Below are 230,686 nucleotides of genomic sequence, written 5' to 3' on the forward strand. Positions count from 1 at the left end.
GTGCTGCTCAGATGGATGGAGCGATCTTAGTATGTGCTGCAACTGATGGACCAATGCCTCAAACTAGAGAGCACATCCTACTTTGCCGTCAGGTAAACGTACCAAGAATCGTTGTTTTCATGAACAAAGTTGATATGGTGGATGATGCTGAGCTTTTAGAGCTTGTTGAACTTGAACTTAGAGATTTATTATCTACTTACGAATATGACGGAGATAACTCTCCAGTAATCCAGGGATCTGCTCTTGGTGCTCTTAATGGAGACGAGAAGTGGGTTAAGACTGTTGAAGAATTGATGGATGCAGTTGATACTTGGATCGAGCAGCCTGTTAGAGATCAGGATAAGCCATTCTTGATGCCAATCGAAGACGTATTCTCTATTACAGGTAGAGGTACTGTAGCAACTGGTAGAATCGAGGCTGGTGTTATCAACACTGGTGATCCAGTTGATATCGTAGGTATGGGTGATGAAAAATTAACTTCTACTATTACAGGGGTTGAGATGTTCAGAAAAATCCTAGACAGAGGTGAAGCTGGTGATAACGTAGGTCTATTGTTGAGAGGTATTGAAAAAACTGACATCAAGAGAGGTATGGTTATCGCTAAGAAAGATTCAGTTAAGCCACACAAAAAATTCAAAGCTGAGGTTTATATCCTTTCTAAAGAAGAAGGTGGACGTCACACTCCATTCCACAACAAGTACCGTCCTCAGTTCTACGTAAGAACTACTGACGTTACAGGTGAAATCTTCTTACCAGAAGGTGTAGAAATGGTAATGCCTGGTGATAACTTAACAATCACTGTTGAATTACTTCAGCCAATCGCTCTTAACGAGGGTCTTAGATTCGCGATCAGAGAAGGTGGTAGAACAGTAGGTGCAGGTCAGGTAACTGAAATCATCGACTAATTCACATCTAAAACAATATAAAAAAGCTTCCGTAAGGAACACTCTTTACGGAGCTTTTTTTAACTACGGGCATCGTCCAATGGTAGGATACCGGTCTCCAAAACCGTTGATCAGGGTTCGAATCCTTGTGCCCGTGCAAATATAAATTATGAGTTCATTTATCGATTTTTTAAAAGGTTCTTATAACGAATTCAGACATAAAGTTGAATGGCCAAAATGGGCTGACCTTCAGTCTTCTACAATTGTAGTGACTATTGCGACAGTTATTCTGGCTTTATTTACCTTTGGAGTTGATGAATTGTTTTCAAAAGCAATCAGCAACATAATAGGAATGCTAATCAACTTGTTCAATTAATAATTAAGTATTTTCCATAATGAGCGAATTGAAATGGTATGTGCTGAAAGCAATCAGCGGACAGGAAAATAAAGTGAAAAACTATATTGAGACAGAAATCAAACGTTTAGGGTTTGAGCAGTACGTTACTCAAGTGGTTATTCCTATGGAAAAGGTGATCCAGATTAGAAACGGTAAAAAAGTTCCTAAAGAAAGACCTTACTATCCTGGCTACCTGATGATTGAAGCTGACCTGATGGGAGAGATTCCTCACGTTATTAAAAATATCCCTGGAGTTATCTCTTTCTTAAGTTTAACGAAAGGTGGTGATCCTGTTCCAATGAGAAAATCAGAGGTAAACAGAATGCTTGGAAGAATGGATGAACTTTCAGAATTTGCAAGTGATGTTGAGATCCCTTATATCGTAGGTGAAAACGTTAAAGTAATCGATGGACCTTTCAACGGATTCAATGGTACAGTTGAGAAGATTCTTGAAGACAAAAAGAAAATTGAAGTTTCTGTATTGATCTTCGGTAGAAAAACTCCAATGGAATTGAGCTACATGCAAGTAGAAAAAGTATAATACATTTACTTATAAAAATATAAAAAAAGACTGCTTTTAAAGCGGTCTTTTTTTATTAATATCCTTTTCAGATAGATGATGGTAATGGCTTCCCAGTTACTTTTCAACAAATAGCTGTCTAATTCCATTGCCTCATAATTAAATATTGAAATTCAATCTTTATATTTTTCCCTGTAGTTAGAGTTTTTTTAAGTTTATTAAAGTTCCTTTACTGAAATGCAAATTTCATTAGTCTGCGGGCTACTTCTATCAAGAACTTTATGGTTGTTAAATTATCACTCTATCGTGAACAGGAATGCTTTTTATAAATTGGATTCTTCTTAATGATTTAATTCACCGTCAGATGGCATGCTTCTTGCAACCAAGCTGTTAACTTATCCACAAAATTTTATTTTATTTATTTCATACACTGGTTGCAGATGTATCAGTATTGTATGTTTAAATAAAAATAAAATTCGGATCAGCCACTCAAAACACAAGTTTTATAAACACATAACTCAATGACAAAAATTATTTCGATGATCACTCTGGTGGGCACATCTGTGCTCGTGAGTGCGCAGGTTGGTATCAATACTGCGACTCCAGAAAAAGAACTTACCGTAAATGGTACAATGAAGACATCAGGAATTGTTTTTAAACAACCCCTGGAAAAACTGAAAGCGGATGAGAATTACACTTTCATTATTAAATCTCCGGCACCGGAAAACAAAATTACAGCGTATAATGATTCTTTTGTACCTAATTCACCGGCACCTATTAACCTTATTCAGTTCAAGATTACCTGTGATCCTACAGACAAAGATTGGGTAAACCAATTTGATACAAAGATCAATTCCAGCAAATTTTTGGTGGTAATTTCTTCTTTTGGATTTACACAGCCCACAAGAACGTATTCTGCAGACTGGCTTACTCCAATGCCTCAGATCTTTGCGTACTCGTCAGGAGGAACGTGGAAGCTTAAAGCCGATTACCAGGGATTTTCTCCCGATAATTCTTTCCCTACAGGAGTGTGGACACTTAACTTACTGGTGTTTGACAGATCATATGCCAAAGATTTTAATTCAACACAAAACCTTAATGGTTCAACTACTGGTGCAGCAACAGCTCCATTAATTCAATAAAAACATACATTATGAAAAAAATTATTGCAATACTTTTCACGGGTTTTGCCGCTTTAAGCTTACATGCACAAGTAGGAATAAATACTACAACACCTAAAGGAACATTGGATGTTGAAGGGGAAACATTAGTGGAATCTTATTTAATAGATACTGAAAATACAAAGGCAAGCGGAAACTATCTTCTTCTTACCCGATCAAAAGATACTTCACCGGTAGGTAAGGTGAAGCTGTTGGATATATCGCTCCGTAATGTAGCGCCTGTAAATATGTATAATGTTGTATTGAAAAATGTGAGACAGGATGAAGTTGTAAATCTCAATACAGGATTAGATGCGAGTAAATATGTTGTGGCAATTACAGGTGCTGTTTTTACAGGAGCGGTTTCGGCAGCGAATACAACTACCAATCCAAAATCTTATGGTTCCTATTCAACTGAAATTACGCAGGTAACCAGTGGAGGTAAAAAATATCATGCTATTAATTTAGCTTTTAAAGGAGCAGGAACGGTTTCTTCCATCAATGGAACGTGGACACTTACCTTAAATGTTTTTGAAAAATCATTAGTTAAAGACTGGGGAACTTTTAATGGTTCTGTTTCAGCATCTGCTTCACCGGGATATTCAGGAGTATCAACCAATACGCCTTTAGGGCTTCAATAAAAAAACTATGAAAAGAAAAATTTATATCACAATAATCATGTGCCTTGGGATGGTTTTGAATGCCCAGAAAGGAAAAGTAGGGGTGAATACCGCTAATCCTACAGAAACACTTGATGTTAATGGAAAAACCTATACGAATTCTCTGTATTTAAGAAATCCGGGAGAACCTACGTTGACGGGTGGTAGCTTTTTGGCAACTTCTCAGAATGCTTTGCAATTGTATGATCCCGCTTTGGAAAGCAGCGGACTGTTCAATTATCTTAAGCTTACTCTTACCGGAGTATCCGGAACAGGAATAGCAGATTATGATACCAAAATTGATGCAAACAATTTTTTGGTTATCCTTCACAACTATTCATTCAAACTGAATGACGGAACTACTAATGTTATGCTTGATTATGGAGATAACGGAGCGAATGACAATAAGCAGGGATCACCAGATGTTGTTGCCTTCAAAAGTAATGGAACATGGCACATAAGAGCAAGATTTACTGACAGCAGAATTATTGCCACAAACTCTACTACACCATCAAGAGCATATAACAACTTTACTGTTGACCTTTATCTGATGGCCTACAGAAGATTAATTGAAAAACAAAATATAAACGATATCAATGATGATCTTGGTGGAAATGACGGTTCTGCAAAAACAATTAACAGACCTTCCGGTTTTTAATCAGTCTTTCCTTTTAAAATATTTTGAAACGGTTATTTAATACAAATAACCGTTTTTGTTTTTAGGCAGGAATTTTTAATGATACAATAATGGGGATTGATTTATTTTTCTAAAACTTTTTAAAAATCAGCAATTTCCGTTTGCTATTTCAAAAATATTTTATACTTTTGCAGTCCAAAAAGTAGGTTTATTGTTATGTGAGTGCATAACCTACTGAATAATAAATGCTTCCAAACTCATTAATTATTCAAATTTAAAAAACAAACAATGGCTAAGAAAGTCTTTAAAATGGTAAAGCTTCAGGTGAAAGGTGGCGCAGCTAACCCTTCTCCACCAGTAGGTCCAGCATTGGGTTCTGCAGGTGTGAACATCATGGAGTTTTGTAAGCAATTTAACGGAAGAACCCAAGATAAGCCAGGGCAAGTTTTACCTGTAGTAATTACAGTATACGAAGACAAATCTTTTGAATTCGTTATTAAAACTCCACCTGCAGCAATCCAGTTAATGGATGCAGCTAAAATCAAGGGAGGTTCTGGTGAACCAAACAGAAACAAAGTAGGTTCTGTAACTTGGGAACAAGTAAAGAAAATCGCCGAAGATAAAATGGCGGATCTTAACTGTTTTACAATGGACTCTGCTCTTTCTATGGTTGCAGGTACTGCTAGATCTATGGGATTAAGAGTAACAGGAACTAAACCAACTAACGCTTAAAACCTAAAGAAATGGCAAAATTAACTAAAAAGCAAAAGGAAGCTTTAAGCAAAGTAGAAAAAGGAAGAATCTATAACCTTGAAGAAGGTTCAGCTCTTGTAAAAGAAGTGAACACTACAAAGTTTGATGCTTCTGTAGATATCGCTGTAAGATTAGGAGTAGACCCTAGAAAAGCAAACCAAATGGTAAGAGGTGTTGTATCTCTTCCTCACGGTACTGGTAAAGATGTTAAAGTATTAGCTCTTGTAACTCCAGATAAAGAAGCAGAAGCTAAAGCTGCTGGTGCTGATTATGTAGGTCTTGACGAATATTTACAAAAAATCAAAGAAGGTTGGACAGATGTTGACGTTATCGTTACAATGCCAGCTGTAATGGGTAAATTAGGTCCATTAGGTAGAGTATTAGGTCCAAGAGGTTTAATGCCAAACCCTAAATCAGGAACTGTAACAATGGAAATTGGTAAAGCAGTAACTGAAGTAAAAGCAGGTAAAATTGATTTCAAAGTAGACAAGTATGGTATTATCCATGCTGGTATTGGTAAAGTATCTTTCGATGCTGCTAAGATCAAAGAAAATGCTCAGGAATTAATCCAGACATTGATCAAAATGAAACCAACTGCTGCTAAAGGAACTTATGTGAAGAGCATCTATTTGTCTTCTACAATGAGCCCAGGTATTGCAATTGATACTAAATCTGTTAACTAATAATAATCCTTAAGACAATGACAAAAGACCAAAAAGTTGTAGCAATACAAGAGATCAAAGATTTGCTTCAGGATGCAAAAGTAGTATACGTAGCAGATTTAGAAGGTTTGAACGCTGGTAAATCTTCAGATTTCAGAAGACAGGCTTTCAAACAAAATATCAAAGTAAAAGTTGTAAAAAATACACTTTTACAAAAAGCAATGGAGCAAATTGAAGGAGTAGATTACTCTGAAATGTTCCCATCTTTCAAAGGAAACTCAGCGTTAATGATTGCTGAAACAGCAAACGCTCCTGCGAAATTGATCCAAGGATTCAGAAAGAAAGAAGAAAAGCCAGCTTTAAAGTCTGCTTTTGTTCAGGAAACTTTCTATGTTGGTGACAATAACCTAGATATGTTGGCTAACATCAAGTCTAGAGAAGAAATGATCGGTGAAATCATCGGATTACTTCAGTCTCCAATCCAGAGAGTTGTTTCTGCTCTTCAAAACAAATCTGAAACTGTAGAGGCTCAAGCTGAAGAAGCTGCTCCTGCGGTAGAAGAAACTCCTGCTGCTGAAGCTCCAGAAGCTCCTGCTGCAGAAAGCACTGACGAAACGCCAGCTGCTGAATAATTACACTCAAAAAATTAAATAAATAATCAACAAAAACATTACAACAATGTCAGATTTAAAAAATTTAGCTGAAACGCTAGTAAACCTAACTGTAAAAGACGTAAACGAATTAGCTGCTATCCTTAAGGATGAGTACGGAATTGAGCCTGCTGCTGCTGCAGTAGTAATGGCTGGTCCTGCTGGTGAAGCTGCTGAAGAAAAGACTGAATTCGACGTAATTCTTAAGTCTGCAGGTGCTTCTAAATTAGCTATCGTTAAATTAGTAAAAGATTTAACTGGTGCTGGTCTTAAAGAAGCTAAAGATATCGTAGACGGAGCTCCTGCTGCAATTAAGCAAGGTGTTTCTAAAGACGAAGCTGAAGCTCTTAAGAAGCAATTAGAAGAAGCTGGTGCTGAAGTAGAATTGAAATAATTTCAGTTTTATTATAAATATAGAAGCCCGGGCATTTGCCCGGGCTTTTTTTGTATGTAAGTCTTTGTAAGTATGCTTTTTAATTTGTAATCGTATTTTAATATTATTATTTCTAATTTGGATATATCTTTTTACGATTAAATATTTCGTAAATATTAACATAATATTTTAATTGTATTTTGTTATTTGTTTGTTTTGCGTGAATTTTTATTAATAAAGTATTGTTTTGATTGAAAAAATATTATATTTGTACCGAAAAAACACAATAATTGGATAGAAATTACTTTCTTTTCTGTAGCCATAGGATTCTGAAGCTTTTAGCGATTATAGGAAAACCAAGCACTAAGCTAGTATCTGTAATAAAGACAAAGTTTGAATTGTCATATTGTACGGCTGTTAATAATCATCTGCCGAATTGTTTGGCTGATGTTTCTGTTCACTTGCATGCTGAAACAGATTGTCATTTGAGAGTGGTCTATAGCGGGTCTGCTGATCAAAAAGAAAATTGTTTATTTTATAAAAAAACTTTCCGAGATAATCCTCCTTTTTTAAAAACAATAATCCCTGAAATATATTTCCCAGAGATAATACGTGTTCTGCCATATGGAAGGGGACGGAATTGCTCATAATTCGGTAACATTTTGCAATCGTAGGTAATTGTATAAACTGTTATTTTATTTATGAATCACACAGTATGTAAGAGATTTTTTCAAGAAAAATACATTAACATGAAACAAAATTAGAGTGAAAAACAAATTATTAGCGATCATTCTATTAATAATCAATAAGTTACCGGAAGTCGCTCAGGTAGGTATTTATATTTGTTTGGTAGCGAAACCAGTAAAAATAAATCTTATAAGGTTATTGTGAAATAATCATAGGATTAGCTTGTGTTGTGGAGGGGTTGCTCATATTTGGGCAGCCTCTCTTGTTTTAAGAGTCTCAAAATGAGATGATTTATTTGTTATTGTGGATAACTTTTTGTATCTTTGCCCTTCTTTTGGCGCGAAAAATTGTTTGTAAATTTATAAAATACTGAAAATCAACTCTTTCATTGTGTAAAACATGGAAGGGATTTCGTGTATATAAATACTGCGGTAATACTGCCTCAAAAGTAATAAAAATATTTTGCATTACGCTGTGAAAAGATATACCAGTGTTGCAGTTAGAAAGAACCAAGTACAACGTTTAAAAGAGCTTAAGGTCCTTTGTGAGCGCCAAAAACACTTTTACCTTTTACTTTTATCTTGTTTTTGTTCTTTTCTGATATTTTTTAATGAATCAAAATATTTTTTAACCCTTTCTTAAAAGTTTTATGAGTAAAACAAAATCAACAACTCAAGGAAATCCGAGAATTAATTTCTCATCAGCGAAAGGAAAAATCATCACTCCGGACTTTTTGGATATCCAAATTGAGTCTTTCAGAGAATTTTTCCAGCTTGATACACTTCCTGAAGCCAGAAAGACAGAAGCTCTTTACAAGACTTTCCAAGAGAATTTCCCAATTACGGATTCAAGAAACCAATTCGTATTAGAATTCTTAGACTACCTGGTAGATTCTCCACGTTATTCAATCGATGAGTGTGTGGAAAGAGGACTTACTTATTCAGTTCCTCTAAAAGCTAGACTTAAACTGTACTGTACTGACCCGGAACACGAAGATTTCCAAACAGTGGTTCAGGATGTATACTTAGGTCCGGTTCCTTATATGACGCCAAGTGGTTCTTTTATCATCAATGGTGCTGAAAGAGTTATTGTTACGCAGCTTCACCGTTCACCTGGTGTATTCTTCGGACAAACTTACCACGCAAACGGAACCAAACTTTACTATTCAAGAATTATTCCTTTCAAAGGATCTTGGATGGAATTTACAACAGATATCAACAGCGTAATGTACGCGTATATCGACCGTAAGAAAAAATTACCATTAACAACTCTATTAAGAGCGATCGGTTATGAATCTGATAAGGATATCCTTCAGATCTTTGACCTTGCTGAAGAAGTGAAAGTTTCTAAAGCTGCCCTTAAAAAAGTAGAAGGGAGAACATTGGCTGCAAGAGTATTGAACACTTGGTTCGAAGATTTCGTAGACGAAGATACAGGTGAAGTAGTTTCTATCGAAAGAAACGAAATCATCCTGGATAGAGAAACTATTCTTGAAAAAGAACATTTAGATCTTATTCTTGATGCTGGTGTGAAATCAATCCTGATTCACAAAGAAAACAGCAATGAATTCTCTATCATCCAGAATACATTACAAAAAGACCCTACTAACTCTGAAAAAGAAGCAGTAGAGTATATTTATCGTCAGTTAAGAAATGCAGATCCACCAGATGAGGAAACTGCAAGAGGAATCATTGAAAAATTATTCTTCTCTGAGCAAAGATATTCATTAGGTGAAGTAGGACGTTACAGATTGAACAAAAAGTTAGGTCTTAATATTCCAACTACCACTGAGGTTCTTACCAAAGAAGATATCATTGCGATCGTAAGACACTTAATCGAGCTTGTCAACTCTAAAGCGGAGGTTGATGATATTGACCACTTATCAAACAGAAGAATTAAAACTGTTGGTGAGCAATTAGCAGGACAGTTCGGAGTAGGTCTTTCAAGAATTGCAAGAACAATCAAGGAAAGAATGAACGTTAGAGATAACGAAATCTTTACTCCGCTTGACCTTGTAAATGCTAAGACATTAACATCGGTAATCAACTCATTCTTTGGTACCAACCAGCTTTCTCAGTTCATGGACCAAACCAACCCTCTATCAGAGATCACTCACAAGAGAAGATTATCTGCACTAGGGCCTGGTGGTTTATCAAGAGAAAGAGCAGGTTTCGAGGTTCGAGACGTTCACCATACTCACTACGGAAGAATTTGTCCGATTGAAACTCCGGAAGGACCAAACATCGGTTTGATTTCATCTCTGGGGATCTATGCTAAAATCAACAGACTAGGTTTCATCGAAACTCCATATAGAAAAGTTGAAGATGGTAAGATTGAACTTAACGCAGATCCTATCTACTTAAATGCAGAAGATGAAGAAGATAAAGTAATTGCTCAGGCAAACGTTGAATTAAGTGATAACGGTGAGTTCTTAACAGATAGAATTATTGCAAGATTGGATGGTGACTACCCGGTAGTGGAGCCTGCACAGGTTAATCTTATCGACGTTGCACCTAACCAGATTTCCGGTATTTCCGCTTCATTGATTCCTTTCCTGGAGCATGATGATGCGAACCGTGCATTGATGGGATCCAACATGATGCGTCAGGCCGTTCCTCTATTGAAGCCACAGGCTCCAATCGTTGGTACAGGGCTTGAGCAACAAGTTGCAAGAGATTCAAGAATCTTAATTAACGCTGAAGGTACAGGTACAGTACAGTACGTAGATGCTGACAGAATCGTTATTAAATACGAAAGAAGCGAAGACGAAGATTTAGTACAATTCGAGTCTGCTACTAAAACATACAACCTTACTAAGTTTAGAAAAACTAACCAGAGTACAACGATTACCCTAAGACCAAACGTAAGAGTAGGTGATGTAGTGGAAAAAGGACAGGTACTTTGCGACGGTTATGCTACTGAAAAAGGAGAATTAGCTCTTGGTAGAAACTTAGTGGTAGCGTTCATGCCTTGGAAAGGATACAACTTCGAGGATGCAATCGTAATCAACGAAAAAGTTGTACGTGAAGACTGGTTTACTTCAATCCACGTAGATGAATATTCTCTTGAAGTTCGTGATACTAAATTAGGTATGGAAGAGCTTACAGCAGATATTCCAAACGTATCTGAAGAAGCTACTAAAGATCTTGACGAGAACGGTATGATCAGAATCGGTGCTGAAGTGAAGCCTGGAGATATCATGATTGGTAAAATTACTCCAAAAGGTGAATCTGACCCGACTCCAGAAGAAAAACTTCTTAGAGCAATCTTCGGTGATAAAGCTGGTGATGTGAAGGATGCTTCATTGAAAGCTGACTCTTCATTAAGAGGAGTGGTTATCAACAAGAAACTGTTCTCAAGAAACATCAAAGACAAAAAGAAAAGAACTGAAGAAAAACTTAAACTTGAAGAGATTGAAAACACTTACAAGGCTAAGTTTGACGAGTTGAGAAATACGTTAATTGAAAAATTAAATACACTGGTAAGCGGTAAAACTTCTCAAGGGGTACAAAATGACCTTGATGAAGAAATCATCGGTAAAGGTGTGAAATTTACTCACAAGCTATTAACTTCAGTTGAAGATTATGTAAACGTTAGCGGTTCAGACTGGACAGTAGATGCTGATAAGAATGAATTGATCAAACAATTGATTCACAATTACAAAATCAAATATAACGACATTCAGGGAGTTAAAAACCGTGAGAAATTTGCAATTTCAATCGGAGATGAGCTTCCGGCAGGGATCATGAAGCTGGCTAAAGTTTACATCGCTAAGAAACGTAAACTGAATGTAGGAGATAAAATGGCAGGACGTCACGGTAACAAAGGTATCGTTTCAAGAATCGTTCGTGAAGAAGATATGCCATTCCTTGAAGACGGAACACCAGTAGATATTGTATTGAATCCACTTGGGGTACCTTCCCGTATGAACATCGGTCAGATCTATGAAACAGTTCTTGGATGGGCTGGTCAGAAACTGGGTATGAAGTTCGCTACGCCAATCTTTGACGGAGCAACTCTTGATCAGATTACTGAATACACTGAGAAAGCAGGTCTTCCTAAATTCGGTCACACTTACCTTTATGATGGTGGTACCGGAGAAAGATTTACTCAGGCTGCAACAGTAGGTATCATTTACATGTTGAAACTAGGACACATGGTAGATGATAAGATGCACGCACGTTCTATTGGTCCTTACTCATTGATTACTCAGCAGCCGTTAGGAGGTAAAGCTCAGTTCGGAGGTCAGAGATTCGGAGAGATGGAGGTTTGGGCACTTGAAGCATTCGGTGCATCTAATATCCTGAGAGAGATCCTTACTGTGAAGTCGGATGACGTGATTGGTAGAGCAAAAACTTATGAAGCAATTGCAAAAGGTGAATCTATGCCTGAACCAGGTATTCCGGAATCATTCAACGTATTACTTCACGAGTTACAAGGTCTTGGATTAGACGTAAGATTGGAGGAGTAAGATATCAGATGTCAGACACAGGATGTCAGACTATGGCACTCTAAGAATTTTATAATCCTTGAATTTGGAATGATGATTTCTTCTGAAATCTGAAATCTGAAATCTAAAATCTAAAAAAAATTATGTCAAATAAAAATAAATCAAGTAGATTTAATAAAATAACCATCGGTTTAGCTTCACCGGAGTCTATTTTACAAGACTCAAGAGGGGAGGTTTTAAAGCCGGAAACTATTAACTACAGAACTCACAAGCCTGAAAGAGACGGGCTATTCTGTGAGAAAATCTTTGGTCCTGTAAAGGATTACGAATGTGCTTGTGGTAAATACAAGAGAATTCGTTACAAAGGGATCGTTTGTGACCGTTGTGGAGTAGAAGTTACTGAGAAAAAAGTAAGAAGAGAGAGAATCGGGCACATCAACCTTGTAGTTCCAATTGCGCACATCTGGTATTTCCGTTCATTACCAAACAAAATCGGATACCTTTTAGGAATTCCTTCTAAGAAATTAGACATGATCATCTACTACGAAAGATATGTAGTGATTCAGCAGGGTATTGCTAAAAAATTAGACGGTTCTGATTTTGAAAATATGGAATTTCTTACAGAAGAAGAGTACCTTGATATCATGGAAACTCTTCCTGTAGAAAACCAGTATCTTGATGATTCTGATCCAAACAAATTCATTGCCAGAATGGGTGCTGAAGCTGTAGAAGATCTGTTAAAAAGAATCGATCTTGATGCGTTGTCTTTCGATTTGAGACACAAAGCTCACAACGAAGGTTCAAAACAAAGAAGAACTGAAGCTCTGAAAAGATTGAATGTTGTAGAAGCATTAAGAGGTGCTAATACAAGAATGATCAACAGACCAGAGTGGATGATCATGCGTGTACTTCCTGTTATCCCACCAGAACTAAGACCATTGGTTCCATTGGATGGAGGACGTTTCGCTACTTCTGACTTAAATGACCTTTATAGAAGAGTTATTATCAGAAATAACCGTTTGAAGAGATTATTGGAGATCAAAGCTCCTGAAGTAATCTTGAGAAACGAGAAGCGTATGCTTCAGGAATCAGTAGATTCATTATTCGATAACACAAGAAAATCTTCTGCAGTAAAATCTGAATCAAACAGACCATTGAAATCACTTTCTGATTCATTGAAAGGGAAGCAAGGTCGTTTCCGTCAGAACCTACTAGGGAAAAGGGTTGACTACTCTGCGCGTTCGGTAATTGTTGTAGGTCCAAACTTACAGCTTCACGAATGTGGTATTCCTAAAGATATGGCAGCTGAACTTTACAAACCGTTCATCATTAGAAAACTAATTGAAAGAGGTATTGTAAAAACAGTAAAATCTGCGAAGAGAATTATCGACAGAAAAGAACCGGTAGTTTATGATATCCTTGAAAACGTGATGAAAGGTCACCCTGTTCTGTTGAACAGAGCACCTACGCTTCACAGACTGGGTATTCAGGCTTTCCAACCTAAGATGATCGAAGGTAAGGCAATCCAGCTACACCCGTTGGTAACTACGGCCTTCAACGCCGATTTCGATGGTGACCAGATGGCAGTACACTTGCCGTTAGGACCAGAAGCAATCCTTGAAGCTCAGTTATTGATGTTAGGTTCTCAGAACATCTTGAACCCTGCAAACGGTTCTCCTATTACAGTACCATCTCAGGACATGGTTCTTGGTCTTTATTTCATGACTAAAGAATTAAGCTCTACTGAGACCATGAAAGTAAAAGGAGAAGGTCTTGCATTCTACTCTCCTGAAGAAGCAGAAATTGCTTATGCTGAAGGAAGAGTATCTTTAAATGCTAAAGTAAGATGTAGACTTCCTATCAAAGAAGATGGAGAAATCGTTACAAGACTGATCGAAACTTCTGTAGGTAGAATCCTATTCAACCAGATTGTACCTAAGCAGGTAGGATATATCAATGAACTTCTGACTAAGAAATCATTGAGAAACGTTATCGGTAAGATCCTTGCTGATACAGATTTCCCTACCACTGTGAAGTTCCTTGATGCAATGAAAGACCTAGGGTATTCAAACGCATTCAAAGGAGGTCTTTCTTTCTCATTAGGGGATATCGTAGTTCCTGTTGAGAAAAAACAGATGATTGCACAATCAATCGAAACTGTAGACGAAATTAGAGCTAACTATAACATGGGTCTAATTACCGATACAGAACGTTATAACCAGGTAATCGACGTTTGGACAAATACCAACGCAGGATTAACTGAAATGATCATGAGCAGAATGAAAACTGACCAAGGTGGTTTCAACTCTGTATATATGATGCTTGACTCTGGAGCGAGGGGTTCTAAAGAACAGATCCGTCAGTTATCAGGGATGAGAGGTTTGATGGCAAAACCGCAGAAAGCCGGTTCTACCGGAGCGGAGATCATCGAAAACCCGATCCTTGCCAACTTTAAGGAAGGTCTTTCGATTCTAGAGTACTTTATCTCTACCCACGGTGCCCGTAAGGGTCTTGCGGATACCGCTCTTAAGACAGCCGATGCCGGTTACTTAACGAGAAGATTGGTAGACGTTGCACAGGATGTTATCGTTACAGAGGACGACTGTGGAACATTGAGAGGTACAGAAGTTACTGCACTTAAGAAAAATGACGAGATCGTTGAAAGAATCTCTGAAAGAATCTTAGGTAGAGTATCCCTTCATAATATTTACGATCCTGAAACTGACGAGCTTATTGCAAGTGCAGATCAGGTGATCATTGAATCTTTGGCGAAGAGAATCGAAGAAGCAGGATTAGAAGCTGTGGAGGTTCGTTCACCATTAACTTGTGAAGCTAAGAAAGGTATCTGTGCGAAATGTTACGGTAGAAACTTGGCAACAGGTAAAGTGATCCACATGGGTGAAGCGGTAGGTGTAATTGCAGCACAGTCAATTGGGGAACCAGGTACTCAGCTTACGTTGAGAACCTTCCACCAAGGGGGTACTGCAGGTAACGTATCAGAAAACCCATCTATCGTTGCAAGAAGAGATGGTATCGTAGAAATGGATGAAGTAAGAACAATTACTTCTGAAGATGAAAACGGTAATACAGCTGAGGTTGTAGTGTCTCGTTCAACAGAATTCAGATTAGTTGCTGATAATGAGTCCAGAACTCCATTAATGGTGGCTAACGTACCTTACGGATCTATCTTATCTGTGAAACCAGGTGATAAAGTGAAGAAAGGAGATACAATCTGTAGATGGGATCCGTATAACGCAGTTATCATTGCTGAAACTTCAGGTAAGGTAGAATACGAGGATATCATCCAGGGTATTTCATTCCAACTTGAAATTGACGAACAAACAGGATTCGAAGAGAAAGTAATCTCTGAATCTAGAAATAAGAAAGCCGTACCTACCTTAAAAGTAGTAGACTCTAAGGGAGTTGAGCAAAAAGCTTACAACTTACCGGTAGGAGCCCACTTAATGGTTAACGATGGTGAAAAAATTAAGGCTGGTAAAGTTTTAATCAAGATCCCAAGAAAATCTGCAAAAGCAGGGGATATCACCGGAGGTCTTCCGAGAGTTACCGAATTATTCGAAGCAAGAAACCCTTCAAACCCAGCAGTCGTTACTGAAATCGACGGGGTAGTTTCTTACGGAAAAATTAAAAGAGGTAACCGTGAACTTATTGTTGAGGCTAAAACTGGAGAAAGAAAAATTTACTTAGTAAAACTTTCTAACCAGATTCTTGTTCAGGAGAATGACTTCGTAAGAGCTGGTTCTCCACTTTCTGACGGTTCTATCACACCGGAAGATATCTTAAGAATCAAAGGTCCAACAGCTGTTCAGGAATACTTAGTAAACGAAATTCAGGAAGTTTACCGTCTACAGGGGGTAAAAATCGACGACAAGCACTTCGAAATTATCGTAAGACAGATGATGACGAAAGTATCTATCGTAGATGGAGGTGATACTCAATTCCTTGAAGGAGCTCTTGAGCACAAGTTTGATTTCTTAGAAGAAAACAACAGAGTATTCGGTCTTAAAGTAGTAGTAGATGCTGGGGATTCTAAAGAATTCAAACCAGGTCAGATGATTACTGCAAGAGAATTAAGAGACGAAAACTCTAAGTTGAAGCGTGAAGATTTAGCATTGGTAGAAGTAAGAGAAGCTCTTCCTGCTACTGCAACTCCTGTACTGCAAGGTATTACAAGAGCTGCCCTTCAGACTAAGTCATTCATGTCTGCAGCATCATTCCAGGAAACAACTAAAGTTCTTAACGAAGCAGCAGTTGCTGGTAAGATAGACGATCTTAACGGTCTTAAAGAAAATGTAATTGTAGGTCACAGAATCCCTGCAGGTACAGGTCTGAAAGAGTATCAGAACGTTATTGTTGGTTCTAAGAAAGAATTCGAAGACCTTAACTAAAATTAATGATTTGAAATTTGGGATTTGAAATTATTTTTATATTTTCACAATCTCAAATTTCGAATTTTAAAAACATAATTTATAACAATGGACAACAATCAAAATCCACAAGACGGAAACATCAACATCGAATTAAACGAAATGGTAGCTGCTGGTATCTATGCTAACCTAGCTTTAGTAAACCACTCTCCATCTGAATTTGTAGTAGACTTTATTCAGTTGATGCCAGGTGTTCAGCAAGCTAAAGTAAGATCAAGAGTAATTCTTGCTCCACTTCACGCTAAAAGAGTATTAAACGCTCTTCAACAGAACATCGCTAACTACGAGCAGCAGTTCGGAGAAATCAAAGAAGTTGAGCCTTTCGTATTAGGAGGAAACAACGTTCAAGCGTAAGATTTCTTTTATAATCATATAATTGCCCCGGATTTATCCGGGGCTTTTTGTTTTTTAATTAAAAAAAACAATCTTTTAATTAAAAAATAAAAAAGCGCACAAATAGGTATTTGATATTATTTTGTTGTTTTTGTTTTTGAATCAATAATATTTGTTGATTTGTTTTGAATTTATGATATTTATTTAAGTATATTCGTAAAAAAAACAAATGAAACTGAAAATCTACCCTGTTGCGGCGGTATTGCTTTGCACTTATATGAATGCACAGCATAATACGCTCAAAAACAATCAAAAACATTTACAGAAATTATATGCCCAATATGACAGAAACCTTAAACAGCTGCATAAAGCTGCTAAGGCAACTGGAATACCCCCTAATGAGTATTATGAAGAAGATTACAAGAGAACAATGGATCCTGTCACAGGGAGAACCAATTTTGAAGGCCTTGTAAAGGTAAATGAGGATATTATCGCAGGGAAATATAAAGCTGCACAACCGATGTCTTTTATTTCCAGTCATAATAGCTCTGCTAGCCGTAAAATTGTGAATGAGCCGTGGATTGAAAGAGGTCCTTATGACGTAGGGGGAAGAACACGGGCCATTATGTATGACCCTAATGATCCTACCGGCAAAAGAGTATTTGCCGGCGGAATTTCCGGTGGGCTTTGGGTTAACCAGGGTCCTTCCGTAATTACCAATGAATGGCAGCCTCTCAGTACATTCTGGGCCAATACTTCGGTTTCATGTATTACTTATGACCCAAATAATCCACAGGTATTTTATGTTGGTACAGGGGAAACTGAAACAGGTGATGCTAAAGGATCCGGAATATGGAAATCAACGGATGGAGGTGCAACCTGGATACAGATATTTACAATACCAGTAACCTATTCGAATGGAATAGGAAATGGAAATTTTTATATTAATGATGTTAAAGTAAGAAATAACAACGGAGTCTCAGAAGTATATGCAGGGGTAAGTGGGACATATGTAGCCACTCCTTCTTTTAATGCCGGATGGCAGGGATTAAATCAGGCTGGTTTATACAAATCTACTGATGGAGGGGCTACATTTACCAAAAATACCAATTTACTGGCTTTAGATACAACAACAAATACAACCAGTACAACAGGATATTCTATTCAGCAAATAGAAATTGGCACAGATAATTCTGTTTGGGTTTCTACCAGAACTGCAAGATTTTCTAATATAGATTCGGGAGGCAGGATTTTTAAATCTGCAGACGGAAATACTTTTAATCAGGTATATAATGTAGGAAATGCAGGAGCAAGAGTCAATTTTTGTCTTTCTAAAACAGACCCTAATAAAATCTATGCTTTTATGCAGGGAAGCTCCACAACTACAGAACCAATACGAATTGCACGTTCTGCGGACGGAGGGGTAACATGGCAGGCTACCAATAATGCAGCTCCCGTTTTGACATTGCCTGCGGCTACAGATACCAGTATTCCTGCTAATGATTTCACCAGAGGGCAATCTTTTTATGATCTTGTGATCGCAGCAGATCCTCAAGATGACAATACAGTGTATATTGGAGGTGTTGATCTGTATAAATCTACTAATGGAGGAGGTACATGGAGCCAGATTTCAAAATGGTCCGATAATAACAATATGGCCAGTCTGCAGGTTTCTACAGTTCATGCTGACCAACATGCAATAGTATTCAACCCCTTTAATAATTATGCCAGTAAGGAGATGATGTTTGGAAATGACGGAGGAGTTTACTTTGTCCCTGATAAAACGAATATAGGAACAGCGGGAGCATTTTCGGCAAGAAATACCAGGTATAATGTAACACAGTTCTACACAGCAATGCTTAATCCTACAAAAACTCCGGTAGATGAAGAATTATTGGCCGGGGCTCAGGATAATGGTTCATGGTGGCTTTATGGTGTGCCACAATCCAATAACTTTCTTTCCAAGTTTGCTGGTACAGGGGGAGATGGTATGTATACAGAGTATGATGATCTTGATACTTATGAAATTTCGAGCTATACTAATAACAATCATTATTTATTGGCTAGCAATGTGTATAATCTTATAGCTGGTACCAATGCAAACTTAGGGCATTTTACAAATGAAATTGCATTAGATAGGATCAATGATGTCTTTTATTCTTATCGTTCCGGGCTTACACTTTTCAGAACAAGCGGACTTTCTGCAACAGCTACATCATTCACTAATAACGTGGTTACTGTAGGAACAGCACAGTCTGGAGAGCAGATTTCATGGATGAAAGTATCTCCTTATACAACTGCTTCCACCACTCTTTTTGTAGGAACCAACCTGGGAAGAATCTTTAAAGTAGCAAATGCCAACACCACAGCATACGCAGCCACCCTGCTGACATCACCCATAGCAGGTACTGTTTCTGATATAGAATTTGGCGCGAATGAGAATGAAATAATCATTACTTTTTCTAACTATAACCTCACCAGTGTTTTCTATTCTACAGATGGAGGAACAACCTGGCAGAATAAAGAAGGAAACCTTCCTGATATGCCAGTAAGAACAGTTTTAAGAAATCCAGACAATCCAAATGAAGTCATAATAGGAACAGAAATGGGAGTTTGGGGAACTACCAATTTCCTGGCAACAACTCCTGAATGGTCTTCTGTAACAGGGAATATCGGAAATATAAGAATTACTAATCTGGATTACAGACCCACTACCAAAACAGTATTAGTTTCCACTTATGGCAGAGGAGCATGGACCACTCAAAATACATTGCCTGCTTTGTCAACAGCTGAAACCAAATCTAAAAGAGATCTGAACATTATATATCCGAACCCTTCAAAAGGAATTTCCCATTTGAGATTTGATACTGCCAAATACAGCAGTGTGGATATAAGCATCGTGGATGGCTCGGGCAGATTGGTGTACAGTAAGAAAAATGTGAAGTCTGATGAAGAATTCGGACAAAATCTTGTCCCTGGAAATTATATTTTGAAAGCGGAGTCTAAAGGTGAAATCGTATATAGTGGTAACTTCCTGGTGCTGGGACGTACCGGAGGTGATAATGATTAAAAATGAATAATCAATTGTATGTAATAGTATTTTGGATGCTGGCTTCCTGTGGGATGCCGGTATCCTCTTTATATCAGGATAAGACACTATCTGTGATCTCTGCTGAAAAATCAGAGTGGATGGGAGGAAGAGCAGGAGTACGAGGAGTGGTATATACTGTTAAACTGAAAAATAAAAATAATAGTGTCATCACCGTAAAAAAATTTAGAGTGGAAGGAAATACCATTCCATTTGTTCAAAATATCATAGGCAACACAATAGTAATAAGAGGAAATCTTCCTTACAAAAATGATGAAAATACAAAGACAGCAGATCAAATGACGGCTGGAGCACCTCTGGAAAACTCTGTTCCGCAAAAATTAAATCCAAAAGACAATTGGATAGAATATACTGCCCAGGGATCGAAGGTCTTGTATAAAATAAATATTTCAAAATTTACGGAAACTGAATCTTCCGGAGAATTCATCCCTTAAATATTTTCATTTGTACAAAAAACTGTTTTTTATTCTTCTATGTTTTACGGTCATCATATTGTGTAATAATATGATTTATTCCGGCATGGTTTGTCTGAAGAAAGAGTTTTATAGAAAAACGCAACGCAATATTGCGAGAAATAAATTCAAGGATTCAGAAACCGTATGCTTTTCAGAAGCAGATATTGCAGGTGTCCGGTGGAAAGAAAAGAATGAGTTTATTCTTAACGGATATTCTTATGATATCATCCAAACACGGATTATTAATGGTGAAAAAAAGATTTTCTGTTACAGAGATAAAAAAGATATCATCATCAATTCTCTTGTTGACTTTTCAGAAAAGCTGGCTGTACGAAATATCGATATACACAAGCATTTTGATTTCCCTTTGCATTGTAAAATTGGATATAAAATTTCTCTTTTTTTAGCAGTTATTTCTCGTAAAGAATATTCTGTTTCTGACAATTTAGATTTCAGAACATACCCGGGCTACCATTTTCCATCAGTAAATATATCCTATATATCCATTAATCCTCCGCCTCCTGAAATGTATGATACATCAAACAGGTATGAATATTATAGTAATGGTAACACAAATTTTGAACAATGAATAAATATATATGCATGGCAGCTTTGTTAGGTTGTACTATTGCGCATGCACAGCAGAATCAGGAAGGATCAATAGATGAAATTAATATCCTTGGCAGAAAAAAAATTAAACAGGAACGTGCAGAATTTAAGAGACACGGCCAATCTGTAGAAACCCTTTCTGAAGAAGACCTTAACAGAAATAATCCTGCAGCAATCGATCAGACCTTATCTACAATGCCAGGGCTTCAGGTAGATAAACGGACGAATTTTGGAGGTCAGAGACTGGTATTGAGAGGGTACGGGAATGATCAGAAATTTAATAACTGGGGAGTAAAAGCTTACTGGAATAATATGCCTTTAACCAACGCTGAAGGGATTACGGTTCTGGATGATGTCGACTTTGCATATGTAACTAATGTTGAGGTGATCAAAGGGCCTGCCGCAACAATGTATGGCGGAGGAGTAGGTGGAGCAGTTCGTTTCTATACCCGTCCGGATTTTACAAAAGGAGCATCTGTTTCAGAAAATGCGATGTTCGGCGCGTTTAAAACCTTTCAGTCAAGAACACAGGTGAATGTTGCGGATGATAATTATTCAGTAAGTGCTGCATATGGGCATCTTGAAACAGATGGATACAGACCTAATGGAGGAGGACTGAAAAATTTTTTCAATGTAAATGGTACGGTGAAAGTAAGCAAAAAGGATCAGTTAAGTTTCTTTGCAAGTCAGGCTTACTCTTACGAACACACTTCAGGACAAATTTCATACGATGATTACTATGCAGGAATCGATAATGGAAATGCGGCTTATATCAGAAAAAATGCAGGAACAAAAATAAAATCAACAAGAATGGGATTGAGTAATACTGTAAGTCTTACTTCTAATTTAAGAAACTATACAACCCTGTTTTATTACAATGCCAATACGGAAAGTGTTTCAGCAGGGGCATATGGAATTACAAGTTCCCCGAGTGTAGGGCTGCGTTCAACTTTTACATTAAAGAACGAGTTTAAAGATTTTGAAAACCGTTTAGATTTCGGAGCAGAGATACAGAATTCTGTTTCCACTACTTCGAGTTACAGGTTTACAGGTTCAGAAACGGAACCTTTGCAGACAACAGGCATGAATGGTGCCTCATATTTTAAATATAATAATGACCAGTCCACCTATTTTGTAATCGATTATCTTACCTATAAGCCGTGGGGACTTACATTTCTGGCAGGAATAAGTGGTAACAGAACCAATTATGATAGGAAGGATCTGTATGCCTTACCAGATTTAGTCCCCGGACACAAAGATCAGTCATTTAATAAAAAGTATGACCTGGCCTGTACTCCTCACTTTGCATTACAGAAAGAATGGAAACATCAGATCTTTAATCTAAGCTATAGCGAAGGATATAATTCCCCTACCGCAGCTTCTTCATTTATTACAGCTACAAATGCCACGAATGATGATTTAAAACCTGAGCGTGCCAAAATGTTTGATTTCAGTGTACACGGACTTTTACTGAATACAAAATTGGATTACCGGATTTCAACATTCAGAATAGACTATTCCGATAAACTTACACAGCTGCTTTTGCCAGGTAATACAAGTGGACAAACGTACTGGGCTAATACCGGAAGTCAGAAAAATACAGGACTTGAGTTTAGCGTAGGATATCAGTACAGAGCAGAGAACTCATTTATTGAGAGAATTGTTCCTTTTTTCAACCTTTCTTATTATGATGCGAAGTACAAAGACTTTACAACAATTGTAGGAGGGAAAAAGAATACTTATGATCACAAAACAGTAGTAGGAGTTCCACGGAACAAATATACCGTAGGATTGGATATCTTTACCAAGCCGGGATTTTATCTTGTGAATACCTATAATTATCTTGGAAATGTATATTCAGACTTTAACAATACAAATCTGGTAAAAGGTTTCGGATTGCTTAATTCAAAATTAGGATTTAAAAAGTCTTTCAATAAACTGGATCTGGACCTGTATGTGATGGGTAATAATCTTACAAGCCAGACGAATTATACATTTTTATTCTTAGGAAATAATATCAATGATTCAGACAAAGGAAGTAATTACACGGTTCCTACAGATCTTAATCCAGGACCAGGAAAAGCGTATTTCTTTTACGGATTCAATGCAAAATACAGATTTTAGATTTGTAAATATCTTTTTTAAAGTAAAATAAAAATGCCACAGTTCATTACTGTGGCTTTTTTATATCAAATCATAGGAATCAATGAAATTTATATTTGAATTTTGTAATTGTTAATTTTCTTTAATAAAATAAAAATATGTAGTAAGCGTATATCATTTTTATATCTTTGTTTAAGAAAAAGTAGAAAATATAAGATATGATTGATAATTCGTTTGCTGTAAGTAAGTTTGGCTTTTTGGGTGCTGATTTTTTATCAGAGCTCGAAAAGCATGCTGTGGCTGTTGATATAAAATCAAAAACTGAAATCATAAGAGAAGGGCAGAAAAATAAATTTGTTCCTTTCCTGATAAAAGGCTCTATCAAGGTATTTACCCTGAATGATGGAAGAGAATTGATCTACTATTATATCAAACCGAAAGATAGCTGTCTCATGACCTTTTCATCTATTCTGACAGATTATATCAGCAGGGTGTATGCTATTGCGGAAGAAGATTCGGAAGCGATTCTTATTCCGGTTTCTATCATGCATGAATGGCTTATCAGGTTTCCGGAAATCAACAAGCTGTTTTACCATGAATATGACCGTAGATTCTCCGAAGTAATGAATATGGTGAACGATGCAGTATTTCATAGGTTGGATAAGAGAGTTCTGAACTATATCAAACAACAGATTTCATCCTCAGGAAAGAATCCTATTAAGATCACCCATCGTGAAATTGCCAATAGTTTAGGAACTTCAAGAGAAGTGGTAAGCAGAGTTTTGAAAAAAATTGAAAGCGAGGGAGAAATCATGCAGACTAAAGAAGGAATAAAAGTTCCTGTAAATGAAAATGTTAGAACTGTCTAATTTCAATTGTTTGAAAAGTTTATTTCTATCATTGATAAAAACAATTTGGCTGGTGACTTTTATCACCTGTTTTTGAATTGAGAACTCAATAAGTTTGTTATATCATAATTTAATTCAAATTGTATATGACGAAAACTCTCTTATTTTTGTCAGTATTTTCTTCAGGTCTTGTCTTTGCACAGGAAGATCTGCTGAAAGATATTGACACGGTGAAAACCAACACAGAAACTTCACAACCCGCTTTTAAAGCCCTTCAGATTGTAACAGGACAATCTACAAAACTCGCTGCAAAAAAAGAATGGTACATCATTGTTGCCCATAGATTTGGAGATATAAGCGCAGGATTTAAAGACTTTTTCGGTCTGGACCATGCTTCCACCAAGTTAGGCGTTATCTATGGTATTTCAGATGCTGTATCTGTAAGCCTTTCCAGGGAAACGAATATGAAAACCTTTGAAGGAGCAGTGAAATACAGACTGGTAAAACAAAGTGAAAATTTCCCGGTGGATATTGTGGGATACAATGTAATGGGAGCCAATACTGAACTGGATAAAGATACCTATCCACACCTTACATTCAGTGACAGGCTTTCTTATCTTACACAGGCCTTGATTTCAAGAAGGTTCAGTGATAAGCTTTCAGTACAGCTTACGCCTTCCTTTGTTCATAAAAACCTTTACGAACCTACCATTGAAAATAAAAACCAGTTTCTGGCAGGATTGGGAGGACGCTACAAGATCTCAAAAAGAGTTTCTCTGAATGCAGAATACTTTGTGAATTTTGATGATCACAGTTTTTATAAAAACCCTTTATCATTGGGCGTAGATATAGAAACAGGAGGACACGTGTTCCAGCTTTTACTAACGAACTCCCAGATAAATTCAGATATCGGATATCTTACCAATGCTACAGGAGCATGGGGAAAGGGACATATTTTCTTTGGGTTTAATCTTTATAGAGTTTTTTAATATGAAAAAGCTAACATCCTTATTGATAGTGTCGTCAGCAATCATACTGACGGCTTGTGACAGCAGAACGTATGAAGAGATTTCTGATAACACACCCATCACTGCACCCGTAAAATATACCACAGAGGTAAAACCAATTGTGGACAACAGCTGCATAGGCTGTCATTCTGCAGGAAGTTTTAAACCGCTGGTTACCTATGATCAGGTAAAAAATAATATAGATGGAATTCTGGACCGCATCCAAAGACCTAATGGTGACCCCGGGAAAATGCCCCAGGGAGGATCTTTGTCTGCAGCTCAGATCAATATTTTCATCAAATGGAAAGCTGACGGATTAAATGAAAATTAAAAAAATTGATATGAAAAAACTAGCATTATTAAGCGTACTACTTCTTTCTGCAGGTTACGCTTCAGCACAGAAATATAGCTCTAAAACAGGAAAAGTGACTTTTGAAGCTTCAGTTCCTCTGTTTGATGATATTTTCGCTCAGGATGACAATAATGTTGTCATTCTCAATGCAGATAACGGTGAAATGGCATCAGTCTCAAATGTTAAAAACTTTCATTTTAAAACCAAACTGATGGAAGAGCATTTCAATGAAAGCTACGCTGAATCTGCAAAATATCCGAAAACCACTTTCAAAGGGAAAATTGTCAATTTTGATAAATCAAAGCTTACTGCAAGTCCTCAGAAATATACGGTTCAGGGAACACTGAACTTTCATGGAGTAGACAAAGCCGTTACCTCTGCTGCTACTTTATATGCCAAAGATGGTAAAATCTATATGCAGGGAGGTTTTGTAGCAAGACCTGTGGATTACAAAGTGACTATTCCCAAAATGGTTACCAAGAAAGTGGCTGAAAATGTCAATATTGAATACAACTATGTAATGGTAAAACAATGAGACATTTCATCTTATTATTAGGACTGTTCCTGGGCTCAGTATTATCTGCTCAGGAAAAAGCAAAATCAATATTTGATATTGCCAGAAGCGGCACAGTTCCCGAAGTACAGGAACTGATGAAACAAAATCCGGATGTGATTAATCAGATCAACGAAAACGGATTTTCACCCCTTATTTTAGCTTGTTACAGAGGGAATACAGCTGTTGCTGATTTTCTGATCGACAATGTAAAAGATGTTAACTACAAAAGTCGTGAGGGGACAGCACTGGCAGGTCTTGCGATAAAATACAACAAAGATCTGGTAGAACATCTGCTAAAGAAAAAAGCAGACCCCGATATTGCAGATTCTACAGGCTATACACCCTTATTCTGGGCTGTAAAAGCTGGAAATAAGGACCTGGTGGAACAGCTGCTTAAATACAAAGCAGATAAAACGAAGAAAGATTCAATGGGAATGACCCCTTTCGAATATGCATTACAAACCAACAACAAGGAAATTATTAATCTTTTAAAAAATTGATATGAAAAAAACTTTACTAGCACTTAGTTTAGCTCTTGCTAATTTGGCATGGGCACAGTTTTCGTCAGGAACGGTGAACTTACCGGCAACTTCCATGACGGTGAAGTTAGATACGACTCCTTCAGGAGTAACGATTACGGTAACCGGTGACAGCAACTCTATGATGGGAATAGGTTTTGGAACGGTAGGAATGGCTCCGGGATCAGATGGTTTTATTTATAATTCATCGGCTAACAGAGATTACACCTTTATAGGAATGACAACGCCTAATGCAGATGCAGCTCAGGACTGGACAGAAACATCCAATACCGTATCTGGATCTACAAGAACTGTAGTGGCAACAAGGTCACTTACAGGTGGAACAGGAGATTTTGCCATTGCCAATGCTGCGGGAACCATCAATATTTTCTATTCCCGTAAAAGCGGAGGAACTTCTTTAGGATATCATGATGCAGGAAGAGGATATGCAACATTAACGATGACGGCAGCTACTTTATCTACCAATGAAATTGCAGCCAATAGCAAGAAGGTAAATCTATACCCTAATCCGGCCAAATCAACAGTTAATTTCAAAAACGCTGATAAAATAAAATCCGTTGATATCTTCGAAGCATCAGGCCGAAAAGTACTGTCAGTAAAACCGGACGGAGAAAGCATCAATGTTGAAAACCTGAGATCGGGAAGCTATTATCTTGAAATCCAGCTTAAAGATGGAAGTACATCTTATGAAAAACTAATTAAAGAATAATTTTTCAGAAAAACACACCTAAATATTTTTTAAAACAGATACCTCTGATCTTTCAGGGGTATCATTTTTTCTTAAAGTCCCAATTTCAGGGAGTTTGCTTTAAAATTCATATATTTGTGTAGATCCTGATTCTTAACAAAAGGAGTTTTCCTGACCTTACAATTTTTACAACCCATGGAATTTAAAACTTTAGCTGATATCACAATAGATGAACTTTTATCCGTGTTCAATCATTCATTTTCTGATTATGTTGTTCCTTTTCACTTAACGAAAGAGGTGCTTGTTTCAAAAATTGCTGCAGAAAAATTAGATCTGAGTTTGTCTGCTGGAGCGTTTGAAGAGGGAAAACTGGTAGGATTTATTCTTCAGTCTGAAAAAATTGAAAATGGAGAAAAGATAATCTACAACGGAGGAACAGGAGTCATTCCGGAAAGCAGAGGTAGAGGATTGGTGAGAAAAATGTATGATTTTATTATTCCTGTTTTAAAAGAAAGAAATGCCAATACATTACTGCTTGAAGTGATTGAAGGAAACCAGCCTGCCATCAGGGCATATGAAAACTTAGGCTTTAGTATTGTCCGAAGGCTGCTTTGTTTTAACGGCAGCATTAAGCAGGGAAAAGAAAATGCTGAGGTTGCTATTAAGGATTTAAAAGGCTTTCAATGGGAAAAATTACGTTCTTTCTGGGATATCGAACCTTCCTGGCAGGGATCTGTTTTTGTATTGGAACCTATGCCTGAGAATTATGTGACCTTGGGTGCTTATATTGAAGAGAAGCTTGTGGGGTATATTGTCTATGGTCCTACATCGAAAAAAATATACCAGTTTGCTGTAGACAAAAGTTACAGAAATCAGGGAGTAGGGACGATGCTTTTTAATGCCATTTCGAAAAAAAATGGAGGGCAGACTATAGCATTGAACAATGTAGATGATTCTTCGGAAAGCACCAGTAAATTTCTTAGTGAAAAAACAGGGCTGAATAACTGGCTGTCACAGTTTGAAATGAAGAGACCTGTTTAATGAGTTTTAATTTTGATCCAAAAAAAATAATAGGTTTTAATATACTTTTAATCTCCTAAACTTTTCAGGGAGAAGTATAGAATGTAACTTTGCTGAAAATTTTAAATAATGAAGCGAGGAATCCTTTTTTTACTGCTGCTAATTTCCTTCACAGCTTTTGCTCAACAGGTAAATATTGATACAGCCCAGGTTGTTATACCCGGAAGGCAAAACAGTACGGAAGCGCAATCAAAACCATATGTGATTATGATATCTACAGACGGTTTCCGTTATGACTATGCTCAGAAATACAATGCTGAAAATCTTTTGAAACTGGCAGGCGACGGCGTAAAAGCGGAAGCAATGATTCCAAGTTATCCCAGTATTACTTTCCCCAACCACTGGAGTCTTATCACCGGACTTTATCCTTCCCATCATGGTTTGATCGATAATTTTTTCTACGATTACAAGAGAAAAGAAGGCTATGCAATGAGCAACAGGAAAAATGCTGAGGATGGAAGCTGGTATGGAGGAACTCCTCTTTGGGGACTTGCAGAAAAGCAAGGAATGGTATCAGCCTCTTTAATGTGGGTAGGGTCTGCCAGTGATGCCGGAGGAATGAGACCTACTTATTATTATCCTTATCACGAAAAATTTACCCCTTCAGAAAAAGTAGAAAAAGTAGTCAACTGGCTGAAATTACCGGAAGATAAAAGACCTCACTTTATTTCATTATACTTCCCGGAAGTAGACGGAAGCGGACATCATTATGGCCCGGATACCAAAGAAACGGAAAATGCTGTTCATCTGATAGATCAGGCGATTGGTAGCCTTGTTCAGAAAGTAAATGAATTAGGATTAAAAAATGTTAACTTTATTTTTGTTTCCGATCACGGAATGATTAAAGTAGACGGTGGTACACCATTGGAAATCCCAGCTGTGCTTTTTGATAAAAACAGATTTGATTTTTACAATTCTCAAACCCTGTTAAGAGTTTACGTTAAAAATCCGGATGAGGTAAAAGCAGTTTATAAAGAATTGAAAGCCAATAAAACTGACGATTACGAAGTATATCTTGATAAAAAGCTTCCTAAATACCTTCACTTTGCCACAAGAGATGACCAGTACAACAGAATAGGGCAGATTCTTCTGATCCCGAAGGCTCCGAAAATATTCCTTGAAAAAGGAAAGAAAACATCAGTTGGAAAACATGGCTACAACCCCAAAGTTGTTCCGGAAATGAAAGCGACTTTCTTTGCCTGGGGACCGGAATTTAAAAATAATCTGACCATCAGAGAATTTGCCAACATCAATGTTTATCCTTTAGTTGCTGAAGTTTTAGGATTAAAAATTGATCAGCCTATCGATGGAAAGCTGAAAGTTTTAAAGAAAACCCTGAAAGAGAACAAATAATCTTAAAGTTAAAATATAATTTAAAAAACGAGTTTCGGCGCACCAAAGGTGCGCCAAAACTCGTTTTTTAACTGACTTAGCATTTTAATTCCAGTCTTGAACTTTTGTTTCTTCTGTTTCAAGACAAAAGAAATTAGAATCTGGAAGAAAATTCCTTTGCAAAATCTTCTAGCTTAACCTTTCCTGTAACAGGAGAACCATGATCAAGAAAATCCTTCTGTACAACACCAGTTCTTATTCCTCTACCCATTTCAACATATAGACGAGCCATATCTTCAGGAAGTCCGGCCTGAAGCATGCCGTTTAAAGAATCTTCATCAGAGAATTCTACCCATGGAAGTTCCGGCTTGTTAACAGAAGTTCCTAAGACTTTAGCAAAATCAGAAGCTGTTCTTACATCGCTTACAATGTATCTGATGGTGTTGGCATTTCCGTCTTTTACAAGCTCTTCGGCGGCTGCTTTGGCAATATCATTGGGATGTACTACAGGGATTTCAATGCTTGCAGGATAATTACCGCCAATGATTCCTGCATTTTGAATTAAAGGAATGTCATTGAAAAAATTATTGTAAAAATATCCGGCTCTTAAAAAAGTGAAAGAAGTATTTTCTACGTCGTTATATATTTTTTCAATATTGTGAAGACCTGCAATAGGGCCGTTTTCTACTGGGGATTCTGCTCCTACGCTGCTTAGCATTACTGCTCTTTTTACATTAGCATTTTTTAAAGCTTCAGCATAACTTTTACCTGCATTAGTTGTGTTTTCCACAATCTTATCCGGGCTGATAGCCGGAGGAGTCATTACAAAAACAGCATCTGCGCCTTCAAATGTTTGAGTCAAAAAGTTAGCATCTGTGATAGAACCTATAGCTGGAGTTGCTCCAAGAGATTCAATGTCCTGTTTTCTTGCATCGCTGCTGCTGACTACAGTAATAGTATGTCCTTCGGCAATTAATTGTTGTGCTAATGGTTTAGCCACATTTCCTAGTGATCCTGTGATTACGATTTTCATATGTAAATATTTTTTTATTTCTGAGAACAAAGTTATATTTGTACTTACTTTTATACAAGTACTTACCCTAAAGTATGTGATTATGACAGCGATCAAAGAAAGTTCAACCATTCAGGAAAACAGAAAGACAGTGCAGGATTGCCCTGTGATGTACGTTATGGAAAGAATCGGAGGATTCTGGAAACCTATCATTCTCTTTAATCTTTCTACCGGAGAAAAAAGATACAGCGAATTGAAAAAAGCAATTCCTGCCGTAACGGAAAAAATGCTCATTCAACATCTGAAACAGCTGGAAACAGACGGATTGATTATCAGGACAGCAAAACCTGTAGTGCCGCCTCATGTGACGTATAAGTTGAGCGAAGCAGGCAATGAACTTGCTCCGGTTATTGATGCCATGGCAGCCTGGGCTTTTCAGGATATGGAAAGAAATGATAATAAGTATGCTGAAGGAAACCAATATATTGTGAATCAGGATCAGAATGCTTTCAGCCAAAACCTGAAAAAATAAAGCAGGCGCTTCAATCTGAAGCGCCTGTTTCTGTTACTATTTTATAGAAGAATTACAAAGACTGCATATCAATAACAAAACGGTATTTTACATCGCTTTTAAGCATTCTTTCATAGGCGTGGTTGATATCCTGCATTTTAATCAGCTCAATATCAGAGACAATATTGTGTTTTCCACAGAAATCTAACAGCTCCTGGGTTTCTGCAATACCTCCGATCAAAGATCCGGCAACAGAACGACGCTGGAAGATCATAGGTCTTGTACTTACTTCCGTTTCCTGAAATTCACCTACGAATCCTACAAGAACCAGGGTTCCATTCAGAGAAAGCGTCTGCATATAAGGATTGATGTCATGCTCATAAGGTACCGTATCAATGATAAGATCAAATTTACCTTTTACAGCATCCATTTGAGAATCATCCGTAGAAATTACTACATGATCTGCTCCAAGCTGTTTGGCATCATCCGTTTTTCCGGGAGTTCTTGAGAATAAAGTAACTTCAGCTCCCAATCCTTTTGCTAATTTAATAGCCATGTGTCCTAAACCGCCTAACCCTACAACGGCTACTTTAGAACCCGGACCAGCATTCCAGTGTCTTAACGGAGACCATGTGGTAATCCCAGCGCATAGAAGGGGTGCTACTGCTGCCAGATCCAGATTTTCAGGAACACTTAAAACAAAATGTTCATCAACCACTACTTTTTGGGAATATCCTCCAAAAGTATGGCCGCCAAGATGTTTATCTTTTCCATTGTAAGTTCCTGTAAATCCATTCTGGCAATATTGTTCCAAGTCATGTTGGCAGCTATCGCAATGTCCGCAAGAATCTACCATGCATCCTACTGCCGCAAGATCTCCAACTTTAAATTTAGAAACTTCACTTCCAACTTTGGTAATTCTTCCCACAATTTCATGACCCGGAACTACAGGATACAAAGATCCGCCCCAGTCGTTTCTTGCTGTGTGAAGGTCAGAGTGACATACTCCGCAGTATAGGATTTCAATCTCTACATCTTTTGCGGTTACCTCTCTTCTTTCAATATTCAGTTCTTTCAGATCTGCTGTGGTGGACTCTGCACCATAAGCTTTTACTGTGATTGTACTCATTTTTATATTTAATTTATTTAGGGTTATACATTATGATAGTCAATATCAACACGTGCTGTTTTGCTGAGGAATAATCAGGAGACGCCTTCCCCTTTCTGAAAAAATGTTGGTATTAAAAGTTTCCATAACGGTACAAAAGTCGAAACTTTGCGGTAAATCATACTTATACAGATTACCGAATTACTTACCAATTTTACAGACGCTAGTTCAGTTACAAATGAAAGTGGTAATTTTGAATAGTAATAAAAATGTATTTCATGGAAAATCAGGAGGTTGAAATCTATAATACGGTCTCGGAATATAATAAAATGGCAAATCATGAAACCCTGCACCCGCTGGTAAGTGTCATTGATTTTTCCAAATCCGATCCTATTTGCCAGTATAAAAGAAAATTTGGGTTTTACACTGTTTTCCTGAAGGATGTGATGTGTGGTGATATGCAATATGGGAAACACAGTTACGATTATCAGGAAGGAACTTTGGTTTTTATTGCTCCCGGACAGACTTATGGAATTTATAATAGAGACCGGTTTGTTCAGCCTGCAGGTTTTGCTTTAATTTTTCATCCGGATTTAATAAAAGGAACCAACCTGGCGAAGAATATGAAGGACTATTCATTTTTCTCCTATGACGTACATGAAGCGCTCCATCTCTCGGAAAAAGAAAGGGAAGTGATCCTGGATTGCTTTAAAAATATTAAACTGGAACTGGAACAGGCTATTGATAAACACAGCAAATCTTTAATTGTAAATAATATCGAACTGTTTTTGAATTACTGTATGCGTTTCTATGACCGCCAGTTTATTACAAGAGATCACATTAACCAAGGTGTTATCGGGAAATTTGAAAACTTGGTAGATGACTATTTAAAATCTGAAAATCCAAAGAATATAGGATTTCCGATGGTCAATTACTTTGCAGAGAAACTGAACCTGTCTGCCAATTACTTCGGAGACTTAATTAAAAAAGAACTGGGAATTTCTGCTCAGGAATTTATCCACAATAAGCTTATCGATATTGCTAAAGAACAGATTCTGGATCAGGGAAAAACAATAAGCGAAATCTCTTATGATTTAGGCTTTAAATATCCACAGCATTTTACAAGGCTGTTCAAAACCAAAGTAGGAATTTCTCCGAGTGAATATAAAATTCTAAACTAACTTTTTAACACTAATGGCACTAATTTTTTTCACTGATAACACTATGATGATTTGTGAATATTTGTGTTGCTATTTGTGAAATTTGTGTTTAGATTTTTTTCAACACGAATAACACTAATTTTTTTCACTAATAACACTATGATGATTTGTGAATATTTGTGTTCGTATTTGTGAAATTTGTGTTTAGATTTTTCAACACGAATAACACTAATTTTTTTCACTGATAACACTATGATGATTTGTGAATATTTGTGTTCGTATTTGTGAAATTTGTGTTTAGATTTTTCAACACGAATAACACTAATTTTTTTCACGAATAACACAATAATGATTTGTGAATATTTGTGTTCGTATTTGTGAAATTTGTGTTTAGATTTTTTAAAAACACTAGTAACACTAATCTTTTCACTACAGACACGATAATAATTAGTAAATATTTGTGTTCTTATTTGTGTTTAAATACTTAAATTTAGAGGGAAAAGTTTCACCATTTACACATGACACCCAATCAGCAGGAAACCACAATTTTCGAAACCCGGTTCGGAAGAATTGTAGGATTAAAAGAAAATGGAATCATCAGAGCCAGAAGCATCCGCTATGCCCGTTCTGAAAGATTTAAAAAACCTGTTGCTGCAGAAGCTTCCTTATCCTCAATGATTGTTTCTCCGGAAAAAATTCCGGTGTGTCCACAGGCTTTAAGTCCCCTTGTAGAAAGAATGATCGGGGCAACTCCTGTAGAAAGTTTTGAACCGGATGAATCTACCCAATACCTTTCCATAACCCGTCCGGAAAGGATATCTGAAAATGAAAAACTCCCGGTTGTAGTCTGGATTCACGGCGGCTCTCATGAAATAGGCTGTGGAGATCTTGCCACTGCTGATCCTGCGCAATGGGTAAAAGAACAGCATATTATTGTTGTTACCGTTTCCTATCGTCTGGGATTGTTCGGTTTTTTAGGTGGAGATGAAAAAAGACCTGCCAATCTTGGGTTACTGGATATCATTGAAGCGTTAAAGTGGATAAAAAACAATATTGCAGATCTTGGAGGCAATGAAAATAATATTACCCTTCTCGGGCAGTCATCGGGAGGTGATGCTATTGCCCATTTAATGATATCGGAGGGGGTAGAAGGTTTGTTTCAGCGTTTGATTATCCAGAGTGCTCCTTTGGGGCTGCGTCATAAAAGACAGAAAATGTCTGCAGAATTTCTTAAAAAAACAGAAGGATTAAAAGATGAAACCGATGTTTTAAAAATGATGGAGGACTACAAAGCACTTGTACCTTCTGTCATAAAATACGGACTGAAAGCAGCAATGCCTTTTGGTACACAATATGGGTTCTTTCCTTTGTGTAAAGAAGAAGATTCGATGGGAATGTGGAAAAAAAATGCGCTTACATTCGATGTTCTGATTGGTTTAAATAATGATGAAACAGCATTCTATCTTAAAACTTCCGAAGCTTTAAATAAATATTTCGGAAAAGGATTTGGCTTAAGACTCATGGATAAAACGGTTGAAAAAACCACGGCACTGATCTATGGAAATCCGGCAAGGCAGTTTGCTGAACATCTGGCTGAAGCCGGTGGAAATGTCTACCTCTTCAGAATTCATTCAAAATTGAAAGACAACCATATCGGTGCACCCCATTGTATTGATCTTCCGTTGATTTTTGGAAATGAGACAGCCTGGAAATCATCCGAACTGTTAAAAAATATTCCTTGGGATCGTATTCATGAGAATGGTAAAAAGCTGAGAGCGCTCTGGGCTGAATTTGCCCGCACAGGAAAAATATCAGAGACCTCTGAAAGACCAGAAATCCTGGAAATCAAAAAGATGTAACTGCATAGCAAGCTTAGAAAATTTCTAATTTTAACAGATGTCTCAGGTGAAGACACAAACATTCCCCTCCTCTGGAGGAGTGTCGAAAATTCAAAGAATTTTTGACGGGGTGGTTTTACCCCTGCCTTTAATATTTATTCTCAGATTTTACTATTATATATACTAAATCAGGTAGTTGGTGTTGGATTTTCATCCATAATTCTGTTTTTTAATGTATATTTAATAACTAAACCATAAAAAAAATAATTATGAAAACAAACAAAGATTTTAAAGTAAAAAAACTTAAACGTGATGAACTGAAGACCCTAAAAGCGGGAGATCTAAATTGGGGTAAGGTATGCTGTACTTCCAACGAAGACGGACAATGCTGCGAATGGGCTACAGATATTTGGAATTGCCGATATATTTATTGCTAATTTTACAATGAAAGAAAGCCTTGTCAAGGTTTTAAACCTTGACAAGGCTCTTATTCAGGAATCCAGACACTTACATTTCCCGCCGGGACAGGGAAATTTCCCCAGCCATTTTCATCAATAATTACTTTGTCTTTAAACCTTTTCAAGATATCTTTAAATTTTTTTCCTGCATACAATATTCCTACTTCCATAGGCTTGTTGTAAGAATCTTTATTGCTCAGAACTACAGCACATCCGGTATGATCATCATCTCCTGTACGCACCCATCCAAGACAGTTGGCATCCTCAAAATAATCATGCTGATCACCGTATGCATAATCTTTTCTTGCTTTTAACAGCTCTTCAATGCCATCTACTTTAGGCATAAATATTTCCTGGTCATTGCCTTCTCTGTCTTTATCCACATAATGAGCTCCATAGAGATCAGGATAAAATATACATGGGTAGCCATCTTTCCTCAATAAAATAAGTGCATAGGCAATAGGCTTGAACCATGGCTCTACAGGAGCTTCAAGATCTTGTAATGGCTGTGTGTCATGATTGGCTACCAAACTTACGGAATGCATAGGATCTGCCTGAGTAAGCGTTTCATCGAAAATTCGTCTGAGATCATAAGAGCCTCCCTCTCTGGAAGCTGTATGAAAATTATTCTGTAACGAACTGTCAAAAAGACTCATGCAGCCTTCTGTTACTTCAATATATTTTTGGAGAAGATGAAGATATCCGGGAGCCCAGTATTCTCCAACGGCGAAAATGTCTTTTCCGGAATTAGAGCGGAGCAGTGTGAGCCATTCTTTATAAAAATCAAAAGAAATATGTTTTAAAGCATCCAGTCTTACTCCATCAAAATCTGTCTGATCAAAATACCATTTTGCCCAGGTATTGAGCTCTTCCCGTACAAAAGGATTCCGGTGCTCAATGTCATTATACATCAGGTAATCATAATTTCCTTTTTCATCATCAATCATTTCTTCCCAGTCATTACCGTATTCTGACTGAATTTTAAAGATATGAGAATCCATTCCTTCTGCATAATCTACGCCACTGAAGCAGGTGAAGTTCCATTCAAAATCAGAATACTTTTTTCCTCTTCCGGGAAAAGTAAATTTGGTATAAGACTCTATTTCAATAACATCGGAAATTACTTTTTCTCTGTTTTCCTCATCCACTTTTACCACTTTGAATTTTTCAAGCTCATCACCGCCGGCTTTATGTCCAAGAACAATATCTACAATAACTTGTATATTTTGTTTCTTTAAGGCTTTAATGGCTTTTGTATAATCGTTTTTAGTGCCGTATTTGGTAGGGATTGTTCCTTTTTGATCAAATTCTCCCAGATCATAGAGATCATAAGCGTCATATCCTATCGAGTAACCGCCGTTTGTCCCTTTGTAGGCTGGTGGAAGCCATACGGAAGTAATTCCAAGTTTTGCAAGATATTTTGCCTGTTTTTCGGCTTCTTTCCACAATGTTGAGTCTCCTTCAGAATACCAGTGGAAAAACTGGATCATAGTTGGGTTCATAGATTTGCTGATTTGATTGATACAAGGTAGCAAAAAAATATGACCTATTCATTTTCGAATTCCTCAAACGGGATTTTTAGTTGAACGGAAACCTGCTTTTTTTCTTCTGTATTCAGGTGGGAAAGAGACAATCCGAGAAGGCGGACAGCTTTATCAAAAGGACGAAGTTCCCACAGTTTCTTTCCGGTATTATAATACTGTTCTGGTGATGAAAAGTAATCTTCCTTTGTTATACTTCTTGTAAAAAGTGAAAAATCTTTATATTTTATTTTTAACGTTAAAGTTCTTCCGAGAATATTATTTTTCTGTAATCTCTGATGGATTTCCTCTGCGAGGCTTTCCAGTTTTTCATTAATCTGCTGTTCGTCCAGAAGATCTTCAAAAAAAGTTCTTTCCACAGCGACACTTTTCTGAATGCGATGAGGTTTTACTTCTGAAGTATGAATCCCGCGTACCACATTATAATAATGCTTTCCCGACTTTCCAAAAAGTTTTACCAGATCTTCCAGTGATCTCTTCTTTAAATCTTTTCCTTTATAAATTCCTAAGCTGAACATTTTATTAGCTGTAACTTTTCCAACGCCATAAAATTTTTCTACAGGTAGCTCTTCCAGAAAATGCTCCATTTTATCAGGATGAATGGTTTTCTGACCATTGGGTTTATTAATATCGGAAGCTACTTTAGCCAGAAATTTGTTGACGGAAATTCCTGCAGAAGCTGTCAATCCTGTCTGTTCAAAAATTTTCTGACGGATTTCTTTAGCGATAAGATTGGCAGATTCCATTCCTTTTTTATTTTCGGTGACATCCAGATAAGCTTCATCCAGGGACAAAGGCTCTACCAGATCGGTATACTCATAAAAAATTTCCCGGATCTTTTTCGAAATTTCCTTATATCGGGCAAATCGGGGAGGAACAAAAATAAGCTGAGGACATTTTTCTTTGGCTGTTTTACTGGGCATTGCAGAACGGACACCATATTTTCTGGCTTCATAGCTTGCAGCTGCCACTACGCCACGGTGCTGTCCTCCTACGGCTATAGGTTTGCCTTTCAATGTAGGGTTATCATGCTGCTCCACAGAAGCATAAAATGCGTCCATGTCCACATGAATAATTTTACGAAGGGGCAAAGAAAAATCCATATACAAAGATATGGATTCCTTTATTCACGGTAAATTTTTTGTAGAAGGGAAGTCTGAAGCCAATAAGGAAATTTATGTCTTAATTATTGAAAACTAATTAAAAAAGTCACAGATTATTCTTAGGACATAAACAACTTCCATCTCCCATCTTCCTGCTTCCAACCCCTTACGGTTTCAGCCTCATTGTGAGAAGGTGAGGCTCAAAGCCTGCTTTTTCATAAGCTTTTATGGCAGATTCATTCTGAGCATATACATCTAGTCTTACCTCACTGATTCCCCTTGCTTTTGACCAGGAAATCAGTTCATCGGTAATTACCTTATTAATTCCTTTTCCTCTGTGTTCTGGTTTTACGTACATAAAACCCAGATAGGCATATTCTTTAAACTGATAATAATCTTTCTCTGCTTTTTTGATCAGTGCATATCCTGATGCAATGATTTCATTATTCTCTTCGGCAACAATTACGGTTGCTTCCGGAGATTGTATCAGATGTTTTAAATCATAATAATGAATCTCTCCTTCAATAAGTGTAGTGTTGAAAGGTCTTTCGGCAGTTACAACTCCCTGTTCGAATTCTAAAAGGATTTCTAAATCCTGTTCTGTGGCTTCTCTTGTGATCATGGTGTTATCTATCTAAAATTTTAAAACTCATTGAATGTTGATGTTCCAATGAGTTTTTTATGTTTCGGATTAAAATAAATGAAGTTATTTTAAAAGTTTATCTATGGTTTGCTGAAGTTCAGGATCTTCAGGTGATATGGCATAATATTTTGCAATAGAAGATTTCTGATCAATCACCATATATCTCGGGATCCAGTTAAGGTCTACATAATTATTGAAATCATTTTTCCATCCTGTGGAAAACCAATAATTTTCTTTGTCTTTCATCTCAAATCTTTCCAGACTTTTTTGAAACCCTTCTTTTGAACGGTCCAATGATAGAAATACAAAATCAATATTCTTATTATTTTCCTCTAATTCCTTCGCTTTTGGTAGCGCATTTAAGCAATCTCTACACCATCCTGCCCAAAAATCAATCACTAAAACTTTTCCTTTATGCTGATCAAGAATCTGCTGGATGGTAACGGCTTTTCCTTCTTCATCTTCCAGTTTCTGTTGCAAAGCCTCTTTTGAAAATCCCGTTTTAAGAACGGCAGGAACTTTTTGTGAATAACTTATCCCAAAAATACCCATCATCAATATTAATATCAACTTTTTCATCTCATACAATTTCATGGATACAAATCTAAACAATGAATTGCAATCTGGGATTGATTTCTGTGGAATTAGGAAAAATTTATAAAATTGATGAATTCTATGGAGGAGAGTGAAAATGTGGAAAACCACCCCGTCAAAAATTCTTTGAATTTTTGCCACCCCTCCGTGGGAGGGGAATGTTGCGTCTTCTGTTGTAATATCAGGAGTATGTCTACTGATAGTTTTTAATCAGACCTTTCACAACGGCAATTACATTGGGCATTGCTTTATTGGCTGCATTTAAGACTTCTTCGTGAGAAACGGCAAAAGCTACATCCGGTCCGCCAAGGTCTGTAATTACGGAAATACAGAAAACATCCATTCCCATATGTCTTGCAACAATTACCTCAGGAACGGTACTCATTCCTACCATATCCCCGCCGATGGCTTTTATCATGCCATATTCAGCCGGGGTTTCAAAAGTAGGCCCCTGGAGGGCAACATAAACTCCCTGATGAATTTTTATCTGGTGATCTGCAGCAGCCTTTTCCGCTGTAGCAATCATTTTTTTGTTGTAAGGCTCGCTCATATCCACAAAACGTGGTCCGAGCTCATCTATATTTTTTCCCCGAAGCGGATGCTCAGGCATCATATTGATGTGATCTTTCAGAATAACGATATCTGCAACACTGTAAGCAGGATTTACGCCGCCACATGCATTGGAAAGAATAAGGTTTTGAATACCTAGCAAGTGAAAAACTCTCACCGGAAAAGTTACAGTTTCCATCGAATGTCCTTCGTAGTAATGGAAACGTCCGCTCATCATCAGTACTTTTTTTCCTTCCAGAATTCCGTAAATCAGTTTTCCGGTATGTCCGGCCACTGTCGTTTGTGGAAAATGGGGAATGTCTTTGTACTCTAAAATATGGATCGGTTCTACTTCATGCTGTAATTTTCCCAGTCCGGATCCTAAAACAACTGCAAAATCAGGCGTTTCCTGAATAATATTTCTAATAAAATCTGCAGTCTCTTTAATTTTTTCTAACATAATCTAAGATGATTTGATTGAATTCTTCTTTCTTATCAATCAATACATTGATAGGCCAGTAGTAAACAATTTCTCTAAGATAGTCAAAAGTTTTCAGACGTACGTAGTCTTTCTCTGTGGTTAATATCAGTTTATATTCTCCTAATTTTTTATACTCGGCAAGGATTTTTTTAATATCATCATCCGTGAAATTATGATGATCCCTGAACTTTAAATGTTTCACCCTTTTTGAAAATTTTGCAAGATGTTCCAGAAGTGGCTTAGGATTCGCAATTCCGGTAATCAGTAAAATATCATAATAATTCAGGTTATTATCCGGAAGCATTTTATCTTTTCCGTATACATTTTCGTCATAACCGATGGATGAAAAGAAAACTTTCTGTCCATAAGAAGGTCTTATTCTTGAGATATAATACCTTTTTGTCTCCTCGGTCAGTTCATCAGGACATTTGCTGACCATGATGATATTGGCTCTTTTGTAACCTGCTCTGGATTCTCTCAGATCTCCGGCAGGAAGAAGGTAATCCTTGAAAAAAGGATCATTAAAATCGGTCATCAGAATATTGAATCCCGCTTTGATAGCTCTGTGCTGCATCGCATCGTCCAGTACAAGGACTTCGAGATCCATATCATCAATCACCTTTTTGGCTCCGGGAACACGTTCTTCGGAAACGGCAATAACAAAACGGTTCTTAAAGCGCTCAAAAAGCTGCATCGCTTCGTCACCCACCATTTTGTAGTTGCTTTCGTAATTGGTTACTTCATAGCCTTTCGTTAATCTTCCGTAGCCACGTGAGAGCACTCCGGTTCTGTAATGTTTGGACAGGAACTGAGCAAGATACATCACCATGGGTGACTTTCCGCTTCCGCCCACAGAAAGATTCCCGACATTGATTATCGGCGTTTTGAATTTTGTCGACTTAAAAATTCCCAGATCATACATTGTGTTCCGGATACCCGTTACCAAATGATAACCAAGGGAAAAAGGATAAAGGTACCATCTTTTCATACGATTGCAAAAATAGGGATTTTCATAAGCATTTGGTATATTATTCTTGAAGACTTTTCAACAAATATTTCGTTAAATTAAAGTATTTTTGTGGAGTTATTACAATACATTGAGATACTTTATAGAATTTTCTTACAACGGAAAGAATTATTTCGGCTACCAGATACAGCCGGACGCTATTTCTGTACAGGAAGAACTGGAAAAAGCACTTTCCACAATTTTAAGAGAAGAGATTAAAACTACAGGAGCAGGAAGAACAGATACCGGTGTTCATGCCAAAAAAATATTTGCTCATTTTGATACCGAACAGGAAATAAATGATCAGCTGACGCGAAGACTGAACAGTTTTCTTCCACCCGATATTTCCATTAAAAGGATTTTTCCGGTAAAAGATGATTTTCACGCCCGCTTTGATGCAACCTACAGAACCTACGAATATTATATCTCGCTGGAAAAAAATCCGTTCACCCAGGAATCTGCATGGCAGCACTGGAAAAGAGGTCTGGATATGGAGTCGATGAATGAAGCCTGTAAGATTCTTTTCGAATACGAAGATTTTACCAGTTTTGCCAAATTAAAAACAGATAATAAAACTAATATCTGCCAAATTTACAAAGCAGAATGGGAGCAGAACGGCTCAGAACTGAAATTTACTGTTTCTGCTAACCGTTTTCTAAGAAACATGGTGCGCGCCATTGTGGGAACTATGGTTGAAATTGGAACCGGAAAACTGAAACCTGAGGATCTCCGTAGAGTAATTGAAGATAAAAACCGTAATGCAGCGGGAACTTCAGCACCAGGACATGGGCTGTACCTTGTAGATGTGGGATACGACTTTACATAAAAAACTAAAAATAAATAATAATCATGTTATCAATTTTTATTCTTATCGGTGCTTACCGATATTATGCACAACTAGCGGAAAGGTTTGGAAAAACAAAGTGGCAGTATGGTATTCTGGCTATCGGAATTTATCTGGGAACCCAGATCGTGTTAGGTATGGGTTACGGTGTATATTTGGGTGCAACAGATCCTGAATCTCTGGATAATGTAAATTATACAGGCTTTTCCGGTGTGAATATAGTAGGTTGGCTAATCTCTATTGTAGCAGTTTGGGGAGTTTATAAATTGCTGGAAAATAAGTTTATAAAAGAAAGACCTGCAAAAACCATCGAAATTGAAGAAATAGGGAAGACCCTTGATCAGTAAAACACATACTGTTTTTCTTTTTAATATCAGAAATTAAGATTATTTTTAAATACCATTAGGTTTACTAAAAAATAACTATGACTGAAATTGAAAAGCTAGCCTTTGCATTGCATCATTTTGCCGGACTTTCTGAAGAAGATTTCAGCCTGTCTGAAAATTTTTGGATACCCAGAGAATATAAAAAAGGAGATTTTTACAATCTTCAGGGAAATGTATGCTCTTATCTGGGATTTATAGTTGATGGTGTTTTCCGTTCTTATGTCATCAATGGAGATACAGGTGAAGAAAAGAATGTTTTTCTTTATTCTGCCAATGGATTTGTGGTTCCTTTTAAAAGTTTTCTTAATCAGATTCCTTGTGATTATTTTACTCAGGCTCTTACAGATGCTTCTATTATTTTTATCCGGCACACGGATCTGCTTTCTCTTTATCTGCAGTCGCATCAATGGGAGAAATTTGGAAGGCTTCTTGCACAGGCGGCTTTTAATGTTACCATGACAAGGGTAGAAGGATTTTTATTAAAGTCTCCTGAAGAGCGTTATCTGGATCTGATGAAAGAGCATCCGGATATTTTCAGTAATGTTCCTCTTTATCATATTTCTTCCTATCTGGGCATTCAGGGACCTTCACTGAGCAGGATAAGGAAAAGAATTTCAGGTAAATAGTACGATTTTAACCTGAGTTAAAGTTTTTATCATTTTATCTGCGGAAATTTGTTTCATCAATTTAACAAAATAAAAAGGTAAAAATTATGAAAACAAAAACAATCGTATTAATTCATGGGTTATTTGTGAATAATACAAGCTGGAAAGAATGGAAGACATATTTCGAAGCTCAGGGGTATACTGTGCATACACCATCTAATCCTGGGCATGAAGGAAATCCTGTAGATTTAAAGAATACTATTCCCGGAGAATTAAGACATGTAGGTTTTGACGAGACAATCAGCAATCTTGTAAAACTGATAGACAGCCTTCCTGAAAAACCAATAGTTATAGGACATTCTTTTGGAGGTCTTATGGTACAGAAGCTGATTGATATGGGAAAAGCCGCCGCCGGAGTAAGTATAGACGGTGCGCCACCGAAAAATATAATGGCTCCTTTTTCTACCATTAAAATCGTTTGGCCGGTGGTGAATTTTTTCAAAGGAAACAGTCCCTATCTGGGAACAAAAGAATGGTATCACAAAGCGTTTTTCAATAATTATTCGAAAGAAGAAAGTGACAGATTATACGCAGCGGTAGCAGTGCCTAAAAGTAGAAAATTAGCAAAAGATCCTTTATTTAAAGCTTCTGCGAAACTAGATCTGAAGAAACCACACCAGCCACTTCTGTTCATTGCAGGTTCTAATGATCACATTTTTCCGGCAGCATTTTCAAAGAAAATAGCAGGGGCTTATAAAGATTCCAACAGCATTGTAGATTTTAAAGAGTTTGCAGGAAGAAGTCATTTCATCTGTGGTGAAAAAAATTGGGAAGAAGTTGCAGAATATGTTTTGGGGTGGATACAAAAGAATGCTTAATATATTCATATTGTAAATAGTAGGTATCTGATATTTTCTATGACGATTTGCAAAAGTTGTAAAGGCAGTCCGGTTATAATGTCTTATTTTTGCATAGAATATTTTAATTCTTTCTTTCGATTCGTACAATGAAAAAACAAGATACCTGGGGAATTATAAAAAGGCTGTTCTTTATCGGAATGAAGTTCCGTTCATGGTTTATCCTTACGCTTATAATTTCTATTTTCCTTTCTATTGTTTCTACTTACAGGCCATATCTTACTATGCAGGTGGTGGATAATGATATTACAAAGCTTCATGATAAGGCTTTGATGATGAAACATATCTATATCCTTGTAGGATTGGTGTTTGCTGAAACAGTTTTAAACTTTTTCCTGGTTTATTTCTCAAATTTTATCTCGCAGAATGTAATCAGGGATATCAGAGAGCGTTTATATGCTAAACTGATTTATTTCAAGACCTCATTTTTTGATAAAACACCTATCGGACAGCTGGTAACGCGTGCGGTAGGAGATGTGGAAACCATTGCAACGGTATATACAGACGGTTTCCTGATGGTATTCGGAGATATTCTGAGAATTCTGTTTGTACTGATTATGATGTTCAGTACCAATGTCCATCTGAGTTATATTACATTGGCTATTTTACCTTTAATGGTGGTGATTACAAGATTCTTCCAGAAAAGACTGAAAAAAGCTTTCGGGGATGAAAGAAACTGGACATCCAATCAAAACTCTTTTGTTCAGGAGAGACTGGCGGGAATGTCAATTATTCAGGTATTCAACAGACAGGAATCCGAATTCAAAAAATTTGATGACATCAATATTACGCTGAAGGGTGCATTGCTGAGAACTGTATTCATTTTTTCACTGTTCTTTCCTGTAGTGGAACTTATTTCTTCGTTATTCATTGGATTTATCCTTTTCTACGGAGGTTATATTACCATCAGCGCGGGAGTTGTGATTGCGTTTATCCAGTATATTTCAATGCTGATCCGTCCATTGAGACAGATTGCTGACCGTTTTAATAATATCCAGCGAGGAATTGTAGGAGCAGAAAGAGTATTGGGATTAATGGATGAAGAAAACTCAATGCCGAATAACGGAACCGTGAAGAAAGATCACTTTGCCGGAAAAATTGAATTCCGGAAAGTCCACTTTGCTTACGATGAAAAACAGGAAGTACTGAAAGGAATAGATTTCAAAGTAAATCCGGGAGAAACGGTAGCTATCGTTGGAGCAACAGGTGCGGGAAAATCTACCATCATCAGTTTAATTACAAGATTATATGATATCAATTCCGGAAATATCCTCATTGATGATGTGGATTTAAAGGATTATGAGCTTTATAATCTTAGAAGTCATATCGGAGTGGTATTGCAGGACGTATTCCTTTTCCATGGAAGTATTTTTGAAAATCTTTCCTTTGGAGATGACAGCATAACTTTAGATAAAATAAAAGCAGGTGCCAGAGAAATTGAGGTAGACCAGTTTATCCAGCAGCTTCCTGGCGGATATGATTATGTAGTGAGCGAAAGAGGGTCGTCAATCTCTTTAGGCCAAAGACAATTGCTGTCTTTCCTGAGAGCTTATTTATCAGATCCGAAAATTTTAATCCTGGATGAAGCCACCTCTTCTATCGATCACGAAAGTGAAAAACTTATTCAGAGAGCAACAGAGAAAATTACCAAAAACAGAACTTCCATTATTATTGCTCACAGACTTTCCACTATTGAGAAAGCCGATAAAATCATTGTGATGGAGCATGGTAAAATTGTAGAAGAAGGGAAGCACCTTGAGCTTTTGGATAAAAACGGATATTATGCTACGCTTTACAAAGCCCAGTTGCGACATGAAGTGGAAATGGAAGAAGAAAAAGAATCATAATCCATAGGGAATAATAATAAACAAAAAAGAGAGTCATCACGATTCTCTTTTTTATTTAAATATATAATTCATTTAATGCTTTTTAAAACTACAGAAAACAAAATTCTGAACAGTTTCAAAAGGGGTGATATGATCTTCAGTAATGCATTTTATTTTTTCAAAGCTTTCTTTAAATTTTTCTGATAATGATTCCTCGTCATACTGCTGAATATCCAATCCGCTGCATTTCGTAGGTCCGTTTTTGGAAAAAGTTCCAAGGATTATAAAGTTATTCACATTCTTTTCTGCAATATCAATATATTTTGAAACCTGTTCCGGAGTTGTAAGGAAATGAAAAGCAGCCCTGTCATGCCAGATATCATACGTCTCTGCAGGCTCGAAAGCTGTAATATCTGTGACAATCCATTTTACCTTTGATGCAGAATCACCCAGTCTTTTCTGAGCCTTTTCCAGCGCTTTGGCCGAAATATCAAGGACTGTAATATTTTCGTAACCTTCCTCAAGAAGAAAATCAACAAGGTTGCTGTCGCCGCCGCCAATATCAATAATCTTAGCCTCTTTTCCCAAGCCTGAAGATTTGATAAAGTCAAGGGAGGTCTGTGGCTTTTTCTGAGTCCAGCTTACCTGTTCAGGATTCTTTGTTTCATATACATTTTCCCAATGATTTTTGTTGTCTGAAGATATCATGATTCTTTTAATTGATTATTGATCTCTTCAAATTTATTAATTAATTCATCAAGTTTTCCCTGCTGTTTCTTTATTGTTTTAGGTCTTAAATAAAACCAATTAAAAGCAATCCATGCTAATGTCAGCGTATAGGTCAGAATCGCTGCACTTAATGTCATTTTTGAAGTGTATTCATACATGTAAAAGCCTATTCCCAGAAAAAGCATAATAAAATATAAGTTGAGAATAGTGGTCTGCATAAATTTCTGCTTACTTTTTACTACATATAAACTCTGCAGATATTCATTATTCGATTGGGTCTGATCAATTTTGTAAAAAACCATAAACATTTTATTATAAGCAAAAAGGAACATAACCATGGCCAGAATGACAAGCACAATCCCGATTTTTGTAGTCATCATTTGAGGCTGGAAACGATACCAGATATAAATAATTAATAATGAGGTGATGATCAATGAAATATTGGCCAGAATCAGCTTACGGAGATTTTGGTTTCTGAAGTTTTTCAGCTTGCTCAGAAGTTCTTCTATATTCGGTTTGTTGGAAGTCTGCTGCTTCCATATATTTTTAAAATCGATATTAGTAGCCATTTTCTTTAAACTTTTGTGTTAATTTTTCCTTGATTCTGTGAATTTTTACTCTGATATTAGATTCTGAAAGTCCAACGATATGGGCTATCTCGGCCTGTTTTATCTCTTCCAGTTCCAATGAAATAATAATTCTGTCTGTTTCCGCCAGCTCCGAAATAAACTGATACAACATTTGTATCTGAGGTTCCATAGATTCCTGCTTTTTTTCTTCCAGATTGATGGGGAGATCTGTTTTAGCAAATTTCTTTTCCTTCTCAATCTGTCGGAGACAGTTATTGGAAGCTATCCTGAAAATCCATGTTCCTACGCTGGATTCATTCCTGAATTTGGGAAGCTGCTGCCAGACAATGATAAAAGTTTCTTGAGCAAGATCCCGGGCAAGTTCAGAATCATTCACATATCCCATGCACAGTCGGAATATCTTTTGCCAATAGAGTTCGTATATCTCTTCAAAAATCATTATTTCGCAGATAAAAAGTGAGTAAGCTGGTTAAAATACCAATCCTTATCATCGTACATAATAAAGTGTAATCCCTTTGAAGCATACTGCATATTGGCATTCTTTAAATTTTTGTACTGCTCTTCAATCGTTGATTTGAGGTTAACAAAAAAAGATTCCAGAAGAATAAGGGAAGGACATTGGATATTTTTTATTTTTTCTCTGAGATCGGTATTGTAAAAATCACAGTACATCTTACCGAATGTTTTTCGGTCTGATTTCATGCTCCAGCTGATCACGGTTTCCTGCATCGAAGTATCGGCTAAGAGACGTGGCATAGCTTGTGCCTGCATTTTTCGGAACTGTTCGTCGTTCATTGCTGTCAACTGAGTAATGGTAGCCGAACAGTCATTGTTTTCTTTAGAAGTAAAATTAGGATCAGATAGGGCTGCCAGGCATGGCAGTGTGTCTACAATGATAATTTTGCCTATAAGTTCAGGATAATCAGCTGCAATAGCCAGGGCAAGACCTCCTCCCATACTGTGCCCGATGAGGATAGGCTTGTCAATTTTATTATTCCTGATGTATGCTGCTATTTCTTTCTCCCAGTCTTTAAAACTGGCATCAGTCTGTGGTTTTGTTCCTGCGAATCCAGCCATTGTTAAAGTATAACAGGTGAATTCTTTTTCAAACTTTGAGGTTGTTTCATTCCAAACATCACCCGAAGAGGCAAATCCCGGAATGAAAATTAACGACTGATTCCCTTTTCCTGTTTTCTTTACTTCAAACGGATAAGTTGTTTGTTGGCCGAATATATTGCATATTGCTAAAAAAAATAACATGATGATCAGAAGGAATGTGAATTTTTTCATGATTTCTAAAGTTTTAAAGTTTATTTGTCTTTTAGAGACGAACCTTTAAAAAATGTTACACAAAATTTAATTTTTTTTGAAAAAAAATTCTCCTCCTTCTTAACCCTCCTGTTTAGGGCAAAATCATATGAATTTAATCTTATAAAAGTTGATAGCAGTTCTTTTTGAATAATAAAATGGTATGAAATAATGAATAAGTTTCAGAAAATTATTAATCCAATATCCTTCCGTAGAATCTGCTGATATCAAAATAAAATCCGGGTACTTTGTACTTGTCTTTTTCAAATTCCTGGTAATCACATTTTCCTTTCAGACTTTGTGATTTTGTTTCCATTTGAAATCTGTTTAAAAGGACGTATTCATCTGTCACAGAAATAACATGAAAACCCGTCTCACAAGTCAGGCCATCTCCCGAGGTCAGAATAGCATTTAATAATCCATGGAAATTTCCCGCAATTTTTTCAGCAGTAACGTCATCATTATTTAAATGATACAGGTAAGCGAGATAATTCATGGCACGCAAATCCAGGGGATTTTCATCCAAAGCATCCAAAAACAGCTGGATTCCCTTTGAAAGATCTTTTTGTGAAATATCTTCTCCACGATAATATTTGGCAACTTCTTCAGACTTCTTTCCGATTTTATAAGGCTGATACTCTTTTTGGAAGGTATATCCGAAGTAAAGATGACGATATTGATTGCTGGTGAGAAGCGTATCGTTCTGTTTTAACTTCTTTAAAAGTTTCGGATAATAGAATTCTGAATTTTTATCTTCAATATTTTTTTGAATAGCAGTATAATCCGGTGCTTTGAATTCCATTTTCTGACCATGCAGGAAAGTAAGCAGGGCTAAGAAAAATAAAGAAAAAAATGCTTTAATATTCATGGTTTGTATAAGGTTGTTACCATTTTTTGTGAGATTAAAAATACGAATTATGCATCAATCAAATAATATAGACATACTATTTGTAAAAAAAATAATAAAATATTGTCAAAGTGTTACTTTGTGTCAATAAATTTACTAACTTTATTCGGAATTTGAGAGGTTACCCCTCATATTTGAAGGGGTGAATGGAATTTTTAACTAAAAAACTATAAATATTAATGAGCAGTAGTATCCAAGATGAATTTAAAGTCTTCAAAGACGAATTGAGAAAGTTGAATATCGAAGTACAGAAAGTTGTAAAAGTAGGAAACGGTAGCATGGATTTCCACGAGGTTTTCTACAAATCACCGAGGTATCAGGAGGTAAAAAGTATATACGTCCAGCGTCATAATCTGGATAGTATGATTGAAAAATTTAAACAGGCCTATCATTAAGAAATAAAACGAGCGCTGCAGTTTTTCTGTGGCGCTCGCTTTTTATACTATTTCTGATATTAATCTTTATCCAGTGTAGAAGTCTTTTTTGTGTCTTTCATTCCGATATAAACAATCAGAGAAAAAAGAATGCATCCTGTAATGTACCAATAAAAGTATTCTTCGGAACCAATCTTTTTGAACCATAGTGCAATATATTCCGCTGTTCCTCCAAATACTGCAACCGTAATAGCGTAAGGTAAGCCAACGCCAAGTGCCCTGATTTCGGAAGGGAAAAGTTCTGCTTTTACCACTGCATTGATGGATGTGTAGCCACTTACAATAATTAAAGCTGCCATAATCAGGAAAAAAGCTCCCCAGATTGAAGTAGTTGTACTCAGTGCCGTAAGAAGCGGAACAGTACATAATGTTCCCAAAATACCAAAGCCTAAAAGAAGCGGTCTTCTTCCTATTTTGTCAGATAAACTTCCAAATACAGGCTGAAGACATGCAAATATAAAGAGTGAAATAAATGAGACTAATGTAGATTCCTCCTTTGTAAGGTGTACGGTATTCACCAGGAATTTCTGCATATAAGTTGTATAAGTATAAAAGGCCAATGTTCCTCCCAATGTCAGCCCTACCACTGTAAGCAAAGCTTTAGGATGTTTCAGAAGTTCTTTTACTGTTCCCTTTTTCTTTTCGCTGACTTCTTTTTTATTCTCAAATGCTTCGGTTTCATGAAGATTAGCCCGAAGATATAATGCAATGATAGAAAGCAATGCCCCAATTACAAAAGGAATTCTCCATCCCCATTCCTCCAGCTGAGCCTCAGTAAGTAAAAGTTTCTGTAAAACAAGCTGAATTCCCAATGCGATAAGCTGCCCGCCTATTAAGGTGACATATTGAAAACTTGAATAAAATCCTCTTCTGTCCTGCGTGGCCATTTCGCTGAGGTAAGTTGCCGAAACTCCATATTCACCGCCAACACTTAATCCCTGAAGTAATCTTGCCAGTAAAAGCAATAAAGGAGCCAGGATACCTATTGATTGATAAGTGGGAGTAAGAGCAATTAATAACGATCCAAAAGACATCAGCAGAACAGAAAGCGTCATCGCTTTTTTCCTTCCGATTTTATCTGCTATACTCCCAAACAGCCATCCGCCGATAGGACGCATCAGAAAGCCTACTGCGAAAATACCTGCAGTATTCATCAGTTGGGCATTCAGATCGGAATCAGGAAAGAATGAATGGGAGAAATAAATGGCAAAGGCTGCATACGCATACCAATCATACCATTCAACGAGATTTCCGATAGATCCGCCAATAATGGCTTTGATTCTTTGGCCTGTGGTGATTGAGTTTGAGTCCATAGATGTATTTCCAGAAAGTTTTTTTAATAATGGGATCCAAGATACAAATTTCAGAAAAAAATAAACCGTTCCTAAAAAAGAACGGTTGAATACTCTGTCGGAATAATTTTTTAAAATCTATATCCAATGGAAAGCCCGCTTCTGAAACCTGCCCACGGTCCGTCCACTTTTATTCTGGCACCATTGGCATTGGTTTCTACGGTATACTTAACAAACGGAATATCCAGATTTTCAATTTCCTTTTTAAGCTGAGCCTGCATATCAGGTGTCAGTACATAATCTGACGTCATGGTAAAATCACCTTTTCCACTTCCATAATGGGCTCCGGCGATCCAGAAATCCAGGACAAGATTCTGGCTTCTGGTCAGAAAGAACTGTACCCCTACCATGAGTCCACCGCTGTTTCCTTTGGTGTCTCCATGTCCTTTAAGGGGAATTGGATAAGTCACTCCATTCGGGCCATTATAATCATAATAAAAATCAAAAGTATTGGACGTAACACTTGAGTATCGGTAATAAGGCGCAAAATAAAACCCCTTTCCATAGCCTTTTCCGATATAAAATCTTGGCTCTATGGTGAAATTAGTGGCTTTTACCCTCAGATTCTGGAATCTTTTTTCATCTTCATCTTTCAGAAAAGCATTGATAAAAGGTACTTTTCCTTCAGTCATAGTTCCAAAACCGACATTCACGGAAAACCATTGGTTGATGGCTCTTTCATAGGAAAGATTAATATTTCTGAATGCGTAAGCCGTGACATTGGTCTTGATGATATTCATCTTCTCTGCCGGGCTGTTCTGCATTTCCTGAGCTCCCAAGGCCGAAAACAGGAAGCACGGAATTAGTATGGATGCTTTTTTCATGACTCAATATTTTGTGATGTAAAAAAATACCAGCAAAAAACGGGCTGAATTTAACATAATAATCAGAATATGAAGAAAAATAGGTCGATTTTCTAATTGTTTACGGTTATAAATGTAATAGTCATCGGTAATTGATTGTCCTAATAGTATAATTCATCTTCAGACATGAAAAAAACTATATATACCATCTTATTTCTTTGCAGTGCTTTTATGTTTTCTCAGGAGAAGAAAAATGATACCGTTGATGCAGTGGTCCCTAAAGAAATTCAGGAAGTTATTTTGAAATCACAGCGTAAAAAACAATTTGCAGATAAAGCTGTTTATACTTTCGATAAAGAAGCGCTGGATAGAGCACGCTATGCGAAAGATTTGCTCAGCACACTTCCGGAGTTACAACTGAATCCGGTAGAAAATACCATTACCAGTACAAAAGGAGGAACTACACTATTTCTTATCAACGGGATTGAAGCTACAGATATGCAGATCCGAAGTGTTGCACCCACTGAGGTTGTAAAAGTGGAGTATTATGATATTCCGCCGGCAAGATGGGCTACGAGAGCAGATACTGTAGTTAATATTCTTACAAAATCTACAGAAACAGGGTATGTGTTTGGGGCAGATGTCTCTACCGCTTTGAATACCGGATTTGTGAACGGTTCTGCTTATGCCAATTATACAAAAGGAAAAAATAATTTCGGACTAGAATATTCCCTGAATGTGAGGGATTATGATGACCGGAGAGTAAACAGCATCTATGATTACCAGCTGAACGGAAAGCATTATCGTTCTGATGAAAACAGAAAAGATCATTTCGGGTATACTTTTCAGAATGTTGCTTTGCGTTATACCAGGCTTGCTCCTGACGATTATGCTTTTCAGGCTAAACTGAATATGGATATTTTCAGCAGATTTTCAAAAGGAGTGGGGCAGAGTGCCTTTACTGAAGATAATCTGAAAGAGGAGCACAGTATGTTTAAAAATAATGGATCAGATTACGTGATTCCTAAGCTGGATCTTTATTATTCTAAAAAAATGGGCGAAAAGGATGAGTTGAGTATCAATATAGTAGGTTCTCATTACACTACCAATACCACAGAAACAGCCAAAGAATGGATCGTAGGTTCAGGATTATCTGTATATGATAATGATATGGTATTGAAAGCAAAACAAACTAGTTTGGTAGGAGAGTTGGCGCACGTACATGATTTCACTGCAGGAAAGCTTTCATCCGGATACCGTATATCGAGGTCTTCTATTTCCAATGATCTGAATAATCTTTCAGGATCTTCCCAATACAGTGTCAATTATCTGGAACAGTATTTCTACACCGAATTTTCAGGAAAAGTAAATAAGTTCAGCTATCGTATCGGAGCCGGTCTTACCAATATTCATAACAAAAGTGCAGAGAATACTTTTGATGAATGGACTTTTACCCCGAAGGTTATTTTAGCTTATCAGATAAAAGGAAATCAGAATCTTCGTTTTACATCAAGTTATAATCCGGTAAGTCCCTGGAGTAATGCTTTGAGCAGTAATGTGGTACAGCTGGCTCCTAATATAGTTCAGAGAGGAAATCCTTTCTTAAAATCCCAACAGGTCTTTTCCAATAATCTGAACTATTCCTTTAATAATAAGTATTTTGATTTTAATGCAGGTTTGTTTTACCGATATACCAACAGGGTGATCAATCAGTATTATGTTCAGGATGAGATGTTGAATGGGTATGCCTTAACTTACGAAAACGGAAAAAATGCGCAGAGGTATGGAGTTCAATTGACAGGATCTTATAAACCTTTTGGAAATAGTCTCCTTGTTATAAAAGCTGTGATTACACCAACTTCAGAAACGGTAAGAACAAGTAAAGGGGCTTTGATTAAAAATAATTATTTAGGAAATTATTTTTCGCTTTCTTCAGAGTATAAATCTTTCTCCGTTCAGTATCAGTTCAATATTCCGGTGTATAGCCTTAGTGGAGCATTCCTGAATACCAATGAAAATCAGAATAATATTTTTCTGAGCTATAAACGTAAAAACTGGACATTTTCCACAGGAATGTATTGGATAGGAATGCCTTCAGAGTATAAAACAAAAAGTTTACCGGAAAGCCTGGTAGATTATAAAGTTCATACACAAATAATGAACAATAAATCAATGTTTGTAGTAGGGCTGAGTTATGATTTCTCCAAAGGAAAAAAGACAGAAATTCAGCGAAAGCTTAATAACGAAACGGCTCCAGCAGCTACTTTCTAGATGCTCATTTGAATGTTAATAAAAATCCCCGCTCATTTGTAGGAGCGGGGATTTTGTTTTATTATTTCTTGATGAATTTCGTATTCTTTGTATCAGCAGCATTTTTCCCACTGACCTGAATGAAATAAGATGCTGGCGGAAGATCTGAGATCTGTATATTTCCGGATTTTACATCTGAAGTTTTAACCAGTTTACCATCCAGACTGTAAATATCTGCCTTGGAATAATTATCTGTATTTCCTTTGAAACCGATAAAATCCTGTGCTGGATTTGGATAAACCACTAGGTTTTCTTTTTTCACTGCATTGTTTACAGCCAGGAATGTTTCACTTAATGCAAATGTAGTTTTTACATTCTGATTGATGCTCAACAATGGAATGCTGATATTTCCGCTTGTAGAATTAAGCAGTGCATATCTGTGAGAAGCATCGTAATAAGAATATGCTATATTGGTAATTGTTCCGATAGGGTTAGAATAAGTAACATCCAGAGCTGAATAGAGATTGAAATTCTGTGTGAATTTTACTCTCAGAACATTATTGTATGTTTGATTTCCTATAATTAAAGTTCCATATGCATCAGAAATAGCAGTCATTGTACCACTGAATAATCCGCTGGCAGAAGATGAGGAAAAAGTACCTTTCGCGGTGTCGTTCTGTGTTGGCCCGTACGTTGTAGGATAATTAATATGAGTACCATTATCCACACTAAAATTTAAAGTTGCCTGTGTATTTACAATTCCTGTAATTTCCAGTTTAGTAGTTGACGCTTTGTAATAAACGGTTGTTCCTCCATCTACCATTTTAAGAGTAGAACCCGGGAACGTTGCTATTTCAGTAGAAGTAGGAGTGGAATAGGTTGTTTGTGACGCGGCTCCCATTGTAAGTCCTCCATTTGAAAATGTTGCGTTTGGTCCTGTTGCAGAGTTGTTTACGGTACCGGCTGTGTTATTATAATTGATAACGTTTCCGGAAATAGGATCATTGGATGCTTTTGTAAGCGTGATCTGCGCAGACATCATGGCAGACGCTCCTAGTAAAAGGAGTAAAGATTTTTTCATAGTCAGAATTTTTTGTTAAAAATAATTAAAAAATAGTATTCAAATGTTAATTTTTTTCTCTTTTTAATTATATTTTTAATAAAAACGCCTGTTGATCGGATCAACAGGCGGTCTGTGCGTTAAAAATGTTAAGTTTAATTGCTTATTACCATGGTACGATACGCATAAATATCTTCAATGGTTACGACACTCATTTCTTTTTTGATGGCAAAGTCCACAATTTCAGGAAGCCTTGCCATGGAACCGTCTTCATTCGTCAGTTCACAAAGTACGGCATCTTCACCAAGATTAGCCATTTTTACAAGATCTACACTGCCTTCGGTATGTCCGCGTCTTTCGAATACTCCATCTTTTCTTGCAATCAGAGGGAATACATGTCCGGGACTTGCAATATGTTCTGCCTGCGCATTTGCTGCTACAGCAGTTCTGATCGTGGTTACACGGTCTTTTGCAGAAACTCCTGATTCCACTCCTTCTCTTGCTTCAATGGAAATAGTGAATGCGGTTTGATTTTTTGAATTGTTGTTTTCCACCATCGGACGAAGGTTGAGGTGGCGGCTTTTTTCTTCAGAAATACATAAGCATACGATACCGCTGCATTCTCGGATCAGAAGCGCCATGTCCTGTTCTGTAATAGTGGAAGCGGGAAAGATGATGTCGCCTTCATTTTCGCGGTTTTCATCATCTACCAGTAGGATACCTTTTCCCTGCTGTAATGTTTGAAGTGCTTTTTCTACACGTTCTCTGGAGGTAGCTCCGAATTGTTCTAATAATTTTTCCATGTTATTTTACTTTTAAAAGTTAAAATACTCTTCGGTACATGGAAATGAAATACAACGCAACAAGAGTCCATAAGGAATCTTATTGGTCATCTCATTTTCTTCTCCCATCCAGACTTTAACTGTCGGTTCCGGAATTTCACCAGATCAGTCCCTTCATAAGAAAGGAGTCGCGGACTGTAACCGCCGGTAGGGAATTTCACCCTGCCCCGAAGAAAACTTATACTAAGTTTTGCTGTATGTTTTAATTTAAATTTTTATTTCATTGAATAGTATTTAACGCACAGACCGCAAATTTCGGGAAGTTTTTTGAATTGGAGAAGCGTTTTTAATCATATTTAGCAATCACTCTTTTGAATTTATATTTTCAGGTTGTTCTTAATATTTTCTCCATCTTCTTTCCTTTCGCCAGTTCATCAATCAGTTTGTCCAGATACCGGATATTTCTCATGAGCTCATCATCAATTTCTTCTACACGATATCCACAGATGACTCCTTTGATCAATGAAACATTTGGGTTAAGCTGAGGTGCCTGTTCAAAGAAAGTTTTAAAGTCGGTTTTGTTATTGAGTATTTTCTGCAGATCATTTTCATCATATCCCGTCAGCCAGAATATGATTTGATGTACCTCTTCTTTAGTACGTCCCTTTTTCTCAGCTTTTTGAATGTAATGTGGATAGACACTTGCGAAAGCGGTTGTAAAAATTCTGGTGTTCTGCATGAATATATATTAGATTAATTTTTTGATAACGCCACCCAAAATGGTATTGAATTCATCAGGTTTTTCCAGCATAGGATAATGTCCGACTCCTTCAATGGTAACATAATCATAGCTGTTCAAGTATTTACGATTGTTTTCCAGATGAGTAGGAGAAGCGTCAGAATTGATAGCTATAACAGGTACCTGAATCTGCTTCGCAACCATTTTGAAGTCTGTTTTATACAAAGGCCACAGTGCATTGATTGCCAATTCTGGTTCGTGTTGAAGAAATTCATGTTGTACTCTTTCTCTTACAGCAGGCGGTGTTCCTTCTGCAAACAAAAATTGTGGCAGAAAGTTTTCCACAGTGTGTTTGAAATCCTTTTTGTATTGAGAAAGCACTTCTCCAGCCTGTCCTTCTGTAAAAGATTCATCCAGGTTTTTTAACGTGTCTATCAGGATGATCGCTTTTACCTTGGGGATTTTTAAAGACGCTTCCAGGGCATAAGCTCCGGACATCGAATGTCCTACCAGGATTATTTCCTGAGAACTAACAGCATCAGCAACTGCTTTAATATCATCAGCATATTTTTCACTCATCCATTTCTGTCTTGAAGAATCCGATTTTCCATGTCCGGCAAGATCCATTTGTACAATGTGGTACATGTTGTTGAAATATTCCTGCTGGGCTGCCCACCATTCAGTATTCCCAAGCCACCCATGGACGAAGATCAGAGTAGGATTTCTATTTCCGGATTCTTTATAATGAATTTTCTGGCCGTCTGATGATATTGCGTACTTTTCCATATTAAATTAAAAGTATTGGTCTATTTTATTTTAAAGTCTAATTTACGAAAAGACTGTTGGAAATCTAATGATCAGAATGTAAAAATATGTCTGTATTGAATGATAACTGTAGAATTTATCTTTTAATCTCAGGTTGATGATAATGATCTCATAAAGTGTTCCCAGGAGATCTTTAAAATATGAACGCGAAAAGCTAAAAGATGTGGAAAACTTATCCACAGAACTTATCCATACTATTTTCTATTGTGGAAAAACTATAAAAAAATATATACATTGTAAAGTAATGATTTTCATGTGTTTATGTGGGTGTTTTTTGATGGTGTAAAAACTTATCCATATTTTATCCACAACAAAAATTGAATAACAGAAAGTTATCCACAAATAATTGAAAATGCGGATAACTGCCTGTGTTTACTTTAATTGTTTTAAAATCAGATATATAAGTTTTTTTTTTCTTACTATTCTAAAAGCCTCTATGGTATTTATCCACAAAGTTTATGATTCTAATGGATTAATGATAGTAAATGATTTTCTGTTGACCTGGTAAAATATTCCATTTTCGGTAGACTGAAGGTTTTTAAACTCCGAATCTATTGAGTAAAATTCATCTGTTTGAAGATTCCAAATGAAAAAATTTGTTTTGTCTTCATAGGTTGAATGAAATATGATATTATCTGCCTTTGCAGATACAGACCTGGCACCTATGCATAGAGGTGGAACTTTATAGCTGGCAAGATTAAAGTTATTGAGATCCAACTCCTGTAAAAGAAAATTTCCATAACCATTAAAAACTATTTTTCCATTTCCCAAGTTGGCAGCACAATAACAATCGATAAGCGGGTTTTGTACATTGCCCGAATTAAAACCAAAAACCTGTTCTCCTTTATGATTGAATACAGCCAGGGCATCACAGTCAGGTTTATCACCTCGCAAAACACCTTCATCAAAATACGATACTATTATCTTTTTGCCATTTATTTTAATGTCATTTATTGAAGTTCCAATATTAAATCGGGCATAGGATTTTCCTGTATAGTCAATGATTAAAGCATTTTCTATTGAAGTTGAGTGATGAAGTACAATTAAAATTTTTTCTTCATTAATGATTTTAGCCATTACAATATCCACTCCTAATTCTAATGGTATTGTTCTGTCAGAGAGTACAATTCTGTTTCTGGAGGTTATCACAATAAAATTCCCGAGCTCATCAGTTGAAAGGTGTTTGATATTCTCCTGAAATAAATCAAGTTCTATGGTTTTAGTGGTCATAATAATGGGGGCAAACTATAAATTACTATCTTTTAAATGGTAGAAAAGATATGTCTTTTATTGCTGATCTTTGTAAATATTCCAGAAATTAAAATCGGTCATCGGAGCATCAGTGATCCCTATATTTCTTCCCATTGTTACAATCTGCCCTCTGTGATATGTCCCGTGAAGAATAGCATGCTGGATGTATTCATATTTGGAAAAATCACATTGAAACCATTGGGATTCAATCTTCACATTTTTTGCAAGATCCTCTTCAGATAAGCTTTCCACATAATCCACCAGTTTTTGAGAATTGTTTCTTATGGCAATGAAAACATCTTCTTTGTCGGTGGTTTCTGTAGTTTTAGTAAAATCAAAATCATTTTTTTCAGAAATATGGCTCCACCAGTATTCCTGTGTTTGCCAGATATGATGTAATGTTTTTAAAATAGTAGGAAAACTGGAAATAGTTTCCTGATTCAGCTGTTCGTCAGACTTTGTGGATAACCAGTCGATGTATTTATTGACTACCCAATTGTTGTACTGTACACTTTTGTTGACTAATGTTTTTAAGCTCATAATATTAATGTTTAGTTGTGTGTGTAAGGGAGAATGTTATAAACCGAAATGCCTGTCTTGGCCTGGGTTTTCAGGATTGATGAGGGCTTTATTGCTATAGGTTGCCGCTTCGAAATCATTGATATTGACAGAAAGAAAAGAGATGTCAGGAAGCAATTCTGAAAGCCGGATACTGATCTGTTTCGAAAGATTAGCTTTTTGTTCAGTGTTGCGGCCCTGCATAATATAACCGAACACATGCAGAAAGTTATTTTTGCCGGCTCCTAATCTGTAATATGGATATGGATGGAGCCGTACTTTGATGTCATTGGGAGCAAACAGCCCTGTTGCATCAGCCACTTCATAAACGGCATCCATTAATTCATCGGGTGTTCTCTGCTGAAGAATATCCTGCGAACAATCTATAATAAAATGGGGCATAGATTATATTTTGTGTTGATTTTGTGTGAGATAAAAATAATAAAAATAGCAATGGATATTCAAAATAAAAAACCATTCTGAAACAAAATGGTTTTAATATGTGTGATTTTTGCTTTATTAATGCGGTTTTATAGATTTAATTTTTTAATGGTGTATTGTGGTTTTACCGCATTGGTCATGTCAAGGACAATATCATAAATTCCATCTTCATAGATGGGGAAATCATAGGCATCGAAGGCTATACTTTTGTTATCATTATTCAGACCCAGGCTATATCCCCAGTCATTATTAAATCTGAATTTTAAATTACCTTTATTCAGTTTATAATTTTTCAGAAAATAGATATTCGGGTTTTTAGGATCTGTTTGTAGCGGAATATCTTTTCCATCCCAGCCATTGGGGGTGGCATTTCCAATAATTCCCCATGTAAGAGCATTGGTGTTTCTTTTGGCTGTTTTTACCGTTCCATCCCAGAAATGTATGACCAGGGTATTTATTTTTCCATCCTGATCAGGCTGAAATGTACAGGTGAATTTCTCATCCAGCTGAAAAGAAGTTTTGCTTTTTGGTAACAGAGCGTTTCTGGGATAGCTGCCCTCTTTGAAAACCAGTTGCCCATCAGCACTCTTAATATAAAAGTTTGAATTTTCAGTGGAATAAACTCCTTCCAGCTTTTTTAAATCCTCTGCACTCACTTTTGCAATGGTCGGGATGCTATATGGTTTATTGTACAGTATTTTTTCTACCAGAGGAAAAATAAAATCCGTGTGTGAAAGTTCTGAATTTGAAATTATAATCACACAAATATCATCCTCCAGAACTCTGTAATATCTGCTTCTGTAGCCAGGTCCGCCGCCATCATGACCCACTCTTTTTTTATCAAATACATTCGAAATCTGAAAACCTAAACCATAGTGATCCTTAAGGTAAGGAGTAAAAGCTCTGTCTGTAGTTTCTTTTTTCAGAATAATATTGTTCTTTAATGCTTCATTAAATTTAAAAAGATCTTCCACCGTAGAATACATGGCTCCGGCTCCAAAAGGATGATCGGTTTTGAAACGTAATGCTTCGTTAGAGCTTTTATCTGATAAAAATTCATATCCCAATGCTTTATTTTTATCTGTCACATTATTAAAGTTGAATCCACTGTGATTCATTTTCAGGGGTTTCAGGATGTTATTTTCTATGACTTGATCATAATTCAGACCTGTAACTTTCTTGATAATATAACCGAGAATATAATACCCGGAATTGGAATAATCCCAATCTTTTCCAGGGGAAAAATTCAAAGGTTTTGCAGTAATGTATTTTAAAAATGTTGCTTCATCTATTGTATATTCAGAGTTCGTATCATTGGGAATTCCTGAAGTGTGGGAAAGAAGATGGGCAATGGTAATGCTGTCACCTTTCGGAAAGTCAGGGTAGTATTTGGAGAGTTTGTCGTTTAGAGATAATTTCCCCTGTTCTTCCAGTTGAAAAATAACCGTTGCTGTGAACATTTTTGTGGTGGAGAAAACCCGATAGAGGCTGTTATTGGTGTTTTTCTCTTTTTTAGGAGCATTTCTATAGCCATAGCTGTTTTCAAAAATAACTTTTCCTTTTTCAGCAACTAAAACAGAACCATTGAACAGTCCTGCTTTTTCATACGTGGAAAATAACTCTTCCAACTTCTTGGATTTTTGTGAAAAAAGGGGATGTGTTGTAAGTAATAAAACCAGACACATTACAATAGCTTTCATATAATATTTTAAAGTAAGACACTTTTAGGTGTGATAATATTACATGAAATTTTTTGGAAAATATTTTTTGTTGAAGAATAGTTCTGACTTTATGTAATTTGAATTAAGGTGTTAACACCGTAGACCATGATCATTGATGCTTTTCCTGTTTCAATAAAATATTTTAAGGTTTTTCCATTTTCAAGAATAATTTTTCCGAAGGTGAACTTCTCATTTCCGTGTCCTTTAAAATTTCCATACCATCCATTTTCGGCATGCATAATAAGTCCGGACTCTAAGACTCCATTTTCGGATGTGATCAATCTCTGAGTCGTAAGAATACTGTAATTATTGAAATCGATAATGGTAGAACAGATCAGCAATTCTTCTCCTTGTAATTGGATAGGAATATTAGAATATGCATCAAAAAAAGTGTGATTATCTTCATAAAACTTTGTCCATTGAAAAACATCATAAGGCTGAATGGTGCTTCTTTTAATTTTTGAAATGCATATACGATGCTTTGACTGATCAGTTTTTTTCATTGTAACACCAACTTTTTTTTATTTCATTCACAATTTCACTGGCTTTGGTTTCTGTAATCCAGTTTATAATTCTTATTTCATTGCCATTATGTACAAAAACAACAGAGTAGGTTGAGCCACTCAGAGAAAAGTGATAACGAACCCCGAATTTATATTTTTCTACCTGGAAATCTTTTACCTGAATCTGATCAATTTCTTTTTTTAGATAAGTTTTCGGACTTGCAAATAATTTGTTTTTATATCGGACTGTTATTTGTTCTGGTTCAATAATAAGTATTGTTTTCCCGAAGGTATTCCATAACCAGATATACAAGAATAGTATAAAAAACGCTGCAAAGGGAGCCGTAAATGAAATATAATGTAAAATGAAAAAGAAACCTTCCTCCTGAAGGCTTGTAAGAGGAATAATAATCAGAATAATAAAAGTAAGCAGGAGTAAACCCAAGCCCAATATAATGGTCACAGCCCAATTGGTTTTATTTTTTATTTTAATGGTGGTGGGCATATTTAGGCAAGTTTTTAAATATTTTAATATTATCTAACTGAATGACGATCATTCAATATAATGTTCATTGATACTTCCGTCAAATTCGTTCGATAGGATATTTCCCAATCTGTATCTGAATTTTGTTTTAAAATTACCACTTAATCGAGGTTCAAAGACAGTTGCTATTTCTTTTGGTTTTAAAACGAAAAACTTAATACCTGTTCCACACATATATCTTCTGAAATCATATATTTTTTTCCATTGGTGATTTTTATCTAAACCCTCAAGTTCTAATATCACATTATTACCAAAGCCAATTATTCGTTCTTTTTCTTCCATATTATAAATAGTAACGGGAAATCCATCATAATACGTTATAATGAATGGAATCTCTTTTGATAGCTTTAAGCCAGCTGCTAAACTATCCATTTTAATATCATAGTCCAGATTTGATATTTTTGTAGTATCAATATATGTTTTAATTAATGGTGTTTTTTGGGATGTATCTACAAAAATCCGAAGATCCTTATATTGACGATTATTAAATTCATGAATAAGAACAGTGGAGTTATTAGTCCTGTAATGTTTTTCTAAAATTTTACTATGCCATTCACTGCCAGTATAGCTGAGCGTAATATTTTTTTCAGGCTGACCGATGTATTGTATTTGCTTGTATCTGAAAAGATCAATGTCTTCCGTTTTTTCTATAGAATTTTTATTTAAGTTTTGCTCGTTAATATATTTAGGGTAAATGATTTTCTGAGCCCATAACAGACATGAGAAAAACAAAAGATAAACTGGCAAAAATTTTTTCATAGTCTAAAAGTTTTAAAGAAATAAAGCTCCTCTTGTAACAGAAGAGCTTTCAATATATCGTCAACATTCAATTAGCGATAAGGCAGATTGATCTCTTCAATTTTTGTTCTCAAATCTCCAATAGTGAAGGTTTCTGAATTACATTGAAATTCAGGAATGTCATGTTTGGATAGAAAATCATTTAAATCATCACAGTTTTGCAGAATATTAAATTCTTTATTGTCTAAATCTAAAACAATTCCTTTGGTTTTTCCGTTAATAGAGTAGGCAAGAGGAGTTAATGCTCCTAAGAGTGCCTTGGACCATAAGCCTTTCATGTTTTCTTCAAAATAAATGAATCTTCCATAGTTCAGAACTTTGCAAAATCTTGAATATTGGTCAGGATCATAACCATTATCTTTCTTGTTGGTGTATTTTCGATAGGTCTGAAAATACATTTCTCCTTTATGCGAAACAGCTAATGGAACTTTTACCCTCTTGTTTTTTTGTTTGAAATAAAAGAATGCTTTTTCCGGCATGTCAAGAGAATCACATTTTTCGCAGGCTTTGAAATAGACCTCTTCGGTTGAAGATGGTTTTTTATTTAAAACATCTTCCAAAGTCATATAAATGCCTTCCGGAAAATCTCCTTTTTTGATGGATGGATATTCTTTTTCTTGTGCAGTTACTATGCTGGAAATAAAAAGAAGAGCAAATAAAATATACAGTTTCATGGGTTTATTAATTTTTTAGCAGAGCAAAAATATAAAAAAGTTAATGGGAAATCATTATTGGAGATATTTTATTCAATACCATAGAAAGTAATTCTCAATTATATTATTTTCTAAACTGTAATGTCTGAATTGCTTTTAAAAGTTCTACCTGACTTTCTTTCTTCAGATTAATACCATATAAATTAAACTTGATATTTCCTATGGGATCTGTTTTGAGGCTGTCAATGTAAATTCCTGTTATTCCTTTTCCAATTTGTTTGGGTTCTACTATTTTTGCCTTATATCCATCAATTTTTTTATAGGTTATTTTACTTTTGACAAAATCTTCCCTGTTTGTATTTTTATCAATGACAATAAATTGGGTTGTATCAGCCTTTGGATTCACTGCTAGAAGTTCGTTGAAATCTTTTCTGCTAATAATCGCGATATTTTCTTCTAATGAATAGGAATAAGGTCCGTAATCATAAAAAATCGAATCATTATTTTTTGTGATGATAATTCCGGCATTACTATCACAAGCTTCCGGTTTCAATTTTTTCCAACTTCCTGGAGCCTTTAATCTAAAATCACCAAAATCTAGTGACCGTATTGAATTCTCGGAACAGCTCAATAGTATAAATGAAGCGAAAATGAATAAGGATGTTTTTTTCATAGCTTTATTGGAACATGTTTTATAAAGGGTTGTTATTCCTTTTTTAGCTGAATTTTATTTTTTGTAAATCCTATTAATACATTGTGTTCAATACTATATCGTGTAGAATCCGTTTTTAAAATTATTTTTCCGTTTTCATAGTGGCAAACTCCTTCCAGAAATGAAGTCGAACTTCCTGGATTTACAGATCCTGTCATCATAAATGTATGATCGGGTTTGTGAATACTAATATTATAATTTTTTGCATTGTGATGAAAGCTATAGCTGATCCAAATTCGATTTTGGTGTCTTCTGATAGCATTGGGCCAAAGAAAACTAGCGATCACAACAGAAACAACAGAATTGATGATAAACAACAGAGATAAATTTTTTTTCTTTGTTATCCACAAAATGCCTCCCGCCAGCAGATTAATAAAAAACAATAAAGGATAAATTATTACAACAGCAATAGAAATGCTGGGATCAGGATCAATATCGTAGAACCAGATCCAGATGGCCAGAAAATCAATGATGGATAAAATTAAAATTGGCAGGATCCGTTTCATTTTGAAAGAGAATATTACTTTTTATTGGATGGTCAGATTCAGAATGACATACAGAACTTTCCTGTTCTTATAAAGAGTACATAAGAAACTTCCGGTTTTAAAATAAAGGTTCCCCGTTCATATCTGTGGTCAGAATTTCACTCATATAATCAAAAAAAGGTCTCATGGCAAGTAAAGTCAGGAGCGCTTCTTTTTGAAAGTTGTCTGATAAAACCTCCTTATCTGTAAATGTACGCATTACAAGGAATTGTTTTTTCCTGATCAGATCAATAGCCGGATGATTTTTATCAAAGCCCCGCGGCGCTGTTTTTACAGCATCACCTTTAAGTTCTCCAAAATATTGTATAAAAGTTTTATCTGCAATAATTCTTTCAATTTCCGTACTGCTGATTTCAAATTCTTTACGGATGCGAAGCAAATCTTTAGCTTCAGGGCCCCAGAATCCACCACCAACAAAACTGTTGCCCGGTTCCAGTTGAATATAATAGCCACCTCTCAACATGGGTTTTGCCCGTGAATATCCCACTCCAAAATTGGTTTTATAAGGTGTTTTGTTTTTGGAAAAACGCACGTCATTGTAAATTCTAAAAATGTGGATTCCTTTGAGCTGATCATGTTCCTGAAGTTTCTCATAGATCTGATTAAAAAAAACTTTGTTTTCTTTTACAATGACATCGTATTCAGATTTATGCTGAGCAAACCATTCCCGGTTGTTATTTTCTTTTAAATGATTGAGAAATTCAAATGCTTTTTTCATGTTGCTGTATGGATGTTTTTACTTTTGAATATTTACGAAAAGTCTTTTGTATTCTTGTAATTTTATTTATAGGCTCAACGATTGGAGTGACTGAGTAGAACGCTTTAGCGACCTATTTTTTTGTTCCAGAATGAGCTTGTATCAATTTTCTTTTTTTCAGCATGACGAATTGGAAAAATATCTTTTGCAATTCCTTTTGATAAATTGCCACCCCAGAATATAATGTCACTGCCAAACATTGAAAGAACATTTTCTTCATGATCCAGTACTAAAAACCGATGTCCCAAATAGGGGAAAGTAGGAGGCACATTTTGGTTCTTCATAGTATCTTCCGTCACGCGGTTGGCTTCCATGGTCAGTTTAATTCTTGCTTTTATGATAGGAATGTCATCCGGGTATGAATAAAATGTAGGACCAAGATCAATTTCTCCTTCACCACCATTATTGTCAATTCCCGGTTTGTCAAGACCATTCATCGTTCTGTAATAGTTTTTTAATGACTCTGGAAAGGTGATGCTCAGTTGGTTCTGGAAATCTTCTAATTCAGACTCTGACAATCCTTTTTTCCATTGGCTTCCTTCCTGAATCTGGCATCCCGAGCATTCCATCAGATCCACTTTCTGCCAATATCTTTCACTTTTCTTTTTTATCCATTGAAAGCTTGAGATTGAATTGTCCAGTTTTTTAAATTGTCTTTTTTTCATAACATTTTTTCTGATATTGATACAAGATCCCGGGGGTTAGAGCCGTGGGTTATTATTCTTATTCTCTGTTAATCTTTGCCTCAAGCTTTCAGATAACAAATTGTTTTCCAGTAAATATCTGGTCATTATTTTCAGGAAATATCGGCATTTCTTTAAATAATCTTTATCAGGTAAAACATTATCGGTGTCATTTAAATAAGTGTTTGCTCTGTTGATAAATACTCCGGCCCCTTCAAAATCTTTGCTGATGAAGAGTGTTCCAATTAGAGAGATGTAAGAAACAAATTTATATTCACTGTGGTTTCTACGTAAATATTGAGGAGGCATTTTTTTATTCATCTCCTGAAAATAGGATATGATTCCAATATCTTTCAGGTATTTTTCCTTCTCAATGACAAACCAGTCGTCCACTATTTCGCCATCAAAATCCATTTCAAGATCATAATATCCGATGGGTTCTAAACTTTCAACATACGTTTCCTTTTCCACACAAAGACTTATTCTTGCCCGGATAATAGGTTCCCGGTATCGCTGTTCAATCAGATATTGGTATCCCTCAAATACAAAAGTAATTTCGTGGCGGGCAAAGCCTCCTATCAATTCTTCAGGATTTTCTGAGAGTATTTTGTGGAGCGTGTGAAATGCTTCATTTTTGAGATGAAATTTTTCAGCTCTTTCAGTGAGTAATGTTTGAAGTTCCTGAGCGTTCATATCATGATTATTAGTCGTCAAATCTACGAATAACAAGAGAATCTATTCAAACATTTTTTTTGTTGCATGAGGTATGATGAAGTACATACTTGTTGTATTTCCATTGTCGAAATTAATATCAAGAATATCCAGAAAATAACCATTTTTATCCTTTCCAGATCCCATTTTTCCAATCTTCATATTAAATCCTTTTCTTAAATAATCCTGCCCATCACTAGGATTTAATGCAAATGTTGGTTCATCAGGACTAAATCCCTGCCCGCTGTAGGCCATCGCATGAAATATTATTCTAGTTTTCAAGAGATATTGATCCGCTGTTTCTTTATGATCAGTTTTAAAATAGGCATAGGATGTTTCGAAAAGTGTTTTCAGGTCGAAAGGGTGGGTTTTCAAAAATTCATCACCCAGCTGAATTACTTTCTCATATTCCTTTTCTGTATTCAATTGATATAATATTTTACCAAATTCAAGATCTTTATAGGGCTTATAAAATTTATTATCTGTAAAACCGATTAGTAAAGCCAGTACCTGCTTATCTGTGAGTGTTGTGTCTATTTTATTATATCTGTCTAATAAATTATCATAATAAAGCTCTGATTTTATATTTTTTGTTTCTTTAAGTATTTTCTCAAAATCTTTTTTATACTCAAATTTATCTTGAGCAAAGCTTAGAAACGGAAAAAAAAGAAATAGGAGGAGAATTCTCATGTTGATGTTTATTATTGAATTATACCTTTTGCAGAGTATATTCTGCATTCCTGACATGTATAATATTAATTCGTTTTCAGGATTATTTTTGAAGCGAATGATAGAATTGAAAATATGTTTTAGGTTTACTATCATCTTACAATTTTAATCTTCTGCAAAACCCCTTTCTCATCTTTAAAACTGAAAATATAAGTTCCTCTTTGTACTTTAGATAAATCTATATTTTTGTTATAATAGGCAAAGCCCCTGCTTACCACATTTCCCTCTAAGGAATACACAGTAAATTCAAATTGATTGCTGTTATTTTTATTACTGATGATAAAACCATCTTTAGCCGCGTTGGTATAGACTTTTGTTGCCAATATATGGTTTTCAGTGGTTGTATCGGCGAGTGCATTATCGCTGATATCCGCTGCCTGTGTACTTTTAATCGCTGATTTGGTTACAGACGTTGTGCTCCCACCGATGATGTATAATTTATTATTATAAACTTCCGCTGCAGCATGTCTTCTGGGAATCATATTGGATGATAGCTGATGGAATTTATGGGTTGTTGTATCAAAATAGGCCAGAAAAGTCTGATTGTTATAGCCCCCCGCAATAAAAATCTTATCGCCGGATACCGCTAATGAATGTCCTGAGATCCCGGCTGGCATCGTAATCTGATCGGTCCAGTGATTGGTGTTGATGTCGTAGATATTGATCAGTCGGGATGAAGTACCGTTAAAACCGCCAATGACATACAATTTGTCATTCACAATTTTGCCTTTTGTTTCTCTGGCGGTGGGCATATCCGGTAATGGATGCCATGTATCGGAAGCAATATCATAATATTGGAATCTGTTGGAAAATGCAGTGGTTGCAGCGCCGTTGAGTCCGCTGCCGCCGAACACATATATTTTTCCGTTATGGATGGCAGAACCTGCATTTCCTGTATACGAACGGTTCACAGCTCCCTTCGTTACTTTAAGGGTTTCAAGGTCTACAATTTCAAGATGACTGTTTCCCCAACCGTTAAAAATATACATTTTATTATTGTACGTCTCCGCATTAGCAAACTTTTTGGGACTAATAGTAGCATTGAGAACACTCCATTTGTTGTCTGTAATATTGTATTTTTCAATATAATTGGCCATACCTCCGCTTTCCATATACCCGTTGCTCACATAGATATTATCATCTACAATGACACTGGATATGGCTCCTCTGCCTGCAGACATATTGGCGAGTGTTTTAAATTGAAGTGTTTGTGCATAGGTGAGCAGTGAGCCCAGAAATGAAAGGAATAATAATTTTGTTTTCAATGGTATGAGGTTTAGTGTGTTTGTTTTTATTTGATTTTCTGTAAAGAGGTCCGGATTTATTTTGAGTACTGGACTTTAATAGAATAATCATGGTTTAAAGATAGGAAAAAGTTGAAGAGAATTTTCTAAAATTGCTTTAAAATCGGTAGACTTTGCCAGTGGGAGAATTTCTAAATGCTTTTGGTTGAGCAAAGATATTTTTCTACAAAATTATTCTCTGCTTGTCTGCGTGCAAAAGACAGTTGGTTTTTTGTAAGTTGTTGAAAATGATATGTTAAATTTAGAAAGTTCTTTGAAAAATCACAAAAATAAAACTATGATATTTAACATATCATACTACGGGGAAAATTGATAAATATCAGCTGTCATTGTATAATGAGGCAGGTGTTTCTTCGCTAACTTTGAGTATGAAAAAGGGATTTAAGGTTCGTTTTTCATTGTTAATTTTCACAATAATCTAAACAAAAATGCTATGAAACAAAGAGTTCCAATTTCCCAAATTATGACAAAAAATCTGATTACACTCAATCTTACACAATCATTGTATGAGGCTGAAAATTTATTTAAAAAAAATAAAATCAGGCATATTCCGGTTGTGGAAAATCAAAAGTTATTAGGTGTATTAAGTTATAGTGATTTATTAAAAATCAGCTATGCAGATGTAGAACAATCGGATGACGCTGAAGATGTTCCTGTATCAGCTGTGGTATATGATGTATTTACTATTTCGCAGGTGATGACAAAAGCTCCTCTCACTGTAAATCCTGAGACCACCATAAAAGAAGTGGCAGAGATTTTATCCGAACATAGTTTTCATTCTGTTCCAGTGGTAGAAAATGGTGACCTAAAAGGTATTGTGACTACTACAGATATTTTAAAGTATTTATTGCAGCAGTATTAAATGGACCAGTATTCACTTTAAATGCCCATTTACACTGAGTTCCTTACATTTTCAAATTCAGAGTAATTAGAGATTATATACGTTATAAGAAACCCGAAGTACAGACTTCGGGTTTCTTTATTTTTTTAGAGGCTGTTGAATGTCCCCGTTGCTGTAAGAATCCTTCTGTGCTTATAATATTATCAATTAAAGATTCTAGTAGTATAAAATCAAAGTCACACGAGGATTCGTTCGATAGTGAGAGGGCTGGCATTTGCTAACCGAGGTTTCCTGACTTTGGATTATTTATTTTTTTGCGCGAAGTCGGGAGATTTTGCGGAGCGGGAGGTATGGAGTTTAGTGTTTGGTTCTGTTTTATTTTTCAGTGATTCAGGTTTATTTTCTGGATCAGTCTTTAATAGATTAATCGTGATTTAAAGATAGGAAAAAGTTGAAGAGGATTTTCTAAAGTTGCTTTTGGTGATATAAATATTTTGTTAAAACCTTAGTTACTCATTTCCTGCAGTTCATCATCAGGTACGGCTACTCTTTAACCAAGTCTGCAAACTTTATAGATCAGAATTATACTTTATTTTATTTTTTCAGGATGTTTTTTATACCATTTGTATAAAGCTAAGCTTAATAATATGGGCATAATGATTCTATCCGTTATCAGGAAAAAAAATAATCTAATGATGTTGAATGTCGAAAGTATATCTACTAATACTAAATATGGGTATTTAATAAAAGTATTAAACGGCTCGTAGCTTGGAGCAGAGTGATCTATGCCATCAAGGAGGTTTTTTAATCGGTCTACGCTATTAAGAGTGACAATTTTATCTTTTTCGTCAATGTAATAATATTCAATGTATCCCGTAAAGAAACTCAGGTTATAAGCAATAAAGAAGATAGCTAAGGATGCTAAGATCATTTTGGCAAGATTCAACTCCTTACTTTTTAAAATTATTCTTTTTAATGCAAAGTATATTACTAAAATATTGGAGAACATTAATGCATACCAATAAATAGAAAATAACAAAGTATCCCCTGTTGAGAAGCTTCCTAAATTGAAATAGCTGAAATAAAAACCAAGGGATTGATAGGCAAAAAATAAAATGATGGAAAAGATGATTATATTTTTAATATAGATGCTATTTTTCATTGGGTGCTATGGAGTAAGTTTTTTATGATTGGATTTGTAATGAACTTCAGACGTGAAATTTCGGATTTATTATTTTCTAAGTCTGTTTTATTATTTGGTATAATCCCCTGCAACAATGGATTTTTCCATTGTACTTACAATCTCAGAAACAGGAATCGTAAATATCCCGGCATTTCCTTTATCAAACTCTTTTTTCCAGTAAGAATATCCATCGAGTTCAAGAGAATCTGGCTTTTTACCGGTTTCGTTTTTCAGGGTGGTGACACTTTTGTTCAAAGCTTCTTCTGATATGGGAAGATGGCTGAGGTTTTCTGCATACCCAGTAGGGCTGGCAGGGTTTTTCATTTTCAAACCGCTGACAGAAATATGAATCACTTTTCCGGTTTCAGGGTAGTCTTCAATCTTTAATATGGTAAGGGTAGAGCTTTTTTCCGTAGGACGGGTTTTGTAGTTCCATTCCTGGCCGACACGGTATTTGTCTTCTTTTGCACAACTGAAGGATAGCAAAAGGAGTACTGCTATGAAAGTATAGAGTTTCATGAAGGGTTGGTTATTAGTTTTATTTTTTTATTTTTGAATCAGCTGCTCCAGTCTGGCCATCATCTCATCTTTTTCTTTCAGCATTCTTTCGTACAGCGTAATTTTTTCTTCGTGTAATCTTAGTACCTGCTCAATAGGATTGAAAATAGGATTATCATTTTTCTGATATCCAATACTGTGGTCGCCAAAAGTATTGGCAATTACATTTACAGCTTCTTCCTCATCAAAATTCTGGAAAGCTTCCACAGGAATTTTCAATACCTCAGAAATTTTTTTCAACAAAGGATCTTCAATAGTTTCCTTCTGCTCCAAAAGCGAAATCTTCTTCTGGTTCCAGTCTTCTCCAAGATCAAAAGCCAAAGCCTCCTGCTTGATGCCCAACATCTCCCGAAAACGCTTGATATTTCTCCCCTGATGTATTTTTTTGTTTTGCATATTTGTGTACGTTATAGAAACAAATATAAGTAAAAGTTGGGGGATAGGAAATGGGAGAGTGGGGTATTTTAGATGGTGGGATATAAGAATCCGAAGTGGGAGACTTCGGATTTTGTTTTTTGAAAGGCGAAAAGTTGGGAGACTTTGTAGAGCAGGGTGTAAAATTTATTAGATAATAAAATATTAATTACACTCTACGTTAACAGGCTCTAGTTTCTCAATCTCCTCACTTATGATATTTCCAAATAAATCTGCATAAGTTATTTTTATTTCACATGAAGCAAGTTTGGTTTTTACTATTTTTAAACTATCAATTTTTTTTGAATATTCTGCACCTGGAGTATCTTTATCTATTTGCATATCAATAATGTTTAAAAAATCGTCCTTTCGTACAATAGTCCCATTGCTTGTGCTTTTAGTTATAGAATATTTTGGTCTATAATATTGTAAAGGTATATTATCAAGTAATTCTTTAAAATCTTCATATTCTTTATCTTGATCATAAATCTTAAACTCTTTTAGTATTAACGGACCTAAACCCACATTATGTAATTCAATTTTAAAAAACTCATTTGATACATCAAAAGAAAAAAGTCCTAAAGGTTTTACAGAATTTTTTGATGTATTGTTTATTCTGCCCTCTTCTAGTTTTGCAATTTTTATTGTTAGATAAGTTAAGAGAAATAAATTCAAGATTGAAATTGTAGTATTAATTGTGCCTCCTATATAATCTCCAAATTGTCCCCACTCTTCAGGGTTATCAGATAAATTTCTGTTGTAAAAATTTCCAATGTACAAACCAAGTATAGTTAGTAAAAGTATTGATACAACACCGACTATAACCCAAATAATTTTGTAATTCATATAATTTATAGAGCTCAATTTTAATAAAACCGTTATAAAAAGCAGAATGAATTATATACTAAATTGTCTTTGACCTGCTATTGCATCATTCGTGGCATTCCATAAACCATTGGTAATTTATTTACTGTTCCATTTTCTTTGTTTCTTGAGAAGCAGTTGAATTTAAATCATTTAACCATGAGCTTATCTGATTTTTACCTAGATAAAAAAAGATTATTAATAATAAAGTATAAATTATAGATGCGATTACTCCTGATAGAACACTTATCCAAAATGCTCTTGTAGATTGTTTCCTTTCAAATTTAGTTATTTCTTCTTTTGAATAATTTTTTAATTCATCTTCAGCTAATTTGATGTTTGATGTTAAGGTCATATCATTTAATAGTGTACTTTTAAATCCTTTCAAGGTATCATTTGTTGGATCTGATCCTTCTTTTATAGTATGATCGTTAATTACTTTTTTATAATCTTCATAAAATTTATGCAAGAGAATTCTATTGTAAATTAGCGGATAATTTTTTGCATTACAAAAATTAGCTATTGTTTCAAAAATTTCATGTTCCATTATAAATCAATTTTGAAATTTTTGAAATTATTTTTCCAACGTCTTACCAATTTTTCATACTCAATAAAAAGATCTGGATTAGCTGTCATTTCCCTTCTTTGGATTATAAAAAATTGAAATTCACTATAAAATTGTATAAAATACTTGGCATAATAATCATATATAATTTCTTCATGGAATACCCGATGTTTAAGTGCTATTGAAATTTTATCAAAATTAGCTAAAATCATAAATGTGGCGTCATCTGTTGTTTTCCACCCCTTATGATCAAAATAATTAATCATAAATTTTTCATAATTGGTATCGTCCTTAGTACAAAAATCAAACGTATAAGTCTTTAAATTATCAATTTGTCTTTTTTGATTTATTTTTCGATAATAGAAAAGAAAAATAATTACGAAATACAAAATGAAAATTCCATTTACCAATTGGTAAATAAATTCAATTTTCATAATTCAGTTTTTTTATTGTTTTCATTTATTTTATAGTTTTAGTTTTGAAAATAAAACATATGACAAAAGTAGAACGGTTAGTATATTAATTTGTCTTAGCAACAGATCAGCTACCAAACGATATCATCGTGCAATAGTAGTCTTTATTTTAAATGTTTGCTTTAATTAAGCGAACTATCTTTTCAATTCTACTTTTCCACTCTTTTGAGTTTCTAAAATCTGCTTCATTAATTTTATATATTCTTTCTTCAAGCAATATTTCTGAAATTGAAGATAATTGATTTTTTGTGTCAAACCCTTCTGTTCTTTCAAAGCTTCTCATTGATACAAGAGCGAAAGAAATATCAAGCTTTAACTTTATACAAACATCAATTATAGCTGTAATTTTGACACCCTGTTCAGTGGTCGCTCCTGCAACAATTAGAATAAGTTTACCATTTACTTCAATAATAAATGTATTGTTGAAAATGTTTTCTATTTCAGCATCATTTAATTCTTCTTTTGAGATATCCAATCGGAATACTTTGTTTGGCTTAAGTTGTCTGCAAACTTCTTGTGCAGTTGTTGACTTCCCTGCGTTACTAGCTCCAATAATTAGAATTGATTTCATAATTTATACTACTCGTGTTAATTAGTTTTTGTTCTGACTAATTTAAAATGTCTTGTTAATATTTCCTTACGGGAAACCATATTTCACAAAAAACCGCCCCACAAAGTAGAACGGTTAATATATAATCTGCCACGGTCGCAGGCCGTTACATCATTCCTGGCATTGATCTATACGGGATTTAAAATGTTATTGGTGTATTTCCAGGGAAATGCATAATAGCCAATCCCTTTTGTTAGCTGTCCTGATAGCGTATCAGAGCATTTTGTGATATAATCTGTTATTTTATCGGGATTTTTGTCATCTTTCATCAACGTTTGCAAACTTGATAGCCATGCTGCATTAACCCCTTGTTGATCCTTATGAGCCGCAAGATATTGCTCAACCTGAGTATCAATCGTATTACCGGGGACACCATTTCTTTTTTTATCCTCCGGAGCCCGGCAGATATTCACCGGGTTCCAGGTTACAATGGAGAAAAACCCACCTACTTTGGTCTCCGGATCGCTGTCCTCAAAATCAAACATGGGAACATTTATCTTTTTTCCATAGTCATAGACAAGCTGCATCCATGTATTTTTAATAAAACTTTCAACATCGGGTAAATTTTTACAGTTTTTTGCCATACTATCCATCAGAGGATTTAAGATGATATTCAGGGTATTTTGGGGAACAATATGCCCCTGATGATCATCAACTGCCACACCAGGTCCATCAATGGTTACTTTTTGATAGATGAAGTTTGTGGGTTTGTTTTTACTGTCAAGCTCAAAAGAGTGAAAATTAACGGGATTTTGTACACGATAAATAGGATTGTAGCCGTGTACTCTGTCATTATCTCCAGCCATAATAATTGTGTTTTATATTGTACCTACTCTATACAGTTTTCGGTATACCTGTTTAAGAAAAGAATGTTTGTTTGGGAACTTTTATTTCTGTAAAATTAAAAGAATACAAGCGTTGAAAATACCGTATTTATTACCCAAAATGAGCTTGCGTATTTCTACGATTTGTGAAATATTAAATTAAAAAAACATTTTTGCTCAAAAAGTTGACTCCATAAAAAAACCGCCCTACAAAAGCAGAACGGTTTATATATTAAATTTGTCTCAGCAACACGCTGTTACATCATTCCTGGCATTTCACCACCCATTGGAATAGCTGGTTCAGCGCTCTTTACTTCAGTGATTACACATTTAGTTGTTAGAAGCATTTCAGATACAGAAGCTGCATTTTCAAGGATAATTCTTGTTGCTTTAATGCAGAAAATTTTGATAAAAGAAATTTTAATCTCGTTCCATTATCCGGTACCAATCTTTTTCTAATTTCCAATTAGATACAGGTTTTACTTTTATTAGTTCTTCGTATTGTTTTTGTGTCTCATTATCATTTGTGAATATAAAATAAGTTTGTGGTGATTCGAAAAAGCCCCGAGAAATCCAAAATTTGATAGTTTTTGTACCTTCTGTTTTATTTTGACAAATCCAGATGTCATTTCCACTATTTGAAATAATTGGGAAGTCAAATGAAAGTTTACAAATACCATTATTCACTGTTGTATCGGGTTTCAATTTTTCTGTCAAAACATCTTTTACTATTTGATTTCGCTTATTATAAGAAATACTCCAGTCAATTTTTTCAATAATAAAGTTGGGGATTTTGTTGAAATTGTAAAACGTTAGAACAAATAAAATTAATGTTACTGAAAGATTTATTATTCTGTTTACCTTTATATTTTTCTTTTCTTTGATTAATTTTATTACTTGTCTTACTGTTAAAATTAGCAAGATTATACACACTAAAAGCCAAGAAAAGGGTTGGATAAAATAGGGAAGATAAAAGTAGTCTGCAAAAACATAAACTAGCCAGATTATTACCGAAACTGTTATTTTTTTTGTCATTCAATTAAAGTTGAGATATTTGTACAGTAAAACTTTTAGTAAGTTATAACTTTTAATAATCCATCAATTCCACTTTTCCCATATAGACTTACTGCCTGATTTTTGGAAGTATAATCTATTTGTTTAATATCTAACTTATCTAATGTTTCAATAAGTTTTCCTTCTTCGTAGCTTGTAATATTCCAATTGATCATTAACATAGGTTCTTTTCCTAGTTCATCAGTTTCGATTTTTGTTTTTAGAAATATTGAGACATCATATTTTTTTGATGAATTATTTTCTATAGAGTAGTAGCTAGGTTTTTTAATATTTAAATTATACTCTTGGATTAATGTCCAGAATTTTTCAGACCAATTTTCTGTATCCCAAATTTTAATTTTTGAGTTGAGTATATATTCAATTTCAGATTTGTTTTCTTTGTTATTAACTAATACGTTCGTTAATATATTAATGTCATACGGATACTGAGATGTTTTTAATTCATCAATTAAAATTTGGTTAAAGGGTGTTAAGTCTACTTTAGATTCCTGTAGATGAAAAATAAAATTACCCAGATTAACTCCCCTTTGAGTTTTTAAATTTGAAGAAATAAATGTATTGCGTTCACTTTTGCTCATTTTTTTTAATCCAAATGATTCATTTGCCTTACAGTTTAAAATTAGGGTAAATATGAAAAAGATTAATAAGTAAGATAGTATTTTTTTCATGGTTGGATTTTTGTGTCTATCATTAAAGTTTGACAATCAAATATACAAAACGGCTTAATAATAAAAAAGACCGCTCCACAAAAGTAGAACGGTTAATATATTAAATTGTCTCAGCGACACGCTGTTGCATCATTCCTGGTATTCCACAACCCATTAACATAGCTGGTTCAGCGCTCTTCAATTCAGTGATAATACATTCTGTTGTAAGAAGCATTCCAGATACAGAAGCAGCGTTTTCAAGGGCAACTCTTGTTACTTTAGTTGGGTCGAGGATTCTTGCTTCAAGTATATTGAACTATTCGTCGATTTTTGCGTTGTGTCCAAAATATATTGTTTTGCAAGGATTTGTGCCAATAGTAATTGTATTTTATTTTTTTACAATAACTTGTTTTGTCACAGATTTATTGTTTTTGAAAGTTAATTTTAGGTAATATATTCCAGAAGAAAAATCATTCATATCTAATTTAATGAAATCTTTTGTATTTGTAATGAATTTAGGAGTTAGAAACCTTCCATCAGCACTATATAATTCTACTTTTTCAGCTTTACCATTTAAACTTATATTGATATAATCGGAAGTAGGATTGGGATATACAACAAATTGTTTTTCAGTTTCTTTTTCTAATGTCCCTAAAACTGTATTCCCGGTAAAGCTTCTGTATATTTTTCCATTTGTTCCTGCTGTGAAAATATAATTATTAACTAATTCAAGAGAGTTTATTCTATACTGAGTTGTTACTGATGACCAATTTATTCCGCCATTTATGGTTTTGTATATTTCACCATTTTCATTTACAATATATCCTATATTAGGGGTGTAAAATTTTGTTAACGTATAGTAGCCGTAAGGAACTGATATTTGTGTCCAACTTGTACCACCATTAGTTGTTTTGTAAAATAGAGAATTATCTCCCACAAAGTAACCATTATTTTCATCAACAAAATGAAAAGATTTGATTCCACCTCCTGCTACTTCAATGAGTTGATTCCAGGTGTTACCTCCATCTATAGTTTTATACATTGCTCCATAATAATTCCCGATTCTATTAGCATAACCCACAAGCGAGTTTACAAACTGAATATTTCCAAAGGCTTGGTTTGATACCTGTGTCCAACTGCTTCCTCCATTTGTTGTTTTCATGACTTTTTTTTGGTTAAAACCACCAGAAATAAAACCAATATTACCATCCAAAAAACAAATTGAACTTATCCCTTCATCTATAATATCATTTCCATTATTTAATATTTCCCATGTTGATCCTCCATCAGTTGTTTTATAAACATGTCCTCCATATGTTCCTCCAGTAGTTGCATATCCTAAGTTTTCATTAACAAATGTGAAATCGCTACTAGTAACAGAAGTGCCAAGATTTAACGTGCCAACCAATGTCCACGTGTCACCAAAATTATTGGTTTTGTAAAATTGATTATCAGTTAATGCAAAACCAACATTATTATTCACTATTTGTAGTTGCTTAAAATCATTGTAGGTGGGCGAATGTTGTGTCCATGTGTTTCCTCCATCTATGGTTTTAATTATTCGTCCTCTTGCCCCCGTAGCAAAGCCTTTATTACTGTCCTGAAAGAAAATGCCATACATTGAAGTATAGTCAAAGTATCCGTCTTGGAAAAAAATCTGGCTCCATGTAATTCCGCCATTAGTCGTTTTATAAGTTGCACCATAATCTCCTGTGGCAAAACCATTATTTTCATCTAAAAAGTAAAAATCATACATTGCTTCAAATGATCCTGTAATTTCTGTCCAAGTTTCGCCACCATCTGTAGTTTTAAATAAGTAATCGTGTTGTCTTGATGCAAAACCGACATTCTGGTTTATGAAATAAACCGTGAAAAAGTTAGATGGGAATGTCGTAGTACTATAAGTATTATACCAAGTGTTTCCACCATCTATAGTCTTTTGTATCTTGCCGTTATTACAAACAGCATGTCCAACCAAAGAACTTGTAAAGGCAGTTTTGACAACTGTTACGTTTGGAATAGTATAACTTAACCATGTAACTCCACCATCAAGTGTTTTAATGATTTTATTTGAGCTTGATAGAATAATTGTGCTATTGTCTATAATATTTACTGTATTAAAAGAATCATTAAAACCAGTATATATTTGTTGCCAATTTACACCATTATCTATGGTCTTTAAAATATAACCGAAATCCCCTGCAACATAGCCAATCCCATTCTTAAAACTAATATCATTACCACCCGTAATATTTTGTTTTTTTGTCCAAGTTGTACCAGAATCTATAGTTTCTAGGAGTTCATTTGATGTAATTATAAAACCTTTATTGCTAGAAACGAATTCAATATGCTTTCCTGTATTTGTTGTTGGTTTGGGGTTTAAAAGCTCCCAAGTAGTCTGAGAAAATGTTTGATTAAAAGTAATAGTAATTAAAAATAGTAAAAGTATTTTTTTCATTTATGTTTTTTTATAACGTTTTTATTGTGATCAAGTATGATCATGGAAATATAATATTTATAAGCAAAAATAGTGTAAATGCAATTTTAGTTAATTGCTAAATCTTTTCAGAGCTTTGATTCAAGTTTAAAGTTTGTATAATTAAGAACTTTATTGTATGCTTTCATGGTTTTATTTAGAGGACCAAATATAGTTAAAAAACTAATACAAATAAAAAACCGTTCTGCAAGGCAGAACGGTTAGCATATTAATTTATCTCAACGACAAGTTGTTACATCATTCCTGGCATTCCATCACCCATTGGCATAGCTGGTTCAGTGCTCTTTACTTCAGTGATTACACATTCAGTTGTTAAAAGCATTCCAGATACAGAAGCTGCGTTTTCAAGGGCAACTCTTGTTAATTTCGTAGGATCAAATGATTTCTTTGTTAGCAGAGGTTTATTTATTAAATTTGATTACTCCGGCATAAGTCGCAATCCATATGGAACCATCTTTATCTTTCGTTATTCTCTCGCAGTAAACACTTGGAACATTTGAATTTTCATTGGTATAAGTTTCCCATTTTTTTGAGTGTATGTCATAACTTAAAACGCCAACTCCACTTACCGTTATCCATAACAAATTGCTTTCTTCATCCAAATAAAAATCATTGATTGCATTTTCACTGAACATTTTAGGATTTGGATGTTTTATTCTTGTCCACTTCTGTTGTAAATCTAATATATAGATTCCAGCATTATCGGATTTATGCTTGTATAAGTCAAACCAGAAATTCCCTTTTTTGTCTTCATAGATTTTTGAGATGTACGCTTTTGATAAAGGTGAATTTTTATCATTTAATAATTTCGTCACCCCATTTTCAATCATTACATTTCCTTCCAATGTTCCAATCCAGATTCTAGCTTTTTATCTACATGCACACCAATGGTTTTGTCAGTGGGTAGATTTGAATTTTGTTTGTTAATTACAGACCAGTTCTTTCCGTCAAACTTTGCAACACCATTCCAAGAGGTAAACCATACATTATTTGAGTAGTCAACAAATATTTTTCTTGCCCAATTAATAGGAGAATTTATTGAGTCGTATTTTGTCCAGTTTTTGTTATCATATTTATAAACATCCCAGGCAGCAATAAACCATTTATTGTTATTTTTGTCAACTTCTAAATCCCGTACTGATACTGTTTCATTTTTATTATAAGGAGGAGAAGATATTAATGTGTTTTTTGAATTAAAATGTTCCCACTGGCCATTATTTATTTTTACAATTCCATTATCTGTTCCAATCCAGATATTATTGTCTAAATCATTTGCAACAGCTCTTGTCATGTCCCAGGGTAATTCTGAGTTTTGTTGAGTGAATACAGTCCAGTCTTTTGAAAGTTTTTCTTTATCGGTTCCTTTTATATCAGGCGTTCCAACGGATTTTGCATTGGATTGATTTTTAAAATCAAAGATTCTGCGCTTTACAGAAAAGTTACCGTTTTCAAATTCAAAAATTAGCGAAACAGAACTATTTGTTTTTTTATTTTTTGAAATCGCAGGTTCCCAACTTGATGTTGAGTTTATTGCATTCTGTAAACCTAGTTTTTTTGAAGAGATATTAGTTTGATTTAATGAACTTAGCAGGCAAGGTTTTCCGTATTCGTCAATTAAAATTTGTACTTCAATTTTTCCTGCTGTTTGGCTCAAACTCTTTTTGTCAAATTTGTCCAACAATTCATTTATTATTGAGCTTTGTGGCTTAGCTATAGTTTCTCCACAATCAAGACAAAAGGAACTTAAACTGCAATCTTTGTATTTTTCAGGATAAAGATTCTGGGAATAACTTAGTGTTAAACTAAAGAAGGTCAATAATAAAAGTATAATTCTTTTCATATTGGGTTATTTTTTCATGAGTTATAGTCAATCGTCAAATATATAAAAAACCGTTCTGCAAGGCAGAACGGTTAGTATATTAAATTTGTCTCAGCGACTCGCTATTACATCATTCCTGGCATTCCACCACCCATTGGCATAGCTGGTTCAGCGCTCTTCACTTCAGTGATTACACATTCAGTTGTTAAAAGCATTCCAGATACAGAAGCAGCATTTTCAAGGGCAACTCTTGTTACTTTAGTTGGGTCAATGATTCCTGCTTCAAGCATGTGAACATACTCGTCAGTTTTCGCGTTGTATCCGAAGTCTCCAGATCCTTCTGCTACTTTCGCAACAATTACAGAACCTTCACCACCTGCGTTGGCAACGATTTGTCTTAATGGCTCTTCGATCGCTCTTTTCACGATTTTGATCCCTGTAGTTTCGTCAGCGTTAGCACCAGAAAGTTCGTTTAATGAAGAGATTGCTCTTACTAAAGCAACACCACCACCTGCAACGATACCTTCTTCTACAGCCGCTCTTGTAGCGTGTAGTGCATCATCTACTCTGTCTTTTTTCTCTTTCATTTCTACTTCAGAAGCAGCACCTACGTAAAGTACAGCAACACCACCAGCTAACTTAGCTAGTCTTTCCTGAAGTTTCTCTCTGTCGTAGTCAGAAGTTGTCGTTTCCATCTGAGCTTTGATCTGAGCTACTCTTCCTTTGATTTTCGCTTCGTCACCACCACCGTTTACAACTGTAGTGTTGTCTTTGTCGATCGTAACTTTCTCAGCAGTTCCAAGCATATCTAAAGAGATGTTTTCCATAGTGAAACCTTGCTCTTCAGAGATCACCTGTCCACCTGTAAGGATAGCGATATCTTCTAACATTGCTTTTCTTCTGTCTCCGAATCCTGGAGCTTTTACAGCAGCAATTTTAAGAGAACCTCTTAGTTTGTTTACTACCAAAGTAGCTAAAGCTTCACCCTCAACTTCTTCAGAGATGATTAATAGAGACTTACCACCTTGTGCGATTGGCTCAAGAACCGGTAGCAATTCTTTCATTGAAGAGATTTTCTTCTCTACTAAAAGGATATATGGGTTTTCAAGTTCAGCTAACATTTTCTCAGGGTTAGTCACGAAGTAAGGTGACTGGTAACCTCTGTCAAACTGCATACCTTCTACAACATCTACCGTTGTATCGATACCTTTAGCTTCTTCTACAGTGATTACCCCTTCTTTTCCAACTTTTCCGAAAGCCTCAGCGATCAAAGCACCGATAGTTTCGTCATTGTTAGCAGATACAGAAGCTACTTGCTTTACTTTATCTGTAGAATCTCCCACAGCCTGAGACTGTGCTTTAAGGTTTTCAACAACAGCAGTTACTGCTTTGTCGATTCCTCTTTTAAGATCCATTGGGTTAGCACCTGCAGCTACGTTCTTAAGACCTTCTCTTACGATAGCCTGTGCCAGTACAGTAGCGGTAGTAGTACCGTCTCCTGCGATATCATTAGTTTTGGACGCAACTTCCTTTACCATTTGCGCTCCCATATTTTCTACTCTGTCTTCAAGTTCAATTTCTTTTGCAACAGACACACCATCCTTAGTTACGTGTGGAGCACCGAAAGATTTTTCGATTACTACATTTCTCCCTTTAGGACCTAAAGTTACTTTTACTGCATTAGCCAATGCATCTACCCCTCTCTTTAGAGCGTCTCTTGATTCAATATCGAATTTTATTTCTTTTGCCATTTTGATTAGATATTAGATGTTAGATGTCAGATATTAGACAGCTAACAAAAGTTTTTTAATTTGATTTTTTTAATCTGAAATCTGATGTCTGTGATCTTAAATCTTAGCCAATAATTCCTAATAAATCAGCTTCTCTTACGATTAAATAGTCTTTTCCTTCAAGCTTTAATTCAGCTCCTGAATATTTTCCATAAAGAACTTTGTCACCTACCTGAACTGTTGTAGGCTCATCTTTTTTACCAGGACCTACTGCTACTACAGTACCTTCTTGCGGCTTTTCCTTTGCAGTATCCGGGATGATAATACCTGAAGCTGTTTTAGTTTCTGCTGCGATTGGCTCTACCAGAACTCTGTCTGCCAATGGTTTAAAGTTTACTGACATAATATATTTAATTTTTTAATTATTTCTGTCTTGTAATTCTCTAAATGTATGCCATGAGACGCTGATGGATGAAATGGCAGATTTTTATTTCCGAATGTGAAAAATTGGCAGAAAAATTATTTTTTGCGGGCCGGGAATCCGAAGGCATAACTCGTCGCTACCGGGACTACAAACAAAAGAACAGTAATGGCGGAAACCAGAATTTCCATGGTATGGCTGGCTAAGAATTGAGCAAATGCCGTAGCAGGGTAGAAGTGTTCATATAACGAAAAACTTAGTTTAATTCCTAAAATAGCAATCACAATAAAAGCCGCCGTTTCCAGAAAAGGAAAAACCTGCATCAGGCGGACAAACCACTGTGCAATAAATCTCATAGCCAAAATTCCTATAAATACACCCAGCGTAATCAAAAGTAAATTATCTGAAAACGCTACGGCTGCAAAGACATTATCGATAGAAAAAGCAAGATCCATTACTTCCACAATGGCAACCGTAGCCCAGAAATGTCCCAGCAATCCGATGGAATTTTTGTACAGCCAGCTGGATTCTTTGTCAGGGTTTTCCTCCTGATTTTCTTCATCATCTGTATTTTTTATTTTTTTGATAAACCAGTCAAAAGAAATATAGAGCAGGTACAGTCCTCCCAATGGTTTCAGCCACCATACGGAAATCAGGACGGAAGCAAAAATAAGAGCGAGACCACGAAATACATAAGCTCCAAGGATTCCGTATTTCAAGGCTTTTTTTCTTTGATTTTCGGGCAGATCCATGACGATGGTTGCCAATACTGCTGCATTATCTACAGAAAGAAGGCTTTCGATAAGGATAAGATTGCCGATAATAGCGATCGATTTTGCCGGGTTTTCTACGATGTCATTGAGAAGGTGTGTAAAATCAGGAAATATCATTTTTTAAGGGAATAGAATTTTGATTAAGTTTTGAAATAATGGCAGCAGAAACTGAAATGCCAATGAAATTGGTAACCGATCTCGCTTCGTTCATAAAACGGTCTATGCTGTATAAAAGGGCAAGATCTGTGGTAGGAATTTTTCCAAACCTGCTTAGGGTGAACATCAGCGCAAGGAAGCCTGATCCGGGAACTCCTGAAGCGGTTTTGGAAGCAATGGAAATTGTTATAAAAAGCCAGAAATAATCCATTGGCGTAAGGGAAATATTGTAAAGCTGAACGAGGAAAATACATGAAATGGAAAGATAAATACAGGCTCCTGCCAGATTAAAATTATATCCGAGAGGAATAATCAGTCGAAGAATTTTCCGGTCATAGCCCTGGGATTCCATTTTGTCAAAGATCATTGGGAAGGCTGTTTTTGAAGAAGATGTTGCCACTACAAGAATGATTTCTTCTTTGATGCTGATCAGAAAATCCCAAAGATTAATTTTAAAGTAAGCCGTTATAACACCTAATATCCCGAAAATGAAGAATACACTGGTAAGATATACCGTGGCAACAATTTTACTTAATGGCAGCAAGGTATTAATTCCATAGACTGAGATTCCGTAGGCGATATTAGAGAAAATGACGATCGGAAGAAATAAATAAACATATTTGATGAGCCTGAAAAACAAATTTCTTCCCGCATCTAAAGCTTTAAAGATATTATTTCTCTTCTTTGAAAGACCGATCACGACTCCTGCAGAAATGGATATGAAAAGAAAAAGGACATAGTTGCTGATATGCAATGGATTCGTAGTTGTTGTTAAAAATCGTTCAGGAAGTTCTTTATGAGAAGAAATAATAATTCCTGTATTGGCACCCGGTTTTAAAAGAAGACCAGATCCGATTCCCAATAAAATACTTACAGAGGTAATGATTACAAAATACAGAACCATCTGGCTTACAATTTTAAAAGCATTTTTAGTACTGAAAATATAACTTACCCCATAGGTTACTGCAATGAAAATAACAGGAATAATCAAAACTTCAAGAAGCATAAAAAAGTAACTGCTTACCTTTTCCAGTGGTTTAGCGACTTCCGGAAAATAATAACCCGTTAATGCTCCACAGATAATCGCTGTGAACACATAAAGCGTAAGGTTTCTTAGATAAGAATCGGTAAATGTTTTTTGCTTGGCAGTTTTCATCATTCACTTTTTATAGATGGTAAGATTACAATATTCAAAGATATAACCTTATATAATACCAAGAATCAAAGCGCTCAACAACATGATGACTGATGATCCTAAGGCCCACTTTAACGTATATTTTAGATGATCTGAAAATTCTACACCGGCCAGCGATACCAGCAGATAAGTAGACGGAACCAGTGGGCTCAGAAGGTGAGAGCCCTGCCCGATAAGACTTGCTCTTCCTAATATTTCCGGCGAAATTCCCAATTGATGACCGGTAGCAACTATAATAGGCAATATTCCAAAATAATAGGCATCATTGGACAGAAAAAAAGTAAACGGTATACTGAATAAAGCGGTGACGATATTCATATAACCACCCCAGCTTTTAGGAACTATTTCTATCATACTGTTTCCCATCGCCTGCATAATCCCTGATCCGTTAAGGATTCCTGTGAAAATCCCTGCTCCAAAGATCATTCCTGCCACTGATAAGGCATTTCCTGCATGTTTGGAAATGATTTTCTGCTGGTCTTTTAATTTTGGATAATTGATGATGGAGGCAATACAGAAAGCAATCATAAAGGCAATCCCTAAAGGAACAATATCCAGGATCATAACTACCAAAAGGGTAATTGTAAGAGCTAGATTAATCAGAATCAGTTTCGGGCGGCGGAGTGCAGGATCTGCCTCTCCAATAATATCATTGTTGTTGTAGCCGGTAAATTTTCCATGCCTTGCAATCCTGTTTTTTTCTCTTCTTCCTAAAATGTAGGCAACAAATATCACCCACAGGATACCGATAGCCATAATAGGAATCATAGGCACAAATATTTCCGTGTGCCCCAGTTTCAGGGAACTCATTACCCTTGCAGTAGGACCTCCCCAGGGAAGGATATTCATAATCTGTCCGGCAAGCATAATAATACAGGTAAGAATAAGTGGATTCATCCCTTGTCTTTTATACAGCGGAAGCATAGCGGCTACTACAATTAAATAGGTAGATGAGCCGTCTCCATCCAATGAAACCAATGCCGTAAGAACGGCAGTCCCTATTGTTGTTTTGATGGGATTATCTCCAACGGCTTTTAGAATTATATTCACTAAGGGCTCAAAAAGTCCTGTATCTATCATTAAACTGAAATAGAGAATGGCAAAAATCAGCATAACGCCGGTAAGCGCTATTTCTTTCACACCGTTTTTCATCATATCTCCCAGCTGAGGGCCAAAACCTGCAAAAAGGGCTATGGTTACGGGCACAATGACCAAAGCGGTAAGCGGAGTCATCTTTTTGTTCATGATGAGGATCATGAAGATGAAAATCATTAAAAAACCAAGAAATGTAAGCATCGTTATATGTAGATATTAATAAAGTTATTGTTGTTTCTTTTTTCTCCAGTCAAAGCTGTTTCTGAAGCCTATGAATCCGTAATTGCTTGTTTTCCCGGTTTCCATTTGATTGATAAAAGCAAGCTCCAGTGCAGAGTTTTTTCCCAGTTTTATTCCAAGTCCTGCCGTAATACGATTGCTGTCGAAAGGTTCTGATTTATCCATATTCATTCTTATCTCATTTTTAAGAATACCATAAAGCTTTTCTTTTTCTCCTTTTTTATTGAAAGGAATTCTGACGGAGATCAGATAGCGGATCCTTACCTCAAACTCATCCGGATTGCTTAGAAATCGTTCTTCCACTCTGAGGCGGTTGGAGATTGACGTTCTCCCAATGAAGTAATCAGCGGTTACCTGTTGAAAAGGTCTTTTTTCATATCGTATTTTTTTAGAATCGTCAGCATTATAAGATTCAAGAATCAGAAACATGGCTCCTGCGGCAGGTCTTATATTGTCTGCCACTTCATAATCTACATAGGCATTTACCAGAAAGAGTCTTGTGTCATAAGCCAGGTCGAAGGAACGGTACTGGGTAAGTGCGGTTAAAGTACTTTTATCGGTAAGCTTTGCCGACATCAGGTACTGAAACCACATATTGTAATTATCTTTACTCTGACTATAAAGTCCATTGAATAAGCATAATGATAAAATAAGGGTTAATTTTATATTGATTTTCATATAATATTGGGTTAATATTGTACTTTTTCAAATATATTTATTAGAAGGAGCGGCTCTGGAATTTTTCAATCAATGACAGTTTTTCTCAACGAACTGCATTTTGAGACAAAAAGATATTATATTTGATGCGTTTCAAAATAAGGTATGGACTATGTTTTTAATCATTAATTTTATTATTATATTATTGATTATCAGGATTTTATTTAGTGGTAAAATTCTGGAAAGCCTTATGACGTACCGTTGGAAGTTTTTGTTGAGGTTTCAGCATATTTTTTTCCTTTTTATCTTCATTTTGATGACTTATTTCACCGAAAACTACTTCCTGGATTCAAATCAGTTGGTGATAAGCATTATTTTGAATACAGTTTTCAATGTGGGAATTTATTATCTGGTGTACTATTATCTGGTGCCCAGGTTTTATTTATCGAATAAGTATCCGGAGTTTATTCTCTATGCTTTAATCCTTTTTTTAGGGTCCAGCCTTTTCAGAATTCTTTGGGAGCCTGCCGTTTTTCAAATGGATTTCAGTGGAAAAGGTTACCATGTCGGGTTTCTGTATAATGTGTACATCTCGCAGGGGATCATTATTCTGGTGGGCTCTTTTCTGGGAATTACCAAAGACAAATTTTTAATAGAGCAGGATGTGATCAGCCTTGGAGAAGAGAAAGATCAGCTTTATCTCGATTTGCTGAAGTCTAAACTGAATCCTCATTTTTTGCTGAATACGCTTAATAATATATATGCCAACAGTTTTACGCATTCAGAGAAAACATCGGATTCTATTTTGCAGTTGAGTAAACTTCTGAAATATATTATTTATGACAGTGGAAAAGAAAAAGTAACCGTTTCTCAGGAATTTTCTTCATTAAAAGCACTTGCTGCGTTGTATCAGCTTAAATATAATAACCAGCTTGATATTGCCATGGATATTGAAGATCAGGAAGAATTTGACATTGCCGAAATCCCGTCTGCTATACTTCTCACTTTATTTGAAAATGCTTTAAAACATTCAGCAATAGGAGAGGATGCTCATGGTTTTATAAAATTATTCTGTCATATTGAGCGCTCTGAACTGTATTTTGAAATTATAAATTCTGTCGGGAAAGATAGAACTCGTTTGGCTGAATCTGATTATCACGGATTGGGTAATGAAGCAATTATTCATATATTGGAAAAATTTTATCCTGATCAGTATGAATTTTATTCCGGGCCGAAAGAAAATGATCAATATAAAATTGCTTTAACAATTACTATCAATGGCTAACCTGACTATCGTTAATGTAGATGATGAATATCCTGCATTGCAGCTTGTAAAACAATATTGCGATCAGCTTGAAGAGGTTGAACTGCTGGCTTCATTTCAGAAACCGGAAGAAGCACTGGCATTTCTGAAAGCCAATAAAGTAGATCTTGTTGTTTTCGATATCAATATGCCTGGCATCACTGGAGTAGAGCTTTTGCAGCAGCTTCCTGATCCGCCGCTGTGTATTTTTCTTACGCTGGAAACAAAATATGCAGTGAAAGCCTTTGAACTGGATGTGGTTCATTATCTTATCAAACCTGTGGATTTTGATACTTTTAAAAAAGCAGTTAATAAAGCAAGGGATTTTGTACAGTTTAAAAACTCGGCAAGCAGTCAGCAGCAGGAAGACTTTATTATGTTCAAATCCAATTATGTGATGAATAAAGTTTTCCTTAAAGATATTCTCTGGATACAGGGATTCGGGGAATATATTGTGCTGATGACGCCGTTGAAGAAGTATATGATTCTGGAGAGAATGTCCAATTTTGAAGAGAAGTTTCAGCACTTCGGATTTATCAGAATTCACAAGTCTTATATTGTATTATCAGAACATATCAATTCGTATAATTCCAGCCATGTTTTTTTGAAAAACGGTGATGAGCTTCCTTTGGGGAGAACCTATAAAAAGAATGTAAAGGAACATTTAAGTTAAAAAATAAAGCCGGAATATTTCCGGCTTTATCTTAAATTGTTATCTAAGGACTGAACTATGGGCAATATTGTCCCGGTCCGATCCAAAGGATACATTGTCCTTTGTAATTGTACTCACAGCAAAAACGTCCTGCTGCTCCGCCATTGATTGATTTCTGAGCATCTCTGCTTAATAATTTAGCGTTTTTCATAGTTAATAATATTTTGTTTGTACGTTCCTGAACATTTAAAGTCAATCAGGATTTTGACATTTGGTGTAAAGAAGTAAATCAAAGATACTATTTTTCCTTATCATGTGATATATTTTATTGCTATTTTTTTTAAATAAAATTTTGATTATCAGTTATTAATGGATTTTGATATTGGGAATGTAAAAAGATAAAGCCGGAAATTTCCGGCTTTATCAAAATTGTTATCAGATGACAGAACTAAGGACAGTTTTGTCCAGGTCCGATCCATAAAGTACATTTTCCGTTGTCATCGCGTTCGCAGCATACGAGTCTGGCAGCAAGTCCGCCATTGATGATTTTCTGAGCACCTCTGTTTAGTAATTTGGCATTTTTCATAAGTAATATTTTGTTTTTTAAAATCCTGAACATTTATTGTCAATCAGGTTTTTGACATTTGGTGTTGATGATAAATCAAATATAAAACTTTTTAAGTCAGGTTGTTATATTTTTTGTAGACGAAAGAAAGGTGTTGGTATTTTAAGGTAGTTTAATGAATGAATTTGGGACGAAGAGGTTTAAGCAAAAAAAATACTCCCTATTAAAAAGATGATAAGAAGTATTCTTTCCTTTTTAATAGGGAGTAGTGCTGTATTACTTAAAAGTTACAACCTTTTGATTTTTAACTTTTTCCTGCGGCCTGCATTGGATTAACCTTTCCGGTTGAACCTCCTCTTACAGAACCTCCTCCTTGTTTTTGTTTAAAGAGTTGGAATTTTGAAGTTTCAGTACCCGTTCCGGTGCTGCTCCAGAAATTATTGGTTGTATCAATATCAGCAGTTTCTCTCATTGGATCCAGCTGAATAGATTTTACTTTTTTATCAAAATAATAGGTCTTGGAAACTTTTTGTTCATTCAGTCTCCAGATCTGTGCTGCAGATTTGTCATATACTTTTGATCCGTCTTCAAAAGTGAACTCAAGAATGATGGGCATTACCAGGCCGCCTTTGTTCACAAAATCAATCTGATATCCTGTAATATTTTTGAATTTCTCTTTATCCCTGGCATCTAAAGGAAGACCAGCCTCTGTTTTGATGGTGTATTCCTTGTTATTATCCACCTTTTCCTGACCTCTGTCATATCTGTAATAGAAATCCTGAACATCTTTATCACCGTCTACATAGAATTTAATATTCTTATCTTCTCTGTTTCTGATTTTTGAAAGATCTTCAAAACTGTTTACCAATGGTTTTTCAACCTGATATTTCACTTCAGCAGCAGCTTTAGGATCGCTTTCAAGATTAGGAACAGCAACGGTTACTTTATCAATCGCAATATCTACAGGATCTGTACCGTAGAACCAGCCTCTCCAGAACCAGTCAAGATCTTCACCACTGGCATCTTCCATGGTGCGGAATAAATCCGCAGGTTCAGGATGTTTGAAAGCCCATCTTTTAGCATAAGTTTTAAATGCTTTGTCGAAAAGCTCTCTTCCCATAATCGTTTCACGAAGAATATTCAGTCCTGTAGCAGGTTTTGAATAGGCGTTCGGGCCATACTGAACAATATTTTCAGAGTTACTCATGATAGGTTCCAGCTGATCTTTCGGAAGTTTCATATAATCTACGATTGTCCATGCCGGTCCTCTTTTGGACGGGAATTTATTATCCCATTTTTCTTCTGTAAGATATTCTGTAAAGGTATTCAGACCTTCGTCCATCCATGCCCATTGTCTTTCATCAGAATTAATGATCATTGGGAAGAAATTGTGTCCAACTTCGTGGATGATTACTCCAAGCATTCCATTTTTGGTTCCTTCAGAATAGGTTCCGTCTTTTTCAGTTCTTCCGAAATTGAAACAGATCATTGGATATTCCATTCCGTTGGCTGCTTCTACAGACTGTGCCACAGGATATGGATAAGGAATCGTAAATTCTGAATACGTTTTAATCGTATGAGCAACCGCTTTTGTGGAAAACTTTCTGTAAAGACCATAAGATTCTTTTGGATAGAAACTCATTGCCATCACTTTATTGTTGTTTTCCGGAATGGTTACACGCATTCCATCCCATACAAACTTTCTCGAAGAAGTCCATGCAAAATCACGAACGTCTTTTGCTTCAAAAACCCATGTTTTTCTTTGTTTTGAATGATTTTTCTCTGCTTTTTTAGCTTCATCCAACGTTACGATTTCAATAGGTTCAGAGGCATTTTCAGCTTTTCGGTATCTTGACAGCTGATCAGCAGTTAATACCTGATCGTAATTTTTACATTCACCTGTTCCGCCTACAATATGATCGGAAGGAACATTCATAGATACTTTAAAGTCTCCGAAAACCAGCGCAAATTCTCCTCTTCCGGTAAACTGGTGGTTTTGCCAGCCCTGGAAGTCACTATACACGCACATTCTTGGATACCATTGGGTCATCGTATACAGATCATTTCCGTCGTCAGGGAAATTTTCATAGCCACCACGGCCACCCATTTTCATTCTGTTGGAGATATTGTAGTTCCAGTCTACTTTGAAAACGAATTTCTCACCCTTTTTCAAAATTTTAGGAAGGTCTATACGCATCATGGTTTTGTTGACGGTATACTTCAATGGATTACCTGAAGCATCTGTTACTTTTTCAAGACTTACGCCATAGCCGTTATCTTTTACAGGAAGCTCAGAAACTTTTAGCTGCTGGTCTGTAGTTGAAGAGCGAAGCACAGATGAAGTGTCATATCCGGCATTTCTGATGCTTGAATGTTCGTTTTCATCAAGCTGCAGCCAGATATAATCCAGATCATCGGGAGAATTATTGTAGTAAGTCACCGTTTCTGAACCCTTCAGATTTCTTTTGTCTTCATCCAGATAAGCGGTAATGTTATAATCGGCTCTGTTCTGCCAGTATCCGTGACCGGGAGCTCCTGAAGCCGTTCTGTAGATGTTGGGTGTTGGGAGAATAGTTCCCAGCTGCTCAAACCTGTTACCATGGTTGCTGCCCGGGTTATTCTGAATATTTTGTGCGGTGAAACCTGTATATGCAAATACAGAAAGTGAAAGTATAACAACTTTTAGTTTCATAACCGAAATGATTTTTTAATGATCAAAGATAGTAATTACCTGTTGAACTCTTAAGAATATTTAACTTTTAAAAAGGAATTCTTTCCAAAGTCATTTTTAAGGATAATGCAAATACCCCTGAAGAAACAAAAAGTATCCAGTCTTTTTTATTCACTTTGAAAAGATTGAGTGAAATAAACAGAATGATTAAAATCGCAGCAACAATTACAATCTGTCCAAGTTCCAGACCAATATTAAACCCGAGGAGAGGTAACGCAATACTTTGGCTTTTAGCAATCATTACTCTTGCTGTGTTGGCGAATCCCATTCCATGAACCAGACCAAAGATAAGAGCAAGATAATAATTGGCCCGCATCAAAGTCTGTTTCTGATTTTTCATGATAATATTATCTAATGAAGTCAGAACAATGGTTAAAGGAATTAAAAACTCCACCCAGTCAGAAGGAACTCTGAAAACATCCAGAATACTCAATGCTAAGGTAATAGAATGCCCGATGGTAAATGCGGTAACAAGAATCAGGATTTTTTTCCAGTCACTGTAAGAATAAACAGCAATCAAAGCCAAAACAAAAAGCTGATGATCCAAGGCATCCAGAGAAATGATATGTTCCCATCCAAGGTTTAAATAAAAAAGAAAATCCTGCATTTTGATTAAAATTTTTTATATTTTGAATATATTGTTAAAATATTATTAATTTTATTATTTAATTTAATTTTTATGCTTAATCTTTATTAATATTTTATGTTATTTATCTTTTAAATAAAAATTGTATAATTGTATTGCTTAAAAATAAAATATGGATATTAAAAAATTATTTTTTACAAATGTAAACATTTCACATGGAGGAGCGAAGCTTCTCAGAAATGCTACAGCAGCCTTTTTGGGATTGTATTCCTACGGTTTTTACGGGCAGGTACAGAAACTGGATTCCCGGTTTGATATTGTATTGAAAAATAAAGAAAGTATTGCTAACGGAAGAGCTGTAAAAGAACTGGAACGTCCTGATATGAAACTTGACCAGCACCTGGTGGTGACTTCAAAGGGAGCGCAGACCATGTATTCATGCATTGTTTACACTAAAGAGCCTGAAAAACTAAAAAAAGACGGATTTCTGGTACAAAGCCAGTTTCCTGCTTTTTCCACCGCTTTAGTCTCTATTGAAGACATTGAAAAGCTGACTCAACTTCCCTATGTAACCTCTGTAATGGCTCCGGAATTTGATGCACTTCATAATGATGTGAGCAGAGCTCAGTCTGGCGCAAGCCTTTTACAGGATGGTGTTTTCAATAACACTGCTTATAACGGAACAGGAGTTTTAGTAGGAATCTATGATAGTGGAATAGACTGGAAACATCCGGATTTCAGAAAAGCGGATGATCAGACTAAAAGCAGAATTGTTTCCATCTGGGATCAGACATTAACTGCTCAGGCGGGAGAAACCGCCCCGGTAGGGTTTGCTACTGGTGTAGAATATACAAGAGCACAGATCGAAGATGAACTGGACGGAACACCAACTGGTTTCGTTCGTGAAAATGATATCAACGGTCATGGAACTCACGTCTCAGGTACTGCCGCTGGGAATGGGTCTGCTTTTACGGATAAAAGACATAAAGGTTTTTCATCCGATGCAGATATTGTTTTTGTAAAAGGCGGAAACGGATCTTTTCCTACAACAAATACCATTAATGCTTTAACCTATTTCAAAAATGTGGCAACAGCGCTTAATAAGCCTATTGTTGTCAATATGAGTATTGGCGGACAGAGTAGTGCTCATGATGGAACTTCCAGCCATGAAGTAGCGGTTAATAATTTTACCACTTCAGGAGCGGGGAGAGTCGTTGTTATTTCAGCAGGTAATGATTACGGAGCTAACCTTCACAGAAAAGTAGATATTGCAGTTGGTGCGGCACAGACCTATAATTTTACCGTAGCAAGCAATACTTCTGCTACTTCAGTATTTTCATTCATTATGTATGCCAATGATAATACTCCTGTTACTGCCAAGCTGACTACACCGGACGGCCAACAGTATACGCAGAATATCAGTACCACTACAGCTCACACCATATTGGGAGGAGGCCTTACAGCAACCATGTATAACTATTGGAGCAATGATAACAACAAAAGGTATGTTCAGCTGGTTGTTACCAGAACTTCAGGGACTACCAATGTTCAGGGGAATTATACATTGGAAATTACCAATAACGGTACACAGCAGATCTCTGCCCACGGCTGGCTGTATAGTCAGGGAGTGCAAACCACTTTGCAAAACGGGGATAATGAATATATTGTAGGATCTCCGGGAAATGCTTCCAATGCAATTACAGTAGCTTCATACATGGGAAGAGCCAGCTGGTATAGCGGAACCAGTGGTTATTTTACTCTTACTCCACAGGAATCCATCTCTTCATTCAGTTCACAGGGGCCAAGAGTAGATGGTGTTCAGAAACCTGATATTGCAGGTTCAGGTCAGAATGTAATTTCTTCCAGATCTGCTGATTCTGCTCCCGGGGCAACAGATATTATTGCAGGAACTAATTATTATGTGAAAAACCAGGGGACAAGTATGTCTTCACCTGGTGTAGCAGGAGCTGTAGGGTTGTTGCTTCAGGCTAATCCTTCATTAACGGCGGCACAGGTAAAAGCACGTCTTACGGCTAATGCAAGAGTGGATGGAGCTACAGGAACCGTACCTAATATGAGATGGGGATATGGTAAACTGGATATTTATAAAGCGGTTACCGATGAATTAGGATGTGTGAAATCTAATTTTGAGACCGTAGGATATGATGAACCTTATATTATTGCCAATACAGAATCTAATTATTACTTTGACAATATTGCCCTGGCAGTAAGATATACACCGACATTAACAGGAAAGTTAGGTGGTTTTTCATTTTTAACGGGGACTTCACTTCCGTCGGATATTTCGGTTGATATTCAAATCAGAAAAGTGAATGCCAGCGGAAATCCAGGTGATATTATTGCTACTAAAACCATCACTTCATGGCTTAATAGTTCTCAAGGATTTACCTGGAATTATGTGAACCTTTCAGATCTGAATGTACAGATGGTAACCGGAAAAGAATTTTATATTGTCATCAATGGATTAGGCGGAAGGATTGCCATGAAAGCTGAGAATGCAGTAGTAAATAACAGATCAAAGACCTCTACAGACGGTACTGCATGGACTTCAAGAACATTTGATCTTAAAATGAGAGCTATAGTCTATGAAAATGTTGCCGAAGTAAAGAATTTAGCAACTTCTAACCAGACGAAAGCCAGTATGGTGGCAAATGGTTATAACTATTTTACAAATTCCTGTCAGCTTATTTCAAGGGTAGAAAAAGAAACAGCCAGCACAGTAACAGGAAATGTAACGTCAAAAGTATGGGTAGATAATGCACAGCCCAATTATGTTGCCAGAAGATATGAAATCAATTCAGATGCAAATACTACTACGGCCACCGGAAAGGTCACTTTATATTTCAAACAGAGTGATTTCGATGCTTATAATCTGACCAATGGAGTGAAATTACCTACTTCACCCACTGATGTTGCTAACAAAGCCAATCTTCTTATTGAAAAATATAGCGGAACAAGTACTACAGGAACCGTAGCTTCTTTTGGAGGAACCGCCACAGTTATTACTCCTGATATCGCAGATATTATCTGGAATGATACCTACCAATACTGGGAAGTGAGTTTTCAGACGACTGGTTTTGGCGGATATTTTGTTAAAACAGGAACAACATTAGGAACAGCGGATGTTAAAATAAATTCAGAAGTTAACATTACTCCGAATCCTGCGAAAGATTTTGTAAACGTATCGTTAGGCAGACATTCCAAAGGTGCAGTAAGTGTTTATGATGCTTCTGGAAAACTGATTAAAACCGTTAATGTAGATAAGAATTCCGGTAGAATTGATGTTTCAGAACTTGTAAGAGGAACATACCTGTTTACCATTACATTGGAGGATAACACAAAAATCACAAAAAAAGTAATGAAGCAATAAATCTTCTTCTATGATATTCAATGAAAAGCAACAGTTTCTATAACTGTTGCTTTTTTTATATTTGCTGTAAAATAAGATTTATGTCAGGTAAGTTTTTTTGGAGTTTTCTTTTCGTATTAATAATGACTTTTCAGAGTTTTACAGGAAGTGAAGCTTTTCACCCCTATCATGTAGGTTCTGTAGAAATTAATTATAATTCAAAATCCAGAACATTTGAAGTAACCGGAAGATTCTTTCTTGATGACATGGAAAATGGCCTGGGGAAAAAATATGGAGGAGCTTTTCATTTTAACGATGAAAAATATAAAGCAAAATTGAATGATGCCCTGCAAAAATACTGTGCAGAATATTTTAAATTAAAAGCTGACAGCAAATTTTTGAAAGTAAATTATATCGGCTATGAAGAAGACCAGGAATCTGTAGATATCTTCCTTGAGTCTGAACCGGTAGCCACCCCTAAAAAAGTAGAAACTGCTGTCAGTTTTCTGTATAATCTTTTTGATGATCAGATCAATATTGTTCATATCATTGTAAACGGCCAGAGAAACAGTGAAAAACTTACTTATCCTAACCGCTATCTTTATAAACAATTCTAAGAATATATATTTAGTATCTTGTAATTTCACACAAAGATTTCAGCGTATAAAATAAGACAAATTTAAAGTTTATTAATTTTCCAGCTGAAGCAACGTATTGATTCCTTTTGCGTGAGCCAGCAGATCAGGGAAAAAATCATCATAGCATTGCTGAAGATGATCCTTGTTCTTTAAAAAAGCTTCAAAAACAGGAATATCCTTATCCAGGTATTTCGCCTTATTCAGTACATTCTGAATACTGAATTTAATTCCCCAGTCTTCACGGTAATTATAGAGCCAGTCGTCCTGTTCCATTTTGACAAGCATCTTTTTGAAATTTTCAGGAAGCCATTGTTCATGGGCATTCAAAACACGGTAAACTTTAAGGGAATGCGCTTTCCATTCTGCCAGAGAATTCAGGGAAAGATCCCGGGCTACAAAATGATCCATAGAAACATCTATAAATGCCCCTGCATATAGTCTTACCAAAGGGGCAAACACTTTTTTGGCTTCATGAATAGCTGGATGAGAGTCTGTAAAAGTATCGATAGCCCTGTGCAGGGTAATTCCGTCCTGAATATCTTTCGGAAAAGAGAAACGATCTCTGTTACGGATAAAGTCTTCGAGAAATTGCCCCACGATCTGACCGTCGGTAAAAGAAAGAAAAGAATGCGCCAGATAATTCATAAATTAAAGGTATGAATTAAATGTGAATGTTTGATAAAAGTGAATGGTGAATAGTGAATCCGCTTTGCTTGTGAATTTTTTATCCACATTCCAATTGACGATTGACTTGCTGGCAAAATTGACCATTCACATTAGAACAGTCTCTCATGAAAGTCTTCAATCTTGCTCACTTCTTCAATCTTGATTCCAAATTTTCTTTTCGGGATCTTATTAAGATTGGAAACAAATATTTTCTCATAACCCAGTTTTTCAGCCTCAGTAATTCTCTGCTCAATCTGTGCTACCGGGCGTATTTCTCCACTCAGTCCAATTTCTCCGGCAAAGCAGTAATGCTCTGAAATAGCAATATCTTCATTAGAGGAAAGAACAGAAGCAATCACCGCCAGATCCAGTGCCGGATCATCTGTCTTTATTCCTCCGGTGATATTCAGGAAGACGTCTTTCGCTCCCAATTGAAAACCTGCTCTTTTTTCCAGGACAGCTAAAAGCATATTCAGTCTTTTGGAATCAAAACCGGTACAGCTTCTTTGAGGAGTACCATAAACTGCTGTACTTACCAATGCCTGAATTTCCAGAAGCATAGGCCTGTTTCCTTCAAGGGTTACTGCTACGGAATTACCGGAAAGCTCTTCAAATTTTTTGGTGATCAGAATTTCAGACGGATTTTTAATTTCTTTTAATCCCTGGGAAATCATTTCATAAATTCCAATTTCAGAGGTAGAACCAAAACGGTTTTTATTCGCTCTCAATAATCTGAAAAGATGATTTCGGTCTCCGTCAAAATTCAGAACTACGTCCACCATATGTTCCAGAACCTTTGGTCCGGCAATTTGTCCGTCTTTGGTGATGTGTCCCACAAGGAATACCGGAGTGTTATTTTCTTTGGCATATTTGATGATCTCATTAGAACATTCCCGGATCTGGGATACGGTTCCCGGAGAACTTTCTATCAGCTGAGACTGCAGCGTCTGAATAGAATCAATGATCATAAAATCCGGTTCCAGTTTTTTTGCCTCATGAAGAATTTTTTCTAAAGATGTTTCAGTGAAAAGGAAGCAGTTCGGATTTTGAATATCTGTTAGCCTGTCCGCTCTCATTTTTATCTGAGAAGCACTTTCTTCACCGGAAACATAGAAGATTTTTTTCTTCATTTTCAAAGCAAGCTGAAGCAGAAGGGTAGATTTTCCGATTCCGGGCTCGCCACCAATCAAAGTTACAGACCCCAAAACAATTCCTCCTCCCAAAACACGGTTCAGCTCTTCAGAAGGTGTTTTAATTCTCGGTTCTTCGCTGGTTTCCACTTCAACAATATTGATGACATGTTGCTTGGTTTTTGAAAAAGGAGGTGTTTTGTGAGAAGGTTTTTCTACCACCTCTTCTACTAAAGTATTCCACTCTCCACAATTTTTACATTGTCCCAGCCATTGAGGATACTGGGTTCCGCAGTTTTGACAGAAATATGCTGTTTTCAGTTTTGCCATACTGCGAAGTTATAAAAAAGCATTTTTTTTTCAGAATCTAATTGAATTTAATATTCAAAAACTAATAGGTTTGCGGTAGGAATATCTTTCTTATCTTAGCTTTCTTTAATTAAAATATTAATGTAAAATATCATTACAATGAAAAAAGTATTTTTATCTTTCGTATTTACGCTTGTAAGTATTGTTGCTTTTGCACAGGGAACGTGGCAGGTAGACCAGATGCATTCATCAGTCAATTTTAATATCAAGCACATGGGGATTAGCTTTGTACAGGGAAGGTTTGATAAATTTGATGGAAAAGCAGCCACAGGTGGTGCTAATCTGGATAATGCCGATTTAAGCTTTTCTATCAGTGTTCCTTCCATTAATACCGGAGTGGACATGAGAGACAGACACCTTATCAGTGAAGAGTTTTTTGATGTTGCCAAATATCCTACTATTGAATTTAAGAGTTCTTCTGTTACAAAAGATAAGAATAACAATTACATCGTAAAAGGGAAACTGACAATAAAAGGCGTGGAAAAAGAGATCACTGCTCCGGTTACATTTGGAGGAATCACCAAGAATAAAGACGGAAAAGAAGTAATGGGAATTCAGACAAAATTTACAGTGAATCGTCTGGATTATGGAATTAAATACGATCCGTCAGGAGCAGGTATTGCAAAAGATGTTGAAATTACGGCTTACTTTGAGCTTGTAAAGCAATAAGAGCAGGTTGTATAATATAAAAAAGGGTTTTCACTAAAATGAAAACCCTTTTTGTTTGTAACTGATAAAAAATCTTTGCTATCAGCAAAATAAGCGGGAGCACTAAACTATTTTTAGTTTGAAACATTCACTTTTCCCGAAGAAACAGTAAAAATTCCAAAGTCATCGATCAGCATATTTTCTTTCTGAATATGGTTAAAAGCCATCATTCTGTCCAGTTCCTTCTGTGAGCGTCTTCTCATGATCCAGTCTTTATTCTGATGATTATTTAATACATAGGCAATCATTTTTAGTTGAGGATGCCATGGCTGTCCGGTATAAACGATGTATGAATTTTCTTCAGAAACAGAATTTACACCCTGAATAGCTTTACTTGCCATTTCGTTATCCCCGAAAAGCTCAAGAATTCCAGAAACAATAGTAATATTAGGTTCGAAATTCAATTTCTGATAGGTTTGTGGATCAAAACAGTCGAAGTTTGTAAACCTGATATTCTGATAATTCTTTTCTTTAATAACCTTTTCTCCTATTTCAATATTAGATTTTACAAATTCGTTGATTACAATTTCAACATCAGGATGCTTTTCTTTAATATCAAACAAATAATTTCCTGTTCCGCCAGCAATATCAAGTATCTTAACAGACCTGCCCTCTTTTTTCAGAGCTTGTATGTTTTTTTCTAAAAGCTGTAACAGATGCTGTTTTCTGATACGAATTCCCTTCCAGCCAATCGCGTTGAGGTAATTCTTATCCATCATTTTTCCGAATCCTAATTTTCCTTTCGGCTCATTCTGGTAAACATAGTCAAGGGAAGCCCCGGAATCGAAGCCGTATTTTAAGCCAATAGCCATTCCATTGCTTATTTTTCCGATTTTTCCCAGAGACAGTTTCTGCATTTTAAAATTCAGGGTATTCCCCACATTATTTTGCAGATCCTGATATTCTTTTACAGAAAAGCGGTCAGCAGAAAGAGAGGCTTGTTGAATAGGCCTGTTGAAACATTTGTCGGCAAAATCTACAATTTTATCATAGACTTTTTCCTTTCCTGTATCGAATAAAATACCATGGAAAAAATCAGGGAGAACTTCATAGTGTTTCAAATCCGTATCCAGTTTTTCATGGAATATTTTTTGTTCCTTATTGAAAACTACATGATCTTTTTCTGCAGCCAGAATTAAAGTTGGAGTATCTATGGCATCAGCATCTTCTACCAGACGTTTTCCGGCTTTTGCAAGATCAATAAGGAGTTCGGCATCAATAGATCTTGAGATCAGCGGATCGGTGTCATACGCCTGCTGCTGTTCAGGATCATGAGTCAGTATTTTAGATTTCACGTAGCTTTTAATAATCAGTCCTTTTTTAAGTTTTGTTCCTAAAGTAATCATTTCATTAGCAAAAGGAACGATGAGGTTGATTTTAAAAGCAGGAGCCAGAAGTGCCATTCCTGCGACGGGAGGTGCAAAATCATGGGCCCACGCAGATGCAATCACACCACCAATACTGTTGGCTACAATAAAAATATCTGATGTTTTTATATTGTATTGCGAGCAGATAAATTTAGAAAAAGCATAAAGATCTCTTACATAATCCATAAAAACGGATGAGGTCTGGGTTTTTGTATGTCCATGTCCCCTAAGGTCGAATGCGAAGATATTGTATTTTGAAAACCGGGTAGATTGTGCAATATCATTCAGTCTTTCAGAATGTTCATGTCCGCGGTGGATCATGATGAAACTTTTCTGATGAGGCTGGTAATTCCATTCTCGATAAAAAATTTCACTGTTGTCAAAACTTTTAAAATGTCCACTGTTCATAGGTTAAAATTTTTTCAGAAAATCCTCCAGATAAGTAGGTATTACAGCATGCTTATTGTGGGTTTTCATAATGGTTATTGCTTCTGTAAGAGGTAAAGATAAAATATTTTTGATTACTAAAATCCCGATTACTGAACTTCTGGTGAATCCCATGGTGCAGTGAATCAGAATCTTTCCATCCGGAGGAAGTTGTTTGTGTTTTTCGGTAATTTCCGAAACCAACTTTTGGGTTTCATGAATATCCAATATTCCAATGTCCAGAAACGGAATCGTATGATAGGCTGTTGTATTCTTTATAATGGTAAGTTCTTCCATTTCGGCTGATAGATCGTAAACAATTGTTTTTTGGGAAAGCTCAAAGTTCTTAAGGCTTTCATGATCAGGCCTGGATGAAATATATAATCTGGGAATTACTTCCAAAGGTGTTCGGTTTTCCCGAAGAAACCTCCAAAAAAAAGTATATAATAACAAATACGGGCCATAGAAAAGCTCTTTAAACCATGGAATATTTCCTTCTTTATTTTTTAAGAAGAAAATATCGTTTTTCTGATAATGATACCCGATCAGAAGAATCATAAAACCCGGCCAAAGCAGCAGCAATAATGCTTTTCCAACAAATTGATTCATGAGTAGTGCTGTTAGAATAAGAATCCATCCCGATAAAAAATAGATATTGGCTACATGAAAATTTCTGTACAGGAAATCATTTTTTCTGTAAGGAAAAATAATAAAACTTAAATGAGCAAGAATACCTCCGGTGATGATATCGATGAAATGATGCTGATAAGTCGTTAAGGTAGAAATTCCAAGCAGGATAAGCCACAGCATTAAAAAGGTTCTTCCTCTTTTTATATTTCTGAAAACAGACCAGAAAATAAAAGCATAGGCAATATGTAGTGACGGAGCCTGATTAAAAGGAGAATCAAATATTTTTAAAAACTGAAAAGAATACCCCAGCACAGAACTGCTGACCTCAGGTTTCGACAAAGAAAACTGTAAAGGAAATAAGAGAAAGAAAACTCCTGCAACAAGAGTGGCAAAGAGCATTCTTTTTGTTAAAACCTTAAGCTCTTCTCTATTTTGGCAGAAGAAAAAAACGGTGCAGAAAAAGATGCCGCTTGTCATATAAGGAATAATGCTCCAGGGAATAAATGGAATGTGTTTTTCGAAATCAAAAACAAATGACGGGACTTCATTCAATGTTGAAAGATACCATGCCGCAAAATTATAAACCATTATAAATACAATGGTACAAAGCGTTAAGGCGTACAGTTTTTGTAGTAGGGTCAGTCGTTTTTCATCCATTTGGCTTTTCTGAACATGATAATGTTTAATAAAGAAGAAGGAAGTAGGGAAAGTGATTTCATCATCCACTTCATTTTTACAGGAAAAATAATAAGCTTTTTCTGTTTTTCTATCGCTTCCGAGATCACAGTGACGGCCGTTTCTACATCAGTAAGAAACGGTTTTTTGCCTAAATCATTTTGATTAAGCTGTCTTAGTTTTTCAGTATCAATATATCCTGGTGCAATGGTAGTAACCGAAATTCCAAAAGGTTTCAATGCCCGGTAATACGCATCGGCAATTTGTATTACTGAACGTTTTGTTTTTGTATAAAGACTTGAATTTTCATATTCCAATATCCCTGAAACAGAAGCAATTACCGCTATATTTCCTTTTTTCTGGTTCTTCATTACCTTTCTGGCTGCCTCGAAACAGTTTATAGTTCCCAGAATATTGGTTTGGAGCATCTCTTCAGCCTCTTCATAGGAAATTTTTCCTGCTACATCTTCAGCGTAGCTTCCCGCGCAGTTAATGAAAATATCAAGTTCGTTTTTATCCACAAGAAAAGACTGTATTGTGGATAACACAGCATTCATATCACAGACATCGGTTTGGAAGGCTCTTAAATTCTTGTAATTGTTCTCCGGAATTTTATTCAGGTTGCGTCCGCAAACTCCTACATAATATCCTTTCTCAAGATAATGTCTGGCCAATGCGTAGCCAATCCCTGAAGTTCCGCCTGCAATAAAAACGTTCATGAGTGTTTTGTGGTTTTCAATTTTATGTAAAAATAGATTTTAAAAGTGAAAATAGGGTGAATGTTTTTAACGATTGAAACATTAAGATTTTTTTAAGATGTTTAGAATATGAAGATGAGCTTTGCTTTAAGCTTAAAAATCAGGATGATTCATCTCAACTATACTTTATTTCTTAAACTTTCTTAATGGTTTTAGTATTATTTATAAAACTAAGATATTCAATAGGAACGGGCTTTTGGCCCGTTTAAATAAAAATAAAACATTTCCATTGGCTTTAGCCGAAACTTAAAACTATGTGTTAAAAACCACCCCGTCAAAAATTCAAAGAATTTTTGACACCCCTCCTCCGGAGGGGAATCTTCCCGTCTTTAGTTGGAGGATTTGTCATCACTTTTTAATACTTTTCATTGTTTGATCATATCCATACTGCCATTGTATTTCCATATCTTTTACGAATTGTAGATAACTTTTCGGGAATGAAAAACTGACCTCATATTTTTTCCAGTCAATTCCTTTTTTCAGATAATGTCCTTCCAGATCCTGTTTTATATTCGTCGTATCAATCTGCACGCCGGATAAAAGTTGGTTGGTTTCTGCAAGCCTTTCATTTCCACTGAATCCAAGTACAGAACGAACAAGTGCTTCTTCAACAGCATTGTAAGAATGTTTTTTTTCGGTAATAATCTCCTGTGCCAGATGTCGGCTTATTTCTGCGGGAACAAGATCTATAGCGCCACCAGCAAAATATTTTCCATGAAGAAATGCAGGTTCTACATAAAACATATCGGAAACCGAAGCCCGGGTGCTTTCAAGCAAGGAAAAGTTGGTGATTACTTTTACAGATTCTTCAACAGCGCTGTTTTGTAAACTTTGAGCATTGGTGATGATTTGTTCCGGGATAATTTTCTTTGCCGTTTCAGGATCTGTGAAGATTGCTTTTTGATATAATTTTCTTTCATTTCTCTTTTGTCCACATTCTTTTGGGGTAAAAAGAAGTTCAGAACCTATAATGATAGTAGGAATTTCTTTTGAAAAATGAACGTTTTTAAGAGATGGAAAACGCTGGGATAAGTCCTGAGGCATTTCAACAAGATATCTGTTGAAGACATCTTCAATGAATGGTGCTTTTCTTTTATCCAATATCTTCTTCATCGAGAAAAGTCCCATTTTCGAAAGTTTTTTTTGACTGGTCAATACAGTACCTGAAACAAAGTGAAAATATTCTTCTGATTGTAAATATTCTTTTCGGGAAAGATGATCGGGAAATGCATTAATGATGGTAGCAGCAAATGAACCGCCACAGGAAGCAATCAGGAGATCTGGTTTGAGATCGAGTTCTTCCAGAGCAGCAAAAATCCCGAGATAAATCATCAGTCTGGTTCCACCTCCTGAAAAGATAACTGCTTTTTTTAATTTTTCATTCATTGCTTTACTATTTTATCAGAAGAGGAAATAGCCAGAAGAATAATGGTGCATTAAAAACGAGACTGTCCATTCTGTCAAGAAGACCACCATGTCCCGGAAGAAGGGTTCCTGTGTCTTTTACACATGTTTTTCTTTTTACATAAGACATAAAAATATCTCCAAAAAATCCTGAAATTCCCAAAACGAGTCCCAGGATACTGTTGTTAAGAATACTTGTTTCAAGCAAAAAGTAGCCTAAAATATTGCTCAAAATAATGGTCAGAAAAACACCGCCGATAAGGCCTTCCAGGGTTTTGTTGGGACTGACGTGGGGCGTTATTTTATGTTTTCCGAAAAATTTTCCCATCAGATATTGAAATACATCGTTCAGTTCGGTCACAACGACAATAAATATAATGGCAGCCAATCCATCAAATTTATCCCTTATCCACAATAAATGGGGAAAAGCGAAAAAGCAGATTAATAAAGCTAATGAAATTCCGTACAATTGCTTTTTAGGTGTTCCCGACAACATAAAACGACAAAAAATAAGTATTGATATGAGAAAGCTATACAGAAAGTAAGATTCGATATTGAAAAAGTAGAGCAGAAAAAATTGTAGAAAACCTATCAATAGTGAAGGGAAAACAGGCGATGCATAAATTTTAAACATTCTCGAAAACTCAAAAAAGCACTGATAGCTGATCCAAGAAACAAAAATAGTCATGGCAACAGGATGTGAAATTCCCAGTGCAAAAACAATAATGATGTAGATCCATGTTTTTACCCTTAAAGGAACATCTGCAAATTTATTGTCTTCAGGCTTCATGCAGAGATTTCTTAAGTCGGATATAAGTACTGATCAGGAGCAGAGCAATGATAATTTCAAAAATATATTGGGAAATACCCGCAATACTAACTCCGAAAAGCATTAATACACCATACAACCCCAGGATCAGAGCACGGTCACTTTTTCCCATAGGACCTTCATAACGTCGTTCTTTCCCTACACTTTTTCCCATTAATCCTGCAAACTCATTAATAATACCAAGAACGATAAAGACAATGATAAGATATAAACTCTCAGGCTGAAATTTAAGAAGAGGAAAAAATATAATGACATCTGAAACAATATCACCCACTTCATTTAAAACCTCCCCAAGTTTACTGGTCTGATTGAATTTTCTGGCCATCATTCCGTCCAAAGCATTTAATGCCATTCTCAGAAGCAGCCCGACAGGAAGACTTAGGAAGAACCATTTCGAAATATCCGCATTCCAAAACATTATTCCAATAACTAAAGATAACAGAATAGAACTGATGGTAATCTGATTGGCTGTAATATTATTTCTGTGCAAAAATAATAGAACAGGCATGAGGAGCTGCTGGAATTTTGGTTTTAGTTTATAGACGGAAATCATGTTGGTTATAGCTTTGTTTCATTTGCTTACATCAAATATAGATAAAAAATTTTATCAGGTTTTATAATTGTTTGAAGCGGGTTTTATCATTTTCAAAATGTAAAAGATTGCTTTGTATCTCTTTTTCCCATAACTTTGCACAAACCTAATCTAATGAGTAAAAAGAATACAAAGTACATCTTTGTGACAGGAGGTGTAACTTCATCTTTGGGAAAGGGAATCGTTTCTGCTTCTCTGGGACTTCTACTAAAATCACGCGGCTTTAATGTAACGATCCAAAAATTAGATCCTTATATCAATATCGACCCAGGAACTTTGAATCCTTATGAGCACGGAGAGTGTTATGTGACTGAAGATGGTGCAGAGACGGATCTGGATTTAGGCCACTACGAGCGTTACCTTGATGCTCCTACATCCCAAAATAACAACGTTACTACAGGAAAAATCTACCAGACTGTAATTGAAAAAGAAAGAAAAGGAGACTTCCTTGGAAAAACAGTTCAGGTAATTCCTCATATTACTAACGAAATCAAACGTAGAATTAAAATCCTTTCAAAACAGAACTACGATATCATTATTACTGAGATCGGAGGAACAGTAGGGGATATCGAATCTTTACCATACATTGAAACTGTACGTCAGTTGAAGTGGGAATTGGGAGAGAGCAATTCTATGGTGATTCACCTGACTCTATTGCCATACCTGGCTTCAAGTGGAGAACTGAAAACAAAACCGTCCCAGCATTCCGTTCGTCAGTTGATGGAAAGCGGAATTATGGCAGATGTTTTAGTGTGCAGAACAGAACATAAAATTCCTAAAGATCAGAGAGCAAAACTGGCTCAGTTCTGTAACGTTCCTTTAGATAATGTCATCGAATGTAAAGATCTTGAAACTATTTATGAAGTTCCAATGTATCTTCAGAAGCAGAACTTTGATGATGTAGTTTTGAAAGAACTGGATCTGAAAAGTGATAAAGATGCTGACCTTAAAGACTGGAAGAGCTTCCTTAAAAAATTCCAGAACCCTAAGAAAACCGTTGAAATTGCATTGGTAGGAAAATATGTTTCCCTTCAGGATTCTTATATTTCTATTGCTGAAGCATTCAAACATGCCGGGGCCGATCTTGAAACTGAAGTAAAGGTAAGATGGGTTTACAGTGGAGATATTACGGAAGAAAATATCAAAGATACACTGAAAGGTGTGAATGGTATTCTTGTAGCTCCAGGTTTCGGAGACAGAGGAATTGAAGGAAAAGTTCTTACCGCAAAATATGCAAGAGAAAATAAAATTCCAATGTTGGGAATCTGTTTAGGAATGCAGATTATGACCATTGAATTTGCAAGAAATGTTTTAGGACATACCAAAGCGAACTCTATGGAATTTGATACTGCTACTCCTGATCCTGTAATTTCTTTGATGGAAGAACAGAAAAATGTAGTAGATAAAGGAGGAACGATGCGTCTTGGAGCGTGGAAGTGTTCTTTGAAAAACGGATCTAAATTAAACGATATCTACGGAATCAAAAATATCTCTGAAAGACACCGTCACCGTTATGAATTCAATAGTGATTATCTTCAGGAATTTGAAAAAAATGGCTTCCTTGCTACAGGTACCAACCCTGAAACAGGCCTGGTAGAAGCGCTGGAACTTCCTGATCACCCGTTCTATGTAGGGGTTCAGTATCACCCGGAATATAAGAGTACGGTAGCAACACCGCATCCGCTATTCAGAGCTTTCATTAAGGCTTGCGAAAAGAAATAAGGTAAAATTTTATCATAAACGTCTACACATAAACTCAGGCTGATTATTCTCAGCTTGAGTTTATTATATAGTAACAACGTAAAGCATAGAGTTTTGATAAAAAAACAGTATTTTTGTCAGCTCAAATTACGTACACCAGTACGTACATTTTAAATTTAAAATTTTAATATAAAATAAAATGCAACAAAACAACGGAATCGATAAGAAGCAAATGATTAGTTTCGCGGTTTTATGCCTTGTTCTCTTCGGTTTTATGTTCTACTTCCAGAACAAACAAACGAAAGAAGCGGAGTTGAAAGCTCAGGAGCAAAAAACGGAACAGGCTAAAAATGCCGTAAAGCAAACTCAGGCAAACAATATCAATCCAAATGTAACTCCTAATGCAATCCAGACAGCAAGTCTTGGAAATAATGAACTGAAACTTGAATTTTCAAGCTTAGGAGGACAGGTTTCCAAAGTAGAGCTTTTAAAATATAAAGCCTACAACCACAAAACAGACAATGCAGATCAGCCACTTTATCTGATTACTAAAAATAACTCAAACTACGGTTTTCAGTTTAAAGATAAAACAGGGAAGATTGTTAATACTAAAGATTTAGTTTTCTCACCTGCTGTTAATGGAAATGCGGTAACCTTAACTGCAGATTATAATGGTGCTGTAATTCAATTCATTTACACACTGCTTCCAAAATATACCCTTGATTTTAAAGTAAGAACTAAGGGACTTTCTAAAATTACTTCTGATAACAAAGCAGATTTCATCTGGGATTATAACGTAAGAAATCTTGAAAAAGGTAGAGCTCAGGAGCAGTCCCACTCTGAGTTTTCTTATGCTTTCAATAATTATAAAGATTATGATTATGATGGAAGAACCACAATGGAAGAGGAAAAGGAAACCCTTAACTGGATTGGTATAAAGCAGCAGTTTTTCTCTTCAGTAATCGAAGCTAAAAACGGATTTACCCAAAGCAAAGGAAACCAGGATAATGTTGAAGAAGGAGAATATCTGAAGAAATTCAACTATGAAGGTTTTGTTCAGATGACAGGAAGTGAGTTAAACCAGGATTTCACATGGTATTTTATGCCATTGGATTTACCATTGCTTAAATCTTATGATAAAAACTTTGATGAGATTCTTCCGTTAGGCTGGTCATTCATTGGGGCCATGAACCGTTATTTCTTCATGTGGTTATATAGCATTATCGCTGCGTGGGGATTATCAGCAGGTTGGGTAATTTTCGTAATGACGATCATTGTAAAGTTGATCTTATCACCAATTATGTATAAGCAGCACAAATTAAGTGCAATGATGAAGGTAATCCGTCCGGAAATTGATGAAGTAAATGCTAAGTTCAAGGATGCAGATCCAATGAAGAAACAGCAGGCTACCATGGAGGTTTACAGAAAGGCTGGAGTAAATCAGATGGCGGGATGTTTACCGGCTTTAGTTCAGATTCCAATTTTCTATGCCTTGTTCCGTTTCTTCCCGAACTTTATTGATCTTAGAGGACAAGGGTTCTGGTTTGCAAAAGACTTAACGGCGTATGATGATTTGATCAAGCTTCCGTTTAAAGTTCCTTTCCTTGGAGATCACTTAAGTATTTTTGCTTTAGCTTGTACAGTAGTTATCTTGATCTATACGGTAATGACTTCAGGAAATATGCAGCAGCCTCAACAGGAAGGAATGCCAAATATGAAAGTGTTAATGTACATCTTCCCGGTTACATTCCTATTCTTCCTTAATACTTCGGCTTCTGGTCTTTCATGGTATTATTTCGTATCCAATGCGATTAACATCCTTATCATCTTGGTTATTAAATACGTGATTCTGGATGAGAAGAAAATTCACGCTCAGATTCAGTCTAACAAGGAGAAACCGAAAGCAGAAGGTAAATTCCAGAAGAGAATGAGAGAAATGATGGAGAAGGCTCAGGAGCAGCAAAAAACTCAGGAGCAACAAAGAAATAAGAAGAAATAATTCTTAAACTATAAGCTAAAAAAGAGAAGCAATTTGATAATTGCTTCTCTTTTTTTATTTTAAATTTTGTTTACAAAGATTTTAAATTTCTATCCGACTGCTAATTTAATAATTGAAAATAAGTGTTTTTCAATCATATTTAAGTCTGAAAGATTGCCTGTGATGATGTGTCGGACCATATTTTATAAGAGCTTCCTGATGTTTTTTTGTGGCATAGCCAAAATTGGTGTCCCAACCATATTCAGGATGTTCTTCGTGCAGTTGAATCATGAGTTGGTCCCTGTAATTTTTGGCAAGAATAGAGGCTGCAGCAATAGATAAAACCTTGGAGTCCCCTTTGATAATGCATTGATGCGGGATGTAGTTATACGGATGAAATTTATTTCCATCCACCAAAATAAGCTCAGGAGTTATGGTCAATTGATCCAGTGCACGATGCATCGCATGAATACTCGCATTGAGAATATTATGTTCATCAATAAAGGAAGGTGGTAATTCTGCGATAGCATAATTTTTTACATTGTCTTTGATATAACTGTCCAGTTCCATACGTGTTTTGAACGTTAATTTTTTGGAATCATTCACCAGATTTTGTTTGAAATCATCATCTAAAATTACTGCTGCAGCTACCACCGGACCACTTAAACATCCTCTTCCTACTTCATCACATCCGGCCTCAATATAAAGATTCGACCAGTTTTTTATTAGCTCCATGAATTGTTTCTATACTGCAAAAATATAAAATTTTGAAGGAAGATATTTAGGGTGTTTTTATTGTGCTCATACTTTGACAAAAAATAATGATGTTACTATGTTGAATGTTAAAAGAAAAGACAGAAAGCTAAAAGCTGAAATGAATTTATACCGGCAAGAGTGAACTTACGTTTTATCTTTAAATTTTTGGGTCCAATGTTATTTTGAAGCAGAGAAATTTATCTTACTTAAATATTGAAATTTTAATTCATTTTATCACCTTCCTGCAGTTATTCTTGCTTGAAAAATGAAAATATTTCTTCATTCATAGAAATATGCTTTGCATAGTATTACCTGTCGGTTTTTATTTGTTTCACTATTTTTTGTTTTTAATTTATTGATATTCAATTTATTTACATTGATAATTGAATTTATAATATAGATTATATCAATTTAAGTGATTGTTATTGTTTCTTAAAAAAAACTAAGTTTTAAATGTTGTGTTTTTGTTAAATGTTTTGCTTTTAACTTATTTTAATAATTTATTGACTTACTTTTTTTAAAATTATTGAATAAGTTGTAATTTTTTCACATTTTGCTTTGTGGTATTAAGAAAGTTTTACAAATTTGTAAGGTCACAAAAATTAATTTGATATGAAGAAACTAACAGCAAGTCTTCTTGTTCTAGTAATGTCTTCTTCGATAGCTGTCGCTAACGCCCAGCAAAAGAATGACACTATTAAAACAAAAGAAATTGAGGGAGTGGTTGTAACCGCACTCGGGATTAAAAGAGAGAAAAAATCTCTTGGTTATGCTTCTGAAGAAGTTAAAGCTGCGGAATTAACTGGTGGAACTACTAATACCGGAAACGTCGCATCTCTTCTTTCGGGTAAGGTAGCCGGACTACAGGTAAATACTAATAACAACTTTGGCGGATCTGCAAACCTTTTGATCAGAGGATATAAATCTTTAAATGGAGGAACTCCACTTATTGTAATTGACGGATCACCTGTTAACAATACTACTGTAACAACAGGAGCTCCATTTGATTATGGTAATTTCTTGTCGGATATCAATCAGGAAGATATTGAATCCATTAACGTACTAAAAGGAGCAGCTGCTTCTGCGTTATACGGAGAAAGAGGTAGTGATGGAGTTATCCTTATTGTTACCAAGAGTGGTAGAGGGGGCAATGATGGAAGCTGGGGAGTTACTTTAAATTCTGGAATTACAGCTGGCTTTATTGATAAATCTACATTCCCAAAATATCAGACTAAATATGGAGCTGGATATGGAGGAGAATCCTGGAACGAAGATCCGGGGCCAGGAGGATACAATTATGCAAACTTTGGAGATGATGCATCTTATGGTCCTGTATTTAATCCTAATTCTCTTGTTTACCAGTGGGATTCTTTTGATCCATCTTCCCCTAATTATGGTAAAGCAACACCTTGGGTAGCCGCAAAAAACGGACCAATCAAATTCTTTGAAACACCAGTCACATACGTTAATACACTTACCATTGAAAAAGGAAATAAAACTTCAAATCTTTCCTTATCATATTCCAATATGCTTTCCAATGGTCTGATGCCAAATTCAGAACTAAGAAAAAATACAATTTCTGCAAAATTCAGTCATGACTTTACAGATAAACTACACGCTTCAGTCTTTACTACTTTAACATTACAAGGTACAAGAGGACGTAATGAAACAGGTTATTCAGATAATATTGTTTCTGGTTTCAGACAATGGTGGCAAACCAATGTGGATGTAGCTGCATTAAGAAATGCCTATCAAAATAATGGCAACAGTAATTTTAGCTGGAACAGAACTTCAGCAGCTGATGGAACTCCTCAATATTGGAATAACCCTTATTTCCAAAGATATCAGAGTTATCAGTCAGATGACAGAACAAGAATCTTTAGCTATGCACAATTAAAGTATGACGTTTCCAAAAACTTTGGTATTACCGGGAAATTATCTTATGATGATCTACAGATGGTTGTAGAAGAAAGATTAATGAACGGATCATTGCCACAGGTATTTGGTGCTTCAGGTCTTAATGTGGGCTCTGGGTATGCAAGAACAAATGTTAAAAATTCAGAGATGAATTTTGACTTATTTGCTAACTATAAATTTGATATTACTCCTGACCTAAATGTTAGTGGTATTTTTGGAGGTAACGTTAGACGAAACCTTATTGACAATATTTATATGAGTACGGAAGGAGGCTTGTCTAAACCAGGACTGTTTGCAATTTCCAATTCAATAAGAACTATACTCCCACCTGATGAAAATTATGCAAAATGGGTTACTTCCAGTTTATATGCAACAGCATCATTTGGATATAAGAACTTCTTATTTGTAGATGGTACTTATCGTGTGGACCAATCGTCTAACTTGCCAAAAGGAAATAATAGCTATGATTATTATTCAGCAACAGGATCCCTTATTTTATCAGAATTCGTAAAGCAACCATGGCTTAGCTTCTGGAAAGTAAGAGGGAACTATGCAGAGGTAGGTTCTTCAACATCTAACTACAGATTAGCAAATACATTTAAAGCAAGAGGAGAAGGATTATTTGATCAGCCTTACTTCCTGGCGAACCCTAATTTGAAACCTCAAAGGTCTAAAGAAACCGAATTTGGTATGGAGGCCCAGTTCTTCAAAAATAGATTAGGATTTGATATCGCTATTTATAAAACCAAAACTATCGACCAGATCATTAATCTACCGGTATCTTCAGCTACAGGATATCGTACATTCCTTGTAAATGCAGGACAAATTGATAATAAAGGTATCGAAGTTCAATTGAATGGTACTCCATTTAAATCGGATAACTTTACCTGGGATGTGAATGTAAACTGGTCTAAAAACGAAAATAAAGTTATTGCATTGAATGGTAATTCACAGAATTATCTAATGGCAACCTATCAGAATGGAGTTTCCCTGAATGCCCGTGTAGGACAAGCTTTTGGAGCATTGGTAGGATCAGACTATCAATATGATGCTAATGGTAACAAAATTGTTGATCCGGTGAGCGGAAATTATCTTAGAAATAATAACCAGGTTATCGGAAATATCACCCCAGATTGGGTAGGAGGTATCAGAAACAGTTTCCGTTATAAAGATTTCTCTTTAAGTTTCCTTATTGATGTAAAACAGGGAGGAGATGTATATTCTCCGGATATGGCCTATGGTACTGCAACCGGATTATATGAAGAGACTGCTTATTACAGAGAAAGTGGAATAATCAATCCGGGAGTTAATCCAAATGGAAATGTAAATACTACTGTTGCAGGTGACCCTACTTCTGCAGGTAGTGTGGATGGATATGGTGTGATGCCAAATAAGAGATTTGTATATGATGCTTCCTACGTGAAATTAAGAGAAGCTAGTATAGGATATTCATTGCCAAAATCTATTTTAGCGAATACTTCTATTCGAGATGCAAAAATATCTATTGTAGGTAGAAACTTATGGATCATCCACAAGAATTTACCATACGCTGATCCGGAAGCAGGTACAGGTAACGGTTTAGCTGCAAAAGGACAGTCTATTGGGGTACTTCCAACGACTCGTGATATTGGAATAGATATAACTTTAAAATTCTAAAAAATGAAAAAAATATTTTTAATTATAGGCTTGGCTTCATTATCATTAACTTTTACCTCTTGTGAAAGAGATATTACCTCATTGAATGAAGATCCTAAGCACCCGACAGTAGTGCCTTCCGGAGTACTTTTTGCAAGTGCTGAACAGGTTTTACTGGATCAGATATTGAACGTTAATGTTAACCGAAATATTTCGAGATTTTTTACACAGCAATGGTCAGAAACAACATATATTGACGAATCAAGATATGACATGGTTTCAAGACCTATCCCGAGAAATCATTACAACCGTATGATGTCTTCTTCTTCAGCTACAGTAAATTCTCCGGGAGTTCTTTCAGCACTGAGAGATGCCAGAAAATTTCTTGAAGATGAAGGAGTGGCTACTGCTAAGAAGAAAAATAATATTGCTATGATTGAATTGGTAAATGTGTATGCATGGGCCAATTTAGTAGATACCTACGGAGATATCCCTTATTTTGGAGCTCTTAAGGCAACAGCAGATAATCCTGGGAATTCAGAAATTCCTTATGATGATGCAAAGACTGTTTATCTTGATCTAATAAAAAGAATAGATGCTGCTCTTGCTATGATTGATACTTCAGATACAGGATATTCCAATGATCTGATTTATAAAGGAGACATGTCCAAATGGAAGAAAATGGGAAATTCTTTGAAGTTTAGACTGGCAGTTGCTCTTTCAGATGTAGAACCCGCTCTGGCTAAAACGTATGCTGAAGCAGCATATTCAGGAGGGTTATTTACTGATAAATTAGACAACTTCGGTTTACAGACTTTCCCTTCAGGGTTATTATCAAACCCTGTTTATCAGGATGTAATTCAATCTGGTAGAAATGACTTTTTACCATCTGATGTCTTAATGAATTTTATGAATGGTAAGAATGACCCAAGAAGAGCTATTTGGTTTACAACTGTGGGAGGCGCATATATCGGAGGAAAATATGCTAAGCAAAACGTTTTCGGACAATACTCTCATTTCACAAATGCTATTTCAGGAGAAAACGCTCAAGGTTTCTTGTTGGATTATACAGAAATTATGTTTTTAAGAGCTGAAGCCGCACAAAGAGGGTTCAGTGTGGGAGGTGCAGCAGCCACTTTATATGCTGATGCAATTAGAGCTTCCATGACTGAATACGGGGTAAGTAGTGTCAACACTGAAGCATACGTTTTGGCTAATCCATATGATGCTGTTAATTGGAAAAAATCCATTGGAGAGCAATCATGGGTTGCAATGTTTAATAAAGGTTTCCAGGCATGGAACTTTGCAAGAAGACTAGACTTCCCAGTATTCGTAAATCCTTCAAACTCCAGAGTAGAAGCAGTTCCAGTTAGAATGCGTTATTCTGATCAGGAATATCTGTTGAATGCTACCAACGTAAACGCAGCAGCTGCAAAAATAGGAGGAGATAAAGTGTCAACGAAGATCTTCTGGGATAAGTTTTAATTTGAATAATAATCCGGTTAATGGTAATAGTATTAGCCGGATATAGAAAATACTTAATTATGAAATATTTTATTGGAATTCTTTTATTAATGGGAGTAGCCTCATGTTCTAATGATGATGATAACAATGTTGTGACAAATGATGCAAGTATAAATGGAACCTGGCGACCATTTAAATATGAATTCAGAGGTAAAAATATTACATTGAATGATTGTGAAGACAAAGGTGTAATTATGATTAATGCAGATTTCTCAGGAGCTTATGATCGATATGAATCAAGTGCTTCAGGGAATTGTAATTTATCAGATTCTTTTGTAGGAAAATGGACTTATGATAAATTATATAATACTCTTACAATCACGTATACAGATGCTGGAGTTACTAAAACAATGAAGAAACAGGTACAATCATATTCAGATTCTGAACTTAGAATTAATGACAATAGTAAAAACTTGGACAATACGCCTGGGAATGACGAGGCAGTCTTAGTTTTTAGAAAAGAATAAATATTCTTGTTTATGCATAAAAAAACCGCCATTTGGCGGTTTTTTTTTTTTTTAATCGTTTTTATAAAGGATTTTGTGAATTAAATTTGTTTTTTACGTTTATATTAGTCTCTTATTCAGTGTGTTATGATTCATTTTTGAGAAGTCGATTTAGTGGCATCAATTGGAAAATTGATGTTATTTTTTTTATTTAAATTTTAATTTTTGACGTTTTTTTTTAATTGTTTTATTGGTTTTTACTTCTTTTTATTGGTTTATTTTTATTTTTTTTAAGTTTTGCTTGTTGAATTGTTAACAAAAATACAATTTTGCTAAGTAAAAATTAATTTTCATATGAAGAAACTAACAATGAGTCTGCTTGTTGTGGTATTGTCTTCTTCTGTTGCTATTGTAAATGCTCAACAGAAGAAAAAAGATACTACTACACAGACAAAAGAGATTGAAGGTGTGGTGGTAACTGCACTTGGGATTAAAAAGGAGAAAAAGACAATAGGGTATGCTACATCACAAGTCAATGGAGATGATTTAAAAAAATCAGGAGAGGCAAATATTATTCAAGGCTTAGCGGGAAAGGCAGCAGGGATTCAAGTTACAGGTTCATCTGGGACTCCTGGAGCATCAAGTAAAATTCTGATTAGAGGCCAAAAGTCAATTAATCTTTCAAGCCAGCCTATTATAGTTTTAGATGGTCAGATCATTGATAACTCTGTCAATAATAATGCAGGGCAGGGTAGTAATTTGGCGGGAGTAGATGATTCAAACAGAGCTATTGATATAAATCCGGATGATATTGAGAGTGTATCAATTTTGAAAGGAGGTGCTGCAGCTGCGTTATATGGAGAAAACGCAAGAAATGGTGTCATTATTTATACAAGTAAGAAAGGTAGAAAAAGAAAAGGAATTGGAATTGATTTCTCTACAGCTGTATCTTTTGATATGATTACTCGCTTGCCGAAACTTCAAAATACGTATGCCGCTGGGACTAATGGAGTCACCTATATTGCACCTGCTCAATATGGCTCTGATGGTATTCCTATCACAGGGGGAACCAATCAAAGTTGGGGACCATTAATTTCAAATGTATCTGGTTTGAAGGCCTATGATAATGCTAAACACTTTTTTGAAACAGGTACTACGCAAAATTATAACCTGGCTTTTTCAGGTGGTGGGGATTATGGTAATTTCAGAGCCTCATTTGGACATATTGATCAAACGGGGATTATTCCGAATACATCGCTTAAAAAGACAAGTTTTGGTTTAAATTCTGAATTTAAGTTAACCGATAAACTAAAAGCTGGTGCTGATGTAAAGTATTCAAATACTAATGGATTAAGAGCTCAGAAAGGGAGTAATACTGCTGGGGTAATGTTGTCATTACTCAGAACACCAGTAACATATGATCTGAGAGATTATCAGACTGTACAAGGATATAATAAAAATTATTTTGCAGCGTATGATAATCCATATTATACAGTATATAATAATCCATATAAAGATGAGACAAACAGGTCCATTATTAGTGGTTACCTAACTTATAATTATAATAAAGCTTTGAATGTATTATTAAGAGCTGGAGTTGATACCTATACAACTCATGCTCAGCAGAATTATTCATTTTCAAGTAATGGTAATTCAACGGCTGACCGCACCGGGCAGGTTGTTATAGATACATATACACAAAGTCAATATAATTTAGATTTAATCTTTAGTGGGTTAGTTAACTTTACTGATAACATTAATTTGAATTATAGTTTTGGAGGGCAGATTATTTCTAAATTTGGAAATGATCAATATACTCAAGGGTCTACAATGTTGGAACCGAATCAATTCAACCTTTCTAACTTTACCACTTTTGTCGCCAATAATACAGATTTTAAACAAATCAAAAGAGGGATATTGGCTTCAGCAGAATTAGGATTTTATGACCAGTTTTATTTAACATTAACAGGTAGAAATGATTGGAGCAGTACATTGCCAAAACAAAATAGTTCCTATTTTTATCCTTCTGTTTCAGGATCTTGGCTGTTTAATAAGACATTAAATTTACCAAAATGGGTTAATTTAGGAAAAGTAAGAGTCGCTTATGCAAAAACTTTTGCATCTGCTAACCCATACAATATTGTTAACACTTATGGAACTCCAGCCTATTTTGATACATTTGGACCACAGTTAACTTCTCCATACATGGGGGTCGGAGCCTATGGTCTAACTACCATTGCAAAAAATCCAAATTTAAAGCCTGAGCGTAATGACGAATTTGAAGTTGGTTTAGAACTAGAATTATTTAAGAGATTACACTTAAATGCGAGCGCTTATAAATCAACCAATTATGATCTAATCATTCAAGCTCCTGTTGCACCATCTTCTGGATTTCAAAATTATTTTACCAACGGCCCTACAGTTGAAAATAAAGGTTTAGAAGTAGAACTAGGGTATGATATTCTTAAAAATCAAAACTTTAACTGGAGTGTAAACCTCAACTGGGCTAAAAACGTAAATAAGGTAGTTGAAATACAAGACAATCTAAATTTCTCTAGTGAAGGAGGTGATTTCTTTTCGGGAAATGTTGTTCCCGCTATTATTAAAGGACAGCCTTTGGGTGTTTTTTATGGAACAGCTTGGGAAAGAGATATGTCTGGAAATTTAATTATAGGATCTGACGGTTTACCATTAGTATCAGCAGAATCTCAAATTATAGGAAATCCTAATCCTGATTGGTTAGGAGGAATTAGAAATAATTTTAGTTATAAAAATTTGTCATTAAGCTTTTTGTTAGATATACATAAAGGTGGAGACATTTGGAATGGAACATTAGCGAGGTTAAATAGGTTAGGAATGACGCAAGTTTCTGCTGATGACAGATCATCTATGTATACAATACCTGGTGTTACTGAAACAGGTGCTCCTAATACGAAAACAATTAATAACAAACTGTATTATTCAAGCTTTTTAGGAGACGGATCAGGTAGTGCGAATGAACAACAGATGGAAAAAGATATAAATTGGCTTAGACTTAGAGACGTAAGCCTATCGTATAATTTTGGTAAAATTTTATCGAATACCCAAACTCTATCTTTTATAAGAGATGCTCAGGTTACTTTTTCGGCTAGAAACTTATTTTTAATTACTAACTACAAAGGTGTAGACCCTGAAACTTCTATTGCTGGTGCAGGTTCTAATACTAATGGATTTGATTACTTCAATAATCCAGGGACAAGAAGTTATACACTATCATTTAAATTTACTTTTTAATTATGAAAAAAATTATATACATACCTATAATTATTGCCGGATTATTTCTCAATTCTTGTCAGCATGAGCTAGATACATTTAATGATAATCCCAATAATCCTACACAAGTTACATCTCCTAAAACTTTATTTACGGGTACAGAAGTAGGAACAATTAATAATTCAACAGGTAATCTGACAAGACAAATAAGTTTGCTGACTCAGCACACTAATGGTAATCTGTTTCAGTCATTAGATTATACCAATTATTTTTTAACTGAATTGGATAATGAAACAGATTGGTCTAATATTTATAAGACTGGAGTAAATCTTCATCAAATTATTACTCAGTTTGGGGATAAATATCCTTACTATTCAGGTATGGCTAAGATTTTATTAGCCTTAAATATAGGTTATGCAACTGATACGTGGGGAGATGTACCTTTTTCAGAGGCTTTTCAAGGAGTGGATAATTTTTCTCCAAAGTTTGATACTCAGCAAAATGTTATTGCTCAAATTCAAAGTTATCTTGATAGTGCAATAGTAGATTTATCAAAACCTAGTAGTGCTAATTTAGGGCTACCGGCAGGTGATGATATTTTTTATGCAGGAAATATAGACAAATGGAAAAAATTAGCATATGCTATAAAAGCAAGATATGCACTAAGACTTACTCAGCGGGAGGGTAGTACAGTTGCTGCAGAGAAAGCTTTAAATTATTTAAAAAATTCTTTTAGTTCTAAAGATGATAATTTAGTTGCTAATTTTGATGGAGGAAATAATCAAAATCTTTGGTTTGCATTTGATAATCAAAGATCAGGTTACATGTCTATGGGGAAATATTTTATAGATCTTTTAAAAAATAGTAGTGATCCAAGGCTACCTTATTATGCTGCATTAGATGCATCTGGTGGCTATTCTGGATCAGCTCCGGAAGATAGTAACACGGATGCTTCTCCATTTGGAAGCTATTTTGCAGGAAGTGCAAGTACACCAAATATAATATTTAGTTATAGTGAAATTAAATTCATAGAAGCAGAAGCACAATTCAGACTAGGAAATACTGGAGCTGCTCAAACTGCTTTGAAAGCTGCTGTAAGTGCATCTCTGTTAGATGTTACAGGTGTTGATAACCAAGCTTTTGCAACTACAGCTTCAGCCTCAGTAACATTACAGAACATTATTACTCAAAAATACTCTTCCTTGTTTACCACAATGGAGCCTTATAATGATTGGAGACGTACAGGTTTCCCTATATTAGCGCCTAACCAGAATAGCCAATCTAAAAAAATACCATTAAGATTAATAACTCCTAAAGCTGAGAGAACATTAAATAACAATGCAACAGTTGTGAGTGATGTGAGTATACCCGTTTGGTGGGATAACTAAAATTATTAAACTTTTAAGCCGCCTTCGGGCGGTTTTTTTATTTCCGTATATTTGTACTTCAAAATTTTGAAATGAATATTAAAGATATCATAGAGCAAAAACTTTCAGAAATTATTTTAAATGTATATCAGTTAAAAGACATCAAACTGGAAGTTCAGGAAAATAAAACGGAATTTGAGGGTGATTTTACCATTGTTACCTTCCCTTTGGTAAAACAATTGAAAAAAAATCCTGAAAGTATCGGGGTTGAATTAGGTGAAGCTTTAACAGAGCAGACGGAAATTTTTGAAAGCTTTAATGTAGTAAAAGGCTTCCTGAATGTTAAAGTGAAAAACCAATTGTTTGTAGATAACTTAAGATCTGTAAGCAAGAATTTCTCCACTATAGAAAAGAAAAATGCTACAGTAATGGTAGAATATTCGTCACCGAATACCAATAAACCATTGCATTTAGGGCATATCAGAAATAATTTATTAGGATTCTCTGTAGCTCAGATTTTAAAGGAAGCAGGATATGACGTAATCAAAACTCAGATTATCAATGATAGAGGGATTCATATCTGTAAATCCATGCTGGCCTGGGAGAAATTCGGTAAAGGAGAAACTCCTGAAACAACGAATACCAAAGGTGATAAATTTGTAGGAAACTATTATGTAGAATTTGATAAAAACTACAAAAAAGAAATTGCAGAGCTTGTAGAGCAGGGTGTAGGAGAGGAGCAGGCAAAAAAAGAAGCTCCGGTGATGAAGGAAGCTCAGAAAATGCTTCTGGACTGGGAAAATGGAGATGAAACAGTAAGAGCGCTTTGGGCAGAAATGAACTCATGGGTTTATAAAGGATTCAACGAAACCTATAAAAGATTAGGTGTTGATTTTGACCAGGTTCAATATGAAAGCAATACCTATATTTTAGGGAAAGATCTTATTCAGGCAGGTTTGGATAAGGGAGTTCTGTATCAGAAAGAAGACGGCTCTGTTTGGTGTGACCTTACCGATGAAGGACTTGACCAGAAACTGTTACTACGTTCAGACGGTACCTCAGTCTACATGACTCAGGATCTTGGAACAGCAGTTGAACGTTTTAAACAAAACAATATTCAAAAGCTGATTTACACTGTTGGAAATGAACAGGATTACCACTTCCAGGTTTTATTTAAAATCCTGAAAAAACTGGGATATGAATGGGCAGATCAGTTATTCCACCTTTCTTACGGAATGGTAGAGCTTCCTGAAGGTAAAATGAAATCCCGTGAAGGAACTGTAGTTGATGCAGATGACCTGATGCAGGAAATGTATGAAACGGCAAAATCTAAAGCTCAGGAATTAGGAAAATTAGAAACCCTTTCAGATGAAGAGAAAGAAGCATCTTATGAAACGGTAGGATTGGGAGCATTGAAATATTTCATGCTTAAAGTAGATCCTAAGAAAAAAATGCTTTTCAACCCTGCAGAAAGTATTGATTTTAATGGGAATACAGGTCCGTTTATCCAATATACTTATGCACGTATTCAGTCATTATTGTCAAAAGCAGGTGCTTTACAGACAGAAACTGCTGATATTGAATTGAATCAATCTGAAAAAGAATTGATTATGCAACTGACCAACTTTAAAACTATAGTGGCTAAATCTGCAGAAACCTTAAGCCCTGCTTTGGTTGCCAACTATGTTTATGACCTTGTTAAAGCATACAACTCATTTTATCAGAATAATCCGATCCTGAATCAGGAAGATGAAAATGTAAAACAATTCCGTTTAAATATTTCAGATATCACAGCAAAGACGATCAAAAAATCGTTAGAGTTGCTGGGAATCGGAACCGTAAACAGAATGTAAAATAGAAAGCCTCCTGAAAAATTCAGGAGGCTTTTTTGTATATAAATTAATAATCTGGTCTTGCGGGAAATAACCCGAATCTCAAAATCTCGAAACCCGCAACCCGAATCTACGCCTTATCATTACTCTCACCACTCATCTGCTTCAGACTATCCGCATACAGTTTAGCAGGAGTCCATCGTGCATGTTTGGAAAGAATTACTTTGTAGCCTTTTTTGTAGGTATACACTTTGGTGAATTCGGCACCAAAGAATATCAGCATACAAGAATAATTGATCCACATCATAATCAGAATAACAGTTCCGGCAGCACCAAAGGCTGAGGTAGGTTTTACCTGATTAAAATAAAGACTTAATAAAAATTTTCCCAATGTAAATAAAACAGTAGTCAGAAATGCACCTTTCCATACTGGTTTCCAGCTGACCAAAACATCGGGCAGAACTTTAAACATTAAAGCAAATAAAAGCATAACCAGACCGAAACCTACGGCGAAATTCACAGTTTCTACCAGCATATAGGTTTCAAAACCAAAATATTGGGTGATAATCGTATTAAACAGGCTGATCAGAGAAGATAAAATCATGGTGATCATCAGAAGAAATCCCAGAATAAGAATCATTCCCAGGGAATTCGCTCTGTCCAGTAAGAATTTCACTAATGCCTTTTTAGGGGCGGCCTCAACTTCCCAAAGTGTATTTAATGAGTGTTGAAGCTGAAAGAACAGGGTAGTAGAACCAAAAACCAATGATCCTACCCCAACAGCCTTCATAAAAATATTCTTTTTGTCAATAAGAGCACCAGCCAGCATTCCTTCAATACTTTTAGCCACATCCGGACCCATAATACCGCTGATCTGTGAGCTGATCTGCCCACGGATAGCTTCTTCACCAAAGAAATTTCCCAGTACCCAGATAATAATGATCAATAATCCGGGAATGGAAAAGATGGCATAATAGGCAAGACTTGCTGAATCTTTTGATGCAGAAGAATTGTTCCATTCAGTAAATGTATCTTTCAGAACCTCCCAGAAAAATTTAGCATTTTTAATCATATTAAAATGGATATCCAATGGCAATATTTAAAACAAGATTATCTTTTCTCCAGTTAGAGTCTCCGAAATTAATTTTATCGAAGGCCCATCTGTCTCCTTTCTGATAGTAAGGAACTCTCAATGGCATGGCAAGATCCAGTCTTAGAATCAGGATAGAAAAATCCAGTCTCAGACCTACTCCGGCTCCCACCGCAATTTCATTTAAAAAGTCTTTTGAAAACTTTGCTCCCGGTCTGTCTTTGTCGTCGTGAAGCAGCCAGATATTTCCGGCATCTACAAAAACAGCTGCATTTAAAAACTTATAAAGATTGGCGCGGTATTCCGCATTTAATTCCAGTTTGATATCTCCGGACTGGTCAAAATAAGTCCCTGGATCTATCGTTCTAGGGTCAAAACTTCCCGGCCCTAATGTTCTTGCACGGAATGCTCTGATACTGTTACTACCTCCTGAGAAAAACTGCTTGGAGAAAGGAACAAATTCTGAGTTTCCGTATGGATAAGCAATTCCTCCGATAAATCTCGTAGCCAATGAAGACTTTTCCGTGAACTTATGATAGAACCTGAAATCGTTTTCAATTTTTACATACTGGCTGAAAGGAATTCCAAATATTTTCTTTTCCTTATCTTTTTTTACATCTGCTCCGGTAACCAATCCCGTGATATTTCCTGCAAGATCAAGCGTTCCCTTATAATAAACGGTATTGGTCTTGGGAAGCATAGTATTGGTATAGGTATAAGAATAGGTCGGACCGAAAATAAGCTGCTTTGCTACAACTCTTGCCATCGCTGGGTTTGCATCAGCTTTAATTTGGTATTCTTCCGTAACATTTGCCGGGGATACCAATGTAATATCAATCACTTTCAGATCATGTTCTTTTCTTGCATTTTCTTTCCATACATATCCGAATGATCCGGTAAAATTATTAAGGGTATAATATTGTGTTCTGTTCTGGAATTCATATCCCAATGTAATATTTGTTCTGGGAACAAACTCACTGGAAGAATGAAAACGGAACGGTGCCACAATTCTCGGGATGGAAAGCTGTACATTCGTTCCTGCACGGAAAATATTATTGGCATTCTGAGCGCCTCCCATCTGGAAATCAAAAGCTCCGAAGATGGCTGCTTTAAACTGCTCTGCGCCCCTGAAGAAATTTCTATGGGTCCAGTTCAGGTTCAGCTCACTACCTGCATAGTTGGCAGAGTTTGTTCTTCCCAATGCTTCCAGACGAAGCGACTGAACTTGTCTTGGGGTTAACAGATAATACGCATCAAATTTATGGCTTAAAGAGTCAGATACGATAAACTCGTTCTTTACAAATTTGAAGACACCCAGACTGATTAATCGGTTCAGGGTAAGATTGTGGTTGGAACGGTTATAAAGATCTCCTTTTTTGAAATATAAGGCTCTGTCAAAAATCTTTGGTTTGAATTTATGTTGCGGATCAATAACGTAAATGTCGTCGAAACGATATTTGGAAAGAGAATCTTTGTCCATCGGTATACTGTATTTACCATCTTTTACATCCTGAATGTTGTAATTGGGAAATACAATAACATTATCAATACTAAACTGCTGAGTTGCTAGATCCGGCGTATTGTCCTTCAGTTTCACATTAAGTTCAACTTTATGATTTTTGCTCACCGTACTGTCCGCCTGAACAATAATATTATCAGGATGGAAATAATAAAAACCTCTTTCTTTTAACCTGTTGTCAATTCTGTCTCTTTCAGCTTTGATGACATCCAGGTCAAACGGTCTTCCGTTTTTAAGAAGGGTTTTATCCGTAAGGCTTTGGATTTCCTGATTGACCAGTGTAGAATCTTTCTGGAATTTTACACCATCAATCAGATATCTGGAACCTGGCTTTACCGTATAAATAACCTGAGCTTTTTTATTCTTTGAAACCGTATCATAAGAAGCTTTTGCATTGAAGTAGCCTTTGTTTTCAGAATAATTGACAATAATATCTTTATTGAATTCACGGTCTACATCACCTAACAACACAGGTTTTTCACCCACTTTATATTTAAGCCAGTAATTAAAACCTTTATCTTTTTTCGGTTCTTTGGCAATATTATAAAAATACAGCTTTGGGCGCAGTCCTAAAAATGTAGAATTGGGCTTTGGCGTAAGATTGGCTTCTAATGCAGCCTGAAGATCTTTCTTTTCCTTTTTAGAAATTGTATCATTTTCAATCTTTACTTTGGCCCCGGTGTAAAGCATCTGGCCTTCTTTCAAAAACCTTGTATTGCTGCACGAGACCACAGTGGATGCCATTCCGGAAACCAACAGATACTTACAATATATATGGAACTTATTACTCATTATTTAAATTCTACCACTCGATTATTTTGATTCTTTTTCGGCTTCTTGTCTTTAGATTTCTGGAAAATCTCCCGGAATTTGTCATAATCCAATGTAATGATAAATCCAACTCCGGTTTCTATGATCTGCCCCTGAAGAGCTACCTGATATTCATCTTTACGGTAAGCACGCAACATATACCTTCCATCTTTGGAAAGGCTGTAATCTACGGAAACATTACCCGCAATATTGGTCATGTTTTCATTCTGGCGCGCCTGGCCTTCCAGTCCGAAATTACTTCCTACCGTTACTTTGAGACGGTCATTCAATAATTTTTTACTGATGTCAACATTCAGATCGGTTCTTGTATTTTTCTCTCCAGTGGAATAATCTTCTGTAGAATCCAACCCAAAATTAAGATCTACCCCTTTAATCAAACCTGCCGCAAGATTGTTCAGCTGCTGAGAAAGAATTTTACTCACGCTCTGTCTCGCCATGGTCTCTGCAGACATTCCGGCTCCGCTTTCAAAAGGATTTTCTCCGATGAAACGGTTCAGAAGTAATAATGCAAACACTTGCTTATTCAGCTCAGACTCCTGAGTTCTGATTTGGGCAAGCTTCTGATCTACAACATCTTTTACATTGGTAGATACAGAGTTGTTTTTTTCATCTGTAGTAATATCAAAAGTAAGCTGAGGTTTTAATAATTCCCCTTTCATTTTTAATAAAGCATTGAAAGGAACTCTCTGCTTAAACTGATTCAATGTTGAAGCACTTTCTCCACTGATCTGCTGTTCTACAAGGTCAATAGGCGGTGCTTCTGTTTTATAAACTGCGGTAATGTCCATTTGAGCCGTTGTAGGTTCACCGGTCCAGGTGATGGTGCTGCCTTTCTGGATGTCAAATTTACGTTTCAGGAAACTCACCGAAAGATCATAACTACCTTTTTCCACTTCATATACCCCAACCAATGTGGTCTTTCCTGACGGGTCTATTCCTCCGGTTAATTCTGCTTCACCCTGAAGCTGTACGAAATCACCATTGGCTTTATCAATGATAAGCGACAGTTTTGCTTCTTTGCTGACTTCAATATTAACGCTTACATCCATTCCTTTGATACGGCTTTGTGCATTAAGAGAATCTGCTTTGATCGTTTTGTTTAAAACCACCTGATCCTGATCTACAAATTCTACAATACCATCTCTTTCCTGTAAAGTAGGGCTGGATTGAGGAAGAACAAAAGTGAAATCCGTATTGTCTGCCACGCTCAGTCTTCCATCTACTTTTGGAAGATCAAGGTTTCCGCGGATATGAAGTCCGGCATCAATAGCAAGAACACCATACATGATTGCATCATTGGACTTTTCTGAATTGACTACTTTAAAGTCTTTAGCATTCACATTCAGGTTAAAGGCAAAATCTCTGTACGTCTGTGTCAGAACCTGTCCATCTACAACAAGAGCATTTCCGTCTTTATCTTTAATTTTAAATTTATCAAACTCAATTCCCTGGCTCGTAAAATTGATTTCATCACTCAGGTGTCTGAAATCACTTCCGGTTTTGGCAATTTCCAATCCTGCATCATTGAATTTTACTTTTCCTAAAATATTAGGCTTATCAGTAGTTCCGGTGATCTTTAAATTTCCTGAAAGATAACCTTCCGTATTGGTAATTGCATTCATAGAAAACCCTTGAATACTCTTCATCTGAAGCTGGTTGATCGCCATATTCAGATCGAAAGTACTCGTAGAAGTGTTATAATCTCCCAGGATTTTTACATCATTATTATTTCCTGAAAGTGCAATGTCAGCATTTAAAACCTTTGGTGAAGCATTGTTCACTTTTACTGCAAGATTTCCGACTGGACTTCCATAGACGATTAAATCAGAAATATTCAGGTCCGAAGTAAAGGTCATATTTTTAGTCACATCACGAAGCTGTGCGGTTCCGTTAATAGTTCCTCTTGCCAGAACCGTATCTTTTTTAATAAGTTCTGTAATGGTTTCAATCTTGAAATCTTTCAACGAAATATTCAGAGGACTGCTTGGGCTGCTGCTTTCGGACTGAACGGCAATTTCACTGTTTCCATTGGAGAGAATGAAATTATCAGCCAGAATTCCTTTATTGCTGATCTGGATTTTGTTGTTTTCAGCCACATTCCAATCCGTATAGTTGAGTTTTAAGCCATTCGGGTTCAGAGATATTTCTGTAATATCATTCAACGATTTTGCATTTCCGGCAATCAGGAATTGGGTGGCATCTTTTTCGTCTTTTGTGGTAACATTATATCGTATCGTGTTGTCTGCAACATCTCCGTCGATATTGATTTTGTTTAAAGAAAAACTTGAGCTTTTTAATGCGGCAACATTGAGACTGTACTGCAACGCCTGATTTTCATTCGTTACTTTTAAAGCTCCTTTTTCAATGGTATTTTCACCATATAATAACCTTGGAATTTGTCCGTCAATCTCTATTTTCTGAGAATCTGCATCATAATTTCCTGTCAGATTAATTGTTTCAAAATCTTTCAGATCCGGAACAAATTTCCTGATCAGATCATCATTTTTGATTTTTGCAGTAAAGGTAAAATGCTGTCCCGGATCAATTTTCTGGCTTTTATCCGGCTTCTGGAACTGATAATACTGATTCACAGTTTTCGTTAACGCACCAAAAATCTGGGTAAGTTTATATTTGCCTTTCAGCTCCACATCTGCCACCTGAGAATTGAAAACAATCTGGGTAGAATCCTGAGTGGAAGAAGCTTTCAGATTGACTTCCTGTACAGGATATACTTCTTTGGTATCTGAAAATGCAAAATCTTTAAGGTTTAAATATCCGTTCAGATTATTAGGATCCAGACTGGTGAAATCTCCATCAATTTTTCCGGCAATAATCATTGGTTTTTCATAGAAGCCAAGCTTGTTGACATCCAGTTTGATGACTTCTCCATTCACTTTTACCGTAGGATTTTTTTCATCATACACCCCGGAAGCGGTCAGCTGTAAACTGGCATTCGGATCTTTTGAGTCCAGAATAACATGATATGCTCCTTTGTTGATCTTTCCGGTAAGATTCATGTTTTGATAACGGTATCCTTTGTAGACAGCAGAAGCAACATGTCCTTTTAAGTCCGCATTGGCATTTTTAAAATCAAAACTTTCGCCTTTTGCAGAAATCTGTGCGGTGATAGTACCGATATCTTTATTCTGAATAATTTTTCCAACCTGAATTCCCTGCAGATTAGCCTTTATATTATACAGTTCATGATTCTTTCTGCGCATGTCTACCTGTGCGATAACAGCCGCATTCCCCAAAGTAGAGTACAGGTTTAGATCTGTATTCACCACTTTGGTTGTTCCTTTTGCATTTCCTTTGATACTGAAATGGGAAGGAAGGGAAATATTGGAAGGAATTGTATTTTTAGGGACAAGATTGAATATTGTCTTGGCATTGGATGAAAGCTCCCCGATTCTCAGATCATAATATAACTGATCAGGATTCATTGCATTTTTGATCTTTCCGGATGCCATTACCCTCAGCTGATCCAGGCCTGAAACTTTAAGATCCTGAATTAAAAGATCATTCACGCTCCCTTTTACATTGGCGTTTACATTGAGAATAGCGTTAGGATATTTATTAAACGGGACAGTATTTTTCAACGTCGGAACAAGATTCAAAATGTCAGAGAATCCTATTTTTGAATCTTTGATGTTGGCTGAAATCTTTACAGCGCCTAAGTTTGAACTCAGTTGATCGATTGAGTTATAGTTTAAAATAACCTCATCACGCAATAGGGTTTTTGGAGTTTGAAGATAAAGATCTTTCAGGTATGCTTCCTTTTCTGCATACACGAAATCGGTATTGAATTTTTGGATATCCAGTCCTCTGCCTTCTTTGATTTCTGCAGAATTCACTGTTCCTGCAAAGGTGTTGTTTTCCATTTTGAAGCTTCTTACTTCCACATTCATTTTGGAAAAATTAAGGTGGTTGAAGTCCATTCCCTGTTTAGTTGGGGCGATAGCAGTATTGTTATAATTTACCTTTACATCATTCAAAACAAGCTTTCCTAAAAGAAGTTTCATCGCTTTATCCTGATCGGAAACTTTAGAAACTTCAGGTTCTTTGTCCTTTTTCGGATTGGCATTCTGAGCAGGAAGATAAAGATTGGCATCAATATCCGCTCCGGAAAGAAATATATTGGCTACGTTGAAAGCATTATTTTCCAGATCCAGTTTGTTAACCTTTGTGCTCAGCTCTTTGAATATAACTTTTGCGAATGTTTTGGTATTTTCATCACCGTAGTCAATATCAAAATGAGTAAGCTTGATTCCTCTTAACCCAATATTCATGGGCTTCTTTTCATTAAGAGAATCAACTTTTTTCTCTACTTTTTTAGCAACTTCTTCTACAAGTCCCTGCTTTAACTTTAATTTTAATCCGTCAAGATTGATATCATTGACCGCATACTTGTTTTTGCTAAGGTCAAAAGTTTTAACCCTTGTATCGAAAGACTTAAAATAAAGCTGAATATCATTCTTCGACTGTTGGTCATTGAAGGTGACCCCAACATCTTTTAAATTAATTTTATCAAGAGAAATAATGAATGGTTTGGAAGGACTTTCTTCTTTATCACTGGAAGCAAAAGCATCTATAATATAGTCAAAATTGAATCTACCGTCCGGTTTCCGTACCACATTGGCACGTGCTCCCTGCATTTCAACAGACGTAATATCTGCGGTAGAATTAAGAAGCTTCAGCATATGTAACCCTACATCCAGCTTTTTCACGGCCAGAAGCGTATCTACATCCTGTCCTTTGAGATAGAGATTCTCCATAACAAGGCTGTTGGGAAATCCTATATAGACTCTTTCAAGGCTTACAGGAGTTTTGATCTTTTTTTCCAGATAAACAATCAGCTTGTCTTTGATAAAGTTTTGAACGGCAGGAAGCCTTAAGCTTAGGATCAACAGGGTAAGAAGAACCAATATTGAAATAAAGGTTATTGCAATACGCCTTAAAAGTTTTGTGGTGTTGATTTTCAGTTTCAAATGCGATGAGGTTTCTAACAAAGATAATAATACTATTTTATTTGGTCTTTGTTGTGGTACCCTTTTGCGAATGCAAAAATCCTGCCTTGGCTGTCTTTTTATGGAATTTCTAGTTTGTAGTTGTCAAGTGAATAGTTGAATAAGACGGGCCAAGGCAGGGATTGTTATTTTAAAAAACGCCCCCTTTTATCATTTTTTAATGTTGAAAAGGTTAGTTAGCAAAAATGAAAATTCAAATGTTAGTAGTTGTGATGGGGGCGTGGCATGGTTTATATGATAGATAATAATAATTTTAGTTGTTTCCGTTTTCCCATTTCACTTCTTCTCCCTGAGGAGCGGCACCACCTTGTGCTGGTGTGATAGGAGCGGTTTCCTGGTTGATGTGATAAATGTAAGCGGCAATTTTCTCTGCATCTCTTCCTGTGATGGTTCCTTCCTTGATGAAAGGTCTCATGGTAGGATTATTAGGCGAGCCGTTTTCAAGCATCCAGAATACATTTTTAAATAAACTTTTTTCTTTGATATTGATCCAGTGGGTATCGGTAAGGTTTGGACCTATACCTCCTTTTCCACCGTCTCCATGGCAGGTAACGCAATTCGTTTTGAAAAGTTCCTGTCCTTCGGCAATATTATCAGCACTGTATTTTGCAGATTCCAGATTGATCTGAGGAGCAGTTTTCTCATACTCTGCAATAGATGCTAACATGGTTTTTGTTTCTTTGGTGTATTCTGCTTCCGGATGGGCATAATCTGTAAAAGAAAAGGCAAACAGATAGACTGCACAGAAAATACATCCGAACCAGAACAGGCCGATCCACCATTTCGGAAGAGAGTTGTCAAGCTCTGTAATTCCGTCAAAACCGTGGTCAATAAGAATATCTTTTTCTTCTGTAGCGGTTTGTTTTTTGAATGCTGAGTTCCATAATTTTTGGTAATACGGAACTTTTTTTTCTTCCAGATATTGTTTTTTCTGTTCCTCGGATAATCTGTTGAAACTTTCATTTTCCACCAGATCTCCGATAGAGTTCATGATCAGCAATAGGATAGTGGCGATTAATATCAGCGCCCAGAAAAAAGGAGAAGAAAAATATCCTGAATCTCCGGCGAACATTTCAAAGGCCATGACCGTTAAACCTATCGTTGTGGCGATATATATTGAAATGGGGGTTCTCGTTTTCATTGCAGTTTAATTTTAAATATTATTCTACGCTTGCAGTCTGTACCTGTGTTGTTTTAATATCTGTACCTAGTCTTTGCAGGTAAGCGATCATTGCTACAATTTCTCTTTGTTCAAGCGGCACATACGCTGATCCTTTTGCTATTTTTTCTTTGGCCATCTGATCTTTTACATCTGTTGCTTCAGCGTAAATTCTCTGTACAATTGCTTTTGACTGATTATCTGCCCATTGGTTGGCCGAATCTATCTGAGACTTTGTATAAGGAACATCGAAAGCATTTTTCATCAGTTTCATTTTATCAACCATCTGATCGCGGTCCAGTTTATTGGTAATCAGCCATGGGAAACGTGGCATAATAGAACCGGCGGACGTAATTCTTGGGTTATACATATGTTTGAAGTGCCATGAATCCGGGTTTCTTCCTCCTTCTCTATGTAAATCCGGACCTGTTCTTTTAGATCCCCATAAAAATGGCCTGTCGTATACGAATTCTCCAGCCTTGGAATACTGTCCGTTTTTTCCTTCAAATCTTACCACTTCATCACGGAATGGTCTGATCATCTGTGAGTGACAGGAGTTACATCCTTCACGGATATATAAGTCCCTCCCTTCCAGTTCCAGCGGTGTATATGGTTTTACTGCGGTAATTGTCGGAACGCTTTGCTTCAGTGACAGCGTAGGAACAATTTCCACCAATCCACCGATTGCTATGGTAACAAAAGCTAATACAGAAAGCAGAGTAGGAGTTCTTTCCAACCAAAGGTGTACACCTTCGCCTTCTTTTCTTGAAGTGCCGATGTTGGCCAATGCAGGAGCTTCTGCAGGAACTTCTTTCTGGAATGAACCGGCTTTAATCGTTTTGATCACATTAATCACCATTAAAATCGCTCCGGACAGATAAAGCACTCCTCCTAAGAATCTCATTTTAAAGTAAGGAATAATTGCAGTTACTGTATCCAGCCAGTTTTTCCACAATAATGTTCCGTCCGGATTGAATTGTTTCCACATTAATCCCTGAGTAAATCCTGAAATATACATAGGTACGGCGTAGAAGATAATTCCTAATGTTCCCAACCAGAAGTGCCAGTTGGCCAGTTTTTTAGACCAAAGGGATGTTCTCCACATGATCGGAACCAGATAATATACCACTCCGAATGCCATGAAACCATTCCATCCGAGAGCACCTAAGTGTACGTGGCCGATAACCCAGTCGGTATAGTGACCAATTTTATTTAATGATTTTGTTGCCAATAAAGGTCCTTCGAAAGTAGCCATACCATAGCATGTAACCGCTACTACAAAGAATTTAAGAATCGGGTTTTCTCTTACTTTATCCCATGCTCCTCTTAGCGTAAGAAGACCATTCAGCATTCCTCCCCATGACGGTGCAATCAGCATGATAGAGAATCCTGTTCCTACCGCCTGAGCCCATGCAGGTAAAGCTGTATATTGCAGGTGGTGAGGCCCGGCCCAAAGATATACAAAGATCAGCGACCAGAAGTGAATAATAGATAGTTTGTATGAGAATACCGGCCGCTGAGCTGCCTTTGGCATAAAGTAATACATCAGACCTAATACAGGGGTGGTTAATACGAATGCTACTGCATTGTGCCCATACCACCATTGTACTAATGCATCTTTTACACCTGCATATACAGAATAAGATTTCCAGCTTGTGAAAGATAACGGAACTTCAAGATTATTGAAGATGTGAAGCATTGCAACAGCAATCCATGTTGCCAGATAGAACCAGATCGCTACATACAAATGTCTTACTCTTCTCTTAGCAATAGTTCCGAACATATTGATTCCGAAAATGATCCATGAGAAGGCAATTAAGATATCAATAGGCCATTCATGTTCAGCATATTCTTTAGAAGTATTGATTCCCATAAGGAATGTAATAACCACGCTAACAATCATTAACTGCCATGACCAGAAGTGAATCCATGAAAGGGTATCACTGTACATTCTGGTTTTAAGAAGTCTCTGCATACTGTAGTAAGCACCACAGAAAAAAGAGTTACATACGAAAGCAAAAATTACAGCACTGGTATGAAGCATTCTGATTCTTCCGAAGCCCATGGCTCCCTGAGTATTAATCAGCCCCTGAATATTACCTGAAGCTAAGCTTTTAATAGTTGTATCATCCGTACCGAATAAAAATTCAGGCAATTCAGGATAAAAAAGCATCAGTGCAGCTGTAAGCCCCAGCAGAAATCCCACAAGTCCGAATGCGATAGTCGCATAGAGGAATGCTCTGACAATATTATTGTCATAATTAAATTTTTGCGTCTCCATAAATTCCAATAGTGTTTACCGAAGTGATATTTTCTCTGAAAAAAGATGTATTTTTAAGTCTTTTCTATGTTGAAAATAAATATCATGTAACGTGTATAATGTTTTGCCAAAGGTATTTATTAACTTTGTTGGAGGCTAATAGATAATCTTCTAAAATATACCGAAAACTACTAAAACAAAAACGATGAAAGTATGTGGACAAAATATCAGGAAAATACGTAGGAGCAGAGATCTTACACAGGAATACATGGCTTTTGAAATGGGGATTTCCCAAAAGGCGTATTCCGATATTGAGAATTCCAAGGTGAAGATCAATCTGGAAATACTGACTAAAATATCCGATATCTTAGACATCAAGCCATCTGACATCTGTAGTATTTCCCATAAGTGTGGAACTGATGGCTATGAAGATAAATACCAAAATCTCCTGGAATACATGAAAAAAAATGATATTTCAATTCCGAAAGAATTTTTATAGACCTTAATTTCTCAGATAATTTATAAAAGAATGACCGCTTTCAAAAATAGAAAGAGGTCATTTTTTTGATTAAAAAGGGAGGTGAATTATTTACTATTGATAAGGTAAAATACAATCTAAACTACACTTGTCAAGACTGTATTGGTAACTGGATTTAAACTTTATTGATAATGAAGTAAAAAGAAAAGTTGCGGATGAGGTTGAATTCTCAATTTACCCCATAGAATGTGAATTTCTGTGAAAAGTTTTTATATATTTAGCGACCGAATAATTCATTCAATGAGCAACGAAAATAAAACAGGACAAAACGAGACTTTAGTTAGAGGATTAACAAATCGACACATACAATTAATTGCCCTTGGAGGAGCCATAGGAACAGGGTTATTTCTGGGAATTGGGCCCGCTGCCGTACTGGCAGGACCCTCTGTAATCTTAGGCTATGCTTTAGCAGGAATTATTGCCTTTTTTATTATGCGTCAGCTGGGAGAAATGGTAGTTCAGGAACCCGTTTCGGGAAGTTTTAGCTACTTTGCCTACAAATATTGGGGAAATTTTCCGGGATTTGCCTCCGGATGGAACTACTGGATTCTCTATATTCTGGTAAGTATGGCGGAACTTACCGCAATCGGACATTATATTCATTTTTGGTGGCCGGAAATACCACTCTGGGTTTCCAGTTTATTCTTCTTTGTGGTAATCAATGCACTTAACCTCGCTTCCGTAAAGGTGTATGGAGAAACAGAATTCTGGTTTTCCATCATCAAAGTAGTGGCCATTATTGCAATGATTATTTTCGGGGTATATCTTTTAATAAGCGGTACAGGCGGAGAAAAAGCAACGATCACTAACCTTTGGAATGACGGAGGTTTTTTTCCCAAAGGATTATTTAATAAAACAGAGAACGGATATTCAGGATTGTTTGCAGCAATGGCGATGATCATGTTCTCTTTTGGTGGACTTGAGCTTATCGGAATTACAGCGGCAGAAGCAAAGAACCCTGAAAAAACAATTCCGCAGGCTACCAATCAGGTGATCTACAGAATTCTTATTTTCTATGTAGGTGCTTTGGTAATCCTGTTTTCATTAAGCCCATGGAGAGATATTACAGAAGGATCAAGCCCGTTTGTTATGGTGTTTCAGAACCTGAATGGTCTTGAATTCAGCCTTTTTGGTAAAGTAATTCAGTTCAATACATTAATCGCAAATGTTCTTAACCTTATTGTTTTGACTGCTGCTTTATCAGTGTACAACAGTAGTGTATATAGTAACAGCAGAATGCTTTTCGGATTGGCTCAGCAGGGAAATGCTCCAAAATTTCTGAAAAAACTGAACAAAAATTCTGTTCCTACCAATGCGATCATTATATCTTCGTGTTTTGCAGGGATCTGTATTATTATCAATAAACTGGTACCGGAAAAAGCTTTTGAATACCTGATGGCTTTAGTGGTATCCACGTTGATTATCAACTGGCTGATGATATGCTACACCCATTTAAAGTTTAAAAAATCAATAAATGCAGAGGGAGTTCAATCCAAATTTCCATCTATATTTTATCCGATATCCAATTATATCTGTATTGCATTCTTGATCCTGATCTTAGGACTGATGAGCATCACAGGAATGGAAATTCAGGTAATTCTGATTCCGATATGGATTGGCTTTTTGTTCGTGATGTATAAATTGTACAAGCCGAAATAAAAATTTAAAACAGATCTATACATGTTTTGGAGAGGTGAAAATCATTTGATTTTCACCTTTTTTGTTACTAAGAATCTTTTAAGGTACTTTCCAAATAAAGGAACAGATAAAAATCATTGGATGTGTATTTCATATTTTCCTGTATTTTTCGTACATTAGTAAGAGGTTATATTTCAAATTCAGGTGAAAATTATAATCTGTTTGAAATACCTGCGGAGAAGCCGAAAACCGTTACAAAAAAGTAGGCATGACCAAAAAAGACACTTATGGCCAATTTATTTCAAACCCTTACCAATACCGTAAAACATTGGTATATTCCATTAATCTTCGGAATTCTTTTCCTTATCTGTGGTTTTTATGTATTCAGTGTGCCTCTGGCAACCTATGTTACACTCTCCATTTTTTTCAGTGTTTCCTTTTTATTTTCGGGAATTACCGAAATATTTTTTTCCTTACAAAACAGTAAATCCCTGCAGGGCTGGGGCTGGTTTCTTGTAAGCGGATTATTAACAACCGCAATAGGCGTTTACCTAGTTGCAAACCCTCAGATTTCCATGACGGTACTTCCGTTTGTGATTGGATTTACCTTGTTGTTCCGCTCATTTCAATTACTGGGCTTCGCATTTGACCTGAAAAGCATGAGAATAATGAGCTGGGGAAATGTTGCCCTTGCCAGTGTCGGAGGAATTATATTTGCTCTACTGCTGATATTTAATCCGGTATTTACAGGATTATCATTAGTTACTCTTACCGGGGTTGCTTTCATTTTCATGGGAATAGCTTCCATTATGCTGGCTTTAGATCTGCGAAAAATTAAAAAAATTCCAGGAAGGGTAAGCCAGGAATTAAGGGATAAAATTAAGTCTATCCAGGAAGAAATTGATGAACTTAAAAAATAACACATATTTACATTATAAACAAAAAAAGACCTCGTATAGAGGTCTTTTTTTGAATCAAGCATTTATGTCTGAAAATTCAAATTTTGAATAGAACTGGTTCCAGGAGTATTATCACTTATAAAAGATAATTCTTACTTTTTCCAATGCAGTTTTTTAATATCTAAAAGGTTATATTGTTTTTATTTCTTTATTAATTTTAAAGATTGCTTGTCTCCTTTTTTAGTCTCAAACCGGATCATATAATTTCCTTTTTCCACTCTCTGAATATTGATTTTTTCATTGAATATTGAAGAACCACTCTGAATTTTTTTCCCGGACATATCAAAAATACTGTACTCAAAACTTTCATTACCCTGTTTTTTACTTTGTAGGATAATATGATCCCCAGCCGGATTAGGATAAAGGGTAAAAGTATTATTGTGATCTTGAACAGAAACGTCATTCAGTCCCAGAAAACCGCTGTTAAGCTTCGTTAAAAAAGATTTATCACCATGTGTTACACTGCCTCCGGAATAACAAAGCACAAGTGAACCATCATTCAGATTAAACAATTTATGAATATAATCGGCCCTTAACGAAGTCGTAGGAGGTGCTGCCATAAAATATTGAAAGCCCGCACTTGAAGTAGTATAGTCTACAGTTCCGTTAGCATTCAGTCTGGTTACAAATAATTGTGCAATAAGATTCGGGGTACCATTGTACATATTCGTTATACCTCCGGTCACTATTATTTTTGAATTGGGTAATACGGTAATTTGTCCCAATGACAATTGCTTTGCAGTGGTAAAGCTATAATCAGGTGTTCTTCCGTTATTGGAAAATCCGGAAACAGAGGCGCCATCTGAAATCTGAATTTTAGACAAAAAGAAAGTCCCCCCATATATAGTATTTTTACTATGCAGCACTAAGATGGAATTATCAGTATAATTATATTCAAAATTTCTGGCAACAGAACCTTGCGTATCAGGAATAAAAACAGAACCATTAGTACCAAATGTAGAATCGTACGTGCCATCAGGCAGTCTTCTTTCAATGTAAGAGTCTTCAGTGTAAGTTAATGTATTGGTTTTGGTTCCTGCCATTACCAGTTTTCCGTCATTTTGTATGTAGAATTGTTTAGGATAAAACGTAGTAAGCGATAACTTTCCATTGGTGCCGAAATTATTATCAATTACACCATTCTGGTTTACTTTTACCATATAAGAACCCATGTTGGAAACAAGAAGGTAGCTGTTGCCATTCTGATCTACTGCAAAGTCACTTACTGTACCATTTTGACCCACAGATTGAGTCGTAAAACCATTGGTACCAAAGCTGGTGTCCAGAGACCCGTCCAGATTAATTCTGGTTAAAAACCAATCATATAAGCTGTGAGTTGGCGTAGCGTTTACCCTTCCATAGATCAATATTTTATTATTGTTTAAAATCATTCTTTTGACAGATTCACTTTTATCAATGGTACTGGTATCCATATTATGGTATTTTGTTCCAAAAGACGTATCCAGAACCCCGACCTGGTTTACCTTTCTGATGGTGATAGCACCGGTTGATGTTGCAGTAATGAACTGCCCATCCGGAAGCAATACAGCATCAGACATCAAATCGAAATTGTCAAACATACAATAGCCGCCATTTCCAAAGGTAGGATCTAAACTAACGCTTTGTGCATTCAAAAAAATGGTGACAATAGAAAATAATAGGAAATAATGTTTTTTCATAGTTATAGTTTTAAATTGTTTATTCTGATTTTACCCAAAAATAAAAGATAGTAATAAAAACAAAAACCATCCTTAAAAAAGGATGGTTTGTAGACTCACAGGGATTCGAACCCCAGATGACTGAACCAAAATCAGTAGTGTTACCGCTACACCATGAGTCTCTGTTTGTTTTAGTGGTGCAAATTTACAGCTTTTTTCTTTATATACAAGAACTTTTTGAATTTTTTTTTAAATTTACTGTAGAATTTATTTACGGAAAATATGCTGATAGACTTCAATAATCTCAAAATTAATCAATTATCATTCAATACTGAATTTGAAAAGAAAGTGAAAATTTTTCTGGAAGAATGGTTTTCGGAAAAAACAGGAGTAAATGTCCAGACTTCTGGTTCCACCGGGGTACCAAAGATTTTTGAAATTGAAAAAAAGAAAATGGTCAACTCTGCTGTAATGACCTGTAATTTTTTGGGATTAATGGAAGGTGATACCGCATTACTCTGTCTCCCTGTGGAATATATCTCCGGGAAAATGATGATCATTCGTTCTATAGAAAGAAAATTACGATTAAAAATTACCGAGCCATCTTTACAACCTGTTGAAAATCTGGATGAAGAAATAGATTTTTGTGCTATGACTCCTCTTCAGGTAGAAAACTCACTGGAAAAGCTTCACCTGATAAAAAACCTCATCATTGGAGGTGCTGCTGTTTCAGAAAGCCTGAAAAATAAAATTCTGCAGATGAACCTTAGTCCTTCAAACCGTATTTTTGAAACCTATGGAATGTCTGAAACCCTTTCCCATATTGGTTTAAAACAATTGATGCCGGAGCAGGAAGATTATTTCAACGTTTTTGAAAATGTAACGATCTCTTTAGATGGCAGAGGATGCCTGAAGATCTTCGCTCCCAATGTAAATGCTGAAGAACTGCAAACTAATGATTTAGTTGATATTAAGAATGAAAAGCAGTTTAAATTCCTTGGAAGGATTGATAATGTAATAAACTCCGGAGGTGCAAAAATTTTCCCGGAAACCCTTGAAGCTTTAGTTAAAAAAGAACTCACAAACGAAGCCGTGTTTATGGGACTGCCGGATGAAAGTTTGGGCCAGAAATTGATATTAATTATAGAAGGAAATGAATCTGATGAGGTGAAAAGGAAAATTTCAGAAATTCCATTTGAGAAAAATTTCCACAGGCCAAAAGAAATTATTTTCATCAGAGAAATTCCGAGAACTCCCAACGGGAAGGTAAACAGATTAGAATTGTATAAAAACTTAAATAGAGATCTCTAGTTGATTCCTGTATCTCAAAATCTTAAAACAATGAAAGACTTTTCAAAAGAACTCAGCTTCAAAACTTCCCGCAGCAGCGGCGCAGGAGGACAAAACGTCAATAAAGTGGAGACTGCTGTTACCGTACTTTGGAAAGTAGATGCATCAGAATTTTTCAATGAAGATGAAAAAACATTGATTCAGCATAAACTGAAAAACAGAATCAATGCAGAGGGTTTTTTATTCCTTTCAGTTTCGGAAAGCAGAACCCAGCTGATGAATAAAAATAAAGCCATTGAAAAAATACTTGAAATGGTAAACAAATCTCTCATTGTTCCCAAAAAAAGAACGGCCACCAAGCCTTCAAAAGGACAGAAACAAAAAAGACTGGATAACAAGAAAAAGCTTTCAGATAAAAAAGAAAGCAGACGTTTCAGGTTTTAATTGGTTTCTCCGGTAGAAAATTTTATTTTTGCCGGAAACTTTTAAAACCATGATAAAAAAAATAATCTTAATTGGAGTTTTTTCAATCTCCATCATGTCTTTCGCTCAGAAATTTTCTATCAGACCTTCAGTGGGGTACGCATGGAGAACTGCAAAAACAGTTTCCGGACTTAGTAAAGAAGAAAAAGAATATGTAAAAGACCTGAAAAATGGGTTGAACATTGATGTTGCTGCCCATTATGAAGTGAAGAACGGCCTTGCGTTCGGAGTAAAATACTCCAACTACAGTGCGTCCAGTGACGGATTTCTGCTTGGTTATGTAAATGGAACACCAGTATCCGTTCCTGTAACGACAAAAGATCATATTACATTTTTCGGTTTCTCCGGACTTATTTCAAATAATCATCTGGATACAAGACATAAGGTATTTGCAGATGTAGCATTGGGAGTCATGTCTTATACTACAAAAACAGGATCTGTAAAAGGCACAGGAAGTACTTTTGGGGCAGAAGTGGACCTTGGATATCAATATCAGGTAAGCAAGAATTTTATGATAGGACCAAAAGTAGGTTTAAGTGGCGGAACCTTGAGTAAAATGAAGTATAACGGTGTGACTTATAAATTTGATGATGATCAGAAAGAAGGTTTACATAGAGTTTCTTTAAGTGCAGCCGCTACATTCCGTTTTTAAGCAGTATCTTTGTTAGAATTAATAATAATTGATAATGACAGCAACAATCTTTTTATCTGCAGAATACCGCCGGTCAGGATTGCTGCTGTCTTTACTTTATCTACACACAGATTCTTTTCTGAAAAGTTCTAAGGACTTCATTATTTAAGCCCTGTCAGGATCCAAGACAGGGAATCATTCCGACTTTTATATATATTGCTTTTGTGCAGTTTTCCGGAGAAGAAGACTGTCATACGTCTGTATTCTACATTGGATCGTCAGAGAATAACTGCATTTTAATTTAAAAAAATGAAAAATGTCTAATCATATTATTGTAACAACCGGAATTTATGATGCTATAAAAGATACCCTTAGAAGAAAAAAAGTGAGTATCGGAGAAGAGAAAAGATTAACTGAAGAGCTTAGAAATGCAAAGCAAGTGCGGAGAAGAGATCTTCCTGCTGATATTGTAACGGTAGAAAGAAAAGTAACATTAAAAGACCATACCTTAGATTTTGAACACGAGTATATTTTTGTTCCGTCTACCAAAGCAAAACTTAAAAAGAATAAACATTCCATCCTGTCTGATATTGCTCTTGCAGTAGTAGGATATAGAGTAGGAGATGTTATTAACTGGCCTTTCCGAGACGGAGAAAGAAAAATCGAAATCCTGAAAGTGGAAGCCTGGGAAGGATAAATCTTTGAAGAATATTAGTAAGTTGATTGTTAGTGAAAGCGTGGCCCGTATGGGTCGCGCTTTTTTATAGTAATGTGTTGGAAAACGCAAGGGCGCAAAGTTTTTAAATACTAAATAGTTGTAAGACGCAAGGATTTTATCTTCGATAAAATTTTATACTGTATAAGTGATCTCACGTTGATTTTGCAGATCATATAAAAATCTGTGTGATCTGTGAGAAAATGATACCTTCCTCATTTAACAAATGATAAAAAAAGACTTCTCTGTTACACTTTCTTCGGGTGCTTTCGCTGCATTCCGTTTTTAAGTTTTATCTTTGCAAAAATTAAAAAAATGAGCAAACCGATAACTGAATTCATAGAAAAGTATTACCTGCACTTCAACGCAGCTGCATTGGTGGATGCTTCTAAAGGATATGTTGCACATCTTAAAGATGGCGGAAAAATGATGATTACTTTGGCAGGAGCAATGTCTACTGCTGAATTAGGGAAGATTCTTGCTGAAATGATCCGTCAGGGAAAAGTAGATTTCATCTCTTGTACAGGGGCTAACCTTGAAGAAGATTTAATGAACCTTGTAGCACACTCTCACTATGAAAGAGTTCCTCATTATAGAGATTTAACAGCTCAGGATGAGTGGGATCTTTTGGAAAGAGGTCTGAACAGAGTTACAGATACTTGTATCCCTGAAGAAGAAGCTTTCAGAAGATTACAAAAACATATCGTAGAGATCTGGAAAGATGCAGAAGCTAAAGGAGAAAGATATTTCCCTCACGAATTCATGTACAAAATGATCCTTTCAGGAGTATTGGAGCAGTACTACGAAATTCCTAGAGAAAACTCCTGGATGATTGCTGCTGCAGAAGCTAACCTACCAATCGTAGTACCGGGATGGGAAGATTCTACAATGGGTAACATCTTCGCTTCTTACTGCATCAAAGGGGAGCTTAAAGCGACTACAATGAAATCAGGAATCGAATATATGACTTACCTTGCCGATTGGTATACTAAAAATTCAGGAGGAAAAGGAGTTGGGTTCTTCCAGATTGGTGGAGGTATCGCAGGAGATTTTCCTATCTGTGTAGTACCAATGCTATATCAGGATATGGAAATGCATGATATTCCTTTCTGGTCTTATTTCTGCCAGATTTCTGACTCTACAACCTCTTACGGTTCATACTCAGGAGCAGTGCCAAATGAAAAAATCACTTGGGGTAAACTGGATATCACTACACCGAAATTTATCGTTGAAAGTGATGCAACCATCTGTGCACCATTGATGTTCTCTTATATCTTAGAAAACTAAGAACAAAATTCTCAAAAGAGATTACAATACCAGCGCTTCAATTCATTTGAAGCGCTTTTTATTTTTAGGATGTAAAAATAGAATTGTTTTGAAAACTAAAATAATTTGAACCATTAAGATTATTTAAGTTTTAAAGGGTATTAAGAGAAATAGCTAAAGCTATTTTATTTATCCGCATGCTTTACTTTTCATCAAAGATGAAACTTAATGATTCTTCCCATCTTCATTTTTCTTAATGGTTAAAAATTGGTATACAGTATTCCCACAGATACCACGAATTGCACAGATTTTTATAATCTGCAAAATCCGCGTGAGGTACATTAAACTATTTTGTATGAGCCATTTCAAAAGAACCAGCACATTTGCATCTTCCAAAAGATATACATAAGCATTTGTGAAAATCTGTGCAATCTGTGGGAAAATAAAATTAATCCAAAGAATTCACCAGCACAAAATAACGATACGCCAGAATTCCCTTTTCGATCTTGGTCAGATGATTAGGATCTTTAGTACTCAGCTTCGGAAGCACCTTTTTATTAACGGCATTCAACAGCCTGAAAAATGATTTTTTCATATCTTTATCTTTTAATGAAACATCATTGAGATTAAGAGAGTTCAAAAATGATGCAAAAAAAATAGTCTGCTAAAAACAGTTAATTGATATGGACGAAATTTTCAAACAACAGGTCTACGAAGTGGCAAGGCTTATTCCCAAAGGAAGAGTGTCTACGTATGGTGCCATAGCAAAGGCGGTTGGTTATCCTAATCATTCCAGGCATGTGGGAAAAGCAATGGGAGGATGTCCTAAGGATGTTCCTGCTCATCGGGTGATTTCAAGTTCTGGGGTGTTATCTGTTCCGGAATTTCAACCTAAGCTGGAAGCTGAAGGAATCACTGTGGAAAATCTTAGAATAAAGAATTTCAAAAAACTGTTCTGGGATCCGTTGGAGGAATTGTAAATTTCAAAGTATTTTTGTAACGCAAAGTTTTTATTTATAAACTGTAATATTTTTGAGGGAGCAAAGGCAGAATCAATGAAATTGATTCTTTCTAGGCGAATGTATCATTCATCACAAAGCTTCATCAGCGACAAAGTCGCACCTCTTCGCCTCCTGAAATAAAGCATAGGAAAATTAATCCTTTGCGTCAAAAAACTCTCACCTCAAAGCTATACAACAAAAAAAATGTCACTCCATAACTGAATAGGAGTGACACCAATATTTTTAAAGTTTCAACTGTCTTATTTTCTTCCTCTCGGCAGACCTTTCAGTTCTTCTTTAAGCTTTTCGTTTTCTTCTTTTAACAGAGCGATATAGTTTTGTAAGTTTTCAATAATAGCCCCCGGAATATTATCATAGTTATTCTGGTTGGTAATTACACCAGCAGAAGATGACCTGTCATTAAATACAGGGTGATCATTATTGATAATTACCGCAGGTTCGTCTTCTTCATAAATGTCCTCAAAAGGTACATCCAGAAAACGGGCAAGCTTGTCCCATTCATCTTTTACGATCCTTACATCACCACTTTCTTTTCTGCTGTAATTGGATACATCCGTTGCGATAAAGTCCGCTACCTGCTGTTGAGTGTAGCCTTTTTGCTTTCTGATGACGCGTAATTTTTCTTTTTGCATGACCGACATTTTATACAAAAATGGCAAAAAAGCAGAAGCTATACAATAAAAAGTAGAAAAAAATATGTGATAAAGAATAAGATTAAAGATAAAAGGAAGCCAGACTTAAAAACACAAATATTATCCTATGTAATTGTTGAAAATTTTCTTCGTACTAGCCATTTATTTCGCAATAACTTCCGATTGATCAAAGATTGTGGGTAAGAGTAGGTATTTAAACCTATAAGGTTTTTATTCATTATGAAAATTTAATGAACAAGAACATTTCGACTTCGCTCAATATTAGATTTTCAGCAAGGATGGGAGCTTAATCTTTATTAAAATATTCCCGCAGATCACACGAATTGCACAGATTTTTATCATCTGCGTAATCAGCAAATCAGCGAGATAAAGAATAAAAACACAGCCTGCAGTTTTATCGGGGATAAAATCCTTGAGCCTTACAATACATAGTATTCAAAAAAATAGTGCCTCTGCGTTTTTCCAACCTTTCTTCAGATAAAAAAAGACTGCTTCAAAATGAAACAGTCTTTTTTATATTATTTTTCCAGTTGCTTATAGCTTCTCTGTATAAAATCTGTCAGGTCTTTTCCTTTCAGTAAGTTTTGTGAAAGCTTGGCAAGATCCAGCGCATATTTGATTAAGTTTTCTTTCTCTTCAGTATTCTCAGTTTTTAAGATCTGATTGGAAAGCTCGCTGTTGGAGTTCACCACAAGATTGTACATCTCCGGGAAACCGCCCATTCCAAACATGCCGCCTCCACCTGTAGCCTGCATTTCCTTCATTCTTCTCATGAATTCCGGCTGGGTAATGGTGAACGGAGCATCATTGCTGTCAAGGTCTTCAAGCTGAACCGTAAATTTAGAATCCTGAATAGCTTCTTCTACGTTCTTTTTCAATGACTCTTTTTCCGTTTCATTCAGTTTTGAAATTACCGGCTCGTCTTTTTTGATAAGGTTATTAACATGATCAGCATCTACTCTTGCAAATGAAATATTTTCTTTTGAAGTTTCCAGTTTCTGAATCACGTGTGAAATGATAGGAGAGTCTAATAACAGAACTTCATATCCTTTATCTCTTGCAGACTGGATGTAGCTGTGCTGCTCATCAGCATTGGTAGCATACAATACAACCAGTTTGTTATCTTTATCGGTTTGGCTTGGCTTTATTTTTTCTACCAGTTCATCCCAAAGGAAATATTTACCGTCGGTTGTAGGATACAATGTGAATTTGTCTGCCTTTTCAGCAAATTTCTCTTCAGTAATGATTCCGTACTCGATTACGATTTTAATGTCGTTCCATTTTTTCTCATAGTCTTCACGGTTTTCATTGATTAAAGAAGCCATTTTGTCGGCTACTTTTTTCGTGATGTAAGATGAAATTTTCTTTACCGCACCATCTGCCTGAAGATAAGAACGGGAAACGTTCAATGGAATATCCGGAGAATCAATAACTCCTCTCAGAAGCATCAGGAAGTCCGGAACGATCCCTTTTACTTCATCCGTTACGAATACCTGGTTTTGATATAATTGAATTTTATCTTTGTCGATATTCAGGTTGTTGCTCAACTTAGGAAAGAACAGAATTCCGGTAAGATTGAAAGGATAATCAACATTCAGGTGGATGTTGAATAATGGTTCTTCAAACTGCATTGGATACAGTTCATGATAGAACTTCATATAATCCTCATTGGTTAGTTCGCTTGGAGCGATTGTCCATGCTGGTACCGGATTGTTGATAATATTGTCTACCTCTTCCGTTTCAGCTACCGCATCCTCCGGAGCATCTTCCGGTAATGGAAGTGTATGTGTTTTTGTCCCGAATTTAATCGGAACAGGCATAAATTTGTTATACTTTAATAACAGTTCACGGATTTTTGTTTCTTCTAAAAACTCTACCGAATCTTCAGCAATATGAAGAATAATTTCTGTTCCTCTGTCAGTTTTATCGGTAGTTTCCTCAAGTGTAAATTCCGGACTTCCGTCACAAATCCAACGTACTGCCGGCTCATCTTTATAAGATTTTGTAAGAATTTCTACCTTTTCTGCCACCATAAATGCAGAGTAAAATCCAAGACCGAAATGTCCGATAATCCCTGAATCTTTAGCAGAATCCTTATATTTTTCCAGAAACTCTTCAGCTCCTGAGAAAGCAACCTGGTTGATGTATTTTTCAACTTCTTCAGCCGTCATCCCAATACCCTGGTCAATGATGCGTAAAGTTTTCTGGTCTTTATCAATTTTAACTTCAAGTTTCGGATTTCCGTACTCTACTTTTGCTTCACCAATGCTTGTTAAATGTTTTAATTTTAAAGTAGCATCAGTAGCATTGGAAATCAATTCTCTTAAGAATATTTCGTGGTCACTGTAAAGAAATTTTTTAATAAGGGGGAAAATGTTTTCCACAGATACATTAATATTTCCTTTAGTCATCATATTTTATATTTTAATTGTTCAAAATACTTCTCAAAAAAAATACCATGAAGAAGAAAGTGACAGAATGACATTTTTTCAACCTGATGTGGTCTTGTCGTATGATTTTGTCAAAGAAATATCTTACTTTTAATTCTTAAAATATTTTAAAAATGAAGTTGAAATGTACAGTTTTTATTCTGCTCATCATGGCCTCCTGGGTATATGGACAGAAGAAGCCTTTAGATCACTCTGTTTATGACAGTTGGCAGAATATAGGATCAAGAAAAATCTCAAATGATGGAAAATGGATTGCCTATTCGGTAGATGCTCAGGAAGGAAATTCTGAGCTTTCTTTATATTCCGTTAAAAATAAGACCACAAAAAAGTTTGAAAGAGCTGCAAAAGTGGACTTTACCAATGATTCCAGGTTTGCTGTTTTTCAGATCCGTCCGCAGTATAAAGATATAAAAGCAGTAAAAGATAAAAAACTGAAGAAAAATAAATTAACGAAAGACAGCCTTGCTATCGTTGATTTCTTCAATGATAAAACAGAGAAGATTCCTAATGTAAAAGGATTTAAAATTCCTGAAAAGGAAGGCTCCTACATTGCTTATCTTCTTGAAAATACAAAGGATAAATCTGCAGATGACAATGCTGATAAAGATGATGGAGACGAAAACAAAGATGAAGACAAAAATGTAAAACCATTACAATTGGTAGTACGAAATTTATTGGATGGAAAAAGTACAACCTATGATAATGTGGTACGTTATGAGTTCAGTAAAAATGGGAAGCAGCTTGTTTTTGTGACAAAAAAGCCAGACGAGAAAAAAGATAAGAAAGAAGGGAAAGATTCAGCAGATGAAAAATCTGCAGATAAAAAAGATACAGACAAGTCAAAGCCGAAAAAATATGCATTTCAAACCGTGCAGGTAGTTGATCTGCAAAAAGGAACTGTAAATAAAATTTCTGAAATGGAAGGCGATTTTTCGCAGTTGTCTTTTGATGAAGAAGGAAGTCAATTGGCTTATGTGGGAACTTCTTCTGCACAGAATGACCTGGTAAAACTGTATCAGCTGTATTACTTTAATTTTAAAGGAAACAAAAAAGAAATTGTTACCAATGAAAATGCTCAGATGAAAAAGAATTGGGTGATTTCTGAAAATCGGTTGCCTTTGTTCAGTAAAAATGGGAAACAGCTGTATTTCGGTGTTGCTCCCAAACCTGTTGCAAAAGATACAGCAATGATTGCGAATGACCATGCTGTAGTAGATGTGTGGAACTATAGAGATGATTATCTGCAAACGGTACAGCTAAAAGAATTGAAAAATGACCTGAAGAAATCATATGCTGCAGTAATGCAAACAGAAAAACCGGATTTCTTCAGAAATATTGATGGAGAAGACTTGGACACTTTACGTTTGGTAAATGAAGGGAATGCTGAATTTGCACTTGGTATTACAAGCTTAAACAACCGTATTTCTTCACAATGGGAAGGCGCTACAAAGAAAACGTATTTCCTGATTGATAATAAAACGGGAGACAGAACTGAAATTATTCAAAATCTGAATGGAGCAGCAGCTGTATCTCCGCTTGGTAAATTTGTCGTAATCTTTGACAGAGAAAAAGGAAAGTGGCTGAGTTATAATGTAAAAACAAGGCAAACCCTTCCATTAAATACCAGCCTACCTGTTTCCTTCGTTGATGAGGAATTTGATATGCCGGATTTTCCAAATTCTTATGGTATTGCATCCTGGACCGATAATGATGAATCTGTGATTATCAGAGACCGTTATGATCTTTGGGAGTTTTTCCTGAACGGTTCAAAAAAGCCGAGAAATATTACCAATGGATTCGGACGTAAACATAAAATAACATTTGATACTTACGATCTGGATAAAGATATTAAAAGCTTAAACAGAAAATCAGCCATTTATTTATCAGCATTTGATAATACATCCAAGGCGAACGGAATTTTTAAAACATCCATTCACTCAAACACTGACCCTGTAAAAATTCAAATGGAAAATGTATGGGGGTATCGAACTCTTCAAAAAGCAAAGAATGCTGAGAAATATATTTTGGTAAAGGAATCATACACAGATTCACCCAATGTTTTTGCAACATCAGATTTCTCAGAACAGCAAAAACTGAGCAATACCAATCCACAGCAAAATCAATATAACTGGGGAACAGATGAATTGGTAAACTGGACTACACCCAAAGGAAATACTTCTACAGGAGTTTTATACAAACCGGAAGATTTCAATCCGAATAAAAAATATCCGATGATTGTTTATTTCTACGAGAAACTTTCGGATAATTTAAACCGTTATGTAGCACCTGCTCCCACACCTTCAAGATTAAATATTTCTTATTTTGTGAGTAACGGATATCTGGTTTTTACTCCTGATATTTCTTACACGGATGGTTTCCCGGGAGAATCTGCCATGGAATACATTAATTCCGGAGTTGAAAAGCTAAAGCAAAATTCCTGGGTGGATGGTACTAAAATAGGAATTCAGGGACAAAGTTGGGGAGGTTACCAGGTAGCCTATCTTATTGCACACACGAATATGTATGCCGCAGCATGGAGTGGTGCTCCTGTTGTCAACATGACTTCTGCCTATGGAGGAATCCGATGGACTTCCGGAATGAACAGACAGTTCCAGTATGAAAAATCGCAGAGCAGGCTAGGAAAGAATCTGTGGGATGCTCCGGATCTTTATATTAAGAACTCTCCGCTCTTTACCATTAATCAGGTAAAAACTCCGGTAGTTATTATGAGTAATGATAAAGATGGAGCAGTGCCCTGGTATCAGGGAATTGAAATGTTTACCGCATTACGCCGTCTCGGAAAACCCGTATGGCTTCTGAATTATAATGGTGATGATCATAACCTTATAAAACGCCAGAACAGAAAAGATATTCAAATCCGCGAACAGCAGTTTTTTGATTATTATCTTAAAGGGGCAAAAGCTCCGGTCTGGATGACAAAAGGCATCCCGGCAACCCAAAAAGGAAAAGATTGGGGATTTGAGCTGACAGATGATAAGCCTAATTAATAAAATTCCGGCGGAGCCAAAGGCTCCGCCGGAATTTTTTATTATAAAAGCAATGAAAAAGAAACTGACACAATGGCATTTTTTTTATGATGGGCCTGTTCAGCACTTTTATTATATTTACTGCCAATTATAAATAACAGTATGGGAATCTTTGATTTTTTTAAGAAGAAAAATAACAGTCAGGAAAATGTAAGCACTCCGGTTCAGGAAATGGAAATGCCGGAAGAAAAAATAGTAGAGGAAGTGGCGGAAGAAGTTGTGGAAACAATACCGGAAATCCCTTCGCAGCCGGTAGAAGAGCCGAAAGTAAGTGAAGAATATGAAAAAATCAGGATTTATAATGATTATATCGTGTATTCTATAGCCCTTCAGCTAAGAGGTGAGTATACGCCTCTTTCAGCTTTTGAAAAAGAAAACGGTGAGGTAGAAGGCTTTGCATATATGGTTACTGAAGATGCTTATGCACTTTCTCCACAGCAGGCAATTGCAAAAATGGAAGAAAAGTTTGAAAGTGAGCTTCTGGAAGGTAAGATTAAATCGTATATGATCCTGTATCATTCTCAGTTTGATCATAACGGTAATCACACTCCGGCCATGCAGGAAGGGGAGTTCAAGGGAATTTCTCTTGCTTATCACTTTGCTGGTGATCAGAAGAAGAAAACAGGGTTGCCTTATATTTTCGAAAACCAGAATATTACTTATAAAGGTTTCGCAGAGTTTTCTCATGAAGAAAATAATGCAATTATGAATCATCAGTTGATTGAGGGACAAAATTATTTCCAGAATACAGAAGGAATTGCAGCGCCTGAAACGACTAATGAAGCAGGAATCATCATCAGAAAATCGAATGTTCATAACCTGATGAATACATGGAGTGGAATTTTTGGTCATCAGAATTTCCAGACTAAAGATTACGGTCAGTATCTTAATGCTATTTTGACACAGTCTGAATCTTCTGATCCATCAGTTGATATGAAGAGCAAAACAGAATTTGATGGGGTAACATTTAAAACTACTTTAACGGAGGAATTAAGCATTATCATTCCGGAAGTAAAAACTGATTATACTCTGGATTTTGAAACAAGATCCATCAGAGAATGGGAAAATGCCTTGGATTTACAGGCGATTGTAGCAGGACCTGCCAGAGAAACTTTTGGGGTTTGGTTCTTTGCGACAGATTATGCTGAAAACAAAAATACCTACATGACACAGCCTCATCTGAAGGTAAATGTCAGTGGAATTGTATTCATCCTTGACGTTCACACGAACACGGATTTACCTGATGGTACTAAAATGAGTGACGATTTCACTACCTATGCACCAAGTCAGGATCTTCCTAATTATGCATGCTTTGACTTTATTGCTCAGCTTGTAGACTTTAAAGAAACTGAATTGCTTGAAGATAAAAGTGTTAAAGGATATATTTTGAAACTGAAGCTCATCACCCATGAAGAGAATGAAGATTTCTTTACCATTGATGCTTTTGTGAACAAAGAGAATATGAGAATGGAAACGCTTACAAAAGGAATGAAGGTAACCGGAGCTCTTCAGCTTCAAGGTAAAATTGCCGGATAATTTTTAAAACATAAAATTCAAGAGGTTGTTCTACGGAATAACCTCTTTTAATTATGAGATCCGAAAGTTGGTTCCAGGGATGCAAAGCGTTGCGGCTTTGTCGCTGATTAAGTTTTGGGATTATACATTTGCTTAAAAGGGGCAATGAAATTGATTCCACCTTTGCTCCCTCTAAAATTATACCATGAATAAATAAAAACTTTGCGTTTTAAAAAATATTTGAAACAAAAAAGGCAGTCCTAGACTGCCTTTTCTATATTTTTCTGAAAAATTATTTGTTTTTCATTTCTTCCTTGATCTTACCTTCCAATTCTTCAGCAAGATCCGGATTGTCTCTTAAAACATCTTTTACAGCATCACGTCCCTGACCTAGTTTAGTCTCTTCGTAGCTGAACCAAGACCCGCTTTTCTTTACGATTCCCATATCTACTGCAGTATCAAGAATTTCTCCTACTTTAGAAACTCCTTCACCATACATGATATCGAATTCTGCCTGCTTGAAAGGAGGTGCTACTTTGTTTTTCACAATTTTCACTTTCACACGGCTACCGATAGCTTCATCACCTTGTTTGATAGGTGCACTTGCTTTTCTGATATCAATTCTTACAGAAGCATAGAACTTCAAAGCATTACCTCCGGTAGTCGTTTCAGGGTTTCCGAACATAACACCAATCTTTTCTCTCAACTGGTTGATGAAAATCACTGTACATTTTGTTCTTGAAATAGTAGCTGTAAGCTTTCTCAATGCCTGAGACATTAATCTTGCATGAAGACCCATTTTAGAATCTCCCATTTCACCTTCAATTTCTGCTTTTGGGGTAAGAGCAGCCACAGAGTCAATGACAACGATATCAATAGCTCCTGAACGGATAAGGTTATCTGCAATTTCTAAAGCTTGCTCACCGTTGTCTGGCTGAGAAATGATCAGGTTTTCAAGATCAATTCCTAATTTTGCAGCATAAGTTCTGTCGAAAGCGTGTTCTGCATCAATAAATGCTGCAATACCACCTGCTTTTTGAGCCTCAGCAATAGCATGAAGGGTTAATGTTGTTTTACCTGAAGATTCCGGACCATATATTTCAATGATTCTTCCTTTTGGATATCCGCCAATACCTAAGGCAATATCCAAACCTAAAGAACCGGAAGGAATTACTTCAATAGTATTGTCTATAGATTCATCACCTAAAGTCATTACTGTTCCCTTTCCATATGTTTTATCTAGCTTGTCAAGCACTAAAGCAAGTGCTTTTTTCTTATCGTCAATGTTACTCATCTCTATTAAAATAATTTCTCAAAAATACATAATTTATATATCAAAAACTAATATTATTTGTCTCTGAAAGCTGTTTTTAGAGTTAAAAAATGATAAAATTTTATAAGTGATCTCCTTCATAACGAAGCAGATGCATAATGTGGTATGGGTGATGGAAAAAATTGCGATCTATTAGGTAGGTTGGGATGCTGGAAGCTGGAAGAAAGGAGTTATTGATGTCCGTAAAATATATTGAACTTAGCTATTACTTTTACTAAGTGAGATTTATAGTCCAATATAAACTTCCAGCCTCCAACTTCCGGCTTCCTGACTTATTACCTTAATGAAAATTTGAGTTTTTAGTGATGGCAAGATAATCTTCCAGTACTTTCATCTGGTCCTTATTTCCTCTTTGTATTCTGACATTGCGGCTTACAAGACTGTCATAAATTTTGTTGAAAAGTATTTTAGATTTTGGAAACAGATTTCTGAAAGGAACTTCCGGAATTTGTAATCTTTTACACACCTCGTCATCCAACAAAAACCAGGTGCAGCAGACGTGTAGATATTTCAAATTTTTTCTTTGAAATTCATATTTTAAAATAGGATTTTCCAATGATTCATCCAGCAGAGAATGAGCCAGAAGAACAGAATCTTTATCCGAAGGCGGCTGAACAGAAGTCCATAAATAAAAATATTCCGTTGCCTGTTTCTTATCATCAGGAAGAAGCTGCTCCGGAATTCCCAAAAGATAACCTACATATTTCCAGAGATGAAAAATTCCCTGTTCCTCTTCAACAGAAAAACTATTTCCTAATTTTTTAAGGCTATGAAGGAATACCAGACTGAACCCGATATATGTTGCCATCATGTCCCATGAATTGATAGGTTCTCCCCAGTTTTCTGTATCCCAGTCTTTATAATGTTTTTTAATAGAAAGTCTTGCGTAAGAATGAATCAGACGGGTTTTTATAGCAAATTCATACCCTTTTGCATGAACTTCCAGTGCATTGTAGCGGGTGGCATTCACCCAGAAATCCAATGTTTCTGAAAGACGTTTCACAGCACCTTTCTTCAATGCTTCTGTAACAATAAGCGGTTTGTTGAGGTAAGCATAATCGTAACCACCGATCAGACAATAATCTCTCAGCGAGATCAGAGAATCGAGGTTGCTTCTCATACAAAGTTCAACTCCGCTTTTGAGAAGGTTATAATCCAGCCATTGAGGAACTTTTTGGGTCTGACGGAACAATTTTTTTACACTTTCAGGAACATCATCAGTTTCCGAAACCCCGTTTCTGATGTATTGCTCGATTTCTTTCGAAGCTTCATGAAATTTTTTAGTGAAATAAACATCTCTTACCACCTCGTCACCGGTTTCATCCACATGATGAAAATAGGGCGCAAATTTTTCAAAATGCTCAAAACTCACTTCAGCTCCGGAAAATTCAATAAGCTGTTTTCCGTTGCCATGTTCCCAAAAGTCTCTGAAGTGGGGAGCGTCTTTAAAACGGGGTTGTATCATGTTCATTCCTTTACCTATAAAAATACAAGTTTTATGCTGAAATGTTTTGGTGAGATTTGTCAGCTATCCAAGAAGAACTTTCTTGAAAATACCACAAACGGGTAATTTACTTGTGTTTATATAATTTGAAACTTTGTGTAAAACAAAACTAATAACCATGGAAGCTCAGAGTTTAAAATGGCTTTCAGAATTTTAACTAAAAGATTAATCTAAAAAATATATAATCATGAAAACAAAAATTTTATTATTGTTACTGTTTTGTTCAGGGTTGGCTTTTAGTCAAGTCACAATTAAAGAAAATGAAATTATGATAGATGTTGATTCGAATGTAAAATCATTTGAAACAGTTATTGAATATATTAAGGAAAATCATGGTAAAAATAAGTATAATATTATTGCACCCAATCCCAAAGGCTATAGTATTTCAATTAAAAAAAATGCTAATATGCAACCTGTATTACAATTTGATAAAGCAGAATCAAATAAAGGTGTTAAGATTAATAAAGATAAAGTCGGGGAGATTACCTTTAAACGTAATACAGAACTGACAATTACAATTACTACTACTGATAAAGATCCTGTAGAAAAAGTTTACAAGATAAAAACTCAGACTGATTGGATGTGGACTACAACATTTGGTGCCAATGCGATTTTTTATACCAATCATAATCGATTTATTTCACAGACTGACAACGGATTACAAAAAGTAACCGAGATCCAGAGTAATAAGACGATAGAACTTATGCCCACAGTTATGTTTAATTTCATGGATTATCAGGATACTATTTCTTATGGATTTACAGGAGGTTTGGGAATTAATTTTGAAGAAATTGCTGTTTTTGCAGGTCTGTCTTTAGGAATAGGACAGAATATTATTTTGACAGGAGGTGTTGGTGTTCATAAGCAGACTCTGCCCAATGCCAATTACTTTATAGGACAAACGATTGATAGTTCTGTAACCAATGATAATTTAAATGAATCGCAATATCGTATTAACCCTTTTATTGGAATTTCTTTTCGATTAGATAAAAATCCATTTAAAAAATAAAATAACAAAAAAACCTTCCCATCGGGAAGGTTTTATATTACTTATTGCTTATCGCTCATTACTAATTATAAAGAAGTGGCTTGTACAGGCATATTCACTACAGAAATTTTACTTGGAAGAATAGTGTACAGAGTCATATTTTATATTTTGAATTCATTTCTGTATTCTATCAATATTGATCAGGTCCATGATAGCCAAATAATTCAAATATATAAAAACCTAAAATCAAAGCATAAATTACAGATAATATGGTGATGGTTAATACCGCAATATTATTTCTACTTTGTTTAGTGAAAAATTTTATAAAACCGTAAGAGATTATTCCCAGACCTATAGCAAAAATATAAAAGATGCGACCGGAATATATGATTTGTAACCCCCATAGTATTCCACCAATAGTTCCACCGATAATTCCTCCTAAGATACTTCCAATGATGGTGCTGGGTTTAATTTCTAAATCCCTTTTTGTTGCTTCTACTTCTGTAGAAGTATTTTCTATGATTTGTTGTATTTCATCTGAGGCTAAGACTTCTGAAGTCAAAGCGTAATTGATGTCATTTTTTGTCAGTCCATTTAAATACAATTCCGCAGCAGTATTCTTTATCCTTGATTTTTCCATTTCCTTTGCTACAATTTTATCATACCGATCGGTAAGAGATCGTATTCCACCTTTTTTTTCTATGACAATATCTATGGCTTGTTTGGCATCATCTGTATATTTATTTTTATTTAAATAGACTTCCATTAATTCCGGATCAGAATACTGAGAATATCTTTCAATAAGTTCATTGAGCATGGTTTAAATTTTAGGAGTTAATTTAAACAAAAAAACCTTCCCATCGGGAAGGTTTTTATATTGCTTATTGCTTATCGCTCATTACTTATTATAAAGAAGCAGCATGTACAAGCATATCCACTAACTTGTTAGAGTAACCCATTTCGTTGTCATACCAAGAAACAAGTTTCACGAAGTTAGGAGAAAGCATGATACCGGCATCTTTGTCGAAAATAGAAGTTCTCTTATCTCCAACGAAGTCCTGAGATACTACAGCTTCTTCAGTATATCCTAGGATACCTTTCAATTCACCTTCAGAAGCAGCTTTGATTACTGAACAGATTTCTTCATAAGAAGCAGCCTTTTCAATTCTCACTGTTAAATCTACTACAGAAACATCAACAGTTGGTACTCTGAAAGACATACCTGTTAATTTTCCGTTTAATGAAGGGATTACTTTTCCTACCGCTTTAGCAGCACCTGTAGAAGAAGGAATGATGTTGTTCAGAGCAGCTCTACCACCTCTCCAGTCTTTCATTGAAGGACCGTCAACAGTTTTCTGAGTAGCTGTTGTAGCGTGTACAGTGGTCATTAAACCTTCTACGATTCCGAAGTTATCGTGGATTACTTTAGCTAAAGGAGCTAAACAGTTTGTAGTACAAGAAGCGTTTGATAAAATTTTGATATCATCAGTAAGTTCCTTGTGGTTTACACCCATTACAAACATTGGAGTATCATCTTTAGAAGGAGCAGAAAGAATTACTTTCTTAGCACCTGCTGTAATATGTTTTGCAGCGCTTTCTTTATCCAGGAATAAACCAGTTGATTCTACTACGTAATCTGCACCGATTTCATTCCATTTTAGGTTGCTTGGATCTTTTTCAGCAGTTACTCTGATTCTTTTCCCGTTTACTACAAGATCGTTTCCTTCTACAGAAACCTCACCTGGGAAAATACCGTGTACAGAGTCATATTTTAACATGTAAGCCATGTATTCTGCATTGATTAGGTCATTGATTCCTACAACTTCAATGTTGTCTCTTTCAGTCATTGCTCTGAAAACAAGACGTCCAATTCTACCAAAACCGTTGATACCTACTTTAATTGTTGACATAATAGTTTGTTTTTATTAGATTATAAAAATAATTAGATTGCTAAAATTTCTGAAATCAGTAAAAGATCTTTATTGATTTCATTATGCTTTTTAATGGCTTCTTCAATCGGCGTATACGTCAGATCATTGGAACGCATTCCTGCCATTACATTGGTTTGTCCTTCCATAAGTCCTGTTACAGCACCATAACCAAGTCTGCTTGCCAAAACACGGTCTGCACAGCTTGGAGAACCTCCTCTCTGCATATGTCCCAGAATAGCTACACGGATGTCATAATCAGGGAAGGTCTGTTTGGTTTTTTCTGCAAGTTCGTAAACATTGGCTAGCTTTTCACCTTCCGCTACCACAACAATACTGGACGATTTTCCTGTTTTCTCAGCATTTCTGAATTTTGTGAAAAGCTCATCGATACTGTCTTTTTTCTCAGGAATTAGAATATCCAGTGCTCCGGCAGCCAATCCACTGTTTAAAGCAATAAAACCAGCATCACGACCCATTACTTCCACAAAGAAAACTCTGTTGTGAGAAGTTGCCGTGTCACGGATCTTATCAATGGCATCCATTGCAGTATTCAATGCCGTGTCGTATCCGATGGTATTATCAGTTCCGAAAATATCATTATCGATCGTTCCCGGGATACCGATTACTCTGATTCCGAACTCTTCATTAAAGATTTTGGCACCGGTAAAGGTTCCGTCTCCTCCAATACAAACCAATCCGTCAATTCCCAGCTTTACACAATTGTCGTAAGCTTTCTGACGGCCTTCTTTTGTTCTGAACTCAGCGGATCTGGCAGATTTTAGAATCGTTCCACCCTGGTTGATTATATTTTTTACGGAACGAGCTCCCATTTTCAGGAAATCATCATTGATAAGGCCGTTGTAGCCTTCTCTCACCCCATAGCATTCGATATCATAGTAGTTGGCGGTTCTTACTACCGCTCTTAACGCCGCATTCATACCCGGAGAGTCACCTCCTGAAGTAAGAACTGCAATTTTTTTTACAGCACTCTCTTTCATCAAGTAAAAAATTTCGAACACAAATTTACAAAAACAAGTTCAGATAATCGTAGTAAGTTTCCAATAGTTTTGAATATAAATTATTAAAAGCTTCTGAAGTTTGTAGGTTTAAAAAAATATCGCGCAGTTTTTGTTTCCGAAGCATTCACATCAAGGTCGTACCAAGGCGTAAAATAGGGATTAAACGGATTTGAAAGCACATGAATCGATTGTGCCGGAGTGAATCCTTCACTTAATAAGAATAATCTTTTTCCTTCTTTATTCCGGCAGACACCGGAAATAAAAACAATATGGCCGGGACTTCCCGGTGTAATCAGTATATCTCCTGTCTTCAGATCTGAATTTTTAGTAACCGGTTTTGTTTCTTTATTTAATGAAATCGTTCCTGCATAATTAAAAATGACATCCAGATAATTTCTGAAACTCTGATAAGAATCATCAGAAGCTGCGGCTTTTCTGAAGCTCACAGAATTTCCGCTGACAAAAGCTCTTGTTCCGTTTTTATAATCATTCCAGCCGAAAAGATCACCACTGGTGAAATGAAATTTAATTTCGTTAAATTTTTTCGCTTTATAAAGATATTCAGCTCTCATACGGATTACCGCATCAGCACATTGTTGTAGATCTTTATTTCCGGTATCAATATCAAAGACTGCTTCATGAAGATGCTGAGTAGAAATAGGTTTTCCATCATATTTTACAATCTGGCTGCCATAAGGTGTCAACTTAAAATTTTCAATAAAATGGCCGAAAGAACCAGATTTTTCATCAATCCATTCGTAGCCTTCAGGAGGAGAAAATCTCTCCCGGATAGTATTTTTATTTTTATTGATTTTTAAAGCGTTTTCAGCAATTAAGTGCTCATTTTTATCCGGTTCCGGAAGTAAACGGTCTGAGAGTTTTTCTTTTGTACAGCCAGTGAAGATGAGAATAGCAGTGATTCCTGTGATAACTTTTTTCATGCGTTTTTTAGTTGAAACAAATATCTCTTTTTTTTCACGTACCGGCAAATAGAAGATCTGAAAATCTGCAATATGTAAACCCGTTTTATGCTTCTTTATGTTCAGGAATCAGTAATTTGCCCCAATCATTCAGATGCCAGAGGATCTTCACCAGTTTTTCACCAAGTTCTGTCAACGTATATTCAACCCTTGGGGGAAGTTCATTAAAAGACTGTTTGGTTAAAATACCATCATCTACCATCTCAGTCAGTTGTTGATTTAAAACCCTTCGGTCTACTTTTGCAATGCCTCGTAAAAATTCGCTGGGACGTTTTTTTCCTTCATTAATCTGCCAGACAATAGGAATTTTCCATTTTCCGCTGATGGTATTGACAGCAACTTCCAACGGACAGATTTTATTTTCTTCAGCTCTTTCCTTTATTTCCATAAAATTGACTTTTTTATCCCTATGGGTGAAAAATATGCGGTATTGTTTTTATCCGCCTACTTTCAGACTTTTGTAAAGATAATCATTAAATAGTATGACAGAAAAACGAAAAGGAGCCCGTTCCATCAAAGATATTCCACCGGATATTCTGGATCAGCTGAACAGAGGAGAAATCGAAACCGCCAATCTCACAGAATGGCTGGCTGTAGACCAAAAGCTGCTGCTGGAAAATCTGCTTTTGCAAAATAATCGTAAAGAATATCTTATACCTGTTTTAGAAAATGTAAACCAGCTGAAAAAACAGACTGTTAATTCTATTAATGAAACAATAGGAATCGGTTTACTAGATCTTGCTGTAAAAAATAAAGATGATCAATTTCTATTAAAATTATCTGTTCATCAGGCAGATCTTGTTCGTTGCTGGGCAGCTTATACCATTGGAAGAAATAATAATTTACAGCTTAAAGAAAAATTAGACAAAATTCAATCATTCGCTTCAGACACTCACTTTGGAGTAAGGGAAATCTGCTGGATGACAGTACGACCGGATATCGCCAGAAATCTAGAGGAAAGTATAGAGATTTTATCAGCATGGACGGTACATAAGAATGAAAACGTGAGACGATTTGCCAGTGAATCTACAAGACCGAGAGGAGTTTGGTGTGAGCATATTGATGCTTTAAAAGAAAATCCCGGGCTAGGACTGGAAATTCTGGAACCATTACGGTCAGATTCCTCCAGATATGTACAGGACAGTGTTGGAAATTGGCTCAATGATGCCAGCAAATCACAACCCGAATTTGTAGTGGAAATCTGTGATGAATGGCTTCGGGAAAGTCCTACAAAAGAGACGCAGTATATTGTAAAGAAAGCTCTGCGAACCCTTAAAAAGTGAGAGTTATCCACAAAACAAAAATATTGATATATTATCTTAGTCTGTATATAGCATATTTTCAGGTGTTTAAATTGTGTTTTCAAACCCCAAATCATCGTTGAATAGCTAATTATCTACGTGATTTTTGAATGAAAATAAGAGTGAAAAAAATCTTATGTTAACGGAATGTTAACTGAAAAAAGTTATCCACAATATGAGTTTTCGATGAATGTGGATTATATCTTTCATAAAATGAGAGGGTTAAATAATGATCCCGAAAAAAGGACTTGAAATCACGTGTTTTTTCGCCGAAATAAAAAGTTATCCACAATATGGAATTATTGATTCAATGTTGGATTGATGTATCATGAGAATCTCAGGATCGTTATTGATAAAAGTCTGCGTTATCTGCTCAATCAGTGTGAAACAGTATTGAATTTTTTGAAAATGCAGTTACCATTTTTCCGTCAGATATTTCCAGTATCTTTTAGGAACATGCTGAATATGGAGTTTCATATTTTTTCTTTCTACAATATTGGTTTTTGTGAAATAACGCTGCCACAGAACCTGGTAACTTTTTTCTTCATCATCAAACTTTTGCTGATAATTATTGAAATCAATTTTTTCATCAGGGTAGAAAAATTCGCAATCGTTGAGGTCATACAGGAGGCCATAGTTTCTCCGGAGATCGTAGATCATCCACTTCTGATCCTGATAACGATTTTTAAAATGTTTTCTGATTAAAGGAAGAACATTAAAATCGGGATCTATTTTGGAGAAAAAAACACCATCCTGCATTTTTTCAAAGCGCACAAAAGCAGTCATTCTGTGCCTTTCCCTGTCTACCGACTTGCAGATTTTTGAAATTTTTAAAATATCAGCGTCAGCAAAGTTCTCCAGAATATTATCTTGCGGATGTTTTACAGACTGCCTTACCGCAGATAAGATAAGGTTTTCCAGCTCCGGATCCTCGGATAAAAAAACTTTTAAAAGTTTGTAAACGCCCTGTTTTCCTATATTCTGCTCCAGTTTATTTAAAACTCTTTCCGACTTGTCCGGTTGAGTAATTACTTCATGTATTTCTGCAAAAATATTTTCCTGATGAAATCTTTCTCTGCTTGCAATCTCCACCTCTTTATAACGGTATTCGAAAACTTCAAATACCGCAGTGAAAAGACCATCAAAACTTTCATCATAGAGTAGGGTTGTCATGTGTTGAGTGTAAAAATTTAAAGTTTGGTTGGGTTGTCATTCTGAACGAAATAAAATGAAGTGAAGAATCTAGAGATTCTTCCTTTGTCAGAATGACAATAATGCTGCTATGTTTTTGCATAATAAATTAGTGACCATTTGTGAAAAACATTAGTGTCATTAGTGTTTATTAAAACTGTTCAGAAATATTAAAACCATTAAGAATGATTTAAGAAATAAAGTAAAGTTAAGATAAATCATTCTGATTTTTAAGCTTAAAGCAAAACTCATCTTAATACTCTCAACACCTTAATAGAATCTTAATGTTTCAAAAAATAACATTTAAACAGATCATTAAAACAAAGTCAGCTGTTGCGAAAACTGGTTATGAAATTTGGATGAGCTTCCGCCTATGAGCAGTTTCCTGAAATTTTTATCCGTTAAATACTTCAGGTAGGCATTTCCCGCAGTAAAATCAATAAAATATTTTGCCCGGTTAACAGCCGCTCCCAGTTTTTTCAAATGATCCATCGTTAAAACCTGAAAACGTCTTGCACTGATAATTTTCTGAGCTGTTTTCACTCCGATTCCGGGAATTCTTAAAATTGTTCGATATTCTGCAGTCTGGAGATTCACCGGAAACTGGTCCAGATTCCGCAATGCCCAGCTCAATTTCGGATCCATTTCCAGATCGAGGAAAGGGACATTCGGATCTAAAATTTCTTCCGCTTTAAAACCATAAAATCTCATCAGCCAGTCCGACTGATACAATCGGTTTTCCCTAAGCATAGGAACTTCTGTGGTTAAAGAAGGTAATCTCTGATCTTCCAAAACCGGAACATATCCGGAATAATACACTCTTTTCAGATTAAAGTTTTTATAAAAGTGATCCGCAACTTTAATGATCTGCAGATCATTTTCATTGGTTGCACCCACAATCATCTGGGTCGACTGTCCGGCCGGAGCAAACTTGGGAACTTTTTTCAGAATTTTCTTTTCATCCTTATATTGAATGATCCCTTTTTGAATATACCGCATCGGGCTGATCATATCCTGTCTGTTCTTTTCTGGAGCCAGCAGTTTTAATCCGCTTTCTGTAGGAATTTCAATATTGACGGATAAACGGTCTGCATACAACGCGGCCTCCTGCATCAGATCATCACTTGCTCCGGGAATAGATTTCAAATGAATATATCCGTTAAAGTTTTCTTCCAGACGCAGCTTTTTGGCCACTCTTACCAATCTTTCCATTGTAGTATCTGCATTTTTGAAAATTCCTGAACTCAGGAATAAACCTTCAATATAATTCCTGCGGTAAAAGTTAATGGTAAGGTCTACCACTTCTTCTACCGTAAAAGCAGCTCTTTTAATATCGTTGGAACTTCTGGAAACACAGTAAGCACAATCGTAAATACAATGGTTGGTCAACAGAACTTTAAGCAGCGAAACACATCGTCCGTCTTCTGTATAGGTATGACAGATCCCGCTTGCAGAACTATCTCCTAACGCTCCTTTTTTATTCTTTCTTGTCCCTCCGCTTGATGAACAGGAAACATCATATTTTGCTGCATCAGCAAGGATTTCAAGCTTTTCTTTAAGACGGTCAAAATTCATAATTAAAATGATTTGATATGTTTTGTATCTGAATTGTATTTTAATTTTGTTCAAATTTAGTTCCAAAATTGATAAAAGTCAATCTTTTTTCATAGAAGTTATCAACAAAAAAGAGTCTCAAAATCATTATATTTACGGCTCATTAAAGTTTATATCATGAATCATAAACCAATCGAAGGTTTTTCCAAGCTTCCAAAGCAGGGGAAAATCGAATGGCTCGTAAACGAATATCTTGAAGGAAACCAGGAATATCAAAATATATTAAAACAATACTGGAATGATGATGCAGATCTTCAGAAGCTTCACGAAGAATTTTCTGAAAACACCATTTCCAACTTTTATATGCCGTACGGAATTGCTCCGAACTTTTTAATCGATGGAAAATTGTTGGCACTCCCAATGGCCGTTGAAGAAAGTTCTGTAGTGGCTGCCGCTTCCAAGGCTGCAAAATTCTGGATCGACAAAGGAGGTTTTAAAACAACCATTATCAACACTGAAAAGCTGGGGCATACCCACTTTATTTTTAATGTAGAACCCCACAAATTATTACATTTCTTTAATTTCAGTTTAAAGAAAAAATTATTTGAAACCACTGAGGATATTACATCCAACATGAGAAAACGTGGCGGAGGTATTTTAAATATCAGCCTGGTGGATAAGACCGCAGAAATGCCGAATTATTACCAGCTGAAAGCAAGCTTTGATACAGTAGATTCAATGGGAGCAAACTTTATCAACTCATGTCTTGAGCAGTTTGGAAAAACCCTGAGACAGGAAGTGGCTACCAGCGAAGACTTTACTCAGGAAGAAAAGAATTCATTACAGATTGTTATGAATATTCTTTCCAACTTTACCCCTGACTGTATCGTAAGAGCTGAGGTTTCATGTAAAATGGAAGATTTAAAAGACGACAGCGGAATTTCTCCTGAAGAATTTGCTTCTAAATTCAAACAGGCAGTTACCATTGCAGAAATTGAACCTTACCGTGCGACCACTCATAATAAAGGAGTCATGAATGGAGTAGATGCAGTTGTAATCGCTACAGGAAATGATTTCAGAGCTACTGAAGCTTGTGCACACGCCTATGCAGCGAGAGACGGACAGTACCGATCTTTAACGCACTGTACAACAGATAACGGAGTGTTCAGATTCTGGATTGATCTTCCTATTTCTGTAGGAGTTGTAGGAGGACTTACCAATCTTCACCCTTTGGTAAAATTCTCGTTAGCGCTACTTGGAAAACCTTCTGCACAGGAACTGATGAGCATTCTTGCTGTTTCAGGTCTTGCACAGAACTTTGGAGCATTACGTTCATTGGTAACTACAGGAATTCAGAAAGGACATATGAAAATGCACTTATTGAATATTCTGAATCAGTTGGGAGCAACCGAAGAAGAAAAGCAGCACTTTGTAACGTATTTCAAAGATAAGACGGTCAGCCACCATGAGGTGATCAATGAATTTAACAGAATGAGAGGAAACTAATGTTACAAATCATTTTGCCCATTGTATTTCTTCTTTTTGGATTCTTTTTAAAGAAAACCGACAATGAAGGGTTCAGAAGCTCGAAGAGATTTGCCAATATGTTTATTATACTGGGAATTTCTACGTTGGTTGCTAAGTTCATTTTAATGTACTTAAAATCAAAATAATGAAAAAAAGTATTGTATTTTTCTTATTGATTTCAGGTTTAGGTTTTTCGCAGCAGAAAGAAGTGAAAATAAATAACCTGCCGCCAAAATCTGAAAACTTTGTATTTCCTGTGATTACTTATGCGGGAAATACAGCAGTTGCTGATAAGATCAATACATTTCTGCAGGTGAAAGAACTGGAATATATTCCGAATTCTGGTGGAAATCCTTTTAAACTAGCCTCTACCGCAACCAATTCTTATTCCAACTATGTTTACTTCTATGATTGGGAGAAACTGGAAACGCCTAAAAATATCTTAACAATGGGTATTCATGGTGAAGCTTCTGGAGCCTATCCGGAAGAATTTGAAGATTGGAAGAATTTTGATCTAAGGACGGGAAATTTTATCAATGCTGAAGATTTATTTCAGGTAGAGAGTAGGAAAACAGTCAATGGTTTGATTCAAAGTAGAGTAAAAAAGAGAGTGAATGACTTTCTTTTGAAATTAAAATCTGAAAAAAATCCATCAGAGGAAGTTCAGGATCAAATTGCAATGTATGAAGATTGTTTCATAGAACATACTTTGAATGGTATCCGGTATTTTTTTGGTAAGGATAAAATCACTTTTGTGGCAGGCAGATGTTCTAATCATGCTATGCGGGCATTGGATGATCTGGGAAGTCATGAACTTGAATTTACCTATAAAGAACTTGAAAAATACCTGAGTATTTATGGTAAAAATCTGATTTCAGGTTCTGAAAAGATAGGGCAGACTGGACCCGGGAATAAACTGTTCAAAGGAAAAATTGACGGAAAATATCCTGTTAAGGTTTTGTTTAACGAAATTAATGAGGACGATTCTTTTTCCGCCACTTATTGGTATGATAAGAATAAAAAACCGATTAACTGGAGAGGAGAATTTATTCATGATCATTTTTCTATCACCGAAGATGATTATCATAGCGAAGAACTTAAAGAATGGGTTTCAAGAGCTTTAATAGAAGCCGATTTAAAAGGAAATAAAATCATTGGAACCTGGCAGGATTATAAAACAAAAAAATATTTAACCTTAGAATTAGAAGAGCTATAAAATGAAAACAATTACTTTAGTTTTTGGAGCGGTTTACGGAATGGTGTCTGTGATCCTGGGTGCATTCGGAGCGCATGCTTTAAAGAAAATATTAGCTGTGGAAAGGCTGGAAAGCTTTGAAACAGGAGTAAGATATCAGATGTATGCAGCATTTTTCCTGCTAATCATCGGATATATCTTAAAATTTGAAACTTCTGCTGAAAAATGGACTTCCATTTTAATGATTGCAGGAACCCTTTTATTCTCAGTAAGCATCTATTTTCTTAGTATGCAGGATCATTGGGGAATGAATCTTAAATTCCTGGGACCTATCACTCCGCTTGGAGGTCTGATGATGATCTTAAGCTGGGGAATGCTGATCTTTTATTTTGCTAAAAACAGAATTTAAGAATGAAAATTCACAGAAGGAGGCGGTTAATACGAACATTCAATCTCTTAGATCAACCTATCAGATTTAATCCGTTTGTATTCAGCCGTACTTTTTTTATGTGGGCTGTTACAGGCCTTGTAGGTGGTATTATCGCCGGAGGATATTGGATTGTACTGGAGCATTTTACAGAATTTTTAGCAGGATTTCAAGGCTGGAAAGTTATCCCAACAATGGCAGTCTGTGGTTTGCTGGCGGGGCTGGTCATCCATTTTATTGGTGATCCGGGAGAAATTCATTTAATTGTTAACAATATCAGGTTCAATAAAGGAAAACTGGAACCGAAGAACAATCCTTCCATGATTCTTTCTTCGCTGTTTTGTGTGGCATCAGGAGGAAGTTTAGGACCTGAAGCACCGTTGGTACAGGTCACCGGATCTACCGGAACCTGGCTGGGAAAAATTTTCAGACTGAAAGGAGAAGAGCTGAGGTCTTTAAGTATTGCGGGTATGGCTTCCGGTTTTACGGCCTTATTCGGAGCTCCGCTGGGAGGAAGTCTTTTCTCTCTGGAAATTCTGCATCACAAACATGCGGTAGAATATTATAAAGCCATTATTCCTGCATTGGTAGCAAGCTGTTTCAGTTATCTGATGTTTACTTTGATTATCCACTTAGGAATCGGGGCAACATGGGATTTGAAAGCGTATCATTATACAGGTGTGTATGATTTTCTTTATGCCACGCTGTTCGGAATGGTGGGAACTTTGTTCGGATGGATCTTCATTTTTGTAGTTAAATTCTTCAAAAAGATTTTTGAATACAGACAATTTCCGATTTACATTAAAACATTGGTAGGGGGCATCATTTTAGGAATTATTGCCTATAATTTTCCCATTACAAGATACTTTGGACACAACGAAATCAACCAGTTAATCGGGGGGAATTTCGGACTGAACTTTTTAGTTTTAATCCTTGTTTTTAAAATACTGGCCATTGCCATTACAGTAACTTCCGGATGGAGAGGAGGATTTATCATTCCATTGTTCTTCGTAGGGACAACATTGGGATTAATTATCCACAATTTGTTTCCGGGTGTTGATACCACGCTGGCTATTGTAAGTTGTATGGCAGCCATCAATGCCTGTGTAACAAGAACGCCGATGAGTACTACAATTATACTGGGAACGCTTACCGGATTTACTTATTTTGTACCGATATTGTTTGCTAGTCTTACCGGATATTTCCTGGCTCCGAAAATTCCGTTTATCGGATCTCAATCTGAGAAATTAGCGGAAGAATAAGGGAAAATAGGAATATATGTTAAAAATCAAGTCGGTCAGACTTTAATTTTTAAGTCAATAAACTTGAACTTCCGTGTCTTTTTAGTAAATTTGTCAACCTTTAAATATTAAAATAAAATAATAAAAATAATATGAATCTTCACGAGTATCAATCAAAAGAGATTTTATCAAAGTATGGAGTAGCTATCCAACGTGGTTTCGTTGCAAACAACGTAGATGAAGCTGTAGCAGCTGCTGAAAAATTGACTGCTGAAACCGGAGCACAGGCTTGGGTTGTAAAAGCACAGATTCACGCAGGTGGTCGTGGTAAAGGTGGGGGTGTTAAGTTTTCTCCAAATATGGATAAACTTAAAGAGAACGCTCAGAATATCATCGGAATGCAGTTGGTAACTCCTCAAACTTCTGCTGAAGGTAAAAAAGTACACTCTGTTTTGATTGCAGAAGATGTTTACTATCCGGGAGAATCTGAAACTAAAGAATTTTATGTTTCTATTCTTTTAGATAGAGCTGAAGGAAAAAATACAATCGTATATTCTACTGAAGGTGGTATGGATATTGAGCACGTTGCTGAAGTAACTCCTCATTTGATCCACAATGAACTTATTGATCCGGCTATCGGTCTTCAGGGGTTCCAGGCTAGAAAAATTGCTTTCAACCTAGGTCTTGAAGGAAATGCATTCAAAGAATTTGTGAAATTTATTTCATCTCTTTACAATGCTTACACAGGAATTGATGCTTCTCTTTTCGAAATCAACCCTGTATTAAAAACATCTGATAACAAGATTATCGCTGTAGATGCTAAAGTAACTTTGGATGACAACTCATTGTTCCGTCACAAAGACTTAGCTGAACTTAGAGATACAAGAGAAGAAGATCCAATGGATGTAGAAGCTGGTGAAGCGGGTCTTAACTTCGTAAAACTGGATGGTAACGTTGCTTGTATGGTAAACGGAGCTGGTCTTGCAATGGCAACTATGGATATCATCAAATTATCAGGTGGTAACCCTGCAAACTTCCTTGACGTAGGTGGTACTGCAGATGCTCAGAGAGTACAGACTGCTTTCGGAATCATCTTAAGAGATCCAAATGTAAAAGCTATTTTGATCAACATCTTCGGAGGTATCGTAAGATGTGACAGAGTTGCACAAGGGGTTGTAGATGCTTACAAAGCTATGGGTAGCCTTCCGGTTCCATTGATCGTAAGATTGCAGGGAACTAACGCTGTAGAAGCTAAAAAATTAATTGATGAGTCTGGTCTTCCGGTACACTCTGCAATTACTTTAGAAGAAGCTGCAAACAAAGTAAAAGAAGTTTTAGCATAACCTGAAATTTTTTAAATAAACAAGAAAACCGTTCCATTGTTGGAGCGGTTTTTTTGTGCAAATGCAAGGGCAAAGTTTTGTAACTTCAGTGAGAATTGTGTTATCGTAAACCTAACAGGTTTCAAAAACCTGTTAGGTTTGCTTAGCAACCAATATAAAAGACCACCTCAGTTTGAGATGATCTTTATTTTATATCTATTTTGTTACTTATCCTGATGGTTTTCCGGTAAGTTGGTCTCTCCACTGGTAATACTGATGCTCGTAGGCGTTACCAGCTGAACTTTATCCACATCAAAACGCTCTTTGATTCCTAAATAAGCCTGGCTTCTTACCTGCGCCAGATTGGCCCCTACTTTTATCCAGAATTTTACCTGAAGATTAAATGCACCCTGTTTTAAATCTGTAAAAATTACTTCTACAGTATCCAGTTTATCCACATTATCAAGATTTTTAACTACATCAAGAATGCCTTTCTGAGCTTTAGTGATATCTTCATCAGCCGGAATTTCAAAATTTAAAATAATCCTGCGCTGTGGAGAAGCAGTAATATTGTAAAAAGGAGCATTAAAAACAACCTGATTGGGAATGTATGCCTTCTTTCCGTCATCGGTAAGGATTTTCGTGGTAAGAAACCCGATTTCCTGTACGGTTCCTGAATGGGCTCCAATAGTAATATAATCTCCTACCTTGTAAGCCTTATCAATGCCAATCAGCATTCCTGAGAAAATACTGGATACAAGATCCTTCAGAGCGACTCCGGCAATAACCCCCGCAACACCTAAACTTCCGATAAATTTCCATAGGAAGCCACTGAAGCCCATTATTTCCAGCGCAATAAAGGTTCCCATAAGCATGATCAGAAATCTGAATACACTGATTAAAGTTACTAATGAGCTTTCTTTTTTGCTCTTCGGGAAGAATTTATGGAAGATTTTTACGGCTGCCTGGCTTAAATATTTACTGGTAATCAGGAAAAAGGTAAATACTAAAATTCCGACAATCAGCTTGGGGGTCAGTTCAGCAAATGTGATGTACCAATTTTCCAATACCTTATAAACAAGATCAACATACCTAAGTCCGGTTTTCTCCATGAATAAAATTTTAATTAAAGATATAAATTTTCATCAAAAAATTTGCCAGTTCCAAAAAGTCTACTAAATTTGTAGACTATAAAGAGAAAGCATTATGTCAATCAAACTAGGAGATACAGCACCCAACTTTCAGGCAGAATCATCAACAGGTGATATCAATTTTTATAATTATCTGGGTGATTCCTGGGGAATTCTGTTTTCGCATCCTGCAGATTATACGCCGGTATGCACAACAGAACTGGGATATACCGCCAAACTTCAGTCTGAGTTTGATGCCAGAAATACAAAAGTAATTGCCCTGAGTGTAGATGGGGTAGAAGACCATCAAAACTGGGTGAAAGACATTAATGAGACTCAGAATACCTTAGTAAAGTTTCCCATTATTGCTGATAAGGACAGAAAAGTTTCAGAACTGTATGATTTTATCCATCCCAATGCTTCAGCTACGGCTACAGTACGGTCTCTTCTGATTATTGATCCTTCCAAAAAAGTAAGACTGATTATTACATATCCGGCCTCTACAGGAAGAAATTTTGACGAAATCCTCAGAGTGCTGGATTCTTTGCAGCTTGTGGATAACTATCGTGTGGCTACTCCCGTGAATTGGGAATCTGGAGAAGATGTCATTGTTCCGCCAACGATTTCTACAGAAGAAGCACGGAAGATATTCCCAAAAGGGGTAACGGAAATAAAGCCGTACCTGAGATATACTCCTCAACCCAATACATGATTTATTTGATTTTTTATAGTTTAGTTTTAATTTGTACGAAAAGCGCCCCGAAATTTATTTTTCGGGGCGCTTTCATTTTTTTATAAGTATTGTGATTACTTAACGTCGTTGATGATTTGTTTTGCTTTAGACGTCGGAAGGTAAATCTGGAATCCTAAACCAAAAGTAATTTTGTTAGTATATCCACCGCTTCCGAATCCTGCGTTTGCATCATATTTTACTAAACCTTCCAATCCGATGTTTGGAGTGATAAAGTAAGAATAACCAGGTCCGAATCCGAAGTTAAGTCCGTTAGATGAAGAACCTCCTTTAGAGATTGACATTCCTCCAACACCTACATTACCTTCGAAAAACCATCTTCCGTGGTGTAGTAAGTTGTTTACTCCTTGCTCTCCCGGGTTAAGATAGTAACGTCCTAATGCTCCTACATTGTATGTAAAAGTAGTGGGTGCATCTTTAGCTCCTTTGAAACCTAAATCTACGTATCCCCCAACTGCGATATTATCTTCAATGAAATATGCTCCTTTTGGCTGAATTGCAAAGTTGTATCCCGCACCTTCATTTAAACCAAAATTTGCCCCTACAAGGTTACCCCCTACCATCCAATTACCTTTTTGAATCTGAGCGTTGGCAGTTGCTGTTAAGCCTGCTACGGCTAATATTCCTGTTAAAATAAGTTTTTTCATAATTTATTATTTTAATAATTAAATGTTTATTATTCACGAATTATAGAAAAAACAATAAATGTGCCAGACTCTTAATTTTACGTAATTTATCAAAACAAACGTTAAGATTTTCAGTGAGATATAGTTTATTTTTTTAACCTATTGACTCCATACGTTGTAATAATAAAGAAAATAAAATGAATGTTTTAAGAATAAAATGATAAAAGCAGGTGGTATGTCATTAATTATATAAAATCTTTATTTTATGTTGATTTTTTAAATAAATAAAAGAATCACAGAAATGATAAGCCCTGCAATCGTAAATTTGATACCTCGTTTAAAAGCTTTTGTCTTGGGATTAAACATCCAGAAACTTGAAATGACGAAAAAGAAAAGGGAGACTCCAAAGAATACGCTTAGCGGAGAGATGGCATCTTTAGATTGTGATTTGTGAAGAGAAACCATTTTATCCAATACAAAAGGCAGTTCCTTTTTAGTGTATTTCGCTTTTCCGGTTGCACTGTCATAAGTTCCCTGTTTAAAATAAAGAACGCTTCCTTCCGTTTTTTCCACTTCAAGGCCTTTCATCTTAAGCTCCTTTTTCAATTCTTTTTCTGAAAGATTGGCTGCGATATTTTTTTCATACTTTTTTTCGCTTTTCAGAAAATCAGTGTCTCTGTACACCAGAAGAATTCCGCTTAACGAATATACAGCCATAATTCCGGCAAGGAAATATCCCAGATAACGGTGTGTAATTCTCATGAAGCTTCTTGTGTCTTTAATCTTATCCATATCCTATTGTTTTGTTTTTGTTTTAAATTTCAAAAGTGGAAACTGCAAAAATGCAATCTCCACTTTTAATGAAAGAATTATTTTATAAAGAATTCTAGAGTCTGTATGTTAATGTGAAATAGTAATTTCTAGGCGTAATCGGATTTACTGAATAATTCTCGTGAACATTGTAGTTTTCGACATTAAACAGGTTCCCCACTTTCCCTTGGATGGAGAATTTTTTCCACTCGTATCCTACAGATACCATTACGGTAGTGTAATCCTTTAAAGCAAATGATCTGCTGATTCCGTTTCTTGCACCCAGGCCTGTAGAACCATTTTTTGTATCATTCCATCCGGCTAATCTGTCACCGATGAAGTATGCACCTGCACCTACTTTAAGTCCTTTTGCATAACGCGTGAATTTATAAAATACAGAGGCGTTTGCTGTTGTAGCTGGTGTTCTTACCAATCTTTGTTTCTCAACATATCCAAAACCGTCTGGTGTATCAAGATATACAGAGTTGTTATAAGAGAATCCACCGACAATTGATAAATTTTCTGTTGGGTTTCCTGTAATATCCAATTCAACACCTCGGCTTCTCATTTTTCCTGCGAATTCTTTATAGAATGAATCTGAATTGGCCTGCCCATTTGCTAATTGAGGTGCGGTTTGATAATAATTATTGTAAACAATTTGATATGCTGTCAGGTTTACAGCTAAAGCATTATTCCAGAAATTCTTTTTTACTCCTGCTTCATATTGATCAATAGTAGTAGGCTTTAATGCTTGTTCATAAATATCTTTTCCTGTATTTTGAGCGAAAGAGTTGGTATAGGTTGCAAATACGGAAAGGTTATCGTTTGGCATATATACTAAACCTGCTTTTGGCGAAAATGCTCTGTCAGATATTGCTGTATTTTTTTGATCAACATCTCCAAGATCATTTGAAAATGTATTTTTAGTATTAGTCATTGTTTCCAAATAAGACCATCTTAAACCAGCAATTACTTTAAGTTGCTTGGTAAGGCTTATGAAGTCCTGAATATATATACCAAATCTTTGTGTAGGGATTCTTGTTCTATCTTTTAAAGATGCGTCAGGCATTTTTCCACTAGCCCAAGTTGATGAATCATCTAAATAAAGGTTATTATTAATGGTAGCTGTATTACCATTAGTCCCATAAACTGTTGGATTGGTGTAAGTATAGTTATTTTGAACACCATAGTCTCCATCAGTACCAATTAAAACCTTATGATTGATTTTTCCAGTATTGAACTCTCCATTAATATTAACTTGTAATGAAGTGTAATTTTGTTCGTTAAATGTTTTATTTAAAGGTCTTTGCCAGAAAAGACGGTTTGTATTCTTTTCATATCCCCATTGTACTCTTTCAGTAGAGTAGTAGTCTTTAGTATAGTTCTGATAAGAAGCTACAGCATTTAATGACCACTTATCAGTGAACTGGTGATTAAAAGTTACATTGGTAGAAACTTGCTCTACATTTTGATATTGCCAGTCCGCTCCTAAGAAAGCATTTTTAGGTAGAAGATCATTGATTTTATAACTTCCATCAGGATTAGTGATGGATCCAAGACCGAAATCAGGAGTAAAATTATTCTTAAGATAATCTGCCTCAACGATCAATTGTGATTTTGGGCTTAAATTGAAAAGGAATGAAGGATTGAAATAATATTTTTCTGATTCTACAACATCTCTGAAACTTTCTGCATATTCGTAAGCTCCATTTACTCTGAAAGCAATATTTTTTGATAGAGGGCCATAAATATCAACAGTTGGTTTGTAAGAATTCCAGCTTCCGCCATTTAATCCAATACTTCCTCCAAAATTGAATTTAGGTTTCTTTGTAATCATATTGATGATACCACCTGCTGCAGCATTACCAAATAACATTGCATTTGCCCCTTTTAAAACTTCAACTCTTTCCAGACCACTTACTTCAGGAAAAACCCCACTGTTTACTCTTGTTCCGTTTTTGAAGATATTATCATTTCCTAAAATGAAACCACGTCCGCCAAAGCTGTCCTGAGAATTTCCTCTTGATGAAGTAACATACATTCCGTTTACATTCTGAAGAACATCACTCAATTGTTTTGCCTGTTGCTGCTCAATGATTTCGTGCGTTACAATAGCAATGGGCTGAGGATTTTCCATTACCGTCAGATTTGACTTTGTTGATAATGGTCTTGCCTGGTTAGGATTTCCCGTTTTGTGAAGGTTAATATCCTCAATGGTCTGAGTTCTGATAGTATCTGCTTCAACGTTTTTCAGCTGTGAACTTGCTGAAACAGCGATTAATAGAAGACCTAAAGAAAGTAATTGTCTTTTCATTTTATTTTTATGTAGAACAGTTTTAAATAAGGCGCAAATGTAAGTATTTGTTTAGAATAGATAAAAATAATTTCATGATTTAAATCATATTTTCAGAGTTAATGAAATGGATTGTTTCTATACTTTTTGAAAGCAAAGAATCAGTATAATAGTTTTTTTGATAGCTAAGAAATAGTAAGATAGATTATATCTTAAGAAAGGAAAAGTATATCTTTGAATTTTATGTAGATAGCGAGGTAACTTTTTCTATAGATCCAAAGATTATTGTTAACTATGGTTGAGATGTTTTAAGCGGTCTTAAATATTGTAGATAATGCAGAAACATTAAATGATGATATAAAAATTTTGTTATGTAACAAAATTTTATAAATTTGTTATATCAATTTGTTGTCTCAACAAAACAACAAATTAATTAAAAAAACCTCCTAAAGTAGGAGGCTTTTACTAGAACAGATCTTATTGCTTTTTCTTTATTAAAGGTTTGATCTCCTTGAAAAGTTGAATAAGAACTACTATAAGTTCCAGAAACGAATTAATATTTTCCATTTTGGAATTTCAAAATAAACTCGAGTTAGCGCTCGAGTTTATTTGTATCTCAAAGTTAATAAAACGTTTGTGATTTTTTTTAAAAAGTTTTCAACATTTATCAAATTTTCCTTTAAATAAAGGGTTTTTGGGATGGTATTTTAAAAATTCCTATTTTGGCGTATTTTATCAGTTAAACGTTTTTCATTAATGTGCTGAAATTTAGTTTTTTACGTTTAAACGCCCTTGTTGTAAAATAGGATAAAATGGGTATTTGTACGTATTTTCAGGTAAATACTAAGAAAAAAATAGAATTTTCTGTCTTTATTACTGTACTAATTAATATGTATTTGAAAGAGAAATGGTCGAAAATGTAGAATTTCAACTTTGACTTTGTCACAAGCTTTTGATAATATTGAAGAGTTTTTATGATATTTGTTAAAAATTATAATATGCAATTGGTAAAAGCAGGGCTTTGTGCCTTTGGAATGAGTGGAAAAGTATTTCATGCTCCCTTTTTAAAGGAACATCCGGGATTTTTTATGTCTGCGGTAGTAGAAAGAAGTAAGGAAGAATCGAAGGAGAAATACCCCGATGCAACCATCTACCGTTCTGTGGAAGAAATGCTTCAGCAGGCAGATGTAGAATTGGTGATTATCAATACTCCGGTTCAGACCCATTATGAGTACGCCAAAAAAGCACTGGAAGCAGGAAAAAATATTATTGTAGAAAAACCTTTTACAGTCAATGTTGCCGAAGCAGAAGAGCTGGTACAATTGGCGGAAGAAAAAGGATTGTTTTTGAGTGTATATCAAAACAGAAGGTTCGACCGTGATTTTCTACAGGTTCAAAAAATCCTGAATGATAAGAAAACAGGAAATATTAAAGAAGCTGAAATCCGCTTTGACAGATTCCGTACTACTGCCAGTGGAAAACAGCATAAGGAAAGTCCGGATCAGGTGGGGTCAGGATCACTTCATGATCTGGGAGCACATCTTGTAGATCAGGCGGTTCAGTATTTTGGATATCCTGAAAAACTTTTTGCCGATGTATTTTCTATGAAAGGAGCTGAGTTTGCTAACGATTATTTTGAAATTCTCTTGTTCTATAAAGATAATCTTAGAGTAAGACTGAAATCATCTGTTTTCAGTAAAGAAGGGCATTATGCCTATACAGTGCATGGAGACAAAGGAACTTTCCTGCAGGAAAGAACCGATAATCAGGAAAATGAACTGGTTGCAGGTGCCGTTCCTGAATATGGTAAAGAATGGACACAGCCGCTAAAAGAACCGGACGGAATTTTAAACTACCTGAATGATGATTCTGAAACAGAAAGAATTCTTACCTCCAGTGAAGCGGGAAACTATATGAATTATTACCAGCAGATTTATGAACACATTGTTTTCGGATATGCTTTACCATCTCCCGGAAAAGAAGTTATTCAGAATATGAAAATCATTGATGCTTCCTTAGAAAGTGCTAAAGAAGAAAGGGTTATTCAATTATAAATGATAAGTTATGAATTATGAAGGAATTCAAGATTCAAAGTTTAAGGATTAAAGTTCAAGGTTGATACGGTTGTGATTAGAAGTCTTCAACTCGTTTGCTCTCAAACTCTCTAAATTCATTCATAATTCATAATTTTTAACTCATCATTATTAAAGGATTTCCTGAAGTTCCAGCCATCTCATTTCGTGGTTCTCCAGTTTTTCTGAAACCGTTTCTAACTCTGAAGAAAGTGTGGCGATTTTTTCATAATCAGCTTCGTTATTGAGCTGCTCCAGAATTTTAGAGCGCTGTGCTTCCAGTTCAGGCATTTCTTTTTCAATGGTTTCCAGTTCTCTTTGCTCTTTAAAAGTGAGTTTTCTTTTAGAATTCGAAGACTGAGTAACTTCTGCTGAAGAAATTATTTCTTTTACAGGTTCAGGTTTTACCGCTGCATTTTTTTCTAATGCTTCTTCACGGCTCCTGGCTTCTCTATATTCTGAGAAGTTCCCTACAAAATCACGAATTTTTCCATTGCCCTCAAAAGCCAGTACATGATCTACAATTCTGTCCATGAAATATCTGTCGTGGGAAACTATAATCAAAGATCCCTGGAATTGCTGAAGGAAGTTTTCAAGAACCGTTAGCGTGGGAAGATCAAGATCATTTGTAGGCTCATCAAAAATCAGGAAATTAGGATTCTGATACAAAATATACATCAGGTGAAGTCTTCTCTTTTCACCTCCCGAAAGTTTGGAGATAGGAGAATATTGTGTCTGATCATCAAATAAGAACAATCTTAAGAACTGTGATGCGGATAAGCTTTTACCATTTGCTAAAGGATAGAATTCTGCAATTTCCTTGATGAAATCTATTACACGCTCATCATCTTTATAGGTAAGCCCTTTTTGTGAGAAATAACCGAAAGAAATAGTTTCTCCGGTTTCAATTTCACCATTATCAGCTTTTTCCAACCCTTGAATGATATTAAGCAGGGTAGATTTTCCCGCCCCGTTTTTTCCGATGATCCCCACCTTTTCTCCACGTTGAAACTGGTAGCTGAAATCTTTTAAAAGAACTTTAGGTCCAAAGCTCTTGTCAATATGTTTGAGTTCAAGAATTTTATTTCCGAGACGTTTCATTTCAAAATCCAGTTCCAGTCCGTCTTTTCTGGTATCGGTTTTGGCAACCTTTTCAGTTTCATAGAAAGCATCAATTCTGCTTTTTGATTTAGTGGTTCTGGCTTTTGGTTGTCTTCGCATCCATTCCAGTTCCTTTCGGTAAAGGTTGTTGGCCTTGTCAATTGTGGCATTAAGGTTTTCCTCACGAATCATCTTGTTCTCAAGGTAAGTAGCATAAGAACCATTGTGAACATAAAGATTCTGATCTTCCATTTCCCAGATAATATCACAAACACTGTCAAGGAAATATCGGTCGTGGGTTACCAGTAATAAGGTGATTTTTGCCTTGTTCAGATAATTTTCAAGCCATTCTACCATATCCACATCCAGGTGGTTGGTAGGTTCATCCATGATAAGAAGGGTGTGCCTGTGCTCAGCTCTTGTTTCCGTTAAAAGTTTAGCTAAAGCAACACGTTTGATCTGCCCTCCGGAAAGAGTGCCCATTTTAGCATTCAGGTCAGTAATTTTAAGCTGGGAAAGAATCTGTTTCATTTCATTTTCCAGATCCCAGGCCTTATGAACTTCCATATCAGCCAATGCTTTCTCAATAAAATCATTATCTGTAGAATGAAGGGACTGATGATAGTTTTTAAGCGCAAGAATAGGTTCCGAATCCAGCGCCATCATAAATTCTTCAATGCTGAGCTTTGGATCATAATCAATTTCCTGGTCAAATAATACCACCTGGATATCTTTGTTGATGATCGCAGTTCCGCTGTCTGCAATTTCTTTACCCATTAATATTTTCAGAAGGGTAGATTTTCCACTTCCGTTTTTGGCAACAATAGCTATTTTATCTCCTTCATTGATGTGGAAAGAGATATTTTTAAACAAAACTTTGATGCCGTAAGATTTGGTAAGATTTTCTGCAGAAACGTAATTCATTGGGAATTAATAGTTTGATTTTAATTTTTAACTGAGTCGCAAAAATACGAAAATGTAGCCATAAAACTTTCCGGAACGCTTCTTATAAAAATGAATATTTATGATTTTTTAATAGACTGTGTCCCTTGCCTGCAAAAACTAATCAGTAAATTTGATCAGTAACAATAAAATATACAGTTTAAAACAGTAATACATAATACAAGAATCTGATGGAAACAATGAAAAAAGTTATTGTCGATATGGACGGGGTAATGGCGGATGTATATCATCAGCTGGTAGAATTTGAAAAAAGAGATACCGGAAGAGAAATTGAAATCAGTGATTTGGCTGGTAAGCCTGAAATAGAATCTTTTCCGAATGGAAAAAAACATGTTAACGAAATAGGGTTTTTCAGAACACTGCCTTTAATGAAAGGAAGCCGTGAAGCAATAGAATATCTGAACAATAAATATGAACTCTATATTGTCTCGGCCGGAATGGAGTTTCCGAACAGCTTAAGAGAAAAGTATGATTGGCTGGCAGAGCATTTTCCATTTATTACCTGGGAACAGATTGTTCTTTGTGGAAGTAAAAAAGTAGTATCAGGAGATATCATGATTGATGATTATCCTAAAAATTTAGATCATTTTTCGGGGCAGAGACTGATATTTACCCAACCTCATAATGAACTGATAGAAAATGAAACGTACGAAAGAGTTCATTCATGGGAAGAAATTATGAGTATTCTTTAAATGAAAGGAATTTAAATATTTTTATGATTATTGTAAAAAAACAAAAAATATTTAAAAGAATTTTAACTAAGGGAAGAATAAATTTAATAAAGAATTGTGACGGCGGCCTGTTGAAAATAAATAAGTTTGCGTCAAACTTTTAACATGAAAATATACCATACTTTATTCTTCTTTTTGGCAGCTTCAGCCTTCCATGCCCAGGTTATTTCCGGAACCATCATTTCTAAAAATGAAAACCAACCGATCCCTTATGTGAAAATCGGAATTGAAAAGAAATCAATCGGAACGATCTCTGATGAAAAAGGGAACTTTTCAATGGATCTTTCCAATACAGATCCCCAGCAGAAAATAAAGATAGAAGTACCGGGATTTGATTCTTATCAGGAAACAGTACAGGACTTTAAAAAACATGATCAGCAAAAAATATTTTTAACAGAGAAAACTAAAAATATCAAAGAGATTACTGTTAAAGCGAAGAAACTTGTAGATAAAAACTGGGGAGTCAATACAAAGACGAAAAGCGTTACTTATTTCGTTAATCCGGAATTTGATAAGAAAAATTTTCTCGGAGAAACAGCATTGGAATTCAATGCTAAAAAGAGATCAAAAATTAAAAATATTAATCTGAACATAGCCAGTTATGTTTCTAACGAGCCGGTTCTGATGAGGTATAGTATTTATAGTGAGAAAAACGGTTTTCCGGACAAGAATATTCTTGAAGAAGAGATTACAGTAGAACTTACTGAAAATATGATCAAGGACGGAACTTATACACTGGATGTGAATGATCGTAATATCTGGGTGCATGGAAAATTTTTCATAGGGATACAGTTTTTAAAAGATTTTGCTGGAAGAATTAAAATCAGTGCTGCTTTGTTCAGAACCGGATTTATAAGAGAATTTTATGGTGACTGGCAAAAAATGACCATTGCTGCACCTGCTATTAATATTGACGTGAAAATGGATAAAAACGGAGATAAAAATACGGATGATGAAAACGGATTTGTAGATGATAGTGCAGTAGCACTGATGCCTGATGTATCAAAATATATCCAGGAGTCAGAGCAAACAGTATATGGCCAGAATAAGGTCGTGGGAAATTATCTGAAACTTCAGGATACCAATCTGTATTATGAAATCTACGGTGAAGGAGAACCATTGATTCTGCTTCATGGCAATTCCGGAAGTATTAAAGATTTCTATCAGCAGATTCCTGTTTTATCAAAGCAATATAAAGTAATTGCCATAGATACGAGAGGGCAGGGGAAAAGCATCGATTCTTCTAAAAAAGATTTTACTTACAAAATGTTTGCTGATGATGTAAAAGCAGTAGCAGACCAATTAAAGCTCAATAAAGTAAATATTGCAGGTTGGAGTGATGGCGGAAATACCGGACTGGAATTTGCCCTGAAATATCCCGAAAAACTGAATAAGCTCATCACAATTGGAGCCAATGCATTTCCTGATGGAGTAGACAACAGGCTTACGGATCATTTTGAAAATAAAATGCTGGTGTTGAAAGAACTGAAAAAACCTGAACAGTTTAATGAACAAAGACTTTTGAAAATTATGCTGACACAGCCGCGCATCGCGAAGAAAGATTTAAATAGAATTGGAAATAAAGTATTAGTTATTGCAGGTGATAATGATGTTATCAAACGTGATCATACCGAACTTATTGCTAAAGAAATTCCCAATGCTGAACTAAAAATCTACAGCAATGCCACCCATATGATTCCCTTTGAAAATGCAGATCAGCTCAATACAGATATTCTCAATTTTTTAGGAAAAACTGATTAGATAAGTAAAGGCTGGAAGCAGGAAGGTGGAAGTGATATCACTCAGTTTATTTTAAAAATTGGCTCATTGACATTTTATCAACTCCTGTTTTTCTGCTTTCATTTTCTTCTTTTAATCCAGCGTCAGCCTTTTTAATGACCACGAATTACCATTGTAAATATCAAGATCCACTTTAGCATTGATGCCGTGAACAATCCCGTTTTCCGTAAACTGCCAGAAATCCCATTCATCATCAGGTGAAGGAGAAGGAACATCATTGTAATTGGCAAGCCATAAAGGGTAACCTTCAAACTCGCCTTTCAGAAAATCTTTATAGTAATGGTAGTACGTATAGATGATGGGCTTTTCACCATAGGCGTCCTCTACAATTTTACACCATACTTTCAGGTCTTCAATCAGTTTTTTGTTGGTTTTACGCTTCGGAATCTTTTCAATATCAAGAATCGGAGGAAGATCCCCACTTTCAAGTTTTACATTCTCTAAAAAATTATTGGCCTGGATCACAGGATCTTCATCAGCTCTGTAAAAATGATAGGCACCCCGGATCAGATCATGCTTTTTAGCACTTTCCCAGAATTCATCAAAATGCTTGTCGGCACTTCGGTTTCCCATCGTTGCACGCATTACCACAAACTCCAGTGGAATTGTTTTATTTCCGATGCTGAGACTGTCCCATTTGATATCTTCCCGGTTCTGATAATGCGAAACATCAAAGCCGTAGGTCTTGTCAAGGTTGCTGGCCAAAATTCTCTGAATTCTTGCAGCCTCTTTTTCACTGTTATGAAGTTTTTTATGCTTAAATTTATTAAAGTACAAGGCATAGTAATAACTGACGGACTGCCTTAAATAAAGTCCTGTTCCTACTAATGCTATTAGTAAAATTGCCAATATCACCCACCTTCGGAAAAAATACTTCTTCCGTCGCGATTTATGGACTTGTTTGGCAGTTTTTTTGGTGTACTTTTTAGGTGTCATAAAGTTTTGCAAAACTAACTTTTTTCACTGCTAAATGCTAAATAAAATCAGTAAATTTGTGTATTATGGAAACACGCGAAAAAATCATCATTATTGGAGGAGGATTTGCGGGGCTGCAGCTTGCAAAAACATTGAATAACAAGAACAAAAAGGTCATTGTTCTCGACCGGATGAACCACCATATGTTTCAGCCGCTTTTTTATCAGGTAGCCTCAGGAAGGATAGAACCTTCCAACATTTCTTTTCCCTTCAGAAAGATTTTTCAGCAGTCCAGAAACACACAGTTCCGTATGACAGAGGTGAAAGAAATAGACCCTGCCAATAATAAAGTCATTACCGACGAAGCAGAATTTACTTATGATAAACTCATCATTGCAACGGGCTGTAAAACTAATTTTTTCGGAAATAAAGATCTGGAAGGAAAAGCTTTCGGAATGAAAAATACCCAGGAAGCCATCAGTATCCGAAATCATGTTTTGACGACCTTTGAAAAACTGATTATTGAAAAAAGCCGAAGCGATGACGGAAACTGGAATATTGTAATCGTGGGAAGCGGCCCCACCGGCGTAGAACTGGCAGGAGCTTTTGCTGAAATGAAAAAAGACATCCTTCCAAGAGATTATCCTTACATGAATTTTGATCATCTCAAGATTATCCTGGTAAGTTCCACAGAAAAACCACTGGCTGTAATGAGCAGCGAGGCGCAGGAAAAATCTGAGAAATACCTCAAAGATCTCGGAGTCACTTTTTTGAGCGGAGAAGTAGTAACAGACTATGACGGGGATAAAGTACACCTCAGAAGCGGAAAAGAAATACCATCCAATAATGTCATCTGGGCAGCCGGAGTGACAGGAAATGTAGTAGGAGGTTTCCCGGAAGAAAAATTAGTAAGAAACAGATATATTGTAGATCGATATAATAAAATACAGGGTTACGATAATATTTATGCCATCGGAGATATTGCCTATATGGAAACACCAAAATATCCACAGGGACATCCTCAGGTAGCTAACGTAGCCATTAATCAGGCAAAAAATTTAGGTAAAAATCTTTTAAAGAAAAGTCAGGAAGAATGGAAAGAATACGAGTATGATGACAAAGGTTCATTAGCGACTATTGGGAAGCACAGAGCTGTTGTCGATCTGCCGTTTATAAAATTTCAGGGATTTCTCGCATGGTATTTCTGGATGTTTCTCCATTTAATGCTAATTTTGAGCGTTCGAAATAAGCTGGCCATATTCTTCAACTGGATGTGGAGCTATATCAACAAAGATTCTTCTTTAAGATTAATTATTATACCTACTAAGAAAAACGGAACATTACAATGAGAATTGACATAATAAGCGTACTTCCGGAATTGATGGAAAGTCCGTTCCAAACTTCTATTTTGAAAAGAGCAATGGATAAAGGGCTGGTAGAAGTACATTTTCACCATTTGAGAGACTGGGCAATCAATAAGCACAGACAGATAGATGATGAGCCGTACGGAGGCGGAGCAGGAATGGTAATGATGGTAGAACCGCTGGATAAATGCATTTCAGAGCTTAAATCTCAAAGAAATTATGATGAGGTTATTTACCTGACGCCGGATGGGGTTACTCTAAACCAGAAAATTGCCAATTCACTTTCTATCAAAGACAATCTGATCTTTCTTTGCGGGCACTACAAGGGAATAGACCAAAGAGTAAGAGACCTTCATATTACAAAAGAAATATCAATCGGAGATTACGTCCTTACCGGAGGAGAGCTGGCAGCCTGCGTTTTGGCGGACTCGATTATCAGATTGCTTCCCGGAGTTTTGAATGATGAACAGAGCGCGTTGACAGACAGTTTTCAGGATGATCTGCTTTCTCCACCTATCTATACAAGGCCTGAAAGTTATAAAGGTCTCGATGTTCCCAAGATCCTGCTGAGCGGGAATTTTAAAAAGATTGAAGAATGGCGCCATGATGAAGCCGTAAGAATCACAAAGGAAAAACGTCCTGATTTATTGTAAAGGAAAACTGTCAGAACTTGTCTGATTTTGGCATCCTTATTTAATTCCATTTGTTGTTGATAAATGGAATAATTTTTGTTGTAATTTTGATAAGTGCGAAAAATATTAATGTTTTCGATTTTAATTTGAAAATTTATTTCTATTATCCCGGATTTTATATATTGTCTCAATTTTGATTAATATATCGAAACTAAAGGATAGTTGAAAAATTAATTCATAATGACTTACTTCATTAGTATTTTTTACTATATTTGAATTGTTTTTTATTGGAAATTGATTTACCGTTTTAGAGGTAAATCACGGAAATTTGAAAAAAAATAATAAATTTACATCATAGTAAAAAGAACATAATAAATTAAAAGTATAGAAATTAGTGTAGATGGAGCTGTTCTCTTTTTATAATGTTGAAAATTTATTTTTACCCGATCCGAAACCTGTCCACAAATTAGATCCTACCCGGTCAGGATTAAGGAATTGGGATGAAAAGAGATATAGAAATAAGCTTTTCAAGATCTCTCACGTATTTCAGTTGATGAAGGAGGAGAATGATGTATTACCATTTTTAATAGGATTATCTGAAGTTTCCGGAAGGAAAGTCTTAGAAGATCTTGTGGAGATGGACCCCTTTAATTCGGAATATGGAATTGTACATTACAACTCTATGGACGAAAGAAAAGTGGATGTAGCCATGTTATATGATAAAAATAAAGTAGAGGTACTGGACTCAGAAACCATTACTTTCTTTTTTGAAATAGTAAATAAAAACACAGAAAATTACGACACAACCCGAGACGTACTTTTTTCAAAAATAAAATATAAAGGGGAAATTATTAATGTCTTTATCGCGCATCTTCCCTCTAAACGCGAAAAAGATATCAATAAACCTAAAAGAACCTTTATATTGAATGAAGTACGGGAACGGATTATGAAAATTATAAATGCTGATAAAGAGCATGTTATATTGTGTGGTGATTTTAACGAAAACCCGGATGATGAAAATTTAGTACAGATTCTCTATGACAATGACCATGAGAAGGTTTTAATGAACCCTTTTCAGCAATTGTTTTCTACAAGAAATTATTCTACTTTTCATTATAAATCTGGATTGCTGTATGATCAGATCATTATGTCAAGATCTTTGCTTGATAATAAGACGCTGGCTTTTCAGGATGCCCATATATTTAATTCTGAAAAAATCCGCAGCAGAACCAGAAATTTTGAAGGACGACCTTTCCGAACATATGCTGGTACACGGTATTTAGGAGGATACAGCGATCACTTTCCGGTTTTTGTAAAATTTAAAAATTTACATTAAAAAACATAAATAATAAAAAAGTAGAAAATGAAAAATTCGAGCAACACAAGCTACCATTTAGATTCTATTGACAAAGAAATCATCTACATGTTGATGGATAATGCTAAAACTTCTTTAGCCCACATTTCAAAAAATGTCGGAATTTCCACCACTGCAGTGCATCAAAGAATCAAAAAACTCGAACATGCAGGAGTTATTGAAAATTCAATATCATTTCTTAACCCTAAGAAAATTGGATACAAAGTGATTTCCTACATCGGTGTATTTTTGGATCAGCCAAGCCATTATCCGGAAGTGGTAAAGTCTTTGCATGATATCAACGAAGTAGTGGAGGCCCACTATACTACAGGAAATTATACTATTTTCCTGAAAGTGCTTTGTAAAGACAATGATCACTTAATGCAGATTCTTAGTAAGCTTCAAAAGCTGAAGGGAGTAACGAGAACAGAAACTTTTATATCTTTAGAACAAGGTATTTACAGACAATTGAAAGTATAACAATATGAACATAGCCCAATATTTGGATTCAACTTACCTGAAAACTCCAGAACAGTCAGGTATTTCCCACGAAGAAACACTTCAAAAAGATAAAGAACTTGCTCAGGAAGCAATAGACAATGGTATTTTTGCCGTGATGATTCGACCGGATTATGTATCTGAGATCAAGAAATATATTCAGGAAAGAAATTCAAATGTTGTAGTAGGAACTGTCATAGGTTTCCACGAAGGAACGTATTCTATTGAAGAGAAACTTGCAGAAGCTTTAAAAGCAATAGAAGACGGAGCAGATGAATTAGATTTCGTTATTAATTATACGGCTTATCTACAGGGGAATTTAGAACTGGTAAAAGAAGAATTTGTAAAATGTACCCAATTATCACTTGAGCATCATAAAATTGCAAAATGGATTATTGAAATTGCAGCCTTAACGGATGTACAAATTGCAGATCTTACCAAAAAGATTTCTACCTGGGCAGAAGAAAATTTCTCTGAAAATGAATTGTCGAAAATTTTTGTCAAGTCATCAACAGGATTTTATCAGACTGCCGAAGGAAAGCCAAACGGAGCAACCTTTGAAGGAATAACAATTATGCTCAGCAACGCTGGCAAACTTCCCGTAAAAGCAGCAGGTGGAGTAAGAACTCCCGAAGATGCTGAGAAAATGATCAAAATGGGAGTTAAAAGAATTGGAACTTCTTCAGCGCTGGGATTAATTAAAAGCGAATCCTCATCAGAAGGATACTAAATTAGATTCTCAATATAAAAAAAAACCATCAGTTTGCTGATGGTTTTTTATTTTTATAGCTGTGCCTGATACTCTTCGTAGAACTGTTGGGTTTCTTTGATCAAGCTGTCCATTTCTTCCATGGTGAAAACTTCCAGGAATTTCTTTCTGAACTCCTTAAAATGAGGGATTCCACGGAAATAGTTGCTGTAATGCTGTCTCATTTCTACCAATCCTAATCTTTCTCCTTTCCATTCGGCACTCCATTCAGCATGTTGACGTACAGCCAGCAGTCGGTCTGAAATGGTCGGTTCAGGTAAATGCTCTCCTGTATTAAAGAAATGTTTGATTTCATTAAAGATCCATGGATATCCAATGGCAGCACGTCCGATCATAATACCGTCACATGCATACTTTTGTTTATACGCTAATGCTTTTTCTGCAGAGTCGATATCACCATTTCCAAAAATGGGAATCTCAATATTAGGATTTTGTTTAATTCTTGAAATATGCTCCCAGTCTGCTTCCCCCTTATACATCTGAGCACGGGTTCTTGCATGGATCGTAAGAGCTTTAATTCCTGTTTCCTGCAAACGTTCTGCTACTTCATCAATATTAATGCTGGTACTGTCCCATCCTAAACGGGTTTTTACCGTGACAGGAAGGTGAGTAGAGCTTACAACAGCTTTTGTAAGACGTACCATGAGGTCAATATCTTTCAAAACACCAGCTCCTGCTCCTTTGCAAACAACTTTTTTTACAGGACACCCGAAATTAATATCTACCAGATCAGGATTTACTGTTTCTACAATTCTAGCAGACATAGCCATAGCTTCTTCGTCTCCACCAAAAATCTGTATTCCAACGGGTCTTTCGTAATCGAAAATATCCAGTTTTTTACGACTCTTGATAGCGTCACGAATCAACCCTTCGGAAGAAATAAATTCCGAATACATTAAATCTGCACCATGCATTTTACACAAACGTCTGAATGGAGGATCACTTACGTCTTCCATTGGAGCCAGCAAAAGCGGAAATTCCGGCAGTTCTATGTTGCCTATTTTTATCATGCTGCAAATTTACGAAATTCTTAAAAAACAATATTTTATAAATTAATATGTGGTATTATGTTTTATTTGTGTTAGGTTATTTAAAGGATTTTATGATATTATGTTTAATTTTTCATTAATATATTTAATTGATTATCAGTGTTTGTTGAATTTTATTGATAATTATTTTTTATATTTAGTATAATAAAAATTAATGTCATGAGAAAAATTCTATTTTGTTTGATGGCAATTTTGGTTTCATCAAATTTTTATTCACAAGTGAATATTTCTGCCACAGCAGGAACTGCTACAGGAACCTACACCACGTTAAAAGGAGCATTTGATGCCATTAATGCGGGAACACACCAGGGAGCTATTACAATCAGTATCACAGCGAACACAACAGAGACAGCCACCGCTAGTCTGAATGCCAGCGGCGGAGCGACGAGCTACACCTCAGTTGCAATCAAACCTGCAGCGGGAGTTACAGCGGCTATTTCCGGTGATATTGCCAGTGCCCCTTTAGTAAGAATACTGGGGAGTAATATTACCCTGGATGGAAGCAATACAGCTTCAGGAACAACAAGAGATCTTACGCTTACCAATACTTCTGTTACAGCACCGCAGGTACTTACCTTTATTGCAGCTTCTGCAGCAGCAGCCAATACTAATATTATGGTTAAAAATCTTAATATTATCAACGGAATGAATAATTCGTCAGCTTTGGTAATGTATGATGGAGCAACAACACCTACGGGAGGCTTCTTTAATAATGTTACCATTCAGAATAATGCGGTGAAGAAAGCTTATATGGGAATTTATTTATTTGCTGCTACAGCTGCTGGTAATGGAGCTAATACATTGGTTACAGGTAATGATATAAGTGCTTCGGGAGCAGATGCCAACCGTCTAGGAGGAATTTATGTTCAGGGTGCCGATGGAGTAACGGTAAGTAACAACACGTTAGGGAATTTTGAAACGACCAATGCTGAAATTAAAAGAGGAATCTGGTTTGCCACAGCAACAGTCAATTCTTCAATTATTTCAAATACTATTACCAATCTTGGGTATACCGGAACGGGTGCAGGAGGTGCTGCCGGAATAACGATTACCTCAGGGAGTACAGGAGCTTCTGCGGCTGCTAATATTATTGTAAAAGGAAATACGATCTCCAATTTTAATTCCAGTGGAACAGGAACGCTGTTTGCCGGAATTTATGCAGGAGGTGCGTTAACGACCGGCATGACTATTACCAATAATAAAATAACCGGGATCAAAAATACCAATACATCCGGATATGGAGCACAGGGAATATATTTAGCAACAACAAGTCTTACTTCCAATACTCTGGTTGCCAATAATATTGTGAGTGGTGTAGCCGGATATGGGTATGCTACCACCGGAGGTGTAAATGACAACGGAAACGGAATTATCATTACCGCTGGAGGTGGATATAAACTTTATTATAATACTGTTGTGATGGATGTTAGCCAGACTGTTGCCGGAAGGCCGTCCGCTTTAAATATCACAAGTGGGGTAACGGGTGCCGGAGGTATTGATGTGAGAAATAATCTTTTTGTCAATACCCAAACCCAGGCAGGTGAAAGATATGCCATTTATGCCGGAGCAGCCAGCAGTGTTTTCTCTACCATTAACTATAATAATTTCTATTCTGCCGGAACGAATCTGGGGTATATCGGAGGTGCCGCAAAAGCTACTCTTACTGATATCCAGACAGGATTTGGAGGTAATGTGAACTCTTTGAATGTTCTGCCTGTATTTATGTCAGCAACTGATTTCCATTTATCTGCTACAGGAAATACTGCTCTTGACAACAAGGGAACTCCGGTAGCTGAGGTAACATTAGATGCAGATGGTAATACCAGAAATGCTTTGACACCGGATCTCGGCAGTTTTGAATTTACGGCAACAGTACTGGCAGTAAATGAAGCAGCGAAAAAGAACACGGTAACCGCCTATCCAAACCCGGTTATAGATTTCCTTTATATCAATAATGATAACAGAATCAAAGAGGTGGAAGTATATAATGTTTCAGGTCAGAGAATTCTTAACGAAACAATTAATGCTCAAAAAGGCTCTGTAGATATGAGAGGTGCCACGGCAGGAGTTTATATTGTAAAAGTAAATACAGAAAAAGGATCACAATCTTTGAAAATTATTAAAAAATAGTAAATAAACTAATAGCCAGAAAATCCCCAATAGTACTATCGGGGATTTTTTTATTGTAAAAAGTAACGGTCATTACTAGAAGCTTGCTTTTACCTGCATACTTCCGATGTGAATGGTCCGGTCACCGGAGTTTCTTCCTTCATAATTAAGGTTCAGCTGGATAAACGAGTTGATAGCCTGTTGGATAAATACACTCCACACCTGGTTTTTTCCAGGCTTAAGCCCATCCAGCATCTGGTTTCCTACGATACTGAAGTTATTTCCTGTAAAATTGTTATTGATGAACGAGAAGTTTCCACGGATAGATGTCTTTCTGCGCTCCCATTGGATAGTTCCTGTAATATCAAAAGCTTTGAGAAGTTCTTCGCCATCCAGTCTTTGTTTCTGACGGAAGGCAGAAGATAATTCAGCCTGAATGGCATCTGTAAATTTATACGTTGCTTTAGGCTTGGTTTCAAAATTATTTAGACGGTAATCTCTTGTTTGAAATAATTGTGAAGAGTTTTGGATATCATGAACCGAGTTTTCCCAATCCACTCTGAATTCTTTATTGAACCAATATCCTATATTCAGGAAATGAGAAGTCTGTTCACGTTCTTCATTACTGAAATTGGCATTAATGAGATTGTCATTGGTGATGAATCTGTAATTTCCGTTCCAGCCTGATTTGTCGGTTGGATTAAACTGTACAGAGGCAAGAATGTTCTGATTTTTAAGGATCTGATCACTGTTTTTTTCAAAAGGATTCAGCACAAGCACTTTTTCCTTTTTGTAGAATGAGTTTTGAGAGTTTAATGAAATATTGAAATTCCAACGTTTTAAAAATCCATTCTCAGAATTGAAAACAATAGCCGGATTCACAAATAAGGCCAACTGCAGTTTATTTTTATTGGAAGGAATATATCGTACAGAATTAGTATATACACGGATGTATTGGGCAAGATCAGAATACTCAGCGATTTCAAATTCGTCCAGCTGCTGAATGCCGTCTCCGTTATAATCCGTCCATTTATAAACACCCTGTCCGTCTGTTACTTTAATGTACTGAAATTCCCTCTGTGCTTCCTGTCCGTTACCCAATTCATAGAAAGCCTGAAGACGCATACCGTTTCTGAACAGCTGTTGATTGTATAAAATGTTTCCGACAACAAAATCATTATTACGGGTTACTTCACCTTCTGCACCTGCATAGAAGAATTTTCGGTAGTGAATCAGAGCATTTAAACTGGTTCTTTCGGTCTTGATAATCTGACTTTCCGCCATGATCCCCAGAATATTGTTCATATTCTGAAGTCTGTTATCACGCACCGAATCATTATCTCTCATATATACTTTTGCCAATAATTTGGTTCTTGTACTGTCACCGATTTTCTTTTGCAAAAAGATTTCTTTCCAGCTGAAACTTGTTACATCCATAAGCTGAGTATCGTTATACTTCTTCTCGTTATGTTCCATGCTTCCACCAATGGCCCAGCTTCCTTTTTTACCGGTAAATTCCGTTGAAACTCCACCGCGGATGAACTTTGTATCCTGAAGGGTAGCATTGGTACTCAGATAAGACAGATTACCTTTAGTATAGAATTTTCCTGTCAGCCAGCCAAAATCAAGGTCATTTTTAATCCCTTTATAAGAATCTTGTTCATTCAGATAATTGACACGGTAATTCAAAGTAGACTTATTATTCCATTTATTCAGGAAGCTGAAGATAAATCTGTTCTGGGTCTTTTTATTGAATTCCTGGGTAAGGTTGAAATCTCTGGAGAATTCCACATCATTGATACGGTCCAGGATATGGAATTGTCTGTCTATATATTGATATTCAAAGCTTGGAGTTCCTCTCCATGTGTTCTTTGTGAAGCTTTTATTTCCAAAAATACGCCATGCATACCCCATATTCTGATCAGAATCTTTTGAAGAAAATAAATTGACATCATAGTTACTCAACGAGATATCAGCACCTATTTTTCCTTCGTTCAGCAGATATTCAGAGTTCAGAGAGTATACCTGGGATTTCTGAGGAGAAGGAAGTTTTCTTACCGCTCTGTAATCTCCGCCATTGGGGCCTACATATTCGAAAACACGTCCGTTGTTGGTGGTCTGTGCTATTTTATAGTCTCCCTGATTAGCTCCGAAATACGTAAAAGAAACCTGATAAAGTGTTAAACTTGAATCCGTAGAATATTCATAGAAATTTCCTGCCGGACTTAATTTGTATAAAATTTTATTGACATCATATTCCGTTATCACCCCTGATGGAGCATACATTAAGTCAGGGTTATTTCCGGCTTCTGCAAGAATTTGCTCATCTTCTTTAGATAGATTTAAAGAAAGCGGAGCATTCTTATTGTCATTTTCCATAAACCAGTTGAATCCAACCTTGAATTTTTCTCTCTGATGCTCAAGCTTTCCTGTAAACAGATATCTTGAATAATTCCTGTTGGCGTAGTTATAAGAAATCGTGATGAAATTTTGCTGGAAAATAGGGCGGAAACTGGTAAAAGTAACTTCACCGGTATTGTAATTGATAATATAATCCTGGTTTTCACCACGCTTCATTAAAATTCCATCAATAAAAACCTGTTCAGAACCAGAGATTAGTGTGATAAATTGTTCTCCGTTTTTACCAGTCAGACGATAAGGTCCCTGGTTACCTTCTACCCCCTGAAAACGGATTCTGTGGAATTCACTTCGTGCAACACCTGCAGAGATATCTACAAATGTCTTGTTCTCCTTCCCGAATTCTGTCTGGAACTGAAGTCCCATACTTCTTCTCTGGTATTTGGCAAAATAATTCTTAGCTTCTACAAGGTCAAGATGTCCTGCTCTGAGGATAGATTTATCCTTAATATTAAGCTGCATATAGATTTTGTCAAACTCCTCTAAAGTTTGAGTATAACCATCAGCCTGAATCGGTAGGTTGTGATCTGAAATACTCGCCAAAATCGTAACGTCTTTCGATAATCGTCCCGAAATCTGAAGATCCATAGAACTTTGTACAGATTGCCCCTGATTATTACCAAAAGTAATTCCACGGATAATAGACCCTTTTGAACTAAGCTCTCCTAAAAATCTTTTTTTGTCATTTTTGGCCAATACAGCTTCATCAATAATAATCTTATTGTGCGTTCTTATGAAATCCAGAGTATCCTTCGCAAAGATGTCCTGTTCAAGCTTTGCTGCCAGAATACTATCCCTTTTAATACTGTCTTCAGGCACGTTGGGATTTTTCCATGAAAATACCTGAGCATTTCCTGAAAATATGCCTAAGAAGAACAAAACGAAAAGAATGATAAAATTCCGCAACTTTTAAAAATAATTCGTAAAAATAATTAAAAAATGTTAACATTAAGAGGTCAACTATAATTAACAAAAACTTAACCTCTTTATTGTCTCAAAAATAAAATTAGAATGTAGTTTTGTTATGAAAAGAAAATTATTAACAAAAAAATTAAATCATGAAAAAACTTTATTCTCTTTTTGCAACAGTTGTAATGAGTGCGGTTGCTTTTGCACAAACAACTTACCTTTGGGATGGTAGTTCTGTAAATCCCATTTCCGGTACCAATGCTAATATTTCAAGCGTAGCATTTGCAGCAACTCAGGGAAATAATAATGGTACTACTAATTTAATTACTACTACATCTGTGTCTTCGGGATATACAGGAGCAAGCGGATCCAGTAATTTTGGTGCTGCAGCTTTTAAAGAGGCTCTTTCCACTGCAACAAGTACATTTTTCAGTGTAACTGTTACTCCGGTTGCGGGTAATAAAGTAACTTTAAATTCTTTAAATTTAGGATCAAGAGGAACATCTACAGGACCTGGAAAGATCACAGTATATTCAAGTATTGATAACTATGCAACGGCGATAGGTACTGTAAATGTTAACAATAACAGTACATGGACATTGAATAGTATTACTTTTTCAGGTGCTAATCTTATAGGTGCCGAATCTGCTCCGGTTACTTTAAGAATCTATGGAAGCGACAGTCCTGGTACAGGAACTCCATCTTTGGGAACTGCCAACTGGAGAATAGATGATATTTCTTTAACGGTGACTTCGTCCAGTGCCACTTTAGCTGTTATTGATGCTAAAAACGTAAAATCAGGAAACTTTGTAAAGAACTCTTTCGTTAAAAACAATGAGATCATTTTCGGAGCTGATGTAAAAGATGTGAAAGTTTTCAATACGTTCGGACAACTTGTAAAAGAAGCTTCTGTAAAACAAAACGAAGCTGTAAGCGTTGCTGAACTGGCAAAAGGAAACTATATCATTACAGGTACCGTAAACAACAAGCCTGTTTCTCAGAAAGTACTTAAAGATTAATCTCTTTTAAATAAATATAACCAGCTGGTTCAATTGAGCCAGCTGGTTTTTTATGTGATGATTTCCTGATTTTTAGATTTTTATCTTATATATTTTCTTAATTTGGTGGTATTGTTTTTGATGTTTTATAAACAATCCATTTCTAAAATTATTACGATGAAAAAAATCTTTACTCTTGTTGGTCTTACCGTATTAGTTTCTTTTTCAAACGCCCAGATTGTGATCAATGAAATCTATGGTGGGGATGCCAATTCAGGATCTGTCTTGAAAAATAATTATATCGTCCTTAAAAATATCGGAAATACCTTGGTTTCTTTAACGGGAGCAAGTATTCAATATGCTCCGGCGATAGGTGCTTTTACAGAATATCACACGCTGCCTGATTTTACTTTAGGGCCGGAAGAAACCTATTTAATTCAGGAATCAGCGATTGAAGGAGGCGTAGAAAATCTGCCAACACCGGATTTCATTGCAACTACCATCGTAAATTTTGATGGAACTCCCAACAAATCTTCCGGGTTAAAAATATCCAACGTATCAGGAAAAGTTGCATTAGCAGGAAACATCGTACAGGTTACTGGACCATCTGCATCTAATGTTCTGGATTTTGTAGGATATGGATCCAATGCAGATCAATTTAAAGGAGATGGGCCAGCTCCTTCTCCCACTACAAGCACGGCTATCAAAAGAAATTTAGTAGGAAATAATGATAATAGGGAAGACTTCTCTCTCGAAGGTAGCGTGAAGTCCGGCTTTGTACAGAATCCATTTATAAAAGACAGTAAAATAGTATTCGGAACAGAGGTGAAAGACGTGAAAGTTTACGATACATTCAGACAGGTTGTTAAAAAATCACCTACTAAACTCGCTTCAGCTCTTGATATTGCAGAACTTCCGAAAGGAACTTATATTGTAACAGGAACGATTAACAATATCCCTATTTCGCAGAAAATTATAAAAGATTAGTTTTTAAATAAAAAAGGACAACCGATAACAGGCTGTCCTTATTTTTTATTTTCAGAATCTTAATACCAACCTCTTCTCGCTGCATTAATAATTGACCCGAGATTAAGAATCAAAGTGTATCTGATACGCTTGCCATAATCCTTGAATGAAGGCTCAAATCCCAAAGAAGATTGTATCGGGAAATAAACTTCAAGAAAATCGGGAATGATTCTTACTTTAACTCCTGTGTCCCATATGAATTTGGCAGGGTGATCTTTGTTCTTATACACTCCGGCATCTGCGTACACATGAAATATTTTCCATACACTGGAATCTACATTGGCAGAAGTGATCCATTGGTTCACTGTTCCCGGCAGGAAAGATTTAAAACCTCCGTCAGCTAATATAAACTGCTGGGAAAGAAGACCACTGCTGGCACTTTCTCCCAAGAGAGTATAAGAGAATGAATAGTTGGAAACCCTTGAAATTCCATAATCAAAAAGGTTATTTCGGGTATTGTTTCTTAAGAAGTATCCGGCAAATAAACGTAAGCTCAGCTTTTGTTTAGGTGCAAATTCCCATCTGTAGAAGCCTTCAGCCGTTATTTTATTGAAATCTTCCATTCCCTGGGCGCTCAGGCTGAAACTTTTTTCATGAATCATCTGGCTGTCGCTGTAACCATAGCCGATACTCCAGAGATTATATTTGCTGTAATCATTATTGGCGATCATTTGCGGACTCAGATCTCTTTCAAAATAATTATAGGAAACGCCAAGACTTCTGCTAACGGTACTTCTTGGGTTCTTTCTGAAGTTAATAGAAGAAGAAATTGAGGTTTTTCTGTAAGCCAGATCATAATCATAATGAAAATAAGAGCCTGAAAGTCCAAATGTTAAACTTCGGATAATGCTTTCTGCGGGAAGGATAGAATAGGAGACAGCTCCTGAACCGGTAAGTTTTCCCGTTCCGGTACTATAAGTTGGAGTTACCGAATACAGGAATTTCTGATCAAAGAAAGACTGATTTTTAAAATTGGCTCCCAGAAGAAATTTATCATACGTATTATTGAATCGTACCCTTGGGCTGATGTAAATTTCATTGTATTCCGGGTTAGGAATATCTTTTATTAATTTAAGCTTAATTTTTTTTGCATTGGAAAACAGTCCTTTCGCATACAGGAAGTTGTCCCTGTAATTGGATTCAGGGAAGATATAGCCGCTATTTAAGGTGGTTTTGTAAATATTATCTGATGCAGGAAGTGACAGGCTGGTGGTACGTTCATTTTCCTCCGTGTCTATCCAGTACGTTTTCTTTTCTCCTTCCCTGGTTTCTGTTTCCAGTTTTACAGGAATAGAGATGTCTGTATTTCTTACAATTTTTATTTGCAGAGAATCGTTATCCTTTCTAATATTTTTTAATTTAAAATCAACCCTGTTCTTCTGTTTGAAAAAGTTGGAGAGATAGGCTGTTGATTTATTATTTTCAGCAAGGGACGACAGAAATTCATCAGGATTAATTTTTTTTCCGGAATTCTGAGAAATATAGTTTTTTAAAATCGCATCAAATTGATCATATCCCATTTTGTCTGCCGAATAATTGAAAAGACTTCCGGTTTCAAAGCTGCTGATAGCCATATCATTGAAATTACTCAAAACAGGGAAATGTTCATCGATTTTCTGATCAAGGTTCTGCAGCATGATATACTGATAGGAAAGCCCATAGCGGTCCAGAAGTTTTACTTTGGAGGCGTGGAATAACTTTAAGGGCTTAAGTCCAAAGATTCTGGTCTCGGGAAGTGTACCTAAAAGTTTTGTATCAGCATAGAATTTTTTGAGGTACTGAATTTCCAGATAAGATTTTAAACCATTTTTAAACCAATGATCTTTTTCTTTATCAGCAATTACGCCTTCGTCAAGAATTTTCTTGGCAATGATCCCAAAATAATCCATATCCGTTTTTTCAGTCTCGGTAAACAGGCGGAATCTGAATTTCCAGAAAGTAATATCATTATTCCCGAAAAAGTCTTCTTTAGCTCTGAACTTATCAGAAATAAAAATACTTTTCGGAAGATATCCGATGCGCTCTTTAATGAATTTTAATTGTAAAGGAAGATAAAACTCCAGATTTTGTTTTTCATCCGGTTTCAGATTGTATCCAAATTTGATTTCAATTTCATCTCCGTCAACATTGGTTTTGATGGATTGGAATTCTGTTGTAGAAATCAGGAATTCAGGGTCCGAGTCCAGATATCCCTTAAATGAATTCATCTGAACATGTGGAAGATTACCTTCAACAAAACTATTTACAGGGATGTCAAAGTTGACGGTCCAGAAAGTATTAAAACTTACCTGTTCCTCAATATCATGATAGTTTCTTCTGGAAATATTGTCCGGATCAAAATGATCCGGAACAATAAAGAAATATTTTAATACAGTATTCTGAGCGGATGTTCCGTATCCCGTAAAAGTTTTATCGGGAAGCTGCATCCTGTATTGCAAGTGTAAAGTGACGCTTTCGCCTGGTTTTAATGCGTTCTTCAGAGGAATAAAAAGATTTTCATCCGAGAGCGTATTGACGGGAAGGACTTCATTTTCAGAATTTTTAATATTCAGTTCAAGAAGTTTTCCCAGTTGATCATTTTTGGCAAAATGCAAATCATTATTCCGGTCTTCCAGTTTTCTGTAGACTAAAGAAGTCCCCCGTTTATTGTACGCGGAAACCCAATTCAGAAGTTTTACAGCTTGAAGGTCTTTTCCGGAATGATTGTAATAAACAATTTCCTGGCGGACCTCAAGGTTCTTTTTGTCAGGAGACAGTTTTGTTTCAATATATATACTGTCTGTCTGCGCAGAAACCTGTACAACTCCCCATAACAAAATAAGGCAAATGCTGATCTTTTTCAAATATTCGTGATAAAGCCCAAATATAACTTATTTTGTATATACTTTATAGCATTTTAACCTTGAATTGCTTTTTTTTCCAAAGAATTAATATAAGCATTCCATCCCTCTGTTTTATAAGTGATTGCTGATGCTTCCGGATCATTGGATTTGTAAATACCCCTTCCTACGATAATAAAATCTGTGTGAAGAGTTTTGAAAACATGCTCAGGGGTGTTGTACTGCTGTCCTTTACCATCTCCGGAATCTGCAAGGTTTACTCCCGGCGTGAATAATAAAAGGTCTTCAGGAATTTTATTCTGAGATACGCCACCAATGACATTCGGATGAGATAAAGCTACTTTTAAAGCTTCTTCACGATAGCTCGCGGTTGTCAGCGCTCCTTTGGAAGACATTCCAACAATGGCTACCACTCCTACATTTTTGAAACAGTCTAATGATTCAAAACCTCCGATTACCTGAGACGTTACGAAATCTGCCCAATCGGTAATTTTGAAAACTCCGCTTGTGAACTGAAGTTCCTGAGTGTTTCCGATATCAGCAAATTTTCTGTCTTCCATCAGTAAGAACTGGTGTTTTGCAGCAATCGCTTTTAAAGGAGTAATTGTTTTTTCGTATTCAAAATCAGAAATGATATCGATATGCGTTTTTAAAGCAATAATATGCGGACCTACTTTTTCAGCAAGTTCCAATAGCTCCTGAGTTGTAGTAACATCAGCAGAAGCAATAAGGTTTGATTTTTTTGCTAAAGCTGTTTCCAGTAATTTTTTTGAAACGGAATGCTGTGTTGACTGAAGTTTCTGCTCGTAAGAAGTTCTTACTTCTTCTTCAAACTGAATGTGATTCCCCTGAAGGAAGTCCTGGATTCTTTTTACTTCTTCATCAGACAATTCACCTGTTTCCTGAAGAATATTGCATACTTCTGAAATATTGAAAAGCGTGTGAACTCTGTATCCTTTACCTTCCAATAGTTGCTTTCCTCCCTGTTCTCTGTCAAGTACCACCACAATGTCAGAAACTTTAAGATCTTCCTGTTCTATTTCAGGAATGGTTTCCAGCAAAGATTTTCCTGAAGTGATCACGTCTTCTACCAAAAGACAGTTTTGTCCTTTCTGGTAAATTCCTTCAATCAGCTTCTTCGTACCGTAGCTTTTCGCTTCTTTTCTTTTAATAATTAATGGAATATAGCTTTCCAGAGACATTGCAGTAGCCATAGGAAGCGCAGCATAAGGAACTCCACAGATTAAATCAAAATTATCTAATGGAAGCATTTCCAGTAAATAATTAGCAAGATTTTTTAAAATTTTAGGATCTGAAGCCAAAGGTCTCAGGTCTACATAAAAAGGACTTTCAATACCACTTTTCAAGGTAAACCTTCCGAATTTAATGATTCCTAGTTTGTAGCACTCTAAGAAGAATTCTTTTTTACTTTCCATTATTTTTTATTAGATACTGCAAATTTAAGGAATTGAAATAAGGCTTAAAAATTTATCACTCATTTGTCAATAAAAAACCATCCCGGATTGACCGGGATGGTGTGAAAAATATAATAAACTATTATTTTACGATTTCAGCATCAATGACTTGGGCACCACTGTATTTTTGCTGGGCTTCCCATAATAAAAACTTGTCAACCTCTTTGATGAGCTTAGGAATGGTAAGTGACAATACTGCCAGATCATCCATGACTCCAAGAACCGGTATCACAAATTCAGGAAGGAGGTCAATAGGGGAGAGTACATATAAAATTCCCAGTAAAGGAAGAATAATGTCTATGGATTTCATAGGATAAATTCCTTTTCTCCACATTTTGACCATTCTGAAAATATCAGGGATCTTTTTGATAAAGCCCTTATGATTGATGGCTTCTTTTGCAAGATTTAATTTTGAATATTTCATTTTGTGTTTGGATTAATAAATTTTTCAATGCTATAAAATTCGCAAATCCTGTACCAACAAATTATAAAATTTAGTTAAAATATTATTTGATAATATTGTCAATGAACTGGTGCACAGTCTCTGTGTTCCAGTCTTTTGTGGCATCCTCTTTAATAAGGATTCTTCCGTGTTTATCCAGCAGGAAAGTGGTAGGGAATACCTTTGGAAGAATTTTCTCAGAAATCGGACTTTGAGCAATATACACCGGAACGGTATAATTATTATCTTTCAAAAACTTTCTTACATCCTCTTCCTTATCATTCATGGCAATCAATACAAAATCTACATGATCTTTTCTGGTATCATACAGTTTCTGGATAGAAGGCCATTCTTTTCTGCAAGGTGGGCACCATGTCCCCCAGAAATTCAGGAAAACACCTTTGTCCTTAAAGTTTTTAAGATTAGTGCTTGGTGCATTAATCCCTTTAAGCTCTATATCATAATCCTCTTCACTGATATGAACTGCATTTTCTATAGTTGCTACCGGAAAGAAGGTGTCTTTTAGAAAGTTTCTTACCCCTGGCATAAAAGCAACACCAGCGATAATGACAATAATTACAAGATAAATGATATTTTTTTTCATATCTCTTTTTTATAGAAGATCCAAAATTTCCTGAACAGCATCTTTCCCTCTGTTTTTAGCATAGTATATCTGCAGGTCATTATAGAAAGAATCTTTTGGATAGGCTTCAGGATCGGCTTTATATTTCATAAGAAGTTCATATCCATATTTGGGACGCGGTCCCCACGAATTTTTTACATTCAGGTCCTTGTCTAGGATAATGACTTTCGGGATAGATTCCGTGCCATTGGTCAGAAACTGATTGATTAAGCTTTTATCACTGTCTCTCAGGAATACCCTTACTTCATTATGTCCTTCAAAAAATCTGAAAAGAGCAGGTACTGTTGCACTTGCATCTCCACACCATGCTTCAGAAATAATCAGAATCTTTCCGTCAAAGTTCTTGGCAGCAAGTTCTTTCAGCTGCTCTTCATCCGGGACGTATTTTTTTACCGTTCGGTCCATTCTCTGAAGACCAAGCTCATAATATTGTTTATAGTCAGCTTCCTGTTGGTTAGCAGGATTCTCTAATCTTTCTTTTGCAATCTGAAGGTATTCTTCAAACGAAATTCCTTTATCCCAGTAATTTTTCATTACTAAAAATATTTATGTTAAAAATTATTGATGTTTCTTGTTTTGTTGATCAAAAACAGGTCTGCCAGTACAAATGCAGCAAGACTTTCCACTACAGGAACAGCTCTTGGAACTACACAAGGATCGTGGCGTCCTTTTCCTTCTACAATAACAGGATTTCCATCTTTATCAATACTATCCTGAGGTCTCAGAATAGTAGCTACAGGTTTGAAAGCCACACGGAAATAGATATCCATTCCGTTTGAAATTCCCCCCTGGATACCTCCTGAAAGGTTAGATTTTGTAGTGAAATCTGTATTGAAGGCGTCATTGTGCTCTTTTCCGGTCATTTTAGCACCGCAGAAACCGCTTCCATATTCAAAACCTTTGCATGCATTGATATTCAGCATTGCTTTTGCCAGTTCAGCCTGAAGTTTTGAAAAGATAGGTTCACCAATTCCTACAGGAACATTCTTAATCACACATGTAATTGTTCCTCCAATAGTATTCCCTTCTTTTTTGATCTCTTTGATTCTTGCAATCATCTTTTCTGCCGTTTCAGCATCCGGACAACGAACGTCATTGCTTTCTGTTTGGGAGAAATCTAAAGCCTGATAAGGTTTTTCACAGAAAATATCACCTACGGAAGATACGTAAGCATTGATCTCAATGTTCGGTAAAAGCTGCTTGGCAAGTGCCCCCGCAACTACCCAGTTCATGGTTTCTCTTGCAGAAGATTTTCCACCACCACGGTGATCTCTGAAACCAAATTTCTGGTCATACGTGAAATCTGCATGACTAGGACGATAAGCCCCGGCAATATGATCATAATCTTTCGATTTCTGATTTTCGTTTTCGATGATAAAACCGATGGGTGTACCAGTTGTTTTTCCATCAAAGATTCCGGAAAGAAACTTTACCGTGTCACTTTCTTTTCTTTGTGTAACGATTGATGACTGGCCGGGTTTTCTTCGGTTTAGTTCGTACTGAACCTGATTGAGATCTACCGCTAAACCTGCCGGAAAATTATTGATGATACCGCCATAAGCCACTCCGTGACTTTCTCCAAATGTTGTAAGACTAAGAAGATTACCTAATGTATTGAACATGATACAAAATTACCTTTTTTTCTTCAGATAATAAAGTTTCTGGATTTGTTCTATTTATCAGTGTTTTTGATATTATTGATAACCTTTTGGGCTTCCTCTTTTTCCGCTGAAGTCATTTTTTTTGAGATAAATCCTTTTTTGATATCCTTTTTGTCTAAAAGTTGTGGGAAAATCCCCGCTTTCACATCATCAGAAAGATAAGCCGGAGTAATTGCCGGAAGTGGGGTGTCAAAACTATAAGGATAATGGTGAGAAACATTAAATTTAAAATTTCCTACCTTATAGGTGTCAAACTGCTGATATTCATAGGTTGCAGGCTTGTAAATCTGTTCTTTTTCAAATCCGGTCATAAAACTTCCCACCCTGAAACTGGGAATAGATCTCTGGATCAATTCAGGAAACGATAAGATTGAAATACATAATAAACTGAGCGCAGAAAAAGTAATAATGGATTTCTTCCGATCAAAATATTCATAAAACAGAACAAAGAATATCACGAAGAATACATCTGTAAAAAATCTGTATTGGGCTGAAAAAGCCAGAACTAATATACTTTTTATCAACAAAGAAATACAAAGCAGGGTGATGAGTTTTCTCTTTTTAATCCAGGCAAATACGGAGAAAATAACTAAGCTTAAAACAAAGAGAATATTGATTTTGGATTTTATTCCATCCAAAGAAAACCAGTTTCTGATATAATCAACAGTTGAGAATTTTTGTATTTCCTCAAACGTGTACTGCATATCATAGGTTTTCATGATGGCAAATTGTGAAGAAATTTTTAAAATCTCCGAATCAGGCTTCCAGGGTACTCCTACATCACCTGTTGCTATAGGAAATACCGGATATCCGAATGTCCAGATATTCTTAATGAAGAATAAAAATAAAATTGAACCCCCAAAAAGAAATTGTTTAAAGGTACTTTTACAAATTAAAACAAAGTTTAAGAAAACGAAAACAGGCAACCATAGCATCGTAGGTTTTATAGTAAAAACAAAAACAGAAAAGGCAAAAAGGAGCGTGGTATTACTGTTTCCGGCTGTAATTTCATTTAAAATGATTAATGAAAAAATAATTACAGGAAGATCAGGGCTTGGAGATTGCGAAAACAGCAGTAATATCGGTAGAAAACAAAGATGAACCCAGTTTTTCCTTTCAATACTATAGATACTGTAAATTATAAGCAATAGGGTATTAATTCTTAAAAACGGATCAGAAAAATTGGAAAATCCCGCCTGAAAAATATGCCACACAGACATTTGTCCCAAGGTGAGGTCAACATTCGAGATTCCCTTTATCAGTCCATATTCTGTGAGCCATTTCAAAGTGGGAACATAATATCCGAAATGATCCAATATATAAGGGTAGAAAGAGCCGGCAAATATAGCGGTCACAGAACTTACGCTCAAAACTAGACAATCCTTTTTTGAAAAGTGATGGAATTCCTGATAAAGTTTATTTTTAAAGAAAAAAGATAGACCCAATAGTACTGAAGGCACTTCCACCTTGATATTTAAGGGAATGAAAAAAGAAAGAATGGTCCATATCAGGCTTATTCCAAGGATTCCTGATAAAATTTTCCCGGAGATTCCCTGGAATAAAATTCCCCATATATTTTCCATGATCTTTCCCCAGCCCATCAGGACAGGAATAATGAAAATGGAAGAAAACAGAATCAACACCATAAAAAAAGATTGCTTAAAAGTAAGCAATCTTTATATTTTATCATTAAAAATATTTATTAACGGGGTTGTACCCTTCCGTCTTTTCTATCTTGTGATCTACCAATGGTATATCCGGTTGCACCACCTACAACACCACCAATTACAGCTCCTAATCCTCGGTTTTTCTTAGCAATAAGTGCTCCGGCAGCAGCTCCACCTACCGTACCAATAACAGTTCCTTTGGCAGCTTTACTCCATCCTTTTTTCTGAGTAGTTCCCTGTGAAGTACCACTTCCGTTATTAGCATAACTTCCGTTGCTGCTTCCTGATCCAGAATTGGAGTTTCTGTCTCTATATATTGTTCGGGTTTCTCTGACCACCTGTGGTTTTGAATTATTTTCAGCAGCAGCCCTCGCTTTTTTGCTTTCTGATACACTATCTGCTTTTTTCTGCGCTTCATATACCATTTTTTCCTTTTCAATAGCCAGTTTTTGTTTTTCTATTTCAAGTTGTCTGGCCTGAAATTCAAGTTTCTGTGCTTCCAGTGACTTTTCTGCAACACTGTCATCTTTCTTGCAGGCCGTCATTAAAAAGACGGATAAAAAACCTGCTAATACTATCTTTCTCATAATTCAAATTTTAATACGATCAAGCCAAAATGACTTTGATTTTAATTCTATTTTCAATTATGAAGCCAAATTTTAGTTAATAAGTGTTAAAATTGATAATTAAAAAGAGAGTTAATTTTATATAATGATCAGTTTTGTACTGTTGATGGTAGATTTCAAAGGTTGAAAAATAAAGGTTGATTATTTTAAGTTCTATGCTTTTTAGGATAAAATAAAAAAATAAAGTAAATATTATTATGCTTCCAATCTTCTTTTTTGTTTTTAAAAGTATTTGTAAATTTTATTTCACTGATAGTTTTTATTAAATTCATATAAGTTGAGTATTTTTGAATACCAAATTACTTGTTATATGAAAAAATCAATTTTTACAGTATCAGCATTTATTGGATTGCTGGCTGTTTCAACATCGTTTTCCTCCAGGGAAATAACAGAACCCCATAAAGGTAGTTCAGAAATAGCTGATAAAGCACTAAAAACCCAGACTTATAAGATCCGGTATGGCCTTCTTTCTAAAAACGGAACAAAAATTCTGTCAGGAAATTATGATGTAGGAAGTTTCCTTGCAGAAAATATGACGACCGGGGAAGTATATGATACTTATTATAGTGGAGGATTTCAATCTGTTCCACAATATTATGATGGGCTTCCTGCGGGAACTTATACTTTTTCGGCAATGCAGGGGCAAGGTGGATGGGTTGGCTATGGAACCGTAGTTGCTACAGTTTCTGACGCACAGGTAGATGCTGATGGATATATCACAGTGTATATTCCAATCATTTGGGAAGAATAAGCCTTGTGAGCAAACAAATATTTAGCTAAATTTACCCATTCCAGAGATGAAGATATTTTCAGTCATTACATTTGATTTTTATATTAAATATAAACTATAAAGTATTTTGTAATGTAAATTATATTTGATTTGTCTTCAGGTGCGGTTTGATTCTTATAGAAAGTATTCATTCTTCTGTTCCTATACTGTGTTATATTTTCTGCTTGGAAAATGTAGACTATATTGGTCATGCTGAATGATTCTACAATATTCTGTTTGGATTTTTCTAAATAGATTTTTTTCATCATTTGTGTTTTTTAGGCCTCCGTCAGGAGGCCGTTTCTTTTTGATGCTTTATGATTTTGCGCATATACTCATTGTTCAAAAACGGATACTTTTATTACAAACATTTTTCATTCCATATTTATAACAAAAGGCTGCTCAATTTGAGCAGCCTTTTTACTTATATATTATCTAAAGTAACTTTTATTTTACTGATGAGACGGTGCATTCTGCGGGTCTGGTAATTCAAAAGATCAAAAATTTCATTTGAACCGGTAAAAACTTCAGGAACAACTTTGTGATTAATGGTTTTTATTCCCCGTCTTTTCATCGTGTCATGAATTACTCTTGCAAATGATTCCTTTGCACTTTGTTTTGCTTTGTCCTGAGAAATTCCATTGGAATGCAGTCTGTAGAGGTACAAAGGATCTTTGAGGTATTTCACTTGCCCCTGCTCCAGTATTTTCAGATAAAGATCCTGATCTACTGCGTTTTTCAGATTTACATTAATGCCTGCAGTTCTTAAATAAATCTTTCTTTTAAAGGTGAAGAAATGGGCAAACTGAATAGGATAGTTGAAGAAATAGCGGTTGTTATAAATTTGTTTAGTGCCTGTATAAATTTTTTCCGGAACAAGGTTTTCATTGCACAGTATCATTTGAGAATATACGGCAGCAAGATCTTCTCTGTTCTTAAATTCCAATGTTACTTTTTCCAGTGCTTCCGGATGAAGTGCATCATCAGGATCAAGATATGCACATAAATCTCCCTGAGCATAGTTCATGCATTTAGCTTTGGTAAATCCACAACCTTTATTAATGGCATTATGATAAAGCTTAAAACGGGAATCATTTTTAATCAGAGACTTTATGATCTCTACCGAATCGTCTGTAGAGGCATCATCAATAATAATTACCTCCCAGTTTTTGTAGGTTTGATTGATTAATGAATGATAGCACTCCTTGAAATACTTTCCATTATTATAGTTTGCTATAAGTATAGAAAAATTTGCCACAGTTTCTTGAATTAATAATGTAAAATTATAAAATTATATATGTGGAAAACATAACCTCGATCATCATATATCTGGTATTTTTTTCTTATATTTTGCACACTAGGTAGTGTATTATGTTTTTTTAAGTGTAAAATGTTTCACAGTTATAAGAAATATGATTCTATAGATTTTGATTATTGTCTTTTTTTGAGAAATAAAGTTGATGATCGGGAAATTCAGTATTTAAAAGAAATAATAATTTTATGATTATACTCATAAAATAAAAAAAAAGACTGGTATATCTTTGGCTTAGAATTAATAGATAAAATAATTTTTATCTCTGATATAAAATTTTTTTTCATCATTTGTGTTTTTTGAGGCCTCCATTTCTGGGGGCTTTTTATATAAAAGAATTGAAGTGATATTTTTATGTTGATCTTGATGAAATTTTATTTTTATGTCATAACGGGTAAAGTGTGCCAATTTGTTATTTGAAATACTTTTTTATGGCAGATGAGCTATGTTAAATTTTTTTTATGTCCTGAATGTAAATTTTATTTTATTAAAATGTAAATTATTTTTTTTTTAATACTTTTGCCGGACAATTAGATTTATCTGAAACTATTAAAGGTAATTATGAGGAGGTTTTTAAGGTATCAGTATAATCTGTTTTAAATATTGAATTGGTTAAAATGGTGCTACAGTAAGAAAATGACTTTTTTTCTCAAAATCATTATTCTTGGCACGATTTTTCAATATAGAAATGTAACTCATGTTTAATTTGAGTTTTCATGGTTATTAGTTTTTATCCTCGGAATTTCCGAGGATTTTTTTTTGCCCCAATATGACGCTACTCATAAAAGTTTGTTGGATTAATCCTCTATTTTTGAAGGAGATAATTTTCTATCCATCATTACTTTTTACATTATTTATCAAGCTCTTCTGTGATCTGAAGGGCTTTTTTTGTATCATTAAAAGAGGAAAATTATATTACATTATAAATAAAAAGCCGTACAGGTTGAATAACCCGTGAAAGAATACTGTCAGCATAAAACTGTAGGCATGGGCGTGCTTGTTGTAATAAATATAGAGATTGTTTAAAATAATGCCTCCAAAAAATGTCATGACAATATATAGCCCATTATAATAATGCATGGATGCAAAAATGATACTCATAATAATTATACAAAGTACTTTATTGCTGATCTTCATCCATTGGCTTAAAATTAAGTATGGGAGATACTGAAATAAAAATGTTTCCAGAAAAGGAGCGATAAATATGGCAATGAAGTTTAATTCATCCTTTGAAATATTATTGTGCTTATTGTGGTTGATATCAAAATGAAAATAGGTATCATTAATGTAATTAAAAAAATATCCATTCAAAAGGGCAAGTGCGAATGAAATAATAAAAAAGGATATTGATTTTTTCATACGTAATATTGATGATAAAGAAAGTAATAATAAAACAACAACAAATATAAAAACAAAAAAACCTCTAAATAACTTAGAGGTTTTTTCTGAGGTACCTAGCGGATTCGAACCGCTGTAGATGGTGTTGCAGACCACTGCCTAGCCGCTCGGCCAAAGTACCATTTTTACCATTTTTGAGGTGTGCAAATATAGTAAAATTTCTTTATGAACAAAAGTTTTTAAGCAATTTCTTTCTTTCCAAGATCCTCAATTTCGCTTTTCGCTTGAATTTCAGCCTGATAATTTTTGATGTTAATTACCCTTGTTTCACTCCATTTATCATGCCAGCCATTTTCACCGAAAAAGGAAAGCGTATCAAAAGGAACAATTCTCGAAATATTTCTGATAAGATAGTCATTGAAAGTAGGCTCAGTGCCATCTGTACAAATGACTTTAGTTCCTGTAATATACTTGCCGACCGACCTTCCTTTGGTAAAATACTCTATCAGAAAAGTGTATATAAAGTAGATAAGAGAGGTTATCAGTATATCAAGGAATCTATTCATTTCTGACATTTTATAAACAATCTTAATCAGAAAGTCAATATTGGCAAGGTTGTACAGCAAGGAAGCAATAAAGCCCAAAGCAAGAAAAAAAGCTGAGATTACAAGTCTGTCAATAAAAAAATTAGCAAATCTGGTCAGCTTTTCAGCTCTGTTTCGGTCTACAATGACTAAATATTTTCTCATGGTCGGTAATTAGTTTTTGGTTTAGTTTTTTTTGTTTAAAATTTTAGAACCCGTTGACAATAAGCTTTAATGAAGCATTCGTATCAATAACGGCCGTAATTCCTGTATTGCTGAGCAGAATTTTGCTGGGTTTAAGATTGAAAACTTTTCCGTTCATTTTTAATCCTTTATAATATTCTTTGTTGAATGCTTCTTCAATACTTTTTCTCGAGGTTTCTTCCAGTTCCTGAGTGGGGATGCCATATTCTTCTTCAATCATTTTTACGATTTTTCCCTGAAACAGAAGAGAGGCCGTTTTCTGCAGAATATTGGTGGTTTTCAGTTTGAATTTCGTTTCTGACAAAACAATTTTTCTTTTTGTCTCATCATACACGGGAATTCCTGAAATAATAGAAGTCCCTTTTATATAGCCGTCAGTTTGAGCCTCAATAACTACTCTGTCATCAACACCATACACTCTGATGTCTGTTACTTTTACTTTAGAGTCGCGTATGTCAAACTCCTTATTCAGGAAAGTTTTTCTCGCCATACTGCTTGCCTCAGTAAAAGGAATATTGGCTGTAGTCTGCAAAATAAACTTATCAGCAACTGTAGGGGTTGTATTAAAATTGGCAACACTGGTCACAGGAGAAGATGCGGCAGGTTTATTCCCTGTAAATGTTTCGGAAAAGATATCAACCCCAAGTGTAGCGTTGATCTGATTTCCATAAAATTTTAAAGGAGTAATATTAACGCCCACAGGACTTACTTTCAGCCATGTATTATATTCCTCAGAAATATTGAAGGGCTGTAGAAAGGTATTCCAGGCCATCAAGGCATACTGCTGGAAATTCAGCTGTGTAGCCATCTGCTGATCAATGGTTTTACAGAATTTTTCCTGTTGCTCTTTTAAACTTTTTTCAACAATAGAAGTAATGGGAATCTGGATTCTTCCATAATCAAGCACAGGTTTACTTACCCATCTGAAACCGTTCGGCCGGGTACTCGTCGTAATAGTCCAGTTATTTTTAAATGTAACGGTTGTATTGAAAGACATTACCGTTTCGAAAGTAGTATTCTGGTAGGTATAAACTCCCAATGTACCAATTCCTTTTTCAGCCCATATTTTTAAAGGAACTTCAATCAGTAAATTCTGGCTGGTTCCTCCTACAAGGCGGATAGGTCTGGTTTTCCAAACTTTTACCTTGAACTGATCATTGTTATTATCAGTATAGGAGTCATCCTGATAAACAAGATCTTTCACGGAAGCATTGATCATATTGCTCAGCTCAGAAAGGGGAATTGTCACAGGCATGGTAATACTGGACTTTATCTTTGGGAAGTTATAAGCCGCCAGCTGATTATCTACACCAGTCTGACCAAAAACACTAACCCCTGCTACTAAAAATAATATTTTAACGAATTTCAATTTGAATGTTTTTTTTATAAACGAAAATAAGAATTTTAATTTTCCGGTTTAAAACTCTTTTCCAACTCAATACTTGCTCCTTTCATTTCGCCCTGCATCGGGGGAGCTGTTTTGGTAATTTTTAATTTAATATAATCGATCTGTGGAAAGCTGTTGTGAATTTTTGTAATCATTCTTCCGGCGACATGTTCCAGTAATCTGGATTTTATTTTCATTTCACTATGAAGGATTTCATTGATATCGGCATAACTTATAGTATCATGCAAATCATCAGATTCTGCAGCTTTCCAGAGATCGGTATGAAGTTCTATGTTCAGAATATAATACGTTCCAATGATATTTTCTTCAGGAAGTACACCATGGTACGCATATATTCGTACATCTTCAAGATATATTTTGCTCATTGCTTCAGATTTTATGAAGCAAAAATCGTCTTAATTCTTCAAAATCTGAATTTATTTCTACAGTTTTTTTCTCCTTTTTCATCAGGTCCTTCAAGGATTCAGGAATTTCAATCTGAGTATGAATAGCTTTTTCCACAGCATCAGGAAATTTTACCGGATGAGCAGTACCCAGAATAAATCCTTTCTGGTAAGGGTTTTCCTGCAGATATTTTTCCATTGAAGCAAAAGCTACAGCGCTGTGAGGCTCCAGAATGTACCCGTATTTCTTATAGACTTCCGTGATGGTGCTCATGGTTTGGTCATCATCAATGGAATAAGCTGAGATTTTATTTTGTAGTGTTTCAAACTGATGCCCGAAAAGCTCCAGAATCCGTACAAAATTACTTGGATTTCCCACATCCATAGCATTCGATAGGGTAGCAATTGCTTTTTGTGGCTGGTAGTTCTGGGTTATAAAATAATCAGGAATTACATCATTGGCATTACAGGCGGCAATAAAATGACTGGCAGGCAATCCCCTGAAATGAGCCAGCAATCCTGCACAGATATTTCCGAAATTACCACTTGGCACACAGATTACAGGATATTCCTTATGCTGCAGAACCCATTGTTTCAAAGCTATTAAATAATAAATCTGCTGAGGAAGCCATCTTGCTACGTTGATAGAATTGGCAGACGTCAAAAATAACTGATTGTTGATTTCTTTATCTGAAAAAGCCTGTTTAACAAGATTCTGACAATCATCAAAACTACCATTAACTTCCAGCGCTGAAATATTTTCGCCTAACGCGGTCAGCTGTTTTTCCTGAACCGGACTGACTCTGTTTTTAGGATAAAGAATGACCACATTAATCTGCGGGATTTTATAAAACCCATGGGCAACAGCTCCTCCGGTATCTCCGGAAGTGGCAACAAGAACAGTAACCTTTTTTTCCTGATCTTTCAAAAAATAAGACAGACAGCGGCTCATAAATCTGGCCCCAATATCTTTAAAGGCCAGGGTAGGGCCATGAAACAATTCCAAAATGGAAATCTGCTCACTGATCTTCACCAGAGGTATTTCAAAACTCACCGTTTCTGCCACAATTTCTTTTAGAATTTCTGAAGGAATTTCATCACCCACAAAATCTTTCATACATCTGTATGCAATTTCTTCATTGGAATATTGATGTATATTTTGAATGAATTCTTCGTCAAAATGTGGAATACTTTCAGGGAAAAATAACCCTTTTTCTTTTCCCTGACCTTTTATTGTTGCCTCTCTGAAATCAATTTTTTCCGAATGGTCTTTTAAATTATAATATTTCATTTCTGTTTTTATGATTAAGATTCTTCTACGATTTGAACACCTGCTGGATTTATTTTTGAAACATAGACAAAACTTTCTATTTCAATTTCATTGTATACTGATTCCATCATCTGAGCAATTTTATCTGCTGTTTCTTTTTGTTCAGACAACATGAAAATTGATGGTCCTGAACCGGATATTCCTCCTCCCAAGGCTCCTAGTTGCAAACTTTTTTCTTTGATTTCATCAAACTTCGGAATCAGAATACTTCGGACAGGTTCTATGATGACATCATTGAGGCTTCTTCCAATCAATGAAAAATCATTTTTCTGAATTCCTGCTACCAGTCCGGCTATATTTCCCCATTGTTCTACAGCGCTTTTCAAACTGATATTTTTCTTTAAAATCTGTCTGGCATCTGAAGTTTTTACTTCCACCTGTGGATGTACAGCGGTTACAAATAAATCCGGGCTGTTCAAAGGGATGATATCAATCGGGTTGGTAGACTTCACCAGCGTAATTCCACCATAGATACATGGTGCGATATTGTCTGCATGGCGTACTCCTGAAGCCAGTTCTTCTCCAAACATGGCAAAATGAACCACTTCCTCCTTGGACAGTTTGTTTCCTAATAAAAGATTGGCCCCTAAGGCGGCTCCGGCGGCACTTGCCGCACTGGAGCCGAGCCCGCTTCCCGGTTTTATATGTTTATGGATAATGACCTCAAAGCCGTTTTTAAGATTAAAATATTCCTGAATTTTTAAGAGAACAATCCCCGCAACATTGCTTGAAGGTTCTTCAGGAAGCCCGAAAGAGTCTGTATGTTTTATAATAATTTCGGGAGTTTCCAACAATCTTAATTCCATTTCATCATAAGGGGCATGAACTGCCATTCCCAAAATATCAAATCCACAAACCAGATTGGCAACAGTGGCCGGGACTTTTAGTTTTACTTTTTTCATAATTGTTTTTTAAATAGAACGGATAATATCTGCAAAAACTCCACTTGCTGTTACATCAGCACCGGCACCAGCACCTTTTACAACCAATGGCTGCTCGGAATATCTGAGGGTTTTAAAAATGACAATATTGTCTTTACCGTATAAGTGAAACAGATCACTATCCGGAGCAATATGCTGTAGACCTACTTTAGCTTTTCCATCCTCAAATTCTGCAACATATTTTAATATTTTACCCTCGTTTTTAGCTTTATTTAATAAGTTCTTAAAATGATCTTCATATACTGTAAGCTTTTCATAAAAGCTGTCAACGCTTCCCTGCATACATTCTTCAGGCAGAAAACCTATGTTTTCAATTTCTTCAAACTGAAGAGGATATCCCGCTTCTCTTGCGAGAATTAAAACTTTTCTTGCTACATCTGTTCCGGATAGATCAAGTCTGGGATCCGGCTCTGTGTATCCTTCTTTCTGAGCCTGGGCTACCACTTCAGAAAAAGTTCTGCTTCCGTCATACTCATTAAACACAAAATTCAAGGTGCCACTTAGTACAGCTTTAATGGATTGAATCTGGTCTCCGCTTTTGATGAGGTCGTTGATAGTTCCTATTACCGGAAGTCCTGCTCCTACATTGGTTTCAAAATAAAAACTGCAGTTGTGGTTTCTGGCGGTATTTTTTAAAGTTTTATATTTTTTGAAATCCGAAGAAGCCGCAATCTTATTACAGGCAACAATGTCTACACTTCTTTTTAATAAACTTTCATACACTTCAGGAACATCAGGGCTTGCTGTTACATCCACGAAAACAGAATTTCTGAGGTTTCTGCGGATAATTTCATCAGCAAATTCTCTGGCAGAAGCTTTTTCGCCCTGCTGATTCCAGCTTAGGTAATTTTCCTGTGAAATTCCCTGGTCTGAAAACATCATATGACGGCTGTTGGAAATCCCGGCAATTCTTAGATTGATTAAAAAATTTTCTTTTAAATAATCATTTTGGTTATAAATCTGCTGGATCAGTTTTGAACCTACATTTCCTGTTCCACAGATGTAAAGGTGGATTTGCTTTATTTCGGACTCAAAAAATTCTTCGTGAAGTACATTGACTGCTTTTTTACTGTCTTTTTCTGAAATAACGATACTGATATTTCTTTCTGAAGATCCCTGAGCAATGGCTCTTATATTAATGCCATTATTACCGAGACATCCGAACATTTTTGCACTTACACCGCTTCTGCTTTTCATGCTTTCTCCTACCAAAGCAAGAATAGAAAGTCCGGCTTCAATTTTTACGGCATACACTCTTTTCAGATTAATATCATCCGCAAAAGAAGAGTTGATTGCATATTCGGCGCGTTGAGCTTCTTTTTCTTCAATCGCAACGGTGATGGAATGTTCTGAAGATCCTTGTGTAATAAGAACCACGTTAATTTTTTCATGACTTAAGCATTGGAATAATTTCGCTGAAATACCCGGAATTCCTACCATTCCGCTACCTTCCAGTGTAAGCAGGGCAATATTGTTCATATTGGAAATTCCTACTGCAATCTGTTTTTCCTCTTCTGAAGATGTCAGTTGATGAGAAATTAAAGTTCCCGGTGCGTCCGGATCAAAAGTATTTTTAATAACCAGGTTTATATTTTTTACCATCACCGGCTGAATGGAAGGCGGATAAAGCACTTTTGCTCCAAAATGAGACAGTTCCATAGCTTCATGATAAGAAATTTCTGAAATAGGTTTGGCATTGGAAACCAAGCGTGGATCGGCAGTCATCATCCCGCTTACATCTGTCCATATCTGGAGTTCTTCTGCATGAGAAGCGGCGGCAATAATAGAAGCTGTGTAATCTGAACCTCCTCTTCCTAATGTTGTGGCATTATTTTTTTCGTCACAGGAAATAAAACCCGGACCTAAAATGATGCGGTTTGGGTTTTCATTCAAAAAACCGGCAATATTCTGATCTGTACATTTAAAATCTACTTTTGCATGAGTGAAATTACTGTCTGTTCTGATCAGTTCTGCGGAATTCATCCATACACAGTCTAATCCTTCATGCTGTAATCTTGCTGCAATTATTTTTGAGGACAGAAATTCTCCGTAAGACGCAATTTTATCTTTAATTCTGTCTGTGAATTCACCAAGTACTGCAATTCCATTGCAGAGCTCTTCAATATCGTTAAAATGTTTTTTTACAAAGCTTAACCATGAGCTTTGTTCTGTGATAGGGAAAAGATCTTTTACCAGGCTAATATGTTTTTCTTCAAGATCCTGAACAGTCCGGATATAGCTCTCATCCTTCACGGAAGCATATTCTGCTGCTCTTATCAGTTGGTCGGTAACGCCATGAAGAGCGGATACAATAACAACTATTTTATTTTTTAAAGATTCTTCTTTTATTATTTTTTCCACCTGGAGGATATTCTGAGAGTGGGCGACTGAAGTTCCGCCGAATTTTAAAACTTTCATCAATTATTTATTTGAAGTTGGATATAACGAAGTGACTACTCTTTAAAAAAAAGAGTACGGGTACCGGGAATAATATGTGAAAATCTACCCCGTTATGGGGTAATTGTTGTAGTGCCAAATGTAGAAACAGAAGATATGCCTGAAATAAGTGATTTCAGGGCAGAAATATCAGATATGTTTCTTAAAAAATTCATTGTAACAGAACAAATGTACAAATTATTTTGAAACAGGCAAGAGTTTAACATAATAAAATATATTTCCTTTTTTGGAGATATATTTGGTGTAATTGATTAAAAATGTTACATTTATGATATTAACTAATAGCAAAATATCCATGAAAAATCTAAAGAAAATTTCCAAAACGACTTTAAAACAAATAAGCGGAGCCGCTTTTAGGTGTGACGGATGTCCTACTGATGGAGGATATGGTCCAGGGCCTGAATTTGCCCATTCCTGTGAAGAATATAATGCGTTACCTGGACGTTGCAAATCCTGTGTATTTGTAAGTTCACTGTGTATGTATCCTGAAAACTAATCAAAAAAAATACTATGAAAAATTTAAAGAAAATCAATCGAAAGGATTTGAAATCAGTCAACGGTGGAATAGGCCCTTGTACTGCAAACTGTCCTGCCGGACCATACGGACCCGGTGAACCAAGATCGTGTGCTGACTATCATGCTTTACCGGAATGTTGTAAAGGTAGAGTGTTGGTAAGTTTTGAATGCTTTGGTCCTTTTTAATCTTCAATAACAAAAAGTCTGTTTTTTTAATTACTGAATACTATTATTAGAATATGAAAACAATTAAAAAATTATCAAGAGAAGATAAGAAAAACATCAAAGGTGGTTTCACTGATATCCAGATTGAAGCTTGCGGAGGAGAGCAGTTTGTTTGTTTCCGCGGTGGAGGAAAATGGGGATGCTGGCTGAAACCGGGAGGAACCTGCTACGCACCGATGCTGTAGCATTGAATAAAAAAGAGTAAACTCAATTTAATTTAAAACAAAAGTACTATGAAAAATTCAAAAAAATTAAACAGAGAAAATTTGAGAGCTATTATTGGAGGTGGAGGAGACTCCTGTGCTGTTGATCTTGACTGCGGGCCAAAAGGGTGCGCGGTATGTACAGATTTTAAAGGACGTAAAGTGTGCCTTTACCTTTTTCCTTATGATCCGTCAGTGCCGGGAAGCTGCCCCATTCTAGAAGCTTAGTAAGAAATCAAAAATTAATTAAAACTACTATGAAAAATTTAAGAAAATTAAACAGAAAAGAACTTCAGACAGTACAGGGAGCAGGTCCAGCCACATGTACAGGATGTCCTAAGAATACTACGTACGGAAATAATCCTGGCGATGCTCCTTGTGAGGCTTTTCAGATGCTTCCTGACCGTTGTAAAATGTGCGTGATTGTTGATATGTCATGTGTAAATGGAGGAGTATCTTAAAATTTTAAAATATGAAAACAATTAAAAAATTAAGCAGAAGAGATCTGGAACAGATGAAGGGAGCTGGCGTATCAAGATGTGATGGCTGTCCTACCCATCTGGTTTTTGGACCAGGCTCTTCCAGTGATCCTTCTTGTGAGGCATATTGGACATTGTCCGAGAATTGCAGAATGTGCGTCGTTGTAAGCACAGATTGTTTTGTTGCAATTACTGCAGATTAAAAATATAAAAGCACTGTGAAAAACAGTGCTTTATTTTTTTAACAGTTATCCGGAATATACATGCCTCTGGGTACGCAGATTAATTCTCCATTGCACCCTAGACCACAGGTTTCGTGTATTTCGCAGTTTAAGTTGCATGTACTACCGCCTCCGTTTACGTTTTTAAGACTTTTTCTGTCTAATCTTTTTAGATTTTTCATATTTATTATTAGTTTAAGTGCTAAATATAATAAATATTGAATAACAAAAAAATTATTTTATGCTTTTCGAAAGATCAAGCATTGCTTCAATAGGTTTCAATGCTTTTAATCGTAATTCTTCATCGATAAGGATCTCAGGAAGTTCATATTTCATGCATAAATATAGTTTTTCCATTGTATTACGCTTCATGTAGAAACATTCAGAGCAGTTACAACTTTCGTCAAAAACCAATGCAGGAATCAGTTCTTTATGAGGTGCACGTTTTTTCATTTCGTGAAGAATCCCTTCTTCTGTAGCGATGATGAATTTCTGGCAGTCATCTTTTTCTACATAGTTCAACAGGGCAGAAGTAGAACCAATAAAGTGAGCCAGCTTTAAAACAGCCTCTTCACTTTCTGGGTGTGCAATCAGTTTTGCATCCGGATTGTCTGCCAATTGCTGGGCAATTCTTTCCATTGAAAATGCTTCGTGTACTACACAGCTTCCATCCCAAAGGATCATATCACGTCCTGTTTTCTTAGATAAGTATCTTCCCAGGTTTTTGTCCGGTGCGAAAATAATTGGTCTGTCTTTCGGAAGAGCTTCAATGACTGTTTCGGCATTTGAACTGGTTACGATGATATCACTTTCTGCTTTGGTTTCTGCATTACAGTTGATGTAAGTGGCAATCAAAGCATTCGGGTGCTGCTCACGCATTTTTCTCAATCCTTCTCCGGAACAGCCATCTGCCAGTGAGCATCCGGCCATGGTATCAGGAAGAACTACTTTTTTAGTTGGATTAAGAATTTTAGCGGCTTCTGCCATGAAATGTACTCCACAGAATACAATCATGTCAGCATTGGTGTCTTTTGCCTGTCTCGCCAGCTGTAAAGAATCTCCAAGGAAATCTGCGATATCCTGAATTTCTCCCGGCTGGTAGTAATGGGCAAGAATAACAGCATTTTTTTCCTCTTTAAGTTTAAGAATGGCTTTTACCAATTCTTCACCCTGAGGAATAGCAATATCTTTTATATCCAGAAATCCTCTGACAGGAATTGCAGATTTAGCTTTTTCTAATGTTTCGGTACTCATATCAACCTCAATTTTTTATGATCAGAAGCTAGAGGTTGGAAATCAGAAGTCAGATTTTGAGTGTCATATTTTACTCCCATGCTCGTGCTTCTATCTTCCAGCCATTAATTACTGATAAAACTTTTTATTAAACTTTCTATTTCTTTTTTAGCTGCATCAAGATCTTCATTAATCACGATCTTGTCAAACCCGCTGGCATAGGTCATTTCTTCTTCTGCCTTTGCTACACGGGTTTTTATGGTTTCTGCATCATCTGTGTTTCTGGAAATCAATCTTCGTTCCAATTCTTCAATGGAAGGTGGTTCTATAAAAATAGACAACGCTTTTTCACCAAAATATTTTTTTAATGAAATGCCTCCCTTTACGTCTACATCAAAAATAACAACTTTCCCCTGCTTCCAGATTTTTTCCACTTCAGATTTTAAAGTACCGTAATATTTATCAGTATATACTTCTTCATATTCTACAAAAGCATCTTCAGAAATTTTCTGTCTGAACTCGTCAGGTGTCAGAAAATGATAGTCTACCGCATGAACTTCACTTCCTCTCGGTTGTCTCGTGGTACATGAGATTGAAAATTCCAGTTCAGGAAATGTCTCCAGTGAATGCTTTACCAATGTAGTTTTTCCGCTCCCAGATGGTGCTGAAAATATAATTACTTTATCCATTTTTTACAATTTCGGGTTACGGGTGTTGAGTTTCGGTTTTTTTTAGAAATGACAACCTCGTATCTCGCACCTCGTATCTACAATACGTTTAACGTTTGTTCTTTAATTTTTTCAAGGTCATCTTTCATCATCACCACCAGTTTCTGGATTTCTGCGTGATTGGCTTTAGAACCTAATGTATTGATTTCTCTACCGATTTCCTGGGAAATAAATCCTAGTTTTTTTCCATTGAAAGATTCATTGTCCATTACTTCTTTATAGTATTTCAAGTGCTGGGCAAGTCTTACCTTTTCTTCAGAAATATCAAGTTTTTCAGTGAAATAGGCCATCTCCTGATAGAAACGTGTTTCATCAACATTTTCAAATTCTTTCAAAGATTTCTGATAACGCTCTTTCACGCTTACAATTCTTTCTTCTTCAAAAGGAATTACTTCTCCAAGATATTTGTCAATATTCTGGATGTTTCTGTTTAATTCTTCGTGTAAAATACTACCTTCAGTTCTTCTGAATTCTTCGAATCTGTCTACGGCATTGTTGACAATCTTAGCCAGAGCTTCCCATTCCCCTTCTGTTAATTCGTCAGGTCTTGAGGTGATGGCATCAGGAAGTCTTACCGCCATTTTAAGGTATTCGAAATTGGGACCGTCAGAAGCTATGTTTTTAAGTTCGTTGATATAAGAGTCAATTAAGTTTTTATTGATTTTTACATCATTGGACTCTTCAAGATTCTCGATATTAACGTAGCAGTCTACTTTTCCACGGATAATTCTATCGTTAAGAATTTTTCTGATTTCAAATTCTTTTTCTTTATAACGTAAAGGAATTTTAATATTTAAATCAAAGCTCTTGCTGTTGAGAGATTTAATGTCAATTGTAATTTTTTTTCCTTCAAAAACATCTTCGGCTCTACCGAATCCGGTCATTGATAAAATCATAGTTTTTTATTGTTCTACAAAGATAAACATTTAAGTCTATACTATAATACCATGAAACTTCAACATAAAATATATGATTATTCAATTTTTTAAATTTATCTGAACCATTAAGAACATGTAAGGTGTTAAGCTAACTAAGGAAAAAAATAAGGTAGATTTTTATAAGTGCATACTAAGAAGCGAAGCTCGTCCTAATATTCTTAACTTCTTCATTAAAAACTTAATGGTTCAAAATAAACAGTAGCTTTATTTGTATTCAAAAATAAAAAATCAAATGAGTGCATTTTCGTAAATTAGCGCGGTGAAAAAGAAAAATTTAATTTCTGTTGTAGGACCCACCGGAATTGGTAAAACGAGATTGGCAATTGATTTGGCTCAGCATTTCAATACGGAGATTATTTCCTGTGATTCCCGCCAGTTTTTTAAAGAAATGAAAATAGGAACGGCTGCTCCTTCAGAAGAAGAACTGGCTGGAGCACCTCATCATTTTATCGGAAACCTTTCTGTTGAAGACTATTATTCTATCGGGCAGTATGAAGAAGATGCGCTTCAGAAACTTAATGAACTTTTTGCTGCTCATGACACTGTGATTCTTGTTGGTGGAAGCATGATGTATGAAAAAGCAGTGATAGAAGGGCTTCATGATTTACCGGAAGCGAATTCTGAAAACCAGGAGAAGCTTCAGGCCATGATGGAAGAGGAAGGGATAGAAAAACTTCAGGGAATTTTAAAAGAACTCGATCCTGAATATTTCAATGTGGTAGATATTCACAATCACCGTAGGCTATTAAGAGCCATAGATATTATCTGGCAAACGGATAAAAAATATTCTGAACATATTTCGGTTTCTCAAAATGGAAGAGATTTTAACGTGATCAGAATCGGAATAGAAGCACCAAGGGAAGAACTGTATGACAGAATCAACCGCAGGGTTGATATCATGATGGAAAATGGATTGCTGGATGAGGTGAAAGGTCTTGAAAAATTCAAAGATCTGACAGCTTTGAATACTGTGGGTTATGCAGAATTATTCAAATATTTTGATGGAGAATGGGATCTTGATTTTGCGGTTTCAGAAATTAAAAAGAACAGCCGCAGGTATGCGAAACGCCAATTGACATGGTACAGAAAGGCGGATGATATTCATTATTTACAGTTGGGGTATTCTGAAAAGGACTATGAGGATTTGCTGAAATGGATTGCGGAGCAATTTCAGGAATAAGTTAAGCGCTCTGTTTTTCATTCTGACGAAGGAAGAATCTCAACTATTACTTTAAAAGATTCTTCATTCCACTTTGTTCCATTCAGAATGACAGTACGGATGATCATTAATTAAGGTATTTTTATATTAAAAAAATGCGGCTCTGAAAAGAACCGCACCTTAAAACAAATATAATTTAATTTACTACTTCCAACCGCCGCCTAAAGCTCTGTATAAATCTACAATGCTGCTTAATCTCTGTCTTTTAATGGAAGCCAGATTCAACTCTGCCTGTAGGGAATTTCCCTGTGCTGTAATCACTTCCAGGTAATTGGCTGAACCTCCTTTGTAAAGAAGTTGTGCACTTTTAATTCCGTCTTTCAATGTGGTAGATTGCTCTGTGGCTTTCTGTTCCTGAACTTTTAGATTTTCATTGGAAACCAAAGCATCAGAAATTTCACCTACAGCATTCAATACCGACTGGCGAAATGCGAGAACATTTTTCTCTCTTTGAATTTTAGCTACTTCCAGATCTGTTTTCAACTGTCTCTTCTGGAAAATAGGCTGGGTAATTCCCCCTAAAACCGATCCGAATAACGAAGCCGGAATCTGGAACCAGTTATCAAATTTGAATGAATTAACCCCTCCGTTAGCTGTAATCTTCAGTGCCGGATACATATTGGCCTGAGCAATTCCTACCATCGCATTGGATTCTAATAAAACCAATTCCTGCTGGCGTACGTCCGGTCTTCGGCTTACCATAGCTGCAGGAAGTCCTGCTGAGATATTCTGAGGTAATGAAGTATCAGACATTTCAATGGTTCTGTTTACTTTATTAGGCAGCTCACCAGTTAAAATACTCAATGCATTTTCCTGAATGGCGATATTCTGTTCGAGCTGGGCAATCAAAAGTTCAGTAGCCTGTTTCTGTGCTGCTGCCTGCTGTACTCCTAAAGAGGTGTTATCACCACTTTCCCACATTTTCTGTGTAATCAGCAGAGTATTGCTGCTCAGTTCCAGATTTGATTTTGCAATAGCCAATTGTCTGTCAAGCATTAATAGGTTATAGTATCCCTGCGCAATAGCTGCTACTACCTGAGTCTGAACTGCTTTTGAACCTTCATAGGTCTGAAGGTACTGCATTCTTGAAACTTCCTGCTGGTTTTTGATTTTTCCCCAGATGTCTGCTTCCCATGAAAGGTTGAAAGCTGCATTATAATCTTCAACATGGCTTGAACCTAAAAATAAATTTAAGCTTTGTCCGTTCATGCTGTTTTTGGAAGGTCTTGAAATCTGTCCGCTTACTCCGAAACCAACGTCCGGATATTGCATATATTTTGCCTGTTTCAGTTTTTCCTGTGAAGCAGCTACCTGTTTCAGGGCAATCTGAAGGTCATAATTATTTTTAATTCCTTTTTCAATCAATTCCTGCAAAATAGGATCGCTGAAAAACTGTTTCCACTCCAGATTGGCTATACTGGCGGTGTCTGCAGTTGCGGTGTACTGGAACTTTTCCGGAAGAGGAAGCTCAGGCTCCGTGTAGGCCAGTTTAGACACACACGAAACAGAGCCGATGGCCAGCACAAATGTTAGAATAATATTTTTTACTCGTTTCATAGTTTTTAAACTTTTAATTGAATCCAAAACTTAGAGAGGTTTCTGTAGAGGCAAAAATTGTCTTTAGTAGGAGAAAATAATCAGCTTTTTAAACCATTAAGAACAGGCAGGTAAATAGGTAAACCTATGATCTTAAAATTTTCTCTAAGTTTTTGTAATTCATTTTTTTATTAGTGACTAGCAGCTAAAAGCTCTTCCTCCATTTGTTTTCTCAGAAGTCTTTTCTTTTTTCTGCTTGGCATTTTTTCATGCAGATACTGGAATATGACATACATTACCGGAATGATAAAGATCCCGAATATTACTCCTGTAAGCATTCCCCCTACTGTACTGTAACCGATAGAGTGGTTTCCTTTTGAAGAAGCACCTTGCGTCCATACCAGCGGAAGCATACCCACGATGAAGGCAAAAGAGGTCATTAAGATCGGTCTTAAACGTAATCTTGATGCCTGAAGAGCAGATTCAATCAATGTTTTCCCTGCTTTTCTTCTCTGTACGGCAAACTCTACAATCAGGATGGCATTTTTTGCCAATAGCCCGACAAGCATGATCAATCCTACCTGAACATAAATATTGTTATCGATTCCGGCTAATCCTGTGAAGGCAAATACTCCGAAAATCCCTGTAGGAATGGTAAGGATAATCGCAAACGGAAGGATATAACTTTCATACTGAGCTGCCAGTAAGAAGTAAACAAAAAGAATACTTAAGAAGAAAATAAAAGCAGTCTGTCCGCTTGTTTTAATCTCTTCACGGGTAATCCCTGTCCATTCATATCCGTATCCTCTTGGCAGTGACTGCTGTGCCACTTCTTCTACCGCTTTGATGGCATCTCCGGTACTGTAACCGGGCTTCGGAGTTCCGTTAATGGTTACCGCGTTGAAAAGGTTATTTCTTGTTACCGTTTCAGGACCGAAAGATCTTTTTAATGTTACCAAAGTTTTTGCAGGCACCATTTCTCCGGATTTATTTTTTACATAAATTCCTTCCAGTGAATTGACATCCGTACGGTAAGGAATATCGGCCTGAGCCATTACTCTGTAATATTTTCCGAATCTGTTGAAATCTGATACAAAGCTACTTCCGAAATAAATCTGCATGGTCTGCATCAGTTCTGTTACAGAAACACCCAGCTGGTTGGCTTTATCCGTATCCACATCAATGGTATACTGAGGGTTTCCTGCGGCATAAGTTGTAAATGCAAATGCAATCTCAGGTCTTTTCATCAGTTCACCAATGAACTGCTGAGTAGTTGTTCCCAACTGTTCAAAAGAACCGTTCGTTTTATCCTGCAGCATGAACTCAAATCCGGAAACGTTACCGAAACCTTGTACAGTAGGGAAGTTGAAGAAGAATGCATTGGCATCTTTTACCTGGCTTACCTTACCTGTCAATGTTGCTGCAATCTGATCAGGATCTTTCATTTCACCACGCTTGTCATAATCTTTAAGTTTAATGAAACCTGCAGAATATGGAGAAGCGTTGGCATTACTGATGAAGTTCATCCCATCTGCTACCCAAAGGTGGTTGGTTGCTTTTTCACCATTGATGATTTTATCAATTTGTGCTGTCGCTCTGTGTGTTCTTTCCAGTGAACTTCCCGGAGGAGTATTCACGGCATATAATACGAATCCCTGGTCTTCTGTAGGAATAAATCCTGATGGTGCTTTTTTGATCAGAAAGACACTGGCTGCTGTAATAACAACAAGACCACCTATCGCAACCCATTTATTTTTAATTAAAAACTTAAGGCTGTAGATATATTTTCTCGTCATGCTGTTGAAGCTGGCATTGAAAGCATTGAAGAATCTTGCTCCAAAACCTTTTTTATGACCGTGTTCCCCTTGTTCTCCCTGAGGATCATTTAAGAACATTGCACATAATGCCGGACTCAATGTTAATGCATTCACTGCTGAGATTAAAATCGCAATCGCTAATGTGAAAGCAAATTGTCTGTAGAAAACCCCTGCAGGTCCCTGCATAAAACCAACCGGAATAAATACCGCACACATTACCAATGTAATGGAGATAATAGCTCCTGAAATTTCACTCATGGAATGCATCGTAGCATGTTCTACAGGCATTCCCGTCTGTTCCATTTTAGAATGGACGGCTTCCACTACCACAATGGCATCATCCACTACAATACCAATGGCGAGTACCAATGCAAACAAGGTAAGCATGTTGATACTGAAACCAAATAACTGCAGGAAGAAGAATGTCCCGATAATCGCAACTGGTACTGCAATAGCCGGAATTAAGGTAGATCTGAAATCCTGAAGGAAGATAAATACTACAATAAATACCAATACGAAGGCAATAACAAGCGTTTCCACAACCTGGTGGATAGAAGCATCAAGGAAATCTTTGGAATTATACATGATGATTGGCTTCACTCCCTTTGGAAGGGTAGTTTCCATTACTTTCACCTGCTTTTCAATTTCCGTAAGGATTTCGTTGGCATTGGAACCCGCAGTCTGTAAAATAGCGAATCCGGCAACCGGTTTTCCGTCTACTCTGTTGGTGGCAGTATAGGTATAAGAACCAAATTCTACTCTTGCTACATCTTTTAATCTTAAGAAAGATCCATCACTGTTTGCTTTGATGGCGATGTTTTCATAGTCTTCATCCTTATTCAGTTTTCCTTTATATTTAAGGATATATTCATAGGTTTCCTTACTTCCCTGTCCAAGACGGCCCGGGGCAGCTTCAAGGTTGTGATCTTTAATGGCTCCCAAAACTTCCTGAGGAGAGAGGTTATTAGCTGCCAGACGATCCGGTTTCAGCCAGATTCTCATGGAATAATCCCTTGTTCCGAATACCTGAGCCTGTGCTACCCCAGGAATACGCTGTATCTGTGGAATGACATTAATTTTCAGGTAATTCTGAAGGAATAATTCATCATACTGTTTTTCATCTTCACTGGTCAATCCCATGAACATGATCATACTGTTCTGAACTTTCTGGGTTGAAATCCCGGCCTGAACTACTTCCTGAGGCAGCTGGCTCATCGCTTTCGATACACGGTTCTGTACGTTTACTGCCGCATTGTCGGCATCAGCGCCTTGTTTGAAGAAAACACTAAGGGTCATGGTACCGTCATTACTGGAGTTGGAGGTCATATAAGTCATGTTCTCAACTCCGTTTACCGCTTCCTCAATAGGAGTAGCAACTGAACGTGCTACCACCTCAGCATTGGCTCCGGGATAGAATGCCGTAACCTGAACGCTTGGTGGAGCGATATCCGGGAAGAGGGCAATCGGTAAATTAAAGAGAGACAAAGCTCCCAATAATAAGAGTATTATGGAGATGACCGTTGAAAGGACCGGTCTTTCTATAAATTGTTTTAACATAAGAAGTTTATTTTTTTAAGTCTTCTGTATTCGGAAAGGACTATAATGGTTTTGCTTTTAACAAGCTGTCCGAAGAAATATTTTTCGGCTTGATGGAGGCACCATCTTTCAGGTTTCCAATTCCTGTGAATACAATTTTTTCTCCAGGCGCAAGCCCTTCAGAAATAAAATAATAGCTATCCGTTTTTCCTGATATTTTGATAGGTCTTCCGGTTACCTTCTGATCTTTACCCATTACATAGACATAGGTTTTATCCTGAATTTCGAAGGTAGATTCCTGTGGAATAACCACTGCATTCGAAATAAGCTGTGGCATACGCACTCTTCCTGTGTTTCCGGTTCTTAAAGTTCCGTTGGCATTAGGGAAAACGGCACGTACACTGATTGCTCCGGTAGTTTTATCAAACTGTCCGTCTACAATGCTCAGTCTTCCTTTTTCAGGGTAAGTACTGTTGTCAGCAATCACAAGATCTACCATGGGCATATTTTTCAGTTTTTCTTCTAAGCTTGCTCCCGGATATTTATTCTGGAAAGCGATGAAATCAAGTTCACTTAAAGAGAAATAGGCATAGATTTCACTGATATCAGATAATAATGTCAATGGATTCACATCTGTTCTTGAGATCAGGCTTCCTTTTTTATAAGGAATTCTTCCGATATAACCGCTAACAGGAGCTGTAATGGTGGTAAATCCTACGTTGATTCTGGCGCTGCCTACAGAGGCTTTGGCTTGTGAAGCTGCAGCAACGGCAGCTTCATAATTAGCTTTTGCTGTTTTAAGCTGTACATCAGAAACTACTTTGGCAGCAACCAGTGGCTGAAGTCTGTCAACTTCTACTCGTGCTTTTTGAATATTGGCATTGGCAACCTGAAGATTAGCCTGAGCCATATTCATCTGCTCGCCATAGCTTCTTGAATCTATTTTAAATAACGGTTGTCCCGCTCTTACATAAGCACCTTCTTCTACATAGATTCTATCCAGATATCCATCTACCTGAGATCGGATTTCGACGTTGTTTTTCCCTTCCAAAGCAGTTGGGAATTCCTGATATGTAGTAGCGGGCGAAGTAATAACGGTATAAACCGGAAGTTCTGGAGCTGGAGGTGCGGCATTGGTTCCTTCTGCGGCTTTTGTGCAGCTCTGTAAAAGAATTATACTTGCAATAAGTACAATAAACCTTGTTTTTCCAGGTAATTTCATTGTTGGTTTAATTTTTTTAATGAAGTGTTAGAGGTAAGTAATGTGTTTTGATAAATGCTGTATTTTTTCCTAACAGTGTTAATAATTAGTTCAAAAAAAATTACAGAATTTTTAATGTCCAATAAAGTCGATTGTTTCCATAATTGAAATTGTTTTAATGTATTTAAGTGTATAATGATGGTGTGAGGTGTGTTAATTTTACTAACAGTGTTAATTAATAAGCAAAAAATCACTAATTTTAACAACTTAAAATGATGAATGGCTTCATAAACGTTTGAGTTTTTAATCAGGAGTAACAGGAATTATCTATATTAATTCAGTGTTAATTTTCCTAACGGTGTTAATTTTTAATTCAAAAAAAATCTATAAAGACTTAATAAAAGCCGAAACAGTTTCGTCTAAAGTCGTTTTATTCATTGTTGAAGGGATATCAGCTGTACGCATCATCATAATAGAGATCATTCCGTGTACGGCAGAAAACAGAGCATGAGACATATGACAGGCATTGTCCGGATTGGATCCGTTTTTCTTGATAATCTCATAAGTACATTCATAGATAAGCTCCTGGAATGATGAGAATTCCTTTTTCATCTGTCCTTTTCCACAGCATTGCATTCCAAGACCAAACATCAGCTGGTAATATTCCTTGTTTTTAAAAGCAAAGTTCCAGTACGCATCCACAATGGCAACAAGCTGCTCTTCCGGAGTATTGTGTTTCTGCTGAGCTTTTAATAATTCTATATGTAACTTGTGAAAGCCATCTAAAGAAATTTCAAATAGAATAGCTTCTTTATTTTCAAAATAATCATACACCACCGGGGCACTATACTCAATAGCGTCTGCTATCTTTCGCATAGAAAGTGATGCCCAGCCTTCAGTTTTAGCCAACGTAAAAGCAGCCTGCAAAATATTTGCGCGGATAGATTCTTTTTCTCGTTGACGGCGTTCATGTAGACCCATGATATTTATTTACTAACAGCGTTAGCAAAACTACAAACTTTTTAATATAACTTCCAAGGGATATTATGAGTTTTATAGATTTACCGACTTTTTAAAAATAATATACCAAAGCCGGGAAGCTGGAAGAATGGGGGCTGGAAGTTATTTCTGAGGTAAATAAATTGAATAATAGAATTTGACTATAAC

At 36.0% G+C, this 230,686-nt stretch carries 204 protein-coding genes, 3 tRNA genes, 1 pseudogene and 1 riboswitch (1 of these 209 cut by a window edge); of the genes and pseudogenes, 88 read left to right on the forward strand and 120 right to left on the reverse strand.

Annotated elements, in window-relative coordinates; genetic code table 11:
- The 11 genes from tuf to rplL all read left to right on the forward strand — a co-directional run.
- Positions 1-905, forward strand: partial view of an elongation factor Tu gene (gene tuf / locus J2786_RS10310; RefSeq protein ID WP_034693176.1) — the 3' portion only. Its footprint begins 283 nt before the window's first position; only the last 905 of its 1,188 coding nucleotides appear in the window; its start codon lies beyond the left edge, outside the window; the stop codon is at positions 903-905.
- Positions 906-970: 65 nt separating this feature from the next.
- Positions 971-1,041: transfer RNA gene (locus J2786_RS10315), tRNA-Trp, on the forward strand.
- A gap of 12 nt (positions 1,042-1,053) precedes the next feature.
- On the forward strand, positions 1,054-1,260 hold the full coding sequence (gene secE, locus J2786_RS10320) for a preprotein translocase subunit SecE (protein ID WP_039369543.1): 207 nt from the start codon (positions 1,054-1,056) through the stop codon (positions 1,258-1,260).
- A 19-nt stretch (positions 1,261-1,279) separates the two neighbouring features.
- Positions 1,280-1,822, forward strand: a complete 543-nt coding sequence (gene nusG / locus J2786_RS10325; RefSeq protein WP_047435411.1) for a transcription termination/antitermination protein NusG — start codon at positions 1,280-1,282, stop codon at positions 1,820-1,822.
- A gap of 500 nt (positions 1,823-2,322) precedes the next feature.
- Positions 2,323-2,943: a hypothetical protein gene (locus J2786_RS10330; protein ID WP_047435407.1), complete on the forward strand. Its 621-nt coding sequence runs from the start codon at positions 2,323-2,325 to the stop codon at positions 2,941-2,943.
- An 11-nt stretch (positions 2,944-2,954) separates the two neighbouring features.
- Positions 2,955-3,602, forward strand: a complete 648-nt coding sequence (locus J2786_RS10335) for a hypothetical protein (RefSeq protein ID WP_047435404.1) — start codon at positions 2,955-2,957, stop codon at positions 3,600-3,602.
- Positions 3,603-3,609: 7 nt separating this feature from the next.
- Positions 3,610-4,278, forward strand: coding sequence for a hypothetical protein (locus J2786_RS10340; RefSeq protein ID WP_047435402.1), 669 nt, complete (start codon positions 3,610-3,612; stop codon positions 4,276-4,278).
- 267 nt (positions 4,279-4,545) lie between these two features.
- On the forward strand, positions 4,546-4,989 hold the full coding sequence (rplK, locus tag J2786_RS10345; RefSeq protein ID WP_047435399.1) for a 50S ribosomal protein L11: 444 nt from the start codon (positions 4,546-4,548) through the stop codon (positions 4,987-4,989).
- A gap of 11 nt (positions 4,990-5,000) precedes the next feature.
- On the forward strand, positions 5,001-5,693 hold the full coding sequence (gene rplA, locus J2786_RS10350) for a 50S ribosomal protein L1 (RefSeq protein ID WP_002976422.1): 693 nt from the start codon (positions 5,001-5,003) through the stop codon (positions 5,691-5,693).
- 17 nt (positions 5,694-5,710) lie between these two features.
- Positions 5,711-6,304, forward strand: coding sequence for a 50S ribosomal protein L10 (rplJ, locus tag J2786_RS10355; RefSeq protein ID WP_047435396.1), 594 nt, complete (start codon positions 5,711-5,713; stop codon positions 6,302-6,304).
- Between the two features lie 46 nt (positions 6,305-6,350).
- Entirely contained in the window at positions 6,351-6,716 is a 366-nt protein-coding gene (gene rplL, locus J2786_RS10360; RefSeq protein WP_034693192.1) for a 50S ribosomal protein L7/L12, read from the forward strand.
- Between the two features lie 396 nt (positions 6,717-7,112).
- Here rplL and J2786_RS10365 read toward each other — a convergent pair whose 3' ends face one another.
- The gene (locus J2786_RS10365) at positions 7,113-7,343 is read right to left on the reverse strand and encodes a hypothetical protein (protein WP_047435393.1); all 231 of its coding nucleotides are present in this window, start codon (positions 7,341-7,343) and stop codon (positions 7,113-7,115) included.
- Positions 7,344-8,031: 688 nt separating this feature from the next.
- Here J2786_RS10365 and rpoB point away from each other — a divergent pair.
- From rpoB to J2786_RS10440, 15 genes are all read left to right on the forward strand, one after another.
- Complete coding sequence (rpoB, locus tag J2786_RS10370) at positions 8,032-11,853, forward strand: DNA-directed RNA polymerase subunit beta (RefSeq protein ID WP_047435391.1); 3,822 nt, start codon at positions 8,032-8,034, stop codon at positions 11,851-11,853.
- 122 nt (positions 11,854-11,975) lie between these two features.
- Positions 11,976-16,241 (forward strand): DNA-directed RNA polymerase subunit beta', encoded by a 4,266-nt coding sequence (gene rpoC / locus J2786_RS10375; RefSeq protein WP_047435388.1) that lies wholly within the window; start codon positions 11,976-11,978, stop codon positions 16,239-16,241.
- A gap of 87 nt (positions 16,242-16,328) precedes the next feature.
- The gene (locus J2786_RS10380) at positions 16,329-16,634 is read left to right on the forward strand and encodes a DUF3467 domain-containing protein (RefSeq protein WP_002976436.1); all 306 of its coding nucleotides are present in this window, start codon (positions 16,329-16,331) and stop codon (positions 16,632-16,634) included.
- 208 nt (positions 16,635-16,842) lie between these two features.
- Positions 16,843-19,683 (forward strand): T9SS type A sorting domain-containing protein, encoded by a 2,841-nt coding sequence (locus tag J2786_RS10385; RefSeq protein WP_310025073.1) that lies wholly within the window; start codon positions 16,843-16,845, stop codon positions 19,681-19,683.
- Positions 19,684-19,685: 2 nt separating this feature from the next.
- Positions 19,686-20,156 (forward strand): hypothetical protein, encoded by a 471-nt coding sequence (locus J2786_RS10390; RefSeq protein ID WP_156121598.1) that lies wholly within the window; start codon positions 19,686-19,688, stop codon positions 20,154-20,156.
- Between the two features lie 70 nt (positions 20,157-20,226).
- Positions 20,227-20,766 (forward strand): hypothetical protein, encoded by a 540-nt coding sequence (locus tag J2786_RS10395; protein WP_047435382.1) that lies wholly within the window; start codon positions 20,227-20,229, stop codon positions 20,764-20,766.
- Positions 20,763-22,910 (forward strand): TonB-dependent receptor, encoded by a 2,148-nt coding sequence (locus J2786_RS10400; protein ID WP_047435379.1) that lies wholly within the window; start codon positions 20,763-20,765, stop codon positions 22,908-22,910. Before J2786_RS10395 ends, J2786_RS10400 begins: the two co-directional genes overlap by 4 nt.
- A gap of 197 nt (positions 22,911-23,107) precedes the next feature.
- Positions 23,108-23,758 carry a Crp/Fnr family transcriptional regulator gene (locus tag J2786_RS10405; RefSeq protein WP_047435376.1) on the forward strand — a complete coding sequence of 217 codons (651 nt, stop codon included), beginning with the start codon at positions 23,108-23,110 and terminating at the stop codon, positions 23,756-23,758.
- Between the two features lie 125 nt (positions 23,759-23,883).
- Positions 23,884-24,726, forward strand: coding sequence for a DUF5777 family beta-barrel protein (locus J2786_RS10410; protein WP_047435373.1), 843 nt, complete (start codon positions 23,884-23,886; stop codon positions 24,724-24,726).
- A 1-nt stretch (position 24,727) separates the two neighbouring features.
- A complete protein-coding gene (locus J2786_RS10415; RefSeq protein WP_047435370.1) occupies positions 24,728-25,075 on the forward strand; it encodes a hypothetical protein in 348 nt (115 codons plus the stop codon).
- A gap of 10 nt (positions 25,076-25,085) precedes the next feature.
- Positions 25,086-25,631, forward strand: coding sequence for a YceI family protein (locus tag J2786_RS10420; RefSeq protein ID WP_047435913.1), 546 nt, complete (start codon positions 25,086-25,088; stop codon positions 25,629-25,631).
- Positions 25,628-26,152, forward strand: coding sequence for an ankyrin repeat domain-containing protein (locus J2786_RS10425; RefSeq protein WP_047435367.1), 525 nt, complete (start codon positions 25,628-25,630; stop codon positions 26,150-26,152). Before J2786_RS10420 ends, J2786_RS10425 begins: the two co-directional genes overlap by 4 nt.
- Before the next feature lies 1 nt (position 26,153).
- Positions 26,154-26,900, forward strand: a complete 747-nt coding sequence (locus J2786_RS10430) for a DOMON domain-containing protein (protein WP_047435364.1) — start codon at positions 26,154-26,156, stop codon at positions 26,898-26,900.
- Between the two features lie 174 nt (positions 26,901-27,074).
- Positions 27,075-27,920 (forward strand): GNAT family N-acetyltransferase, encoded by an 846-nt coding sequence (locus tag J2786_RS10435; protein ID WP_047435362.1) that lies wholly within the window; start codon positions 27,075-27,077, stop codon positions 27,918-27,920.
- 108 nt (positions 27,921-28,028) lie between these two features.
- Complete coding sequence (locus tag J2786_RS10440) at positions 28,029-29,312, forward strand: alkaline phosphatase family protein (RefSeq protein ID WP_047435360.1); 1,284 nt, start codon at positions 28,029-28,031, stop codon at positions 29,310-29,312.
- Positions 29,313-29,445: 133 nt separating this feature from the next.
- Here J2786_RS10440 and J2786_RS10445 read toward each other — a convergent pair whose 3' ends face one another.
- Positions 29,446-30,324, reverse strand: coding sequence for an NAD(P)H-binding protein (locus J2786_RS10445; RefSeq protein ID WP_047435359.1), 879 nt, complete (start codon positions 30,322-30,324; stop codon positions 29,446-29,448).
- Between the two features lie 82 nt (positions 30,325-30,406).
- Here J2786_RS10445 and J2786_RS10450 point away from each other — a divergent pair, with 82 nt between their 5' ends.
- Positions 30,407-30,835: a winged helix-turn-helix transcriptional regulator gene (locus J2786_RS10450; RefSeq protein ID WP_052187136.1), complete on the forward strand. Its 429-nt coding sequence runs from the start codon at positions 30,407-30,409 to the stop codon at positions 30,833-30,835.
- Between the two features lie 52 nt (positions 30,836-30,887).
- Here J2786_RS10450 and J2786_RS10455 read toward each other — a convergent pair whose 3' ends face one another.
- Positions 30,888-31,943, reverse strand: a complete 1,056-nt coding sequence (locus J2786_RS10455; protein WP_047435356.1) for an NAD(P)-dependent alcohol dehydrogenase — start codon at positions 31,941-31,943, stop codon at positions 30,888-30,890.
- A 257-nt stretch (positions 31,944-32,200) separates the two neighbouring features.
- Between J2786_RS10455 and J2786_RS10460 the strand changes: the two genes are divergently transcribed.
- The 3 genes from J2786_RS10460 to J2786_RS10470 all read left to right on the forward strand — a co-directional run bounded on the left by J2786_RS10460 (position 32,201) and on the right by J2786_RS10470 (position 35,357).
- The gene (locus J2786_RS10460) at positions 32,201-33,103 is read left to right on the forward strand and encodes a helix-turn-helix domain-containing protein (protein ID WP_047435911.1); all 903 of its coding nucleotides are present in this window, start codon (positions 32,201-32,203) and stop codon (positions 33,101-33,103) included.
- A 497-nt stretch (positions 33,104-33,600) separates the two neighbouring features.
- Positions 33,601-34,941, forward strand: a complete 1,341-nt coding sequence (locus J2786_RS10465; RefSeq protein WP_047435353.1) for a carboxylesterase family protein — start codon at positions 33,601-33,603, stop codon at positions 34,939-34,941.
- Positions 34,942-35,189: 248 nt separating this feature from the next.
- Positions 35,190-35,357: a hypothetical protein gene (locus J2786_RS10470; RefSeq protein ID WP_167497858.1), complete on the forward strand. Its 168-nt coding sequence runs from the start codon at positions 35,190-35,192 to the stop codon at positions 35,355-35,357.
- A gap of 50 nt (positions 35,358-35,407) precedes the next feature.
- Here J2786_RS10470 and J2786_RS10475 read toward each other — a convergent pair whose 3' ends face one another.
- From J2786_RS10475 to lpxK, 6 genes are all read right to left on the reverse strand, one after another.
- Positions 35,408-36,880, reverse strand: a complete 1,473-nt coding sequence (locus tag J2786_RS10475) for an alpha-amylase (protein ID WP_047435350.1) — start codon at positions 36,878-36,880, stop codon at positions 35,408-35,410.
- A 44-nt stretch (positions 36,881-36,924) separates the two neighbouring features.
- Positions 36,925-38,022 (reverse strand): DNA polymerase IV, encoded by a 1,098-nt coding sequence (gene dinB, locus J2786_RS10480; RefSeq protein ID WP_047435347.1) that lies wholly within the window; start codon positions 38,020-38,022, stop codon positions 36,925-36,927.
- Between the two features lie 166 nt (positions 38,023-38,188).
- Positions 38,189-38,644, reverse strand: coding sequence for a GNAT family N-acetyltransferase (locus tag J2786_RS10485; RefSeq protein WP_047435344.1), 456 nt, complete (start codon positions 38,642-38,644; stop codon positions 38,189-38,191).
- A gap of 84 nt (positions 38,645-38,728) precedes the next feature.
- A complete protein-coding gene (locus J2786_RS10490; RefSeq protein WP_047435910.1) occupies positions 38,729-39,244 on the reverse strand; it encodes a TlpA family protein disulfide reductase in 516 nt (171 codons plus the stop codon).
- Between the two features lie 208 nt (positions 39,245-39,452).
- Positions 39,453-40,268, reverse strand: a complete 816-nt coding sequence (locus tag J2786_RS10495) for a purine-nucleoside phosphorylase (protein ID WP_047435341.1) — start codon at positions 40,266-40,268, stop codon at positions 39,453-39,455.
- Positions 40,252-41,277, reverse strand: a complete 1,026-nt coding sequence (lpxK, locus tag J2786_RS10500; RefSeq protein WP_047435338.1) for a tetraacyldisaccharide 4'-kinase — start codon at positions 41,275-41,277, stop codon at positions 40,252-40,254. The genes J2786_RS10495 and lpxK overlap by 17 nt, the downstream gene beginning before the upstream one ends.
- A gap of 109 nt (positions 41,278-41,386) precedes the next feature.
- Between lpxK and truA the strand changes: the two genes are divergently transcribed.
- The 5 genes from truA to J2786_RS10525 all read left to right on the forward strand — a co-directional run bounded on the left by truA (position 41,387) and on the right by J2786_RS10525 (position 45,894).
- The gene (gene truA, locus J2786_RS10505) at positions 41,387-42,121 is read left to right on the forward strand and encodes a tRNA pseudouridine(38-40) synthase TruA (protein ID WP_047435335.1); all 735 of its coding nucleotides are present in this window, start codon (positions 41,387-41,389) and stop codon (positions 42,119-42,121) included.
- 23 nt (positions 42,122-42,144) lie between these two features.
- Positions 42,145-42,486, forward strand: a complete 342-nt coding sequence (locus J2786_RS10510; protein ID WP_047435333.1) for a hypothetical protein — start codon at positions 42,145-42,147, stop codon at positions 42,484-42,486.
- Positions 42,487-42,563: 77 nt separating this feature from the next.
- On the forward strand, positions 42,564-43,151 hold the full coding sequence (locus tag J2786_RS10515) for a Crp/Fnr family transcriptional regulator (RefSeq protein WP_047435330.1): 588 nt from the start codon (positions 42,564-42,566) through the stop codon (positions 43,149-43,151).
- Positions 43,152-43,237: 86 nt separating this feature from the next.
- Positions 43,238-44,008 (forward strand): alpha/beta hydrolase, encoded by a 771-nt coding sequence (locus J2786_RS10520; RefSeq protein WP_310025101.1) that lies wholly within the window; start codon positions 43,238-43,240, stop codon positions 44,006-44,008.
- Between the two features lie 128 nt (positions 44,009-44,136).
- A complete protein-coding gene (locus tag J2786_RS10525; protein ID WP_047435325.1) occupies positions 44,137-45,894 on the forward strand; it encodes an ABC transporter ATP-binding protein in 1,758 nt (585 codons plus the stop codon).
- 72 nt (positions 45,895-45,966) lie between these two features.
- Here J2786_RS10525 and J2786_RS10530 read toward each other — a convergent pair whose 3' ends face one another.
- The 5 genes from J2786_RS10530 to J2786_RS10550 form a co-directional block, all read right to left on the reverse strand.
- A complete protein-coding gene (locus tag J2786_RS10530; RefSeq protein WP_047435322.1) occupies positions 45,967-46,581 on the reverse strand; it encodes a class I SAM-dependent methyltransferase in 615 nt (204 codons plus the stop codon).
- Positions 46,578-47,171: a hypothetical protein gene (locus J2786_RS10535; RefSeq protein ID WP_047435318.1), complete on the reverse strand. Its 594-nt coding sequence runs from the start codon at positions 47,169-47,171 to the stop codon at positions 46,578-46,580. Before J2786_RS10535 ends, J2786_RS10530 begins: the two co-directional genes overlap by 4 nt.
- On the reverse strand, positions 47,161-47,631 hold the full coding sequence (locus J2786_RS10540) for an RNA polymerase sigma factor (protein WP_047435315.1): 471 nt from the start codon (positions 47,629-47,631) through the stop codon (positions 47,161-47,163). Before J2786_RS10540 ends, J2786_RS10535 begins: the two co-directional genes overlap by 11 nt.
- Entirely contained in the window at positions 47,631-48,482 is an 852-nt protein-coding gene (locus J2786_RS10545) for an alpha/beta fold hydrolase (protein ID WP_047435313.1), read from the reverse strand. Before J2786_RS10545 ends, J2786_RS10540 begins: the two co-directional genes overlap by 1 nt.
- 211 nt (positions 48,483-48,693) lie before the next feature.
- Positions 48,694-49,368, reverse strand: a complete 675-nt coding sequence (locus tag J2786_RS10550; protein WP_310025105.1) for a DUF4919 domain-containing protein — start codon at positions 49,366-49,368, stop codon at positions 48,694-48,696.
- Positions 49,369-49,586: 218 nt separating this feature from the next.
- Here J2786_RS10550 and J2786_RS10555 point away from each other — a divergent pair, with 218 nt between their 5' ends.
- A complete protein-coding gene (locus J2786_RS10555; protein ID WP_047435309.1) occupies positions 49,587-49,802 on the forward strand; it encodes a hypothetical protein in 216 nt (71 codons plus the stop codon).
- A 59-nt stretch (positions 49,803-49,861) separates the two neighbouring features.
- On the opposite strand, the gene J2786_RS10560 is transcribed toward J2786_RS10555, so the two are convergent.
- Complete coding sequence (locus J2786_RS10560) at positions 49,862-51,154, reverse strand: MFS transporter (protein ID WP_047435306.1); 1,293 nt, start codon at positions 51,152-51,154, stop codon at positions 49,862-49,864.
- Positions 51,155-51,264: 110 nt separating this feature from the next.
- A complete protein-coding gene (locus tag J2786_RS10565) occupies positions 51,265-52,017 on the reverse strand; it encodes a hypothetical protein (RefSeq protein ID WP_047435303.1) in 753 nt (250 codons plus the stop codon).
- A 165-nt stretch (positions 52,018-52,182) separates the two neighbouring features.
- Between J2786_RS10565 and J2786_RS10570 the strand changes: the two genes are divergently transcribed.
- Positions 52,183-54,267, forward strand: a complete 2,085-nt coding sequence (locus J2786_RS10570) for an outer membrane beta-barrel protein (RefSeq protein ID WP_047435300.1) — start codon at positions 52,183-52,185, stop codon at positions 54,265-54,267.
- Positions 54,268-54,328: 61 nt separating this feature from the next.
- Here the strand turns inward: J2786_RS10570 and J2786_RS10575 are convergent, their stop codons facing one another.
- The 19 genes from J2786_RS10575 to J2786_RS10665 form a co-directional block, all read right to left on the reverse strand.
- Positions 54,329-55,327 carry a T9SS type A sorting domain-containing protein gene (locus tag J2786_RS10575; RefSeq protein ID WP_047435299.1) on the reverse strand — a complete coding sequence of 333 codons (999 nt, stop codon included), beginning with the start codon at positions 55,325-55,327 and terminating at the stop codon, positions 54,329-54,331.
- Positions 55,328-55,461: 134 nt separating this feature from the next.
- Positions 55,462-56,109 carry a 3,4-dihydroxy-2-butanone-4-phosphate synthase gene (gene ribB / locus J2786_RS10580; protein WP_047435297.1) on the reverse strand — a complete coding sequence of 216 codons (648 nt, stop codon included), beginning with the start codon at positions 56,107-56,109 and terminating at the stop codon, positions 55,462-55,464.
- A 92-nt stretch (positions 56,110-56,201) separates the two neighbouring features.
- A riboswitch (FMN riboswitch) is annotated at positions 56,202-56,327 on the reverse strand.
- 146 nt (positions 56,328-56,473) lie between these two features.
- Positions 56,474-56,827, reverse strand: a complete 354-nt coding sequence (locus J2786_RS10585; protein WP_047435295.1) for a DUF2200 domain-containing protein — start codon at positions 56,825-56,827, stop codon at positions 56,474-56,476.
- 9 nt (positions 56,828-56,836) lie between these two features.
- Positions 56,837-57,613, reverse strand: a complete 777-nt coding sequence (locus tag J2786_RS10590) for an alpha/beta fold hydrolase (protein ID WP_310025112.1) — start codon at positions 57,611-57,613, stop codon at positions 56,837-56,839.
- Between the two features lie 495 nt (positions 57,614-58,108).
- Positions 58,109-58,882 (reverse strand): hypothetical protein, encoded by a 774-nt coding sequence (locus J2786_RS10595; protein WP_047435289.1) that lies wholly within the window; start codon positions 58,880-58,882, stop codon positions 58,109-58,111.
- Positions 58,883-58,939: 57 nt separating this feature from the next.
- Positions 58,940-59,443, reverse strand: coding sequence for a DinB family protein (locus J2786_RS10600; RefSeq protein WP_047435287.1), 504 nt, complete (start codon positions 59,441-59,443; stop codon positions 58,940-58,942).
- Between the two features lie 36 nt (positions 59,444-59,479).
- The gene (locus tag J2786_RS10605; RefSeq protein WP_047435284.1) at positions 59,480-59,863 is read right to left on the reverse strand and encodes a 5-carboxymethyl-2-hydroxymuconate Delta-isomerase; all 384 of its coding nucleotides are present in this window, start codon (positions 59,861-59,863) and stop codon (positions 59,480-59,482) included.
- 128 nt (positions 59,864-59,991) lie between these two features.
- Positions 59,992-61,530, reverse strand: coding sequence for a serine hydrolase (locus tag J2786_RS10610; RefSeq protein ID WP_310025119.1), 1,539 nt, complete (start codon positions 61,528-61,530; stop codon positions 59,992-59,994).
- Positions 61,531-61,691: 161 nt separating this feature from the next.
- Entirely contained in the window at positions 61,692-62,126 is a 435-nt protein-coding gene (locus tag J2786_RS10615) for a hypothetical protein (RefSeq protein WP_047435278.1), read from the reverse strand.
- A complete protein-coding gene (locus J2786_RS10620) occupies positions 62,113-62,631 on the reverse strand; it encodes a hypothetical protein (protein ID WP_047435277.1) in 519 nt (172 codons plus the stop codon). Before J2786_RS10620 ends, J2786_RS10615 begins: the two co-directional genes overlap by 14 nt.
- A gap of 48 nt (positions 62,632-62,679) precedes the next feature.
- The gene (locus J2786_RS10625; RefSeq protein WP_310025122.1) at positions 62,680-63,429 is read right to left on the reverse strand and encodes a hypothetical protein; all 750 of its coding nucleotides are present in this window, start codon (positions 63,427-63,429) and stop codon (positions 62,680-62,682) included.
- Between the two features lie 71 nt (positions 63,430-63,500).
- On the reverse strand, positions 63,501-64,142 hold the full coding sequence (locus tag J2786_RS10630; protein ID WP_310025124.1) for a DUF6563 family protein: 642 nt from the start codon (positions 64,140-64,142) through the stop codon (positions 63,501-63,503).
- Positions 64,143-64,245: 103 nt separating this feature from the next.
- A complete protein-coding gene (locus J2786_RS10635) occupies positions 64,246-64,794 on the reverse strand; it encodes a hypothetical protein (RefSeq protein ID WP_142017959.1) in 549 nt (182 codons plus the stop codon).
- A gap of 32 nt (positions 64,795-64,826) precedes the next feature.
- The gene (locus J2786_RS10640; RefSeq protein ID WP_310025127.1) at positions 64,827-65,339 is read right to left on the reverse strand and encodes a hypothetical protein; all 513 of its coding nucleotides are present in this window, start codon (positions 65,337-65,339) and stop codon (positions 64,827-64,829) included.
- 97 nt (positions 65,340-65,436) lie between these two features.
- Positions 65,437-66,096, reverse strand: coding sequence for a DUF2461 domain-containing protein (locus J2786_RS10645; RefSeq protein WP_310025129.1), 660 nt, complete (start codon positions 66,094-66,096; stop codon positions 65,437-65,439).
- A gap of 104 nt (positions 66,097-66,200) precedes the next feature.
- The gene (locus J2786_RS10650) at positions 66,201-66,800 is read right to left on the reverse strand and encodes an SMI1/KNR4 family protein (RefSeq protein WP_047435271.1); all 600 of its coding nucleotides are present in this window, start codon (positions 66,798-66,800) and stop codon (positions 66,201-66,203) included.
- A gap of 36 nt (positions 66,801-66,836) precedes the next feature.
- The gene (locus J2786_RS10655) at positions 66,837-67,511 is read right to left on the reverse strand and encodes a hypothetical protein (protein WP_047435269.1); all 675 of its coding nucleotides are present in this window, start codon (positions 67,509-67,511) and stop codon (positions 66,837-66,839) included.
- A 42-nt stretch (positions 67,512-67,553) separates the two neighbouring features.
- Positions 67,554-68,219, reverse strand: a complete 666-nt coding sequence (locus tag J2786_RS10660) for a DUF4919 domain-containing protein (RefSeq protein WP_167497857.1) — start codon at positions 68,217-68,219, stop codon at positions 67,554-67,556.
- A gap of 131 nt (positions 68,220-68,350) precedes the next feature.
- Positions 68,351-69,523 carry a Kelch repeat-containing protein gene (locus tag J2786_RS10665; protein WP_310025134.1) on the reverse strand — a complete coding sequence of 391 codons (1,173 nt, stop codon included), beginning with the start codon at positions 69,521-69,523 and terminating at the stop codon, positions 68,351-68,353.
- A gap of 472 nt (positions 69,524-69,995) precedes the next feature.
- Between J2786_RS10665 and J2786_RS10670 the strand changes: the two genes are divergently transcribed.
- The gene (locus tag J2786_RS10670) at positions 69,996-70,424 is read left to right on the forward strand and encodes a CBS domain-containing protein (protein ID WP_047435259.1); all 429 of its coding nucleotides are present in this window, start codon (positions 69,996-69,998) and stop codon (positions 70,422-70,424) included.
- 568 nt (positions 70,425-70,992) lie between these two features.
- On the opposite strand, the gene J2786_RS10675 is transcribed toward J2786_RS10670, so the two are convergent.
- From J2786_RS10675 to J2786_RS10775, 20 genes and pseudogenes are all read right to left on the reverse strand, one after another.
- The gene (locus J2786_RS10675; protein ID WP_047435256.1) at positions 70,993-71,565 is read right to left on the reverse strand and encodes a hypothetical protein; all 573 of its coding nucleotides are present in this window, start codon (positions 71,563-71,565) and stop codon (positions 70,993-70,995) included.
- Between the two features lie 90 nt (positions 71,566-71,655).
- Entirely contained in the window at positions 71,656-72,105 is a 450-nt protein-coding gene (locus J2786_RS10680) for a hypothetical protein (protein ID WP_047435253.1), read from the reverse strand.
- Between the two features lie 27 nt (positions 72,106-72,132).
- Entirely contained in the window at positions 72,133-72,540 is a 408-nt protein-coding gene (locus J2786_RS10685; protein ID WP_047435250.1) for a helix-turn-helix transcriptional regulator, read from the reverse strand.
- 183 nt (positions 72,541-72,723) lie between these two features.
- A complete protein-coding gene (locus J2786_RS10690; RefSeq protein WP_047435247.1) occupies positions 72,724-73,404 on the reverse strand; it encodes a hypothetical protein in 681 nt (226 codons plus the stop codon).
- A 121-nt stretch (positions 73,405-73,525) separates the two neighbouring features.
- Positions 73,526-73,969, reverse strand: coding sequence for a hypothetical protein (locus J2786_RS10695; RefSeq protein ID WP_047435244.1), 444 nt, complete (start codon positions 73,967-73,969; stop codon positions 73,526-73,528).
- On the reverse strand, positions 73,969-74,421 hold the full coding sequence (locus J2786_RS10700) for a DUF4760 domain-containing protein (protein WP_047435243.1): 453 nt from the start codon (positions 74,419-74,421) through the stop codon (positions 73,969-73,971). The genes J2786_RS10695 and J2786_RS10700 overlap by 1 nt, the downstream gene beginning before the upstream one ends.
- 148 nt (positions 74,422-74,569) lie before the next feature.
- Positions 74,570-75,031 carry a hypothetical protein gene (locus tag J2786_RS10705; protein WP_047435241.1) on the reverse strand — a complete coding sequence of 154 codons (462 nt, stop codon included), beginning with the start codon at positions 75,029-75,031 and terminating at the stop codon, positions 74,570-74,572.
- A gap of 167 nt (positions 75,032-75,198) precedes the next feature.
- Entirely contained in the window at positions 75,199-75,876 is a 678-nt protein-coding gene (locus J2786_RS10710; RefSeq protein WP_047435237.1) for a hypothetical protein, read from the reverse strand.
- Positions 75,877-76,314: 438 nt separating this feature from the next.
- Complete coding sequence (locus J2786_RS10715; protein ID WP_047435236.1) at positions 76,315-76,929, reverse strand: hypothetical protein; 615 nt, start codon at positions 76,927-76,929, stop codon at positions 76,315-76,317.
- A gap of 35 nt (positions 76,930-76,964) precedes the next feature.
- Positions 76,965-77,636, reverse strand: a complete 672-nt coding sequence (locus tag J2786_RS10720; protein ID WP_047435235.1) for a hypothetical protein — start codon at positions 77,634-77,636, stop codon at positions 76,965-76,967.
- Between the two features lie 100 nt (positions 77,637-77,736).
- A pseudogene (locus J2786_RS10725) lies at positions 77,737-77,961 on the reverse strand (hypothetical protein); the annotation flags it as partial.
- 42 nt (positions 77,962-78,003) lie between these two features.
- Positions 78,004-80,073: a YCF48-related protein gene (locus J2786_RS10730; protein ID WP_047435234.1), complete on the reverse strand. Its 2,070-nt coding sequence runs from the start codon at positions 80,071-80,073 to the stop codon at positions 78,004-78,006.
- Between the two features lie 440 nt (positions 80,074-80,513).
- Entirely contained in the window at positions 80,514-80,927 is a 414-nt protein-coding gene (locus J2786_RS10740; RefSeq protein ID WP_185097569.1) for a two-component regulator propeller domain-containing protein, read from the reverse strand.
- Between the two features lie 14 nt (positions 80,928-80,941).
- Positions 80,942-81,952 carry a hypothetical protein gene (locus tag J2786_RS10745; RefSeq protein ID WP_310025143.1) on the reverse strand — a complete coding sequence of 337 codons (1,011 nt, stop codon included), beginning with the start codon at positions 81,950-81,952 and terminating at the stop codon, positions 80,942-80,944.
- 104 nt (positions 81,953-82,056) lie between these two features.
- Complete coding sequence (groL, locus tag J2786_RS10750; protein WP_047435225.1) at positions 82,057-83,682, reverse strand: chaperonin GroEL; 1,626 nt, start codon at positions 83,680-83,682, stop codon at positions 82,057-82,059.
- Positions 83,683-83,785: 103 nt separating this feature from the next.
- Complete coding sequence (locus J2786_RS10755; protein ID WP_034696138.1) at positions 83,786-84,064, reverse strand: co-chaperone GroES; 279 nt, start codon at positions 84,062-84,064, stop codon at positions 83,786-83,788.
- A 116-nt stretch (positions 84,065-84,180) separates the two neighbouring features.
- Complete coding sequence (locus J2786_RS10760; RefSeq protein ID WP_047435221.1) at positions 84,181-84,972, reverse strand: MeeY/MeeF family manganese export membrane protein; 792 nt, start codon at positions 84,970-84,972, stop codon at positions 84,181-84,183.
- Positions 84,959-86,170, reverse strand: coding sequence for a cation:dicarboxylate symporter family transporter (locus J2786_RS10765; RefSeq protein WP_047435218.1), 1,212 nt, complete (start codon positions 86,168-86,170; stop codon positions 84,959-84,961). The genes J2786_RS10760 and J2786_RS10765 overlap by 14 nt, the downstream gene beginning before the upstream one ends.
- 45 nt (positions 86,171-86,215) lie before the next feature.
- Positions 86,216-87,502 carry a CitMHS family transporter gene (locus tag J2786_RS10770; protein WP_047435216.1) on the reverse strand — a complete coding sequence of 429 codons (1,287 nt, stop codon included), beginning with the start codon at positions 87,500-87,502 and terminating at the stop codon, positions 86,216-86,218.
- 24 nt (positions 87,503-87,526) lie between these two features.
- Positions 87,527-88,219, reverse strand: coding sequence for a DUF2490 domain-containing protein (locus J2786_RS10775; protein ID WP_047435213.1), 693 nt, complete (start codon positions 88,217-88,219; stop codon positions 87,527-87,529).
- Positions 88,220-88,514: 295 nt separating this feature from the next.
- Here J2786_RS10775 and J2786_RS10780 point away from each other — a divergent pair, with 295 nt between their 5' ends.
- Together J2786_RS10780 and J2786_RS10785 are read left to right on the forward strand one after the other, a co-directional pair.
- Positions 88,515-89,483: a sensor histidine kinase gene (locus J2786_RS10780; protein WP_310025148.1), complete on the forward strand. Its 969-nt coding sequence runs from the start codon at positions 88,515-88,517 to the stop codon at positions 89,481-89,483.
- Positions 89,476-90,174 carry a LytR/AlgR family response regulator transcription factor gene (locus J2786_RS10785; RefSeq protein WP_047435210.1) on the forward strand — a complete coding sequence of 233 codons (699 nt, stop codon included), beginning with the start codon at positions 89,476-89,478 and terminating at the stop codon, positions 90,172-90,174. The genes J2786_RS10780 and J2786_RS10785 overlap by 8 nt, the downstream gene beginning before the upstream one ends.
- 55 nt (positions 90,175-90,229) lie before the next feature.
- Here the strand turns inward: J2786_RS10785 and J2786_RS10790 are convergent, their stop codons facing one another.
- From J2786_RS10790 to J2786_RS10805, 4 genes are all read right to left on the reverse strand, one after another.
- Positions 90,230-90,364: a hypothetical protein gene (locus J2786_RS10790; protein ID WP_262484685.1), complete on the reverse strand. Its 135-nt coding sequence runs from the start codon at positions 90,362-90,364 to the stop codon at positions 90,230-90,232.
- A gap of 237 nt (positions 90,365-90,601) precedes the next feature.
- Positions 90,602-90,739 carry a hypothetical protein gene (locus J2786_RS10795; RefSeq protein WP_185097566.1) on the reverse strand — a complete coding sequence of 46 codons (138 nt, stop codon included), beginning with the start codon at positions 90,737-90,739 and terminating at the stop codon, positions 90,602-90,604.
- Positions 90,740-91,022: 283 nt separating this feature from the next.
- Positions 91,023-93,410: a M1 family metallopeptidase gene (locus J2786_RS10800; RefSeq protein ID WP_047435207.1), complete on the reverse strand. Its 2,388-nt coding sequence runs from the start codon at positions 93,408-93,410 to the stop codon at positions 91,023-91,025.
- 67 nt (positions 93,411-93,477) lie between these two features.
- Entirely contained in the window at positions 93,478-94,056 is a 579-nt protein-coding gene (locus tag J2786_RS10805; RefSeq protein WP_047435205.1) for a HupE/UreJ family protein, read from the reverse strand.
- A 151-nt stretch (positions 94,057-94,207) separates the two neighbouring features.
- Here J2786_RS10805 and J2786_RS10810 point away from each other — a divergent pair, with 151 nt between their 5' ends.
- Together J2786_RS10810 and J2786_RS10815 are read left to right on the forward strand one after the other, a co-directional pair.
- Positions 94,208-97,426: a S8/S53 family peptidase gene (locus J2786_RS10810; protein ID WP_047435202.1), complete on the forward strand. Its 3,219-nt coding sequence runs from the start codon at positions 94,208-94,210 to the stop codon at positions 97,424-97,426.
- Positions 97,427-97,506: 80 nt separating this feature from the next.
- A complete protein-coding gene (locus J2786_RS10815; RefSeq protein WP_047435199.1) occupies positions 97,507-98,022 on the forward strand; it encodes a DUF6702 family protein in 516 nt (171 codons plus the stop codon).
- Positions 98,023-98,094: 72 nt separating this feature from the next.
- On the opposite strand, the gene J2786_RS10820 is transcribed toward J2786_RS10815, so the two are convergent.
- Positions 98,095-98,688, reverse strand: coding sequence for an acyl carrier protein phosphodiesterase (locus J2786_RS10820; protein WP_047435195.1), 594 nt, complete (start codon positions 98,686-98,688; stop codon positions 98,095-98,097).
- Between the two features lie 131 nt (positions 98,689-98,819).
- Positions 98,820-100,169 carry a DNA repair protein RadA gene (radA, locus tag J2786_RS10825; RefSeq protein WP_047435193.1) on the reverse strand — a complete coding sequence of 450 codons (1,350 nt, stop codon included), beginning with the start codon at positions 100,167-100,169 and terminating at the stop codon, positions 98,820-98,822.
- Between the two features lie 138 nt (positions 100,170-100,307).
- Here radA and J2786_RS10830 point away from each other — a divergent pair, with 138 nt between their 5' ends.
- Entirely contained in the window at positions 100,308-100,877 is a 570-nt protein-coding gene (locus J2786_RS10830; RefSeq protein WP_047435191.1) for a YceI family protein, read from the forward strand.
- Between the two features lie 113 nt (positions 100,878-100,990).
- On the opposite strand, the gene J2786_RS10835 is transcribed toward J2786_RS10830, so the two are convergent.
- The 6 genes from J2786_RS10835 to J2786_RS10860 form a co-directional block, all read right to left on the reverse strand.
- Positions 100,991-102,691, reverse strand: a complete 1,701-nt coding sequence (locus J2786_RS10835; protein ID WP_047435188.1) for a bifunctional alpha/beta hydrolase/class I SAM-dependent methyltransferase — start codon at positions 102,689-102,691, stop codon at positions 100,991-100,993.
- A gap of 3 nt (positions 102,692-102,694) precedes the next feature.
- A complete protein-coding gene (locus J2786_RS10840; protein ID WP_047435185.1) occupies positions 102,695-103,996 on the reverse strand; it encodes a phosphatase PAP2 family protein in 1,302 nt (433 codons plus the stop codon).
- Positions 103,978-104,733 (reverse strand): SDR family NAD(P)-dependent oxidoreductase, encoded by a 756-nt coding sequence (locus tag J2786_RS10845; protein WP_047435183.1) that lies wholly within the window; start codon positions 104,731-104,733, stop codon positions 103,978-103,980. Before J2786_RS10845 ends, J2786_RS10840 begins: the two co-directional genes overlap by 19 nt.
- Before the next feature lie 387 nt (positions 104,734-105,120).
- Positions 105,121-106,158 carry a patatin-like phospholipase family protein gene (locus J2786_RS10850; RefSeq protein ID WP_310025162.1) on the reverse strand — a complete coding sequence of 346 codons (1,038 nt, stop codon included), beginning with the start codon at positions 106,156-106,158 and terminating at the stop codon, positions 105,121-105,123.
- Positions 106,159-106,165: 7 nt separating this feature from the next.
- A complete protein-coding gene (locus tag J2786_RS10855; protein WP_047435177.1) occupies positions 106,166-106,966 on the reverse strand; it encodes a phosphatidate cytidylyltransferase in 801 nt (266 codons plus the stop codon).
- Positions 106,956-107,558 (reverse strand): CDP-alcohol phosphatidyltransferase family protein, encoded by a 603-nt coding sequence (locus J2786_RS10860; RefSeq protein WP_047435174.1) that lies wholly within the window; start codon positions 107,556-107,558, stop codon positions 106,956-106,958. The genes J2786_RS10855 and J2786_RS10860 overlap by 11 nt, the downstream gene beginning before the upstream one ends.
- Positions 107,559-107,711: 153 nt before the next feature.
- Here J2786_RS10860 and pyrG point away from each other — a divergent pair, with 153 nt between their 5' ends.
- A complete protein-coding gene (gene pyrG / locus J2786_RS10865; protein WP_047435171.1) occupies positions 107,712-109,319 on the forward strand; it encodes a CTP synthase in 1,608 nt (535 codons plus the stop codon).
- 178 nt (positions 109,320-109,497) lie between these two features.
- A complete protein-coding gene (gene yidC / locus J2786_RS10870) occupies positions 109,498-111,297 on the forward strand; it encodes a membrane protein insertase YidC (protein ID WP_047435168.1) in 1,800 nt (599 codons plus the stop codon).
- A 129-nt stretch (positions 111,298-111,426) separates the two neighbouring features.
- Here yidC and rnhB read toward each other — a convergent pair whose 3' ends face one another.
- Positions 111,427-112,011 carry a ribonuclease HII gene (gene rnhB, locus J2786_RS10875; protein ID WP_047435165.1) on the reverse strand — a complete coding sequence of 195 codons (585 nt, stop codon included), beginning with the start codon at positions 112,009-112,011 and terminating at the stop codon, positions 111,427-111,429.
- A 633-nt stretch (positions 112,012-112,644) separates the two neighbouring features.
- Between rnhB and J2786_RS10880 the strand changes: the two genes are divergently transcribed.
- The 6 genes from J2786_RS10880 to argS all read left to right on the forward strand — a co-directional run bounded on the left by J2786_RS10880 (position 112,645) and on the right by argS (position 124,026).
- The gene (locus tag J2786_RS10880; RefSeq protein ID WP_047435162.1) at positions 112,645-115,605 is read left to right on the forward strand and encodes a SusC/RagA family TonB-linked outer membrane protein; all 2,961 of its coding nucleotides are present in this window, start codon (positions 112,645-112,647) and stop codon (positions 115,603-115,605) included.
- A gap of 3 nt (positions 115,606-115,608) precedes the next feature.
- The gene (locus tag J2786_RS10885; RefSeq protein WP_047435160.1) at positions 115,609-117,069 is read left to right on the forward strand and encodes a SusD/RagB family nutrient-binding outer membrane lipoprotein; all 1,461 of its coding nucleotides are present in this window, start codon (positions 115,609-115,611) and stop codon (positions 117,067-117,069) included.
- 59 nt (positions 117,070-117,128) lie between these two features.
- Positions 117,129-117,575, forward strand: a complete 447-nt coding sequence (locus J2786_RS10890; protein ID WP_167497855.1) for a lipocalin-like domain-containing protein — start codon at positions 117,129-117,131, stop codon at positions 117,573-117,575.
- Positions 117,576-117,908: 333 nt separating this feature from the next.
- A complete protein-coding gene (locus J2786_RS10895) occupies positions 117,909-120,827 on the forward strand; it encodes a SusC/RagA family TonB-linked outer membrane protein (RefSeq protein WP_082002037.1) in 2,919 nt (972 codons plus the stop codon).
- Between the two features lie 2 nt (positions 120,828-120,829).
- Positions 120,830-122,194: a SusD/RagB family nutrient-binding outer membrane lipoprotein gene (locus J2786_RS10900; protein ID WP_047435153.1), complete on the forward strand. Its 1,365-nt coding sequence runs from the start codon at positions 120,830-120,832 to the stop codon at positions 122,192-122,194.
- Between the two features lie 71 nt (positions 122,195-122,265).
- Positions 122,266-124,026: an arginine--tRNA ligase gene (gene argS, locus J2786_RS10905; RefSeq protein WP_047435151.1), complete on the forward strand. Its 1,761-nt coding sequence runs from the start codon at positions 122,266-122,268 to the stop codon at positions 124,024-124,026.
- 109 nt (positions 124,027-124,135) lie between these two features.
- Here the strand turns inward: argS and J2786_RS10910 are convergent, their stop codons facing one another.
- The 5 genes from J2786_RS10910 to ccoN form a co-directional block, all read right to left on the reverse strand.
- Positions 124,136-125,077: a YihY/virulence factor BrkB family protein gene (locus J2786_RS10910; protein ID WP_047435146.1), complete on the reverse strand. Its 942-nt coding sequence runs from the start codon at positions 125,075-125,077 to the stop codon at positions 124,136-124,138.
- A 1-nt stretch (position 125,078) separates the two neighbouring features.
- The gene (gene tamL, locus J2786_RS10915; protein WP_047435144.1) at positions 125,079-127,406 is read right to left on the reverse strand and encodes a translocation and assembly module lipoprotein TamL; all 2,328 of its coding nucleotides are present in this window, start codon (positions 127,404-127,406) and stop codon (positions 125,079-125,081) included.
- Positions 127,406-132,433: a translocation/assembly module TamB domain-containing protein gene (locus J2786_RS10920; RefSeq protein ID WP_082002036.1), complete on the reverse strand. Its 5,028-nt coding sequence runs from the start codon at positions 132,431-132,433 to the stop codon at positions 127,406-127,408. The genes tamL and J2786_RS10920 overlap by 1 nt, the downstream gene beginning before the upstream one ends.
- Positions 132,434-132,725: 292 nt before the next feature.
- On the reverse strand, positions 132,726-133,613 hold the full coding sequence (locus J2786_RS10925) for a cbb3-type cytochrome c oxidase N-terminal domain-containing protein (protein WP_047435141.1): 888 nt from the start codon (positions 133,611-133,613) through the stop codon (positions 132,726-132,728).
- Between the two features lie 19 nt (positions 133,614-133,632).
- Positions 133,633-135,912, reverse strand: coding sequence for a cytochrome-c oxidase, cbb3-type subunit I (gene ccoN / locus J2786_RS10930; RefSeq protein ID WP_047435907.1), 2,280 nt, complete (start codon positions 135,910-135,912; stop codon positions 133,633-133,635).
- Between the two features lie 184 nt (positions 135,913-136,096).
- Here ccoN and J2786_RS10935 point away from each other — a divergent pair, with 184 nt between their 5' ends.
- From J2786_RS10935 to J2786_RS10945, 3 genes are all read left to right on the forward strand, one after another.
- Positions 136,097-136,390 carry a helix-turn-helix domain-containing protein gene (locus J2786_RS10935; RefSeq protein WP_047435138.1) on the forward strand — a complete coding sequence of 98 codons (294 nt, stop codon included), beginning with the start codon at positions 136,097-136,099 and terminating at the stop codon, positions 136,388-136,390.
- 279 nt (positions 136,391-136,669) lie between these two features.
- Positions 136,670-138,088, forward strand: coding sequence for an amino acid permease (locus J2786_RS10940; RefSeq protein ID WP_310025174.1), 1,419 nt, complete (start codon positions 136,670-136,672; stop codon positions 138,086-138,088).
- A gap of 266 nt (positions 138,089-138,354) precedes the next feature.
- Positions 138,355-138,987 carry an HdeD family acid-resistance protein gene (locus J2786_RS10945; protein WP_047435132.1) on the forward strand — a complete coding sequence of 211 codons (633 nt, stop codon included), beginning with the start codon at positions 138,355-138,357 and terminating at the stop codon, positions 138,985-138,987.
- 179 nt (positions 138,988-139,166) lie between these two features.
- Here J2786_RS10945 and J2786_RS10950 read toward each other — a convergent pair whose 3' ends face one another.
- Both J2786_RS10950 and J2786_RS10955 read right to left on the reverse strand, forming a co-directional pair.
- Positions 139,167-140,705 carry a T9SS type A sorting domain-containing protein gene (locus J2786_RS10950; protein WP_310025178.1) on the reverse strand — a complete coding sequence of 513 codons (1,539 nt, stop codon included), beginning with the start codon at positions 140,703-140,705 and terminating at the stop codon, positions 139,167-139,169.
- 90 nt (positions 140,706-140,795) lie between these two features.
- Positions 140,796-140,866, reverse strand: a tRNA-Gln gene (locus tag J2786_RS10955).
- 100 nt (positions 140,867-140,966) lie between these two features.
- Here J2786_RS10955 and J2786_RS10960 point away from each other — a divergent pair.
- The 5 genes from J2786_RS10960 to J2786_RS10980 all read left to right on the forward strand — a co-directional run bounded on the left by J2786_RS10960 (position 140,967) and on the right by J2786_RS10980 (position 145,090).
- The gene (locus tag J2786_RS10960) at positions 140,967-141,995 is read left to right on the forward strand and encodes an AMP-binding protein (protein WP_047435124.1); all 1,029 of its coding nucleotides are present in this window, start codon (positions 140,967-140,969) and stop codon (positions 141,993-141,995) included.
- A gap of 30 nt (positions 141,996-142,025) precedes the next feature.
- The gene (arfB, locus tag J2786_RS10965) at positions 142,026-142,418 is read left to right on the forward strand and encodes an alternative ribosome rescue aminoacyl-tRNA hydrolase ArfB (RefSeq protein ID WP_047435906.1); all 393 of its coding nucleotides are present in this window, start codon (positions 142,026-142,028) and stop codon (positions 142,416-142,418) included.
- Positions 142,419-142,467: 49 nt separating this feature from the next.
- A complete protein-coding gene (locus tag J2786_RS10970; RefSeq protein ID WP_047435121.1) occupies positions 142,468-143,109 on the forward strand; it encodes a DUF2715 domain-containing protein in 642 nt (213 codons plus the stop codon).
- A 295-nt stretch (positions 143,110-143,404) separates the two neighbouring features.
- On the forward strand, positions 143,405-143,785 hold the full coding sequence (locus J2786_RS10975) for a GreA/GreB family elongation factor (protein ID WP_047435119.1): 381 nt from the start codon (positions 143,405-143,407) through the stop codon (positions 143,783-143,785).
- Between the two features lie 333 nt (positions 143,786-144,118).
- Positions 144,119-145,090 carry a deoxyhypusine synthase family protein gene (locus tag J2786_RS10980; RefSeq protein WP_034673009.1) on the forward strand — a complete coding sequence of 324 codons (972 nt, stop codon included), beginning with the start codon at positions 144,119-144,121 and terminating at the stop codon, positions 145,088-145,090.
- 427 nt (positions 145,091-145,517) lie between these two features.
- On the opposite strand, the gene J2786_RS10985 is transcribed toward J2786_RS10980, so the two are convergent.
- The gene (locus tag J2786_RS10985) at positions 145,518-145,664 is read right to left on the reverse strand and encodes a hypothetical protein (RefSeq protein ID WP_167497854.1); all 147 of its coding nucleotides are present in this window, start codon (positions 145,662-145,664) and stop codon (positions 145,518-145,520) included.
- A gap of 88 nt (positions 145,665-145,752) precedes the next feature.
- Here J2786_RS10985 and J2786_RS10990 point away from each other — a divergent pair, with 88 nt between their 5' ends.
- Positions 145,753-146,049, forward strand: a complete 297-nt coding sequence (locus J2786_RS10990; RefSeq protein ID WP_034697384.1) for an MGMT family protein — start codon at positions 145,753-145,755, stop codon at positions 146,047-146,049.
- Positions 146,050-146,330: 281 nt separating this feature from the next.
- On the opposite strand, the gene J2786_RS10995 is transcribed toward J2786_RS10990, so the two are convergent.
- The gene (locus J2786_RS10995) at positions 146,331-146,723 is read right to left on the reverse strand and encodes a helix-turn-helix transcriptional regulator (RefSeq protein WP_047435112.1); all 393 of its coding nucleotides are present in this window, start codon (positions 146,721-146,723) and stop codon (positions 146,331-146,333) included.
- Positions 146,724-147,262: 539 nt separating this feature from the next.
- On the reverse strand, positions 147,263-149,155 hold the full coding sequence (htpG, locus tag J2786_RS11000) for a molecular chaperone HtpG (protein WP_047435109.1): 1,893 nt from the start codon (positions 149,153-149,155) through the stop codon (positions 147,263-147,265).
- A gap of 152 nt (positions 149,156-149,307) precedes the next feature.
- On the opposite strand from htpG, the gene J2786_RS11005 reads away from it, so the two are divergent.
- Both J2786_RS11005 and J2786_RS11010 read left to right on the forward strand, forming a co-directional pair.
- Positions 149,308-152,202, forward strand: a complete 2,895-nt coding sequence (locus J2786_RS11005; protein WP_047435105.1) for an alpha/beta hydrolase family protein — start codon at positions 149,308-149,310, stop codon at positions 152,200-152,202.
- Between the two features lie 141 nt (positions 152,203-152,343).
- Positions 152,344-153,777 (forward strand): hypothetical protein, encoded by a 1,434-nt coding sequence (locus J2786_RS11010; RefSeq protein ID WP_047435102.1) that lies wholly within the window; start codon positions 152,344-152,346, stop codon positions 153,775-153,777.
- Between the two features lie 271 nt (positions 153,778-154,048).
- On the opposite strand, the gene recA is transcribed toward J2786_RS11010, so the two are convergent.
- Positions 154,049-155,050: a recombinase RecA gene (gene recA / locus J2786_RS11015; RefSeq protein ID WP_034694853.1), complete on the reverse strand. Its 1,002-nt coding sequence runs from the start codon at positions 155,048-155,050 to the stop codon at positions 154,049-154,051.
- 319 nt (positions 155,051-155,369) lie between these two features.
- Complete coding sequence (locus J2786_RS11020) at positions 155,370-156,554, reverse strand: oxygenase MpaB family protein (RefSeq protein ID WP_047435099.1); 1,185 nt, start codon at positions 156,552-156,554, stop codon at positions 155,370-155,372.
- Positions 156,555-156,780: 226 nt separating this feature from the next.
- On the opposite strand from J2786_RS11020, the gene J2786_RS11025 reads away from it, so the two are divergent.
- Positions 156,781-157,602 carry a hypothetical protein gene (locus J2786_RS11025; protein ID WP_047435096.1) on the forward strand — a complete coding sequence of 274 codons (822 nt, stop codon included), beginning with the start codon at positions 156,781-156,783 and terminating at the stop codon, positions 157,600-157,602.
- A 169-nt stretch (positions 157,603-157,771) separates the two neighbouring features.
- On the opposite strand, the gene J2786_RS11030 is transcribed toward J2786_RS11025, so the two are convergent.
- The 5 genes from J2786_RS11030 to J2786_RS11050 form a co-directional block, all read right to left on the reverse strand.
- The gene (locus tag J2786_RS11030; RefSeq protein WP_047435093.1) at positions 157,772-158,398 is read right to left on the reverse strand and encodes a hypothetical protein; all 627 of its coding nucleotides are present in this window, start codon (positions 158,396-158,398) and stop codon (positions 157,772-157,774) included.
- 88 nt (positions 158,399-158,486) lie between these two features.
- The gene (gap, locus tag J2786_RS11035; protein WP_034694859.1) at positions 158,487-159,491 is read right to left on the reverse strand and encodes a type I glyceraldehyde-3-phosphate dehydrogenase; all 1,005 of its coding nucleotides are present in this window, start codon (positions 159,489-159,491) and stop codon (positions 158,487-158,489) included.
- A gap of 32 nt (positions 159,492-159,523) precedes the next feature.
- Positions 159,524-160,510, reverse strand: coding sequence for a 6-phosphofructokinase (gene pfkA, locus J2786_RS11040; RefSeq protein WP_034694860.1), 987 nt, complete (start codon positions 160,508-160,510; stop codon positions 159,524-159,526).
- An 83-nt stretch (positions 160,511-160,593) separates the two neighbouring features.
- Positions 160,594-161,472 (reverse strand): DUF4846 domain-containing protein, encoded by an 879-nt coding sequence (locus tag J2786_RS11045; protein WP_047435090.1) that lies wholly within the window; start codon positions 161,470-161,472, stop codon positions 160,594-160,596.
- 85 nt (positions 161,473-161,557) lie between these two features.
- Positions 161,558-161,899 carry a winged helix-turn-helix transcriptional regulator gene (locus tag J2786_RS11050; RefSeq protein ID WP_047435087.1) on the reverse strand — a complete coding sequence of 114 codons (342 nt, stop codon included), beginning with the start codon at positions 161,897-161,899 and terminating at the stop codon, positions 161,558-161,560.
- 94 nt (positions 161,900-161,993) lie between these two features.
- Between J2786_RS11050 and J2786_RS11055 the strand changes: the two genes are divergently transcribed.
- Positions 161,994-162,794 carry a DNA alkylation repair protein gene (locus J2786_RS11055; protein ID WP_047435084.1) on the forward strand — a complete coding sequence of 267 codons (801 nt, stop codon included), beginning with the start codon at positions 161,994-161,996 and terminating at the stop codon, positions 162,792-162,794.
- Between the two features lie 432 nt (positions 162,795-163,226).
- Here the strand turns inward: J2786_RS11055 and J2786_RS11060 are convergent, their stop codons facing one another.
- On the reverse strand, positions 163,227-163,985 hold the full coding sequence (locus J2786_RS11060) for a TIGR03915 family putative DNA repair protein (RefSeq protein ID WP_047435081.1): 759 nt from the start codon (positions 163,983-163,985) through the stop codon (positions 163,227-163,229).
- A 333-nt stretch (positions 163,986-164,318) separates the two neighbouring features.
- Positions 164,319-165,578, reverse strand: a complete 1,260-nt coding sequence (locus J2786_RS11065; protein WP_047435079.1) for a putative DNA modification/repair radical SAM protein — start codon at positions 165,576-165,578, stop codon at positions 164,319-164,321.
- A gap of 156 nt (positions 165,579-165,734) precedes the next feature.
- On the opposite strand from J2786_RS11065, the gene J2786_RS11070 reads away from it, so the two are divergent.
- The 5 genes from J2786_RS11070 (at position 165,735) to sucC (ending at position 171,290) form a co-directional block, all read left to right on the forward strand.
- Positions 165,735-167,063: a hydroxymethylglutaryl-CoA reductase, degradative gene (locus J2786_RS11070; protein ID WP_047435076.1), complete on the forward strand. Its 1,329-nt coding sequence runs from the start codon at positions 165,735-165,737 to the stop codon at positions 167,061-167,063.
- Positions 167,064-167,229: 166 nt separating this feature from the next.
- Positions 167,230-168,300, forward strand: coding sequence for a hypothetical protein (locus J2786_RS11075; RefSeq protein WP_047435074.1), 1,071 nt, complete (start codon positions 167,230-167,232; stop codon positions 168,298-168,300).
- Between the two features lies 1 nt (position 168,301).
- On the forward strand, positions 168,302-168,688 hold the full coding sequence (locus J2786_RS11080) for a DUF423 domain-containing protein (protein WP_047435072.1): 387 nt from the start codon (positions 168,302-168,304) through the stop codon (positions 168,686-168,688).
- A gap of 2 nt (positions 168,689-168,690) precedes the next feature.
- On the forward strand, positions 168,691-169,968 hold the full coding sequence (locus J2786_RS11085; protein ID WP_047435070.1) for a chloride channel protein: 1,278 nt from the start codon (positions 168,691-168,693) through the stop codon (positions 169,966-169,968).
- Between the two features lie 131 nt (positions 169,969-170,099).
- Complete coding sequence (sucC, locus tag J2786_RS11090; protein WP_045500844.1) at positions 170,100-171,290, forward strand: ADP-forming succinate--CoA ligase subunit beta; 1,191 nt, start codon at positions 170,100-170,102, stop codon at positions 171,288-171,290.
- Positions 171,291-171,493: 203 nt separating this feature from the next.
- Here the strand turns inward: sucC and J2786_RS11095 are convergent, their stop codons facing one another.
- The gene (locus tag J2786_RS11095) at positions 171,494-172,381 is read right to left on the reverse strand and encodes a mechanosensitive ion channel family protein (protein ID WP_047435067.1); all 888 of its coding nucleotides are present in this window, start codon (positions 172,379-172,381) and stop codon (positions 171,494-171,496) included.
- Positions 172,382-172,475: 94 nt separating this feature from the next.
- On the opposite strand from J2786_RS11095, the gene J2786_RS11100 reads away from it, so the two are divergent.
- The gene (locus J2786_RS11100) at positions 172,476-173,111 is read left to right on the forward strand and encodes a peroxiredoxin (protein ID WP_047435064.1); all 636 of its coding nucleotides are present in this window, start codon (positions 172,476-172,478) and stop codon (positions 173,109-173,111) included.
- 95 nt (positions 173,112-173,206) lie between these two features.
- Here the strand turns inward: J2786_RS11100 and J2786_RS11105 are convergent, their stop codons facing one another.
- From J2786_RS11105 to J2786_RS11115, 3 genes are all read right to left on the reverse strand, one after another.
- The gene (locus J2786_RS11105) at positions 173,207-173,797 is read right to left on the reverse strand and encodes an outer membrane beta-barrel protein (RefSeq protein WP_047435061.1); all 591 of its coding nucleotides are present in this window, start codon (positions 173,795-173,797) and stop codon (positions 173,207-173,209) included.
- A gap of 255 nt (positions 173,798-174,052) precedes the next feature.
- A complete protein-coding gene (locus J2786_RS11110) occupies positions 174,053-174,568 on the reverse strand; it encodes a membrane protein (RefSeq protein ID WP_047435058.1) in 516 nt (171 codons plus the stop codon).
- Between the two features lie 94 nt (positions 174,569-174,662).
- Entirely contained in the window at positions 174,663-176,900 is a 2,238-nt protein-coding gene (locus J2786_RS11115) for a TonB-dependent siderophore receptor (protein ID WP_047435055.1), read from the reverse strand.
- A 977-nt stretch (positions 176,901-177,877) separates the two neighbouring features.
- Between J2786_RS11115 and J2786_RS11120 the strand changes: the two genes are divergently transcribed.
- Positions 177,878-178,933, forward strand: a complete 1,056-nt coding sequence (locus J2786_RS11120; RefSeq protein WP_047435905.1) for a Gfo/Idh/MocA family oxidoreductase — start codon at positions 177,878-177,880, stop codon at positions 178,931-178,933.
- Between the two features lie 150 nt (positions 178,934-179,083).
- On the opposite strand, the gene J2786_RS11125 is transcribed toward J2786_RS11120, so the two are convergent.
- On the reverse strand, positions 179,084-180,976 hold the full coding sequence (locus tag J2786_RS11125; protein WP_047435052.1) for an ABC-F family ATP-binding cassette domain-containing protein: 1,893 nt from the start codon (positions 180,974-180,976) through the stop codon (positions 179,084-179,086).
- Positions 180,977-181,194: 218 nt separating this feature from the next.
- Here J2786_RS11125 and J2786_RS11130 point away from each other — a divergent pair, with 218 nt between their 5' ends.
- Together J2786_RS11130 and J2786_RS11135 are read left to right on the forward strand one after the other, a co-directional pair.
- Positions 181,195-181,707, forward strand: a complete 513-nt coding sequence (locus J2786_RS11130; RefSeq protein WP_047435904.1) for a 5' nucleotidase, NT5C type — start codon at positions 181,195-181,197, stop codon at positions 181,705-181,707.
- A 144-nt stretch (positions 181,708-181,851) separates the two neighbouring features.
- Positions 181,852-183,507, forward strand: coding sequence for an alpha/beta fold hydrolase (locus J2786_RS11135; protein ID WP_052187134.1), 1,656 nt, complete (start codon positions 181,852-181,854; stop codon positions 183,505-183,507).
- 111 nt (positions 183,508-183,618) lie between these two features.
- On the opposite strand, the gene J2786_RS11140 is transcribed toward J2786_RS11135, so the two are convergent.
- Positions 183,619-184,482 (reverse strand): glycoside hydrolase family 25 protein, encoded by an 864-nt coding sequence (locus J2786_RS11140; protein WP_047435049.1) that lies wholly within the window; start codon positions 184,480-184,482, stop codon positions 183,619-183,621.
- Positions 184,483-184,547: 65 nt separating this feature from the next.
- Between J2786_RS11140 and J2786_RS11145 the strand changes: the two genes are divergently transcribed.
- The 5 genes from J2786_RS11145 to deoC all read left to right on the forward strand — a co-directional run bounded on the left by J2786_RS11145 (position 184,548) and on the right by deoC (position 189,039).
- The gene (locus J2786_RS11145; RefSeq protein ID WP_047435048.1) at positions 184,548-185,810 is read left to right on the forward strand and encodes an NAD(P)/FAD-dependent oxidoreductase; all 1,263 of its coding nucleotides are present in this window, start codon (positions 184,548-184,550) and stop codon (positions 185,808-185,810) included.
- Entirely contained in the window at positions 185,807-186,478 is a 672-nt protein-coding gene (trmD, locus tag J2786_RS11150) for a tRNA (guanosine(37)-N1)-methyltransferase TrmD (protein WP_047435045.1), read from the forward strand. The genes J2786_RS11145 and trmD overlap by 4 nt, the downstream gene beginning before the upstream one ends.
- Positions 186,479-186,857: 379 nt before the next feature.
- Entirely contained in the window at positions 186,858-187,793 is a 936-nt protein-coding gene (locus tag J2786_RS11155) for an endonuclease/exonuclease/phosphatase family protein (protein ID WP_047435043.1), read from the forward strand.
- A gap of 27 nt (positions 187,794-187,820) precedes the next feature.
- Positions 187,821-188,291, forward strand: a complete 471-nt coding sequence (locus tag J2786_RS11160) for an Lrp/AsnC ligand binding domain-containing protein (RefSeq protein ID WP_002976659.1) — start codon at positions 187,821-187,823, stop codon at positions 188,289-188,291.
- 4 nt (positions 188,292-188,295) lie between these two features.
- Positions 188,296-189,039 (forward strand): deoxyribose-phosphate aldolase, encoded by a 744-nt coding sequence (deoC, locus tag J2786_RS11165; RefSeq protein ID WP_047435040.1) that lies wholly within the window; start codon positions 188,296-188,298, stop codon positions 189,037-189,039.
- Between the two features lie 53 nt (positions 189,040-189,092).
- Here the strand turns inward: deoC and dusB are convergent, their stop codons facing one another.
- Entirely contained in the window at positions 189,093-190,088 is a 996-nt protein-coding gene (gene dusB, locus J2786_RS11170; protein ID WP_047435037.1) for a tRNA dihydrouridine synthase DusB, read from the reverse strand.
- Between the two features lie 198 nt (positions 190,089-190,286).
- Here dusB and J2786_RS11175 point away from each other — a divergent pair, with 198 nt between their 5' ends.
- Positions 190,287-192,257 carry a T9SS type A sorting domain-containing protein gene (locus tag J2786_RS11175; RefSeq protein WP_082002033.1) on the forward strand — a complete coding sequence of 657 codons (1,971 nt, stop codon included), beginning with the start codon at positions 190,287-190,289 and terminating at the stop codon, positions 192,255-192,257.
- Between the two features lie 75 nt (positions 192,258-192,332).
- Here the strand turns inward: J2786_RS11175 and J2786_RS11180 are convergent, their stop codons facing one another.
- Positions 192,333-195,560, reverse strand: coding sequence for a DUF8818 domain-containing protein (locus tag J2786_RS11180; protein WP_082002032.1), 3,228 nt, complete (start codon positions 195,558-195,560; stop codon positions 192,333-192,335).
- Between the two features lie 152 nt (positions 195,561-195,712).
- Between J2786_RS11180 and J2786_RS11185 the strand changes: the two genes are divergently transcribed.
- Together J2786_RS11185 and J2786_RS11190 are read left to right on the forward strand one after the other, a co-directional pair.
- On the forward strand, positions 195,713-196,582 hold the full coding sequence (locus J2786_RS11185) for a T9SS type A sorting domain-containing protein (RefSeq protein ID WP_052187133.1): 870 nt from the start codon (positions 195,713-195,715) through the stop codon (positions 196,580-196,582).
- A gap of 156 nt (positions 196,583-196,738) precedes the next feature.
- Complete coding sequence (locus J2786_RS11190) at positions 196,739-197,548, forward strand: T9SS type A sorting domain-containing protein (protein ID WP_047435899.1); 810 nt, start codon at positions 196,739-196,741, stop codon at positions 197,546-197,548.
- Positions 197,549-197,607: 59 nt separating this feature from the next.
- On the opposite strand, the gene J2786_RS11195 is transcribed toward J2786_RS11190, so the two are convergent.
- The 8 genes from J2786_RS11195 to J2786_RS11230 all read right to left on the reverse strand — a co-directional run bounded on the left by J2786_RS11195 (position 197,608) and on the right by J2786_RS11230 (position 206,902).
- On the reverse strand, positions 197,608-200,430 hold the full coding sequence (locus tag J2786_RS11195; protein WP_310025204.1) for an aminopeptidase: 2,823 nt from the start codon (positions 200,428-200,430) through the stop codon (positions 197,608-197,610).
- A gap of 53 nt (positions 200,431-200,483) precedes the next feature.
- On the reverse strand, positions 200,484-201,863 hold the full coding sequence (gene pyrF, locus J2786_RS11200) for an orotidine-5'-phosphate decarboxylase (RefSeq protein WP_047435029.1): 1,380 nt from the start codon (positions 201,861-201,863) through the stop codon (positions 200,484-200,486).
- A gap of 121 nt (positions 201,864-201,984) precedes the next feature.
- Positions 201,985-202,326, reverse strand: a complete 342-nt coding sequence (locus J2786_RS11205; RefSeq protein WP_034694904.1) for a YkvA family protein — start codon at positions 202,324-202,326, stop codon at positions 201,985-201,987.
- 82 nt (positions 202,327-202,408) lie between these two features.
- Positions 202,409-202,948 (reverse strand): TlpA family protein disulfide reductase, encoded by a 540-nt coding sequence (locus tag J2786_RS11210; protein WP_047435026.1) that lies wholly within the window; start codon positions 202,946-202,948, stop codon positions 202,409-202,411.
- Positions 202,949-202,957: 9 nt separating this feature from the next.
- Positions 202,958-203,521: a thioredoxin family protein gene (locus J2786_RS11215; protein ID WP_047435023.1), complete on the reverse strand. Its 564-nt coding sequence runs from the start codon at positions 203,519-203,521 to the stop codon at positions 202,958-202,960.
- A gap of 17 nt (positions 203,522-203,538) precedes the next feature.
- Positions 203,539-204,609: a chorismate synthase gene (gene aroC, locus J2786_RS11220; protein WP_047435022.1), complete on the reverse strand. Its 1,071-nt coding sequence runs from the start codon at positions 204,607-204,609 to the stop codon at positions 203,539-203,541.
- 50 nt (positions 204,610-204,659) lie between these two features.
- Positions 204,660-206,321: an LIC_10190 family membrane protein gene (locus tag J2786_RS11225; protein WP_310025209.1), complete on the reverse strand. Its 1,662-nt coding sequence runs from the start codon at positions 206,319-206,321 to the stop codon at positions 204,660-204,662.
- 29 nt (positions 206,322-206,350) lie between these two features.
- A complete protein-coding gene (locus J2786_RS11230; RefSeq protein WP_047435017.1) occupies positions 206,351-206,902 on the reverse strand; it encodes a glycine zipper domain-containing protein in 552 nt (183 codons plus the stop codon).
- A gap of 349 nt (positions 206,903-207,251) precedes the next feature.
- On the opposite strand from J2786_RS11230, the gene J2786_RS11235 reads away from it, so the two are divergent.
- Positions 207,252-207,692 (forward strand): hypothetical protein, encoded by a 441-nt coding sequence (locus J2786_RS11235; protein WP_310025213.1) that lies wholly within the window; start codon positions 207,252-207,254, stop codon positions 207,690-207,692.
- A gap of 442 nt (positions 207,693-208,134) precedes the next feature.
- Here the strand turns inward: J2786_RS11235 and J2786_RS11240 are convergent, their stop codons facing one another.
- From J2786_RS11240 to thrA, 9 genes are all read right to left on the reverse strand, one after another.
- Positions 208,135-208,968 carry a glycosyltransferase family 2 protein gene (locus J2786_RS11240; protein WP_047435009.1) on the reverse strand — a complete coding sequence of 278 codons (834 nt, stop codon included), beginning with the start codon at positions 208,966-208,968 and terminating at the stop codon, positions 208,135-208,137.
- A gap of 969 nt (positions 208,969-209,937) precedes the next feature.
- Positions 209,938-210,381, reverse strand: a complete 444-nt coding sequence (locus J2786_RS11245; RefSeq protein ID WP_047435006.1) for a CPBP family intramembrane glutamic endopeptidase — start codon at positions 210,379-210,381, stop codon at positions 209,938-209,940.
- Between the two features lie 89 nt (positions 210,382-210,470).
- Positions 210,471-210,541: transfer RNA gene (locus J2786_RS11250), tRNA-Cys, on the reverse strand.
- Positions 210,542-210,599: 58 nt separating this feature from the next.
- Entirely contained in the window at positions 210,600-211,109 is a 510-nt protein-coding gene (locus J2786_RS11255) for an RDD family protein (RefSeq protein ID WP_142017887.1), read from the reverse strand.
- A gap of 43 nt (positions 211,110-211,152) precedes the next feature.
- Entirely contained in the window at positions 211,153-212,517 is a 1,365-nt protein-coding gene (locus J2786_RS11260) for a DUF4403 family protein (protein ID WP_047435003.1), read from the reverse strand.
- Positions 212,518-212,552: 35 nt separating this feature from the next.
- Positions 212,553-212,921: a dihydroneopterin aldolase gene (folB, locus tag J2786_RS11265; RefSeq protein WP_047435002.1), complete on the reverse strand. Its 369-nt coding sequence runs from the start codon at positions 212,919-212,921 to the stop codon at positions 212,553-212,555.
- A gap of 4 nt (positions 212,922-212,925) precedes the next feature.
- Complete coding sequence (gene thrC, locus J2786_RS11270) at positions 212,926-214,230, reverse strand: threonine synthase (protein ID WP_047435000.1); 1,305 nt, start codon at positions 214,228-214,230, stop codon at positions 212,926-212,928.
- Between the two features lie 14 nt (positions 214,231-214,244).
- A complete protein-coding gene (locus tag J2786_RS11275) occupies positions 214,245-215,171 on the reverse strand; it encodes a homoserine kinase (protein ID WP_047434997.1) in 927 nt (308 codons plus the stop codon).
- A gap of 9 nt (positions 215,172-215,180) precedes the next feature.
- The gene (gene thrA, locus J2786_RS11280) at positions 215,181-217,628 is read right to left on the reverse strand and encodes a bifunctional aspartate kinase/homoserine dehydrogenase I (protein ID WP_047434995.1); all 2,448 of its coding nucleotides are present in this window, start codon (positions 217,626-217,628) and stop codon (positions 215,181-215,183) included.
- Between the two features lie 334 nt (positions 217,629-217,962).
- On the opposite strand from thrA, the gene J2786_RS11285 reads away from it, so the two are divergent.
- Genes J2786_RS11285 through J2786_RS11305 form a run of 5 tightly spaced genes read left to right on the forward strand, consistent with a single transcriptional unit; the run spans position 217,963 to position 219,072 of the window.
- Positions 217,963-218,163 carry a bacteriocin-like protein gene (locus J2786_RS11285; RefSeq protein ID WP_310025221.1) on the forward strand — a complete coding sequence of 67 codons (201 nt, stop codon included), beginning with the start codon at positions 217,963-217,965 and terminating at the stop codon, positions 218,161-218,163.
- Between the two features lie 14 nt (positions 218,164-218,177).
- Complete coding sequence (locus tag J2786_RS11290) at positions 218,178-218,369, forward strand: bacteriocin-like protein (protein WP_156121588.1); 192 nt, start codon at positions 218,178-218,180, stop codon at positions 218,367-218,369.
- A gap of 53 nt (positions 218,370-218,422) precedes the next feature.
- Positions 218,423-218,593, forward strand: a complete 171-nt coding sequence (locus J2786_RS11295) for a bacteriocin-like protein (protein WP_156121586.1) — start codon at positions 218,423-218,425, stop codon at positions 218,591-218,593.
- Positions 218,594-218,641: 48 nt separating this feature from the next.
- The gene (locus J2786_RS11300; protein ID WP_047434993.1) at positions 218,642-218,839 is read left to right on the forward strand and encodes a bacteriocin-like protein; all 198 of its coding nucleotides are present in this window, start codon (positions 218,642-218,644) and stop codon (positions 218,837-218,839) included.
- Positions 218,840-218,868: 29 nt separating this feature from the next.
- Positions 218,869-219,072 carry a bacteriocin-like protein gene (locus J2786_RS11305; protein WP_047434991.1) on the forward strand — a complete coding sequence of 68 codons (204 nt, stop codon included), beginning with the start codon at positions 218,869-218,871 and terminating at the stop codon, positions 219,070-219,072.
- 259 nt (positions 219,073-219,331) lie between these two features.
- Here J2786_RS11305 and J2786_RS23095 read toward each other — a convergent pair whose 3' ends face one another.
- From J2786_RS23095 to J2786_RS11320, 4 genes are all read right to left on the reverse strand, one after another.
- Positions 219,332-219,493 (reverse strand): bacteriocin-like protein, encoded by a 162-nt coding sequence (locus tag J2786_RS23095; protein ID WP_445343426.1) that lies wholly within the window; start codon positions 219,491-219,493, stop codon positions 219,332-219,334.
- A 52-nt stretch (positions 219,494-219,545) separates the two neighbouring features.
- Positions 219,546-220,565 (reverse strand): quinolinate synthase NadA, encoded by a 1,020-nt coding sequence (gene nadA, locus J2786_RS11310; RefSeq protein ID WP_002976710.1) that lies wholly within the window; start codon positions 220,563-220,565, stop codon positions 219,546-219,548.
- 104 nt (positions 220,566-220,669) lie between these two features.
- Positions 220,670-221,233, reverse strand: a complete 564-nt coding sequence (gene gmk / locus J2786_RS11315; protein WP_047434987.1) for a guanylate kinase — start codon at positions 221,231-221,233, stop codon at positions 220,670-220,672.
- A 77-nt stretch (positions 221,234-221,310) separates the two neighbouring features.
- Positions 221,311-222,168 carry a YicC family protein gene (locus J2786_RS11320; protein WP_082002030.1) on the reverse strand — a complete coding sequence of 286 codons (858 nt, stop codon included), beginning with the start codon at positions 222,166-222,168 and terminating at the stop codon, positions 221,311-221,313.
- Between the two features lie 301 nt (positions 222,169-222,469).
- Between J2786_RS11320 and miaA the strand changes: the two genes are divergently transcribed.
- Positions 222,470-223,390, forward strand: a complete 921-nt coding sequence (miaA, locus tag J2786_RS11325) for a tRNA (adenosine(37)-N6)-dimethylallyltransferase MiaA (protein ID WP_047434983.1) — start codon at positions 222,470-222,472, stop codon at positions 223,388-223,390.
- 183 nt (positions 223,391-223,573) lie between these two features.
- Here miaA and J2786_RS11330 read toward each other — a convergent pair whose 3' ends face one another.
- From J2786_RS11330 to J2786_RS11345, 4 genes are all read right to left on the reverse strand, one after another.
- The gene (locus tag J2786_RS11330) at positions 223,574-224,986 is read right to left on the reverse strand and encodes an efflux transporter outer membrane subunit (RefSeq protein WP_047434982.1); all 1,413 of its coding nucleotides are present in this window, start codon (positions 224,984-224,986) and stop codon (positions 223,574-223,576) included.
- A 170-nt stretch (positions 224,987-225,156) separates the two neighbouring features.
- A complete protein-coding gene (locus J2786_RS11335) occupies positions 225,157-228,339 on the reverse strand; it encodes an efflux RND transporter permease subunit (protein ID WP_047434980.1) in 3,183 nt (1,060 codons plus the stop codon).
- 40 nt (positions 228,340-228,379) lie between these two features.
- Entirely contained in the window at positions 228,380-229,540 is a 1,161-nt protein-coding gene (locus J2786_RS11340) for an efflux RND transporter periplasmic adaptor subunit (protein WP_047434978.1), read from the reverse strand.
- Positions 229,541-229,903: 363 nt separating this feature from the next.
- Entirely contained in the window at positions 229,904-230,500 is a 597-nt protein-coding gene (locus J2786_RS11345) for a TetR/AcrR family transcriptional regulator (RefSeq protein ID WP_047434975.1), read from the reverse strand.
- Positions 230,501-230,686 lie beyond the last annotated feature (186 nt).

The sequence above is a fragment of the Chryseobacterium vietnamense genome (assembly GCF_031454475.1).
In the GTDB taxonomy this organism is placed as follows: Bacteria; Bacteroidota; Bacteroidia; order Flavobacteriales; family Weeksellaceae; genus Chryseobacterium; species Chryseobacterium vietnamense.

Bases quoted from the DNA above. Each gene is read 5' to 3' on its own strand.
- J2786_RS11230 (WP_047435017.1), bottom strand. From the start codon at position 206,902: ATGAGAAAGATAGTATTAGCAGGTTTTTTATCCGTCTTTTTAATGACG.
- recA (WP_034694853.1), bottom strand. From the start codon at position 155,050: ATGAGTAACATTGACGATAAGAAAAAAGCACTTGCTTTAGTGCTTGAC.
- thrC (WP_047435000.1), bottom strand. From the start codon at position 214,230: ATGAAATATTATAATTTAAAAGACCATTCGGAAAAAATTGATTTCAGA.
- J2786_RS10675 (WP_047435256.1), bottom strand. From the start codon at position 71,565: ATGAAAAATAGCATCTATATTAAAAATATAATCATCTTTTCCATCATT.
- J2786_RS10810 (WP_047435202.1), top strand. From the start codon at position 94,208: ATGGATATTAAAAAATTATTTTTTACAAATGTAAACATTTCACATGGA.
- J2786_RS10455 (WP_047435356.1), bottom strand. From the start codon at position 31,943: ATGAGTACAATCACAGTAAAAGCTTATGGTGCAGAGTCCACCACAGCA.
- J2786_RS11110 (WP_047435058.1), bottom strand. From the start codon at position 174,568: ATGGATAAGATTAAAGACACAAGAAGCTTCATGAGAATTACACACCGT.
- J2786_RS10940 (WP_310025174.1), top strand. From the start codon at position 136,670: ATGAGCAACGAAAATAAAACAGGACAAAACGAGACTTTAGTTAGAGGA.
- J2786_RS10510 (WP_047435333.1), top strand. From the start codon at position 42,145: ATGTTATCAATTTTTATTCTTATCGGTGCTTACCGATATTATGCACAA.
- thrA (WP_047434995.1), bottom strand. From the start codon at position 217,628: ATGAAAGTTTTAAAATTCGGCGGAACTTCAGTCGCCCACTCTCAGAAT.
- J2786_RS10765 (WP_047435218.1), bottom strand. From the start codon at position 86,170: ATGATGAAAACTGCCAAGCAAAAAACATTTACCGATTCTTATCTAAGA.
- lpxK (WP_047435338.1), bottom strand. From the start codon at position 41,277: ATGAAAAGATGGTACCTTTATCCTTTTTCCCTTGGTTATCATTTGGTA.
- J2786_RS10330 (WP_047435407.1), top strand. From the start codon at position 2,323: ATGACAAAAATTATTTCGATGATCACTCTGGTGGGCACATCTGTGCTC.
- J2786_RS10705 (WP_047435241.1), bottom strand. From the start codon at position 75,031: ATGAAATCAATTCTAATTATTGGAGCTAGTAACGCAGGGAAGTCAACA.
- J2786_RS10985 (WP_167497854.1), bottom strand. From the start codon at position 145,664: ATGAAAAAATCATTTTTCAGGCTGTTGAATGCCGTTAATAAAAAGGTG.
- J2786_RS10490 (WP_047435910.1), bottom strand. From the start codon at position 39,244: ATGAAAAAGTTGATATTAATATTGATGATGGGTATTTTTGGGATAAGT.
- J2786_RS10795 (WP_185097566.1), bottom strand. From the start codon at position 90,739: ATGAAAAATGCCAAATTACTAAACAGAGGTGCTCAGAAAATCATCAAT.
- J2786_RS10495 (WP_047435341.1), bottom strand. From the start codon at position 40,268: ATGTTAGAAAAAATTAAAGAGACTGCAGATTTTATTAGAAATATTATT.
- J2786_RS11345 (WP_047434975.1), bottom strand. From the start codon at position 230,500: ATGGGTCTACATGAACGCCGTCAACGAGAAAAAGAATCTATCCGCGCA.
- J2786_RS10590 (WP_310025112.1), bottom strand. From the start codon at position 57,613: ATGGAAAAGTACGCAATATCATCAGACGGCCAGAAAATTCATTATAAA.
- J2786_RS11130 (WP_047435904.1), top strand. From the start codon at position 181,195: ATGAAAAAAGTTATTGTCGATATGGACGGGGTAATGGCGGATGTATAT.
- J2786_RS11160 (WP_002976659.1), top strand. From the start codon at position 187,821: ATGAAAAATTCGAGCAACACAAGCTACCATTTAGATTCTATTGACAAA.
- J2786_RS10410 (WP_047435373.1), top strand. From the start codon at position 23,884: ATGACGAAAACTCTCTTATTTTTGTCAGTATTTTCTTCAGGTCTTGTC.
- J2786_RS11140 (WP_047435049.1), bottom strand. From the start codon at position 184,482: ATGACACCTAAAAAGTACACCAAAAAAACTGCCAAACAAGTCCATAAA.
- pyrF (WP_047435029.1), bottom strand. From the start codon at position 201,863: ATGGAAAGTAAAAAAGAATTCTTCTTAGAGTGCTACAAACTAGGAATC.
- secE (WP_039369543.1), top strand. From the start codon at position 1,054: ATGAGTTCATTTATCGATTTTTTAAAAGGTTCTTATAACGAATTCAGA.
- J2786_RS10595 (WP_047435289.1), bottom strand. From the start codon at position 58,882: ATGACCACTAAAACCATAGAACTTGATTTATTTCAGGAGAATATCAAA.
- J2786_RS10820 (WP_047435195.1), bottom strand. From the start codon at position 98,688: ATGAATTATCTGGCGCATTCTTTTCTTTCTTTTACCGACGGTCAGATC.
- J2786_RS10840 (WP_047435185.1), bottom strand. From the start codon at position 103,996: ATGGATGAAAAACGACTGACCCTACTACAAAAACTGTACGCCTTAACG.
- J2786_RS10470 (WP_167497858.1), top strand. From the start codon at position 35,190: ATGAAAACAAACAAAGATTTTAAAGTAAAAAAACTTAAACGTGATGAA.
- J2786_RS10685 (WP_047435250.1), bottom strand. From the start codon at position 72,540: ATGCAAAACAAAAAAATACATCAGGGGAGAAATATCAAGCGTTTTCGG.
- dusB (WP_047435037.1), bottom strand. From the start codon at position 190,088: ATGATAAAAATAGGCAACATAGAACTGCCGGAATTTCCGCTTTTGCTG.
- J2786_RS10910 (WP_047435146.1), bottom strand. From the start codon at position 125,077: ATGATTAAAAATGCTAAATTTTTCTGGGAGGTTCTGAAAGATACATTT.
- J2786_RS10760 (WP_047435221.1), bottom strand. From the start codon at position 84,972: ATGATATTTCCTGATTTTACACACCTTCTCAATGACATCGTAGAAAAC.
- J2786_RS10805 (WP_047435205.1), bottom strand. From the start codon at position 94,056: ATGCAGGATTTTCTTTTTTATTTAAACCTTGGATGGGAACATATCATT.
- J2786_RS10435 (WP_047435362.1), top strand. From the start codon at position 27,075: ATGGAATTTAAAACTTTAGCTGATATCACAATAGATGAACTTTTATCC.
- J2786_RS10980 (WP_034673009.1), top strand. From the start codon at position 144,119: ATGAGCAAACCGATAACTGAATTCATAGAAAAGTATTACCTGCACTTC.
- gmk (WP_047434987.1), bottom strand. From the start codon at position 221,233: ATGGATAAAGTAATTATATTTTCAGCACCATCTGGGAGCGGAAAAACT.
- J2786_RS10485 (WP_047435344.1), bottom strand. From the start codon at position 38,644: ATGATCACAAGAGAAGCCACAGAACAGGATTTAGAAATCCTTTTAGAA.
- J2786_RS10415 (WP_047435370.1), top strand. From the start codon at position 24,728: ATGAAAAAGCTAACATCCTTATTGATAGTGTCGTCAGCAATCATACTG.
- J2786_RS11055 (WP_047435084.1), top strand. From the start codon at position 161,994: ATGACAGAAAAACGAAAAGGAGCCCGTTCCATCAAAGATATTCCACCG.
- J2786_RS10535 (WP_047435318.1), bottom strand. From the start codon at position 47,171: ATGGCTACTAATATCGATTTTAAAAATATATGGAAGCAGCAGACTTCC.
- J2786_RS10335 (WP_047435404.1), top strand. From the start codon at position 2,955: ATGAAAAAAATTATTGCAATACTTTTCACGGGTTTTGCCGCTTTAAGC.
- J2786_RS10855 (WP_047435177.1), bottom strand. From the start codon at position 106,966: ATGAAGCCTGAAGACAATAAATTTGCAGATGTTCCTTTAAGGGTAAAA.
- J2786_RS10475 (WP_047435350.1), bottom strand. From the start codon at position 36,880: ATGAACCCAACTATGATCCAGTTTTTCCACTGGTATTCTGAAGGAGAC.
- J2786_RS11025 (WP_047435096.1), top strand. From the start codon at position 156,781: ATGAAAACAAAAATTTTATTATTGTTACTGTTTTGTTCAGGGTTGGCT.
- J2786_RS10540 (WP_047435315.1), bottom strand. From the start codon at position 47,631: ATGATTTTTGAAGAGATATACGAACTCTATTGGCAAAAGATATTCCGA.
- J2786_RS11210 (WP_047435026.1), bottom strand. From the start codon at position 202,948: ATGAAAAAAAATATCATTTATCTTGTAATTATTGTCATTATCGCTGGT.
- J2786_RS10380 (WP_002976436.1), top strand. From the start codon at position 16,329: ATGGACAACAATCAAAATCCACAAGACGGAAACATCAACATCGAATTA.
- J2786_RS10845 (WP_047435183.1), bottom strand. From the start codon at position 104,733: ATGAACGTTTTTATTGCAGGCGGAACTTCAGGGATTGGCTACGCATTG.
- J2786_RS10625 (WP_310025122.1), bottom strand. From the start codon at position 63,429: ATGAAAAAATTTTTGCCAGTTTATCTTTTGTTTTTCTCATGTCTGTTA.
- yidC (WP_047435168.1), top strand. From the start codon at position 109,498: ATGCAACAAAACAACGGAATCGATAAGAAGCAAATGATTAGTTTCGCG.
- htpG (WP_047435109.1), bottom strand. From the start codon at position 149,155: ATGACTAAAGGAAATATTAATGTATCTGTGGAAAACATTTTCCCCCTT.
- J2786_RS10545 (WP_047435313.1), bottom strand. From the start codon at position 48,482: ATGAAAAAATTCACATTCCTTCTGATCATCATGTTATTTTTTTTAGCA.
- J2786_RS10790 (WP_262484685.1), bottom strand. From the start codon at position 90,364: ATGAAAAACGCTAAATTATTAAGCAGAGATGCTCAGAAATCAATCAAT.
- J2786_RS11100 (WP_047435064.1), top strand. From the start codon at position 172,476: ATGTCAATCAAACTAGGAGATACAGCACCCAACTTTCAGGCAGAATCA.
- aroC (WP_047435022.1), bottom strand. From the start codon at position 204,609: ATGTTCAATACATTAGGTAATCTTCTTAGTCTTACAACATTTGGAGAA.
- J2786_RS10565 (WP_047435303.1), bottom strand. From the start codon at position 52,017: ATGAAAAAAGCATCCATACTAATTCCGTGCTTCCTGTTTTCGGCCTTG.
- J2786_RS11285 (WP_310025221.1), top strand. From the start codon at position 217,963: ATGAAAAATCTAAAGAAAATTTCCAAAACGACTTTAAAACAAATAAGC.
- J2786_RS10420 (WP_047435913.1), top strand. From the start codon at position 25,086: ATGAAAAAACTAGCATTATTAAGCGTACTACTTCTTTCTGCAGGTTAC.
- trmD (WP_047435045.1), top strand. From the start codon at position 185,807: ATGAGAATTGACATAATAAGCGTACTTCCGGAATTGATGGAAAGTCCG.
- J2786_RS10715 (WP_047435236.1), bottom strand. From the start codon at position 76,929: ATGACAAAAAAAATAACAGTTTCGGTAATAATCTGGCTAGTTTATGTT.
- J2786_RS10900 (WP_047435153.1), top strand. From the start codon at position 120,830: ATGAAAAAAATTATATACATACCTATAATTATTGCCGGATTATTTCTC.
- J2786_RS10615 (WP_047435278.1), bottom strand. From the start codon at position 62,126: ATGAAAAAAACTGATCAGTCAAAGCATCGTATATGCATTTCAAAAATT.
- J2786_RS10385 (WP_310025073.1), top strand. From the start codon at position 16,843: ATGAAACTGAAAATCTACCCTGTTGCGGCGGTATTGCTTTGCACTTAT.
- J2786_RS10755 (WP_034696138.1), bottom strand. From the start codon at position 84,064: ATGTCAGTAAACTTTAAACCATTGGCAGACAGAGTTCTGGTAGAGCCA.
- J2786_RS10425 (WP_047435367.1), top strand. From the start codon at position 25,628: ATGAGACATTTCATCTTATTATTAGGACTGTTCCTGGGCTCAGTATTA.
- J2786_RS10660 (WP_167497857.1), bottom strand. From the start codon at position 68,219: ATGAGAATTCTCCTCCTATTTCTTTTTTTTCCGTTTCTAAGCTTTGCT.
- J2786_RS10730 (WP_047435234.1), bottom strand. From the start codon at position 80,073: ATGAAAAAAATACTTTTACTATTTTTAATTACTATTACTTTTAATCAA.
- folB (WP_047435002.1), bottom strand. From the start codon at position 212,921: ATGAGCAAAATATATCTTGAAGATGTACGAATATATGCGTACCATGGT.
- J2786_RS10885 (WP_047435160.1), top strand. From the start codon at position 115,609: ATGAAAAAAATATTTTTAATTATAGGCTTGGCTTCATTATCATTAACT.
- J2786_RS23095 (WP_445343426.1), bottom strand. From the start codon at position 219,493: ATGAAAAATCTAAAAAGATTAGACAGAAAAAGTCTTAAAAACGTAAAC.
- J2786_RS10445 (WP_047435359.1), bottom strand. From the start codon at position 30,324: ATGAAAATCGTAATCACAGGATCACTAGGAAATGTGGCTAAACCATTA.
- J2786_RS10800 (WP_047435207.1), bottom strand. From the start codon at position 93,410: ATGAAACTAAAAGTTGTTATACTTTCACTTTCTGTATTTGCATATACA.
- J2786_RS10775 (WP_047435213.1), bottom strand. From the start codon at position 88,219: ATGAAAATCAATATAAAATTAACCCTTATTTTATCATTATGCTTATTC.
- J2786_RS11065 (WP_047435079.1), bottom strand. From the start codon at position 165,578: ATGAATTTTGACCGTCTTAAAGAAAAGCTTGAAATCCTTGCTGATGCA.
- J2786_RS11010 (WP_047435102.1), top strand. From the start codon at position 152,344: ATGGGAATCTTTGATTTTTTTAAGAAGAAAAATAACAGTCAGGAAAAT.
- J2786_RS10700 (WP_047435243.1), bottom strand. From the start codon at position 74,421: ATGAAAATTGAATTTATTTACCAATTGGTAAATGGAATTTTCATTTTG.
- J2786_RS10440 (WP_047435360.1), top strand. From the start codon at position 28,029: ATGAAGCGAGGAATCCTTTTTTTACTGCTGCTAATTTCCTTCACAGCT.
- J2786_RS10560 (WP_047435306.1), bottom strand. From the start codon at position 51,154: ATGGACTCAAACTCAATCACCACAGGCCAAAGAATCAAAGCCATTATT.
- J2786_RS10575 (WP_047435299.1), bottom strand. From the start codon at position 55,327: ATGAAAAAATCTTTACTCCTTTTACTAGGAGCGTCTGCCATGATGTCT.
- J2786_RS11005 (WP_047435105.1), top strand. From the start codon at position 149,308: ATGAAGTTGAAATGTACAGTTTTTATTCTGCTCATCATGGCCTCCTGG.
- J2786_RS11080 (WP_047435072.1), top strand. From the start codon at position 168,302: ATGAAAACAATTACTTTAGTTTTTGGAGCGGTTTACGGAATGGTGTCT.
- J2786_RS11290 (WP_156121588.1), top strand. From the start codon at position 218,178: ATGAAAAATTTAAAGAAAATCAATCGAAAGGATTTGAAATCAGTCAAC.
- deoC (WP_047435040.1), top strand. From the start codon at position 188,296: ATGAACATAGCCCAATATTTGGATTCAACTTACCTGAAAACTCCAGAA.
- J2786_RS10530 (WP_047435322.1), bottom strand. From the start codon at position 46,581: ATGATATCTTCAGACAACAAAAATCATTGGGAAAATGTATATGAAACA.
- J2786_RS10780 (WP_310025148.1), top strand. From the start codon at position 88,515: ATGACTTATTTCACCGAAAACTACTTCCTGGATTCAAATCAGTTGGTG.
- J2786_RS11255 (WP_142017887.1), bottom strand. From the start codon at position 211,109: ATGAGAAAATATTTAGTCATTGTAGACCGAAACAGAGCTGAAAAGCTG.
- argS (WP_047435151.1), top strand. From the start codon at position 122,266: ATGAATATTAAAGATATCATAGAGCAAAAACTTTCAGAAATTATTTTA.
- J2786_RS11320 (WP_082002030.1), bottom strand. From the start codon at position 222,168: ATGATTTTATCAATGACCGGATTCGGTAGAGCCGAAGATGTTTTTGAA.
- J2786_RS11075 (WP_047435074.1), top strand. From the start codon at position 167,230: ATGAAAAAAAGTATTGTATTTTTCTTATTGATTTCAGGTTTAGGTTTT.
- J2786_RS10390 (WP_156121598.1), top strand. From the start codon at position 19,686: ATGAATAATCAATTGTATGTAATAGTATTTTGGATGCTGGCTTCCTGT.
- J2786_RS11305 (WP_047434991.1), top strand. From the start codon at position 218,869: ATGAAAAATTTAAGAAAATTAAACAGAAAAGAACTTCAGACAGTACAG.
- J2786_RS11070 (WP_047435076.1), top strand. From the start codon at position 165,735: ATGAATCATAAACCAATCGAAGGTTTTTCCAAGCTTCCAAAGCAGGGG.
- J2786_RS11235 (WP_310025213.1), top strand. From the start codon at position 207,252: ATGAAAAAATCAATTTTTACAGTATCAGCATTTATTGGATTGCTGGCT.
- J2786_RS11135 (WP_052187134.1), top strand. From the start codon at position 181,852: ATGAAAATATACCATACTTTATTCTTCTTTTTGGCAGCTTCAGCCTTC.
- J2786_RS10365 (WP_047435393.1), bottom strand. From the start codon at position 7,343: ATGAGCAATTCCGTCCCCTTCCATATGGCAGAACACGTATTATCTCTG.
- J2786_RS10990 (WP_034697384.1), top strand. From the start codon at position 145,753: ATGGACGAAATTTTCAAACAACAGGTCTACGAAGTGGCAAGGCTTATT.
- pyrG (WP_047435171.1), top strand. From the start codon at position 107,712: ATGAGTAAAAAGAATACAAAGTACATCTTTGTGACAGGAGGTGTAACT.
- J2786_RS10640 (WP_310025127.1), bottom strand. From the start codon at position 65,339: ATGAAACGGATCCTGCCAATTTTAATTTTATCCATCATTGATTTTCTG.
- J2786_RS10690 (WP_047435247.1), bottom strand. From the start codon at position 73,404: ATGAATTACAAAATTATTTGGGTTATAGTCGGTGTTGTATCAATACTT.
- J2786_RS10515 (WP_047435330.1), top strand. From the start codon at position 42,564: ATGACTGAAATTGAAAAGCTAGCCTTTGCATTGCATCATTTTGCCGGA.
- J2786_RS10860 (WP_047435174.1), bottom strand. From the start codon at position 107,558: ATGATTTCCGTCTATAAACTAAAACCAAAATTCCAGCAGCTCCTCATG.
- J2786_RS10945 (WP_047435132.1), top strand. From the start codon at position 138,355: ATGGCCAATTTATTTCAAACCCTTACCAATACCGTAAAACATTGGTAT.
- J2786_RS10975 (WP_047435119.1), top strand. From the start codon at position 143,405: ATGTCTAATCATATTATTGTAACAACCGGAATTTATGATGCTATAAAA.
- J2786_RS10635 (WP_142017959.1), bottom strand. From the start codon at position 64,794: ATGAAAAAAACATCCTTATTCATTTTCGCTTCATTTATACTATTGAGC.
- arfB (WP_047435906.1), top strand. From the start codon at position 142,026: ATGAAAGACTTTTCAAAAGAACTCAGCTTCAAAACTTCCCGCAGCAGC.
- dinB (WP_047435347.1), bottom strand. From the start codon at position 38,022: ATGGATTTTTCTTTGCCCCTTCGTAAAATTATTCATGTGGACATGGAC.
- J2786_RS11020 (WP_047435099.1), bottom strand. From the start codon at position 156,554: ATGATACAACCCCGTTTTAAAGACGCTCCCCACTTCAGAGACTTTTGG.
- J2786_RS10525 (WP_047435325.1), top strand. From the start codon at position 44,137: ATGAAAAAACAAGATACCTGGGGAATTATAAAAAGGCTGTTCTTTATC.
- nusG (WP_047435411.1), top strand. From the start codon at position 1,280: ATGAGCGAATTGAAATGGTATGTGCTGAAAGCAATCAGCGGACAGGAA.
- J2786_RS11175 (WP_082002033.1), top strand. From the start codon at position 190,287: ATGAGAAAAATTCTATTTTGTTTGATGGCAATTTTGGTTTCATCAAAT.
- J2786_RS11215 (WP_047435023.1), bottom strand. From the start codon at position 203,521: ATGAAAAATTACTGGGATAAAGGAATTTCGTTTGAAGAATACCTTCAG.
- rpoC (WP_047435388.1), top strand. From the start codon at position 11,976: ATGTCAAATAAAAATAAATCAAGTAGATTTAATAAAATAACCATCGGT.
- J2786_RS10550 (WP_310025105.1), bottom strand. From the start codon at position 49,368: ATGAATATTAAAGCATTTTTTTCTTTATTTTTCTTAGCCCTGCTTACT.
- rplK (WP_047435399.1), top strand. From the start codon at position 4,546: ATGGCTAAGAAAGTCTTTAAAATGGTAAAGCTTCAGGTGAAAGGTGGC.
- J2786_RS10745 (WP_310025143.1), bottom strand. From the start codon at position 81,952: ATGAAAAGAATTATACTTTTATTATTGACCTTCTTTAGTTTAACACTA.
- J2786_RS10460 (WP_047435911.1), top strand. From the start codon at position 32,201: ATGGAAAATCAGGAGGTTGAAATCTATAATACGGTCTCGGAATATAAT.
- J2786_RS11335 (WP_047434980.1), bottom strand. From the start codon at position 228,339: ATGTTAAAACAATTTATAGAAAGACCGGTCCTTTCAACGGTCATCTCC.
- J2786_RS10650 (WP_047435271.1), bottom strand. From the start codon at position 66,800: ATGAAAAAAAGACAATTTAAAAAACTGGACAATTCAATCTCAAGCTTT.
- J2786_RS10430 (WP_047435364.1), top strand. From the start codon at position 26,154: ATGAAAAAAACTTTACTAGCACTTAGTTTAGCTCTTGCTAATTTGGCA.
- ribB (WP_047435297.1), bottom strand. From the start codon at position 56,109: ATGGAAAAATTATTAGAACAATTCGGAGCTACCTCCAGAGAACGTGTA.
- J2786_RS11190 (WP_047435899.1), top strand. From the start codon at position 196,739: ATGAAAAAAATCTTTACTCTTGTTGGTCTTACCGTATTAGTTTCTTTT.
- J2786_RS10850 (WP_310025162.1), bottom strand. From the start codon at position 106,158: ATGAATGAAAAATTAAAAAAAGCAGTTATCTTTTCAGGAGGTGGAACC.
- groL (WP_047435225.1), bottom strand. From the start codon at position 83,682: ATGGCAAAAGAAATAAAATTCGATATTGAATCAAGAGACGCTCTAAAG.
- J2786_RS10450 (WP_052187136.1), top strand. From the start codon at position 30,407: ATGACAGCGATCAAAGAAAGTTCAACCATTCAGGAAAACAGAAAGACA.
- J2786_RS11060 (WP_047435081.1), bottom strand. From the start codon at position 163,985: ATGACAACCCTACTCTATGATGAAAGTTTTGATGGTCTTTTCACTGCG.
- J2786_RS10815 (WP_047435199.1), top strand. From the start codon at position 97,507: ATGTCAGGTAAGTTTTTTTGGAGTTTTCTTTTCGTATTAATAATGACT.
- J2786_RS10600 (WP_047435287.1), bottom strand. From the start codon at position 59,443: ATGAGCTTAAAAACATTAGTCAACAAAAGTGTACAGTACAACAATTGG.
- rplL (WP_034693192.1), top strand. From the start codon at position 6,351: ATGTCAGATTTAAAAAATTTAGCTGAAACGCTAGTAAACCTAACTGTA.
- J2786_RS10340 (WP_047435402.1), top strand. From the start codon at position 3,610: ATGAAAAGAAAAATTTATATCACAATAATCATGTGCCTTGGGATGGTT.
- sucC (WP_045500844.1), top strand. From the start codon at position 170,100: ATGAATCTTCACGAGTATCAATCAAAAGAGATTTTATCAAAGTATGGA.
- J2786_RS10520 (WP_310025101.1), top strand. From the start codon at position 43,238: ATGAAAACAAAAACAATCGTATTAATTCATGGGTTATTTGTGAATAAT.
- J2786_RS11155 (WP_047435043.1), top strand. From the start codon at position 186,858: ATGGAGCTGTTCTCTTTTTATAATGTTGAAAATTTATTTTTACCCGAT.
- J2786_RS10555 (WP_047435309.1), top strand. From the start codon at position 49,587: ATGAGCAGTAGTATCCAAGATGAATTTAAAGTCTTCAAAGACGAATTG.
- J2786_RS10835 (WP_047435188.1), bottom strand. From the start codon at position 102,691: ATGAACAGTGGACATTTTAAAAGTTTTGACAACAGTGAAATTTTTTAT.
- rpoB (WP_047435391.1), top strand. From the start codon at position 8,032: ATGAGTAAAACAAAATCAACAACTCAAGGAAATCCGAGAATTAATTTC.
- J2786_RS11105 (WP_047435061.1), bottom strand. From the start codon at position 173,797: ATGAAAAAACTTATTTTAACAGGAATATTAGCCGTAGCAGGCTTAACA.
- J2786_RS10695 (WP_047435244.1), bottom strand. From the start codon at position 73,969: ATGGAACATGAAATTTTTGAAACAATAGCTAATTTTTGTAATGCAAAA.
- J2786_RS11295 (WP_156121586.1), top strand. From the start codon at position 218,423: ATGAAAACAATTAAAAAATTATCAAGAGAAGATAAGAAAAACATCAAA.
- J2786_RS11030 (WP_047435093.1), bottom strand. From the start codon at position 158,398: ATGCTCAATGAACTTATTGAAAGATATTCTCAGTATTCTGATCCGGAA.
- J2786_RS11275 (WP_047434997.1), bottom strand. From the start codon at position 215,171: ATGAAAAAAGTAAAACTAAAAGTCCCGGCCACTGTTGCCAATCTGGTT.
- J2786_RS11085 (WP_047435070.1), top strand. From the start codon at position 168,691: ATGAAAATTCACAGAAGGAGGCGGTTAATACGAACATTCAATCTCTTA.
- J2786_RS11115 (WP_047435055.1), bottom strand. From the start codon at position 176,900: ATGAAAAGACAATTACTTTCTTTAGGTCTTCTATTAATCGCTGTTTCA.
- J2786_RS10680 (WP_047435253.1), bottom strand. From the start codon at position 72,105: ATGAAACTCTATACTTTCATAGCAGTACTCCTTTTGCTATCCTTCAGT.
- ccoN (WP_047435907.1), bottom strand. From the start codon at position 135,912: ATGGAGACGCAAAAATTTAATTATGACAATAATATTGTCAGAGCATTC.
- J2786_RS10670 (WP_047435259.1), top strand. From the start codon at position 69,996: ATGAAACAAAGAGTTCCAATTTCCCAAATTATGACAAAAAATCTGATT.
- J2786_RS11340 (WP_047434978.1), bottom strand. From the start codon at position 229,540: ATGAAATTACCTGGAAAAACAAGGTTTATTGTACTTATTGCAAGTATA.
- J2786_RS11050 (WP_047435087.1), bottom strand. From the start codon at position 161,899: ATGGAAATAAAGGAAAGAGCTGAAGAAAATAAAATCTGTCCGTTGGAA.
- J2786_RS10890 (WP_167497855.1), top strand. From the start codon at position 117,129: ATGAAATATTTTATTGGAATTCTTTTATTAATGGGAGTAGCCTCATGT.
- nadA (WP_002976710.1), bottom strand. From the start codon at position 220,565: ATGAGTACCGAAACATTAGAAAAAGCTAAATCTGCAATTCCTGTCAGA.
- J2786_RS10770 (WP_047435216.1), bottom strand. From the start codon at position 87,502: ATGCTTACATTTCTTGGTTTTTTAATGATTTTCATCTTCATGATCCTC.
- J2786_RS11045 (WP_047435090.1), bottom strand. From the start codon at position 161,472: ATGAAAAAAGTTATCACAGGAATCACTGCTATTCTCATCTTCACTGGC.
- J2786_RS10895 (WP_082002037.1), top strand. From the start codon at position 117,909: ATGAAGAAACTAACAATGAGTCTGCTTGTTGTGGTATTGTCTTCTTCT.
- J2786_RS11300 (WP_047434993.1), top strand. From the start codon at position 218,642: ATGAAAAATTCAAAAAAATTAAACAGAGAAAATTTGAGAGCTATTATT.
- J2786_RS11095 (WP_047435067.1), bottom strand. From the start codon at position 172,381: ATGGAGAAAACCGGACTTAGGTATGTTGATCTTGTTTATAAGGTATTG.
- J2786_RS11185 (WP_052187133.1), top strand. From the start codon at position 195,713: ATGAAAAAACTTTATTCTCTTTTTGCAACAGTTGTAATGAGTGCGGTT.
- J2786_RS11120 (WP_047435905.1), top strand. From the start codon at position 177,878: ATGCAATTGGTAAAAGCAGGGCTTTGTGCCTTTGGAATGAGTGGAAAA.
- J2786_RS10710 (WP_047435237.1), bottom strand. From the start codon at position 75,876: ATGGCTGGAGATAATGACAGAGTACACGGCTACAATCCTATTTATCGT.
- J2786_RS11125 (WP_047435052.1), bottom strand. From the start codon at position 180,976: ATGAATTACGTTTCTGCAGAAAATCTTACCAAATCTTACGGCATCAAA.
- J2786_RS11330 (WP_047434982.1), bottom strand. From the start codon at position 224,986: ATGAAACGAGTAAAAAATATTATTCTAACATTTGTGCTGGCCATCGGC.
- radA (WP_047435193.1), bottom strand. From the start codon at position 100,169: ATGGCAAAACTGAAAACAGCATATTTCTGTCAAAACTGCGGAACCCAG.
- J2786_RS10405 (WP_047435376.1), top strand. From the start codon at position 23,108: ATGATTGATAATTCGTTTGCTGTAAGTAAGTTTGGCTTTTTGGGTGCT.
- pfkA (WP_034694860.1), bottom strand. From the start codon at position 160,510: ATGAAAGAGAGTGCTGTAAAAAAAATTGCAGTTCTTACTTCAGGAGGT.
- J2786_RS10465 (WP_047435353.1), top strand. From the start codon at position 33,601: ATGACACCCAATCAGCAGGAAACCACAATTTTCGAAACCCGGTTCGGA.
- J2786_RS10395 (WP_047435382.1), top strand. From the start codon at position 20,227: ATGATTTATTCCGGCATGGTTTGTCTGAAGAAAGAGTTTTATAGAAAA.
- J2786_RS10995 (WP_047435112.1), bottom strand. From the start codon at position 146,723: ATGCAAAAAGAAAAATTACGCGTCATCAGAAAGCAAAAAGGCTACACT.
- J2786_RS11145 (WP_047435048.1), top strand. From the start codon at position 184,548: ATGGAAACACGCGAAAAAATCATCATTATTGGAGGAGGATTTGCGGGG.
- gap (WP_034694859.1), bottom strand. From the start codon at position 159,491: ATGTCAACAATTAAAGTAGGTATCAACGGTTTTGGTAGAATTGGACGT.
- J2786_RS10720 (WP_047435235.1), bottom strand. From the start codon at position 77,636: ATGAAAAAAATACTATCTTACTTATTAATCTTTTTCATATTTACCCTA.
- J2786_RS10935 (WP_047435138.1), top strand. From the start codon at position 136,097: ATGAAAGTATGTGGACAAAATATCAGGAAAATACGTAGGAGCAGAGAT.
- J2786_RS11245 (WP_047435006.1), bottom strand. From the start codon at position 210,381: ATGAAAAAATCAATATCCTTTTTTATTATTTCATTCGCACTTGCCCTT.
- J2786_RS10655 (WP_047435269.1), bottom strand. From the start codon at position 67,511: ATGAACGCTCAGGAACTTCAAACATTACTCACTGAAAGAGCTGAAAAA.
- J2786_RS10970 (WP_047435121.1), top strand. From the start codon at position 142,468: ATGATAAAAAAAATAATCTTAATTGGAGTTTTTTCAATCTCCATCATG.
- J2786_RS10400 (WP_047435379.1), top strand. From the start codon at position 20,763: ATGAATAAATATATATGCATGGCAGCTTTGTTAGGTTGTACTATTGCG.
- J2786_RS10950 (WP_310025178.1), bottom strand. From the start codon at position 140,705: ATGAAAAAACATTATTTCCTATTATTTTCTATTGTCACCATTTTTTTG.
- rnhB (WP_047435165.1), bottom strand. From the start codon at position 112,011: ATGGAGCTAATAAAAAACTGGTCGAATCTTTATATTGAGGCCGGATGT.
- rplA (WP_002976422.1), top strand. From the start codon at position 5,001: ATGGCAAAATTAACTAAAAAGCAAAAGGAAGCTTTAAGCAAAGTAGAA.
- rplJ (WP_047435396.1), top strand. From the start codon at position 5,711: ATGACAAAAGACCAAAAAGTTGTAGCAATACAAGAGATCAAAGATTTG.
- J2786_RS10880 (WP_047435162.1), top strand. From the start codon at position 112,645: ATGAAGAAACTAACAGCAAGTCTTCTTGTTCTAGTAATGTCTTCTTCG.
- J2786_RS10605 (WP_047435284.1), bottom strand. From the start codon at position 59,863: ATGCCCCATTTTATTATAGATTGTTCGCAGGATATTCTTCAGCAGAGA.
- tamL (WP_047435144.1), bottom strand. From the start codon at position 127,406: ATGAGTAATAAGTTCCATATATATTGTAAGTATCTGTTGGTTTCCGGA.
- J2786_RS10960 (WP_047435124.1), top strand. From the start codon at position 140,967: ATGCTGATAGACTTCAATAATCTCAAAATTAATCAATTATCATTCAAT.
- J2786_RS10620 (WP_047435277.1), bottom strand. From the start codon at position 62,631: ATGCCCACCACCATTAAAATAAAAAATAAAACCAATTGGGCTGTGACC.
- J2786_RS10830 (WP_047435191.1), top strand. From the start codon at position 100,308: ATGAAAAAAGTATTTTTATCTTTCGTATTTACGCTTGTAAGTATTGTT.
- J2786_RS10630 (WP_310025124.1), bottom strand. From the start codon at position 64,142: ATGAAACTGTATATTTTATTTGCTCTTCTTTTTATTTCCAGCATAGTA.
- J2786_RS10570 (WP_047435300.1), top strand. From the start codon at position 52,183: ATGAAAAAAACTATATATACCATCTTATTTCTTTGCAGTGCTTTTATG.
- J2786_RS11205 (WP_034694904.1), bottom strand. From the start codon at position 202,326: ATGAAATATTCAAAATTAAATCTTGCAAAAGAAGCCATCAATCATAAG.
- J2786_RS10585 (WP_047435295.1), bottom strand. From the start codon at position 56,827: ATGCAGAACACCAGAATTTTTACAACCGCTTTCGCAAGTGTCTATCCA.
- J2786_RS10645 (WP_310025129.1), bottom strand. From the start codon at position 66,096: ATGAAAAAAGCATTTGAATTTCTCAATCATTTAAAAGAAAATAACAAC.
- J2786_RS10925 (WP_047435141.1), bottom strand. From the start codon at position 133,613: ATGAAAACGAGAACCCCCATTTCAATATATATCGCCACAACGATAGGT.
- J2786_RS10785 (WP_047435210.1), top strand. From the start codon at position 89,476: ATGGCTAACCTGACTATCGTTAATGTAGATGATGAATATCCTGCATTG.